The following is a 230,686-nucleotide window of genomic DNA, read 5'->3' on the forward strand; positions in this document are numbered from 1 at the left end:
TAGGCCGTTTAGATCGTCCAGGATATCTTTTCACTCAAACAATATCCTTATCTGACTCCGCAGCGGGTTGGATTTGCTGTATTTATTTGAGCTACAAGAAGGTAACTTTCTTGTAGCTTTTATATTTTTAACATACAGGAGGATATTTGCATGTCATTAATAAATGTTTCAAATTTGACGTTTGCCTATGAGGGCAGCTACGATAACATATTTGAAAACGTAAGTTTTCAAATCGACACTGAATGGAAATTAGGATTTACGGGAAGAAACGGAAGAGGCAAGACAACATTTTTAAACTTATTGCTCGGTAAATATGAATACAGCGGAAGTATTTCGGCTGTCCAATTTAAATATTTCCCTTTATATGTCGAGAACAAGGAAAATAATACCCTTGATGTAATCAACGAAATTGTTCCGGACTATCTTCACTGGAAATTAATGCGTGAACTCTCATTGCTGCAGGTTTCCGAGGGTGTGTTATATCGGGCCCTTTGATTCTTTGTCGAGCGGAGAGCAAACGAAAGTGTTGCTGGCTGCATTATTTCTTAAGGAAAATAGCTTTCTGTTAATTGACGAACCCACTAATCATCTAGACATGAATGCAAGAAGACTTGTCAGTGATTATCTGGGTGCCAAAAGCGGATTTATTCTGGTGTCCCATGACAGATCATTTCTTGATAACTGCGTCGATCACATACTTTCAATCAATAAGACCAACGTAGACATTCAAAAAGGTAATTTCTCCGATTGGTGGGAAAATAAACAGAGACAAGATAACTACGAGCTTGCAGCGAACGATAAGCTAAGAAAGGATATAAAACGCTTGTCGGATTCTTCCAAACGAACGGGCAGCTGGTCGCACGAAGTCGAAAAAACGAAAAACGGTACCAGAAATTCCGGTTCCAAGGTGGATAAAGGGTATATTGGTCACAAGGCTGAAAAAATGATGAAACGCTCCAAAGCCATGGAGCAAAGACAGCAATCTGCGATTGAGGAAAGGTCAAGCTCCTTAAAAATATAGAAAGCTCCGACAGCTTGAAGATTTCACAACTTGCTTATCATAAAAGCCAACTTGCTGAACTTGAAAATGTATCGATTTATTACGGTAAGATGATGGATTGCGGAAATATCAGTTTTACTATTGAGCAAGGGGAGCGAATCCAATTTGATCGTGTGTTTAAAGCTTCTTCGATCAGTCACGTTCAGCAGGTAAAGGAATGCTATAATTATGAAGATCAATAGTTATCGCTGGAAATAGGAGGATTATAAGTGAGTGCTTTATTCGAAATACATAACTTAGCTAAACATAATTGGGATAACGGAGATCAGGCTTCCAAGTATATATTCTCGCAACTTTCGGCTGAAATCACCGAGCCGGAGCGGATTGCTCTTATCGGCGCTTCAGGACAAGGAAAAAGTACACTGCTGAGGATATTGGCTCTGCTGGACACGCCGGACGAAGGCGACCTGCTTCTCGACGGAGCTTCATATAAAAATACGAATGTGCGTCTATGGAGAATGGGGGTATCCTATGTTGCACAGCAAGCGGTTATGCTGCCCGGCAGTGTGGAGGATAACTTGCGTATGGTAAGCAAACTGCATGGTCTGGCCTATGATTCAGTACTTGCGGCACAGCTCTTGAAACAGCTTGGACTGGACTATTTGGATCTTGGTAAACAAGCAGCAGATTGTTCAGGAGGAGAAAAGCAGCGGATATCCCTGATCCGATCATTGCTGCTCCGGCCGCGTATTCTTCTACTGGATGAAATTACGGCTTCTCTTGATATAAATAGTACACAAAAGGTAGAAGAGCTTCTGATGGATTGGCACCTTAAAGAGGAAACCTTGTTGATATGGGTTACTCATGATCTGGAGCAAGCCCGCAGAATCAGCAACAGAACATGGGTGATGGGGAGGGGAGAACTGCAGGATCACAGCAGCGACTCCTTTTTTGCTGAGCCTGTTGCGGTATTGGCGCAAAAATTTATTCAGCCCGTGAAAGGAAGCCTGTAACTATGACATTAACCGCACTCAGTTTCACTCTGCTTTTTGTAATAGGGACTATGCTGGTCTCGATTTGGCAAAAGCTTGGACTGGAGAAGGACATTGCGATTGGTACCATACGTTCAGCGGTTCAGCTTCTGGCGGTTGGATATGTGCTGCAGTTTATTTTTCATACGGGACATATCGTATTTATTCTCATCATTATTTTCACGATGATTTGCGTAGCCTCATGGAACGCGGCCAAAAGAGGGAAGGGACTGCCAGGATTGGTCTGGAGAATTGCGCTAGCCGTTACCGCTTCGGAGATCATGATGATGGGCATTCTCCTCGGTCTGCATATCGTCAAGGCTACGCCGCAGTATATTATTCCGATCAGCGGCATGACCATTGGGAACGCGATGGTGGTATCCGGGCTGTTCATCAATCAGATCAAGCAGGAAATCAGGCGCAGCAAGGGAGAGATCGAGACGCTGCTGTCGCTTGGCGCAACGGCCCAGCAGGCGATGCAGGAGGTCAGGGCAAGGGCTGTGAAATTCAGCATGATTCCTACGATTGATGGCATGAAAACCGTGGGCCTTGTGCAGCTTCCGGGGATGATGACCGGGATGATTATCGCCGGAGCGAATCCAATCATCGCCGTACGGTATCAAATTCTGATTGTTTTTTCCTTCACCGCATCCGCCGCGATTACGAGCATGCTGCTGAGTGTGCTGATTTACCGGCTTTTTTTCACGGCCGATCTCCGGTTAAAGCTGTAATCCAAAAGACAACTCCCCATTTCCAAATCGGAAGTGAGGAGTTGTTTTTAAAATAACGAATGGATCTCCACACGCTTGGGGGAGTCTGCGAATTCAAGCGACCTATAAGCCTAATGTTCAACGAATGCCTATGACATTAATAGGTCGATTGACATAATTTACTACCAGACCACTTAAAAGGAGTTGCTACTTTGAACAAAATTCCTGTTAAAGGATACTTTCTTAACCGAAGGGAATCTTGCAACGAGCATTCCCATGATGTTTACATTACTTCTTGGGACGGTCGCCCCGTTTATCACGTTCACCCTTTTTCGGGTGTGACGTCTTATGATGATGGACATGTACATCAATATGCGGGTGTTACCGAGCCTGCTCCAACAGGTGTCCCTCATGTTCATCGTTATTTTACCATGACGTCGGTAAACCAGGGGCATACTCATGTCATCCAAGGGGTAACAGGTCCGGCAATTGATGTTCCGGGTGGCGGGCATATCCATTACTTCGAAGGAGTTACGACGGTAAATGGTATGAGACCGCATACGCATCATTACAAAGGCGCTACGGGTAAGGAAAGCTGATCCGAATCGCTGAAACACCGCCGCTGTGCGTCAGTTCAATTTACCGCCAAAGAGCTACCGGATCAACCGGCAGCTCTTTGTATATAAAGATGTTAGTTTAACTCAGGAAGGGAACTTCTGGGCAAGCTGAATCCGTTTTGTGATTCCCAGCTTAGAGTAGATCGAGATGAGATGTTTTTTTACGGTGATTTCCGAGATATAGAGGGTTTTCGCTACCTCCGAATTGGAGCATCCGGCGAGGACCAGCCTAACGACTTCCTTTTCCCGTTTGGTTAGCAGCTGTTCACCGTCCACGGCCGATTCCGCAGCTTCTGCCTGGGCCGGTTCGGCTGGCGCCGACTTCTTCTTATGATCATTCCCCTGCCACGTAAGACCCGCGCGGTAAAATAACCTCTCCAGGAAGTCCTGAAGCTTCGCGCCCCTAGTGTCGACTGCGTATGTGGGTGTCGGAGTGACCCCGTCATAATTAAAGTGAGTGGCTCCTTCAACGGTATGGAAGCCAAAGCCTCTATACACTTTCCTGCTGATTTCGCTCTCAAAGGGCGAACTAACGAGAATCCCGCCCCGGAACATATAGGAATAAATCAAATAAATGCCAGCCGTCCGGATCGCCGGGTTGAGCAGATCGGAGTAATAGGTGCATCGCATAAACCATCCCGCAGGCCGCTCGGGCAGCGTTTTCAGTTTGTCCTTTTCTTCCCGGGAAAGGGAGGCCAGATACGGTGAGCATAACGGGTCGCTTTCCAGCCATGTAAGTGTGCCCGAGTGGATCGGGATGACGACGAACAGAGCAGCCGCCCGGCCATTATCATCGCGCAGAAGCTTGATCGAAGACGGATCGAGGGCAAAGACCCCGGTTAAATCTACCGGTTTGACATGCTTGCGAATTTCCTCGGCGCTGTATTCAATGGCATAAGTGGTTCCCGTTTCGGGATCGACTCCAACCCCGCTGATGGGCTCAATATGATTTTCTCTCCAATTCGCAAAAGCTGCGGCGTCCGCAAGGGTAGACGGTGTAACCGTTTCCCAATAATAGGCCCGCTGCTGCTCCTGTCTGGACATGAGCGCCCTTGCCACCTCAATGCCGGTATACCGGAATAATTCACCGACTTCCCAATCCTTTTCCGCATACGGCGCGGCTAACAACGAATTGGCATAATACTGGGCTGCGCGCTGCTTGAGCCGTTTAAACAAGCCGGGAGCCCGGTTTTGCAATCGCAAGCGAATGTACTCGCGCAATAAATCGTGTAGCTGCCAGCCCCGCTCAGACTTGCGGACAAAGGAGAGGGAGATTAGCCGGTTAAAGGCTTGAGAGGACACCTCTTCATCCATGATAAAGGCCAGAAGCTCATGATGAAAAAGTTGAAGCAGCGAAGCGGCATCCAGCAAGGTTCTTAATTCCGGGTCGGGAACCTCCCGCAGCCACAGCTCAATGACATCGTCAAAATAATCGCTTCCATAGGCCGGACTGGAGGGAGAGTAAGCGGCTGCAGCCAGAGAAAGGGACAGCGGATGTCCTTTGGTGCGGTCCGAAAGCTTCTCCACAAGCGCCGGATGATGAATGCCGCATTTCTGCAAATATTCGCTGCAATCTTCCGGGTTTAAATAATGAAGCTCCAGCTGGCAAATGCGCTCCCGCAATGCCGGAGATACGATCCATCTTCCTTTTAGCGGATGCCGGCCGGCAAATAATAACAGCGTTCTATTCGGGAGCCCCGGGAAAAAAATATCCCGCAGCCACGATTCCAGCTCCGGCATTTCCTCAAAGGTGTCGAAGGCAAGGACAAGCCGGCGCTCCGAGGTGATGCCATGAATGAGCTTCATCAGCCCGTCCAGATGAACGGGCGACGAATGTACGGCGGTTAAACCCGGTGAAAGATGCTTGAATATCGCTTCGACAAGCCCTTGTTCCGTATGTATAAAGTCATTGCTGTCGATGAGGACGAAAAGGGCATCCATTTGCTTGGACCATGAACGGCACAGCCGCAGATAAGTGCTCTTGCCAATCCCTCCGGTGCCGTACACATGCAGGATTCGGCAAGCCTGGTCACAGCTCTCTTGCAGAATATGGGTAAAGGTTCCTGTCTCTGTGCTTCGGCCTACAACAAATTGCAGCTCTCTCTCCTCAATGGCGCTAAGTTCGACGGTCAATCACCACTCACCACCCTCTAATCCCTTATATATCCAGTATATCAGAAAAATCCAACTCCTTCGAAAGTATATTATCCAAAAGGATAATATTTCTTATTTAAAAATTATGATATCTTTTCTCTGGCAAAAGAGGAGTATCGTTATTGAAGGAGGATTCTTACCCCATATGGAGATTGTTAAAAATACATGTACCATCAGAGGCATCATCCAACTGACAAACGGAAAACCCGCAAAGCATGTCAAAGTGGCCGCGTATAACAAGAAATTCAGAAGCGAAAGCAAGCTCGGAGAAAGCTGGACGGATGATCAGGGGCATTACGAGATCTTCTACCCATCGCCGCCCGAAGGCGATGTCAATCTCCTGGTCCGGTTGGTTGGAGCTGACGGCCGGGACGGAGCCGAATCCCAGGTTCGTTTTCAGCCAGGGCCGGAAGAAGTCGTAAATTTAACCGTCGATCTTAAGCTGGATGGGCGGGTGTCGGAGTATGAACAGCTCCTTAGCAGCTTGTCGGAACTTCTGCACAATGTGCAGCCGGGCAGCCTGACCGAAGTGGACCTTCTGTATTTGTCAAAAGAAAGCAAAATCGAGCCGGAACCGATCCGGCATTATGTGCGGGCATGGACCGCGTCTAAGGAGCTTGACCTGCCGGAGGCGCTGCTCTACGGCTTGTCCCGAAGAGAGATTCCTTTGGAGTTATCCAGACTCTTATCCATCCCGGGAGAGAAGCTGCGCGCAGCATTGGAATCGGCGGAAGATGAGGGCTTGATCCCGCCATTGTCTAAAGAAGCGATCCCTCCGTTTCTGGAGAGGCTGCCGGAGCTTCTGTTATCCGGCGCGGAAGCGGGCCAATCGCTAAGATCAGGAGTTAAGGAGGGCGGAATCGGTGATTTTCTGAAAGCGGCAGCTTTAGGCAATTCAGCGCAAAACAGACTCCGTGAGCTGGTCCTCGGGCACACAGGAGACCCGGTATCTTTATGGCGCCTGCTCAAGGAAGATCCCGAGTTATCCGGCCATGCTGGCCGAATCCGGCTGATCCTGCAGCTGAAGGAGCTGACGCAGGGGGATTTGCCTTTGGTGAATGCCATATTAAGCAAGCTGGATGGGGCGAATCCAGACCATTCGGACGATCTGCGCGAGCTAGTCTTGTGGAACAAGGGGGACTGGCAAGAGCTGCGGGATCAGGAGGAAATCGAAGCGGTTAATTCGGAGCGTGCCGTCAGGATTAAGCCGGCCATTCCCCATGCGGCCGCCGAAGTCATCCAGGTGTTGGATCAAGTATTCCCCACACAGGCTGTTATACGAAATCTGAAGGCTGACGGCAGCTTTGAGCTGCGGGATGAAGTGCTGGAATTCCTTCAGGACCACCCGGATTTTGATTTGAAGACTTCGTCCGTGGATACGTTCTTGAAGAAGGCGAAGAGTGGAGAGCAGCAGCTGGGCATTACGGAACAGAGCGGACAGAAGTCGGCTAGCCGTTTGACCAACCGCTTGAAAAGCATGCAGCGCATTTATAGGCTGACGCCGTCCTATGCGCCGATGAAGGCTCTCTTGGAGGAGGGAATCCACTCGTCGCTCGGAATTGCCCAGCATAGCCGTGAGTCGTTTATATCCGACTATGCGGATAAGGTTGGCGGAGAGGGTGCCGCCGGAGATATTTACAACAAAGCGGTATCCGTAACGTCCACGGCTTTGGCTGTGTTCGGGCAGATCCAGGAGGCGTCCCGGTCGGTGCAATTTAGCGCCACAACGGCCAATTCGGCGGAAGCCATGGCCGCAGCGGCATCGCTTCCGGATTGGAGCGAGATGTTCGGAGAGCTGGAATGGTGCGATTGCGAGCATTGCCGTACCGTATACAGTCCGGCGGCCTATCTGGTCGATCTGCTTCAAATGCTGTCCAAGACGCCATCTACAACAGGGGGGACCGCTCTTCAAACGCTGCTTGGACGCCGCCCGGATATCGGGCAGCTGGAACTGTCCTGCGAGAATACGAATATTACGCTGCCTTATATTGATTTGGTCAATGAGCTACTGGAGAATGCCGTATCGCCGGAAACGGCCGTTCGGGCGGCCCAGACAACCGGTACCAGCGAAGAGCTCGGCGCCCAGCCGGAGCATGTGAACGCAGGCGCTTATAACCGGCTGTCTCAGAAGGTGTACCCGTTCCGGCTGCCGTTTTCCCTGTGGCATGAAGAAGCGCGCGCCTACTTGGAGCAAATGAATGTGCCCCGCGTGAAGCTGATGGAAGCCTTCCGGCCCTTGAACGCATCCGCGGAAATCCCCGGAACGGAGCTGGCTATTGCGACTGAAACGCTGAAGCTCAATCCTGCGGATTGCAGCATTATCACCGGGCTTCGTCCAGAGGGCAAACCGCTCCATTATATGTTTGGTTTTGCGGAGAGCAATGTCGGGCTTGAAACATGGGTTCAGGCGATGAGCAGAGCACCGCTGTTATTGGAACGGACGGGGTTGTCCTTTGCGGAATTGGAGGAACTGCTTGGCGCTTCCTATATTAATCCCACAGGAGAGCTGAGTCTCGATATGGACCCGTCCACTTGTTCGGTTCAATCGGCAGTCGTGCTGAACCTGTCCGAAAGGGAGCTTGACCGCATTCACCGGTTCGTCCGGCTGCTCCGCAAACTCAAGAATTGGTCGATCAGCCAGCTGGACCATGTGCTGTCCGCGCTTGGCGGACAATTATTGGATGAGAGCTTTATCATCCGGCTGTCTGAAGTGTTCCATTTGGCGGACGAACTCCAGGTTCCCGCGCAGGAGCTGGTCTACTGGTGGGGAAGCATCGAGACGACCCCGGCTTATGGGCAATCCGTCAGCCTGTACGAGCGCTTGTTCCTCAATAAGACGGTGGCTCAGCAGGTCGATCCGGCATTCCTGCTACGTGAGCCGGAACGCGATGAATTGGCCGATACGACCGGTTACCTGGAAGAGCACCAATCGACGCTGCTTGCCGCCTTTCATTTGACCGGTGATGAGCTTCGCTCACTTATAGCCGCCTGTCTGCCGGACGACCGGCTGACGCTCGGCAATCTTTCGCTGCTTTATGCCTATACAGGGCTGGCGAAGGCGATGGAACTCTCCATCGCCGATTACACAGGCTGGATCAAGCTTATTCCGGCGTCGCCTTTTACCGGAGGCGCCTACAGCGTTCAAAACACGGCCAGATTTGTCAATCTGTGCCGCCATGCGTCGGAGGCGGGCTTTGCCGCTGGTGAGCTGCTGTACATCCTCCGTCATGAAGGAAAAGAGGCGGCGCCTTCCGAGCCGGAGATTCTGGAATTGCTGACGGCTCTACGCAGCGAACTGAGCGAAATTGCAGGTGAAGCCGATTCCGCCGCGAGTGTGGAAGGGTTAAGTCAATCGGCGGTAATCAGACGGCTCAGCGAATTTACGCAGCTGAATGCCGGGCTTATCATAAAGCTGACGACGGCTTGCCTTACGGTTCCCTCGGCTCCCGAAATCCCGCTGCTGAAGGCCTTCGTCAACCCGGCATTCATAGGCAGTGCGGGACCGGTAACCAGGGAAGGCTTCCCCCGGTTGTTCCAGTCGGTCCTGAAGCTGGCGAAAGCCGCTTCCTTGGCCGCAAAGCTCGGGCTTCAGGATGAAGAGGTGAATTTCTTCATCACTAAGTCGGGCAGCCCCGGTTGGCCCGATTGGGACGCCATTCCAGCAGAGCCGACGGAACTGCTGTTTATAGACGGCGGTTCGATCGCCAGAATCAAGCTGCTCGTTGACTGGCGGGATCGTTACGCCTCCGGCAGCAGCCGCTGGACGGATTTGTTCAAGCTGGTAGACAGCCGTTCATCGGAACTGGAGGTCCCGGAAGAGCTGTTCGCGGGCTTGGCGGAGCTTACAGGCTGGAAGACAGATGACATCAGGCTATGGGCGGGGCTGCACCTGCTTCACCTTAAATACCCGCAGGATTACCGGGATGAGCGATGGCTCCTGAGACTAGCGGAGGGGCTTTCGCTGATGCAGCGGCTCAATGTTCCAGTTGTCGAAGCGAAGAGATGGACGGTCTCCGGTATAAGCGAGTACGAGATCTGGAGCATCAGACGGGCACTGAAAGCGAAGTACGATGAGCAGCAATGGCTGTCCGTTGCCAAATCGCTGAAAAACCGCCTGCGAGAACAGCAGCGCTCGGCGCTGACCGCCTATCTCAAGCATGATTTTTATTACACCAAACGGACCGAGGATTTATTCGCTTACTTTCTCATCGACGTGGAAATGGGCGCCATGCAGGAAACCTCCCGGATCAAGCAGGCGATCTCATCGGTACAGCTGTTTGTGCAGCGCTGCCTGATGAATCTGGAGCCGGAGGTTCACCTGACGCACGAGGCTGCTGAAGACTGGAAGAAAATCCGGAACTACCGGATTTGGGAAGCCAACCGGAAGATATTCTTGTATCCGGAGAACTGGCTGGAGCCGGAGCTGCGCGACAATAAGTCTCCTTTTTTCACCGAGCTGCAAAAAGAGTTCATGGAAAACGAAGCGAAGCTCGAGCGTGCGGAAGCCTCCTTTATGAATTACATGGAGAAGCTGGACCGGGTGTCACGGCTCGATATCGCCGCCATGTACCATCAATATGAGGATCATGGAAACGGGATATTTACCGATATCCTTCATGTGTTTGGACGGACGCAGAACAGCCCGCATATTTACTATTACCGCCGGTTTGAGAACGGCCTCACATGGACCGCTTGGGAGAAGGTCGACACGGACATTGAAGGGGAACATCTGATTCCCGTTCTGTACAAAAGCCGGCTCTATCTCTTCTGGCCGATCTTCAAGGAAGTGGCCAAAACGCCGGATGTGTTAAATCCATCGGGAGAGAAGCCGCAGAAGTTCCTGCAGGTCGGGCTGGCGTGGAGCGAATACCGCTTCGGAAGCTGGTCCCCCAAGACGGTGACGAATGCCAATCTGGATATGACGCAGCGCTACGATAAGGAAAATATCGCTTTTCACTCCTATATTGACGAGGAGAACAGCTTGTTTATCGAGGCCATCATCCACTATAACGGGTATTCCCTGTATTCGAGGCTGTTCTATTTTAAGCTGAACAACCCGGATGGCCGAGTGAATGTGTATCCGGTATATTCCGGCTTGCTGGGCAAACGTTACCCTCTTCCGGATGCCACGGATGTATACAACAATGCCATCAGCCCCTTCAACGAGGGGGCGGGCCGGGTCGTCATTCCTATCGATAACAATGACGGCGGCTACAACAGGGAGGATATGATCTATCACAGAGACTCTTTCAAAATCGTCTTCCCTCAAAACAACTTGTGGTTTGACGGCAGCCGCCCCTTCTTTTATCAGGATGCGAAGCGCGTGCTATTCGTGACGTCAACGCCGTACAAAACGTCCTTGCTCGAATATAACAGGCTGATGGTTGGCGGGTTCGGACTCTCGCTGACTTCGCCTTACGGGGGCAGCTATCTTTTGTTCCATACGGCATTTCATCCTTACGTAACATCCTTCGTAGAGAAGCTGAACAATGTGGGGATTGACGGACTTCTGAGCCCGCAAACGCAGAGCATGGAGAAGGAATTCTTTGAAGCGGAGTACCAGCCGTTGACCGAGCCGAACGAGTACGGTTTTACCGGGTGCGTCAGCCGTCCGTATCCAAAGGAAAATGTGGATTTTAGTATCTATGGGCCATACTCCGTATATAACTGGGAAATCTTTTTCCATACACCCTTGCTTCTGGCCGACCGGCTCAGCAAAAATCAGCAGTTTGAAGAGGCCCAGCGGTGGTTCCACTATATTTTTGACCCGACGAATTCTTCACCTGAGACCAAAGGATACTGGAAGCTGCTTCCTTTCCGGCAAAATGACGCGGCAACAACCCTGCGGGAGTATATGATGCTGCTCCACTACGAGGGGAGTGACCCCGAGACGCTTAACCGTAAGCTGGAGTTCGAGAAGCTGATTGCCGCATGGAAGAGCAACCCCTTCAACCCGCATCTGATTGCCCGCATTAGGATTTCTTCTTATCAAAAACTGGTCGTCATGAAATATTTGGATAACCTGATCGCTTGGGCTGACCAGCTGTTCCGTCAAGACACGATTGAAGCGATAAATGAGGCAACGCAGCTGTACCTCCTTGCCGGAGAACTGCTCGGAGAACGCCCGCGTTCCGGAAGCGAACGTTCCCGTATAGAAAGCAAATCATATTTGGACCTGCAGCCTGAACTGGATTCGTTCTCCAATGCTCTTGTTCAACTGGAGAATTGGATGCCAAGCGCTTCTTTCACATTTGGCGGGAATAGATTGGACACCGGGCTACTGTCACTTGGAAGTGCCTTGTATTTCAGTATTCCGCCGAACGATAAATTGCTGGGCTATTGGGACAACGTTGCCGACAGGCTCTATAAAATCCGCAACAGCATGAGCATCGACGGAACGGTCAGACAGCTATCCTTGTTCCAGTCGCCTGTGGACCCCGGGCTGTTGACCCGGGCAGCGGCGGCCGGGCTGGACGTCGGTAGCGTGATTGAGGAAGTGAATGCCAAGCTTCCCCAATACCGGTACCAGACCATGGCGCATAAGGCAGAAGAGCTGTGCGGGGAAGTAAAGGCTTTTGGCTCGGCGCTGCTGGCCGCTCTGGAGAAGCGGGACTCGGAGAAGCTGTCTGTTCTCCGGTCCAGCCATGAGGTTTCCCTGCATCAAGCGGTCATCGATATAAAACGGAAGCAGGCGGCGGAGAGCCGGGAGTCGCTCGAAGCGCTGTACCGCCAGCGGGAGATGGTTAGGGAGAGGGAGCTGTATTATAAGGAGCAGCCCTACACCATCCAGCTGGAAGATGACCAATTGCAGAAGCTGGAGGAGGCCAATAAGCGGTCCGAGCAAATCATGCAATATGAAGTCGCTGCACAGATCGCTTCCCAAATTCCGAACGTCACGATCGGAATGTCCGGCGTCGCGAGTCCTGTCCTTACGGCACAGCTCGGAGGAATCAACATTTCAACCGGTCTGCAGGCTTACGCCCGTTATCTGAATCATTTATCCAATCAGGACAACTATAAAGCGGGACGCAGCGGAACCCTTGCCGGGTACGAGCGCCGCAATATGGAATGGAAGCATCAGGCGCTTATGGCCAATATGGAGCTTAAGCAGCTGGAAAAGCAGATCGTTGCCGCGGAAATCCGGTTGTCCATTACGGAAAAGGAGCTTAAGAATCAAGAGCTTCAAGCTCGCAATACAATGGAAGTCCATAAGGCGATGCAGAGCAAATTTACCAATTCGGAGCTGTATGACTGGATGGTTGCCCAGACCTCGGCATTGTTTTTCCAGAGCTACCAGTTTGCTTACGATACGGCGAAACGCGCGGAACGGGCGTTCCAATTCGAGCTCGGCACGGATAAAACCTATATCAAGTTCGGCCACTGGGACAGCATGAAAAAAGGCCTCCTGGCGGGCGAACGGCTGATGGGCGATTTGAAGCGTCTCAGCCTAGCCTACCTGGAGCTGAACAAGCGCGAATATGAGATCACGAAGCATGTATCGGTTTCCCTGCATGATCCGCTCGCTTTGGCCCGGCTTAAAGAGACCGGCGAATGTCTGATTGAGCTGCCGGAACGGCTTCTCGACATGGATTATCCAGGTCACTACATGAGAAGAATCAAGTCGATCGGCGTGTCCATTCCTTGCGTAACCGGTCCTTACACCAGCGTCAACTGTACGTTGACCCTGCTGCAGAGCTCCATCCGCAAGAGCGCCCAGCTGCTGGGCGGGAAATATGAACGGCAATCGGCCGAGGATGGGCGTTTCCTGGATCAATACGGGATCAATCAAGCCATTACAACGAGCGGCGCCCAGAATGACAGCGGCATGTTTGAAACGAATCTCCGGGATGAGCGGTATCTCCCGTTTGAAGGCGCCGGAGCAGTCAGCCGCTGGAAGCTGGCGCTGCCGAAGGCGTGCAACAGCTTTGACACCGATACGATTGCCGATGTAGTCCTTCATCTCAGATACACGGCAAGAGAAGGCGGGGAAGGGCTGAAGTCGGCCGTAATGAATGAGGTGGTCGAGGCTGCCTTGCAGGATAACCGCGTGCTGCTGTTGTCCTGCAGAACCCAGTTCCCTTCGGAGTGGCACCGCTTTGTACACCCCGCGGAAGCGCAGGACGGCCAACGCTTGGAAATCCGGCTTGCCGAGCAGGTTCTGCCTTACAGGCAAAGAGGGAAGACGGTCGAGATCTCGGATGTGGAGCTGTTCTTGAAGTGGAAGGATGCTGCGAGAGTCTACGGAGACGGCAGTCCGCTCCGGCTTGGGCTGTATGCGCCGAACCGGACCGATGTGCAGTCAGCAGAGCTGTTAAGTGACCCGGCGTTCGGCGGCGTCCCGCACTGCCGGGTGGAAGGAACGGCTTCCGGTCTGGGCGAGTGGAGCATCGCCGCGGCCGAAGAGGACATAGCCGGGCTGGCTGAGCCTTATCGGGTCAGGGTTACAGCTGACAGCGTGACCCATGAACGGATCAACAGCCAAATGATCGAAGATTTGTGGCTTGTCATTCACTACAACGCTAAATAACAGCTTGCAGAAGTACTAGACATGCGAGGCGGCCCTATGATGGACCGCTTCGCATGTTTCATAGGAGAGGAGAGATTGCATGTCAGGATTGTCACCCACGCCGGGAAGCGCGCCCGCTTCATCTACCCCGAAGCCATCCGGAGGAGGCCTGCAGGCGCCCGCCATATCCATGCCAAAAGGTGGAGGGGCCATTCGGGGAATCGGAGAGAAGTTCACCGTCAACCCGGCGACTGGAACAGCCTCCTTCAGCATCCCGGTCTACACCAGCCCCGGAAGAGCCGGCTTTGAACCGGACCTTAAGCTCGCCTACAGCTCCGGATCGGGGAACGGCATTTTTGGTCTGGGCTGGCAGCTGAATTTGCCATCCATTACACGAAAAACCGATAAGGGCCTGCCCCAATATAACGATGCGGAAGACTCGGATGTGTTTCTGCTGTCCGGCGCGGAGGATCTTGTTCCGCTAAAGGAACCGCCGGAAGGAGCCGCTGCCACGAACGGTGATTATCGCATCCGGTATTATCGGCCTCGGACGGAGGGACTGTTCACCCGAATCGAACAGTGGACCCGCCTGTCCAGCGGTCAGGTGCATTGGCGGACGATCAGCCGCGACAATATCACGGCGATTTACGGGCAGACACCGGCCAGCCGGATCGCCGAGCCCGGAACAGAACACCGCATTTACTCCTGGCTCATCAGCGAAAGCTATGATTCCAGGGGTAACGCGATTGTTTACGAGTACGTGGAAGAAGACAGCCGAAATGTGGATTTGACGTTAGTAAGCGAGCTGAACCGGGAGCGGGGAGCAGCAAGGTACCTGAAGCGAGTCAAGTATGGAAACCGGACTTCACGGCACATAGAGCCGGATTTGTCCAAGACGGATTGGTTGTTCAAGGTCATCTTCGACTATGACGAAGGCCATTTAGTGGAGCTTGGACCAGCATCTCCCGGGCTTGGGGAACAACGGATGGTTGTAGCCTCTGGGACGCCGGAGCGGGCATGGTCCGCTAGACCGGATGTAACCTCCTCCTACCGGGCGGGATTTGAGATCCGCACGTACCGGAGGTGCCGCCGGATCTTGATGTTTCACCGCTTCGATGAGCTTGGACCCGAGCCTTGCCTGGTCCGTTCCACTACCTTCGATTACAATGACATTTCTGCATCCGCAACTGGTTCGCCTCTATCACCGGAAGAAGAGCTTTCGCATCCTGGAAGCACCCGGTTCGGCTCTATCCTGTGCGCGGTAACCCAATCCGGTTATATTCGCGGGGAGGGAACGGGAGAGAGGGAAACAACAGCCGAAGGTCACACGTATCTGTGCAAATCTCTGCCTCCGATTGAATTGGAGTACAGCCAGGCAGTCATTCAAGACGAATTGCGGGAGCTTCCGGAGAGCAGTCTGGAGAATCTTCCTGCCGGTTTAAGCGGTGCCTATCAGTGGGTGGATTTGGAGGGCGAGGGCGTATCCGGCATTTTAACCGAGCAAGCAAGCGGCTGGTTTTACAAACCAAATGAGGGGGAAGGCCGATTCGGCCCCCTGATGAAAGTCGCCTCCAAGCCCGCTCTTGGAGAGCTTGCCGGCGGACGGCTTCAGCTGCTGGATCTGGATGGCAACGGCCGGCTGGAAGCCGTTGCTTTCTCCGGGCCGACTCCCGGCTACCACGAACGTGCGGAGTCGGGGGAGTGGAGCGGGTTTCAGCCTTTTCTCCAACTGCCTAACATCCGCTGGGACGACCCGAACCTGCACTTCGTCGATCTGGACGGCGACGGGCATGCCGACCTTCTGTTGATGGACGATGACGTATTCACCTGGTCTCCTTCCCTCGCCAAGAAAGGTTTTGGAGCAGCCAAGCCGATTTATTCCGATCCGGATCAAGACAGTGATCCCCGTCTGGTGACCGCGGACGGCACGAAATCTGTCTTTCTTGCAGATATAAGCGGAGACGGTCTCGCCGATCTTGTTCGCATCCGAAACGGCGAAATCTGCTATTGGCCCAATCTGGGCTACGGGCGTTTCGGCGCGAAGATTACGATGGCCGATTCCCCGTGGTTCGATCACCCCGATGCATTTCGTCCAGACCGTCTTCGTCTCGCGGATATCGACGGTTCGGGATTAACCGATATCCTGTACCTGGGCCAGAATGATATCCACGTCTATTACAATCAGTCCGGTAACGGATGGATCGGGCCAAGGGCCATTACCGGACTTCCTTCGGTGCACAGCCAAGCCTTCGTTTCGGTTATCGACCTGCTTGGCAATGGCACCTCCTGCCTGGTCTGGTCGTCCACATTGGAGAGTTCCATGGGCAGACCGATCTCTTATATCGATCTGACCGGCGGGCAGAAGCCGCAGTTGCTCGTCCGGACAGCGAACAATCTCGGAGCGGAGACCCGGATACATTATGCTTCATCCACGAAGTTTTATCTCACTGACCAGCGGGAAGGCAAGCCGTGGGTGACGAAGCTGCCTTTTCCGGTTCATGTCGTCGAAAAAGTCGAGACATTTGACCGAATCAGCGGTAATCGTTTTGCCACAAGGTATGCGTACCGCCACGGTTACTTTGACGGAGAGGAGCGGGAATTCAGGGGCTTCGGGTTGGTGGAGCAATGGGACTCGGAAGCTTACGGCAGCTTGGAAGGGAAGGCGGATTTCTTTCCTGAAGGAACGAACGAGTCGTATGATTCCCATGTTCCTCCCGTCCTGACCCGTTCCTGGTATCATACCGGCGCCTATCTGGACCGTTACCGCCTGAGCGCCTACTTCGCCGAACACGAGTATTACCGCGAACCGGCTACGACGGAGGCCGGGGCGGTACTGCTTCTTCTGGAAGCTTCGGTCTTGCCGGACGGATTATCGCCGGAAGAGGAGCGCGAGGCCTGCCGCGCGCTTAAAGGCATGCTGCTGAGGCAGGAAGTGTATGCTTTGGACGGCACCGATAAGGAAAGCCATCCTTATACCGTGACGGAGCATAATTACACGGTTAAGCTGCTGCAAGCCCGACAGGGGGATCATTCTGCGATATTTGTTTCGCATCCCCGGGAACAAATCAGCTTCCACTATGAGCGAAATCCCCAAGATCCGCGAACGCTTCATTCCATCGTCATGGAAACGGATGACTTCGGCAACGAAACGAAGCTCGCTGTTGTAAGCTATGGCCGCAGGCAGCCGGATCCGGAGCTTGCTACACGGGATCAAATTGAGCAGAGCAAGATAACGGTGGTGCTAACCGAAAACCTGTACACCACTCCCGTAACCGGGGCAAATGATTATCGTGCGCCGCTCCCAAGTGAAACCCGCAGCTACGAGTTGACCGGATTGCAGCTGCGGAGTGTCCAGCTCCGGTTTCAACTTGCTGATCTGGAATCGGCATGGGCTGGCGCCGTCCCGATTGACTATGAGGCGGACAGCGGCTCTTCACCGGACGCATTAACCCGGCGCCTGATCGAGCACGTGAAGACGCTGTATCGCCGTGACGACTTGGCGGGTCCGCTGCCTGCCGGACAGCTGCAAGCCTTGGCGCTGCCTTACGGCAGCTACCGGCTCGCTTTCACCCCCGGATTGCTGGAAGCCGTTTATGGAGGGCGGGCCGAGGAAGCTATGCTTCTGGACGAGGGACGCTATGTCCGGCTGGAGGGAGAGTCCGGCTTCTGGATACCGCCTGAGCAAGTGTTTTACTCACCTCAGCCGTCCGATGCTCCGGCGGCGGAGCTCACCTATGCGGCAGAGCATTTCTTCCTTCCTCAGCGCTTTAGAGATCCCCTCCACCGGGAGGGGCGGAGCGCGGAGACAATCATTCGCTATGACCGCTACGATTTGCTGGTCACGGAAACCTGCGATCCGCTCGGCAGCCTCATGACCGTTGGGCTAAGGCATGCGGACCCGGCCATAGAGCCGGTTCCGTCCGGTGATGATTACCGCGTGCTGAAGCCAGCGTTTGTTATGGACCCGAACCGCAACTGCTCGGCTGTCGTATATGATGCGCTCGGCATGGTCTCAGGTTCTGCCGTTATGGGCAAGCCGGAGGACCAGCCAAGCCAGGGAGATACACTAGAAGGCTTTGAAACGGAGTTAACGCACGCAGAGGCACTTATGCAGTTGAAATCGCCGCTTGCAGCTCCTCATGCTGTGCTCCAAAAAGCAACAAGCCGCATCATCTATGATTGGTTCGCGTATATGCGGACCAAGGATCAGTCCGTTCCCGAGCCACCTGTCGTTTATACCCTGTCGCGGGTGACCCATGATTCCGATTTGGCGGCGGGTGAGCAAACAGGCCTGCATTACAGCTTTCTATATTCGGACGGTTTTGGCCGTGAGATTCAAAAGAAAATTCAGGCGGAGCCCGGTCAGGTCCCGTTAAGAGATCCGGCGTCGGGACACATCCTGACGGCAAGCGGCCAGCCTGTGCTGAGTGCGGAAGCGGTACTTCCCCGCTGGGTGGGCTCCGGGTGGACGGTGTACAACAATAAAGGAAAGCCTGTCCGGCAATTCGAGCCTTTCTTCACGGACACGCACAGCTTCGATCATGATATCCAAATCGGGGTAAGTCCCATAAATTTCTATGATCCGGCAGGCCGTTTCGCCGCCGTACTGCATCCGGACAGGACGTGGAAGAAGGACGTCTACGGTCCGTGGAAGCAGACCTCGTGGGATGGCAGCGACACGCTGCTGCTGGAACCCGCGAATGATTCGGATGCCGGGGATTATTTCAGACGATTGCCGGAGATGGAGTACCTGCCTACCTGGTACGGACAGCGGGCCGAAGGGCTGCTTGGACCCGATGAACAGGAAACGGCTGTCAAAGCAAGCGTGCATGCGAATACGCCTGGGGCGTGTTATTTCGATTCCCTAGGGCGCGCATTTCTTACTGTGGAGCATAACAGGTGCAAACGAAGCGATGCGCCGCCAGATGCGCCGACGGACGAGGAGTTTTTCGAAAGCCGCACCGTATACGATATTGAAGGGAATATCCGGGAAGTGATCGATGCCGCCGGGCGAACCGTTATGCGCAGCGCCTATGACATGCTGGGGACCACAATATCCGAATTGAGCATGGAGGCCGGAGAACGTTGGACCCTGTATGACGCTGGAAAAAGACCGGTCAGCACCTGGAGCAGCGGTGGTGTACAAAGCCGGACCGTTTACGATGTGCTGGGCCGTGCGATCGAAACTTATCATAGTGTAGGCGACAGTCCCCCGGTTATGACAGGCCGCATCGTGTACGGCGAGTCCATGCCGGAACCGGAACTGAACAATCAGCGAGGAAAAAAGGTCCTGTCCTACGACCAAGCCGGGCTGCTTACAAACGACGAGTACGACTTTAAAGGGAATCTGCTCCGCAGCAGGCGGGAGCTTGCCGCCGAATATAAAACGACGCTGAACTGGGCTTCGGATGTTTTGCTGGAGGCGGACAGCTACGAGACTCGCACCCGTTACGACGCACTGAACCGGGCGACCCAGATCACGGCTCCCGATTCCAGCATCATTCGCCCTTCTTATAATGAAGCGAATCTGTTAAACGCGGTTGAAGCCAATTTGCGTGGGGAAGAGCAGGAAGGGGAACGTATCTGGACCTCTTTTGTAGCCAACATTGACTACAATGCAAAAGGGCAGCGCACCCGTATTTCATACGGTAACGGGGTACAGTCCCTGCTCGAATATGATCTGTTCACATTTCGTCTCATCCGGATGCGTACCATTCGGGATAAGCTCATTTTTCCCGAGGACTGTCCGCAGCCGTCCCGGCCGGATTGGCCGGGCTGTGAACTTCAGCATCTGCATTACACCTACGATCCTGTAGGCAATATCATGTCCATACGGGACGGTGCGCAGCAAGCCCTCTTTTTCCTTAACCGGAGGGTGGAGCCTTCATCCCGTTACACGTATGACGCTTTAAACCGATTGGTTGAAGCGGCGGGGAGGGAACATCTGGGGCAGATTGGAGGATCGCCTGCCGGTCCGACCGCTCCCGATGCCATGAGCGAATTCCATACCCGGCTTGCCCATCCTTCCGATGGAAATGCGATGGGGACCTATATTGAGCGTTATGTATACGATGCCGTCGGCAATCTGCTCGCCATGCAGCATCGCGGCAGTAATCCGGCGCACCCGGGATGGACCCGGAGCTTTAACTATCAGGAGCAGAGTCTCCTGGAGGAAGACAAAGTAAGCAACCGGCTGATCAGCACGGCTACCGGTGCATCAGCGGAGCTTTACAAGTACGAAGGCTCGGCCGGAATGCGCGGAAATATGACCTCCATGCCCCATTTGCCCTTCTTGCGATGGAATGAGCTGGATCAGCTTCGGGCAACATCAAGGCAGGCGGTATCGGAAGCAAGCGGTGCCACGCCGGAAATCACGTGGTATACGTACGATGCCGGCGGTCAGCGGGTGCGGAAGGTGACAGAACGGTATGCCGCTCCCGGAGTGCAGCCAACCCGGTGGAAGGAGCGCATTTACCTGGGTCCTTTTGAAATTTACCGTGAATTCGCGGGGGATGGGCGCATGATTGAGTTTGAGCGTGAATCCATGCATATCATGGATGGCAAACAGCGAATGGCCTTGGTCGAAACGCGCACGGAAGGTCAGGAGGATCTGCCCGCCCGGCTTATCCGTTACCAAATCGGGAATCATCTGGGCTCCGCCCATCTGGAGCTGGATCATTCGGGGCAAATCATCTCCTATGAAGAGTTTACGCCATACGGAAGCACATCCTTTCAATCGGTCCGAAGCCAGAACGAGGCGCCCAAGCGGTACCGGTATACTGGAAAAGAGCGGGACGAAGAGAACGGGCTCCAGTATCATGGCTCAAGATATTATGCCACCTGGCTGGGACGCTGGATCAGCTGCGATCCGAAGCTGTTGATCGACGGACCCAATTTGTACCGGTACGTATCGTCCAATCCGGTCAAGCTGATCGATCCAAACGGGACCAACGAGCTGAAGCCCCCGAATGTGAACATCGGGTTTCTGGGCGATCCGATCAATCAGAAGATGGGGGATTTATGGAGCAAGGCCGCCAACGAGGTGTTGGGAAAGGAGTTCCAGGGTAAAGCCCCGAACGAACTGATGAAGTTGTTCCGCGACAAAGTGGAGCATTTGAAGAATACGAAAGGCATGGGCTCCAACCGGCAGCAGGGAACGGCGATCAATTACGCCCGTGAGACCTATTCCAAGGTTCGAACCGTCTTCGGGAAGCTGGCGAAGGAAGCCGGCGTTGCGATGGACGGCGTGCAGGTTCACCATTTTGGAGGCGGCTTGGCAGAGATGCCTCATGATGCGCTGGATGCGAGCGGTTTGATTATGACGACAGGCCAGGCGGGAGTTAAAGGTACCGGTCATTTCCGTTTGCACGAGCTGGAGGCCAAATTTGCGGATATGTATAAGAAATTAATGCAAAACAAAGGCTTGGCCGCCAAAATGGGTTCAGCCATAGAGAAAGGCACAGAAGCTTTGAAGCCCGTGGCGGGGCTTGTCGCTAAGACGGGAAGTGTACTCAAAAAAGGAGCCGAGGCGCTGGAGCCGCTGGCGAAGGTCGCATCCAAAGCTGGCAAAGTGATGCCTGTCATCGGCGCGGCGTTTATTGCCGGCGACGCCTATGCAGCCACAACAGCCAAAACTGGCGGCGAACGATTCCAGAAGAGCGCCGATACCCTGGCTGGACTGGCTGGATTTGCCGGACCTGTCGGCATGGCCTTCTCGGCAGGCTATGGCGCAGGCGGATTGATCAACGACGGACTGCAAGCGGTTGGCGCGGATCTATCCAAGGGACTGTCCGCTATTGACGAGACGGCTTCCAAGCTGTGGACCGATCCGTCCAAATCCGCCCACACGCAGACTATCGGCTGGAAGATGGCGGAGTTATTCGAATAGAGGAGTATCGTCATAAACCAGATAAACCAAAGAAATCCGCGCTCAGCGCGGATTTCTTTTTGAAAGATAAGAATTTACAGTTTCACGGTCGTACATGGCCTAATAGAGGAGGGTGGAAGTTTAATTAACTCATTGACCGTTTCGTTTCCACATAAAGCACCTGGATAAATTTTTTCGTGTTGATCCGCACCTGGGATTGGGAAGGCTCCACCTCATTTTGCAGCTCCAGCATCCGTTTACGGATTTCAGTGAAATCGAAAAATTTCGAAGCATAATTCTCGAATTTCGGATGCGAGTAATCGGTTAAGCCGAGAGAGGCCACATGAGTAAGCGTTTGAAAAATAGCCCGGCGCACCCGCTGCTCCGAGGCCTTGATTTCCTTGTTCAGCTCAGCGGGGGACGCCCGGTGGCCGAGTTTTTTTGCGGCGATGCTTGTAAAAATATCTTTAAGTGAAGGGAATGCAAAGGAAGAATCACCCGTTTCCGAATCAAGCTGATACAGAACCTCCAGCATCTCTAATACGTCTTTGCTTCCCGCTTCCCCGATCATTCCCAGTTCAGACAGCATAAAATGGCCGGATGTCACGATTTTGTTCTCTGCATCCGATGTCCGCTGGTTCTTTGGCGAATTCGCGATCTGCAAGCCTTGAATCGTTCTCTGGATATCGCTCATCGACTTTTGCAGCCGCAGATGATCCATTACTTTACGTATGACCTCCAGAATCTCCAGACGGTTAATCGGTTTGGTGATATAATATTGGACCCCAAGCGAGTAGGCCTCGCCAATCATATCCTTCGATTCAATTTGGGAGAGCATAATGATTTTGCCGCTGAAATCCTGCCCAATTGCCCGAACCGTCTGGATTCCATCCCGAATCGGCATCAATAGATCAATCATCAGAATATCGACTTTCTTCAGTTCAAGCAGATCATGACTTAGATTTGAGCCGTCTTCCAGTTCGCCGACAACTTCACCGATTCCGAAGTCTTCAATGATGTCAGCCAACATGGAACGAACTCCCTCATCGTCATCTACGATAAAAAATCGCATGCTGTCATCCTTTCTGGGTTAACGGATCGATCGGAAGCAGCAGAGTAAATACCGTTTCTCCGCTTTCCGGGTCATCCTGCAATTCAATATTCCCCTGAAGCTCCTCTACGACCTCACGGATATAATACAATCCCATTCCTGTTGAGGGTTTTCCTGAAATATCATACTTTGACGTGTATCCCGGTGTAAAGACCAGCTTCTTCTTTCTGTCTTGGATACCCGGTCCGTTATCGCGGACTTGAATGTGAATCCTGTCGTCCGTACGGTTTATCGAAATGGCAATAGTCCCTTCCTTGGAAATGGCTTCTACCGCATTGGCCGCCAGATTGTTCATTAAAGATAACAGGGTGTACACATGCAGGGGAGGAAACGTATCGTTCACCTTGATGTTAAATTGAATCGTTTTGCCTAAAGCTGCCGCGTATTTGTCATTCGTCCGGACAATGAGCCGCGCGATGTCCAGAGGTTCCATATAGTCAGACGGCCCTTCGTCCGAGATCAGCTTGGAAAGTCCGGCATGGATTCGCTGGTTATCTTTTTTGATCTCATGGACCTGCCCCGAGAGGCTGAGCGCTTTCCGCGCCAATGGGTCCAGCTCGTCCAGGGAATGAACTTGCTGCAATTTACGGTACAATTCATAGCAATCTCTCGTTATATCTTCCGCAAATTGCATCGTTTTTCTAAGCTGGACCGACTCTTCATATAAATTCGACACGAGCAGAAGAATACGTTCCTTTTCTTTGCGCTGCTGCTCTTCGGCGAAGACCGACTGGCGCAATTGAATGAGATTGAAGAAACCGAGCACAAAAAAACTGCGAATGACCGCGATGACCAGCAGCTTGCCTAATACTGCTAAATTGATCTGGTCCATTTCATTAGCATGACGAACGGAGAACTCAACCAGATTGGCAAAGATTTCGGTGAAGATGCTTAGAACCCCGACCCGCACCGGCCGGTAAGGAAGCTGGTTTAACTGAAGGAGCTGGAATAATGCCGCATACGCCAGGTAATAAAAGAACGCCGGAAAATGCTTCAGATACAGCGTTTCGATGGAAACATCCGCCGGAATCAAGGAATCCAAAAAGACACGGAAGGCGACAACGGCAATGCCAACCAGGAATCCGGATAAGGCAGGGGGGATTCTTTGAATCCATAACAGGAAAAAGAAAAATATGGGAATACCTAAGCTCACGCGAAATTCATCTTGAAAAGGAAAGAATTTTAATTCGCCGGCCAGTGGTACCGCAATAAGCATAAGGACGAACGCAGCGATATTGGTTTTCAACACGAAACACTTCCAAATCTGTAAGAATGATATTTGTAGGATGGTTCATATTGTAGCATCAAATGGGCCGCTTTTATGCAGTTTTCTAACATGTCAGTTTAAATCACATGATTATAATTTTTTTGTCCATTTTTGTAGATTTCAGTAGATGCCGGTTTACGATGTAAACACTAATGTGACCTATAATAACATCTTGAAGAATTAAGGAGTGTGATTCGATGAAAAGAATAGGACTGGCCTGGCAAATACTGATCGGACTCGCTTTAGGGATTGCGGCGGGCGCATTGTTTTACGGAAATCCCTCAATTGAAAAATTTCTTCAGCCCATTGGCGATATCTTTATCCGGCTGATCAAAATGATCGTCGTTCCCATTGTTGTATCTTCGCTTATTGTCGGCGTGGCGGGAACCGGGAGCGTCAAGCAGCTCGGTAAATTGGGCGGCAAAACTATTCTCTATTTTGAAATTGTAACGACCGTCGCCATCATCGTCGGACTGCTCGCAGCCAATTTGCTGAAGCCGGGAACGGGAGTGGACATGTCTCATCTGGCCAAAACCGATGTTCATAAATACATGAATTCCGCGGAAGCAGTGAGCAGCCACGGCTTTGCCGATACGTTTGTAAACATCGTTCCAAGCAATATTGTCGATGCCCTCGCAAGAGGGGACATGCTGGCGATCATCTTTTTCTCCGTCATGTTCGGTCTTGGTGTTGCTGCTATCGGAGATAAGGGTAAGCCGGTGCTCCAGTTTTTCCACGGGGTCATGGAGGCCATGTTCCAGCTCACGAATCAAATTATGAAATTTGCACCGTTTGGCGTCTTTGCATTAATCGGAGTTACGGTTTCGAAATTCGGGATTGCTTCCCTTATCCCTTTGGGCAAGCTGGTGTTCGTGGTCTACTTATCCATGGCGTTCTTTGTGATCGTGGTACTCGGCCTCATCGCCAAACTGTGCGGGACCAGCATTTTTGCCATCGTCAAGCTGTTGAAGGATGAGCTGATTCTTGCCTATTCGACCGCAAGCTCCGAGACCGTCATGCCGAAAATCATCGAGAAAATGGAAAAGTTCGGTTGTCCCAAAGCGATTACCTCTTTCGTCGTTCCCACCGGCTATTCATTTAATCTGGACGGATCTACGTTGTATCAGGCGCTTGCGGCGCTGTTCATTGCGCAAATGTACGGAATCGACCTGCCGCTGACCGCTCAAATTACTTTGATGCTCGTATTGATGGTCACCTCCAAAGGAATCGCGGGCGTACCGGGCGTCTCGTTTGTGGTCCTGCTGGCAACGCTTGGGTCTGTGGGGATTCCGCCCGAAGGACTGGCCTTTATTGCCGGAATCGACCGGATTTTGGATATGGCGCGAACCGTCGTGAATGTGCTGGGCAACAGCCTGGCCACCGTGGTTATTTCCAAATGGGAAGGTAAATTTGACGCCGAGCGAGCGAAGAAGTATTTGAAGTCCAGACAATCCGCCCAAGACGCCGCCTAAACTGAAAAAGGTAAAGGAGAAGCGTGATGAGTCCACAAATCGAGGCGTCGAAATGGAGAGGATGGATATAGCTAACGGAATGCTTCGGTTAAAATGGAGGGTGCCCACGTTAAAAATCGGGCTGAGGACACTCAAAACGGCGGTTGGTGTCAGCCTCTCCGTCATGGTGTCCCAGCTATTGCAGCTGCAGTATTTTTCTTCGTCTGGCATCCTTACGCTATTGTGCATTCAGAAATCACGCCGTAAATCCATACAAGCGGCGGTGAGCCGTTTTTTCGCTTGTATTATTGGCATGTTTTTCGCGACAGGAGTCTTTTTCATCTTTGGGTATTTTCCCTATTCGTTTCTGATTCTGATGCTGCTCTTTATCCCGTTATGCGTCCGGCTTCGGATTCAGGAGGGGATTGCCAGCAGCTCGGTCATCGTGATGCACGTCTATATGCATAAGGAAGCGTCGCTTGCGTTTTTTGCCAACGAGTTTCTCGTGATTCTGGTAGGCCTCGGCACATCGCTGATCATCAACGCATATATGCCGAACATCGAGCGGCAGCTGAATCGCTGCAAGGAAGAGGTCGAGCTGCTGTTCCAGGCTCAATTGCAGGAAATCGCCGCTTATTTAAAGGATGGGAACAGGCCTTGTGATGTCAAAGCCATGCAGCGGCTTTCGGATGTGTTCAAGAGGGCCAAGTCTCTGGTGCTGCTCTATAACGAAAACCATATTCTTGGCAAGGACGAATTGTATTCTCCCTATTTTGAGAAGAGAGAACAGCAGTACGAGGCACTGGCCCGGATGATGCCTTACGTATCCCGGATTACCGTTCAGATGGAGCAGCGGGAGAGAATCGGCGAATTCCTGCTCACTCTGAGCAATAGTCTCCTCCAGTCCGGATGGAGTCCGGGTCTACATGAGGATTTATGTAAAATAAGACAGTATCACAAGCTTCTTCCCATGCCGGAGTCCCGTAAGGAATTTGAGGACCGTGCAAGCTTGTTCGTCGTAGCCAATGAGTTGGAGCTTTTCCTAAAAGCCATTTAGTATTATTGTTAGAGGCATGTCTGTGTCCCGGGTTTCCGGCATAGGCATGTCTTTTTATTAATATAAATCACATTGCAACAGAATAGATGTTTCGATTTGAATCGTAGTGTGCGAGATTCCAAACGTTTCTTCGATGCACTTGATAGCCGCCTGCAGGATCTCTTGATTATCAGCTTGCACATCAACTATTAAATGGCAGGTTAGCGAATCTCGCCCTGAAGTTATCGTCCAGATGTGAAGGTCATGCACATCGTTTACCCCTTGGATTGTCAACAGCGTTTGTTTCACTTTACCCGAATCAATGTTAAGCGGCGTGCCTTCCATCAATACATGTACTGCCCACCGGATGACGCCCCAGGCGCTTTTGAGAATAAGCAGAGCAACAATGACACTGATGATGGGATCGGCCACATACCAGGAAAACAGCAGCATCAACAGGCCGGCAATTATGGCACCCACTGAACCAAGCGCATCACTGAGTACATGGAGGTAGGCACTGCGGATGTTTATATTATTTTTCACATCCCCTTTACGCATTAAGAACCAGGCGCTAAGCATATTGGCAATCAATCCAATACAGGCGATCAGCATCATCGATCTGCTCTGTACCACAGGCGGTTCCAAGAAACGCTGGAATGCTTCCCAAATAATAAAGCCCGAAATGACAAACAAACTCAAGCCGTTAAATAGCGCAGCTAAAATCTCTAAACGAAGAAAACCGTATGACTTATTGGAAGAGGCGGGTTTCACTGCAAGCCACATGGCCAACAGGCTCATCGCCAGCGCAGCCGAATCACTTAACATATGGCCAGAATCCGAAACAAGCGCCAAACTGCCGGAAACCAATCCTCCAAAAAACTCTAACAGCATGATACCGGTCGTAATAATAAATGCGATCATTAGTCCTGCTTTATTATTGGGGCCATGATGATGCACGGGACCGTGGGAATGATCATGAGTAGAGTGATTATTTGCGTGGTCATGGTTATGTTCATGATGATGGTGAGCATGCTGATGTTGTCCCATAAAAATCCTCCTTGATATAAACATATGAGCAATTGTTCATATATAATATACGATGGCTTCCCACAAAAAGGCAAGATGACATTTGACTTCATTAAAAAAACGAGCTGTCCCAGCCAGATGTAACTGACTAGGCACAGCCCATTTTTTTATTGAATCACTAACGCCATGCTGCTGAGAAAGTGAGAATGGAAATATAAATATCTTTTAACGCCTAATGCCGCTCGATCTGTGGCAACTCGAAACTCCAGTTCACATCGGTATACTTCTTGTCGGTTACGTTTCGGATGAGCGTTAGCTTCTGTGGCATAGCAGTCATGCCTAAAACATCGAGATAAGACTTAGAGTTTACTCCTTCCTTCGGTTCATCAATGGTTATGGTGTTACCGTTCCTAACATTTCCTACAAAGTAAACTTTATATTCCTTACCGGATTCATCCCGTGCGATCCAGCGATCCTCATTAAAGCTGTTAACAACTTCTCCGCTGACTGTAATATGGCCCGAGAGTCCCGGCTCGTTTGAGCTTTTTTCAATATCCATCGCATGTATTTTGAAGATATCGCCTTGCGCTTCCAAAACTACAGGTTGCTCTCTAAGCTTCTCTGGACGAAAAGTAACAGAATCCTCAGATTGTACCGGGATAGAATAACTATCCAATACAAAGCGAACTTTCATGCTATCGTACGGAAGATATGAGAAGGAATAAGTCCAGTGCTGTGTCCCAGTCTGTGCATCTTCTGTCGCAAAGTGGTTCAGGTAAACATCCGGGGGGAAGCCGGTATAGCTTCCTGGGCCGTTAACTTTGGAGAGAATACGCCCGTTCTCATCTTCAAAATGGTAGTTAAGCATGAGTTGCTTGCCGAGACCCTTGGTCGAGAGGGCAGACGCTTCATCTGTAAGTGAGGTGTCGAATTGCAATTGGGCGCCGATAGGAGTATGAACAAGCTGCCGCATGTTAATTTTTAGCCCTGCTGGGGTGGTATAGGAATCATCCAGAGCATTCGTTGCGGTCAACTTCTTCGACTTGGTCATATCGGCCGTGTAGGAAAAACTCCATTTTCCCGAAACCGGCTCCGTACCAACGTCACCGACATACAGCTTTTGAACGTTTCCCTCGATGATTACGTTATCCCCCGGCGGCCGGGAGAATACGTAAGTTAACCACAACTTTTGAGATTTCTCATTGTTGGATCCATGTTCCAGTGGAAGTTTTGAAAGATAATATCCTATTTCTTCACCGTCTTCATTTAGAATACGCAATTGCTGATTGTCGAACCTACTTTTTGTCCACCCTTTGTCCGGCCGTCCTGATTCATCAGTAATTTGCAGAGACAGCACCAGTCTTGAGGAGTCGGCAATGACGTCTTGCAGCGACAGGGTGTACCCCTTGTCACTTACTTCCACACTAGGCTGCTGTACTATTCCAAGCGCTTGCGCTTCAGCAAGGCTGTTATCGACCCATTGAATAACTTGCAGAGGAGGTCTTTGAGACAACTCAGACACGGGCTTCGGGACTAAGGAAATAGGTCGAGTCGTCCCGAGGGCGGACAGTATTGAAATTATTAGAAGTGACATTGCACTTGCTACTAGAGCGGCGCTACCCCAGAGAATGCTGGGCCGCAAACGATGATTAACGCGCATTCTGTACCAATCCCGCGATCTGCGGGGAGCAGGCAGCATCTCTGTATGCCGGAGATTCTCCATCACTTGCTCCGTAAATTCATCGGGAAGCCTTACGGATGCGTATATTCTGTGCAGTGGAAGTTCATCTTCCACCATGTTATCTAAATTCGTGTAATGCCGATTTTTCATGAGAAGCCTCCTTTGGCTGCAGCCATAATTTTCTCAGCTTTTGTCGGGCTCGATAGAGCCGGTTTTTGATTTGATGCATGGGCATACCCGTAACTGTGGATATTTCCTCGTAGCTCAGATCTTTGGTATAATGCAGCAGCAGTACGATCCTGTACCGGCCCGGTAATCTGGAAAGCAGTTTGTGTAGCTCAATTTCGCTTTCCTTACGCATGTACATCTCTTCCGGAGTAGGTGCCCCATCGATTTGTGCCATCGTCGGGTTACTTGCAACGCTAAAGGTTTTCCGCCGTTTAACGTCCCTGAAGCGGTTGACCGCAATGGTGTACAGCCAAGCGGCAAAGCTTGATTGGCTGTTGTGACCGTTGAGCTTCTGGTAGGCGTTGATAAAAGTCTCTTGGGCTATATCCTGGGCATCCTGATGGCTCGCACCCATTCCCAGCAACAGAATGTATAATCCGGACTTGTATTTATCTACCAGCGCCGCAAATGCTTCACGATCCCCATTCAGCACCCTGCCGATAATGATTTCATCGTTAACCTTATCCGTCATTAAGTGCCTCCAAACTTATTTATTTACTTATAAGACGAAGCGGAGGCTGATCACTTCTAACTTTTCCGCAAAAATTTTAAAAATGGCGCGTGACAGCATGTCTAATAACGGAACCCAATGATCGTCTCGTATTTCATATAAAGTTGAGTTTAACATGTTTTGGAATATCCCTATAAAAAGGAGAGTATTTCCGTGGTCATATCTAAGAAAGAGAACCTCATAACGATTTAGTAACCAAAAAGACTTTTTCACGTATTTAAAATTATGAACATGCGGCGATTTAACAAAACAGTAGTAGAGGTATGAACCTTATGAGTGTGAAATTTACAAATTATGCCGATACAGGATATCGGCTAGCTGAGCAGAAGGCGGCTCAGTATTTTTCTTCCTTATATGGGCAGGTGAAGGAGAAGACGTATGTCACTGTCCTGACCGAAGACATTCGCTGGTGATGCCGGCCATACTTGCTCAGGTGGAGGACCAGGATATCGCGGCATTGAAGAAGTTCGCCTATCATGCTGGTATTGCCTTTCAGATTAAGGATGATTTGCTAGATGTGGAAGGAGATCTGCTTGTACTTGGCAAACCTACCCAGCAGGATTTGGATAATAACAGTTCGACTTTTGTAACCGTCCTTGGTCAAGATGGCGCCCGAAAAGAGATGTGGGAGCACTACTGCTTGGCCGCTGAGGCTTTGAGAGAGGTGCCTCGGAATACCGCGTTTTTGAAGCATTTGCTGGATTATTTGGTGAATCGGGACCGTTAAAATCTTATAAATGATGAAGCTGGACAGGATGCTACTCCAAAGCGGGTAGTTCCTGTCCTTTTTTATCTTTGAGGTCATGTACGTGTGAGACTAGAAGACAATATTTATCTTCAACGGGGATTGACCTGAGAAACATTCTCAAGTAAACTAAAGCGAGATCGGTAATAATAATCATTCTCAATATGAATATTAATGAAATGAGGCTAACCGTTGCATATATTAAGAATAACAACGTTGTTAATTCCGCTTTTAATTGTCCTGGTATTCCTGCCAAAGCAAGTGGCTGCTGCGAGTCAAGGCGTGGAGAATATGAAGCAAGCCATAAATAAAATTGCTCAAGCGATAGATTTAGCCAAACAGGATCTAAGCAAAGCGAAGCCAGTCTACGAGCAATTTCACGATCAATGGATGGACGAAGAGGATAGTGTTAAATCAGACTCCCTGGCCGCCTATAAGGACATCGAGACTCAAATGGGTCAAGTTGAATATGAACTGTTGGTAAATAAGCAAGATGAAGCCATCACGGCGTTGGTGAGCCTGCAGCAAGTGCTCGACAAGTACACAAATGGTCAATATGCAAATGTCGAAAATGTAAAGGAAACGGATATCACGCTTGCCGGATTCGTAAGCCTCCTGGAGCAAACTAAAAATGCTGTTCAACAGCAAGACCAAGTTTCATCGCTTAACGCGATTAGCGAGGTACGGGAGAGTTGGCTCAGTGTGGAGGGGAGCGTGGTCGCCCAGTCTTCAACGGTTTACAGTAATACAGAGCGTGATATGGTTGTCGCAAACGCAATGATTACTGATCATAAGTATGAAGATGCATCAAGCCTTTTGACCGATATGATTACATACCTTACCCCGCTCGCACAAAAATCAACCTATACACTATGGGATGCGGCAATGATTCCAATCCGTGAGGGGCTGGAGGCTCTGCTTGTGGTCGGCGCTCTTCTTGCCTATGTAAAAAAATCGAAAGATCAAAAGGGCAAGTTGTGGATTTGGGTTGGCGTTATCGTTGGGCTTATTGTCAGTGCGGCGCTTGCCGTTATTGTGAAATATGTATTTTCTTCCGGGGCATTTGGAAATAACAACTTCCTGATTGGAGGGTGGACCGGCCTGTTTGCGGCTGTAATGCTGCTTTATATGAGTTACTGGCTGCATAGCAACTCAAATTTAAACCAATGGAATACGTATATCCAGGAAAAAACACAAACGGCGTTAAGCACCGGTAATATCGTATCTCTTGGTATCCTGACCTTTCTGGCGGTGTTCCGCGAGGGAACCGAAACGGTTCTATTCATTATTGGCATGGCAAATCAAATCAGCGCTCAGCAGCTTTTACTCGGGATATTAGTTGGGTTCGGTGTCCTGGGCGTTGTCGCCTTTATCATGCTGTATATCGGTGCAAAGCTTCCAATCCGGCCATTCTTCCTTATTTCAAGCTTAATCGTTCTTTATCTCTGCATAAAGTTCGCCGGTCTTGGCATCAATAGTCTGCAGCTAGCGGGTGCGATCCCCACGACAAATAGTGCGGTGCTTCCCAGCATTAGGCTCCTTGCATTCTTCCCTTCCTGGGAGAGTGCAATCCCTCAAATCCTAATCATTACAGTGGCCATCATTGTCGTGGTAAGGGGCAAAATGAAGAGTCCAACTCGTACATCCAATACTTAATATAATCTGGGGGTCGTAAAAATGAAGAAGCAAGTTGTGCTTTCCGTTGTTGCATTAACTGTATGTGTTACAATTCTCTCCGCCTGCGGCACAAAATCAAACGTAGAGGGAGCCTCCTCGGCACAAGAAAAATCAGCAATAGAGGTGTCGGTGAAAGATGGGACGGCGGAACTGCTTTCGACTGCAAAACAATTGAAAGAGGCTGCTGATAGCGGAGATCAAGCGAAAATAAAAGAAGTAGGACCTGAACTTGAAGAAGTATGGGCCACATTTGAGGATGGGGTAAAACCGAAATACCCGGACCTCTATGACCAAATAGAGAAAAGTCTTAACCCGGCTGTTGCCGCAACAAAAGCAGCGACGATTGATAAAGAGGCGGTGTTGAAAATTGATGAGCAACTTATTCAAACGCTGTTTGAGCTTTCCGCCAAACTGATTCCTGCAGAAGAGATCAAAGCCGGTTCGAACCAAATGCTGACGACTACCGGACAAATTAAAAATGAAATAGCGGCTGGCAATGATGCTAAAGTGAAAGAACTTGTACAAACCTTAGAAGATAACTGGAAAACGTTTGAAGATGGCGTACCGCCGCACAGTACCGAGCTTTATGAAGAGATTGAAGAGAGTCTGAATCCGGAAGTTGCCGGCTCGCAAAAGAGTCCAATCGATAAACAGGTCCTGACTGGGCTTAACGATCAGTTGACAAAAGCTTTGAACGAATTGGTTCAGCACATTGAGAAATAATACTTCAATTAGATTCTGCGTCTATTCACCGCGTTAGCGTGAGGAAGATCGCCAATTACCTGGCCAAGCTGGCTGGGTAGGGTGATCTTCTTCTTTTTGAAATGTTTTTTGATTGAATGTGACCGTTCAGGCTTTGACGGCTGATGTAAAATTTCCGTTTCTAGGCAAAGTCGGCCCTCCTTCGCAACTTTTCGGGTTCAAATGGGTTAAAAAGGGGCAAGAGTAAGTAATAAGGAGGGGACTTATGAACATCTCAAGAAATATCGGAGGGACAGCGCTGTTGGCTGCCATGCTACTGCTTGCAGCTTGCAGCGGGACACCTGAAGCTGTACAGGAGCCGCAGCAGACGCAGGAAACGCAGGAAACGCAGCAGTCACAAACGCCCGAGACCGAGCAGCCCCGGGAGACAGCATCATCAACTCCATCTGAACAGCCGCAGGATCAGGAAGGACTTCCGCCAACGGCTCAGGAAGCAGCAGCAACAGTTATGACTGCACTTAAGGAAAGTGATATGAGCCAGCTCGCGGCATGGGTACATCCGGAAAAGGGAATCCGGTTCTCCCCGTACGCTTACGTTGATACGGAGAATGATATTGTGGTCACCAAAGATGAAGTAGCGGGCCTCATGAATGACTCCACGAAGCGGGTATGGCGTACGTTCGCCGGCTCGGGAGAGTTAATCGACATGTCGTTTGCAGATTATTACAAGCAGTTTGTATACGATGCGGACTTCATCAAAGATGGCGAAATCGCAGTGAATAAGGTAATTGGGAAAGGCACGACACTTAACAACTTAACCGAAGTGTACCCTAGAGACAGCTACGATTTCGTGGAGTACCACATCGCCGGCATTGACCCTGCAGTTGAAGGGATGGACTGGCGCAGTCTGCGTCTTGTCTTTGAGAAAATCGGCGAAGACCATGCGCTTGTGGGCATCATACACGACCAGTGGACGCCATAACAGTAATAAACGGCGGAAACCCGGCAGCGGAGCAGCTGAACCGGCGATACGTGGCACGACGATCACTCACTCAACCTTTTCGTAAAATTCGCCATGTTGAAATTATAAAGTGGATATGGTAATACACACCTATTTAATGAATGGAGCTGAAAAGGATAATGTAATAACTTTCTTGCTTAAGAATGGAAAACAATCAAGCGAAATCTTTTCGCGTGTTTTTATTCTTTGTTTTGCAAGAATGTTACTGGACCTTTTTAGCTCAGACGATATCCCTTATCCTTACCCCTTGGCGGGCCGGATTTCTGTATCTATTTGAGCTGCGAGAAAGTAACTTTCTTGCGGTTTTTTCTATTTTTGGATACAGGGGGATGATTTCATGTCATTAATCAATGTTACGAACCTGACGTTTGCCTATGAGGGCAGCTACGATAACCTGTTCGAGAACGTAAGCTTTCAAATCGACACCGATTGGAAACTGGGCTTTACGGGAAGAAACGGGAGAGGGAAAACCACTTTTATGAACTTGCTGCTCGGTAAATACGAGTATAGCGGAAACATTTCGGCGAATGTCCGTTTTGAATATTTTCCGTTCCAAGTTGAGAACAAGGAGAATCTTACCTTTGATGTCATTGAGGAGATTGTTCCGGACTATCTTCATTGGAAGTTACTGCGTGAGCTTTCATTGCTGAACGTATCGGAGAATGTACTGTACCGGCCCTTTGATTCATTGTCTAACGGAGAACAGACGAAGGTGCTGCTGGCTGCATTATTTTTGAAGGAGCATAGCTTTCTGTTAATTGATGAACCTACAAATCACCTGGACATGGACGCGAGAAGGATTGTCAGTGATATCTGAGCAGCAAAAGCGGATTTATTCTGGTGTCTCACGACCGGTCGTTCCTGGATAACAGCGTGGACCACATTCTTGCCATCAACAAGTCCAACATTGAAATTCATAAGGGCAATTTCTCGGACTGGTGGGAAAATAAACAAAGACAGGATCGCTTCGAGCTGGCAGAGAACGACAAGCTGCGAAAAGATATTAAACGCTTATCGGATTCGGCCAAACGAACGGGCGGCTGGTCCGACGAGGTTGAAAAAACGAAAAACGGCACAAGAAATTCCGGTTCCAAGGTAGATAAAGGGTACATCGGCCACAAGGCTGCCAAAATGATGAAACGCTCCAAAACGATGGAGCACAGACAGCAATCGACGCTGGAGGATAAGTCCAAGCTTCTTAAAAATGTGGAAAGCTCAGACAGCCTGAAGATGTCACAGCTTGTCTATCATAAAAGCCGGCTTGCCGAGCTTGACAAGGTATCGATATACTACGGCGAGAAGCGGGTATGCCAGGATATTAGTTTTACGATTGAGCAGGGTGAACGAATCGCGCTCTCAGGGAAGAACGGCTCCGGAAAATCGAGCATACTCAAGCTGATTTGCGGCGAGGATCTAAGCTATACGGGCGCGTTCAGAAAGGGAAGCCAGCTTAAAATATCTTACGTTTCCCAGGACACCTCCCATTTACAGGGCGATTTATCGGATTACGCCAGAACCCACGGGATTGATGAAAGCCTATTTAAATCGATTTTAAGAAAGCTTGATTTTTCGAGAAATCAGTTTGAAAAGGATATTTCCGCATACAGCGGCGGCCAAAAGAAGAAGGTGCTCATTGCCAAAAGTCTTTGCGAACACGCTCATTTGCATATTTGGGACGAACCGCTGAATTTCATTGATGTAATCTCCCGCATGCAAATTGAAGAGCTGCTGCTCGAACATTCGCCAACGCTCCTTTTTGTGGAGCATGACCGGGAATTTTGCAACAATATTGCCACAAAAGTGATTGAACTGTAACGGCATTCTACGATCATGGATTGCGTATCGCAGCGCCAAGTGATATTTTGTTAAAAACCATACTTGGTAAAGGAGGCGAATGATGTGATCAATAAAGGGGAGTTAGACCGCTATTACACCCTTTCGGGCAAACGCAAGATGCTGTCCCGGCAGTTCGAAGAGGCTCTTCCGAGGTTTCATTCGCATGCGGAGGCGAGAGAATATCTGAAATCGCTGTTTGGCGAAGATTTCGTATACCTGGGATCGCAAGAGGACGAAGACGATGATCAAATCGTATATTGTTACACCATTATCCATGACCGCCACGCTTGGGAAGAGGGCACAAGGAAGATGAAAGAGACCGGATATGCGAGCGGATCGGACTTCATTCATTCGTCCCAGGATATTCAGATCTATGAGAACGGACGGATTTGGCTGGTCTACTAATCATCAGTAGTCGGGTGTCACGACCGAAAATCGCGTTCAGAATTTCCTGGACAGCGACCGCGCTCCTTGGTACAACCATGTTAACATCACTGCCCACGAACAGGGCGGACACTTCATCCCTTGGGAAATTCCGGACAAATGGGTGGAGGACCTGCGCCGAACCTTCCGCGGGCGAAGGTGAGTGTCAGGTTTTCACCACATAATGGTGCGTAACAACATCCTGTCGCAGTCTTTGGACAGGATGTTGTTTTTTGCTGTATCAGCCTGTGAGTAGCGAAGTAACTTTTTAGTATTCTTCAATCAGCAAAAAAGTGGTATCATCCGGTTAATTGACCAAGGAAGTAAATGGAGGAAATGAATGATGAAAATAGGAACGAACCCATGCTGACCACCGTGAACCGGATGTTTGACCGAATCATGCCATGGATTACCCCCTCGAGTCTGATTGCCGGTATGCTGTTAACCGTATGGTTAAAGCCATACGGCTATTTATCCATCTGGCTGTTCGCCTTTATGACACTGGCGGGTAGTTTGGGGACGAGCTCCAGAGATTTCGTCCGGGTGTTCCGGCGGCCGGCGCCGATGTTGTGCGCTCTGATTCTTCTGCATTTTGTCATGCCGCTCATTGCATGGCTGCTCGGGATGGCGCTCTTTGGCGGGGATGTTGAGACGATTACCGGCCTGGTGCTCGGAACCGCCATTCCGACAGGCGTTACGACCTTATTCTGGGTAGCGCACAAAGGGGGAGACGTAACCTTGACGATTGCGGTTATCCTGCTGGATACGCTTCTCGCACCGTTCGTCGTTCCAGGCATGCTGTCTCTCCTGTTCGCTTCGGAGGTGCACATCGATGCGCTCGGGATGTTGTGGAAGCTTCTGCTCATGATCGTGTTTCCGTCGCTGCTTGGCATGTTCATCAATCATGTGACCAAGGGACAGGCTGAACGGATATGGAAGCCCCGGCTTGCGCCATTTTCCAAGATTGCACTCGGAGGAGTCGTTGCGCTGAACGGGGCATTCGTTGCCCCGTTCTTCATTCATTTTGAATGGAAGCTTATCGGGATTCTCGCAACCGTGATTCTTCTGACACTCATCGCCTACTTCTTCGGCTATTCGACAGGGCGATGGGGGTGGAGGAAGGACACCGGAGTCACGATTTCGCTGACTTATACGGTTGGAATGCGGAACATAAGCGCTGGAGCAGTAATTGCGACGACGTTCCTGCCGGCCGCTGCGGCACTGCCCGTTGTTCTGGCCATGCTTGTTCAACAATTGATGGCATCCATAGTAAGCAGCGTGCTAAGCAAATTAACGGATTTCAAGCTGATCGCCACCGATAGCTACCCATTGGAAAAAGTAGAGTAGAAGATTCAAAGACACAAATAAAATATTTTGCGTCGACGGAAGAGATTCAAAGTGTTAAAATATTCTATATTTTTACTCGAACCGGAAAATGGAAATTCGAAGGAGTGCTTGACGGGGAATCCGGCGTGATACAGTATTTAACCTTTTGGTGACCGGTTTATGACCGTTCCCTCATGAATGGCTGCATCACGGCTCCTTGCGTTCCATTTCCAAATGATACTTCCGCTGGCTGTTTCACCAGACAGTCGCAAAAAAGAGGAGGGCATGGTGATGATTGAACTCGCGCCCGAGGATTATTACAAGGCGTTTCCGCTGCTTGACCAAGTGAAAATTAACACAATGTTTGCCGAAGTGGTGTTGAGGAACCATATTCCAGGCCGTGTCTATGTAGATTCCCGGGAGAATCCCCGTGCATTTTATGTGGCTCATCCCTATAGAATGTCACTGCTGTTCGGTGATTCGGGAGATGATTCATTCACCCACGGACTATATGATTACATAACCAATCAATCGGCTGCCAGACATCAGATGGAATGGCTGCAGGCCGATCCGGCCGGAGAATGGAGCAGGGTAATAGATTCTATGCTAGCCTCCCATAACAGCAGCCTTGAGGATCACGGCTTGTCGCCCGATGACTTGGAAAACAAAAAGATTCAAAGAAACACCAGAGTCAACTTCAGCTTTGACCGTGACGCCTACCTGGATGCGAAGCAGAACTTTCCGAGGCACGAAGAGCCGGTAGTCAGTTTGACCAAAGAATTGTTTTTTGCCCAAAGTGGATCGGTAGTTCCCCGTTTCTTCTGGCGGGATGCCGAGCATTTTGCCGATAAGGGCGTAGGTTATTCCTTGCTGCGGGAGGGAGAAGTCGCTTCCACCTCATTTTCGGCCTTTCTGTCGGCCAGTCAGCTTGAGATTGGAATCGAGACGTCAGATGCCCACCGGGGACAAGGATATGCCATCTCCGTATGCTCTGCGCTAATCGACTATTGTCTGGAGCGTAATCTGGAGCCGGTATGGGCCTGCCGACTGGAGAACCAAGGATCTTACAATCTGGCGCAAAAGCTCGGATTTCGGCCGTCGGTCATTTTGCCTTATTATCGTCTGCCTGTATAACGAGCTGACGTGGTGCAATAACTATGACAAAAATCATGAATTTATTTATTGTATTGATTATCAAACCATGTTATAATTTTAAAATTGCCAAAATGATTGAAATGTGGTGCTTTTAAATGAACGTATCCGACAACACAAAATTATATAAATTCCAAAGTCCTAAACCCTACGCGGTTTAGGACTTTTTGTTTCCTTGGAGCAAAAAATATGGTGCAGGGAATTTTTTATGCATATGGACAATCGGGTAAGACATGTCTTGGAGAATAAAAATGGGGGGCTTCTTTATGACTATTCAGAGCCGATCAACAAATATTATAGCAATCTGGATCAGTTTAATTAGTAATTTGCTATTAACGGGTATCAAAATCATTGTGGGCGTTTTATTTAACAGCCAGGTATTAATAGCCGATGGCGTACATAATGCAGGGGATGTAATCGCGACAATAGCTGCACTGGGGTCTGCGCAGGTTGCCAAGAAGCCTAAAGATCTGGATCACCCCTACGGGCACGGCCGTGCAGAGATCATCGGTTCCGCAATGGTAGCGATCATTATGTTATTTGCGGCTTTGTTCATTGCTTACCATTCCATAGAGTCCTTTTTACATCCTGCTGCGGAAGCAAGTTATATTGCGTTAATTGCCGCGGCCATTTCTCTGATCTGGAAGCAATGTCTGTACTTTTACTGTATGCATTTTGGACAAAAAGAAAACAGCAAAAGTCTAATCGCGACCGCCTACGATCATTTAGCCGATGTGTATGCATCGATTGCGGCCGTTGCAGGAATCGGAGCCGCGCTGCTCGGCGAGAAATACAGCATTGGAATACTCAGCTATGGCGACGCGTTGGCCGGTATTTTAGTTGCATACTTTGTGATCAGGCTTGCGTACCACATGGGCAGGGAAGCTGTGGATATCTTAATGGACAAATTGGTAGCACCGGAAAAGCTTGTGCAATACGAGGAGCTTGTTTTTTCGGTGCCGGAGGTTCGGCGTATTGATCGTATCCGGGCAAGAGAGCATGGAGCTTATGTAATCATCGATATACGTGTCGGGATTCCCGGGCATTTAAGTGTACAAGAGGGGCATGATGTATCTCGCAAAATAAAACAAACCATTATGGAGCGGCATGATAATGTGCAGGAAGTATTAATCCACATCAATCCGTGGTATGAGGAAGAAGACGCCGGTTTACTGGCAAAATAGCTTTCATTTTTCTCTCCGGCAGTCTTAATGCAATCTTAATGCTTACGCTCGATGTCGTAATACGATGCTGATTTTGCACATGCTATACTAACACCTGAAGAAGAGAAAATAAGGATTATCGGAAAGCGGGCTTGTAATGGAAGGCATACCGGCAGAAAAAAAACGGGGAAAGCTGAATATTTTCATCGGTTACGCACCAGGCGTCGGCAAAACTTATGCGATGCTCAGCTCCGGCAAAGAGGAACAAAAGGACGGGATCGATGTTGTCGCCGGATTCATTGAATCCCATGACAGACCCGATACGATGGCTCTCCTGGAAGGATTGGAGCTATTGCCCCCCTTGACGATTTCCGGCGCAGGAGCCGCGAATCAAGAATTCGACTTGGATCATGCGCTCCAAAGAGCTCCGGATCTTCTTTTATTGGACGATTTGGGTCATACCAACGCCGCCGGATGCCGCCACAAAAAAAGATATCAGGATGTAGAAGAATTGCTTAGGGCGGGGATTCATGTCTATACGACGATTAATATTCAGCAGATTGAAAGTCTGACGGATATTGTCGCCTCGATTACCGGAATATCCGTTCACGAACGCATTCCTGACAGTGTGTTTGACAGCGCGGACCAGGTAAAATTGGTCGATATCGAACCGGATGATCTAATCGATCGTCTCCATAAGGGGAAAATCTATCGCAGTGATGAAGCGGAACGAGCGCAGACCCAATTATTTACCAGGGAAAAGCTGACCGCCCTTCGTGAAATTGCTCTCCGCAGTACGGCAAGACAGCTAAACCGCATAGCCATCCAGATCAGTGAACAGGCCCAAAGAGAGGAATACGATACGAAAGACCATATTCTGGTCTGTCTCTCCCCGGCTGTTTCCAACAAAAAAGTGATTCGCACCGCGGCGAGAATGGCTGAAGCGTTTCACGGCCGTTTTACCGCATTGTTCGTGGAAACTCCGGAAACGATGGCGCTGACCCCTAAAGACAAAGAAGAGCTTCGGGGTAATCTGAGGCTTGCCGAGCAATTAGGCGCCCAGATTGCGACGGTGTACGGGGAAGATATACCGGGACAAATCGCCGAATATGTCAAGACCAGCGGGGTATCCAAAATCGTGCTGGGACGGTCGGAGAACAAAAAGAGAGGATTAGCAAAATCCAATGTGGTGGATAAGCTGACCGTGCTGGTTCCCAATATTGAAACGTACATCATTCCTTACTCTCAGCCTTCCAGCCCCAGGAAATTTCACCTGAATGCCAAACCGCTCTATCTTTCGGCGTCGGATATAGCAAGGACCACGGCGATTATCGCGGGCTGCACCATTATCGGATTATGTTTTCAATACTTCGGTTTAAAAGAAGCGAACATCGTTACGGTGTATATTCTCGGCGTCCTGCTGAACGCCATGATAACCAAAGGCAGGCTATACAGCGTCTTTTCGTCGGTCTTGAGTGTACTTGTGTTCAATTTCTTTTTTACGGAGCCGTATTTTTCCTTAAGAGTCTATGATTCCGGTTATCCGGTTACCTTTCTGGTCATGCTGGCGGCCTCTTTCCTGACGAGCACCTTAACCATGCGGGTGCGGGACCAAGCGAGGGAATCCGCGCAAAAGGCTTATCGCACAGAAGTGCTGCTCGAGACAAGCCGAAAATTGCAGCAAGCCCAAGACTTCCCGGCAATTATTGATGAAACGGCCCACCAGATGGTGAAGCTTTTGAACCGGACGGTCATTTTTTATTCCGTTCAGCAGAAGGGGTTGTCCGCACCGGTTATTTTCCCAAAGAGAGATTCCGGGAGCATCCCAGCGGTCTATACGGATGAAAATGAACGTGCGGTTGCTGATTGGGTGTATAAGAATAACAAGCGAGCCGGAGCGACAACCGATACATTTTTTGGCGCTCATTGTCTCTACCATGCCGTGCGCGGCGGAGATACGGTTTTTGCTGTGGCGGCCATTGTCATGGATCAGGAAGAACCTCTGGACGTCTTTGAAAAAAGCTTGGTGATTGCGATGCTCGGAGAATGCGGGCTTGCCCTGGAGAAGGAAAGACTTAACAGGCAGCAGCAGGAAATCATCATGCAAATCCGGCAGGAACAGCTCCGCGCCAATTTGCTCCGGGCCATTTCTCATGATCTGCGGACTCCGCTCACCAGCATTTCCGGCAATGCGGGCATACTGATCGGCAATTCTCAAGTGCTTAGCGAGGAACAGAAAAAAGGTTTATATACGGACATCTACGACGATTCCATGTGGCTAATTAATTTGGTGGAAAATTTGCTGTCGATCAGCCGGATTGAGAACGGTTCGATAAATCTGAACCTGCAGGCGGAACTCATCGAGGAGGTCATTTCCGAGGCCCTGCAGCATGTAAACCGCAACAGCGTGAAGCATAAAATCCAAACGAACGTTGAGGACGATTTGCTTATGGCCCGGGTGGATTCCAGGCTGATCGTACAGGTATTGATCAATCTTGTGGATAACGCTATCAAGTACACCCAAGAGGGTTCATGCATTACGCTTTCGGCAAGACGCGACGGGCAAATGGTACTTATAGAAGTGTCCGATGACGGTCCGGGTATTTCGGATGAAGCGAAGATCAGGTTATTCGAGATGTTTTATACTGGAGATAATATTCGCGGAGACGGGCGACGCGGCTTGGGTTTGGGGCTTGCTCTGTGCAAATCAATCGTAAATGCCCATGGCGGCACTATTGGTGTAAGAGATCATTTTCCGAAGGGAACGATATTTTATTTTACCCTTCAGGCTGCGGAGGTGAGTGTGTATGAATAAGCCTTTCATTCTGGTCGTGGAGGATGACAAGCCTATCCGAAAATTGATAACGACCACACTGGAGACACAAGGGTATAGATATCACACGGCGGATACAGGTGAAGTATCTATTATTGAGGCCATTTCCAGACAACCGGATTTGATCATTCTCGATCTGGGGCTCCCGGATATGGATGGAGTAGATATCATAAAAAAAGTTCGGGATTGGTCGAATGTTCCCATCATCGTCGTCAGCGCGCGAAGCGAAGACCGGGACAAAATCGAGGCTCTGGATGCAGGGGCGGACGATTACCTGAGCAAGCCCTTTAGCGTGGATGAACTGCTGGCACGGCTTCGGGTAAGTCTTCGCCGCATCCGCTTTAACAGTGATAAGCTTCTGAAGGATGCTTCCCAGTTCATTAACGGACCATTAAGAATCGATTATGCGGCGGGATGCGTTTGGCTGGATGAAGAAGAAATTCACCTCACGCCAAGCGAGTATAAGCTGCTGTGCTTACTGGCCAAGAATGTAGGCAAAGTGTTGACGCATAATTATATCCTGCATTCGATCTGGGGCAGCCATCCCTACGATGTGCCCGCCCTGCGTGTATTTATGGCGACGCTGCGAAAAAAAACCGAAAAAAAATCCGCACAGCCGAGGCTGATTCAAACGCATATCGGTATCGGTTACCGTATGCTTCAGGTTGGCGATGATTTTAGCGACAGATAAGCAAAATGAATCGAAATAAGTTGAAAATGAACCATAATCGACCATGCTCTTTGGGAGCGTGGTTTTTTTATGCGATTTGAAATCTTAAGACAATCTTTATTCTATCAAGAAACCTCTAATCCTAAACTAACGGCCGGAGTGTTACGCTGATATCGGAACTAGATAGAAAGGATGGATACAGCATGAATGGGCTTTTCAAAGTGGCGGGGGTAATTTTCATGGCGCTGGTAATACTATACATCGCAAAAAAAGTATCGGTATACCGGGGCATGGTTAAGCCAACTGCAAGCGGAGGTTATGAAGATTACGCTGTTTATCACGCAGCCCAAAAGTTTGCTCAAGGAGCGTCTCTTGACGAAATTCGGGACATTCTGCTGAGCAGCTATGAGTTTGATCAGCAGCGGATCGAGGAGACAATGCGTTTGGCGCTTCCTCACCGAAGCGACGGCGACGGAGGCTACCGCGCTTTTATTAAGGCCGTAAACCAGGTGCTGGGAGAAGAGATATACGACTGATATCTTAGTGTTTTGGAGGAGGAAGGGTTACTGTGCTGGATCTTTATATGATTGTCACCCTATTGCTGCTTGTCGTACTCATGATTGGACTTTGCAAATGGGCATCCAAGACCATTGATGAAGGAAGTGACCGGGGATGATCTGGGGACTTGCTGTTATCATAGCTGCGCTGCTTGTATACCTGACCTACGCGCTTATTAACCCGGAAAAGTTTTAGCGAATGACTTCAGGAGGGATTCCCGTGACCATGATTTCTTTAGCTGCAATTGCAGTAACTTTATTGATAGCCTTGCTGCTTGCCCGCCCCGCAGGGCTCTATATAGCACAAGTGTTCAACTACGAGAGAACAGGACTTGACCGCTGGTTCGGCTGGCTGGAGAAGCCAATTTACGCGCTCGGAGGAATACGAAAGGAGGACCAAAGCTGGAAGCAATATGCCATGGCTCTGCTCCTGAGCAATTCGGTCATGATCCTGCTGGTGTACCTTATCTTCCGCTTTCAGGGAATGCTGCCGCTGAACCCAGGCGGGATTGCATCAATGGAACCGACCCTGGCGTTTAACACGGCGATCAGCTTTATGACCAACACGAATCTGCAGCATTACAGCGGCGAAAGCGGATTGTCGTATTTGTCGCAAATGGTTGGCATTATCTTTATGATGTTTACCGCTCCCGCTTCTGCCCTGGCTGGCGCCATCGCTTTCATTCGTGCTCTTTCCGGAAAGCCGCTTGGGAACTTTTTCGTAGATATGATACGGTGCATTACACGCATTCTTCTGCCGGTTTCCTTTGTGCTGGCGGTTGTGTTCGTGGCGATGGGCGTTCCGCAGACGCTGGAACCGGCAGCGGTTGCCCGAACGATGGAAGGCGCGGTCCAGGAAATTGCCCGAGGTCCTGTGGCGTCGTTTCTGTCGATTAAGGAATTCGGAAATAACGGCGGCGGTTTCTTCGGGGTAAACTCGGCCCATCCGTTTGAGAATCCGAGCGGATTCAGCAATTTTCTGCAAATTGTGCTCATGCTGCTGCTTCCGGCTTCGCTGCCCTTTACTTACGGGAAAATGGTGGGTAACAAGAAGCAGGGACGCGTGTTGTTCGTTTCAATGTTGATGATGTTTGTTGTTCTTCTTGGCGTTTCCCTGACAAGCGAGAATACGGGTAACCCAGTGATAAATGCTTTGGGCATCCAGCATGCGCAGGGTTCGATGGAGGGCAAAGAGGTGCGCTTCGGTGCGGCCGAGTCCGCCCTGTACTCGGTGGTCACCACCGCAACTGAAACCGGATCGGTGAACACGATGCATGATTCCCTGACTCCCATAGGCGGTCTGGTCGCCATGGGAAATATGATGCTCAACACGGTCTTTGGCGGAGTGGGAGCCGGATTCATCAATGTACTGATGTACGCGATGATCGCGGTCTTTCTGTCCGGCCTCATGGTCGGCCGAACGCCGGAGTTCCTTGGGAAGAAGATCGAGGGCAAAGAGATGAAGCTGATTGCGGTCACGCTGATTATCAGTCCCCTGCTGATTTTGCTGCCCACGGCGCTGGCTTTGTATGCTCATCCGGATACCATTTCCAATCAAGGATTTCACGGGCTGTCCCAAGCCTTGTATGAATTCACTTCTTCGGCGGCCAACAACGGTTCCGGCTTTGAAGGGCTTGGCGATGCGACACCGTTCTGGAATATTTCCACCGGCATTGTCATGTTTATCGGACGCTACTTCCCGGTCATTACCATGCTGGCTGCAGCCGGCTCGCTTGCCGCCAAGAAGAGCGTACCCGAGACGGCGGGAACGTTCCGGACAGACAATATTTTGTTCGGTGCCGTATTTATCGGCGCCGTACTGATCGTCGGAGCGTTAACGTTCTTCCCGGCCGTTGCGCTGGGACCGATTGCTGAATATTTAACGCTGAAGCCATAGAGCGGACCCGGATGGAGGAGAAAAAATGAGCACCCGTAAAAGCACATTATCAAGAGAAATTGTCAGTCAGGCCGTTAAGCAGGCCTTTATCAAACTGGACCCGCGCATCATGATGCGAAATCCGGTCATGTTCGTGGTGGAAGTCGGATTTCTGATCACCTTGTTTTTGCTCTTTGTTCCGAACGCTTTTGGCGGAACCGTATCAACCGGCTTCAACGCCTCCGTGGCCTTGGTCCTGCTGTTCACCGTGCTGTTCGCCAATTTCGCCGAGGCTCTGGCCGAAGGACGAGGCAAAGCGCAGGCCGATTCGCTTAAGAAGACCAAGAAAGAAATTTCGGCCAATAAAGTGACAGGACAAGGCGTCAAAACTGTCTCGTCCACAGAGCTGCGCAAAGGCGATGTGGTCATTGTAGCCCAGGGAGAGATGATTCCGGGCGACGGTGAAGTCATTGAGGGATTGGCGTCTGTCGATGAATCGGCGATTACCGGGGAATCCGCACCGGTGATTAAAGAGGCGGGCGGCGACTTCAGTTCGGTGACCGGAGGCACCCGGGTCATCAGCGACCAGATTAAGGTCCGCATTACCAGCGATCCCGGAGAATCCTTTCTGGATCGGATGATCTCCCTGGTCGAAGGGGCGAAACGGCAAAAAACGCCGAATGAAATTGCGCTGAATACCGTTTTGGTCAGCCTGACCATTATTTTTCTGCTTGTTGTCATCACACTGCCTTTCTTCGCGGATTACCTGAATATCCGGCTGGAAATTCCCGTGCTGATCGCACTGCTGGTCTGCTTGATTCCCACAACGATCGGCGGCTTGCTCTCTGCAATCGGGATTGCGGGCATGGACCGTGTCACCCAGTTCAACGTTCTGGCGATGTCAGGCAAGGCCGTTGAAGCGTCTGGGGATATCAACACGATTATTCTGGATAAGACGGGAACAATTACGTACGGCAACCGGATGGCCAGCGAATTTGTTCCGGCCGAGAATTACAGTGCTCAGGAAGTGGCGGTGTGGGCGGCGATCAGCTCGGTCAAGGATGAGACTCCGGAGGGACGCTCCGTACTGGAGCTGCTGAACAAACAAGGGCTATCGTTCCCTGAAAAATTGGCGGAAGGCGCTGAGTTTATCGAATTCAAAGCGGAAACCCGAATGAGCGGCGTCGATTTGCAGGATGGGCGGAAGATCCGCAAAGGAGCCGTGGATGCCGTGAAGGGGTGGGTTGCCGATCAGGGCGGCTTCATTCCGAAAGGATTTCAGGAAAGCAGCGATGCCATCGCCTCTGCCGGCGGAACGCCGCTCGCCGTAGCCGTCGATCAAACGATCTACGGTCTCATCTATCTGAAAGATACCGTTAAACCTGGGATGAGAGAACGGTTTGACCAAATGCGGAAAATGGGCATCAAAACGATTATGTGTACAGGCGACAATCCGCTGACGGCCGCTACAATTGCCGCGGAAGCAGGGGTGGATGCCTTTATTGCCGAAAGCAAGCCGGAGGATAAAATCGCCGTCATTCGCCGGGAACAGGCGGAAGGGAAGCTTGTCGCCATGACCGGCGACGGAACGAACGATGCACCCGCACTGGCGCAGGCGGATGTGGGGATTGCCATGAACAGCGGAACGGTTGCCGCCAAGGAGGCGGCCAATATGGTCGATCTGGATTCGGACCCCTCCAAAATTATTGAAGTAGTGTCCATCGGGAAACAGCTGCTCATGACGCGCGGAGCGCTGACTACCTTCAGTATTGCGAATGATATCGCCAAATATTTTGCGATTATTCCCGCGATGTTCATGGTGGCGATTCCGGAAATGAAAGTGCTCAACATCATGGGGCTGCATTCTCCGCTGTCCGCCATCTTGTCAGCGCTCATTTTTAACGCGATCATTATTCCGCTGCTGATTCCGCTGGCGATGAAAGGGGTCGCCTACAAACCGATGAGCTCTTCAAGACTGCTGAGCCGCAACCTGTTTGTTTATGGCCTCGGCGGTGTCATCGTACCTTTTATCGGCATTAAGCTGATTGATTTGCTTGTTCAATTTATGGTGTAGGAAGGGCGGGTTAACGGTGAAGACAATAACGGTTACAATAAGAACAAGTATCTTTCTGATGATTATCTTTTTGGTTTATCAACTGGCGGTGACGGGAATCGCCCAAGTCTTTATGCCTCATAAAGCCAACGGGAGCTTGGTCTATGACGGCAACAATCAATTAATCGGTTCCGAATTGATTGGGCAGACGTTTGTATCTCCCAGATATTTTCACGGCAGGGTCTCCAGCATTGAATACAATGCCGCTGCATCCGGCACGCCGAATTATGCCCCTTCCAATCCGGATCTGCTAGAGCGAATTCAGGCTTCGGTCGCTGAGTGGAAGGCGGCTAATCCGGATGTCCCGGTCAATAAACTGCCGGTCGATCTCATTACGAATTCAGGGTCGGGCCTCGATCCGGATATCTCCCCTGCTTCGGCGCGGGCGCAGATTCCCAGAATCAGCGGCTTGACCGGAATCCCGAAGGAAACGCTGGAGAAATTGGTGACAGAGCATACTGATGGACGGGATCTCGGATTGTTCGGCGAAGAACGTGTCAATGTGCTGAAGCTGAATATGGCTTTATCGGAGCTGTTAGCGAAATAGCCCTGCGTAATAGCCCTGTCCGCGCGGATTGCCGGGCAGGGCCGTTTACGGTTGGGTCGGAAAGAGGGGACCCCCAATGCCGCCTTATAAACGTAAAACACCGGAAGAAATACTTTACTCCATTTACCGTCTACACCGGGGAAGGCTGAAAATAATTATCGGTTCAGTCAGCGGATCAGGCAAGACGTATCATATGCTGCAGGAAGGCAGACAGCTCAAAGAACGGGGCATTGATGTGGTGTGCTGCGCCGTATCCACCATGCAGCGGGCCGAGACGGTCCAGCAGCTCGAGGATCTGGATCGCATACCCAGCATCCACTGGTTGAAGGGCGGCAAAGAGCAGAAAGACCTTCCGTTGGAGGCCCTGCTGAAACGCAATCCCGAGGTTCTGCTTGTGGATGGGCTGGCCCATCGCAATCGTAAAGGGGCGCAGTTTGCCACACGGCTTGAGGATATCCGCTTCCTGATGGAAAATGGCATTAGCGTGATTACGACCGTCAATGTTTATGAACTGGAAGGAGTGGGTGAATCCATCTTCAAGATGACGGGTATTCGGGCCGAAAACACGGTACCCATGGATACATTGGAACTGGCGGATGAAGTTCGCCTGATTGACGTCTCGCCGGAAACCATCCTGAAGCGGATTGAAGAAGGGTTGCTGGGCGACGTGACCCATCCTTCGCTGTCTCGCCGCGGCAATCTTGCCGTGCTTCGCGAAGTTTCCTTGCGTCTGGTGGCGGAAGGGGTGAATGAGTCTTTAGAGAAGCACAGGGAAGAGCATGGACTTGTCGGTCCTTCTGGCGCTGCGGAGCGGATTCTCGTGACAGCACAATATCATTGGAACGGCTCCCTTTATGTGAGAAGAGGCCAGCAGATCGCCAAACGGCTTAACGGTGAACTAATGGTTGTAACCTTCGTTCAGCGGGGTATGCCGATAACCAAGGATCAGCAAACCTTCAAACAATCCATCATCAAGCTGGTGAAAAGAGTGGATGCCCGCTTTGAAGAGCTTCAGGTGGCCCGTCTGCGTCAGCTTCCTTCCGAATTGGTTCGTTATGCCATTCAGAACAATGTGACGCGGATCATCATGGGACACTCCAAGAAAAGCACCTGGCAGGAAAAATGGCAGGGATCCATCGCGAACCGTGTATTGCGCAAAACGAGGAACATCGATGTGTTCCTGATGGCGGATCGGGCCGAGCAGGAAGGGGAGCGGATTTTACCCATTAGACCGAGATCCAAGAGGCAGGAGGAGCCCTTCCATCGATTGACCAGTCAAGAGATTCAGAAGAAAATTGAAACGATCCGTCACGGCACGCTCAAGGTATACATCGGCGCGGCTCCGGGTGTGGGCAAGACCTACAAAATGCTGCAAGAGGGAAATCTTCTGCTGGGTAAAGGCATAGATGTCGTCATCGGTCTTCTGGAAACCCATGGACGCAAGGAAACCTGGGAGCAAATAGGCAAATTAACCGCCATCCCGCGGGCAAAAATCCAATATCAATCGACTACCCTGGAAGAAATGGATACCGAAGCGATTATAGCCCGCCATCCGGAGGTTGTGCTCGTTGACGAGCTTGCACACACCAATGTGCCCGGCAGCCAAAGCCGTAAGCGATATGAAGATGTGATCCGTTTGCTTACGAACGGTATTTCCGTGATTACCACCGTGAATGTGCAGCATCTGGAAAGCCTGAACGATGCGGTAGCTCAATTAACCGGTGTACGGGTCCGGGAGACTGTACCGGATGCGATCCTGAAAATGGCGAATGAAGTGGAGCTTATCGATGTTACTCCGCAAATGCTGCAGGAGCGTATGCGGGAAGGGAAGATTTATGCGGCCGAAAAAGTAAACCAGGCGCTGGAATCCTTTTTTAAAATGGGTAATCTGATTGCATTGAGGGAACTGGCCCTTCGTGAAATTGCGGATGATGTGGATGAGAGGCTGGAAGCCTGGGACCGGGATGCGGCTTTGCGCGGCTCATGGAGCAGACAGGAGGTTATCTTCGTTTGTGTGGATATGGGACCGGGAGCGGAAAGGCTGATTCGCCGCGGCTTTCGCATCGCGCATCGTCTTAAAGCGGAATGGTACGTCCATTATGTGCATTGCGGGGCGGGGCAAACCCCTGAAGAACTGAAACGGCTGGATACGCTTCGTCTATTAACCGAACGGCTTGGAGGAAAAATGGAGGTAACCGAGGCCACAGGCAGCGCGGACATTCACCGGCACCTGTTAAACAGAATTAATGAACTTCGGACTACTCAGCTTATCATTGGTCAGTCTCATAAGCCCTTGTGGCGAACCTTGTTTAAACAAACCCTTATTCACTACCTACTGCGAAATGGACGTCATATGGATATGCTGATTGTGGCCGATTTTGATCCGAACGTTACAGAACCGGCAAGGTGATCTTAGCGACGCTCAAAGTACCCTATTTTGAAGAAAAATACGAAGTGTCAGTCACCATTGAAAACAATATGAACATGACAGTATGTCCCTGATAATAGCCTTTTTGAAACCGCGCCAGTCGCGGCTTTTTTATTTTATAGGATCAAGTTCTTGTCCTTTGTCAAAGACAATAACTTGACTTCATTGCAGAATGTGGATAAGAACATTTTACCATTGCATGGATATGATTTTGAATGCCACATAAATCATTGCTTATATAAGTACATTATTATATAATGATTTCGCGAGGAGGGATAGTTATGACTCAAAGGATAAATAGCATGGAGGATATTTCTCTGACACTTAAACTGCTTGGAGATAAAACACGCTTAACGATCATGAAATTACTTGATAAACAAGAATGCTGTGTTTGTGAATTGGTCGAGATTTTTAAAACCAGCCAACCTGCAATCAGCCAACACCTCCGAAAACTGAAGGATGCAGGTCTTATCAAAGAAAACCGAAAAAGCCAATGGATTTTTTACTCGATTAATACCGATTCTAGGCAATGGCAGCTGGTACAGGAATTAATTAGTCATGTTCCTTCGGTAGATCATTTGTTGGAAGAACTTAAGGTTAAAGGACTCAGAATGACCTGCAACTAACGAATTTTTCATAAACAAACATAATACAGGGAGTGTTTTTCTATGAATGAACCACCGAAGAAACTGTCGTTCCTCGACCGCTTCTTGACCGTCTGGATTTTTGGAGCTATGGCATTAGGGATCGCTCTCGGCTTCTGGGTTCCTGGATTCGCCAACAGTCTTTCGAAAATGCAAGTTGGAACGACATCTATACCGATTGCTGTAGGACTTATCTTGATGATGTATCCGCCGCTAGCTAAGGTGAAGTACGAGAAGTTGGGCCGGGTATTTAAGGATTGGAAGGTACTGCTTTTATCCCTTGTGCAAAACTGGGTGATTGGGCCTGTTCTAATGTTTATTCTGGCCATCCTCTTCTTGAGTGACATGCCTGAATATATGATCGGCCTCATCATGATCGGCCTTGCCAGATGTATTGCTATGGTACTGGTTTGGAGTGATTTGGCAAAAGGAGATCCGGAATACACAGCAGGTCTCGTTGCTTTCAATTCCATTTTTCAGATTGTGTTCTACTCCGTATTTGCTTATGTGTTTATTACGGTGATGCCTGAATGGTTTGGTATTCAAGGTGTAGCAGTAAACATAACAATGGGTGAGATCGCGCAGAGCGTCATGATTTATTTGGGCATTCCTTTTGCCGCCGGTATTTTCACACGCATTATTGCGCTTAAAACTAAAGGAGAAGCCTGGTTTGAGCGGGAGTTCTTGCCCAAAATCGGTCCACTGACTTTAGTTGCGCTGTTGTTTACCATTGTCCTGATGTTCTCCCTTAAAGCAGATGTAATGATTAAACTACCCATGGATGTCGTTCGTATTGCAATCCCGCTGCTGATTTATTTTGTTATTATGTTTTTTGTGTCTTTCATGGCATCCCGCAAAGCAGGCACCTCTTATCCGGTTGCTGCTTCGCTCTCGTTCACAGCCGCCAGCAATAACTTTGAACTTGCGATAGCAGTCGCTGTCGGTGTCTTCGGTTTGAACTCCGGCGCTGCCTTTGCAGCGGTGATCGGTCCGCTAGTAGAAGTTCCCGTGCTGATCGGACTGGTTAATGTGGCTCTATGGCTTCAGAAAAAATATTTTGGCAAGACGTCAACGGTATCTTAAAACTGTGTGTTGTACAAAAATTGATTATAAAAAGGAGTTTATTCACTATGTCTAAAAAAACGATCTATTTTCTTTGCACTGGAAATTCCTGCCGTAGTCAGATGGCTGAAGGCTGGGCAAAGAAATATTTGGGAGACGAATGGAATGTATACAGTGCCGGAATTGAGGCGCACGGGTTGAATCCGAATGCAGTAAAAGCGATGAAGGAAGTTGATATCGATATTTCAAGTCAGACATCCGATATTATTGATCCCGAGCTGCTGAATAACTCGGATTTGGTGATTACGCTTTGCGGCGACGCTGCAGATAAATGTCCGATTACTCCTCCAAAGGTAAAGCGGGAACACTGGGGCTTTGATGACCCCGCCAAAGCTACTGGAAACGATCAGGAGAAATGGTCGGTGTTCCAGCGTGTTCGGGACCAAATCGGGGAACGCATCCAGCGTTTTGCGGTAATGGGTGAATAATATTTTCACGAAACCGGGTAATTGCTTCCCGGCTAACTTATCTGAAGGGGAGTATGGAGATGGAAAAGCTTGAGATCTATGACCCGGCAATGTGTTGCTCGACAGGTGTATGCGGTCCGGTGGTTGACCCGGAATTAATCCGGATGTCGCTTCTAGTAAATAACTTGAGGAAAAAAGGAATTCAGGTTGCCCGCTACAATCTCGCAAGTGAGCCACAGGCATTCGCAGAGAACGAATTTGTTAGCCAGTTACTTCAGGAGCAGGGACCGGAAGCGTTGCCAATTATAATTATAGACGGCCAGGTAAAGAAACAGCACACCTATCCGACGAATGAAGAACTGGAAGCTTGGACAGGCATTCAAGCCGATGAGTTAACGCAGAAAACAAAAATCCGTCTGCAGCTTAAACAAAAGTAGGGGAATGACCATGTACAATCTCTTCGATCCTTTAACAGCCGTCCAGACCCGATATATCTTTTTTACGGGCAAAGGCGGGGTTGGGAAAACCTCGACTGCCTGTGCGACGGCCGTTACTTTGGCGGATGCCGGAAGGAAGGTACTTCTGGTCAGCACCGATCCGGCGTCCAACCTCCAGGATGTATTCGGGATGGAGCTTTCGAACAGTCCTGCGACTGTAAAAGATGCAGCTAATCTGGATGCAGCTAACCTGGACCCTGAAAAAGCTGCTCTGGAGTATAAGGAAAAAGTAGTGGCTCCTTATCGTGGTGTTTTGCCGGATGCAGTTCTAGCCTCCATGGAAGAACAACTTTCAGGTGCTTGCACGGTTGAAATTGCCGCGTTTGATGAATTCACGGCTATACTGACCAATGAATCCCTTAGGGAACATTATGACCATATCCTGTTTGACACAGCGCCTACCGGGCATACGCTTAGGCTCCTTCAGCTTCCAACGTCATGGAACGGCTTTTTGGAAGAGGCTGCCCACGGAGCATCGTGTCTTGGACCTCTGGCCGGATTGGATCAGAAAAAACATCTGTATGAGCAGGCGGTCCAAACGCTGTCCGACCTGTCAAAGACAACCATAATCCTGGTAGCACGACCAGAACGAACTCCGCTGCTTGAGGCGGCCCGAGCGTCATGCGAACTGCAGGAACTAGGTGTAGGCAATCAAGTACTTATCATCAACGGAATATTGGATAAAAGTGAGACGGAAGATCAGCTGGCCTCCGTTTTGTATAACCGTCAGCAGCTTGCTCTGAAGGACATGCCCGAAATGCTTAAGCAGCGGAGGATCTTCCAAGTCCGGCTGGCTCCTTTTAACGTCCTTGGAACCGATAAAATGCGGCAGTTATTTAACTGGTCCGGTCTGCCAGTGAGCGAAAGTACTTTTACCAATGAAAAACCATTGGGCCAGCCTCTTGCAGCTTTAATTCAAGATATCGAGCAGGCCGGTACTCGAATTCTGTTCACGATGGGGAAAGGCGGCGTGGGTAAGACCACCGTTGCTTCTGCTCTTGCCGTCGGGTTGGCAGAACGGGGGCATAAAGTTCATCTCAGCACTACCGATCCGGCAGCTCATCTGGAGATGGTATTTGGCCAGGAAGCGGGATTGGTCACGTTAAGCCGAATTGACCCTAAAGAAGAGGTTGAGCGGTATCGCCAAGAGGTGCTTCGTCAGAACGAAGATATGCTTGATGAAGAGGGGCTAAGGTATCTGGAAGAGGATTTAAAGTCCCCATGTACCGAGGAAATCGCTGTATTCAGGGCTTTTGCCAATCTGGTCGAACGATCCCGGGATGAGATTGTAGTCATTGACACAGCTCCGACTGGCCATACGCTGCTCTTGCTGGACGCCAGCGAGGAATACCATAAGGAAATCATGCGCTCCACTGCAGCTGTCCCCGAATCGGTACGACAATTGCTCCCCAAGCTTAGAAATCCTAAAGAAACCGGTGTGATCATTGTTACTTTGGCCGAAGCTACTCCATTTTACGAAGCTTCCCGTTTGGAGCGAGATTTAGGTCGTGCAGGGATTGCGGTGAAATGGTGGGTGATTAGTCAAAGCTTCGCAGCTGCAGAAACGCATTCTTCTCTTCTGAAAGGCAGAGCTCTGGCGGAACGTGAATGGATCGAGAAGGTTCAAGAAGCTTCAACTGGTCATACCGCGATTATTCCTTGGAAGGCGACAGAGATAAGCGGATACGAACCATTAAAGGACCTAATAACAGGAGATTAATCAATATTAAAAGGGAGAGTCCAATGACAAAACCATATCAGGCATTAGTGCCGGACCGGATCTATTTTGGCGGCGCTCAGGACGTCGAACAAATGGTAACCGATGAAGGAGTAAAGGTGGTCGTCGATCTTCGCGAAGAAGCGGAGAAGTGCGCGAGTACGGCGGAACATGTACAGTGGGTGAAGATTCCTTTGGGAGATCATGCGGAGGAGCCTGAAGCCGATCTTTTCCAGTTGGCCATTCAGGAAGTAGTAAGTGCCTACCGGGAAGGAAAAAAAGTAGCCTTTCACTGCGGCGGAGGGAGAGGACGCACCGGAACGGTGGCCGTCGGAACGCTGCGGGAACTGGGACTAGCCCAAACGCTTGAAGAGGCGGAACTGCAAGCCAAAGCGATCCGTCCAAGCATCAATGTAAAGCCGCTCCAATGGGAGTCCTTAAGAGCGATATACGGTAAATAATAGCATAATGTCAAAAAGAAAGAACTTGGTGGCTGTTAGAATAATAAGTCATCCAAGTTCTTTCGTTTGGATCAGCCGAATAATTTCTCCATGATCATGACATCGATCGGCTTGCCGTCCATGATTCCTTGATCCTCGAATACCCCGACCTCACGGTATCCGAATTTTCGGTACAATCCTTGCCCGCTTAGGTTAAAGGGGAAGGTGAAGAGCACCATTTTGTAAAAATCGTTATGGCGGGCTTCCTCTTCAATAGAAAGGAGGAGGACAGAGCCTATACCTTGCCCCCGATAATCCCGGTGGATATAGATGGACAGATCAGCAACACCCTGATAAGCGCAGCGGTGAGAGTAGGGATTTAAAGAAGCCCAGCCGACAACCTGATGCTCGGCCACGGCCACTAACACCGCATGCCTTCCTTGATGCTCCTCGAACCATTTTTGGATATAATCCTGATTCTTCGTCTCAGTTTCAAGTGTAGCAATACGGTCCTCAATCCCTTGATTATAAATGAGCAGGATGTCATCCAAATCTTCCGTCTTTGCTGTTCGGATCGCAACGTCACTTCGTACCATCATTTTATCCCTCCAACTCGTCATTACGGTTTAACTGCTTCGATGACTGCCGAAACAATATATTGCTCGATATTCGTTCCAGGTACCCAATCTTTGATAAAAGCCTTGGATTCGTCTTTGGGCTGGATAGAGATGTCAGTAAACCCGCTGCTGTGCAGCATTTCCTCAATCTCATGAATCGAGGAGGCGCCGGAAATGCAGCCCGAATACAATTCAGTCAAATCATTTTTGATTTCAACGGGCAGCTCGGCCGCAGTAACAATATCGGAAATCGCCAGGCGTCCACCAGTCTCCAGCACCCGATAAGCCTCTTTAAAGACCTGCTGTTTGTCAGGAGAAAGATTGATCACACAGTTGGAAATAATGACGTTCACAGAGTGGTCTGCTACCGGAAGGTGCTCGATCTCACCAAGCCGGAAGTTCGTATTGGTAAACTTTCCTTTTTCAGCGTTGCTGCGTGCCCGGCTAACCATTTCCGGTGTCATGTCAACGCCAATCACTTTTCCGGTTTCACCCACCTGCCGAGAAGCCAAAAAGCAGTCAAAGCCGCCGCCGCTTCCCAGATCCAGCACAACCTCTCCGGGTTGGAGCTCGGCAATCGCTTGCGGGTTTCCGCAGCCAAGCCCCAGATTAGCCCCTTCCGGAACCTCCGATAATTCATCCGTCGAATAGCCTAATTTTGCCGATATCTCATTAAAATCAGAAGGGGTATCGCAGCAGCTGTCAGATGCACAGCAGGAAGTGGAGGTCCTGGACGGCCTTACCGCAACCTTGCTATATCTTGCGCGAACATTCTGTCTGATTTCATCATGCGAAGCATTGTTCATGCTCATCTCTCCTTAGATTTAGGATTCACTTTTAATCGGCTGGCAGCACCGATCAGATTTGGCCATCGCTTCATTCATGAGCTGGATCGACCGTATGATCGTGTCTTTTTCAAACTCGCTCATATACGAAAAGACTTCATCCAAATAAGCATTCATCTGCTGATCAATGGTGGTTGCTGCATATTTGCCTTGAACGGTAAGGGAGAGCGTATAAACGCGCCGGTCAGTAAGATCGGGAGACTTTGACAACAGTCCCATCTTGATGAGTGATTGCACCTGCCGGCTAAATGTGGTGATATCCGTTCCGAGGGTTTCCGCGATCTGCTGCATGGATGGGTTATTTTGGCGGTCCACCTCATACAGAATGTGGCTCTGAACGGGGGTGATATCACAGCCGCCAATCGTACAGCAATTTTTATTAAGCAGTCCAAAACGTCTGGTCATAATTTGAAAAAGCTCGCGAGCATTTTGCAAGGGAATTCACCTCTGCTTTTGTTATACCCCATATCTTTGTAATTTGCAATTAAAAATGTAGGTTTGGAAATGAAAAGAATATCATAATCTTAAATAAAACTGTGTATATATTGCTTTTAAACGTTAAACATCATCATGTCATTCAAAAATTATACTTGCAAATTACAAATTAAATGCAATACAATACCCTATAACAACCTAACTTGTGGAGGGATGCTTGTGTGTTTTTCCAATAAATTATTTATTGTTTCCGGATCAAACTCAGGTATTGGCAAAGCGTGTGCTGAATTATTGCTTGAGAGTGAGGCAACGGTGATGGGGTTAGATATTAAAACCAATACAATAAGTCATTCCAATTACATACATTATTCCGTTGATGTAAGAGATGAAGAACAAATAATGGCCGTTATTACCGAAATCCACACGAAATATGGAAAGATTGAAGGTCTTGCAAACTGTGCAGGGATTTTTGCAAACTCAAAACCTTTTTATGAATTAAGTTTAGCTGAGTGGAATGGCGTAATCGGAACGAACCTTTCCGGGGTATTTATCCTTTCTAAATATGTTGCTCAAAAAATGATTCCATATAAGGCTGGGAAAATCGTGAATATCAGTTGTATCCGTTCGAAAATATTCAGACCCCATATGGCGGATTACGCTGCAGCTAAGGGAGGGGTTGTCGCTTTGACATCGGCAATGGCGCTAGACTTAGCTCCTTATCATATAACTGTGAATTCTGTTGCTCCTGGTTTTACCTATACAGGAATGACTGCCGAGTCTTTCGATATCCCTGAGATACGGAGATCTTCGGAAGAATTAATTCCGGCTGGAAGAATAGCGGAACCTAAGGATATTGCCAATGTCGTTTTATTTTTATTATCGGATAAGGCCAATTATATTAACGGTGAGACCATATTTGCTGACGGCGGTTTTTCAAGCTTAAAATAAACCAAGAAGAATGATAACAGCGGAGCAGAAGATGTAAAAGGATTTCAGAATTCAAGTGATGAGGAGTGTCGGGCATAGTATGAAATTTCGCGAATCCGGAATGCCATCCGAGACTTTATGGGAGACTTTTTTTGATCCGGCAGAGACTCTGCGATTAATGGGAATGACCAATGACATTCAACTTTGGATTGACGTAGGGTGTGGCTATGGAACATTCTTATTGCCAGGAAGTCTCATCATTTAAGGCTGCGCGGTTGGAATGGATATCGATTCATCGGCTTTGGAAATCTGTAATCAGAAGCTCAGGGGCCAGAATATCCAAAATGTAAAGCTGATGCTAACGGATATCTCAGAAATGGATTACTCGGATACGGATTATTGATTCGTAAACCATAAAGAAAATGAGGAATACATAGACAACAAAGCAAAAAGGCAGGGAACAAACATTCACAGGTATGCTTTTTGTCGCTTTTTTACCCGAGTAAATAAATAGAAGAAGGGGTCTTTACGAGCCCGCTTCTTTTTTGTTGACTAATGAATTAGTGGAAGCTATAGCATCAACTCCCTAGTTAGAACAATGACAGGTACAAGTTCGGGCTGCCCGACTTTCTATGCACGATGAATGGTACAATGTGAATAAAAGTAGAAATTTAAACTACCCGGAGGGATGGGAAGCATGAGCGAATCCAATCAGGAGTATATCGTAATCTCGGGTGCGAGGGAAAATAATCTTAAGAACGTATCCTTGCGCATTCCCAAGCGGAAAATCACTATCTTCACCGGGGTATCCGGATCCGGCAAGTCATCGATCGTCTTCGATACGATCGCCGCAGAATCCACGCGATTGCTGAATGAGAACTTCAGCATGTTCGTGCGAAATTTCCTGCCCCGCGTTCCTCAGCCGGATACGGACGCGATCGAGAACCTGAGCATGGCTGTTATTGTGGATCAGAAGCGGCTAGGCGGCGGTTCTCATTCCACAATGGGCACGATTACCGATATCTCTCCCATTCTCCGTCTTCTCTTCTCCCGAGTAGGTCAGCCCTATGTTGGACAAGCGCACATGTTCTCGTTTAACGATCCGCAAGGCATGTGTCCCGAATGCAACGGGACCGGTCGCAGGCTGGGCGTCGACATGAGCAAGGCGCTGGACAAGTCAAAGTCGTTGAATGAAGGGGCAATCATGCTGCCGGACTATAGGGTGGACGGCTGGGAATGGAACATGATCGTGCAGTCGGGGTTCTTCGACCTAGGCAAGAAGCTGAGCGATTATTCGGATGAGGAGCTGGAGCAGCTGCTGTACGCCAAGGCGAGGAAAGTGGAGATGGATTTCGCTGGGAAGGCAGTGAATATTACGGTGGAGGGCGTCATCGAAAAGTTCACCAACAAGTACATCAAGCAGGATGTGAAGACGAAATCCGAGCGCACACAACGAGCAGTTGCGCCGTTCATCTCCGAGGGTCCCTGCACCAGCTGCCGAGGCGCGAGACTCAGTCAGGCCGCGCTTGGCTGCAGGATCAATGGACGGGGCATTGCGGAGCTGTCTTCCATGGAGGTCGGACAGCTCATCCGCGTCATTCGGGAGATTGACGACCCGATTGCCGCGCCGATTGTCAAGTCGCTGACGGAGCGGCTGCAGCACTTGGTGGATATCGGACTTGACTACTTGACGCTGGACCGTGAGACGGATACTTTGTCCGGCGGCGAGTCGCAGCGCGTCAAGATGGTGAAGCACCTGAGCGGCAGTCTGGTTGATGTCACTTACATCTTCGATGAGCCCAGCATTGGCTTGCACCCCCGTGATGTACACCGGTTAAATGGATTGCTTCAGAAGCTGCGCGACAAGGGCAATACCGTGATTGTCGTCGAGCATGATCCCGACGTGATCAAGTTGGCGGATCATATCGTCGACGTCGGGCCTCACGCCGGCAGCCACGGAGGTACCATCGTGTATGAAGGAAGCTTTCAGGGCCTGCTGGAGGCAGGTACACTGACTGGCAGCCATATGAAGCGGCCGCTCCAGCTGAAGCGCGATTGCAGGCAGCCATCCGGCAAGCTGTCCATCAAGGATGCCCAACTTCACAACCTGCGGAACGTGAGTGTAGATATTCCAACCGGAGTGCTGACAGCAGTTACGGGTGTCGCCGGCTCAGGCAAGAGTACGCTGATTAACGAAGTATTCCTCAGCCAGCATCCGGATGCGATCGTCATCGACCAATCGGCGGTAGGCGTGTCAACACGCTCGAATCCCGCGACCTACACGGGCATTATGGATGATGTGCGCAAGGCGTTTGCTTCCGCGAACAAGGTGAGCCAAGGCTTGTTCAGCTTCAACTCGAAGGGGGCTTGCGAGAACTGCCAAGGGCTGGGTGTGGTGTATACAGACCTTGCATTCCTCGAGAGCGTGAAGCTGCCATGCGAAGTATGCGGAGGTAGAAGGTTCAAGGAAGAGGTGCTCGCGTACAAGCTGAACGGCAAGTCCATTGCAGATGTGCTGGAGATGACGGTGGAGCAGGCATTGGATTTTTTTCAGCTAAAAGAGGTTGTGCGCAAGCTCCAGGCGATGAGTGATGTGGGGCTGAACTATATTACACTTGGCCAGCCGCTCAGCACGCTCTCGGGCGGGGAATGCCAGCGCATCAAGCTTGCAAGCGAGCTGCATAAGAAGGGCAGCATCTACGTGATGGACGAGCCGACGACCGGCCTGCATATGTCAGATATCGGTCACCTTCTGGGGATCATGAACCGCCTCGTGGATGCCGGCAATACCGTGATTGTCATCGAGCACAACCTCAATGTGATCAACCAAGCGGATTGGATCATCGATATGGGACCGGATGGAGGCAGCAATGGCGGTCAGGTGGTGTTCGAGGGTACACCGGCGCAGATCATCCATGCGGAACAGTCGATCACGGGAAGATACTTGATGTAATGTATCAAATCCAAATTTAGTAAGTTAAGGGATTCGTAATTTCTTAAGCATGACAAGGAGAACATAGTCGAGGACAAGAACTTGTTCCCTTTAATCTTCTGCTAATTAACGTCACTTTTATCGAATTTAGCCAACTTTTTTGTATCTCTCGACCTTGCCCAGAAGTACAGGGCTATTCCCGCGATGGTGAACATTCCCCCCAGCAAAAACTGTTGTCGCTCCGATGGATTTTAACAAAAGGTTAAAAAGAAAATGCCAAAAAATCGTTGGTATGATCGCGAGCAAAACGAAATATATCCAATCCGCTGGACGATAATCAGTTTGTGAGAATAAGTTGATCAATGAGTAAACGAGCATGACGCTCCCACCAATAAAAACACGATCACACTATAGAAATTAGCCGGTATTTTATGACTCACTTTTTGTCCTGCAAGCATATAGACTGACATCGAAACGGTCCCCAATAATGACAGCCCATCTCTAATAAAACCTCTCTGGAAACGCCAATGTCCCCCCATGCTATAATCAATGACCCCACAACCGCAGCGATCATGCACACTGATGAGAGGATCGTAACCCGTTCTTTAAAAAGATAATAAGAGCCTATCATGACAAACAAAGGTTGCAAATTCAGGATGACCATAGAACTGGCAACCGAGGTATACAATAAGGATTCCATCCAAAACAATAAGTGTAATCTAAGAAACAATTGGTTACGAATGGTAAAATACTGGGGATGGGAATATGAAGTCTCCGTTAAAACACCACAGCTTTGGTTCACGATGATACCTTTAAAAAACATCAAAATATTACACCCATGAAATATCGGAAATTAAAAAAGTATTGAGTTTCGATGTTAAATTAAGAATGAGTACTCTTAAACAACAACTTTCCAGATAAGAATTTATGTATCAAGAAGGCCAGGTATTTTCGTTACCTGGCCTTTACTTTTTTGCTGTTGTGTATTTTTCTATCTAACTTAATCAACAATTACTATTGATTTGTGGAGTAATCAACAAATTGCGTTCATTTAACCATTGAGAGTATCGTGTTTCTTTTTTATGATTATATACAGTTGTTGATTAATCATCAACGGTTCTTTTTTGTCGAGGTCAAAGGCGAGCATGCTTTTACAAAAAATGTTTGAAAGGGTGTTTTTAAATTGAACAGAAAATCTATGATCAAACGTGGCCTTCACTTACTTACAGTGATGGTACTGGGCGTGCTTGTATCGACGACTACCGTTTCATCCGCGACCACCGGTTCACCCGCAGCAGATAGCTTAACATGGGACAAGACCTTTCCTCAAAACAACAAGGTGACTGTTGAAAAAGTCTCATACACTAACAGACTTGGCATTAACATCGTCGCGGATATGTATCTTCCTAAAAACTTGAAAAGAGCAAAGAAATCTCCCGCAATCATTGTCGGACCCCCGTTCACTGGCGTGAAGGAACAGACGGCCGGCTTGTATGCCCAGGAGATGGCAGCACGGGGCTTTGTAACCCTGGCCTTTGACCCCTCCTACACTGGAGAAAGCGGCGGGCAACCGCGTAATATTGCTTCTCCGGACACGTTCGCCGAAGATTTCAGCGCCGCCGTGGACTTTTTGGGCACACGCCCGTTTGTGGACCGTAACCGTATTGGCGTCATCGGCGTTTGTGCCAGTGGCGGGTTCGCGGTCAGCGCTGCGCAGATTGACCCCCGGCTGAAGGCCATCGCGACAGTTAGTATGTACGACATGGGCCGCGCCACCCGTGAGGGATTGGGGTTAGCGGTTACACCGAACGATGTAATGACCAAGGAAGAACAGATGAAAGCTCTTGAAGAAGCCGCTGAACAGCGCTGGACCGATTTTGAGAGCGGACAGATAAATTACGGCGGCGTAACTTCAGTGGAACTAAAACCCTCAGCAGAAGCAGCAGTCCGAGAGTTCTCTGAATACTACGGTACGCCAAGGGGATATCACCCCCGCTCATTGCCCTACAGCCTTACTAGCAGAGGGGCGCTCGTGAACTTTTACCCGTTCGAGCATATTGAGACGATTTCTCCGCGTCCACTTCTGTTCATCGCTGGCGAGAATGCCCACTCCAGATACTACAGCGAAGACGCCTTCAAGCTGGCGGGCGAACCGAAGGAACTCTATATTGTTCCAGGCGCAGGGCATGTGGATCTGTACGACAAAATGGAGTACATCCCGTTCAACAAGCTCGAGTCCTTCTTCAAAGCAAATCTGAAGTAAAAATAAGGCTTGTGTTGAAGATAGTAGAGAGCTTTGCGTGCCAATGGCACGTTGAGTGAAACGCTGTGTGAATCCCGCATATCTTGTCGGGATTCACACTTTTTGTTTGAATAGAATTCCATACGGCTAAGATTAACCAACATTTTTTATTGTTTTGTTGAATAAACAACATGTTGCGTTCTTTTAACCATTGAAAGCATTTTGATTCTGTTTATTATTGTAACCATAAGTTAAATCATTTTGCTTCTAACATTCTGACTTAATTAGCAAAGGACCAATAATTTATAGATTGCAGGAGGTTATATATGATTATTGCTGATGCACGTGCTGTATACAGTCCAGAAGGTCCGTTCAAACTGACTATTATCGAGCGAAGGGATCTTGAGCCGCATGATGTCCTCATTGAGATTAAATACGCTGGTGTTTGCCACTCCGACATTCACACAGCTCGCGGCGATTGGGGGCCGGTAAACTATCCTCTTGTTCCGGGACACGAGATAGCAGGAATTGTCATTCGGGTTGGTTCGGAAGTCACAAAGTTCACTGTGGGCGACCGGGTAGGAGTAGGTTGTATGGTTGACTCCTGCGGAGAATGTGATAACTGCCATAAGGGAGAGGAGCAGTATTGCCTCAATGGCATGACGGGCACCTATGCGGCTATCGACAGGTATGGGCAATTTACGCAGGGAGGTTATTCTACCCACATTGTCGTAACCGAAGATTTCGTACTCCGAATTCCTGATGGTATTGAGCTTGATGTCGCTGCTCCGCTGCTCTGTGCTGGCATCACGACATACTCGCCGCTGCGTCATTGGGAAGCTGCGCCTGGCAAAAGAATAGCTGTTGTTGGACTTGGCGGGCTTGGACACATGGCTGTAAAGCTAGCTCATGCTATGGGGGCTGAGGTTACTGTATTATCACAAACTTTGAAGAAGAAAGAAGACGGGTTGGGACTTGGCGCAGACCATTATTATGCCACGAGCGATCCGGAGACGTTTAAGCAACTGGCTGGTTCGTTTGACCTCATCGTGAATACCGTGAGCGCGAAGATTGATATTAGTGCCTACCTTTCGCTGCTGGCGACGGATGGTACACTGGTCAACGTCGGTGCACCAGCGGAGCCGTTATCCGTTAACGTATTCTCACTCATCTTGGATCGTCGGTCGTTTGCCGGATCGATGATCGGTGGAATTCGCGAAACGCAGGAAATGCTTGACTTCTGCGCTGAACACCGCATTGCTCCGGAAATCGAGGTTATTTCCGCCAATCAGATCGATGAAGCCTGGGAACGCGTTCTAGCTTCAGATGTCCGGTATCGATTTGTGATCGACATCAGCACGATGGGGAATGAATAACGTGTAATCCTGTCAAAATATTAGGGGCACGCTTACACCGGCGTGCCTCTTTCTTGGTGTAAACTCATACGGCTAGAAATCCGCAATCGGAAGATGGTCATAATACTTCTAGGGAGGTAAACATGCGAAAAATCTTAAGCTTACTGTTTTGCCTTTGGATTATATTGGCGTTGGCAGCCTGTAGTGGGGCACGTAATGAGTTGAATTCCGGGTCTGCTCAATCGGATACTCCCCTCTCGAGTGGTGAACCTATAAAAGCAACGGAGCAGCCGTCCGTAAAACCAACGGAGCAGCCGTCCGTAATACCAACGGAGCAGCCATCCGCGTCACCTACTGAAAACGCAACGGCTGAAACAAGAAATAACGAGACGAAGGAAAACGGCGTGATTTCCATCAATATTACTGTAGGCAGCAGTACATTTACAGCAACATTAAATGACAACGAAACGGCGAAGGCGCTAGTTGCGAAATTTCCTATGACACTCCAGATGAATGAACATAATGGGCTGGAGAAGTATTATGATCTGTCGGAGGATCTTCCTGCCGCATTAACGGAGCGCCCTGCAACTATTCATGCCGGTGACATAATGGGCTGGTCAGGAAACATTCTGGTGCTTTTCTATGAAACCCACTCCAATTCTAACGGCGGTTATGTACCACTGGGAAGAGTGGACAATCCTTCAAACCTAGCATCTGCTCTTGGTTCAGGCAATGTACAAGTTACATGGTCACTTGCCGAATGAGTTTGTTCTGTTCATCGGGTACCTTTGTGTCGGTTTTTCTGAAAAGCACGCTGAACTGTTAGACGAGTAAATCGAGGAGTGATTTCATGAAGAGAAAACAGACATCTCGTTTAATTAGTCTGATGCTGGGAATTGTTTTAATTTTCTGTATGGCTGCCACTGCTTTCGCGGCAGACTATAATGATGTAGCAGACAGCGTATGGTATCATACCGCCATAGACTATGTGGACGAAAATAACTTGATGGGCGGTACCGGGGGAGGAAACTTCGAGCCGGAAACACCTATTACCCGCGCAATGCTTGTTACGGTACTGCACCGCATCGAAGGTTCTCCGATAGTGTCAGGTAACGGTGGTTTTTCCGATGTTCCCGACGGCAGCTACTACACGACAGCCGTAGCTTGGGCTGAAGCAAATCAGATAATTACCGGTGTAAGCGACGGAAGATTTGCACCGTACAGCCTGATTACCCGTGAGCAATTCGCAACGATCTTGTATCGTTACGCCGGGGCGAAGAGCTATGACACCTCCGCTTATGTAACATTAGATGGTTATACCGACGCATCGCAGGTCAGCCCCTATGCGGAAACTGCCATGCACTGGATGGTGGGCACCCAGAACATGCAGGGCAGTGGCGGCAGGCTGTTGCCCATTGGCTCTACCACTCGCGCCCAGGCTGCTGCAATGCTTATGCGCTTTATGGAAAGCATAGCGAAAGGAGAATCTGCAGAACCGACTGTTCCTCCACAGCCCACAGAACCTGAACGCCCAGCTCCAAGTGTTCCTGCACTACCCGAGGGGGAGGAAATGATTACCATGAATATCAAGGTTGGTAATACTTCTTTCACTGCAAAACTGTATGATAATGAAACAACAAGGGCATTGATTGAACAGCTGCCGATGACAGTCAATATGTCAGAACTGAATGGTCGGGAAAAACACTATCATTTCCCTAATGATCTACCTGTTGGATCAACAGAAAAGCCGGCAACAATCCATGCAGGCGATATCATGCTATGGTCCTCCAACACCCTGGTACTTTTCTATACTACATTTTCCAATTCATACGGTGGTTACGTTAAGATCGGATATATAGAGGACATCTCCGGTCTTACATCGGCACTTGGGACTGGGAGCGTTCAGGTGACATTTTCCATTAATGACTAATGAGAAGCTTAGATTTGGTTACACCACACGTTGTATTCATGTGTAAGGGTAGTGTAGCGTAATTAAAAAAGCGTAATTTCTCAATTTAATGCTGAGAAATTACGCTTTTTGTTACTACATATATGCGCCCGATTATTACTAATAATTACCAAGGGATTTGTTTTCCATCTCTAAAGAACTTTCCGGAAGGTCCTTCAGGTCCTATCGTCGCTAACCAAAGGATAGACTCAGCAGCTTGCTTAGGAGTTCTTGGAGCCGATGGTCCACCCATATCTGAACTTACCCATCCCGGATCAACCGCGTTTATTTTTATATCACCCTTGATTTCTGCAGCTACCAATCGTGTCAATCCATTTAGGGCAAGTTTAGACAACTTATAAGCGCCTACGCCTTGATATGACATTTCGCTCATCGCTCCATATTCGGAGGAAACATTAATAATTCTCCCATAGCCTTGTTTTTCCATGAGGGAAATAAAAGAACGAATCACATGGTAAGCGCCGAAGAAATTAGTTGCCATCGTTCCCTCTAGAATTGAAGGTTCCAGATTCAATAACTTTTCATTTTCATCCAAATAAACGCCAGCATTATTAATCAATACGTCTAATCTTCCATACCGCTCATTTACTGTAATCGCAGATTGGCGGATGCTTTCTTGATTATCTACATCCATCACCATAACCGAAACGTCCAGATTTGACTCCTTTAGCTGTTGCACTGCTGCATGCCCCGTCTCTGGATCCCGACTTGTCAAAATGACTCTAAAACCATTCAGAGCCAATTGTTTGACCAGCTCATACCCAATTCCTCGATTCCCGCCGGTAACAAGGGCAACTTGTTTTTCTTTTGACATTTAAATCCTCCATTTATTTCCTAGTAACCTTATCTAGAAAGTTGTTTTGTAGGAGTATTCATGTAATTCCTTAACATAAGAAAGGCCAAACCTAATACCAACGATAATAATCCCACTAATACAACGTATTGTGTACCTAATTCTGAAATAAATAATCCACCTACAGCTGTACCAAATGTTGTTCCTAAGTTAACGGACGATAAAAATAATCCATTAGCGAAATCAGGAGCTTCTGGAGCTGCAGACGTAATCCAATATTGATTAATATTACCTCCTATACCAGCCAATATTCCCCAAACTAAAGTAATGATAGCCATAGGTAAAGTGAATTGTCCGAATAGGAATAATATGATGTAAACAGCTCCCAATGCAAAAGGAAAAGATACTACAGTCTTGATGGCATTTTTAGTAAGTAACTTCCCAGCCACAATGTTTCCAATAATATTTGCTCCTCCGAATATGACTAACATTAAACTGATTGATTGTCCAGAGGCATTCGTAACGGTTTTAAGATACTCAGCAAGAAAACTATACACCCCAAATACTGCTGAATTTAGTAAAATGACAGCAACAATGGAAAGCCAAGCAATTGGTTTTTTTAATACCGATAATTGAGTTCCATACGAAAGTCTTTCTTTAACAGGCATAGAAGGGAAAAATACTAATGTAGCAATAAATACTATAGCGTTCACTATGGCGAAAAATGACATTGATAATTGAAACGAAACCGTACTAGCAAGAAAACTTGCAATTGGTACACCGAGCACCATACCCGCAGATACTCCAATAAAAACTTTTGAAACAGCTTTTGGAGCTTCTTCCTTGCGAACTGAGTTAGCAGCCATTGTAAATGCTGCTGAAAAATAGATGGGATGAAAAATGGCTGGAATCACACGCGCAACTATTGCAATGGCATAGTTAGATGTAAATATAGAGCCAATATTACCCAGAACAAAAATACCTAGTACGAGTAACATTGCCTTCTTGCGATTCATCCCCGAAAATAATAACGGCATAGTTGGACCAGTAATTGAAACAGTAAGTGCGAAGAGACTCACCAGCCACCCGGCCTTAGATATACTGATATGAAAGTGATCAGCAATGTAGGGTAATATGCCTATAACCCCCATTTCAGTATTTATGATGCCGAAAGCTCCTATGGTCAATATTAATATAAGTAAATTATTTCGCTTAGACAAAAAAAGCCACTCCTATCTTCAATTATTTATTAGCACTTGAATTAGTATTGAAAATAACATAAATTGAGCAGGGATTATCCTGAAACTGTCATTAATAAATAATTGCCCCTCAACAAGCTACGGGGCAATTATTCATTAGGAGATTTGACCTGCAGGACGAATAATTATTTTTTTAATCGCAACATCCATTAGACAACCTGTTTTGTTGGACGAATTATAATTTCGCTTACTGCAACAGTTTCAGGTGTGCTAATCGCATAAGCTACTGCATCTGCGATATCGCTTGATTTCAAAGAAAGACCTTCTGCACCCTTACTCATAAGATCCTTTACCCATTCTCGATTTTCAGGATCATTAATTGTTGTATAAAGTTCAGTACTTACCGCACCTGGTGAAATTATAGTTGAACGAATATTACTTTCTCTTTCTTCCTGGCGTAATCCCTCCATAATTGCTCTAACTGCAAACTTAGTCCCACAGTATACAGCAGACCCTGGATAAACAACATGTCCAGCTACGGAATCAGTTGAAATAATATGACCGGACTGTTGCTGCTTCATAATAGGTAATACAGCAGCAATTCCATTAAGCACACCCATAATGTTAATATCTAACATTTGACGCCATTCATCATAGCGAGTTTCTGAAAGTGGAGCAGTTGGCATGACTCCAGCGTTATTGTAGAGTACATCTACACGTCCATATTTTTCAATTGCCAAATCTATAACTGCTTGAACTTCCTCTTTATTCGATACGTCGGCAACCGCGTATGAGATTTCAGTGTTGTGTAATGATTCAACAAGAGCTTTTAGACGATCTTCACGACGAGCCGCAATGACTAATTTTGCTCCCTCTAGTGCATGTTTCTTGGTAGTAGCTTCACCAATCCCACTTGACGCACCCATAATAACAACAACTTTATCTTGAATATTTGACATGCTAAACTTCAACCTTTCTTTTTTTGTTTTGAAAACATTTCCTTGTATAATGCCCAACATTGACTTCACTTATGAAAAATCAATATTGATTGATTAATCGACATCTGTTAATAATTATAAAAAAAAACAGGATGCCTTCAATGGTTAAATGAACGCATTTTGTTGTTTATTCAACAAAAGAATAATAAATATCGATTATCTTTCAGCAACTGAAATGGAGTTAATACCTTATCCACCTCGTGTAATGGCAGAAAAGGTGGGAATTTGTTAGAGGGGATTGTATAGGGTAAGAAAATCCTTGTGGGGCAACCGATGAACAAAAAAATATGGGGTTTCGGCTGACAGCCGAAGAGCTGGAGTGGGTCGAGCGACAGGATGAACCCCGTATCCCATACCCCCCCTGAACCGCCGAATCGGCTCCATTGATGAATTGCAGGGTGGGGTGTCGGGTTGGGAAAACGAACGCAATAGGGCTCCGAATTTAATGTAGCCGCAGCAGAATAGAGCGGATCACGTCCATCATAGTCAGGTGGGGCTATTTGAACAGGGCTACATCGGTCGGAAACTTTATTATTTCTAAATGGAGTTACTTGATTTATACTAATCTTTCCAATAACTCTCCAACTTTTTCTGCCATATCGCGAGGCGGATAAGGCATTCCATTCTTTAACCACCATTCAACTACCCCTACGTATGCATTAGCAACAAATTCAACAACTATATCTTCATTTTGACCAGCATTTTTTCCTTGTGTGATGTCCACATCTTTCCTGAATTCTTCGATATTAAACTGAAGGAAGCGACTACGAAAATAAGAAGCTCCTTCACTCGCTAACATCGTCGAAAAGAATAAAAAATTATTCTCAAAGTATTCCATACAGTGTACAGTCGATTCTAAAAAATCCATTTCAGCTGCCGATTCGCAAAAATCACTCATATTGTATATATGTTCTTCCATGATCTTATCTAATAGGTCGAATTTATCCAGGTAATGAAGATAAATGGTTCCTCGGTTCACATTTGCCCTGTCCGAAATATCTTGAATGGTAATGTTATCAAAACTTTTTTCAGTCATCAGTTCAATAAGAGCCTTCTTAATGGCTTCTTGGCTTTTGGCTACTCTTCGATCAACTTTCATTGTTGGGTCACCAGACTTTCTATAGATAATTAATACTTTATATAGATCTGTTGAGTAATCAACAAATCGTGTTCTTATAACGATTGAAAGCAGCATGTTTCAATTTTATTAGTATAAACGAATGTTGTTTAATCAATCAATGGTGGTTTTTGTAGAGTAATGCGTAAGGCTCGTTCTGGACTTATCATTTCCACCTCTTCACTAGCGGATCTCGTCGGATTTGAATACAATACTGAAAAATAAAATAATAGACCGGGAGTGGCATTAAGCTAAAGGGCAGGTTAAATGAATTATAATTTTTAGAAAAGAGAAAAACTGAAATGTGATAACATCAGATTATCCTATATAAAAGGAGAAAAAGTATGAACCAAGACGAGTTTTTTATGAAAGAAGCAATCAGGCTATCTAAACTTGCGGTTGAGCACGGTAACGAACCTTTTGGAGCGATATTGGTTAAAAGCGGGGAAATTGTATATTCTAATGAAAACCAGATTTATTCGGCAACCGATCCAACGTTTCATGCAGAAGCAGGGTTGCTGCGGAGATTTTGTGCATAAACGCATATTACCGATTTGCGTAAGTACACCTTATATTCAAGCTGCGAGCCTTGTTTTATGTGTTGCGGCGCAATGGTTTGGACAAAGGTTGGGCGATTGGTTTATGGTGCCAGCGATATAGACCTGTGTAATCTACTGGATGAACAGGGAAGTCATTGCAGTCAAATTGTATTTGAAAATTCTCCCCATAAACCGGATATTTCAGCGGGCATATTACGAGAGGAAAGTTTGAGTGTATTGGCCAGCTATTTTCCCCATAACACAAAAGGCTAAAAATCATACTTGGTCGGTCATGGTTAAATTGTAATACTGCTAGCATTCATTGAACAAACGGGACATAGAAGCAAACAGGATTTATTTTCTATTCGAAATATATTAAAAATTTGAACCTGCCGCAGAAAACGGCAGGTTCTGTTATTTTTCAGGAAAATGCAGGATTATACTCACTAGTCTAGGAGTAGCCTGCTATTAACAGGTTAAACCCGCTGTTGAGATAACTCTAAAAATTGATAATTAACAATTTTAAATAAAATGTTGAATAAACAACGAATCACATTGATTTAACCATTGTATACATCTAGTTTGTAATTATAAACTTATGTTGATTAACGAATAAATGATGGTTTTCTTTGTTTTCGAATTAAGTAAGAAAGGGGGATTATTGTTCCATATATTTAAGTAGCCAGGTAGAGACGATAATACCAATTCGGAGGAATTTAATATGATTAAAAAACAATTGGCACTTACTGCTTTACTCGCCCTCACCCTCACTGCTTGCAGCAACAATAATAATATGAATATGAATAATATGTCTCAGCAAGGGGAGGAGCCCTCGGAGACAGGGTCTAATAATATGTCTCAGCAAGAGGAGAGTACCCCGGGTGCTGAGTCTGGAGAATACGCTGAAATTGGATCTGGGGCTAACCTTGTGAAATTCCCTGACCTTAAAGATGCGATCGTGTTTACGACCTATGATAGAGGAGATATTCATGAAAACATCTATGTAAATAACAGAGAAGCTATTGAAGCCGTGCAGAACGGAGAGGAGCTTCCGAGCGGCACGGTTATCACTCTCGAAGGCTATAAAGATGGAGAGCTTGAACAATATTTAGTGATGGAAAAACGCAAAGGATGGGGTTCCCAGTATTCGCCCGATGAACGTACTGGGGAATGGGAATTCCAGCATTTCACTCCTGACAGAGAAGTGGCTGATGATAATATAGGCCGCTGCTTTTCCTGCCACGCTAATCAGGAAAGAGACCAATATTCGTTTTCACTAGATGACATGAAAGAGTTTGATCTAGGATCGGTTCCACAATCCAACAATAGCAGTACAGGAAACCAAGTCGCAGCCATCCCTACAGAGGACTGGGAGATAACTGAAATACCTGCTCATGCGAATCTATCTAAGGATGTAGTCCTTGCAGGAAGTAGGTCAATAGGGGAAGAGGAAAAAGCGGGATTACTTCAAGATGTACTTTTAACCATGTACTTAAATCAATATAAAAATTAATTGAATCGCTTAATAGAAAGAGGAGAATGTTTTGAGTCGAATGGTGTTAATCAAGCTAATCATTGACCTGGTCATGACAATTCTCATGTTAGTAGAAATGGCTTACTATATTACCGGAAATAGAGTGCATGAAAACGTTGGTGTTACTTTATTGGGTTTATTTATCGCTCATATTTTTTTAAATCGCCGGTGGTTTAGTTCTCTACTTCAGGGAAAACATAACTTTCGGCGGATTCTACAAATCGGACTTAATATACTTTTTCTTGCAGCAATGGCTGTAATGATGGTATCCGGAATACTAATTTCCAGTGATCTATTTCCTTTTATTCCGGTTAAGAATGATATGATCTTCCGGCAAATGCATGTTCAGATGGCCTATTGGGGATTTATCATCATGGCGGTACACATAGGATTTTCTTGGGGAATGATTCTCAATTCAGTACGGAGAATGACGGGAATCACCGGTATTAGCCGTATTCGCACCATGGGATTACGTATTCTTGCGGTGTTGATTGTATTTTACGGGGTGTATGCTTCCTTTGAAAGAGAAATAGGTTCTAAACTAACCATTTATAATCCATTTGGTAGCTGGTCGAATGATGATTCTGCCATAAAATTTGTAATCGACTACCTGTCCATCATGGGAATCTATATTTCCGGGACGCACTATGCTTTGAAATTTGTTCAACAACAGGGACAAAGACAAATATAGGGAGTTTTTAGTATTGGAACGTGTAAATTGCGAATGCGGTCATGTTAATCCATACGGAACCATTCTTTGTGAGTCTTGCGGGAAACAAGTTGGTAAAGAACTATCGGAAAAGTCGGTTGATCTGCGTTATGAAGGAAGTGCAAGACGTTCACAAACCTATAAAAAAACACCACTTGACAGGATTTGGAACTTTTTCTCATCCGTTAAAGTAGGAGTGGGCATTATTGCTCTTATTTTAATCGCTTCTATGATTGGAACCATTTTTCCTCAGCAAATGTATATCCCGCAAAATGTTGTGCCGGAAGATTTCTATCGGGATAGGTACGGTTTTTTAGGCCAAATCTATTATCAGTTGGGTTTTAACAGGCTGTATGAATCCTGGTGGTATTTTCTGCTGCTGGCGGCTTTGGGAATATCGCTTGTGATTGCGAGTTTAGACCGGGTTGTTCCGCTATATTTTGCTTTGAAAAATCAAGGAGTAACGCGGCATGAAAGCTTTATGCGCAGACAACGTCTTTTCAGTGAAACCAAAGTGACTGAGAAATCAGATAAACAGTTAGACTTTGTAATATCCAAACTAAGGAATAAACGGTACCGTATTCGGGAAGAGAATGGGAATTTTCTGGCTGAGAAAAATCGATTTTCAAGATGGGGACCGTATGTTAATCACGCTGGCCTGATTATCTTCCTAATTGGAGGAATGCTTCGATTTATACCGGGAATGTATATAGACGAAACGCTTTGGATTCGTGATGGTGAAACCAGTGTTATTCTGGGAACCAGTGGAAAGTACTATTTAAGCAGTGACAAGTTTATTCTGGAAACCTATCCAAAAGGTCAAGAGAATGTCGTTAAAAATTATCAAACGAATGTGACCTTGTATGAACGTAAAGGAGAAATCCTTTATGGAGACACACCAAGGCTCGTAAAGGTGAAAGATGAGCAAATCAAAGTGAACCATCCTTTAAGACATGATGCCTTTGCTCTTTACCAGGTTTCCTACCAATTAAATGAACTTAATAAGATGACCTTTAGTTTAGTTGATAAGAAGACTGAAAAGAGCTTCGGTCGGATTACGATCGATTTGTTAAATCCAGAAAAAAGCTATGATCTGGGCAATGAATATAAGGTTGAGATTTTGGAATATTTTCCGGATTTCTATTTCGATGGGCAAGGTCAGCCGGCAACAAAATCACAAATTCCTGATAATCCAGCTTTTGTCTTTAACATGATATCTCCCGAAAACCCGGTTGGAGAAAAAAGTTTTGTTGCTATTCGAAACACCATTGAACCGGGCGGAGATAATCAATTACAAATGAAATTTGAAAACGTTGAAATGAAAAATGTATCCGCCCTTGCCGTTCGTAAAGACAATACGTTATGGATTCTTGGAGTGGGAGGAGCCATTTTCATGATTGGGGTTATCCAAGGGATGTACTGGAACCATCGGAGAATATGGATCAGGAGAAGTGGTGACGCCATATTCATTGCGGGCCATGCCAATAAAAATTGGTACGGTATCCAAAATGAAATAAACCCTATTTTAAAAGAAACCGGTCTTCAAGAATTAACGGATCAAACAGACAGAAAAAGCGAAAACAAGGTAGAAGGGGGAGAATAATGATCGCTTTTAGCAGTAACCTGCTTTATGCAGCATTCTTTCTATATTTAATTTCAACCTTTCTGTTTGGCGGAGCTATTCGTGATCGAAGAAAACAATACGAAAAACCAAGTAAATGGGCTGCAGCCGCAATAAGCGTGACTATTCTGGGCTTTGTTACACATCTGGGTTATTTTATCACTAGATGGATGGCTTCCGGACACGCGCCAGTTAGCAATATGTTCGAGTTCGTAACAGCTTTTTCTATGATGTTTGTGCTGGGATTTATCATCCTTTATTTTTTATACAAAGTGTCCATCCTGGGGTTATTCACTTTACCGATTACCTTATTAATGATTTCCTATGGGAGCCTGTTCCCTACAAATGTTTCTCCATTAATCCCGGCATTACAATCGGATTGGCTAGCTATTCATGTAACCACAACGGCACTGGGTTCCGCTGTTTTAGCCAGCAGCTTTATTGCAGGTATCATTTATTTACTTCGTTCCGTTGACCAAACGAAACGATCCATGAAAACCTTCTGGCTTGAGGTGATCATGTACTCCATGGTGGCAACACTTGCTTTTATAGTCATTACTTTGGTTTTTAGAGGATTACAATATGAAGCAGTTTATAGGTGGGTCGATCATAATGGCCAAGAGACGGAAACCACTTACAGTCTTCCTTCACTTATAGGACCTAATCAAGGTGAGCTGCTTACTGAAGGCAGGATGGAGGCTTTAGCCTATGTACCGGCTGTTATTGACGCAGCAAAACTAAATACAGTCATTTGGTCTGCAGTTACGGGTTTACTTTTGTACTTCATACTAAGACTGATGTTCAGGAAAAGAATTTCTGCAGCTCTTCAGCCGTTAACGAAGAATATTAAGCTTGATTTGGTTGATGAAATAGGATACAGGTCGGTAGCCATTGGATTTCCGATATTTACTTTGGGTGCGCTCATTTTTGCGATGATTTGGGCTCAAATCGCTTGGACGCGTTTTTGGGGGTGGGATCCCAAGGAAGTATGGGCTCTGATTACATGGTTATTTTATGCTGGATATTTGCATTTGCGGCTCTCCAGGGGGTGGCAGGGTGAAAGATCAGCATGGCTTGGAGTCATCGGTTTTGGAATCATTATTTTCAACCTGGTTTTTGTGAATCTGATTATCGCCGGACTGCACTCTTACGCCTAAAGGAGGTTCAGATGAGGAACAGAAAGACCAGATTTATTCTTCGCGCGAGTCTGCTGCTTATTATGATTTCAGCTATAACTTACACACTGTATCAACATTTTTTTACTGAAAAAATTCGGGTTCAGGCAGGAGATCAAGCGCCTAATTTTGTCCTTGAAGATATGCAAGGAAATAAAGTTCAACTTTCAGACTTCAAGGGAAGAGGGGTTTTTTTGAATTTCTGGGGGACATGGTGCAAACCATGCGAGCAGGAAATGCCTTATATGGAGAGCCAGTATAAACGCTATAAAAACCTTGGTGTAGAAATATTGGCTGTTAATATTGCGGAAAGCGACATTGCCATTGAATCTTTCGTGGAAAGACATGGACTTACATTCCCGGTTCTGAAAGATAAGGATCAAGCAGTCACTGAAGCTTATGATATTATCCCAATTCCGACTTCATTCTTGATTGATAAGAACGGAACTATTCAAAAGGTTATAACCGGCCCTATGACTGAAAAAGATATAGCAAATTACATGGAATTAATAAAACCGTGATCATACCAAGTATTAATTAGTGGGACAGTTAAATTTGTTCTTAGCATTTGGTGCCGGAATGTTATCATTCATATCCCCTTGTTCATTGCCTCTGTATCCAGCCTTTGTATCGTATATCACTGGAATGTCAGTCCATAGCCTGAAGACAGAACGAGGGATTTTAAGAATTAATGCTTATATCAATACGATCCTGTTTTTGCTGGGGTTTTCCATTATTTTCTTGGCTTTAGGCTTGTCAACGTCTTTCATTGGAAACTTTTTTGCTGAGTATCATGATGTTTTAAGGCAAATAGGCGCTATTTTGATGGTGTTCTTTGGTTTGGTCCTTACAGGTATGCTTAAATTTGACTTTTTACTTTCAAGCAAGAAAATCCACTTTCAAAAGAAGCCTGCGGGATATGCTGGGTCTATACTTATCGGCATCGGTTTTGCGGCCGGATGGACCCCGTGTACAGGTCCCATACTTGCAGGTGTTATTGCTTTAGGTGTCTCGGACCCAGGAAGAGGTCTGCTGTATATGATGTCCTAAGGGTTGAGGTGACCATGTTGAAAAAAGCCCAGAGCATTATAATGATCATTCTGTTGCTTGTTGGATGTTCTTTTAAGGAACAACAAAATACAATAGGTAACACTCAAGCCACTGAAAGTACCCAAAATGCAGAAAGTAATTTAAATGTAGAAATAATTGCGGAAAATCTTGAGGTTCCTTGGGTCGATAGAAAAAGAAGGGGATACTTTTTATTTGTCAGAAAGACCAGGAGTCATTATTAGAATCGAAAATGGAAAAGTGGACAGGCAGAAGGTAGAGCTTAAGAACCGGCTATCGACAGCTTCGGAGGCAGGTTTACTAGGATTTGTACTCGCTCCTGATTTTCAGGAATCGAATCTGGCTTATGCATATTATTCGTATGAAGATAACTCCGAACGAATTAACCGTATTGTAACACTCCGTTTGGATGATGGCGTTTGGAGCGAAAACAATGTGCTTCTTGATCGTATTCCAAGCGGTCCTGCGCATCATGGGGGAAGACTTAAAATTGGACCTGACGGAAAACTTTATGCAACAGCCGGAGATGCTTATGAGTCTGAGGTTGCACAAGATCTCGATTCATTGGGAGAGAAAATTTTAAGAATCAATCTGGATGGATCGGTTCCGAGTGACAATCCTTATCCCAATTCCTATGTCTATAGTTATGGACACCGAAATCCTCAAGGATTAGCCTGGTCGACTGATGGAAAGCTGTATGCCAGTGAGCACGGAAACAGTCAGAATGATGAGATAAATCATATAGAACCCGGTCAGAATTATGGCTGGCCGATCATTGAAGGAAACGAAGAAAAGAGTAGGATGGTCTCACCGCTATACACTTCTGGAGATGCAACTACGTGGGCGCCATCTGGTATGGACTATGATAATAACAAATTGTATATTGCTGCCTTGAGAGGGACTGCCGTTTTAGAATTTGACCTTAACACAGGTGAACACCGCAGTGTTATTACCGGGCTTGGAAGAATTCGAGATGTAAGAATTGAAGATAACTTTCTTTATTTCATCAGTAATAATAGTGACGGCCGTGGAGACCCACAGGAGAATGATGATAAGCTGTACAGAATTTCACTTACAGATTTTGATTAAACCCTATTGAAACTTATCTGGGCAGAGATTTAATGTTTGTACTGAAAATAGAAGAGGAGCTATTAGTGATTTCTTAAACAACAAAATGAAAAAGGTGAGAACATGAGCGATCCGTATGAAAGAGAAAGCATGCAGAATAAAATTGTGAAATTAGAGGATTTAATCTTATCTCAACTCCAAGAAATCATATCTTTGAGGCTCGAAAATAAATCTCTTCGTGAGCAATTAGAACACAGGAGTATTACGAGCAAAGAGGAACGCTTACTTCGAAATGGCGAAAGCAATTCTCCAAGAATATGAACAAGACAAATACAAATAAAAATTGATTGAAGCCTAGCAAGGAGTAGTTTACCAGTGCAACTGCTTCTTTTTTTTATCAATACTACGATAGGTTCTTCTCTAGTATATTCCCCACTTGTTCTTCCATGATATGTGGTGGATAGGGCATTTCATACTTAAACCACCATTCCACAAGTCCCACATATGCTGGTGCAAAAAATTGGACAAGAACATCCTCGCTTAATCCGCTCTTTTTCCCTTCGGTCATCTCCCATCCATTGCGTATATCCTCGATAACAAACTCAAGGAATCTTTTGCGAAAAAATGGAGCTCCTTTACTAGCCGGCATCACCGAAAAGAAGGAATATTTTTCTTCAAAGTACTCGAACCAACTGAAATTGCCTTCTGAAGAAGTCGATTCAGATTCGCAAATTTCTCGGAGTTCATTAATGTGCTCTTCAATGAGCTTATCCAATAAATCAAATTTATCTGTGTAATGAAGATAGATCGTTTTTCGGCTAACATTTGCTCGATCCGAGATTTCCTGGATTGTGATGGAATCAAAATCTTTTTCCGTCACCAATTCAACAACAGCTTTTTTGATTGCTTCTTGAGTTTTCAGTATTCGTCGATCCACTTTAGCCATATGAGAACCACCAATACTCCAAGCGGCTTTGTTGTAGAATTAAGTGCAATGTAGAGGGTCCTGAAATATAAAGTGGGTAGATTTGTGTCATATGAAGCTTACCAAGCCTGAGCTGGTTGATTTATTGATTCGATTGGAATAGTACATTGCGCATCAGAATCAGCACTGGTTGAAAAACGAATTTGAGAAGTTTAAGTGATCAAGAGTTTGAAAAGCGCCACCTCGAGAAGTGGCAAACCGATCTTGTTTTTTTAGAATTATCTGAATATAATTAAAGTAAAATTTTGGTGTGTGTAACTGGCGTAAACGTGGTGAACCACGAGGGAGCACACAGAATAACAGCCGTTCGCCTGGGTAAAGTATTTGGACTTAAGTTCGAATACTTTTTTATTTTGCGAAATTCTGAAAGGGGATAAGTTTAGATGGAAATTGCTCTACGGTATGGAATGAACCCGCATCAAAAAAAGGCAAAAATATACTCTACAGGAACAGTGCCCATAAAGATATTGAATGGTGATGCAAGTTACATAAACTTTTTAGATGCACTAAATGCTTTTCAGCTTGTTCGGGAACTTAGACGATGTATCGGTCAACCCTCAGCAGCCTCGTTTAAGCATGTAAGTCCAGCTGGTGCAGCTATTTATTCCCCGTTAAGTGAGTCACTTGTCAAATCTTATTTCGTAGAAGGTCTGGAACTATCTCCTTTGGCTACTGCGTACGCAAGAGCCAGAGGGGCGGACCGAATGTCTTCGTTTGGTGACTGTGCAGCTTTTAGCGATCGGGTCGATGTGACCGTAGCGAATTTACTCAAAAAAGAGGTCTCCGATATCATTGTTGCACCAGGATATGATGAAGATGCTTTGACACTTCTAAAAAAGAAAAAGAACGGAAAATACCTCATCATAGAGATCGATCCGGACTACATACCTGATCCGATCGAAACAAGATCTGTGTTCGGTATCACGATGGAGCAAGATCGAAATGATGTAGAGATTTCAGAGGAACTCTTTAAGAACATTGTAACAACACAACAAATAATTCCCGATAACGCCAAGAGGGATCTTCTCGTTGCTCTGATTACCCTCAAATACACTCAGTCCAATTCCGTTTGTTTTGCGTTGGATGGCCAGACAATTGGAGTTGGCGCAGGGCAGCAATCACGAATTCATTGTACACGACTTGCGGCGGGAAAAGCGGACAATTGGTGGCTAAGGCAGCATCCGATTGTACACCAAATGGATTTCCGTGCCGGAATCTCCCGTTCGGAGGTAAATAATGCGATTGACGGCTGGATTAATGAGGACTTTACACTTGCCGAAGAAAAACAGTGGACACAATATTTTAACGTGGTACCTGATCGGCTTACGAAAACTGAGAAGCAAAATTGGCTAAGAGGCTTAAAAGATGTTTCCTATGTTTCCGACGCTTTTCTGCCTTTCCGTGATAATATTGATCGAGCTGCTCAAAGTGGTGTCAGGTACTTGGTTCAAACCGGAAATTCACTGCGTGATGATCAGGTCATAGAGGCAGCAAACGAAAACGGAATGGTGATGGCCAATTCGGGTATCCGATTGTTTCATCATTAAATTTACATACTTCAGTGTTAAGTTTGTTGCACTACATTATATGCCTCATTTAAATCTTTTTCATAGTTAGCTTTTTTGTGCTCAATAAGAGCCAGTTGTGCCTCAATCTCGTGTTTTTTGGCTAAAAGTAGTTCTTCTTGGTCTAAGACAATGGAGTATTTCTCTTTCAGTTCCATTTTATCTTCCCTTGAGAGGCCGAGATAATGGTGGATCATATCAATTCCCATTCCTGTGCTTCTCATACATTGAATCATTCTCAATCTCATGATTTGATCATCAGAGAACAGGCGGATGTTATTCTTATCTCGCGCTACACCTTGCAGCAAACCGATATCTTCATAATAACGGATTGTTGGTTTGGGTAGGTTAGTTATTTTGGATACTTCCTTAATTGAGTATTGGGGTTCGGTTCCATAAATAAATTCTTCCATATTATTTCTCTCCTATATCCCTTTGTTCAAGTTACTTGAATATACAAAAATTACGATAACATATGAGTGGAAGAAGAACAAGTCATGCTTATTAGAGTTTAATAGATAGTTTCCACGAAAATTTTTTTAAAAATAATATTTGACTTCAAGTTACTTGAACTGAGTATAGTGATTCACGAAGCAAGTAATCATAAATATCTCATAGGAGGTAAATGGATGAACAGGAATGCAGTAATGAAACTTATTGACAAGGTATACATCAATGGAGAATTTGTCAAACCCGACGGAACGGAGCGAATGGATATTATCAATCCGTCAACAGAAGAATTAATTGGACAGGTGCTGTTGGGAAATGAAACAGATACCAGAAAGGCGATCGCAGCCGCGAAAGAAGCATTTAAAACTTTCTCACGAACATCAATTAAAGAACGGGGGCTAATGCTGCAACGGATACACGACGCAATTCTGTCAAGGGCTGCTGATTTAAACCAAGCGTGCATGGAGGAATATGGTGCTACAGCTAAGGCAGCAGAATTTAGAACTCAGATTTCGGCTGATAGCTTCCTTTTAGCAAAAGAAGCAATGGAGGCTTTTGAATTTACCAGACATATTGGGAAAGCAAAGGTTGTTTTTGAACCGTTGGGCGTCGCAGCTGCGATTACGCCTTGGAATGCAAACAATTCCCAGATTGCTATAAAAGTGGCTACAGCCATATCAGCAGGCTGCACGATCGTTGTAAAGGCTAGTGAATTTTCCTCCATTCAGACTCAAATATTGGCTGAGTGCTTCCATGACGCCGGATTGCCTGCCGGTGTAGTTAATATTGTGTATGGATTGGGAACTTCAGTTGGTGCTGAATTATCCCGTAATCCGGATATTGCAATGATTTCTTTTACAGGCTCTGCGAATACTGCAAAGGTTATACAGCATAGTGCTATTGATACAATGAAAAGAGTCGTTCTGGAATTGGGGGGCAAATCAGCAAATATCATTCTGGATGATGCAGACTATACAAAAGCAATCCCTCGTGCCGTTACGAGTGCTTTTGGAAATCACGGGCAGATGTGCATTGCCGGCAGCAGATTATTGGTACCAGAGCATCGACTTGATGAAGTAAAAGAACTCATCAAAGTGGCGGTTGAGAATACCAAGGTGGGTTATCCATGGGAAAATGACACATTTATCGGCCCACTGATGAATGAAAATCAATACAAAAGAGTTCAACGATATATCAAAATAGGTATGGAGGAAGGTGCGGATTTAGTAATTGGCGGAGAAGGACACCCTGAAGGATTAGAGAAAGGTTATTTTGTAAAACCGACCGTTTTTGCAAATGTAAACAGAGATATGACGATTGCCAGAGAAGAAATATTTGGACCCGTACTATCTATTTTAACGTATCGAACGGAGGAAGAAGCGGTAGAAATTGCAAATGACACAGAGTATGGATTAGGTGCATATATCAGTTCTTCTAATATAGAAAAAGCGAACCGCATTGCTTCTCAGCTTGTTGCCGGAACAGTTCTCATTAATGATGGTATTTTCGAAATGAGAGCTCCCTATGGTGGCTTTAAACAATCTGGAATCGGGCGTGAGGGTGGTATATATGGCCTCGAAGAATATCTTGAGCCTAAAACCATAATGAGTTCTAATTAAGCAATGTATGATGTGAAAACACTCTGAAGATATCCTGGCTGCCGAAAATCATAAAAGGGTAGCATCATTTAGAGAGGCTTTATGATTTTACTTACGGTTCCTTATTCTACTAATACGAGGAGTGACATCCATGAATGACGCTAAGATGAATGATGCCAAGTACGCCCTGGTCACGGGGGGCAACAAGGGGGTGGGGCTGGCCACGGTGCGCCAGCTGGCCGAGCGAGGCATGACCGTCCTGCTCGGCAGCCGAGACGCCCAGCTCGGCGCCGACGCGGCCCAGGAACTCGCCGAGGCTGGCCTCACGGTGAAACCCCTCCAGATCGACATCACGGACGATACCTCAGTCACGACCGCAGCCGAATACGTCCGCAGCACTTTCGGGCGCTTGGACGTGCTCGTGAACAATGCGGGCGTTATCGTGCGCAAGCAGGCGACCGAGGTGACCGCCGAGGGCATGCATACGGAGTTCGAGACCAACGTCTTCGGTACGGTCCGCGTTATCCACGCGATGCTTCCGCTGCTGCGTGAATCCAAGTCGCCAAGGATCGTCAACGTCTCCAGCGACTCAGCCATGTTCGCCAGGGCCACCGAGACGGGGTCCATGTTCGCCCGCTCCCACGAATCGTTCTCCTACTCGGCGTCGAAAGTAGCATTGAACATGTTGACCGTCAAGTACGCCAACGCCTTCCTCGACGACCCTGCACTGGCGCATGTGAAGATCAATGCCGTGACGCCCGGATACGTCGCAACCGACCTGAACGGTTTCCGTGGTGTACTCACCACGGAGGAGGGAGCACGCGCCTCAGTGCACTGGGCCACCGTTGGCGACGAAGCCCCGACGGGCGGTTTCTTCGACGAAAACGGCCCAGTGCCCTGGTGATGTGCTAAACTTCACGGTCCGAAGGTCCCCTGCTGGCTGGTCGGGCGGTGTGCGGATTACTGCCGCGCGGGACGCCAGACGCCCGACCAGCCGCACCTCCAGTGGGGAGCGGTATGCGTGGGCGGTACCTCCAGACCAGCAGCCGGCCAGCGTCCGGCAGGATCCTGAGACAGCATCACGGGCTACCGGTGTACCGTTAAAAAAACAGAGGCGCAGCACCTCGCAAGAAGTGCTGCGCCTCTGTTTTGGCTTCATGATGCTGTTTCAGGCGACCCCACGATTCAAGAATACCAGGGGTTATCGCGCCGCTCGCTCGCGTGTTACTCCAGCTGAATCACCAGTTCTTTGGTCATCCGGCTGTCCATATGGAAGCCAATGATTTTGCGGCTATACAGGTCCATGACGCTCGCCAAATAGAGCCAACCTTCGTCGGTGGCGATATAAGCCTGATGTCCGAAACCCAGGTCTGGTTGGGCGCCGCTGGCTTGAATTTTCGGTCTAGCACGTTGTCAAATACGGGCAGATTGTGCTTAGAATTTGTCGTTGCCTTGTGTTTTCGGAGGACTTTGGTGATGTTGGGGCTGCCGTATAAACGGCGGGAATCCAGAAGAATTCGGCGAATTCGCCGCTCCAGTTGCTTGCGGCGCTGCTCACGCTGGCTCGGCTTCCGCCGGGTCCATTTATAGTAGCGGCTTCGTGATACTTGAAAAGTACTGCACATCTTCGAGATCCGGCACTTGAAGCGGTGATCGTGGATAAACGTATAGATCAGCGCCGGTCTTTGGCGAAGAAGTGCATCGCCTTTTTTAAGATTTCATTCTCCTCTTCCAGATCCCGGTTTGGATGGTTTTATTCTATCTCATTCTCGGTTCGTGGTGTCTACTTTTTAGTCTAACAGCAGGGAAAATGATTTCTCAAAGAGTTAGTTGCAATGAAAATATTGGGTATGTTAAGATTACGCTAACACTGACGATAGGAGTTGAAGAGGATAATGTAATATTTCTTGCTTAAGTTTAAAGAATAAAACAAGTTCTGTTTGCTCTGTTTTGTTCTTTATTGGCAAGAAAGTTACCTTATTCTTTTCACTCAAAAAATATATCCTGATCTGACTCTACGCAGGGTTGGATTTGCTTTATTTTTTTGAGCTACAAGAAAGGTCAACTTTCTTGCAGCTCTTTTTTATTTGAGAAGAAAGGAGTTTTCTGGAATGTCATTGATCAAGGTAACCAACCTGACGTTTGCCTATGACGGCAGTTACGACAACATTTTTGAGCATGTAAGTTTACAAATCGATACCAACTGGAAATTGGGCTTTACGGGGAGGAACGGCCGGGGCAAGACTACGTTTCTCAATCTGCTACTCGGCAGGTATGAATACAGCGGAACGATTTCCTCTAACGTCAGTTTCGAGTATTTCCCGTTCCACGTCGAACACAAGGAGAACTATACATTCGATGTAGTCGCCGACATCTATCCGGACTATGAGCACTGGCAACTCATGCGTGAGTTTTCGCTGCTGAAGTTGTCAGAAGATGTGTTGTACCGACCGTTCGACTCGTTGTCCAACGGAGAACAAACGAAGGTGATGCTGGCGGTCCTGTTTTTGAAGGAAAACAGCTTTTTGCTAATCGACGAGCCGACAAATCATCTGGATCTGCATGCTCGGAAGCTGGTAAGTGATTATTTGAACGACAAGAACGGGTTTATTTTGGTGTCACACGATCGGGCCTTTCTCGACAATTGTGTGGACCACATTATTTCGATCAATAAGACCAATATCGAAATCCAGAAAGGAAATTTTTCAGACTGGTGGGAGAATAAACAACGACAGGACAATTTCGAACTGGCCGAGAACGATAAAATGAGGAAGGACATTAAACGGCTGTCCGAAGCGGCCAAGCGAACGAGCAACTGGTCGCACGAAGTAGAAAAAACGAAAAACGGCACCCGTAACTCCGGCTCCAAGGTCGACAAAGGGTACATCGGTCACAAGGCCGCCAAAATGATGAAGCGGTCCAAGTCGATTGAGCAAAGACAGCAATCCACGATCGAGGAAAAATCCCAGCTTCTGAAAAACGTCGATAGCTCGGAAAGCTTGAAAATATCGCAGATGACTTATCATAAACACCAATTGGTCGAGCTTGACCGCGTTTCGATTCATTATGGCGATAAGAACGTTTGCCGCGACATCAGCTTTACTGTCGAGCAAGGGGACCGCATCGTGCTCTCCGGTCCGAACGGCTCAGGCAAATCCAGTTTGCTCAAACTGATTTGCGGCGAGGAGATACCTTATTCCGGCGTGTTTCGAAAAGGCAGCCAGATGAAAATTTCCTACGTTTCACAAGACACCTCGCAGTTGCGGGGCAATTTGACGGAATTCGCCAGATCCAGCGGGATTGACGAAAGCTTGTTCAAAGCGATTTTGAGAAAACTCGATTTTTCGCGCTTGCAATTCGAAAAGGACATCGCTTCTTTTAGCGGCGGTCAGAAGAAGAAGGTTCTGATCGCGAAAAGCCTCTGCGAACGCGCTCATTTGCATGTTTGGGACGAACCGCTCAATTATGTCGACGTCATTTCCAGGATGCAAATCGAAGAGCTGCTGCTGGAGCATTCGCCGACTATCCTTTTTGTGGAGCACGACAGCGAGTTTTGCAAACATATCGCAACAAAAATTGTGGAACTGAAAGTTTAACTCACTCTAGGAGGATGAAAGCGATGATTATTGAGGTTGTAGATGATTATGTGAACCGGTTCTTACCGATTGTCCCGGTTCACAAAAAAATTAATCTGTTGCCGGAGGTTTACCAATCTATCGACAGATGCACGTAGCGATTACGTCCGCAAGCGCAACGTGTTTTTTCCTGCGTAGTTGGTTAATGACGCATTAAAGCATCGGATGACGGTTGCTTTATTGTATATTCTCCGGCGGTAAGGAGAACACATGAAATCAACCTCGAAATATGAAACAATTGGGCAGATCTTGTCCGACTTCACGCAGCCCGCGTACCGGTATGGGCAAATTATGGACGCTATTTTCAAACAAAAAATTGCTGAATACGAACGGATCACCATACTTCCTAAATTTTTACGAGAAGAGTTGGCCCGGACGCTTGGTCCGCACGTCTCCAGCGTTACTCCGGTAAAGGAACTCACATCGCAGCAGGTCAGCAAGGTGCTGTTTGCCAACGGAGATGGCGAACGCGTAGAGGCCGTACGACTTACCTATGAACGGGGGTGGAAATCGTATTGTATTTCCACTCAGTGCGGCTGCGGGTTCGGGTGCCGCTTTTGCGCCACTGGTACTATCGGCCTGAAACGAAATCTGACCGCTGACGAAATTACCGACCAATTGCTTCACTTTCACTTGAACGGCCACGCCTTGGACAGCTTGTCCTTCATGGGAATGGGGGAGGCGCTCGCCAATCCGCACCTTTTCGATGCGCTGGCAATTTTGACCAACCCTCATCTCTTCGGATTAGGACAGCGAAGAATTACGATTTCCACCATCGGCCTGTTGCCGGGAATCGATAGGCTGACGCGGGAGTTTCCGCAGATCAATCTAACCTTCTCGCTGCATTCGCCGTTCGACGATCAACGGAGCGAACTGATGCCGATCAATAAGCGGTTTCCGCTCCACGACGTGCTGAATGCACTGGATCGCCATATTCGGCATACGGGAAGAAAGGTGTATATCGCGTATATTCTTCTTCGAGGGTTCAACGACCGGGCCGAGCATGCAAAAGCGGTTGCCGCTCTGTTGAGGGGAAGGGGATCTTGGGAACATCTCTACCACGTGAATCTTATTCCCTACAATTCGACAGAAGCGACGCCTCAAAGCTACTTGCCATCTGACCCCGAAAGGATCAAAACGTTCGTTCGGACGTTGAAGATAAATGGTGTGAACGCTACGGTCCGAACCCAATTCGGATCGGACATTAATGCGGCATGCGGTCAGTTATACCGAACCGAATAGTCGACGTTTGAAATTTATCATACAATGCCTGCCGCAATACATTTGCGACAGTTAAGAGTAGCGGTTGCCCTGAAGAGGGCAGCCGCTTTATTACTAGTTGAATTAATTATGCACATGGAGCAATACATTTCTGTCGAAGGACAACAACATATAATCGATAAGGTTCCGCGTAAAAACGCGGCTTTTTTATTTTAAGCGCGCCTAAGATGGCGATAGACCTTGTGATTCAACAAGGAGCTAATGGTACAGTCTGGGGCGATATAGAATAAGACCGCCCCAGCCGAGGAGCGGTCTAATCCGAAATAAGGCGTTATAAAATTACGAGGATTGCTGACCTTAGATTTATTCACACGTTTTTTTATCGGGCAAGCCGATGGCGCCTCAAGCAGAGCCAGGGGCGGTCAGATTCGTAAGGAAGAACTCCGCGAGCTTCGAAACCGCAGGCGCCACGTACTCGTCCTTGTCGTAAAGGGCGACGTGGGTGGCACCGTCAATCCAAAACAGTTCCTTGGGCTCTTGCGCGTTCGCAAACGCTTCGGTTGTCATCCATGACGTGACGGCTTGAGTTCCAACGATCATGAGCAGCGAGCGAGGCGCGATCAGGTCGATGAACCGGAACGCGTCGAAATATGCGATGCGGTCTATACTGTTCCAGGTAAAGCTCTTAGCCGAGCACGGGTGCTGCGCGCGGTCGGTGCAGTAATATTCCCAACCCTCGAAGGCGTGCTGGCCGAAGGCGCGGGCCTGATCCTCGGTCTCCGGGAAAATCGGGAATGTGCCGACGCCTTCGCCGCGGGCTTCGGAAGTGCGGGCCGCCGCTGCGGCGTCGAGCATGCCCTGGAAGATAGCGGGGTCCTGCTTGCCATCGCTGCCGTTACGGAATTGACGGCTGATGTCGACGGCGCTGACGGTAGCGACGGCCTTGATGCGGTGGTCTGTCACAGTGGCGGGGATCACATAGCCGCCAGAGGCACAGATGCCCAGTGCGCCGATGCGGTCCGGGTCGACCTCGTTGTGAACACTGAGGAACGAGACGGCAGCCTTGAAGTCCTCGACGCGGTGGGCTGGGTCCTCCAATCCGCGCGGCTCGCCTCCACTTTCGCCCTGATAGGCGGCGTCGAAGGCAAGAGTGACGAAACCCCGCTCGGCCAGGCGCTTTGCGTAGAGGCCCGCAGCCTGCTCCTTGACGCCGGTGCCGGGATGGCCGACGACGATCGCAGGGCGCGGCCCGCTGATCATTCCGTCGGGTGTGTAGAGGTGGCCGGCGATCTTCACGCCAGCACTGTCGAAGGTGACGTCCGTCTTAGTATAGTAATTCATGCATTATCCCTCCAAAATTTTATTTTGTTTTCGAACTTACATTTACGATATTTACATAATGAGTTCGATATGTCAAGTAAGAAATTATACAAACTTGACATTTGTTGATCTGTTCGTTAACCTGAATATATGGATAAAAAAGAATCGGCAAGACTGGCGTACGTTCTTGAGACAGCTCTGAATATTTTTGTTCGGTACGGCTATAAAAAAACATCCATTGAGGATATCTCGAAAGCCGCGGGGATCACACGTCAGGGGATTTATCTTCATTTTAAAAATAAAGATGAGATCTTTAGCGCTTCCATTCAAAAAGCGTTGGACGACGGTTTGCAATTCGCCGATCAGATACTTGAGGATGACCACTTAACGCTGGAAGAAAAACTGTTTCAAGCATTAGACGAGTGGTATGGCCGACACGTAGGATTCCTTCATCCTGAAGCGTCTGATCTTGTGGCCCAATGTGAACGCGTTCTCGGCGGCGCTGTTGAAAACAGCAGTTCATCATTTCAAAAGAAACTCGAACAAGTCATTTTAGCGTCATCTGGGAAAAATACAAAAGACGTTAAGAAGCGCGCTGCGACCATTGCCGACATGCTATGTACATGCGCATTGACTTGGAAGCATCGTTTATCATCGCGGCAAGAATTCCAAGAGAAGTTGTGTGATGCCATCCACTTGTGTTGTCAAGATCTTCGAGACTAGTTTGTGAAAGCCGGCTCGAAGATCATACGCGGGGCAAGGCGGAGGAGTGATACTTCCCAGAAAATTCAACAGTTACGTTAACGAAATAGTCAGACTCCACAATTGAGCCTAATTGATGTATAATAGTGCTAACAATTCGCACCTGGAAGCACCGGGAGAAACGCGGTAACCGCCGCTTTCTTCGAGGTGCTTTTTTTGTATGCTAAAGAGGATTTGAATGACAAGAACATAATCGAATAGAGTATCAGTAACTTACTTTTAGAAGATACCGCCCCAGCAGCCGAGGGCGGTATTTTGATGCGGCAAAATATTTGTTCATCAAAGCTGGGGTGAACCAAAGCCAAAAAACGTACCGAGAGCTTATCGAGGAGTTAAATGAGAAATGACATTTTCCAGAAGTCTATCTGAAGCCGAGTGACCATGTTCTGAAGATTTGGATAGAAAGACTCGCAATACATACTAAATAGAAGCGATAACCCAATGCCCGATCTGTTCAACTGGTTTACTAAACCTTCCGTGGCTATAGCCGTAGTTCTTGCGGCGGTTTCATTTAGCCGTAAATTAAGCAGAAAGCTTCGTTATGAATCGAATTGAAAAGAGGAAGGAGACGTACAAGCAGTTATTTTAGTGAGAGAGTGCTAGCTAAGTATGCTACCGATTCGGATTTTCAGGATATTCTGTGCCGCTTCATTTTTGGAGAAGTTTTTGACCAAGTTAGTCTGGATATCAATCAGCGCAAGCTCATCACCTTGATCGTGATTGTGACCAGTCAAACCTTGCCCCAACTCAAGGCACATGCTCGCACCGCGCTAAGTTCGGGGCTAACACCGGTAGAAATGCAAGTACCATAAGAACCGCACCTGACACGATTTTTTTAAGGGACCAAGGCCTAACGCTGATTTGAAGAAGCTCTAATTAAGTATACGGGGAATCATTTTATCAGGAGAGTTTCGCAACGGCTGACACCGGAGACCGACTTAAAGTAGTTTAGTCCTTCTGTGCGGTCAGCTGCGGCGTCAGCACCAAGATAATATCAACGGCATAAGGGTGATATAGCAATAGAAGCCCCCAGCCACCGTAAAAAACTTTACTGTTTAATCAGCAGATTTTACTTCTGATATGTCAATCATCTTATATTCGGATTTTTGTTTCTGAAAGTTAATTTTTATGTTCTTAATTTCATTTCTTCGGTGAAGAACTCCTTCAATAGAAACATTTCCCTTTACTCCACAGACTTTCTCAGGATTGAAAATCCAATCCGTACCATATTTTTCGTATATTGCATTATTGATCTCATTGTGCAAAAGCCTCGTTGAAAATTCCTGTAAACCAGGAGGGGTAACATTATCTTCTGCTTTTGGATTACTAAATCCCGTGATTAAGATTAAAGTGAAGCAGAACATGATTAAAACCAACAACTTTCTTATTTTCATCACTCATTCTCGGGTGGATCCTCATCCATACCGACGGCTGAATCAAATACACTGTCCTGAGGAACTCTCGTCAGATCCAACTTTTGCTTCACCTGGTAATTGATATTCCCATACCAGGCCTCAAAGGAGTCATCCAACTGCTCCTCTCGATTACGATCCTCGTTCACATCCGAATCAACTTCGATTTTTTTACCTTTTACCCCGTAGTCGTCTTTGGGATGGATCATTCTTTACTTCAGCTCCTTCGTATACGGATTGAATTAAAATCCCCTGCAAAAACCAATTTTATGCAATCCCGAGTAGATATTAATCTGTTCAGTCCTTTATTGAGCATTGGAAAACTTACGAGAGATATTCCTATATTTTGTAGGTGATATCCCTTTTTTAGCTTTAAACTGCTTGATAAAGTATGTGTCATACTCGAATCCCGTAGCGCGCGCTATTTCATTCAGCTTCATGCCTGTATGCGTAAGAAGATCACATGCAACTTTCAAACGATATTCAAGCATGTAACCTATTGCCGTATTTCCGCATCTCTCCTTAAATAATTTATTGAGAGTTACACGGTTCAAATGGACATAATTCGTCAAATCCTCCAAAGAAATCTTCCTTGAGTAGTTCGTTTGTATATATTCTATTGCTAAATCCACAGGAGAACGTTCACTGGTCAGGCATAAATCCTCAAGTAATCCTAAAATTTGTATAAGGTACTTTTTAATTCTGCATACCCAGTTTGAATCGCTTTGCGCCTGAACTTCCATACCAAGTATAAAAAACCATTCAAATAAAATCGGATATGCTTTTTCGGTTACATGTGGAACGCTTAAAAAGAGAGGATCACGTTGAAACAGCGAAAGACCTGTTTGTATTCTCGGACCCGTTGGAAAATAACCTTGAGCTTCGGAAAGTGTTGTGGTGTTGAGAAATTGGGAATCATAACAAAAGGATTGCGCCGCTAAGCTAACCTTCTCGTTGACTTGGATAACATCATATTCAGTCAAGCAAAGGACACCCGGTGCGACAATAGTTATGGGAAACTCGTTGAATATCCCTTTCAAGGTTCCTGAAGTAATTAAGATAATTGTAAAACGTTGAGGATAAGGAAGGTTACTAAAGTCCTCCACTGCGAAAAATTCAATGTTCACTGAACGTTTTTTGTAACGGTCGGTCTGCGGCATAATGATCACCTATCAAATAGTATAGTTAGATGCTTCGTTTTTAGCATAGTACCACAGAAGTTCAAGGGATATCATTAAGATGTGCATAAAAAAGGAGGAGGAATATAATGTCCGTTGAACGTTTTCATATCCACATTGCAGATGAAGTCCTTGATGATTTAAAGAGAAGATTACACCACATCCGCTGGCCGGATCAATTGGACAACTCAGGCTGGGATCGAGGTACTGATTTAACTTATTTAAAATCCCTTGTTTCGTATTGGCGGGAACAGTATGATTGGCGGGAACATGAAGCTCAGTTAAACCGTTTTTCCCAGTTTCGCTGCAACATCAATGGAATTGATGTGCACTTTGTTCATGAGTACGGCAAGGGTCCCAATCCCATACCCATTATTCTAACCCACGGATGGCCAGATAGTTACCTTAGATATCAGAAGATTATTCCTCTTCTAACAGATCCAGCTAGTTATGGAGGTGATCCGAAGGATTCTTTCGATGTCATTGTCCCTTCATTACCTGGTTTTGGGTTCTCTAGCTCTCCTGACCATCCTGGTGTCAACAATTATCAGGTTTCCGAGATGTGGGCTAAATTAATGACAAAAGAATTAGGATACGATAAGTTTGCTGCAGCAGGTGGGGATATAGGTTCCGGAGTTACAAGATATCTGGCATCGAATCATCCTGAACTTTTATTCGGGATTCACCTAACAGATATTGGTATCATAAGAGATCTCCTTACGTCCCACGAGCAGGTAAAACTTTCAGAGGAAGAGCTTCAATACAAGAAAAGAGCATTAGAATGGATTTCTCTAGAGGGAGGATACATGTCGATACAATCGACACGTCCACAGACTCTTGCGTATGGACTTTCTGATTCACCAGCAGGCTTAGCCGGTTGGATTATTGAAAAATTCCGAGCTTGGAGTGATTGTGGAGGTGACCTCCGTCAAAGATTTAGCGAAGATGAACTCATTACGCATATCATGGTTTATTGGCTTACTAACACAATCGGGTCGTCAACACGGATGTATTACGAAAATTCAAATTCTCTGCCGCCATTAGGCTATATAAAAGTACCAACTGGGGTTGCATTATTCCCAGCAGATATAGTATTACCACCAAAAGACTGGGCAGTACGCAATTTAAATATAACTCGCTGGACGAACATGGCTCGTGGTGGACATTTTACGGCCATGGAAGAGCCAGAGCTTTTAGTCCAAGAAATTCGTGCCTTCTACAAGCCTTATAGAGTGGAATAGGGAGTGTTTCTGATGGAGCAGATTTCTTAGAGGACGACTTCTCTTCGTAATTAGTTATATCGATATGATTACAGGTATACTGGCAAAGTTAGGGGGTGCTTTACTGATGGAGAATCTCTTAAGATTGTCTGTGACTTATCCTGCATTCGGTGGAAGGCCATTTGCGCGGCTTAATCGGGCAATTAACGGTGGAATCCATACTAAAGACACCCGACGAAATCAACAGCAAGATGCGGGAGACCTGAAGCCAACCGGGCCGTCGGGAAATCGAAGTTGAACTGAGACAGAGGGAGCTGGAGGCGACGGTGATCAAGCCTGCCCAAGCGGAGAACCAGGCTACGATTATGAGAGCGGAAGCAGCCAAGCAGCGGCAAATTCTTGAGGCGGAAGCAGAGGCAGCCACGACGACCAAACGCGGGCTAGCAACGGCGGAAGCAGAGCTGGCGAAGGGGAAAGCCAACGCGGAAACGCGGAAATTGTTCAACTGGCTGGAGCGGCGGAAGCGGGGGCACTGGAGAAAAAAGCCGAAGCGTACAAACAGTTCACGCAAGCCGCACTTACAGTGGAATTCTTGAAAGTTCTGCCAGAGCTGGCTGAAAAAATCGCTTCTCCGCTGACCAAGGTAGATAAGATTACAGTGATTTCCCAAGATGGAGCTTCATCCGGCGTGAACAAAATTACCGGCGATATCGCCAAAATCATGGCCCAGATTCCTGAATTGACCCATATAGTTTCGTAAACCAGCCCCGTACAGCGGCAAAAGCTTTCCGCGCTGTGCGGGGCTGGTTTAGCTTGTTTGGAAAACAGCAGATAGCTATAGAACGTGAAATTGAGCATGTTACACTTTTCATATCGGAATTTCTTGTGATTCAAGGCTGTTTCGGCAATCCAATATGATGAGAATATTGTGAGGTCCGGCTAAAGTCATGGATGCGAGCGACATCAGATGCAGGAAGAATGAAGCGGACACTAGCTTTCTGCTGGACTCCAAAATTACCTGGAATTTCTTTAACGAGTTTTAATGTGGTTTTTTGCGGGATCAGGGATGTACCAGTGTACATATGTACAAAATACGGGTTTTGTGAAGATGTATTAAAGAAACCGTGTAACACCACGGGTTTATCGATCCATGTTGTTTACAGCATTACGCATCTCTTCATCTGTTAAGTGTGTATATATCATTGTTGTTTGTATGGATGAATGCCCTAATTGATTTTTTAATCTAGGTACATCGTTATTCTCCAAGTGATACCGTGTTGCGAAGGAATGCCTTAGAGAATGTACTGTTAAAGAAGGTTTCCCAAAAGCTGTTGCGTATTTCTCAATTAACTTTTCGATGGATCGCCCAGTCAAACGCCGGCTTTTTCCTTTACGTATAACACGCACTAAAGCTTTATTAATATCTAAGTCCTCCAGATTAATTCCTGCAGCCTCTGAAAGTCTAAGTCCGGAGCCCAAAATAAGCGAAACAATGTTAGTATCTCGCTCACGATTAAACTGATGGAAATTATAAATTCGTTTATTTTCCTTATTCATTTCTCCAAAATCATGCGCTACGAATTGTCTTAACGATTCAAAATCGTCTTCTCTAAGAATTTTCCCTTCAATACGGTTTGCAATGGTTTCCTGACTTTCTTTAATCGCATTCAAGTCCATTTTGGCCATCACATTCCGCTGTATATATGGTTTCAAATCACTTGTTTCAGCCTTATTCTGCAAATAATCGAATAAAGATTTCAGTGAAGATAATTTTCGATTAATTGTAAGTTTGGTATTGCCTAATTGATATTCCAAAAAAGACAAGAAATTTTCCACTTCACGTATAGTCAGTTTTTCTAATGTAGATAAATCAATTTCTTTACGACTGGCCGTTGTAAAGTTATCTGCAACCAATCAAAAAAAATTATATAATCGTGGCAGTAATTGAGCAATGTTGTAGGAGAGAGTTTTCTTTTTCTACTGTCGATAAATTCTGTAACGAACCATGGCAAATCAGACAGTTTTTCATCAATTCGATTCATGTAATTTCTCAAAAGCTGACGATTTTCCGTCTCCAAAACCGCGTCAAATCAACAACTTCAGTCTATCCTGAAATAACTTTATTTCATCATCTGATGGCGCCGCGTTAGCGGCATGGTCGTCTAATACTTAATTTTCTGAGTCTAACACTTTATTTTTCAATCTAATACTTTATTTTCTTTTCACATCTATTTCTATTTTCACTCCCTCCATCCCGATGTTCACAACACCGGAGAGGTGCAATTATAGCACATATTCAGGCTGGCGGCTGAGCTGGTACTGCTTTGGCGTGATGCCGAACTGTTTTTTAAACAAGGCGATGAAGTGGGAAATGTTATCGTAATTCAGGTGCATTGCCGTCTCCGTAACCGTACGCTCCTGAAGCAGTTGTCTGGCGAGTCTCATTTTCTCGCGGGTGATGTATTCGAGCGGCGTGAGACCCGTTATGCTTTTGAAAAGATGTGTAAAATGAGTGTGCGACATATTATAGCTGCCTGCCAGTTCTTTCACAGATGAAAGCGTTATCAAATGCTTATGAATATCGCGGATGGCGCGGAACACGGGATGTTTGCTTCCGTTATGCAGACTCAGCCGGAAGGCCCGAATGCGCAGCAGATGATAAGCCAGTTCCTGCGCCGCAAGGTCGACAAGAAAGATTCTGCTCTCTCCGGGATAGGCCATGTACGTTTTCATCCGGCTGATTGCCTTTACCACAGGGTCCATCTCATCGCTCTTCAGTCCACATCGCACGACATCTCCGACCGTCGCTTTCTCCGCAAGCCCGAATTCTTCGCCCACCACCGGCTCCAGGCGCTCGATCAGTTCGTCGCCCAGCTCGAACACGAGCGCTTTTGTCTGGCGTTCAATGGACATTTCGACCGATGAGTGCGGCGGAAGCAGAATCATTTCATCAGATCCATATTGAAAACTCTCCGTTTTATTAATCCGCACTTCCTTCTCCCCATCCAAAATCGTGCACAGCTTGGAGCATTCATACGAAGCATACTGCTCGTAATAATGCTCCGGGAGATCATAATATAAAATCCGAATCAAATCGGTTTGAAATCCGTAGTGCAGTTCATCGTACCGGCTAAAGCTCTTCAAAAGCTTTTCCATGCGTTCCTCCAGAAGTTTCGTGTATTTTACCGCAGTTTCGGTTAGTTTTTTTGTGGTCAAAGCCTTATTTTAGTAATAGAGCAAGGATAACACAATATTTTCCAACCAACAAATAGCGAGGTGCGAAATGACAGGTAAAGCGAAATTTATGATGCCGGGAATGAGTCTGATGGGATCTGGAGCGCTCTCGGACGCAGGTGAAGAAATCAGTAAGCTCCGCTACAAAAAAGCGCTTGTCGTTACCGACAAGCCGCTCGTGGACATCGGACTTGCCGCCAAAGTCACGGAAGTGCTGAACCAAAATGGAATCCGCACCGCCCTATACAGCGGAACGCAGCCGAATCCCACAGTGACGAATGTGCGCGAGGGTCTGAAGCTCTACAAGGATTCCGATTGTGACTGCGTCGTCTCGCTCGGAGGCGGTTCGCCACATGACTGCGCCAAGGGGATCGCCCTTCTGGCCGGGAACGGGGGAGAAATCGGAGATTATGAGGGCGTGGATATTTCCGCAGAGCCCGCCGCTCCGCTCATCGCCATCAATACGACAGCAGGAACGGCCAGCGAGATGACCATGTTCTGTATCATCACCGACGAGGAGCGCCATATCAAGATGGCTATTGTCGACAAGCATACAACGCCGCTGATCGCGGTCAACGATCCCGACCTGATGATGGCGATGCCGAAATCCCTGACCGCCGCAACCGGCATGGATGCGCTGACGCATGCTATCGAAGCATATGTCTCGATCAATGCGACGCCGATTACGGATGCTTGCGCACTAAAAGCGATAAATATTATCCGGGATTTTCTAGTTCGTGCCGTTGACGACGGATCGGACAAGGAAGCGCGCGAGCAGATGGCGTATGCCGAATTCCTTGCCGGTATGGCGTTCAACAACGCGGGCCTTGGCTATGTCCACGCAATGGCGCATCAGCTCGGAGGCTTCTACAATTTGCCGCACGGGGTCTGTAACGCCATTCTTCTGCCGCATGTGGAGCGGTATAATTCGGTCAAAGCCTCTGCGCGGCTGAAGGACGTGGCTCAGGCGCTCGGCCGGAATACCGACGGCGTCACTGCGGAAGAAGGCGCGGCGCTTGCGCTTGAAGCCATTGAGGTAATGGCGGAGCGGGTCGGCATCCCGTCCGGACTCTCGGCGCTGGGTGTGAAGCGGGAAGACTTCCCCGTGCTGGCGGCGAATGCGCTTAAGGATGCATGCGGCGTGACCAATCCGGTCCAAGGCTCGCACGACGAGATCATGGAAATTTTCGAGTACGCCATGTAACGATGTAAGCAGTACTTAAAACCGCTCGTCCTCCTCTCTACCATATAGATGGACGAACCCATCCTCTGCAAATGGGGGGATGGGTTTTTAATCCAAAAGTATGCAATTGAAGATTAATGTTTCGTTCATGTTTTATATGTTTGTTATTTTTGTAACTTGAAGAATTTATCAATAGCCTTATTAATAAACTGTTTTTGGTTTCTTATTTTTAGTTGCGAACAATAATCCTGCAAAATTTCAACTGCGGCTGTTCCGTTTAGTTTTTGATAGCGATGTGTGAATTCTTTTATCATCTCTCGATCCGGATATTCGACCTCATAAGATTTAGGACGGGGTTTTAAGGCGTAGCCCTAAAGATTTGGGGTATTACTGAGGTGCGTCCGCTCAACTAAATGTGCAATTAACGAATCCAGCCCCTCCCGGCCGCTGCTGCGGCTGAAAGGGGCTGGAGCGTTATTTGTCTTCGGTGTATGCGGCTGCGGTTAACCTTTTGTGCTCGAGAGTACGGGCCGGCCCTCCACGTAGACGGCGAAATCCGCGGCATACTTCTCCAGTTGTTCATCGCTCACTTCGCGAATTCCGCTCACTACAAAGGGCGGGCGGTAGATCATTCCGGCCAGGTTGGCGGTTTGCTGGAACGGCCGCAGCAGCTCGCTGTAAGAGTAATTATGAAATCCTCCGGCTTGGTACATGCTCTGGGCGCCTCCCGAAGAGGTGGCAATGAGGAGCTCCTTGCCATTTAGCTTATCGCCGTCTTTAGAATTAATCATAATATCTTAAAGGATCTGAACGCTTTTTGGGGAACCGCTCATTTCTTTGAGCAGCAGTTCCAGCATTTGCTCGAAACAAACCGTAAGCCTATCATTTAAAGCACTATATACCGCCACACCTTCACGATCAGCGGTTATAAAGGCCGGATCAAATGGTATACTGCCAAGTAAGCTCACCCGTTCTTCCGCAGTAAAGGACACATCTGTGCTGCTTAGTCCTTCCATCCATTTGTTTTGAATCAGATAAAATTGCTCGATTCCAATATCCTTCGCCAGGTGAATTACAGATTTTGCCGTCTCCAGACTTCGGCTTCCCGGTTCGATGACGAGGATCAACGCATCCACATTTTTGGCGGTCGAACGCCCAAGATGCTCCAGCCCTGCTTCAAAATCAATAATCACCGCGTCGTTTTCTTCGGTCACCAAGTAGTTTAGCAAGGTTTTCAGCAGAGTACTCTGCGGACAGGCGCAGCCGGAACCGCCCTTTGACGCTCCGCCCATTTGCAAAAGCCTAATGCCGTCTTTACTCACAACATAATTCTCCGGAATATCGTCAACCTTTGGGTTTAGGGAAAACCAGCTGCCGCTGACGCCCGGCTCGCCTCCGGTCTTTTTCTTGATCAAATCCCGGTCATCGGCTATGGTGCGGACTTCTGACAATTGTTCCCTGCTGAACCCTAATGCCATTCCGAGATTGGCATCCTGATCCGCATCAATGGCGAGCACCCGGTGCCCTTTTTTCATAAATAAATGAGAGAACATCGCAGCAACCGTTGTTTTTCCCACGCCGCCTTTGCCCGAAATTGCGATTTTTAATGCCTGGCTCATTTTTTCTTTCCCTCCCTTATCTTTATCTTTCAGATCCCTAGCGCTTCGCGTTTCATATCAATCCGCTCAAGTAAAATAGCGGCCGCTTTCACAGGGTCACTTTCAACGATCAGCTTCCCCCCAAACAGTCCATCCATCGTAATGCCTTTATCCTCGCGGCTTCCGGTGAGTGTCCGAGTGACCAGATTCGAACCTGACACCTGCGGGTCCACGCCGACATGAACATCCACACCATGAGCAATAAAATAGGTTCCGATCGTAAGCGCCTTTGGACTATGCGTTTCCGGACAACTGCCGACTGCAGGAAGGCTGGAGACAGGAACATTCAATTCGTCCGCAATTGCCGACAGCAAATCCAACGGTCTGGAATTATCCACACAGCTGCCCATGTGAAGAGCCGGCGGCAGTGTAGACAAGCCTGCATGCTGTCCAAGCTGCTGCAACAAAGACTTCAAACTATCGCCGCACGCCTCAAGCCCGCCTTCATTCATGAGCCCGTATTTGGCCAACGAATGCGCTGCGCAGCCTGTGGTCACAATCAATACATTATTTTTGAGCAGTTCCCTTGCAACGGTAACGTTTCCTATATCTTGCGGCTCCCTTGGGTTTGTGCATCCAATTAGTGCGGCAACCCCGCGGATAGTTCCGTCTTTGATCGCGTCAATCAGCGGCTGTAAAGGATTTTTCTCGTTGATTTTCCCGGTTACTTCACAGAGCTGTTCGACGGAAAATCCGGCATAGGCTTCCACCGAACCGGTGGGAATGACTACTTTTATCGGGTCACGTTTTGCAAAATTGCGGATCGATCTCTCCACGATTTCCCTGGCCGCCTCATCCGCGTATTCCGGTTCAAAATTAACGTGCGTCGCACCCGGAATTTTGACATGCGGCATGGTTGTGATGATTTCCGTATGAAAACATTCCGCCACCTGCTGGATTCCCGGCATAATACACTGGATATCGACAACCATCGCTTCAAGCGCACCTGTCACAATCACCAGCTCTTGGGAAGAAAAACTGGAAGCGGCATGCACTCCCTGACGCATTAAAAGCTCATTTCCCGTGCAGCAGACACCGACAATATTGATCCCTTCCGCACCGACGGTTAGGGCTTTATGCTCAAGTATTCGTGCCCATTCCACGATTTTCTCCGACAGCAGCGGAATATGACCATGAACCGCGATATTGATTTGCTTCTCATTAAGCACCGCAAGGGAATAATTGAATTTGACCGCTTTCGGCGTCCCGAACAGAATGTCCTGCAGATCGGAAGACAAGTGCAATCCGCTGTAGCCGTCAACCAGCCCCATCGTAACGGAGCCCAGCAGCAGGTTGAGCGGATCGGCATCGCCACCCATGGCGTTTCTTGTGACCGCTTTTGCGATTTCTAGGTGGGCATTTACCGGTGTGATGCCAAGCTTATCCCAGATTTCGCGCGACTTTTTGTGACCCCGATACTCAATCCAGTTCATCGTCCCTTCATGCTTTTGAAAATCCTCAAGTGCTGTAAGCGCCACAGCTTTTGCAACTTCGTTTATGGATTTCCCTTCAATCTCCAGGTTTAAACCTTCAGCCACCTGCATCAATTTGCCGACATCCCGGATCACATACGGAGCTTTCCCTTCCGCCGTCTTCAGCAAAGCCATTGCGACTTCTCTGCCGTGTTCGGCATGGCCCGACGCTCCCTGAATCATCGTGTTCAGGAGACTTCTCGCCACTAGTGTATCTGCATTCGAACCGCAAACTCCGCGCCTTGGCCCATTTCCGTTCGGCACAATTCGGCAAGGACCTTCAAGGCAGGAACGGCAGCAGACGCCGGCCGACCCGAACGGACACCTCGCCGCCATCTGATCGGCACGATCAAAGGCCGTTTCTATCCCCCTGCTTCTCGCAACCGATAGCATTTGCTGAATCTGAGTATCCTTCGAGACCTCTTCCGGTTCTCTTATTTTGGCCACTAGATTTTCACGCCCTTTCTCTTGGAGGCAGCATACTCCACCAAATCAGATCTAAATATTCAGAAAGAGACAAAGGAAGCCTCGCAGTATTGACGGCTTCCTTGTTCTGATCATGGTTATCGTGATCGTAAAGGTGCTCTTACTTCACATTCCGTCAACGGCCTGTCTGCCTCTCATCCCTCTCCAAATAAACATCGAGACGATCCAGATCAAAATCAGAAATCCGGCCAGAGCGTAGCCAACGTGATCGATACCGAGCCTGTTGATCCACTGGAGATGCTGCGGCCATTTCGCTTCAATTAGATGAACGAGCTGAACGGCGCCGATAAAAAACGCGGATACAACCGAGACACCGGTAACGATCAGGTTATAGGCTGTCTTTTTCTTGTCCGAAATGAATGCCCAGCGGTAGGCCCTTGTCATAATCGCGCCGTCGACCGTGTCCATCAGGCTCATTCCGGCAGCAAACAGCAGCGGTAGGGACAAAATGCCAATAATCGAGACCGAGTCGTTCGCAGTACTGGCCGATATAGCAAGCAAACTCACTTCCGTCGCCGTATCAAAGCCAAGCCCGAACAGAAATCCGAGCGGATACATATGCCAGCTTTTGTTGATCATTCGAAGGGCAGGAGCTAACAAACGGGTAAACATTCCCTTGGGTCCATGCACATGACTTAATCCGGAACTCCCGCCTGTTTGGTTCGCCGCCCCCCGGGCTCCGCGCCATAGCTTCATAAGTGTGAACACATTAATCAGTCCGACGAAGAGCAGGAAGAATCCGGATACCAGCGTTCCGATCAGCCCGCCGATTTCACGTACTTTTGGATTATCGAGCACAAATGTGTTCATCGAGAGCGCGATCCCCAGCACCATGAGAAAGACGACCGTCGAGTGCCCAAGGGAAAAATACATGCCTACGCCTAAAGGGTTTCTCTTCCGTTCGATCAGCTTCCGGATCGTATTGTCAATGGCCGAAATATGATCGGCATCAAAAGCGTGGCGCAGACCGAGCGTGTAAGCCAAAAGGCCAAGCCCCCACAGCTCCGGCTGACGGGCCGCTGCCGTGAGAAATCCGGCTCCCCCCAACACATGCAGCGCCAATACAACAAGAAAGTAGACGTAGCCGTTACTGGCGGAAATTCTCCTCATTCATTTCACCTTCTCCTGGTAGAAGCGCCTCACGCTTCATTTTTACAGATATTCCTGCAGTCTCGGACCGTCATAGTATTGCGTATCCCGCTGCTTAACAAATCCGGGGCAGTTGGTCGCCTACCAGCACATCGATGATGCGGTTGCCTCCGGCCAGCGTACGCATATACACCTTTCCCGGATGATCCGCGACAACTTCGCCGATCACGGCAGCGTCCCGCCCGAAGGGGTGACTGCGCAGCAGTTCCATCACTCGGTCCGCCTGAGCCCCGTCGACCACCAGAATGGCTTTGCCCTCGTTAGCTATGTACAGCGGGTCCATCCCCAGCATGCCGCATAGACCGCTCACTTCCCCTTTTACGGGAAGCGTACTCTCCTCCAGCCGGATGCCGAAGCCCTGCCCCTCGGTAAATTCATTCAGCGTAGTGGCTACGCCGCCGCGGGTCGGGTCCCGCATAAGTCTTACGGCACCGCTCATTGAAGCCGTTACCAGCTCCAGCATTCCGTTCAGCGGCGCACAATCGCTTGCCAATTCGGTTTCCACCCGCAGCTGTTCCCGCTCAATCAGAATCGCTGTTCCGTGATCCCCGATCGTACCGGTGACAATCACACGATCCCCCGGCCGGATCAAAGCTGTGGACAGCTGGAGACCTTCCGGAATAAAACCCACTCCGGAGGTGTTAAGGAATAGCTTGTCCGCACAGCCCCTAGGAACAACCTTGGTGTCGCCTGTTACAATCGATACACCGGCTTCCTGTGCGGTCGACGCCATGGATTCCGCAATCTCCTCCAGTTCCCCAAGAGGAAACCCTTCTTCGATAATCCAACCGCAGCTAATATACCTGGGAATTGCCCCACAGACGGCCAGATCGTTAACGGTCCCGCAGATGGCCAGCTTCCCGATATTCCCTCCCTTGAAAAAAAGCGGATGAATGACATAGGAATCCGTGGTGAATGCCATTTGTCCCGGGAGAGTTTCCAGCACTGCCGAATCACCGCCCTCTAGGAGCCAATCATTCCGAAAGTGTTTCTGAAATATCCCTTGGATCAGTTGATGGGTCAGCTTCCCCCCGCTGCCGTGGGCTAGAGTAATGATTTCGCTCATTGGTCTTCCTCCCGCTATTGGTATCGGTAATATGCCGCGCAAGTACCCTCGCTCGACACCATACAGGAACCGATCGGGGTTTCGGGCGTACATGCTTTTCCAAACAACTTGCAATCGGATGGGAGACATTTTCCTTTTAATATATCGCCGCAGCGGCAGCCGCCCGCTTCCTCGTCCCGCTCCTCCACTGAGCCGTTAATCAGGCCCCACGCATCAAAGGATCTGTATTTCTCGCGAAGCCGAAGGCCTGAGCCCGGGATCTGCCCCAGTCCCCGCCATACGGCATCCGAAGGCTCGAATACTTCATCCATTTTCCCCCGGGCAATCGGATTGCCTCCCGGCTGAACAACCATGGAATACAAATTGGCGACTGTGGCCTTGTTGTCCCGGATTTGCTCCAGAACGTATAGGATCGAGCCCAGAATATCCGCCGGGTCGAACCCGGTTATGGCTCCGGGAATCCCATACGCCTTGGCCAGTTCCTCGTAAAAGCTGGAACCGATTACCGCGCTGACATGGCCGGGATACAGGAAGCCGTCAACGGCGACTTCAGGGTCCGAAGATAGCAGGTGCATCGCTGCCGGAATCGTCTTATTGGCTGACAAGATCATGAAATTATCAAGCCCCTGCTGCGCGGCCTCCAGAACCGTAATGGCCGTTACCGGAACCGTCGTCTCAAACCCGACAGACAGAAAGATAACCGTCTTATCCGGATGCTGACGGGCGATATCCAGACTGTCCAGCGGGGAATATACCATACGGATATCCCTGCCCATCGCCTTCTCGGTCAGTAAGCTGACGCCCTTATACGGAATCCGCATCATGTCGCCGAAAGTGGCCAGGATGGTATCCTCTCTCCTGCAGAGCTCTAAAGCCGATTTCAGGTAAAAGCTCGGGGTTACGCAGACCGGACAGCCCGGCCCAGAAACGAGCCTGACGTTCGGCGGCAGCAATTCCCGAATCCCGTAACGGGAGATCGCCATCGTATGGGTACCGCATACTTCCATAATCGAAACGAGCCTGCCGTCATAGCGCTGGATTGCCTTCACCAGGCTTTCCGTCAACGTTTGATTCCCAGATGTCCCCAATTGACTAATCATGGATACTCCCCCGCCAGCTGCTGAAGCAGCTCCATCGTTTCCAACGCTTCTTGTTTATCGATGATCGCAATCGCGCAGCCCGCATGAACGAGCAGGTAATCTCCCACGTTCACCCGGTCGACCAGGGCAATGGACACTTCCCTCCGGATACCGGTAATATCGATCACCGCCTTATCACCACATACGCTTTCTACTTCTCCGGGTATGGCTAAACACATGATTCCCGCATCCCTTCCCATGTTAGATATTTGCCCAGCGCAATCGCCGCCTGGCCTAGTGAAAGCCCCCCATCATTGGCAGGCACCTTGCTGTGGAGCCATACGCGAAACCCGCTGCGTTCCAATTCGTCGACCGTAAAGGCAAGCAGCAAGCGGTTTTGAAACACACCGCCGCTGAGCGCCACCTCATTCAGACCCCGCTCGGACCGAATTCGCCGGCAGACATCCCCTACAATTGCAGCCAATGTCCGGTGAAACGCTCCGGAAATTCCGGAAATACTCATTCCGCTCCGCATCTCGCGAACCAGTTCCCGGATTAGAGGCGCAGTGCCGATCTCAAGTATGCCTTTCAAATCCTTCACTTCGTACGGATAAATCCGTGACACCTCTTGATCTGCCGCCCTTTCCAAACGAATGGCCGCCTGGCCTTCGTACTCGGCATAATGGCAGACACCGGTCAGAGACGCCACAGCATCAAACAACCTGCCGACGCTGCTGGTTAGCGGCGTGTTGATGCGCTGGAGGATTTGGCGTTTGACGATGTCCCTTTTGTACGGCTCAATGTTATTCAGCCAATCGGCCGGCAGCTCCGTCGCATCGTCATTCATGACATAGCTCAATGCCATCCGCCAAGGCTCCTTGACGGCCGCATCCCCGCCGGGGAGCGGAACATACCCGAAGCGGGCCATACGCTCAAATCCGCCGTAATCCCCGGCGAAAAATTCACCGCCCCAGATATGCCCGTCTTCCCCTAGTCCCGTCCCGTCGAAGGCGACCCCGATCACCGGACCGGAAATGCCGTTCTCCGCCATACAGGAAGCGATATGGGCGTGATGATGCTGAACGGGGATCTTGACAATGTTCTTTTGTACGGACGCATATTGGGAGGACCGGTATCCAGGGTGCATATCGTAGGCCAAAACCCCGGCCTCGGCTGAGAAAATACGCCCAAAATGCTCCGCTCCGTCCATCAGGGAATCCAGCGTTTCCAGGTTATCCAGATCGCCGATATGATGGCTGACAAAAGCTTTGCGATCCTTGACCAAACAAAACGTATTCTTTAATTCTCCCCCCAAAGCCAAAATGGGAGGGTTGCGGGACTTATGCGGCTGCCTTTCCGCCGATTGAACGACAGCAGTCAAGTCGACGGGATAAGGGACGTACCCCCGTGATCTGCGAATGATGTACTCCCGTTCACGAAACACACTGGTTACCGTATCATCCGTCCGAATATGGATAGGCAGGTCCCCAACCAGGTAATAGTCGGCGATTCCTTGAAGAGTCGGTACCGCCTCCTCATCGCGGTACACAATAGGCTCACCGGAACGGTTGCCGCTCGTCATGACCATAAGCTCCAAACCGTCCAGAAACAAAAGATGCTGCAACGGAGTATACGGCAGCATCACTCCCAGCATGCCGTTGTCGGGAGAAAGGAAATCGGCCGGAAGAAGCTTGCGCGCCTCTGACTTCAAGGGAAGCAGGACGATCGGCCGCTGGGGGCTTGTGAGAAGCTCCCGCTCCTTCTCCGTCACGTTACATATGCGGAGAACCGTCTCCAGCGTATCCGCCATAACGGCGAACGGCTTGCCGTCCCTGCGCTTGCGCACCCGCAGCTCCCGCACCGTAGCCTCCCGCGTCGCGTCGCAAGCCAGGTGATAGCCGCCGAGGCCCTTAACCGCCAGAATGGCGCCCGACTTCAAACATTCGGCAGCATACGCGACCGGATCAGCACTATCCACCCTTTTGCCGGAAGCATCCAGCAGATATACCGACGGACCGCAGACTGGACAAGACACTGGCTGGGCATGAAACCGCCGGTTAGCCGGGTCATGATATTCCTTCGCACAATCCTCGCACAACTCGAAATCCCGGATGGTCGTATACTTCCGGTCGTATGGAACTTGAACCGTAATGGTAAACCGTGGCCCGCAGTTGGTACAGTTGATGTACGGATATCGGAACCTCCGGTTACCGGGGTCCTTCAGCTCCGCAAGACAATCCTCACAAACGCAAATATCTGGCGAGAGGTGCACCTCGTGAGAGGCGGCGCCAACGCTCTCTTTTATGCGGAATTCCGTGTATCCGTTAGGAGATTGCAGTTCCCAGGTCAGTTCCTCGATATGAGAGAGAGGCGGGGCGGATGCCCGCAATGAAACCAAAAAAGCATCGATGTCCGTCCTGCGGCCCTCCGCCTCCAGTCTGATGCCGCTTGAGTCATTCGTGACCCACCCTTTAAGATCATGCTGATGCGCAAGCCGGTATACAAAAGGGCGGAACCCCACTCCCTGCACAATACCCTTCACCTGGACATCTACCCGGATGACCTCACTCAACATAGCTTTTCGCCCTCATTCCATTCCTGTGTTAGTGACGCTACCTCCCTGCGTTTCTCCATCCGTATGACGACTCTCAGGCTGATTTCATAAATAAGAATCAAAGGTACGGCCAGCAGGATTACCGAGGCGATGTCAGCCGAGAGCAAACCTTCCCCAATCAATACGGAGAACACAATGGTGAACCTCGCTTTTTTCATCCAGGAGGAGCGCAGGAGCCCCAGCTTCCCGAGCGCGATCAGCGGAAAAGGAAGCATGAAGACAAGACCGAAAACGACGCACAGCATCGCAATGAAGCTGAGGTATTCCTCGCCCGCCAAGGCCGCCTTCATATAAGAGTTTCCGTATGTGAGAAGTGCGCGCAAAACGGAAGGAACGACCACCGCATAACAGAGAACTACGCCCAAAATGAAACTGGGAACCATATAAACCACAGCCGTAAGCAGCACTTTTCGTTCCTTGGCGGTTAGGCCGGGACCGATAAAAGCAAACAGCTGATAACCGATGAGTGGCGACAGCGCGATGAGGGATGCAATAAGAGACAGCTTGACCCTTAGGACAAAAGCTCCGGTTAACGAAAAAAACGCCAGATCCAGCCCCACGTTCCCAACGGATCTTTTTAGAATCTCTACAATCAGGAACGCTTTCGTATAAATGACGGCAGTCAGAACGATGACGGAAGCCACTGTCACAATTAATCTTCTGCGCAGCTCCGCCAAATGTTCCAACACCGGTTGATCCGTGTCATGCCGCAAAGAGTTTCGATTAATCATGGGTAGTCACACGCTTCATCCTTGACATGCCCTTTCGCTCCAGAAGGTAAATCGTCCAAATGCTGATTTCGTACAATGCCGCCACCGGTATCGATTCCGCCAGAAGCGAGAACGCATCAGGAGTTGGAGACAAAATCGCCAATATGATCACGATTCCCAGCACGGCGAATTTCCGTTTTCTCATTAGCATCTTGGAATGAATCAGACCAATTCTCGACAGCGCAACCATCACGATCGGCAGTTCAAACACCAGTGCCACCGAGATCAAAAAGAATGCCATAAACGACACATAAGCACTCCCGGAAATCATCGGCCTCAGAACCCCTTCTCCGCTCTGGATCAGGAAGTCGACGGTGTTCGGCAAAATAAACTCGTAGGCAAATGCGATCCCCCCCGCAAAAAGAACGACAGCTAACGGAATGGTCAAAAAATAAATTTTGAGACGAATGCCGCGATCCAGCAAGGAGGCGAACATGGACACGAGCAGGCAGGCCAGAACGGGAAACGACGCCAGAACTCCTCCGAACATCGCCACCCGCAGTTTCGTCATCACTCCATCCACGGGAGTCATAAAGAACAGCGGCTGATCCTGAAGCGGCCGGCACAAAAGCTTCAAAAGCGGGTCCGACACCGCATATACAGCCGTCGCTGCGACGATGACAACCAACACTCCGGCGAGGATGCGGGCGCGGAATTTGCCCAGCCAGCGAACGGCGCTAACGATATTTTCGCTCTCCCACATCAATATTCACCGATGAGACGATTACGACTTGACTTCATGGGTTTCTTGAGGAACGACGGCAGCCTGAACCGGAACAGCGGCAGCTTGAACCGGAACAGGCTCGTTAGCAGCAGTGGAAGCGGCAGTCTCGCCGGTTAACTCCTTGCCCGCTTTCCGAAATTCGGAGAAGGCTTTACCGATAGCTCCGCCCACGGAGGGAAGCTTGCCTGGACCGAACACAATTAACGCGATGACCAAAATAACAATAAGTTCGCCAAAACCAATATGAGGCATAAGTTAACTCTCCTTTTTTATACTGGATTCGAGATCGAGATCGTTTCCTTCAACCAGGCGCAAAGCTCATCAATCCCCTGGCCGGTTATGCAGGAAGTTTCAAGAACCTTCGCCTTAGGATTGATTTCTCTGATATCTTTGTGAAATTCATCCTTGTCAAAGTTCGTATAGGGCACCAAATCGACTTTATTCAAAATGATAATGCCGGACTTTTCAAACATGCGCGGATATTTCTGCGGCTTGTCGTTTCCTTCCGTCGTACTTAAAACGGTGATGATCAGATCCTCCCCCAGCTCGAACGATGCGGGACAAATCAGGTTGCCGACATTCTCGATGATCAGCAGGTTCGTTTCGTCCAAGTTCAAATGGCTTAAGGCGTTCCGGATCATCTGCCCATCCAGGTGACACCCGCCCTCGGTGTTGATTTGCACGACCGGCACCCCGTGGGCCTCGATTCTTTCGGCATCCTTTGTCGTATAGAGGTCACCCTCGATCACCGCAATGTTCACTTCATCCTTCAGCCTCGCGATCACTTTCTCCAGAATGGAAGTTTTGCCTGATCCCGGGGAGCTCATCAAATTGATGACATAAAGCCCCTTCTCATTCATCAGCTTCTTGTTCTGCTGCGTTAGCTCGTCATTCACCTTCAGTATGTTGGTAACCACTTTAATGCTGCTCATTTAATCACCCTCCATCGTATCGATATACAGCTCATAACCTGTAAGGACCTGATTGTCCAGCCCGCCGCACGAAGGGCACACGGGATGGTAAAAACGGATGGGAAACGAAATGCCGCAGCTTCCGCATGAGGCAGTTGCTTCCACCTGTTCGATGATAAAATCCGACCCTTCCGCAATCGTACCATGCGATGCGTTTTGAAAAACGAATTGCATGGCTTCCGGAAGGGCCCCCGACAGTTCTCCCACCTTGGCCGTGATGCGCCTAATTTTTGTTAAGTGGTGCTCTTCAGCTTTCGTGAGGATCAATTCCAAGGCGCTTTCTACAATAGCCGCTTCATGCAAAGTTCGTCTCCTCCTGCCTTGCGAAGCCCAATTCTTGCTTGAGAAGCCCGATTATGTCGGGAATCTTACTCCTCATGAGATCCGACAATTCCAATTCAAAGCAGATCTCCTGCGGTTCAATGCCGAATATGATCACGTCCGGAGCGGCACCGAGCATCCGGGCCATTTTGACCACATCAAAAATCTGAACATCGTGAATGGATAAATTTTCTTTCTTGTAGCTCGCAAGATCCTCTGGCCTGATTCGGTAAATCGTTCCGGGCTCGAAGCCTGCTTTCAACGCATCGACAACAATAATTTTCCGGCACTCCAGAAAATAGCTCAGCATAGCCAGGGTGGAAGTCCCCCCATCCACCAGTTCAACAGTGGACGGGAGGTCTTCTTTCTCCAATTCGCGGATGGTATGGACGCCGATGCCGTCATCCTTCAAGAGTATGTTGCCGATTCCAATGACCGCCGTGTCCTTCATCGTTATTTGCCAAGAGGCTGCACGACAAATTTGGACATTTCCACGCCGTCAGGGGACATGACATGCACGGAACAACCGGTGCAGGGGTCAAAGGAATGCACAATGCGGAGCAGCTCCACAGGCTGCGCAGGGTTTTCCACATGGGTACCAATCAGCGCTTTTTCGACAGGACCCGGGTTGCCGGAATCGTCCATCGGGGAAGCGTTCCAGCAGGTTGGGGTGATAATTTGGTATTTTGAAATTTTGGAGCTGGATACCGATACCCAATGCCCGATCGCGCCCCGAGGAGCTTCCGTTAAACCGGAGGCACTGCCCGATACCGGATCGCCGATATTCGTAAAGCCGCTGGCCCCGGGTGTCACTTGATCCAGCCACGTCTGCATATTGCTTACGAGTTTGGACATTTCCACGTAGCGCGCCATATGCCGGTCCATAACGGATACGCCCCTGCGATAGTCGCCGCTTACCCATGCTCTGGCCAGCGGTCCCGCTTCAAAAGCCGTATTGTTGTACCGTGGAGATTTCAACCAGGTGTAAGCTCCGCTCTTTCCGTAGCTCGCCGTTGTGGTGCCGCTTGCCGGGGCTTGTCCGCTCGGAGAGGAGTAATAGGAATATTTATTGTATTCCTTAATGTTCGCTTCGTTGAATGCGCCGACGGTTCCGCCTGTGACAGTGCCGGCCGGGAATAACAAGCCTCCTGAAGTGTTCGTGTCAAATGCGCCGAAGGTGATCAGGTTGCCGTACCCTGTGCCCACGTTGTAGTAATCGTTGTAAGCCGAAGCCAGCATGTTGACGTCCGATTGATAAGTATTGGAAATGAAGGACTGTATATCGTTCAAATAGTTTCGGAAATTGGTGATTTCCGTTGCCGAAGGCAAGGCCGTTACACCGCCCGGAATAATATTCGCGGCATGGGGAAGCTTACCGCTGAAGATGGCCGCCATTTCATTGGCCTTTCTGCGGATTTGCAGCGCCGAAATATAGTGATCCGTCAGCGTTTGGGTATCGGCGGCGCTGAACCTTAGATCCTGCGTATAGCCTCCCGTCCATGGGCTCATCTGCGGACCTTGAATATAGTCCAGTAACGATAAATGGTAAAAATGCGTGATCCCGCTGTCCAGGAAATTCGCCCCTTGAATCAGATTCCGGAGCATCAGCCCCTGGAGATTAGGTTTAAAGCCCTTTATCTTCTCAACCGCCTTTGCGGAAGCAACGGCCTGGGGAACCGGGCATACCCCGCAAATTCGCTGAGTCAGGAATGAAGCATCCCTTGGTGGCCGATTCAGCAGCATATTTTCGAAATCCCGGAACAGCATTCCGGCAACAGTGGCGGAAGCAACCGTATTATCGGCGCCCAGCGTGACTTCAACCTTCAAATGTCCTTCCAAACGAGTTACTGGATCCAGTTTAATTGTACTCATTATCATTCACCCTTTCTTAGTCGTCGCTTGAGACGGAAATGACAGGATTTTGCGGGAATGCGGGAGATGTACAACCGATGCACGGATAATTCGATTGGATGCACCAGCCTTGTCGGTTATTCCACTTTAGCGACGGACATGGCGATTGGTTATCAGGGCCTTTGCAGCCGATTTCCTCATAGCAGCCGTATTTTCCGGGCTGGGAAACTTCTTCTGTTTCTCTTCTTGGACAAACACTGTGTACGGTTCTGCTGAAATATTTTGTCGGGCGGCTGTAACTGTCAAGAGAAGGTGTACCAGTCAAAATCAAATCAAGCAGTGTCTGTACCATTACCGTCGCATTCACGGGACACCCCGCTAAATTGACGACCGGTTTCGCGGTTTTACCGCTCAGCAGCGACTTAACGGTTACGCACCCTGTGCTGTTGGGGGCTGCGGCCGCCACACCGCCAAAGGAAGCGCAGGTGCCTGCCGCCACGACATATTTCGCTTTCGGTCCATATTTGAGCACAGCATCATATACGGTAAGCGGAACCCCGTTCTGCTCGCCGATAATACAGTTGTTTTTAGAAGCTCCCCCGGGAATGGCACCCTCGATTACGAGAATGAATTGTCCGTTATACTGGTTCGCCGCATTCTCAAGCGCCTGCATCGCACTTTCACCTGAAGCCACCATAAGCGTGCTGTCATACTTCATACTGATTTTGTTCTGAAGCACATCTTCGATGGTGGTAGGGTTCGTTACGTTCAGTGTGGATATGCTGCAGCCTGAACAGCCCGACCCGAGCAACCAAATGACCGGAGGGTCCGTGTCCGCCGCCATCACCGTGTTCAGCTTGTCCATATCCATCTCCAACTTCAGCGCTGCCACGGCCGCCACCGACCACTTGAGAAAATCTCTCCTGTTGATTCTCATCAAATACTCTCCTTTTTTGTAGATTGGGAGCCTCCTACCTATAGAACCACTTTAAAGGGGTCCATACGATTATTCGCCCTTTCTTAGCCACCGCTTGAAACGGAAATGATCGGATTTAGAGGAAATGCAGGTGCTGTACAGCCGATGCACGGATGATCCGATTGGATGCACCAGCCTTGTTTGTTGTTCCACTTGAGCGACGGGCATGGCGATTGGTTTCCGGGGCCTTTGCAGCCAACTTGTCTATAGCAGCCGTAAATTCCGGGCTGGGAGACCTGGGTTTGTCCTTTTCTCGGACACACACTATGTATGGTCGTGCCGAAAAATTTGCTCGGGCGGCTGTTGCCATCGAGAGAAGGAACACCAGTCAAGATTAAATCAAGCAGCGTCTGCACCATTACCGTCGCATTTACAGGACATCCTGCCAAATTGACAATCGGGTTCGCGGTTTGGCCGCTCAGCAGGGACTTCACGGATACGCATCCTGTGCTGTTAGGGGCTGCGGCCGCCACACCGCCAAATGAGGCGCAGGTGCCTGCCGCTACGACATATTTCGCTTTCGGTCCATATTTGAGTACAGCATCATACATCGTGAGCGGTACCCCGTTCTGCTCGCCGATAATACAGTAGTTCTTGGAGGCTCCCCCGGGAATGGCACCCTCGATCACGAGAATGAATTGTCCGTTATACTGGTTCGCCGCATTTTCGAGCGCCTGCATCGCACTTTCTCCTGAAGCCGCCATGAGTGTGCTGTCATACTTCATACTGATTTTGTTCTGAAGCACATCTTCGATGGTGGTCGGATTCGTCACATTCAGCGTAGATATGCTGCAGCCCGAACAACCCGATCCCAGCAGCCAGATGACCGGCGGGTCTGTGTCCGCTGCCATAACCGTGTTCAGCTTGTCCATATCCATTTCCAACTTCAGCGCTGCCACGGCCGCCACCGACCACTTGAGAAAATCTCTCCTGTTGATTCTCATCAAATCTCTCCTTTCGTCGATTGGGAGTTTCACATGCATGGAACAGAATTCTTTCAATGCAAAAACCACCCAGATTATAAAGTGAAAGGGAATGAAAGATCAATGAACAAATTGAGAACATTTGTATAAATTACCTAAAATTTGACGTTTTTCTTCAGGAATCGAGGGGATGTGCAGGAGGGTGTTGGTGAGAAGGGCTGAAGGATGTCGAGATTGAAATCGCATACGAATAGAATTTTAAACTGTTCATTTATGCAAAATAGGTACTATGTCTACTATGAATTCGGGCACTATGAACCACTTCCATAATCCTATATCCGGCTTCATTCTATGGTGATCTCCAATGATCTTCGTTATAATTAAACCAGGAATATAATTTATATATTGAATCTTTTGATCAGGTGAATGTTAAATTTTACTATCATTGGAGCTGGTTATGGATGGAGCAGGCGCTTGAATATATTCGCCGGCAGAAGGATGCCATCATTGAGTGGTGGTTGAACGAAGTCGACAAGGAGTATCCAAAATTCTATAATTTGGATAAATTAAGGGGGCATGGCAAGCTCTATTTTGATCTGGTCACAGCCGTACATATTCCTGTCCAGGAGCACCCCCTTTTTCAGCATTTACCGGAATGGTGCCAAATTCTGTTTCTTAAAAAAGTGCCGATCGTGCATGTCATGCACAGCTCCCATTTATTCCGTCAATCTGTGTTTAAAGCGCTTTCGGATGCGCCGCTGGATGAAGGAAAGCTGATGAAGGTGTTGGCCCTTCTGAGCGAGCGCATTGATACGTATGAGCGGCAAGTTTCCCAGTATTATACAGATCATGTCCACTCACAGCTGGAAGAGCAAGAACAAAGGCTGGATGAGCTGCATGACGACAAATTAAATCTGATCGGCAAAATGGCGGCCAGTATGGCCCATGAAATCCGCAATCCCCTCACCTCCATTAGAGGTTTCATCAAGCTGATCCGGGGCCGTCTGCCCGAAGAGTCGCTGGCTCTCGTAGAAAATTACATCCACATCATTGAGACCGAGTTCGATCTCATTCAAATGCAGATAACCGGCTTTCTAACCTTTTCCAAAAAAACCTGTCGTGGATCGCTTTGTCTGGATAAACCTCCGGGAACAGATTCATTCCGTGCTGGTGCTCATTAATCCGCTGCTTATCAACAACAACATCGAACTGACAGTCGATTTGCCGGAAGAATTGGCCGTCTGCGTTCAGAAGACACCGATCCAACAGGTTCTCTCCAACCTGCTTAATAACAGTATCGATGCGCTCGGCAATGTCAGCCGTGAGAAGCGGATTTGGATTTCCAGCGATGAAGACGAACAATGGATCTACTTAAAGATAGCCAACAATGGCCCGAAAATTCCGGATGACATTCAGCGGAAGCTGTTTCAGCCTTTTGTGACGGGCAGAGAGCATGGAACGGGTCTTGGACTGACAATCTGCAAGAAGATTATGGAAAACCACAAAGGAAACATGTTCTTCCGCTCCACCGATAACGAAACCGTATTCATTCTGGGGTTCAAAAAGCCTTGAAAAAGGCATGAGTATTTTTGATTTCTCAAAGTGTGCGTCAGACTCGGTCAAAATCTCTAAGTATCGATATTCTACCGCTGCAAAATCATTTTCAGCCCGTTTTTGTTCGTCAGCAAATCCTCGAGGGTATATTCGTCAAGCACTTGCAAATAAGCATCTAATGCTTTACCAAGGACTCCTTTCAGCCCACATACCGGGGTAATCGGACAATGGTTCCCCTCGGGGTTGAAACATTCGACGAGGTGGAAATCGTCCTCCATCCTCCGAATGACTTCACCGATATTGATTTCTTCGGGTGCATGCGCCAGCCGGATTCCGCCTCCCCTTCCCCTAACTGTTTCGATAAACCCCGCTTTGCCGAGTTCATGGGCAACTTTCACTAAATGATTTTTGGATATATTATATGCATCCGATATTTCCTGAATGGTTGACCGTTCCTTTCGCACCTTCGTCCCCAAATAAAGAAGAATCCGTAAAGAAAAATCGGTGTACATGGTAAGCCTCATTTTCATCCTCCCATCGGGCATTATAGTATATGATCATTGTTACACACCCGCCTTGATATTTTGTCCATTTTGTTAAAGTTGTATTTTAAATATATCTTTAAATTTAGGATAAGCTTATAGTAGATCTATAGAAATGAAAAAAGGAGTGACTTATCATATTATCCCAAGGAACAAGAGATATCGTCAAATCGACAGCACCTGTCTTGGCGGAGCACGGCACAAAAATCACATCGGTGTTTTACCGGAATATGTTTGCCGCTCATCCTGAACTTCTAAACATTTTCAACCATGCAAACCAGGCTCAGGGACGCCAACAGGCAGCCCTCGCGAATACGGTATATGCGGCGGCAGTCCACATTGATAACCTGGAGAACATTCTGCCTGCCGTTGTCCAAATCGCACATAAGCACGTAAGCCTCGGTATCAAGGCGGAGCATTATCCGATCGTCGGCGAGCATTTGCTGGAAGCGATCAAGGAAGTATTAGGCGATGCGGCAACGGATGACATTCTGGGCGCGTGGGCGGAAGCATACGGTGTCATTGCTGATGCCTTTATAAGCGTAGAAGCGAACATGTACAAAGAATCGCGGGAACAAGAAAACGGCTGGAACTTCTTTAAATCGTTCACAGTTTCGCGGAAAGTAAAAGAAAGCGACACTATCACATCATTCTACCTAAAACCGGCAGACGGCACTAACGTTCCGGAGTATAAACCGGGTCAGTTCATCTCCATTCGCGTGTCGATACCGGGTGAGAAATACACGATGATTCGTCAATACAGCCTTTCACAGGCGCCAAAGCCGGACGAGTTCCGAATCTCCGTAAAACGCGAGGCAGACAAAGATCCGAATGGCGTCGTCTCCATCTTTCTTCACGAGCGGGTCAATGAAGGGGATATCGTCGAAGTCAGCGCTCCTGCCGGTGAATTCGTGCTTGATGCAGCGAAAACAACGCCTGTGGCTTTTATTTCAGGCGGTGTCGGCATCACGCCTATGATGAGTATGTTAGAAACAGTAGCAACCGCAACGCCTGACCGGCCGACTGTCTTTCTGCACGCTGCGCGTAATGAAGCGCTTGCTGCTTTTAGAAGCGATGTTGAAAAACATGCAGCGAGCATGAGCAATGTGAAGAACAAAACGTTCTATTCGGATGAGCCGAACAGCTTCATCTCGCGTAAAGTTCTGGAAGAGTTCGTCGATACCACCGGAGAAGTGTATGTGTGCGGACCGGTTCCGTTCATGGAATCCATCATTCGCGAATTGCGGGCGATGGGCATGAAGGAAGACCAGATTCATCACGAGTTCTTTGGTCCGGCTATGCAAATAGAAAACGGATAACCCTTACAACAAGATATTCGTCATTTATCCGTCATCGCCATATAGACATTAAACGGCGGCCTCTCCCCTTTATAGTTTCGGGGAAAGGCCGCCGTTTTAGGTTGTATTACAACTTATAACGGATCTCATACTCACAGTTTGCCTTAATATTTCAAAAATTGTCCGACAGACTTCATTGAACAAATCCGCTTAATTCAAGCTCTCGTTCAGCCATTGCTTTCTTAGTTTTGTCGGCAGGTACTTCCGTACAAAAACGATCGCCAGAAGTCCGATTCTTTTCCCTGGGACACGGACACGATATTCTCTTCTTTCAACAACCCGATGGCCTTGCGGATCGTTTCGGGTGAAACTTGATATTTTCCAGCCAGAATGGAACGTCCCGAAATTTTGCTGTTGACGGGAAATTCACCGCTGACGATTCGTCCGGCAATATCTAATGCGATGGACTTGTAACCGGTTTTCTTCATGCAAGCGTTACTCGCTCCTTCGTTTGATTTTTAAGCATATGACCAATTTGAAATATCGTTATCTGTACATCATCGACCAGGAGCCGATGTCGCGGAAGCCAATCCGTTTGTATATGGAGGCTGCGTCCGGATTATCGTAAAAGAGGCACAGCGCTTTCCCTTCACTCACCAGCTCGGCGCATAGCTTACTGATTACGGATGTGGCCAATCCCTGTCCCCGGTATGCCGGATGCGTCGCTACGCTGATTACCATGGCGGACATCGAATTCTCTGCCGTACTCGAAGCCGACGCAGCTACTTGACCAGTCCGTTCGACGAAATAAGTGCGCCCCGTTCCGGTCTCCAGTGTCCGTCTTAGGCTCCGGCGCGAGCTTTCCGGATTAACGTCGAACTCCTCTATCCCGTCCATGAGCGAACATATGGATTCCACATCTTGAATCGTTGCCCGCTTCACACAGGTCTCCGTGTCAAACCGAGCGCTTGCCTCTGGGTTCAGCTCTTTCAGTTCCGCAAAATAAAGACTTTTCTCTTTACGGAAGTTAATCACCCCGCTGAACAGGTTCACAAGAGAGGACGAGCCTGATAACATCTCCATCTTACCGTCCTGCAGCATAATTTCGGCAAACCCCTGCACATTGAACGGCCCGTCCGCATACGGGATATAGCTGTGTTCATAGCGGAGCAGAACCGCCATGGGCTGCGCATCCGCCGGGCCAAATTCCCCCCATACTTCCTGAAAATCCTGTTCAAAACCGAAGTTCTCCACATCCGCAATCAGGAATAAATTAAGCGCCGGCTCTTTTCCCAAAAAAGCCAGTAATCCCTCGCGGTCCTCTTCCGTCAGCTTACGAATCATACGGCTCCCCCTAGTGAAAATAAAAATTACTGCGATTTTACGATCCGCGCCCGGAACAGGATATAGTCGGCCTTTTGCGGAACGGTAAATTTGAATGATACCTGTCCGGCTTTCGGAACCTGAGCGCTTGTTCCGTTAATCTTGCGTACGACAGCGTTCCCCTTTTCATCAACGAACGTCAGTTCCAGCTCCGTACTGTCCTTGGAAATGACAAAACCGGATGTGTTCTGCACATTCAGGGTAACAAGGTATTCCTTACCTTTCTTTTCCTGTGACAGCGTCTCCGGATAGAAAGGATAAGGATGGAACGTGGTTTCCGAGGGAAATGAATCTGCGGAAGGAGCAGGGACAATCCGTCGGAGCAGCACATCCTCCTTCGCTTTAATCGCCAGTGTGGATTTACCAGTATTTCCTGAAATTATCTCCGAGCGATACACCTTTAGGGCGTTCAAAATTGGAGCCGCCGGCACAAAAAGCACGCCGTTCCGCAGTTCCGGGGCAGCCCCTAACGACCATGCCAGATCGCCTTCAAACACTGCGGCCAGTTGACCCGCTTTAATGCCCTGCACCTTCTCGCCGAGCAGAGAGACGGATACGCTTCGGGCTTTTGGATTGTAACTCATATCAGCTCCAATGACTTCGCAAAATGCCCGAATCGGCACCATCCATTTTCCGGATTTCACATAAGGCGCAAGTTCCCCGGGAAAGAGCACATAGTAATTGCCGATCGAAATCGGCATTTCCTTAGCGACGGGCTTCGGAGCGGCAAACAATGCTGACGGCGCAATTGCGACAACCGTCAAGAAAACAAGCAGCAAGATTCCGATCTTTCTTTGAGTCCGAACCATAGGTAATTTTCTCCTTCTCTCCAAATATATCTATATTTTGGAGCAAAGTCGGTTCCGATGCAAACAAAAAAACGCCAAGCGGACAATGGCCGGCAGAGACAAGCTGCTTTCCTACCGATATCCGTGGGCGTTCTTTGCCTTCCCTTTACCTTCTGTTTTCTTAAAGATCCGCCCGGCATATGACGGACGTTCCTTAATCGCATTCAATACCTCATCGACAATGCGGCTGGAAGATTCTGTCCGGGAAATGGCCTTCATTTGCCGCTCTATCTCCTCCCGGAAAGGTTGGATTCCAAGTCTCCGGAGCCGGTCCAGTAATTCCCTTTCATTGCAGGCGGTGTAAATGGCTTTTTGCATGGAGAGAGATTCTGCATTACCGGCTTCCTGACCAGGGAGCGGACGGTACACAATAACGGGCAATAACATCGCGAACGCCTCGGTAAGCGTCACCCCTCCCGCTTTGGTCAGCAGGCAAAAGGAAATACTCATCAGTTCATGTACATCGTCTGTATATCCCAGGATGTGAACGCGGCTGTTATCCCTGTAAGTGTCCTCCAGAGACTCGCGAAGCCGGTCGTTATTCCCGCAGAGCACGATAAAATCAAAGTCGGTATGGACAAGCACGCTTTTTAAAATATTCCTGATTCTTGCCATGACCCCGTACGCTCCCCCAGCAAGGAGAATATAGCGCTGGTTATCCTTTAACCTATGCTTCCGCAGAACCTCGGCCCGATCCGGAGACCGCATGAATGCCTCGCGAATCGGAATCCCGCTGACCGTAATCGCCTGTTCATCAACACCTGACGACAGCATCGCCTCTTTTATACTTTCCAAGGGGATAAAATACTTCGTCGTGTGGGGATGAATCCATCTGCCGTGCAGAACATAATCTGTCAAAACGGTAAAGACCGGAAGCTGGATCGCCGACTCTCTGCCAAGCTGTGAAGCGGCCAGATACGGAAAAGTGTGAATGATCACGTCGGGCCGGATTTCTTCCAATACCTCTTTCGCTTTTCGCTTTCCCATCGAATGCAGAAGCCTGCCGAAGGGATAGTCCGGCTTCATCCCGCTGGTTGCGTTGTATATCAAACCGTAAAGATTCGGGGCATAGACGAAGCTTTTCAAATAAAAGGCCCGGGAAACCCCGTTCAGCCAAGGATGGACTTCGGCAAAGAGGTCCACAGTGTGCACCCGGTCAACGCCTCTTGATTTGAACGACTGTTCAATGGCCTGGGCCACCTTGGCATGGCCGTCTCCAAACGCGGAAGATACGATAAGCACAACGGGGTCTGGGTTCATGGGAGGGCTCCTTTTTATATAAGCATTAGTATTATTAATTACCCATTCGCGAAAATTATGCAAAAATAAACAAAGCCCTGATGAACCATCAGGGCTTGTTTCGATATTTACATGTCACCGGATGTAGCTGTCCAGCGCTTTGGTGAGATCCTCAAGAACCTTACTCTCATTGCCGTGATGAACCGCTTTGACGACACAGTTCTCCAGATGATCCTTTAGCAGCATCTTGGCGGCCTTGTCCAGCGCCTTTTGCACGGCTGCGATTTGCAGCAGCACTTCGGAGCAATCCCGGTCTTCGGCGGTCATTTCCTTGACTGCACGTATATGGCCTTCAATCCGGGCTAATCTGTTGACGATCTGCTTGCGGTACTTATGATCAAAATTGTGTTCGTGATCACCGGATTCCCGAACCATGTGCGCACCCCTCCGATTGGTCCTATTTCGGCTACTTCATATGATGGCCATGCCGTTATTATATCAAGAGTTGATTCTGAGGGGCAATTCCCTTCTTCTCGGGTCAAGAGAGATCAGCGAAGCAGTCTTAGCCCGCTCAAGATCACGGCCAGTGTGCTTCCTTCGTGGCCGACCACGCCGGAGGGCAGATTGATGCAGCCCCAGAAGTTGGATACGACCAATATGGCAATCACGGCGAGCGCAAAAGATATATTTTGCCGGATGACCCTGCGCGCGCGTCGTCCAAGCGATATGGCAAAAGGAATTTTGGAAATGTCGTCGGTCATCAGCACAACATTCGCCGTCTCCAGCGCTACATCGGTTCCTCCAGAGCCCATAGCGATTCCTACGGCGGAAGCCGCCAGCGCGGGCGCATCGTTAACGCCGTCGCCGACCATGGCGACCTTGCCGTGCTGCTCGGTTAACTGCCGGATCAGCGCAAGCTTGTGATCGGGCATCAGTTCCGCGTGAACCTCGTCCACGCCGGCGGCCCGTCCGATGGCCTCCGCCGTGAGCTTTGCGTCCCCGGTGAGCATAACGACCTTTTGGTTCATGCTCTTCAGCTTCAGGACGGCTTCCCGTACGCCGGGACGCAGAATATCCTGTACCGCCAGCATACCGGTCAGTGTGCCACCCGACTCAACGAAGATCACCGTCTTTCCGTCCGCCTCAAGCTTGCCCGCCGTTTGCAGCATAGCATCGTCCATATTCAGGCTCGCGAGCAGCTCCTTTTTGCCGATGCGGCAATTCCTGCCGTTAACGGTTCCGCTGACTCCCATTCCCGGTACGGCCTGCATATCCGACGCCGATTCGAATGGAATCCCGGCATCCTTGGCATAATCGACAACGGCCTTGGCGATCGGATGCTCCGACAAATACTCCAGGGAAGCGGCGAGCGTAAGCAGCTCTTGTTCGCTGTGGCCTTCGGAAGGAATGCAGTCCGTAAGCTTCGGTTTGCCCCCGGTCAGCGTTCCCGTTTTGTCAAAAGCGACCACTTTCACTTCCCCTATTTGCTCCAGATGGACCCCGCCCTTAAACAATACGCCTTTGCGGGCGGCATTGGAAATGCCGGACAGAATCGCAGGCATGATCGAGGATACAAGAGCACATGGCGAAGCGACTACAAGAAAGATCATCGCCCGGTAAACCGTGTTTTCCCAAGACCAGCCAAAGAGAAACGGAGGCGCGACCATCAGCAGCAGGGCCGCTGCAACCACGCTTTTGGCATAGATGCCCTCAAAACGCTCCACGAACAACTGGCTTGCGGCAGCTCATTCTTGGCCTCCTGCACAAGATGGATGATTCGTGCCAGCAGCGTGTCCTCCGCGCCCGCATCGGTATGAATCCGCAGTGCGCCCTGGCCATTGATCGTACCCGCGAAGACGGTATCGCCAGCAGCGAGATCGACGGGAATGGATTCACCCGTAATGGAGGATTGGTCTACCGCCGATTGTCCTTCCAGAATGTGGCCGTCGCACGGAATGCGCTCACCCGGTCTGACGAGCACGACATCGCCTTTTTGCAGCTGGGCCGCCCGGATCTTGACCTCGCCGCCGTCCTTGAGGAGAACCGCCTCTTCCGGCCGGTACTTCAGAATGGAGGCGATATCCTGGTTCGTCTTCTCCATCGTATAATCCTCCAGCGCGCCGCTCAGACAAAAAATAAAGATCAACACCGCGCCGTCCAGCCAGTATCCGATGCCCGCAGCGCCTAATGCCGCGACAACCATCAGGAGGTCTACATCAAGGTCCTTTTCTTTGATCAGGGTTTCCAGCCCTTCCCATGCTTTCCGGTATCCGCCGACAACATAGGCCAGAATGAAAAAGATGACTTCCACCGTTCCCTGCCCGTTTCTGCCCATCATCCAGGCAATCCCGATAAACAGCAGACAGGCTGCTGCGATGAACAAGCCTCCATGCTGCTCCCAGATTGCCTTAAACGGCCTCTTCTCCTCTTGTTCACTTCCCAGTATGACTTCTCCCATTTCTCTGTTCCCTCCCAAAGTTTTAAACCAAATGTTGAGAATTGTTCTCACCATAATATCCCCCCGGGGGGGTTATTGTAAATAAATGATGTCAGATTTTTTGTGACAAAAATCGTATAATTTGCCGGATATACTGTGAAGCGCTTTAAATATACTTGGCGATTAACGGCCAGCAGCCGGTCTGGGAAGTTTATTCCCTAACCGGCTGCTTTCGTGTATGGAACGCTCCTATACAGACACTTGAGAATGAAACTACAGCTCAGCGGCGACCCCGAAATGATCCGAGACGACCGCTCCCCGAATGCCGTTCATGACGACATGGCAGGATTTAGCCTGAAGCGGCCGATTGGAGAAAATATAATCAATGCGCAGTTTGCCCTCGTTCTCATCCCAGCCCTTGATGGCTTTGGTGACCGTGGCTCCGTCGTCTTTAAATGATGCTGACGCATAGAGGTCGTTCCAGCCTTTTTGGGCGACGTAATCATAGCCTTCGTGACGAATTTCCGCTACATTGTTGAAATCGCCCATGATAAACACCGGCAATGCCTTTAGCGTGTCCAACTTGGCCTGCGCGGCATCCCATTGTCCCCTGAATGGCTCCACTTCATCATTCCACCAGCCGAAATGACCGCTCACAAACCAGGTTTCCTCCCCGCCGGCCTCTGCTTTGACTCCGACAATCTTCCGCGTGCGGTAGTTTTCGTAATCCCGTATGACCGACACGTACTCGCTGAATGCGTCGATAACGGGGGTGAGCGTCAAGATCGCCAAACCTTCGTCGTACTTTTCAAATCCCGTATGTACCGGTATCCATGTCCAATAATAGGGAATACCCAGCTTTTGCAGAAGGACGAAGGCGTAATTATCCTGTCTGACCACCGTGTCCGGTTCGGCCCGAAAGAAACGTTCCAAATCGCAGGCGGACAGCGCCTCCTCCTCCTTGGACTGGTTGACCTCCTGCAGAGCGATGACATCAAACTGCTGTTCCCTGATAAAATCGGCCAAGTGTTCTATCTTCTGAAGCTGGTCGGTTTCCATCCATGCATGGGTGTTCAAAGTCAATATTTTCAAGACCAATCCCCTTGCTTTCTTTATTGTAAAATGTTGTATTGGCACTAAAGCTCTTTTTATGCCTTGGCTACTTTTGCAGGCTCATAATGAACATGAACATCATAAACATCAGAATTACACTTTAATTCATCTTCAACCCGTGTTGCGATTTCATGAGCTTCTTGAAACTCCAGTTTTGCCCCAACAAGCAATACAACGTCTACGACCGCATTGCTTCCGTAATTTCTTGCTCTTATTTCTTTAACTCCCTCTACTCCTCTTACGTTCAATACGGTTTCTTTGAATGATTGAATCATATTCTCATCAAAACCATCAGTCAAATAGTGGGATGCTTCACGGAAAATTTCCCAAGCCGTTCTACAAATAATGAATCCAACTGCAACAGCTGTAAGCGGATCTAGCCAAGGCAAATTAAATTGGGAACCGATGATCCCAACTACCGCTCCAATACTCACATATGCATCAGAAATATTATCTTTTGCTGCGGCCATAACGGCTTGACTGTTTATTTTGAGTGCCAGTTTTTTGTTGTATCGATATACACAGTACATTACAATGGCGCAGAAAATCCCTGCCCATGCAGAAATGAGATCAGGAGATTGTTCCTTTCCGTGAAACATAGAAACAACAGCTTCGTAAAGCACTTGCAACCCTACAGCCATCATGATAAAAGAAGCCATTAAAGAAGCTACGGTTTCCGATTTCCAGTGTCCATACGGATGATCTTCGTCTGCTGGTTTCCGCGCCAATCTTAAACCAATTAACACGGCAATGGATGCAACAATATCCGTCGCATTATTCAGACCGTCCGCCTTCAAAGCTTCGGAGTTAGCTGCATAACCAATGATTAATTATAAAGCAGATAAACAGATGTAAGCTATAATACAAACTATTGCGCCATGCTCGCCTAATTTCAAGTTATCGTACCTTTGCTGATCCATTCTAAGATAAAGCCCCTTCCAATCCGCTTTCATACCTGCTTATACTATCAGTTAGGATATAAGTGGGTCTAGAGAAACGTTTTTTCGTCAAGGTTAATAAATAACGGCAGACAAACAAAGTTGCCTGTGCGAAAAATGTTTGCGCTATGCAAATCTGACGATTTCCCACCCGCACAAAAAAAGACGAGCCGATTTCAGCGCGCCTTTTTTCCGATGAACCAAAGAATTAATGCAGAATTTCCTTCTTGTCTACTCTTGCCCCCGATAAGGATCGATCGAACATATCAAGAATAAAGAGGAACCGTTCGGCTTCGCGGAATACATGATCCGCGAGCAGCGGATGAATAATGCTTTTGATCCGGCAATCATTGATTAAATCGCGCGCCGTTTTCTTGAAATCGCGCAATGATTGCACCGAGACCTTGTTCTCATCAACGAATTGACTGAGCAGCGGTACGGTTTGAGATTGAGGGCGCATGCTGCTTAAATCTGTCGCTTGGAACACCAGCATATCAAAATCATTGCTGAATTCTCGCGCTTGTTCAACCAATTTCCGTTCAGACGGATCAAGCAAATGACCAATAAATTTGGCATGATCGGCCATGATTTTTAAGAAAAATACATTTTCATCGATAATTGCATCTGGCAAAGGTTCGAGATTTCCGGTATTGAGTTCTACCAAGCGGTTTCTGAAATAATTGGCTTCCCGGCTCACATGGTCTACCAGCAGCGGGAAGTTGGTTTGTCCGGGGAGTTTACATTGCAAGATCAGGCCAAGCACCTTACGCTTAAACGCCCAAATCTGAGTCGCTGCAATACATACTTCCGTATTAAATTTCTGGATCGTATTTGGATCGGCATTGACCTGAAATTCGTGGGATCTTCTCTCAATATCCTCAAAAATCGCATAAAACCGGTTTGCTTCCTCTTTTAGCTGAGTATCCTCGCATCTAAAGCCTAATCCGAGAAACAGGGAGTGCTCCTTCATTATTCTGGACCAAAATCGTATTTCGTCTAGCGACCTGGCAACGAATTCATTCAATTCGATCTCCCCTTTGCCGAAAAAATCACTTGTTTTAGGGATATGGAATTGTCTTGTCCATTATGACACCCGGTTTTGTCTGAGGGGGAAAACTATACATAAAAAGAAACCCGGAGTTTAAAAGACCGGGTCTCTGATTTAAATGGGGCTATAGTTGGGAATTATTCATAGCGCGGGAGCCAATCCCCATGTGCGGCAATCAGATCATTGCACATGCTGACAATGTCGTCCATGGACAGCTCCGCGGCCGTATGAGGATCGAGCATCGCCGCATGATAGATATGCTCTTTCTTGCGCGTTATCGCCGCTTCGATGGTCAGAAGCTGGGTATTAATGTTCGTGAGGTTCAGCGCTGCAAGCTGAGGCGGCAAGTCTCCGATAAAGGTCGGCTGGACTCCGCTGCGGTCGACGAGACAAGGCACTTCAACGCACGCTTCCCTCGGCAGGTTCGTGATAAGGCCGGTGTTCATGACGTTGCCGCCGATTTTGTACGGAACGTTCGTTTCGATTGCTTCCATGATATATGATGCGTACTCATGCGAGCGAGCATGCTCCAGATTGCGGTTGTTCACCAGCTCTTCGCGCATATGCTCCCAGCGCCCGATCTGTTCTACGCACCGGCGCGGATATTCGTCCAGCGGAATTTGAAAACGGTCGATCAGTTCGGGATAGTTCCGCTTGATGAAGTAAGGATGATACTCCGCCGTATGTTCCGAAGATTCGGTATTGTAATACCCGAACTTCTGCATAATCTCATAGCGGACCATGTCGTTATGGGGTTCCCGTTGCTTCTCGGCGGCCCGTCTCTTAATTTCCGGATACAGGTCCTTGCCGTCCTTCGTAACCTCCAGCAGCCATGCCATATGGTTGATCCCGGCGATTTTCGCCTGAACGCCTTCCTGCTCAAGGCCCAAATGCTCGAACAGATGCGGCACGCATACCTGCACGCTGTGGCATAGGCCGACCGTCTTGACGCCGCCGTACGTATTCATCACATTCGTAAGCACGGCCATCGGGTTCGTATAATTTAAAAAGAGCGCGTCCGGACACACTTCACGGATATCTGCGGCAAAATCGAGCATAACCGGAATCGTGCGCAGGTTGCGGAAAATGCCGCCGATGCCGACGGTGTCGGCAATCGTCTGACGCAGGCCGTATTTCTTCGGAATTTCAAAATCGGTGATGGTGCAGGGATCGTAACCGCCCACCTGAATGGCGTTGATCACGTATTTGGCTCCGCGCAGCGCCTCTTTGCGGTCGGAGTAGGCTTTGATTTCACAGGTGCTGCCGCCGCTTTGTTTTAAGTTGAGCAGCATATTCTCGGAATCCGACAGACGCCGGGAATCAATATCGTACAGCGCCAGCTCGAACCCTTGAAGCGCGGGCGTCGCCATGCAGTCTCCTAGTACATTTTTGGCGAAAACCGTGCTTCCTGCTCCGATGAATGTAATTTTGGACATTGATCATATTCCTCCTTGTATCGGGTGACGAATACATCCGTACAGCGCATTATCTTTAGGAAAAACCTTGATAAATCAAGGGAAATGCGTGTATGTCGATGATTGCGTTCCCTTTCTTCCCTTCCTACTATAGAGCAGAGTACCCGAAATTTATATGGAGGAATAAAAGGAACATATGGAGGTTTGTCGTATAATTAATTTAAGGTGTTGAGAAAAATATAGGGTTTTCTAAAGCTGGAGGGTCCCATGAATTTCGATCATTATCAATTTGAAATCGGCATTAACCTGCAGCCGGAGGCGGGAGAACTCACGGTTCTGTTCAGCGGAGAGGGCAGTCCCAAGCCGGGCCACAAAGTCGGCCCTTCCGTTCACGATTACTATTTGATTCATACCGTTCTGTCCGGTCAGGGCGTGTTCGTAAGCGAGGGTCATGCTTATTTATGTCAGGCGGGGGACACCTTTATGATTTCGCCGGGTAAATTATTCAGCTACGAATCCGACCGGCGAACGCCATGGCATTATGTTTGGGTGGCGGTTCAGGGAGAGCATGCCTTGCGGCTGCTGAAGGAAGCGGGACTCAGACCGGAGAAACCGGTGCTTCAGGGCGCCGACCCGGCGGCTCTGCATTCCTTGTACCAAAAGATTCGGCTGTCTTTCAAGCAATCGCCCTATCCCGGACTGGAAAGCCTGGAAGCTTCGGGCTGGCTGAGATTGCTCTTTCACAGATTGGGGCTTGCAAGCCGAAATTTGGAGAATGCGTCCGCCCGGCAACCGGAGATGATCGACCGTCAGGTTGAGCAGGCTATACGCTGGATAACCCTGCAGTATCATCAGCAGCTTGGAATCGGCCAGATCGCTTCCGCACTGGGCTACCACCGGGCCCATTTCTCCAAAGCCTTCAAGGAACGGACCGGCCTATCCCCCAAGCAATACCTGATGAAGATCAGGATGGACAAAGCAAAGGAACTGCTGGCAAGCAGAGCGTTGACGATTGATGAAGTCTCATCGTCCGTCGGCTTTAACGACGCGCTCTACTTCTCCAAGCAGTTCCGCAGCTGGTTCGGACAATCTCCGAGTGAATACCGCAGCGGGCTTAAGCCCCTTTAGGCTTAGCGGGGATAGGAACACGCTCCGTTAGTTCGGTCTCGTTTAGCACCCGGGCATGCGGACCTTTGTACTGATGATACCTGAGTATCTGATGCTGAGTAGGACCGGTTGCAGGAGTCCCGCAAGAATATCAATGCTTTCGGCTGGAGAGTCGGTGCGCCGACCAAACGGCAAACGCGGCAAAGACCAGTCCGCCGCCGGTCAGACAGACGCCTGTCCAGCCCCAGGTATGCCAGGCGAAGCTGCCAAGCGTCGAGCCGATGGAGCCGCCGGCGAAGGTACTGACCATGAATACCGTGTTGATGCGGCTCCTTGCGGCGGGGTCAAGGGCATAAATTCTTGCCTGATTGCTGACCTGGGTCCCCTGTATGCCGAGATCAAGAATGACGACGCCGGAAATCAGAAAAGCGATGGAAAATCCGGTCAAGCCGAACAGCACGAACGACAACAGCGTCAGCAGAACAAGAACGCCGATCATTCTTTGGGGCGCAACTCTGTCAGCCAGCCGTCCGACGACCGGCGCTCCGGCCGCTCCGGTGACGCCGACGAGTCCGAACAGGCCGGCAATTGAACTGGTGTAATGATACGGCGGACCTTCCAGGAAGAAGGTCAGTGATGTCCAGAACACGCTGAAGCTGCCGAACATGCAGGCGCCGATCAGGGAAGCCTCGCGCAGGGTGGCGTACTTCCGAACCAGTTGAAGCATGGAGCGGAGCAATTCACCGTAATGGGCCGAGACCATCGGCTTCGAGGCCGGAAGCAGACGATACATGATCAGCGCTAGAATCAGCATAAAGGCGGCCGCAATCCAGTACATGGATCTCCAGCCCAACAGATCGCCGACAATGCCCGACACGGTGCGGGCAAGCAGGACGCCGAACAGCAGGCCGCTCATAACCGTCCCGATGACCTTCCCCCTCTCCTCTGGTTTTGCTAGCTGAGCCGCCAGCGGAACGATGATCTGCGGAACGACAGTCGTGAATCCTATCGCAAAGCTGGCGAAATACATCCACCCGAGACTGCGGGATTCGGCAAAGCCGACTAAAGAAAGGGCAACGCAGACCAGCAGCAGCGAAATGAGGCTGCGTTTTTCACGGATATCTCCAAGCGGCACGAACAGCAGCATGCCCAGGGCATAGCCGACTTGAGTGAACATGGAGACATAGCCGACTTCGCCCGGAGACGCGCTGAAGGCGCGTCCGATGTCGGCGAGCAAGGGCTGATTGTAATAAAGGTTTGCCACGCCCAAACCGGAAGTAATCGCGAGAATGAGAATAATTCCTCTCGATAATCCCCTCCCTTGTCTGCCGGAATCGATTTCGGCAATGGATGAAGTCATAGCGGTTTACCCTCCGTTTCCTGCTGCAGATAATATAGCGGCTTTAGTTTAGTATTTATTATAGCAGCCGCTGTCAAATCTTAGATTCCACCGGATGTGAAATGAACAGCAAAGGTGACTCGGGCGACGAAGGAAAGATAAACAAAAAATCCCCGGATAACCGGGGATAGGAGATGCTTGCGGATCGAAGCCAAAATCAAAGTCATTGAATCCCATCACGGGAAGACAGGAGCGCCGCCTCTATTTACACTTGCAATCGCCGATCGCCCGTAGTCTGGGACCCGGGATGGCGATCTTGCAGCAAAGCGGCTACCGCCGTTTGCGCTTCCTCCACATTATTTACGTTTAATGTGATTTTTTCGGATTCGCCGTATTGTTGGGAGGTATAATCGTATTTCGGATCGTAATAATGCTCCAGCAGGAGCAGGACCGCATTCTCGAAATTCCCTGTAGTCAGGCTCCGGTCGATCTCTGCAGCAATGGGCACATGAATGCGGGATTTGATTCTGCCGAATGCAGCTAAAATCTCTTCCTGATGCTCGTGAGGCCGATAGTCCAGCATAATCTGAGCTACCCTGGCTTCAAGCGGCATTTCAATCCGAATTTGGGTACCGGTCTCTTTCTGCCTGCCCATAAACGGCGGCATTACGACCTTCCCGATCCGCATGCTTTCCGCCTCAAACAGCACATAAGGCGATTGTTCAAGCGTGACCAGCTTTTCCAGCAGCAGGCTGTCAAAGGTCTTCTGGTTGTTCGCGTGGAGTCCGACCTGTCCGAAAATCGAACCCCGGTGTCCCGCCATGCCTTCCAAATCGATAACGGGATAGCCGTTCTGTTGAAGACGGTGCAGCAGCGCCGTTTTGCCCGTCCCGGTGTTGCCGTGGATGATATAGGAATGCGGCTTGAAATCATAGGATTCCAGCGTCTCGACCACCCATTTACGGTAGGCCTTGTATCCCCCGGTTAAACGGTACACGTGAATGTCCATAAGGGAGAGCAGAGTCGCCGTCGTCCGGCTTCGCATGCCCCCTCTCCAGCAGAATACGGCTTTATTCCCTGGAATCTCCCCGAACTGCCGGATAAACGCCGGGAGCTTGGCGGAGACCAGCTCCAGCCCGCGGTCTTTGGCCGCCTGGATGCTCGTCTGCTTGTACAGCGTGCCGACTTCCGCCCTCTCCGCATCGTCGAAGAGAGGAATATTCAGGCTGCCGGGAAGCGTGGCATCTCTGTATTCGGATGGAGAGCGGACGTCAATGATAGTCATCTCTTTACGTTCTTTAAGGGCCCGAAGCTCTTCGAGCGAAATATCCTGAAACAATACTCTCTCTCCTTCTTATGCCTTAAACAACCGTAATTAGGCCCGGTTGCTCGGCGGTAACTTCTCCTATGACAGCGGCCTCTACGCCGGCGGCTACAAGATCTCCCAGGAGTGCTTCGCTCTCATGAGCGGCCACGGAAATTAGGAGTCCCCCCGAGGTGACGGCATCGCATAACAGATAACGGTCAATCTGATCCAGGGTTTCGGGATAGATGACCGAGCCTTCCAGATGAGCGAAGTTGTTGCGCGTTCCCCCGGGAACGAAGCCTTCCTCCGCCAGCTCGCGGGCTCTCGGCAGCACCGGTACGTCGTCTCTCCGAATGATAAGCCCGTTGCCGCTGCCCTTCGCCATTTCCGAGGCGTGTCCAAGCAGTCCGAAGCCCGTAACGTCCGTGCAGGCGTGAACTTCGTACGAGCCCATCACTTCCGCGGCCGTTTTGTTGAGTGTGGACATGACCGCAGTCAAACGTGCGGTTTCTTCAGGAGTCAGCTGGCTTTTCTTAATCGAAGTGGTCAGAATGCCGACCCCGATCGGCTTGGTGAGGATCAACTTGTCTCCCGGCTGTGCGCCGGCGTTGGTCCGCACTTTATCCGGATGGACAAGACCGGTTACGGCAAGTCCGAATTTGGGCTCTTTGTCATCGATGGAATGACCGCCGACGAGCGTGGCGCCCGCTTCGTTCACCTTGTCCGCGGCGCCGCGCAGAATATCGGCCAAAATGCTTTTATCCAGCGTGGAGATGGGAAAAGCGACAATGTTAAGGACAGTCAGCGGCTTTCCGCCCATGGCATAAATATCGCTCAGCGCATTGGCAGCGGCGATTTGGCCGAAGGAATACGGATCGTCTACAATCGGTGTAAAGAAGTCAACCGTTTGAACCAGCGCCAGCTCATCGGTCAGCTTGTACACACCGGCATCGTCGCTAGTATCGAGTCCGACCAGCAGATCGGGGTTCGGTACCGATTTCGGCAAATTCCGGATCACCTGCATGAGATCGGCGGGACCGATTTTGCAGCCGCATCCTCCTTTAGAGGATAAAGAGGTTAACTTTATAGATTCGGCTTGAGACATGGAAGATTCAACTCCTTAATTGTGAAATGAGGAACACAGTATCTAATATATTACATCATTCATGTATATTTTCGCAAAATAAGGCTTTTCCAGATTCAAGGTTATGCTATAATTGTAACATTTCGAGTTTAAACAGATGGAGGTCGTTCAGTATCATGTCACCTGCAACAAACGGTTCATTGCTTCCCCAAAAACACAGAGATATCAAGGCCATAGCGCTAGCGGTTATTTTTTTGGTTATCGCCATAGCCGGACTCTCCTATGTCAAGTGGTGGCCTTACTACCACAAAGCGTTTAAAGCTGCCGCCGAGCATTCCATCGGTTCTTCCATTTTGACCGGCAAGGAAGCGGCAGCTCCCGCGCCTTCGCTGCAAGCCGCGCTGGATTATGCGGCCGCTTATTTCAAATCGGTATGGAAAGCCGCGGTGCTTGGCATTTTGCTGGGCTCGCTCGTACAGGTGCTTATCCCGTCCAAGTGGCTTCTGCGCGTTCTCGGCAAGGCCAATTTCAAGAGTACGGCTCTTGCCGGACTTGCTTCTATCCCCGGCATGATGTGCTCATGTTGCGCCGCGCCGATTACGGTCGGACTGCGCAAGAAAAAAGTATCCGTGGGCGCCGCGCTCGCCTTCTGGATCGGCAATCCCGTCCTTAATCCGGCAACCCTGATATTCATGACTTTTGTACTGTCATGGAAATTTACAGTGATGCGGATCGTATTCGGACTTGCTCTGACGTTCGGCATCAGCTACATCGCCAATAAATTCGCCGGGAATACGACGGTTCCCGAGGCAATCGCCGAGCCGGTGAAGGCAGCTTCCCCAAATGATGGTCCGCTGCTGCTTCGCTGGACGGCCGCAGTGGGAAAAATGCTTCTTGCCGTCGTTCCGGCCTATGTCATTACCGTCCTTCTGCTTGGCGCGGCGCGGGCCTGGATGTTCCCGTCTCTTGGAGCCGGTGTCGCCAGCGGTATCCTCGCCGTCATTATTTTTGCCATCGCAGGAACGTTGTTTGTCATACCAACCGCGGCTGAAATTCCGATTATCGGAACCTTTCTTTCGTTTGGGTTCGGAACAGGCGTTGCCGGAGCGCTGCTCGTGACGCTGCCGACCATCAGCCTGCCGTCCCTGCTAATGGTATACCGTTCTTTTCCGCGACGGGTCGTATGGTTCGTCTTCTTCTCGGTTATAACTATCGGTATTCTCGGAGGCATCGTGGGCGCGCTGGTGCTCTAAGCGATCTGATAGTCCGGTTGAGTGCGATCTTAAGCAAAACTCCCTTTCAGCTGTTATCAGCGGATCGGGAGTTTTTAGCTTTTTCAGAAACACTTTGATGTAAAGACTACGAATTATACAAAAAATTACGAATCGGTCCATCGGACCGGACGAAGCGGAATTCCTCCCCCTAATTTTTGCAAAATGAGGCTTCTGTCAGGCTCAAGCGGGAAAAACTCCCTATAAAACTGGCGTTTCAGCCCGAAATGACGAGGAAACGGCCAATTAGCTGGAGCTTTTCCAGTTTATTGACTGAAATATCCTCATTACAGTGAATTAAAGGGAGGTTTTCCCGTTCATGCATGCACATGACTCTTGAGTTCAACTATAACCTTCGTTCAAGTTCTGACCGAGTGCTAGTCCATCCGCCAACGCTCCACCATCTCATGGAAGCCCGGGACGTCCAATCCGTCCACCGCAAACGCTTTGCGCAGCAGGTCTTGGGGAATCCACTCGTCGTATTTCCCTAAGTAGGGAGCTTCGCCCGGAGCCAGCAATTCCAGCGGGTCTACTCCTGCGGAGCCTGATTCCAGGATGGAAGCCTCCAGCCAATCGGCGTCCGCCTTTCCGGCGACGACCATGTAATAAGGCTCCATCGGCACAACCGAGCGCAAGGCCAGCGGACGCGTCAGCTTGTGCTTCAACAGCCGCTCCAGCGTGCGGAACGTGCGGCTGCCCGCCCAGGGCAGAATGAACAGCGAATCGCCGCCGGCCGGAAGCACGGAGCGCAGAAGCAATCCGCTCTCCCGTGCCAGCCGCCGAGCCCGCTCAAGCCGGGCTGCCGCTCTAGGCGCGAGATACGGGTAAAGAGCCGTATCTCCGAGTATGTCCCGGATTTTGGTCATGATCCGGGTATGCACATCGCCGCCTGCGCCAAGCCACAACGTATCGACTTTGCCGCGCGACGATTTCACATACACCGCCTTGTGGCGGTTGTCCACCTCTTCCACCTTCCACAGCTTGCCTGCCAGCGTGAAGCAGTAGCCCGGGGGCGGCACGGTCGTAATCGACCCGATTTCCTCCGTGCCGTTGTATACGACATGCTCCTCGTCGTCCTTGAAGACGGCCAGAAAGCGAAAGTTATTGACAATCTTCTCTCCGGCAAGACCGATCAGGAGGCTGCCTTCATCCATTTGCTCTATCTGGCCCATTCCCATCTGGTAAGCCATGAATGCTTCATAATCATCTTCGCTGAAATCCCGAAAAGAAGGGAGCGAGAGAACGGCTTCCCGCAGTTCTTCGGGCTCGGCCTCACCCATGCTCTTGAGTATGCTCATCGTCTGGTGATAAAGCAGACCCATCGGCAGCTTACGAACGGTCAGAGGCTCGACCCATTTCTCCCGAACATAAAGCTCAATAACGGCGATTGCCCGGAGCAGGGTCCAGGGCATGCGCGCCGGCAGCTGCGCTTCCTCGTCCTCTTCCTCCGGCGTGACGAACATCATCTCCGCCGCGGCGTCGCCCCGGCGTCCCGAGCGGCCAAGCCGCTGCACGAAGCTGGAGCAGCTGTACGGCGCCCCGAGCTGCATGACCCGCTCCAGCTCGCCCAGGTCGATGCCCAGCTCCAGCGTGAGCGTCGCTGCGGCAACCGCCGCACCGGGGCCTTCGCGGAGCGCGGCCTCCGCCTCCTCCCGCAGCATCGCGGAAATGCTGCCGTGATGGACGTGGAACACGTCCGGCTCCTGGCGCCTCGCCGCAATGCGCCTCATTTCAAGGATCGCCGTTTCCGCGTCGGTGCGGCTGTTGGTGAAGACCAGTGCTTTTTTAAGCCGGGTATGGTCGTAGATGTAGTCGTAATAGGCTTTGCGGGCAAGCTCCAACTGTTCGGATTGCTTCTCGTCCCGGGCATCGGGAAAAGAAAAATGCTCGACGCTCAAGCGAAGCTTCCGCCCGCCCTGGGGCGCGGATACCCGTACCTGCTCCCGCGTCCCCGCAGCAAGCCAGCGGGTTGCGGTATCATAGTCGCTGAGCGTAGCGGACAGCCCGATACGGCGCGGAGAACAGCCCGCCATTCGGGATATCCTTGCGAGCAGGCTGAGCACCTGGATGCCCCGGTCGGCGCCCATAAAGGCATGCACTTCGTCAATGATGACAAAGCGCAGATCGCCGAACAGCGCCGGAATGGCGTTCGGACGGTTCATCAGCAGGCCTTCCAGCGACTCGGGGGTAATCTGGAGCACTCCAGACGGATTCTTCATCAACTTCGTCTTCTCGGCCTGCGGCACATCGCCGTGCCAATGCCAAACAGGAATGCCGCCTTCGACCAGCAGGTCGTTCAACCTGGCGAATTGGTCGTTGATCAGTGCTTTGAGCGGGGCAATGTACAGAATTCCGACAGAGGAAGAGGGATTCTCATACAGATCGGTCAGCGCGGGAAAAAAAGCCGCCTCCGTCTTGCCCGACGCCGTTCCCGACGCGATCAATAGATGGTCCGGCGACTCCAGCAGCACCCGGCAGGCGTCCACCTGCGCTTCGCGCAGCGTTTCCCAGCGGTTTCTGTAAATAAACTCCTTGATAAATGGCGCAAGTCGGTAAAACGGGTTATCGCTCATAGCTCAAACTCCGCCAATAGATCGTCCATCGTATCCTTGCCGCTTTCGGAATTGCCGGCTCCTGCCCGTTCTCCGACCAGGCTTTCGAACGACGTATCCGGGTTGCCGTGCAGCGTATGAAGCAGGTCCATGAAATCCCGCACCAGTTCGCGGGGCGTCAGAAGCTCGTCTGCGCCCAGCCTTGAAGAGGCTTCCTCCATAAAATGAACAAGCTGGTCGTCGGTCAACGCGGACGGATAGCCGTAATGCAGCGAATGAATATCCCGAAGTCTTTGCAGCAGTACGAGAATTTCCTCGGAAGACAGCATGTCGAGCGGAATAATCGGCCCCGAGAAATTATTCGGAGCGGCGAAGCCGTACCGTCCGGCCACAAGTCTGGACCGCAGCGCCTCGTAGCTGAACAGTCCCCGCCGGTGATCCTCGACAAACTGCGGTGTTCCGCCAAGAAAAATCCCGAGATGCTCAGCCTTGCCCTGCATCGTATCGTTGAACATGGTCAGCAGCTTTTCATAGTTGCTCTGTCTGGAGACGCTGTTTGTAATTTTATACAAATTGACGCCTTCATCTATAAAGAGCAGCAGCCCCTTGTAACCGATGGCCGCGGAAAATTCCGCCCACAGCTTCATATAATCGTACCAGTTGTCGTCATCGATAATGACACCGACACCCAGCGCCTTCCGGGATTCCGTGCGTGTCGCGAATTCGCCCCGCAGCCAGCGCAGCGCCTCCTGCTTCAAATCCTCGTCGCCAATCTTGTGGCCGTTCCAATAAGCCGCCAACACTTTGGCGAAGTCAAAGCCATGCACCAGATTGCGCATATCGGAGGCGACGGCAAAAATCTCCTTCTCGACCTCTCCTGCAAAAGAAGGATGTCCGGGGTCCATCCCCCGTTCATTCATAATCTTCTGCTGCAGCGAGGATATCCATTTCTGGAGGATGACTTCCAGCGCTCCACCGTCCGGGCGGGTGCGAGTGGACAAGTGGCTCATGAGCTCCTTATAGGTGGCCAGGCCCTGTCCTTTGGTGCCGACCAGTCTTCGCTCGGGCGACAGATCGGCGTCGGCGACCACGAAGCCGCGGTCCATCGCGTAATTGCGGATCATCTGGAGCAAAAAGCTTTTGCCGCTGCCGTATTTGCCGGTAATCAGCTTAAAGGCCGCGCCACCTTCGGCAATGTTGTCAAGATCACGCAGGATCGATTCGATCTCCGCGCGGCGTCCGACGGCGATATGCTCCAGTCCGATGCGCGGGACAACGCCCGCCGTCAGCGAGTTGACGAGCGCCGTCGTCATTCGTTTCGGTATTTTTAGTTCGTTCATGCCTTATGTCACCTCTTCAAGTATTGCAGCAAAGTCACATGCTCGGGTGAGAGCTCTTCGCCGTCGATCAGCAGGTCGCCGAGCACATCCATTGCGACATCGTTGATTTCGTCAATCAGCAGATCAGGCAGCGCCGCTTGGGCAGCAGCAAGTCTGCGCAGCTCGGCTGGACCATCCGTCCCGGAAAGGGCCAACACAGCCTGACACTGCAAGGGACTGAGCGCGCCGGCCATTGCTTCCCATTCGTTCTCGGGCATTAAAGATGACGTCTGCGGCTTATCTGCTGCTGTCTGCGCTTCGTTAATGGCCTCGCTGCCCTGCGCATCAAGCACAACTGCGTTAGATTCGTCCACAGACGGCATTTCCGTCACAGGCCAATCACCAACGGTCTTCTCCTCTGCCGGTTCATCCACCGTCAGCAGATGGCGGACAACTTCAGAATCGCCGCGCAGCCGCTCCAGCTTGTCCTTGTCTATCACAATATCCGGCCCTTTCTCTTCCCTCTCCGCCTTGCGGAATTCCCGTTCAAGGAATTTGCTGACAAGCTCCTCAATGTCTTTATCTATACTAATTCCTTTCAGGCGCCCCCGGTAGTCCATCAACGCTCGCAGCTTATTTTCCGTAAGCCGGAACAGCCGGGTGATCAGGCTCCGCAGCGGAGGAGATTTACTAATACGGACGACAGGGACAAGGACGGAATAGCCGTACTGTGAAATATCATAGACGGCGCTGCGGAACAAGTAGCGTTCCCTCATCGCCGGCGGTCCGGGGGGAAACATTTCAAGCAGCGAAGCACCGTGCTTGCGCGTCACATAAGTGTTCACCAGACCAACTACCTGCGGAACAAAGCGTTCCAGCACTTCATTTCCGGGACCCGCATAAAACTTTGACTTGGTTATATCGTAGTCCGACATCAGCGACAGCGCGGTCAATGTCAGCTGCTCCGGCGCGGACGTAAGGCAGCGTTTCAGCTCCAGCTCCGCCAAATCTCCGCCCAGACCTTTAGCCCGGACGACAATTTCCCGCAGCGGAATATTCAGCTTATGGATAAAGGAGAAATCCGCAATCCACCCGCCGAGATAGTGATCGAGGCGTTTGAAGGTGCCGCGGTAAGCTTCCCATAAGCCGGATAGCTGTGCACAGCCGTTCTGCGGCGTATCCCAGCCGACACCATTGATCAGCTCATAGATATGCAGAAAAATATAAGACAAATCGGTTTCGGGATAACGGCCGTGCCGGACTTCATTCCGCCAATAGAAATACCATTTTGTCTGCGAACCGGTCATGTGCCCGTAGGTCGGCCAATAGCTCTTGAATTTGACGAATTCAGCTGAGTTCTCAGTATAATCGGCCAGCTCCCTTGCATGCTCTACGAACTGGCTTTCCGTCGTGGCCGGTCGGGAGGAGGAAGCAGTTTCTTTATCCTTTACAATCTCGTCTCTTCGGGGAACAGCCGCGCTTGGAAGTCCGCCGCGCTTCTCTTCCCTGCGACCGGAGAGCTCCAAATCCCACAGCTTCAGCTGTTCAGGTCTTTCGGGCATACTCCGGCTTTCCTTCAACCTCCGATTCTTATCCGCCTCGGCCGCTCGTTTCGCCTCCACCTCCCGAACCGCTTCGCGCGGAGGCACCGCCATATTTTTTTCATCGCCCTCCCAGATCAACTCCGAGAAATGCGGCTTGTCGTCATAGCTCATCGATCTATCCCGCTCCATTACCGGCAGCCCAAGAACCGCCCATTTAGTTCCTCCCATTATATCATGAATCCTATGATTTGCTTCCTATTATGGGAACGTTTATTCGGATTATAATAAAAGTGGCGGGGACGGAACAACTGAAGATCTTGATTTTTCCTAAATAGGGGAGTGTATAAGGTGGGAAAAACAAAAATCCACAGAAACATTGCGAAGTTGAAAAGCATCGATCTGTTTTATTTTGATACACAAACCGAAGGGCCGGCTATTCTTTGTCTTCACGGAAGATGGGGCCGGGCGGAAACCTGGGTTGATTTTATAGAGTGCTATGGACAACAATACAGAATTATCGCACCGGATCAAAGAGGACACGGATTGAGCGGGAAACCCGCATCGAAATATACGGCCGAGGAAATGGCAGGGGACATGATTGAACTGTTGGATTTTTTAAAAATAGATTCCGTCCTTGCAGTCGGCCATTCGATGGGCGGACGGGTCGCCGGATATTTAACAGCGTTATATCCCACATATGTAAAAGCATTGGCAATCCTTGACCGATCCGCGTCAGGACCCGCCAATCCCAACATGCTGCCGACAGATCCAATCCCAACCGTTGACCCTTTGACCAAAGATTGGCCATTACCATTTTTCAGCTTAAGTGAAGCAATGGATTTTATTCGACAGGCTACGGATTCGAAGCTGAGCTATCAATATTTCATGAATAGTCTGGTCGAAACGGTTGAGGGGTATCAGATGTTGTTCAGTTCCCAGGCTATGGCTGCCGGCATTGCGCATGATGTGGATTGGTTTCATCTGCTTCCGAGCATACAGTGTCCGGTATTGTTAATCAGAGCAAAAGGCAACGATGCCGTTTCAGACGAAGATTTTGTTAAAATGCAGTCTCTCCTCCCCGATTGTCTTGCCCAAGAAGTGTCGCATCCCGACCACAATGTTCATCTAGCAAACAAAGAAGAATTTTATAGGTATTTTGATGAGTTTTTGAAAAAAATATAAAGTTGGCAGTGGGGATGGACCGCGAATTGTTTACAGCAAGTCCGTCCCCTTTGTTTCTTTACCGAGAAACAGTACGGCTGCGGCGCCTATGATCACCGTAACGAAGAACAGCAGAAAAATGGATTGAATGCCTACGGACCGCTGAACAAGCACGCCGACGAGCAGCGGAGCGATTATGCCGCCGATCCGGCCGAACGAAGCGGCCAGTCCGACTCCCGTCGAGCGGACAGCCGTAGGATACAGTTCCGGAGTGTAGGCGTACATTCCGCCCCAGGCGCCCAGATTGAAGAACGACAGGCAGATGCCTGCGGCGATCAGCATTCCCTCGGAAGAGGCGAAGCCGAACCAGGCCGCACTGACAGCGGTAAAGAAGAGGTATACGACAAGCACGAATTTGCGGCCAAATTTCTCGATGAAATAGGCGGCGGTAAAATAACCGGGAAGCTGGGCCAGCGTCATAATCAGCGTGTATTCAAAGCTCCGCACAAGGCTGAAGCCTTTCAGCACCATCACCGACGGCAGCCACAGGAAGATTCCGTAATAGGAGAAGACAACCGTGAACCACAAAATCCAGAGCATAACGGTGGACTTGCGGTTATCAGCCGACCATACCGAGGCGAAGCGTTCCACAAATGGAACGGGCGCCTTTCGGATTCCTGCAAACCGTGGAGAATCGTCGATGGCCCGCCGAAGGTAAAGGGCATAAAGCACCGGAACCGCCCCGATCACGAGGGCAACACGCCAACCGTAATCCGGAATGACAAAATATGCGATCAGTGCGGAGGCGATCCACCCCACAGCCCAGAAGCTTTCGAGCAGAACGACCGCCCGGCCTCTATCTCTAGGCTCAACGCTCTCGGACACGAGTGTGGATGCGACGGGAAGTTCGCCGCCAAGCCCGAAGCCCGCTATGAAACGCAGCACGCACAAAATGGCAAATCCCGCCGCGAGCGCCGACAAGCCGGTGGCTGCCGAGAAGATGATCAGCGTCCATAACAAAATATTTTTCCGGCCATATTTGTCGGCCAGGATGCCCGCGGCAGCGGCTCCCGCAGCCATGCCGAGCGAATTAATGCTCGTCAACAGACCGATCTGTCCCGGTCTAAGACTCCATTCCTTGGCCAGCGCCGCAACGACAAAGGAAATCATGCCGACGTCCATCGCGTCGAACATCCAGCTTAACCCCGCGCTGAAGAGCAGCTTGCGCTGCTTCGGGCTCTTTAGCAATCCATCTGCTTTTGCTTCCACGCTTGAATCCTCCTAATTTCCGACTTAGTAATTGTAATATAATCTTTCCCTGATTGGATTGAAACCTTTCATCTTCCGGATCGCCTCAGAAGTCCAGGAACAGAGAGGCGTTGAAATACTGTCTGGCCAGCGCCTGAAAATAACAGGCCTGAACCGAAATCGCGGCAATTAACAGCGAGTTCCGCACGGTTTCCCTCTGAGGCCGATTGAGGTGGGATAGCCGCTGCACCGCCTCTTCGGCGGCCAGGGCCCATCTTCCGCTGCTCCAAAGCTTGTCCCGCGGATTTTCCGGGTTCCGTTCTTCTTCCGGACTGTCAGCTTCCCGGTTCTCTTCGAATAATAAGGCATATGCGCCATACAGTTGTACAGGCTCTAGCAGATCGTCATCATCCTGTTCCGGTTTCAGAAACAGCATGCGAAACAGCTCGCGAATGCTCCTAAAGTCGAGCGAAGATTTCAGATCCTCGATCATAAACAGCATAGCCGCTTGGTTGATCGAATACTTTTTCCCTTCTCTCGGCGCGCCAAGATATTCTTTGAAATCTCGTTTCACCCAGTTCTGCATAGCGGTAATGGAAATTGTGGAATACTCTATTAGCGCTCCAAGTGCGGCAATTTCCTGGAGGGACAATCCTTTGGCCTTCCCCCCATGGATGATTTTTTGCAGTATAGCTGGAATATCCGTGGACAAAAATGCGTTTAGCGATGTACCCTCCTTCATTTCTTGGCGGTGAAGCTTGGTCCACGCCTCCTGTAAAATATGCAGCGGAGTATGATCGGACTCGCCGGTCAGTGAGAGCAGAAGAGAGGACATCTCCATGCGGGTTAATGTAAATGATTCCATAGCCGTTCAGCTCCTCCTTTGTCTTTGACCTGTTGAAAAATCCGCAAAAATTTGAAATACAATTAAAAAGTTCGTAAAATGAGTTCAAATGAACTTATAATAGGAGTATAACCTATTTTATTAAGGAAAGGGATGGTACCGATTATATGGGTATAGGACTTAGTTTGACGTTGGTGGCCGTTTTGATTGTTTTGACCGCTTTTTTTGTGGCTACGGAATTTGCAGTTGTGCGACTACGGGGAAGCCGGATCAGCCAAATGGTGCTTGAAGGACGCAAGAACGCGATTGCTGTTCAACAGGTTTCCGCCAATCTGGACGGATATCTGTCCGCCTGCCAGCTTGGCATCACCATTACCGCCCTGGGCATTGGCGCCCTTGCGGAACCGGCTTTTGATCGCCTGCTCTACCCTCTCTTGCACTTGGCCGGCGTCGGGGCGGAATTTAGCCATGTCCTGTCATTCTTACTGGCTTTCTTTATTGCGACGTTCCTGCATGTCGTTATCGGCGAACTCGCACCGAAGACCGCAGCCATCAACAAAGCCGAAGAAATCAGTCTGCTGACCGCCAAACCGATTATTTTGTTCTATCGTATCCTGTTTCCTTTAATATGGCTGCTTAACGGCTCTGCCAATCTGCTGGTCCGTCTGTTCGGGATGAAGCCGGCAAGCGAGCATGAAGAAGCGCACTCGGAGGAAGAGATTCGTCTTATTTTGTCCGAGAGTTATGAAAGCGGCAAGATCAACAAAGCCGAATACGGCTATGTCAACCGGATTTTCGCTTTTGACGAAATGCTGGCCCGTGAGATCATGGTTCCGCGTACGGATATGATCTGCCTGTTTACCAATTATTCTCTTCAAGAGAACCTGAATATTATCCGCAAAGAACAGTATACCCGCTTTCCGGTGGCGGAAGGCAACAAGGACAACATTATCGGCATGGTCAATACAAAGCAGATGTATCTCGAATATGACAGCAATCCCGGTTTCAATTTTAAAGATCTCATCCATCCGCTCCTGACGGTTTCCGAGGTTACGCCTGTAAAGACGCTGCTGACCCGCATGCAGAAGGAACGGGTGCATATCGCTCTCCTGCTTGACGAATACGGCGGAACTTCCGGGCTTATTACGATCGAAGATATTCTGGAAGAAATCGTCGGCGAAATACGCGATGAATTCGACGCAGATGAACTCAAAAGCGTAGAGAAGCTCGGAGAAGACCATTATCTGGTGGACGGCAAGGTGTCGCTGCCCGAGCTGCGCACGCTAACCGGCTTGGACCTTGAAGATGACGAAGTGACCACAATCGGCGGCTGGGTATACAGCCATCTGGAAGAGCCTGCTGTCGGCAAAGAAATCGCGCATGGGCAGGATACGCTAACTGTCCGCGAAATGAACCGCCACCGCGTCCGCAAAGTTGAAATCGAGCTTGGAACGAGGTCCGACGGGGACGTCGCAGCGGAATCATTCACGTAAAAAGCCGGTTTTAAGTCCTGTCAGTCAATGATTAAAGCAGCCCGTTCTCGCCGAGACCGGGCTGCTTTATGTATGAGAAGATCATAGCAATTTTATCAGGCGCATCTGAGAAGCGAATTTCACAAATTAGGCGGAGCATCTGTCTTCAATCCATCTGCTCTCGGACTGTCTCCGGATTGTCCATCTTATGTATTCTCTTCCGCCGAAGCCTCGATAATTTTGCTCATATAATATTCGTCTACCCATTTGCCGTCGACTCTGAGCGATTTGACTTTGGTTCCTTCAACGGAGAAGCCGCTTTTGGTGTACAAGGCAATTGCCCGATCGTTATGCTTCATCACCGTAAGCTCCAGACGGACGATTCCGTTCTCTTTGGCCCAGGGTTCCAGTTCGCTCAGCAGCGCGCCGCCCACTCCCATACCCTGATAGCGTTTAAGAACCCCAATTACGATATAGGCGCTGTGACGGTTGCGGTTTGCCCCGCCTCCTCTGGCTGAAACATAGCCCGTGAGCTGTCCGCCCGCTTCCGCACCGATCAGAATGGATTTCCCTGACGCGGCAAAATTTTGTATGAATTCCCTCACCTGCTGCACATTGGAATGCCGCTCGCCCGGCTCCAGCATCATAAAAGCTGTTTCTTCGTCCAGTGCGTGCTGCAGGCGGAGGAGTTCCTCGGCATCGCCTGGAACCAGTTCCCTTAAAGTCACACCCACTTTGTTCACTTCCCAATCGTCTGTTTCATTTTCTATTTTCATTATTGCAAACCTCGATATCCGGATGATCCGGCAGCAGCAGCCGGTACAACTCCTCTATCGGGCGGGCATCCTCCGGTACGGCTTCTCTGATCATAAAACAGTCTTCTTTCACACTTAGGCCTCCTAAGAGCGGCAGACCATCAACACATTTCCGTCCGGGTCTTTGAAGTTAAACCAATGGTCATGCTCGATATCGGTCAATATTTCGGCTCCGCTCTGCCTCACAAAATCATAAGCGGCGTCGATATCATGGCTATTCAGGTGAAACAACGGTGTATTCAGAACGCATTCGCTGGTGTAAATTCTGCTGTCCAGCACTATGGCCGGCCCTGTCATCGGAATCACGAACAGATGTCCGAACAGAATTTCACCGTCAGACGGCAAGCCAAGCAGATCGCAATACCAATCTTTCGATCTTTCAATATCGCTAACCGGAATAAAAACGCCACCAATCTGAGTCAGGATGGGACTGTTCACCGTCAAAAACCCTCCTTTGGAAGATGCGAAATTGGATATTCCAATAGAACCATTCGATATTACAAGTGCATTTCCTGCCGTTTGCTTAGGGAAAAGCATAAAATTGTGATATAATTTGTCACAATGCCGGAACGAACACACTGATGTCAGGAGAATGGACCCATGGCCAATTTATCCTATGGCGGGCTGCGTCTGACTCCGCCCAAAATTTTATCCCTCGGCTTTATTCTTCTTATTGCCGCAGGCACCGTGCTTCTCTCTCTTCCCGTTTCATCCGCGCAGGGCGATATCTCCTGGATCGATGCGCTGTTTATGGCCACCTCCGCCACTTGCGTGACCGGGCTGGCCGTTATCGATGTCGGGACCGGACTTACGACCTTCGGCCAGATTGTGCTGCTCGTGCTGTTCCAGTTCGGCGGCCTCGGCTTTGTAACGATGGCAACGCTGATTACGCTCGTACTGAGCAGGCGGATATCTCTCAAAGAGAGACTGCTGCTTCAGGAGTCGATGAATCAGAATTCCATGCAGGGAATTGTTCGCCTTATTCGCCGGGTTCTGATTTATTCGCTGGTGATCCAGCTTTCCGGGGCGGCGGCGCTGGCGCTCCGGTTCCTCAAGGACATGCCGGCAGGGAAAGCGGCATACTACGGCATATTCCACAGCATTTCCATTTTTAACAATGCCGGCTTCGATCTGTTTGGCGATGTGCACGGGCCGTTCAGCGGTCTGACACGGTATGTTGAAGATCCTGTGGTGAACATCACGGCCATGCTGCTTATTTTTCTAGGCGGGATCGGCTTTATCGTATTGTCCGACGTGGTCGATTTCCGCAAGCGAAGACGGCTTACCCTGCATTCCAAGGTGGTTCTGTCCACTTCCCTTATACTGATCGCTGCCGGAGCTGCACTATTTTTCTGGCTGGAGCTATATCATACGCTGAAGCCGCTTCATCCCGGCGGAAAGGCGTTGGCTTCTTTTTTACAGGCCCTGACTCCGCGATCTGGCGGCATTACGACACTTGATATCTACAAGCTCCGGGAATCGACTCAGTTTCTAATTATTCTGCTGATGTTCATCGGCGCCGCCCCGGGCTCCACCGGCGGGGGGATCAAGGTGACGACATTCGCCCTGCTCATCGCCGCCGTATACTCGCGCATTCGCGGCAGAGAGGATGTGGTGCTGTTTCGCCATCGTTTGTCCAAAGAGAGCGTCTACCGGGCTATAACTATGACACTGCTCTCCCTGCTGCTTGTTATAACCGCCACGATGTTGTTGTCGATTACCGAGCAAGCCGACTTTCTTACGGTGATGTTTGAGGCTGTGTCCGCTTTCGGCACCTCGGGGCTTACGATGGGACTGACCACAGAGCTGAGCGCTGCCGGAAAAATTCTCGTCATCCTGCTCATGTTCATAGGACGGACCGGACCCCTGACGCTGGCTTACGCCCTTAGACCGACCAAAGGCAAGGAGCTGTACCGCCATCCCGAAGGCCATATGATGATCGGTTAGACATACGGACGGCGGAGATCCGCCGTTCTTTCTTTTTATCCGCCTCCACGAGTATATGCGCGGACCGGCTAACTGTTACGCATCATTGTATTATTCTTTGGTGTCTACTGAATCTTCCGCATCCAGAGCCGCGTCCAGCAGCCGGTCGAACAGTTCGTCGTCTTCCTCCAGCATGGCGTCCAGTTCCAGGAATTGCTCTTCGCTACCGGGCTCGCCCGCAAAGCTCAGGCTGTAATCCCATTCCTTGCCCTTTTTGCTGAAGAACGTAATTTCGTATCGGGCCGCATGGCCCTCCAGGGTAAATACGGTTCTTCCCACATAATTTCCTTCCTCATTGCGGCGCATGGCCGCTTCCGTAACGCTTACGCTCATGAAGCTTCCTTCCTTTCATATCGTCAGATGTCCAATCGCTCTTGGAGCGAAGTGGAAATCCATTTCAGTATATCATTATTGCCCGCTCAAATCCCGCTCCTCCGACCTAATTGACTTTTTTCATCCGGCGGTTAATAATTTAGTACAATACTCAAAAGCTTAATTTGGCAACCTAAGAAACGGCTTCGCCCCGCTTCCAAGACGCCCCGTTTCTTGTGGAAACTTCACAGCCAAGACTAAGTGCGAAGCTTATCGGATTTCTTATATTTGAACAAATGGAGGAAATTTCTATGACCGATTTTGAAGCAAAACTTTCCAAATACGCCGACCTGGCCGTAAAAATAGGCGTTAATGTGCAGCCGGGTCAGGCGCTGGTCGTGAATGCGCCCATCATCGCGGCGGAATTCGTCCGTATGATCGCGGCCAAGGCGTATGAAGCCGGCGCCAGCCAGGTAAAAGTCAACTGGAGCGACGAACGCATCACGCGCCTGCTGTTCGAGCATGCCGCCCCGGAAGTCTTCACCAAAGCTCCGACCTGGTATGCCGGTGAGATTACCGAGTTTGCCGAGAACGGCGCGGCCGTGCTGTCGGTCATCGCCGAAGACCCGGATGCGCTGAAAGGAATCGACCAGGCGCGGATCGCCGACTATCATAAGACCCGTGGAGCCGCCCTGTCCAAATACCGCGAGTTCATCATGTCCGACAAAATCAGCTGGAGCATCGTCGCCATTCCTTCGCAGGCTTGGGCCGACAAAGTATTCCCTGATGTTCCTGCCGAGGAGCGGATAGACAGACTGTGGGAAGCGATTTTCCATACCGTACGTCTGGACCGTGAAGATCCGGTAGCCGCCTGGCAAGAGCATCTGGATACACTGGAGGCGAAAGCGGCCGTGCTGAACGCCAAGAAATATAAGAAGCTGCGTTATGCCGCTCCAGGAACGGATCTTACCATCGAGCTTCCGGAAGGCCACTTGTGGGCGCAGGGCGACAGCATCAACGCACAAGGGCATACTTTTGTGGCCAATATGCCGACTGAAGAGGTGTTCACGGCTCCGCTGAAAACGGGCGTTAACGGGACTGTCCGCAGCACGAAACCGCTCAGTCATGGCGGTAACATCATCGACGGCTTCTCAATTACCTTTGAGAATGGAAGAATTGTCGGGGTTTCGGCCGAGCAGGGACAGGAAACGCTGGAGCATTTGATCAGCCTGGACGAAGGCGCCAAGTATTTGGGCGAAGTAGCCCTCGTCCCCCATTATTCCCCGATTTCGGATTCCAACATTTTGTACTATAACACGCTGTTTGATGAAAATGCCTCGAACCATCTCGCGATCGGAACCGCGTACGCATTCTGTCTGGAAGGCGGCAAAAGCATGACGAAGGAAGAGCTTGAAGAGCGCGGTCTCAACACAAGCGTTACGCATGTCGATTTCATGATCGGCTCGGCAGAGATGAATATATACGGCGTTACAAACGATGGAACGGAAGAACCGGTGTTTTTGAACGGAAACTGGGCTTTTTAATTCAAGGAGGGTCGGGATTTGGATTTCAATCAAAAGCTGGAGAATTATGCGCTGCTTGCCGTAAAGGTCGGCGTCAATATACAGCCTGGGCAGACGCTGGTCGTCAATGCGGATATCGCATCGGCCGAACTGGTTCGCCTGGTCGTCCGCAAAGCTTACGAAGCGGGAGCCAAGTTGGTCAAGGTAAATTATTCGGACGAAGTCGTAACGCGGACGCGCTACGACCTGGCCCCGGAGGAATCGTTCTCGGAGCCTCCAAAGCGGTTCGGGGATGAGATGGAGGAATATGCGCGGAATAACGCATGCTTCCTGACAATTATCTCGACCGATCCGGATCTGCTGAAGGGCGTCGATCCGAAGCGGATCACCATGAATCAACGAGTCTCGGCCGAGGCGATGGCAGGCTACCGCCAGCTGCTGATGGGCAACCACGCGAGCTGGAGCGGCGTTGCTTACCCTTCGGCCTCCTGGGCGGCCAAAGTATTCCCGGATGCGCCGGAGGAGGAGCGGATCAATCTGCTGTGGGACGCAATTTTCCGGGCCGTCCGCGCGGATGTGGAAGACCCGCTTGAAGCTTGGCAGCTGCATCTTGACGAACTGAAGCGCCGCTGCGACAAGCTGAATGAGCGCAAGTACCGCAAGCTGCATTACAAAGCGCCGGGCACCGACCTGACCGTCGAACTGCCGGAGGGCCACATCTGGTGCCAGGCCGGAGCAGTGAACGGCAAGGGCGTTCCTTTTCTGGCCAATATTCCTACCGAGGAAGTGTTTACGGTTCCCCACCGCGACGGGACGACCGGCAAAGTCAGCAGCAGCAAGCCGCTCAGCTACGCGGGAAGCGTCATTGACCGCTTTACCCTGACCTTTACGGACGGCAAGGTAACGGACTATACCGCTGAGGTAGGGCAGGACAAGCTGGCCGTTCTGTTCTCAATGGATGAAGGAGCTGCTTCACTCGGCGAAGTAGCGCTTGTCCCCCACCGTTCCCCAATTTCGGAAAGCGGCATTCTCTACTACACCACATTGTTTGACGAGAATGCTTCCTGTCATTTGGCGCTGGGAGCTTCATATGCTTTCACCCTCGAAGGCGGCACATCGCTTACGGAGGAAGAGCTGACCGAGCGCGGAATGAACCAGAGTCTTATTCACGTCGATTTCATGATGGGCTCCCCGGAGATGGACATTGACGGCATTACGGATGACGGCACGGCTGAACCTATTTTCCGCAATGGCGGATGGGTGTAAGAACAGGATTCAACCAGCTAAAGATTTTGAAAAAGCCCGGTATCTCCCTTTAATGGAGGAACCGGGCTTTTTGCGCGCCTGCACGATCAGAAAATAAGGGTTCTTCATCAGCTGGTCATGCCATCAATATGGGCTTCGATCTTGGACCAATTTGGCATAAGCTGAAAGAATTTGCCCCTTCCTCTCTGCTACCTTCTGTTCATTAACTGTGCTAAACAGCCTAATTTCAAAATTTGTTCAATTTATAGACACAATACTGTTGATTTTAATTCACAAAAATGTCACAATAGAGATGTGGAAGTTAACATCCAAGGAGGCGATAAAGATGATGAAAGATCCGTATTCGAATGAGGCCGAACGGATTGAAGAGGAAGACCATGATGGGGAGCCGTTGTACGACAATCGCATCGATGCTGCCAACGCCGTCAAATACACCGCTTACGTCATGCTCTTCATGGGTTTCCTGTATTTTCTGGTTGCTTTTATTCTCCCGATGTTCGACTGACGGATTCTCCTTTACCAATCCAATAGAAAGCGCTTACGGCTAATCCCGTTCCTTCATTTCGAGGCACGGAAACAGCCGTTTTTGTTTGGAGGTCATAGAAACTATGCCCATAATTTGTGGATCCATGTCATTGCGGCCTTCGACCACACCGGTTCCATCCGGGCCTTCAGCCAAAGAGCGGCTTCCTCCCTAGTTCCTGCGAACGGTTCGATTCCGGTCTCGCGCATCCAGTGGGCGGCCGTTTCAAACGATGTGCTGTTCCAGCCGTTTTTTGCTCCATCTGCGTTAAGCCGTGGACGAACCCCGGAAATGACGATATCGACGCTTCCCTGCAGCTCGTTCAAGGCGTTGTCAAAAGCGGTCTTCTTCTCTTTGGCTTTCATTTCAGCTTCTGCCCGAAGCTGACGCGTCTCAATTCCCTCATTTCTCTCTACGATCTCCAGGATACTGAACGCTTCCCTACTGGCTAAGCCGCTGTTGTAGCGGTCCTTAAACGTACGGGCATTTCCCGATACGGCAGCAAAATAAGGGAACCATTCCCTTGCGACCAGCACGGCCTTTTTCTTCAGAAACTTGCCGTAAGCCGCTTGGCCTTCTCCAGGGAACCTTACCCGCCACTGCCATGGATCAAGTTCTGTATCCGTATGCCAATCCTCTTCTTTCGTGAGTGACTTAAGCGAAGGATGCTCCGGAATTAGCGGTGCGAGCGGCAATATCCCGATATGTGCGACAAGTTCAGCGGCATCTTCAAAAGTAAAAGACGCCGCCGGTGTTGCTTCCTGTACCATGCTAACTCTCTCCTCCTAATTCGGCTTACCTTATTCCCTGAACTAGTCAACGCCCGCCAGAAAAGCGCTATGCGTAGCAGACAGGCTGTCGCTCACGTCACCTGTAAGTCCGGACTGTCCGTTAATGTGATTATACAACGAAGGGGAACGCATGCCCAGCTTGGCGACAAGTGCCGCCAGCGTCACTCCTTCCATTCCATACTCGTCGGCAATTTGCGCGGCTGCCGTTACAATTTTGCCTCGGCCTAGTCCTGCTCTAGGCGACTTGACGAATCTTCCGTTACTTTTATGAAGTGAGACCTTGCGGTTTCAGACCGGCTTCTGCTTTCGCAATGGCGCTGCGCAGGCGTTCGCCGGGCTGTTTCAGCAAATTCCCGTGCCCTACCGCAAGAAGCGATGGGTTCAGCTGTTGTATTTTAACAGCACTCTCCAGAGCGGCTTCCTTGTTCCAGGTGGCCATTGCCGGAAATGGAAACAGTGGGACGACTGTGCCCGATACCGCTGTACCGCGGAAGGTCTGAATCGCATCGCCCGCGATAACCGCTCCGCTCCTCCGGTCGAGAAAGGACATTGATCCTGGCGTATGTCCCGGTGTGAAGATGGCAGTCAGTGAACCGATCTCGTCGCCATCGCGGAGCAAACGATCGGGAACGCTGGTTATGCTCTTGGGAACTCCACCACGGACAGGCGTCGCCGGCTCCCCGGAACGCAGCGAACTGTCGCCGCGCAGCAGCGCCGAGTCTCTCTCCGATATATACAGCTCCGCTTGCGGAAGCTCTTTCTTCAATGCATCGAGCGCGCCGACATGATCATCATGCGCATGGGTCAGCACGATCCGGGCCAGCGGCTTTCCGAGCGATTCGGCAGTGCGGAGAATGCCGTTCAGACTGAAAGGCATCCCTGCATCAATCAGGGTCAGGTCTTTCTCTTCCTCCACAATATAACAGTTTACCGGAAACAGACGCGGCATCCAAGTGAGCTGAAGCAGCCAGCTTTCACGCGTTATTCTCATGGTCTTCCCTCCAAACTAATGTTATTAGTTATAATATAAACTAATCATATTAGTTTTGCAATCGTTATTTATCACCTTAACGTAAAATGTTCGTTGTATGCAAAAAACCGGAATCCCCTCTTCTTGTCAAGAAGCGGATTGATCCCGGTGAGTGACCTGAACATTCAGGAGAATGAATTTGTAATTTTGAAACTCAGCCGAAACGGCCCATGATGTATTCCTGGGTCATCGAATTCTCCGGATTTGTAAATACCTTCTCTGTCAACCCGTATTCAATCAGTTGGCCGAGATAAAAATAAGCCGTATAATCGGAGATCCGCGCCGCCTGCTGCATATTGTGGGTAACGATAACGATGCGCAGCTCCTCTTTCAGTTCCTTGATGAGTTCCTCAATCTTGCCGGTGGAAACCGGGTCAAGAGCCGAAGCGGGTTCGTCCAGCAGAAGGATCTGCGGATTTACCGACAGCGCCCGGGCGATACAGAGACGCTGCTGCTGGCCGCCGGAGAGCGCCAGGGCAGAATCCTTCAAACGGTCCTTAACCTCGTCCCACAAGGCGGCGCGGCGCAGACTGCTCTCCACAATCTCATCCAGCGCTTTCTTTCCCTTCACCCCGTGGTATCTCGGTCCGAAAGCGATATTGTCATAAATCGATTTATAAAAGGGATTGGGTTTCTGCCATACCATGCCGATTTTCTGGCGCAGCTTGATGACATCCGTGCCCGAGGCATTGATGTCCACACCGTCGATCCAAATGCTTCCTTTGGTCGTCGACCCGGATATTTCATCGTTCATACGGTTCAGCGACCGCAGAAAGGTCGATTTGCCGCAGCCTGAAGGTCCGATCAGCGCCGTAACCGTCTTCTCGGGGAAAGGCAGGCTAATGCCTTTCACAGCTTCATAAGTGCCGTAGAATATACTCAAATTTTCGGTCCGGAAATTTTTCTCCACCATTGCTTCCTGTAAAACATGCGGTGCCGTAAGTGTCGCTTCCATGTTCTTCTCCTCCACTCTAATTCATTCTTCGCGATGCGGTTAGCTTCCGGTAGATCAATCTGCCTACGTAGCGGGCGGCCAGATTAAAGATCAGAACCGTAATGACCAGGACGGCTGACGCTCCGGCGGCAATCTGTACCGCATCGGGCGCAAGCCCTTCGCTGTTGATCTTCCAAATATGCACAGCCAGCGTTTCGGCCGGGCGGAACGGATTCAGCGGCGAAGACGGACTAAGCGGATTCCAGTTGCTAAAGTTCAGCCGCGGGCTGCTCATCCCCGCCGTGAACATCAGGGCGGCGGCTTCGCCGAATACCCGGCCGGCGGACAGAATCGTTCCCGTGATGATCGCGGGCAGCGCCACCGGGAACAGAACGGTGGTGACGATTTTCCATTTGGAGAGCCCGAGCGCGAAACCCGCTTCCTTCTGCTGCGCGGGAACGCTGCGGAACGCCTGCTCGGTGATCCGCACCATCAGCGGAAGATTGAATACGGTCAGTGCCAGCGCTCCTGAAACCAGGGAGAATCCGAGGCCGAAAATGTTGACGATGAGCAGCAGGCCGAACAAGCCAACGACGATCGATGGGAAGGATGACAGGACCTCAACAATAAGTCGGATAAATCCGGTAATTCTTCCCGGACGCGCATACTCCGCCATATAGATGCCGGCTCCGAGTCCAAGCGGAACGGTAATCAGCAGCGTCAGGACAAGCAGGAACAACGAGTTGAACAGCTGCGGACCGACGCCGCCGCCCGCACGAATTTTTTGCGGAGCCGAGGTCAGAAAGTCCCAGCTGATGTGGCTCATGCCCCGAAATAAAATATATCCGAGCAGACCGGCCAGTACGGCGACGATGAGCAGAGCCAGTGTTACAATGATCCCGGTGGCGATCTTGTCAACAGTTCTTGCTTTCATTAGATTGCCCTCCTTTTTTCCAGCAGGCGGACAATGAATACAAATAAGAAGGTCATCAGCATGAGAACAAGCGCCATACTCCAAAGCGAATTATTTTGCGGCGATCCCATCGTTGTATTACCCATTCCGAGCGTGATGACGCTGGTGAGCGTCGATGCCGATTCAAACAGCGATTTCGGAATGAACGGCGCGTTCCCGATAACCATTTGGACCGCGAGCGCTTCGCCGAAAGCGCGGGCCATGCCCAGTACGACACCGGTCAGAATGGCAGGCAGCGTAGTCGGGATAATAACCCGGGCGATGGTCTGCCAGCGGGTGGCGCCAAGAGCAAAGGAGGATTCCTTCAAATTCTGCGGAAGTGCGGACAGCGCATCGACCGTTACGCTGGTGATCGTCGGCAGAATCATGACCGACAGCACAATCGAGCCGGCGGCAACGCCGATTCCTTGTCCAGGGAATACGTTCCGCAAGAACGGCACAATCACGCTGAGTCCGACAAAGCCGTATACGACGGAAGGAATACCCGACAGAAGCTCGATGACGGGCTGAAGCAGCTTTTTGCCCCATCCCGGAACGATTTCGGTCATGAACAGCGCGGCGCAAATGCTTAACGGACTGGCAATCAGCGCAGCCAGAAGCGTCGTAACAAAGGAGCCCGCAATGAAAGGCAGGGCTCCAAAAGAAGGATTGCTTCCTTCCGGAGACCACTTCGTTCCAAAAAAGAAGTCCGAAACGCTGACCTTGTCGACGACAAACGTCGAAATGCCCTTAGACATTACAAAATACACCATCGAAATAATGGCGACGATCAATAGAAGCACGCAAAAGGACATATAAGAGCGTCCGATAAAGTCTTCGATATGATGTTTTTCAATTCGCGATTTGTGATTCTGCGCGATTTTGTTGTTTAGCACTATCGTGTAGGTCCCTTCTCTATAAAGTGAAAAGAGAGGCAGAAGAAATCCGCCTCTGAATCATATAAAGCTTGTACGTGTGTAAGCCGGTTTATTTGTTCGTTACAGTGCCGGCAACATCGCGGGAAACTTGCATCTTCGAGGCCGGAATGTACCCAAGCTCGGTTACATCGCCGTTTTGAACCTCGTCAGTCAGGAAGTAGTCCAGGAACGCTTTTACCGTTTCGTTCGGTTCGCCGTTCGTGTACATATGCTCATATGCCCAAACCGGATATTTACCGCTGATTACGTTGTCCACGGATGGGTCAACACTATCATATTTCAAAGTTTGAACCGTTTGATCAAGGTAAGACAGAGCCAGGTATCCGATTGCTCCCGGAGTTTCGCCGATGATCTTCTTAACGGTACCCGAGGAATCTTCCTGGATGGAGCCTTGAAGATCTTCCGTCTTGGTTCCCAGCGCGAATTTCTCGAAAGTGGCGCGTGTGCCGGAGCTTGCCGGACGGTTGATGATCTGGATCTTTTGATCCGCGCCGCCTACGTCTTTCCAATTTGTGATTTTGCCGGTGAAAATATCAACCAGCTGCTGTTTCGTTAAACCGTCAACACCCACAGCCGGATGGGTAACAGCCGCAATCGCGACTACCGCAACCTGATGATCGACTAGCGCCTTCGCTTTTTCGGCATCCGCGTCTTTCAGTTTCTCTTCCGCGAACACATCGGAGTTACCGATATCTACTTGTTTTTCCGCAACCTGTGTGAGGCCAGTGCCGCTGCCGCCGCCTTGAACCTGAATATCCAAGCCTGCGTGCTGCTCCATGAATTTCTCGGCAACCTGTTCAACCAGTGGTTGAAGGGCCGTGGAGCCGGAAGCAAGAATCGAACCGCTGAGTTCTGCGCCGCTGTTTGTTTGTGTAGGCGCGTTGCTGGCCTCTGCGTTACCGCCGTTAGCCGTATTATTTCCCCCATTATTTCCGCATGCCGAAAGTGCCAGTACACTTGTTAACGCAAGTGCCATAACCCAGGATTTTCTAGAGCGCATTATTGTTAGTCTCCTCCTACATTTGGTGTCGTTAATTAGGCTCGTTCGCCCTGACATGATTTATTGTAAAATCCCTACGTTAGTTAAACCCCCGACTTGTGTAAAATGAAAGATAAAAAAAGAAATAGAATATGTATATCTGTATAGAATTATTCTATAATATACGAAGATGAACAACTATGAACTTCAGTCAAAGCGGAGGATTTCCCATGAACATTTTAAAATTACAAATCGTCGTTCTCATTGAAAAATATAAAAAAGTCACCGACGTAGCCTCCGAACTCGGCCTCAAACAACCGACCGTTTCGTTTCATATGAAATCGCTGGAGAGTGAACTTGGAACCCCGCTGTTTCTGAGCCGCAGCGGCCGCGTGCTGCTGACCGAGGCCGGTCATGCGCTGCACCAATATGCGGTTCGTATTGTCGCGCTCGCGTCCGAGGCCGAAAGAAGCGTAAAGCAGACTGTTTCCCGCTCCAAGGTCAAACTGGACATCGGCGCATCGGCGATCCCGGCCGCTTATCTGCTGCCGGCTGTTCTGGCCAAATTGATGCAGCAGTATCCGGAAATGGAAATCACCGTTTCGGAAGCTGATGAACGCGCTTTGCGTGAACGGCTGCGGAGCCGCGAGCTTGGACTTGCCGTTCTGTACGGCGGCGGGCAGGCGTACGAATCTTTACATTTGAAAAAGATAATCGATGACGAAGCTGTACTTATCTTCCCTCCCGAGCACCCTTTTGTATACATGAATGACATCGCGCCGGACCAAATTGCCCGGGAGCCATGGATACAGCATGCCCCGGGAAGCCGTCTGCGGGAATTCGCCGACAGCTGGGCTGAATTGAACAGCTTGCATTTATGGAATAAGGTCGAGCTGCATAGTGCCGAGGCGGTCAAAAGACTGGTCGTTCAAGGCAATGCGGTCGCCGTTTTTTCCAAAATCGGTATTGCGGCGGAGCTGGAATCGGGGAGCTTGGGTTACCGCCATCTTCCGGGGATTATGCCGGAACGGGGGGGCTTCTATCTGGCCTGGCGAAAGGACCACGCCATGACTGCGATACAGCAGGCTTTTGCGGACAGCTTGGGGTCCTCATTTCATCCTATTTCTTAGTATTCGGGAGGTTCATTATGGAGTGTTATCAATTCAGTAAAGATAACGGTCAAAAGATTACAAAATTCAATTCCGACTTTACAATGTCGCGTATTCTTCAAACGGATAAGCCGGCTCATATCGGGTGTATGCACTTAGAGGAAAATGGTGTCGTTGGTTACCACCAAGCCATAGTGCCTCAGCTTCTTATCATTATGAATGGTGAAGGTTATGTGAGAGGTGAAGATGAAGAATATGTTAAGGTGCAAACTGGTGACGCCGTTTTTTGGGGGAAAGATGAATGGCATGAAACAAAGACCGTTATGGGATTAACTGCTTTTGTTATTGAAAGCGAAGAATTGAAGCCGTCATTATTTATGAGTAAAAAAGAAATGACAAGACCGTCAATAAAAAAGGTGCCGGGCCAAGTGCAGCCTGACACCTTTTTGCTTAGATACCTTCTACACCGGGCTTCTCCGCGATGAGCACAAACGTCTTCGGGATGCCCTTGTCGAACACTTCCGAGGACAGATTCGGCTCTTCGATCAGCTTCCGAATACGCAATCCGCTGTCTGCAGCCGCGGTCACGATCTCGCCGAGGGTCCATTTGCGCCAGTATACAACGCCCATATGGTTCCCGCTTTCTCCATCTTCCGGTGAATACTTGGCATAGGACACCCGCTTCTCCTCAAGTGAAGTATCGAAGTAATCTCCGCTTACCTTATGCTTGCGGATTTTCGCTGTGGAGCCTTTGGATGAGATGAGCTTGGTCGACACTGGATGAAAATCCCGCAAAATAAACTGTCCACCGGGAGTCAACAGCGAATATGCCGTATCCATGAAAGGCTTCAGGTCGGTAAAATAATGAACGATCCCCTGCTCCGCAAAAACAATGTCGTATGCTCCCCGACGAATGTCCTGCGGCAGATTCAAGACATCGGAGACGACATAATCCAGCCGGACTCCCGCCTCTTCCGCCAGCTCGCTCGCATAACGCGCATTGCCTTCCGAGAAGTCGGCGACCGATACCTCCGCGCCAAGCAGGGCAAGTGCTACGCCCTTTACCCCGTTAGATCCCATCAGGTTCATGATTTTCTTGCCGCTTACTTCTCCAAAATGGGCAAGAAGCGGCTGAAGCTTGACGGCGGGATTATTCCGCAGCTTTGCAGCGGCTTCTTTAGGCGTTCCAAACCGGCTTGTCCAAGCGCTGTACGTGTCCTCATTCCACAGCTCTTCGCTGACGGAGGAGGTTACCGCCGAATCGGGTTTATTTTCGTCCATAGGACTGTCGTGCATGATTTAAAGCTCCTTTGCATCATTCGTTGTATGTTCAAATCGGATTGGAACTTTCCCGGCTCAAGAAGCGCTTTCCGGTAGTGTCTGGAGTTCCTGCGGATGGATAAACTTCCGCTCTTCTACTCTGGCTGCTTTCCGGCTGCCCATGTATAAATAACAACCGAGACCGCCGAGCACCAGCAGACCGCCTCCCCATTGCAGTCCGGTCAGTTGCTCGCCAAGCAGCGCATAGGCAAGGATGCTCGCTCCGACCGGTTCTCCGAGAATATTCATGGAAACAGTAGTCGCAGACGTATATTGGAGAAGCCAATTAAACAGTATATGCCCAAATACGGTCGGTACGATAGCCAGTAGTGCGAAGATGCCCCATTCTTTTGGTGGATAGTCAAAGAAAGCGATACCCATACCGAAATTATACAAAGCAAACACGACTCCGGCGATGATGAAGACAACCAGGCTGTACAGGTAGGAAGGCATCCGGGCTACCAGTTTTTTGCCGATCATGAGGTGGACGGCTACCGCTGCGGTTCCGAAAATGGATAGCAGATCACCCTTTAGATTGTCCGATGACAATCCGATATCTCCCCAACCTATGAAGACGACTCCCACAATCGCCACTCCAAGACCGGCTACCGCAGAAACCGTGCTGCGCTCCCTATACAGAATAAAAGACCCAATCATAATAAAAACGGGTTCAAGCGCCATGATCATCGTAGAGCTGGCGACGGAAGTGAATTCGAGCGAACCCATCCACAGCAAAAAATGCAGCGCCAGCATGAATCCGGAGGCTGTCAGCAGCATCCAATCTTTTAGACGCAGGGCCGACAGCGCTCCGCTGTATGGGCGAACGAACGGCGCCATCAGAAGCGAGGTGAACAGCAGGCGGTACATGGCCTGAACGGAAGCCGGAGCCGAGGACCATTTAATAAAAATGGCGGAGAACGAGATGGCGATTATCCCGATCAGCATGAGCACTGCCACGGGAATCGGCGATTTTTTGGTATTCATGAAGCGGTCTTCCTTTCCGTAAGCGTCGATGTAATAAAAAGCTGCTTTTGTTAATGTAACGCAGACGGCGGAAAAAATCAGCCTTTTTATAAAAAAATATAACCTAATGAAAGCCTGATCTATCCAAAGGATGAAAAATAAACTATAAGGAGTTCTCCTTTAACAAGGGGGAATACATCATCAATGCCATGTTATCGGTAATGGGCTCATCAAACGCGACACTGCCGTCCCGTGCAAACAGTCTCCGCCGAATGCTATTGCGGCGAACGTAACCGCCCCAGGGCTCCAAAGAGATGGAATGATCGCATTCATATACCTCGTACTTATAAAGCGGAGATTCCGTGCTGCGCCATTCTCCGTGCAGATGCGTATCGGTAAGCCACAGTCTCAGCTGATAGTCCGCATCGGTATCGTTTCTGAGCTGCAGATCTAGGTAATTATAAGAGCAGGTGGCCCCACTGCCAAACGGCTGAGTTCGCTGTTCATCCGGGAAGACATCGTAGCTGTGTCTATGTCGTTCCGTCACCGTAAGCGGCGAATGAAGCGACATCCAATAGATCAGGTTCGAGAGCTGGCACAGCCCTCCGCCTACGCCGGATTTAAATCCCCCGTAGTAAAGCACCATGCCTTCCATGTAACCTTTTTGTCGAGTCGGCTTCCCGATTCTCCGCCAGTAGGAGAACGTTTCACCCTGATGAAGAATCAAACCGTCAAGTCTCTGAACAGCCAGTCTAAGATTTGTAATTTTATTATACTGCAACTGCATATCCACTTTTCGCAGTTTCCGCAGCAATGGGGTCGCGTGCTCGAACACCTTGCAGGGCAAGGCTTCCCGGCTGAAAGCAGTCGCCATTTTTTCCTTCCCTACCACCCACTCGATATATCTTCTCCATATAAAATACTGTTTACCCGCAAAAAGACGTAAACGCGAACGTTTCTTGGGCTGCATAGCCGTACGTTTTTTATCCATTCAAAATGTAATCTCGCTTGACGGCTTCAGCGTAACGAATCGTCCTCCGAGCACTCCGTTATGATGGCGAACAATTTCTTCGCCGGTAAGCCGTCCGTTGTCAAATGTGCTATGGGCATCTTCCGCCAGAACGGACGAGTAGCCGAGGCTGAACGCCCGGCGGCATGTCGAATCGACGCAGAACTCGCTTTGCATACCTGCGAAGACCAGATTGGTGATTCCTGCGCGCTCCAACTCTTCTCTAAGTCCGGTAAGATGAAAGGCATCCCAAGTCGGCTTCTCAATGATCTTTTCTCCAGGCAGCGGCGCGACTCGGGAGCTGATTTGCCAAGTAGGCAATCCCTTGGTGTATTCTTCGTCCTCGGTATGCTGAATAAAAATTACCGGCGTATTGCTCTGGCGTGCCCTGCCAAGCAGCGATACGATTCGCTCCATCACGCCTTCTTCATCATGCAGCTTCATCCCCGGATACGAAAACATCGCCTCCTGTACGTCAATCAGAATTAAAGCAGTGCGCGGTTCAACCATCTCAAATTCCTCCCTCAGCATGATCATAACCCAAAGTATACCAGAAATAGTGATGTCCAGTCTTTACCATGTGATACACTGAATAAATCATATTTAGACAAGGAGTGAGGATGTTGAGGAAGATACTGGTACTCGGCGGAACGCGCTTTTTTGGAAAAAGGCTGGTGGAACGACTGCTGGAGGATTCCGAAAATGACGTTGCAATTCTCACGCGGGGAAATATGCCCGACTCGTTTGGAGACCGGCTTCGCCGTTTCCATACGGACCGAACCAATCCGGATGAGCTCGCCGCCGCGATCGGAGATCAAATTTGGGATGTTGATTGGCTGCCGGAATTAATACTTAACCTCAACCACTCATATTCGAGTATCCATTAGCCGGTCCTGGAACCGTTCCATTTGAAAAAGCCCGCGGCAATAGCTGCTTCCATTAGGAGGAGCGCGACTGTTCGCGGGCCGGGGGTTCCGGTTGCCGAATATCCGGCTGTGGCACTGACTGGTAATGTTACATCAGCTTTTTAATATTATCCTCGCTCTCCGCGTTTTCAGATCGCCAATCACTCTTTATCCTGAGATGATGGCACATCAGTTGAAGGAGCTCCTTGAGGTTCACAGGCTTTTTGATAAAATCCGTCGCACCGGCTGCGAGGCACTTCTCTCTGTCTTCCTTCATTGTCTTCGCGGATACCGCTATAATCGGAAGCTCGGTAAGCAACAGCTCTTCACGAAGAATGGACAACGTGTCGTAGCCGTCCAAGACCGGCATCATAATATCGAGAAGAACAATCCCGATTTCGGGATTTTCTCTGACGATCTGGAGGCACTCAAATCCGTTCTGCGCCGTCAGCACCTTCATATCATACTTCTGCAGCGTTTGGGTCAGCGCGAAAATATTACGGGAGTCGTCATCGACGACGAGCACGGTTTTGCCGGTCAAACAACCATAATCCGTTGAATAAAAGCTATCATCGGAGCGCATTTCCCCGATACTGCCATTGGCAAAAGTCCCGCTTTCAACCGTCGCCGCCGCCTCGGAATCAAATATTTGGCCCTGCGGCTCCCATGGTTCATTCCTGCAAGGAAGATACAGTGTGAAGATGCTTCCCTCATTCGGCTTGCTCTTGAGCGTAAGATATCCTCCGAGCAGCTTCGCCAGCTGCTGAGAGATGGACAATCCGAGTCCCGTTCCGCCAAACTTGCGCGCAGTCGAACCATCCGCCTGTTGAAAAGCTTCGAATATAAGATTTCGTTTATCAGGAGAAATTCCGATGCCACTATCGATTACGGAGAAAGCCAGCATAGGTCCAGCGGGATGGTATCCGGGAGCCGAGAAGCTGTCGAGCTTGGAGACTTCCAGCGTTACGCCGCCCTTGTTAGTAAATTTAAAGGCATTGGACAACAAATTTCGCAGGATTTGATGCAGCCGAAGCTCATCCGTGTAGAAGATATCGGGCACTCTATCCTTCAGGACGACGCTGAACTCAAGTTTTTTGGATTCCGCCGTCTTGCCGAAGTAGCCGTCAAACAGGGAAGGGAATTCCGTAAGATTGACCGCGCTCGTTTCGATTTGCATTTTACCTGCCTCGACCTTGGATAAGTCCAGAATATCGTTGATAATCGCCAGCAAATCGCTTCCCGAGGAATGAATGACCGATGCGTAAGTTTGCTGCTCCTCCGTCAAATTGCCCCCTTGGTTTTCGGACAAAATCTGAGACAGCAGCAGCATGCTGTTAAGCGGAGTCCGCAGCTCATGCGACATATTTGCCAGGAACTCGGATTTGTAGCGGGAACTTCTTTCAAGCTCCTCGTTCATTTTCTCCAGCTCCGATGCCGTATTTTCCGCAAACTCCTTTTGCGTTTCCAGCTTGCTGTTTACATTAATCAGTTCGTGGGTCTGAACTTGGAGTTCTTCCGATTGAGTCTGCAGCTCCTCGTTCATGGTCTGGGATTCCGAATAGAGCTGTTCGATCTGCATGCGGGTCATGACTGAATTCACCGAGACGGCGAACAGATCGAGCATCTGCTTCAGCAGAGTGAAATGTTCCGGAGTCCATCTCATGAGCGAAGCAACCTCCACCACCGCAACCGTTCTATTCTCAAATACAGCCGGCGCGATCACCGCCTGCCTCGGCGGGGTTCTTCCAAGACCCGAGCTGATGTTAATATAGTCGCCGGGAAGTTCTTCAAGCTTCAAGAGATTCTGATCCAGTGCGCATTGACCGACCAGGCCTTCCCCCAGCATGACTTTTTCTCTACCGAGGTGCGTATCCTCTTCCCCACCCGCGTAGGAGCTAACACGCACCAGAGAATCGCCATAATTGCCTTGAGCAATATACACCGAACCATATTGTATTTCCAGCATTGTGGACAGCTTGCTCAGGAAAGTATCGCTTAAATCGGCAGGGGCCGTTTTTTCCTGAAGTTTGAGCGACATACGGGCTACCTGATCGCTGAGCCGCTGCTCTCTTTCCACATTCTCCAGAAGACGGTTTGTCGCAATGGCGAGATCGTAGATCTCGTCTTTGGTGTTCACTTCGATTCGTCTTGCCTTGCTGTCTCCATCGGCGATATGGTTGATGGCGTCAATCACGTTCTTCAGCGTCTTGACGATACCGCCGGAAATCATAATGGAAGCGGCTATGGCGACCAGCGCAACCAGGCTCCACAAAATATACATGGTGACAATCAGCTGACGGTTGCGATCCTTAAGATTGGTTACCCTTTTTTCCGTAGTCTCTCTATCAATATCGCGAAAATGCTGCAACTCTTTGCGGATTTGATCGACAATTGATTTGCCGGTATCCGCTTGGAAGTAGGCTGTTACCTCAGCATCGCGGCCAGCCTGTTTGAGTCCGACGACATGTTGTCCCGCTTTGACGATCCATGATTCGATATTGACTTTGATACTTTTCAGATTCTCGACCTGGGATGCATTGCCCGCAATCATTTCGTTCAGGTCTGCATAATTGATCCGCCATTTCTCCAGACCGTCGTAGTAAGGCGCAAGATAGGATTCATTACCAGTGAGCGCATAGCCGCGCTGGCCCGTCTCCATATTCAATACATTCTTCTCAATTTGAAAAGTAAGGTCATGCACCTGCATATCATGTCCGCTCAGCATAACTGTTTCCTGTTCAAGCTCGGATATCCGGCCCTGAACGATGATCAGAAAGAGGCCGAGCACGAACAGGATCATAATGTAGCCGAGTGCAATTTTTCCACGGACTTTCAAATTCCATACATTTTTATCCACAAAAAATACAACCTCCGTCCCGGCATCCGGCGGATTCGCCGTTTATTTTTGCATACCCATTTCCCGGAGGCTAAATAATCTCAGTTCGCTGAACTCGTTCCTTGAGCTGACGGACGCCTGACTCAAGCCTCAATATCGTCTCCTCGATCTCTTTCGGATCGATTCCGCGGATAACGGTGGGCGGCGCCTGCGTACTTTCCGCTTTCATTTCACGCAGGGCAATCTGCTGCTCCTGCCATTTGTCCATCAAGTCGGCGATGGTTGCATAAAACCGCTCGTAATCCTTGATGACGCTGTCCAAAAAAGTATCTACTTCCTCCGGATCGTATCCGCGTAATTTCATGCCGAATTCTTTCTCATGAATGGTAAGCGCGTCCAGCGCGATCCCAAGCTGACTGAACAATTTTCTCTGTTTGTCCAGCCTCCGCTTCATATGTTCATCCATCTTCCATACCTCCAAATGTGGACTGCTCTCTTCCGGCTTTCTCATTATATCAGGGTGAAGAGAAGCTGAAAACACCAACGCCCCGGGGGGAAGGGTGATTGCATCCTCGCTTATTAGGGTAAGGAAGAATTACACCCAGGGTTTTATTACGTTAAGAAAGGGAGTTTCTATATGAGTCATTTATCGGATACCCAGCTTGCCCATCTGAAAAAGCTTCTGCTGGATCGCAGACGGGAGCTGCAAGAGCATTTCGCTCAAAATAACGAAGAAAACAGCCTGCTCGGCGATTCGCTGCGTATATCAACCGGCGAACTGTCGTCAGTGGACAATCATCCTGCCGACGTGGGAACCGAAACCTTCGAACGGAGCCGCGACCTGGCGATTAACGATTCGCTGGAAGACGAATTAGAGGAAATCGATCAGGCCCTTCAACGGATGGAGGACGGCACCTACGGCCTATGCGTCGTCAGCGGCGAAGAAATTCCTTACGAACGGCTGGAGGCGATTCCCTTCACCGCGTACAGCGTGGAACATACTCCGCGAAAAGAGATTTCCGGCGACCGTCCGGTTGAGGAGCAGGCCATGACCCGGCCGCCTTCCGGAGCGGGAGAAGGACGGCAAAAGCACACCGGCCGGTTCGACGATGCGCAGGCCTGGGATAGCGTCGAGGATTATGGAACCTCTAATAGCCCGGCGATGGCAGCCAAACGTGATGTTTCGGATTATGACGATATGTAGGATGCCTTCCTCTCCCCCCGGCTGCGGACACATGATATCCGCAGCCGGGGGTTTTTGGCGTCCATTCTTGCCGTCTCGCATTCGGGTGCAGAACATCCCGGTTCTCCTAATAGTTGTCGGCAACCGCTTTGTTTAATATGCCCAAACAACGGTCTAGATCCGTCTTCACCTGCTTCTTATAGAGCTTGGCCTTCTCGGCTCCGTCCGATGTGAAATGGTAAAGAACGATTTCCTGAAAATCCACCCTGGGATCATTTCCCTTTAATTGCTTCGTGCGGTACAGAATCCCTTGCTGAACCAATTCGTGGAGAGCGCGGTAAATTTCGCTCTGCGGAGGGTTGTATCCGTGACTTTTAAAATCCCTGCGCAAATCTTCAAGCATTTGATAGCCATAGCCGTGATGCTGCTCCACCATGGTAATGAGATACAGCTTGATAAACGCCCTTTGAGCAATCATAAAAGCCATGAAAGACCTCCCTTATCAAAATGCGGGATACGTTACCTCTATATAATCACTGTTTCTCAAATTTCACAATATGATTTTGCGGATTTGCCTCTCCTTTTTCCGGAGTTATTGATGCGGGAGAGATTTAGGTTGAGTTTACGGAAATGGTGTGGGGGGATTTTTTGTGTTTACTATTTTGAATTTTTCATATGATGAAATATATTCTATAGGAGGCGGTAATAATTGGTTTGTTTGTCGGAACATGTAATGTTAATTTGTTCCATTTAGCTGTTGGGAACGATTAGTTTGTTGAATTGCCTGCCGCATGACGTACAGACGCAAAAAACCGCATTTCCCAATATTTGTTGATGGGAAATGCGGTTTGTTCGTTTGTTTGTTTTTAGGGCTGTTTTCAGCGTGGTTATTTTAGAACTTGTCCCGGTTATAGAGATCCGGGTCGGCATCGGCGTTCATCGACCCTCTGTTGCCCATCGTGTTGCCTACTCTTGTGTCGTCCGGAATAATGTCCGGATTGGTTGGACCTCTGTCCTGAAGCATCGTATTATCGTTCATTGCCGAACCAGTTACCGACGATTCATAGCGCGAGGCGTTCAGCGAGCGATTGCCGCGGAAGATATCATGAATTTCGGTATCCCGTCCGTTATCATCCACCAGAACCAGGATTTTGCCTTGGTCGACGTATCCTTCATACTCTTTCGCTTCGTCTTCGGGGATGCCCAATCCGACTAGTCCGCCGACCAACCCGCCTGCCCCCGCTCCCACTGCGGCGCCGGTTAACGCCGCCGCAATCGGGCCTGCCGCAATAATCGGGCCGACACCCGGAATGGCCAACGCGCCGATTCCGGCCAGCAGGCCGGCTATCCCTCCGACTACTCCGCCGGTTGCGGCTCCTGTAGCAACTCCTTCCGGAGCCATTGTATCCGTTTCATCGGTAATCGTATTCAGATCGTCGCGATCCCTCGTTACCACCGAAATATCTTCACTGCGGAAGCCTCTGCCCTGCAATTCCTGAATCGTTCTGGTTGCCTCTCGTTCCGTATCGAAAATGCCTACTATTTTCTTTGTCACTTGAAGCCCTCCTTAGTCATGTTGCTACGTTAGTTATTACCCTTCATGTGATTTTCCAAACGCAGCGCACAAAGTGAAGGAGCCTGAATGCAGTGCCAAAATTGAAGATTTCCCGAAATATGGAATGCTCTCTTGCAGCTATTTTACCGGCCGCGTACGGCTTGTCGGGATGGCCTGAAGCGGATCTTCCGGCCAATAATGTTTGGGATACCGGCCCTTCAAGTCTTTTTTCACTTCGAAATATCCGCTCTTCCAAAAGCTGGCGAGATCGGCAGTCACCTGAACCGGGCGACGCGCAGGCGACAGCAGGTGAAGCAGAACGGGCATCCTGCCCTTTCCAATTAATGGAGTCTCCTTCAGTCCGAACATTTCCTGAAGCTTTACCGCCAGCACCGGAGCCGCCGGGTCGCTATAATCCACCGCGATCCGGGAGCCGCTGGGCACCGCAATATTCGTGGGAGCCTCCCGGTCCAGCTCACGTTTCCGCTCCCAGTCCAGCAGACCCTCCAGCGCATCGCGCAGCGAAAGACGCTGCAAATCGCGCAGACTGCGGCAGCCAACCAGATAAGGCAGCAGCCATTCTTCCATGCTGCCAGCGAGTCCCGCATCGGACACATCCGGCCAGCTCCGGTCAAGCCGGTGCATGAACGCCATCCGTTCCCTGAGCTGAATTGTACCCTTGTCCCATGGAAGCGGTCCTAGAGCTTCTCCGGCAATAACCTGCATCAGAACCCTTGCGGCTTCCTCTGGCGAAGGCCGTTCATGCCCGGTCTCCTTAAGCGAAAGCTCGCCGAGCATCACGCGGCAGCGGGATTTCACGCTCTTGCTGTCCTCGTCCCAGTATACTTCGGAATGCTCGGATATCTTATCCTCGTGGTACGCCAGCAAATCCCTCTCTTCCACAGGAGCCGCAAGCATAATCCGGCTCTGCGTCCCCTTGTCGTCAACGGAAACGGCGACAATATACGGCTCACGCGCCAGATGCTGGCTCTCCCCCATTGCCGCACCCCGTCCGCCGGAGAGCACAAAAGCTCCTCCTCCCCGGCGCTGCCCGATCCGGTCGGGATAGGCGAACGACAGCAGCAGACCGCACAGGAAAGGGTCCGCCGCCACGGCATCGGCCGAGTCGTTATCGGCCGAAAGCGCGGCTTCGGGCGCAGCCGCCCGCAGCTGCGCCAGCAGTCCGCGGCTCGCGCGCGCAGCGGCGCGAAGAGCCGCGGGATCGCCTCCGCCCGCTTCGCGTCCGGCGGAGGCCTCGTACCGCAGCAGCGCCTCCACGCGAAGCGTGAGGTCGCAGCTGCCCGTGGCGGGACCGCGCATCGGGTCCCGCTCCTGCAGCAGCGCCGCCAGCCGGCAGGCGAGCGGCGCCGCGCCAAGCCCGGCCGCGCGCAGCAGCATGTGCGCGGCGCGCGGGTGCGTGCCGAGCGCGGCCAGGCGCCGGCCGTGCGGGGTTATAGCGCCGGCGGCGTCTAGCGCGCCAAGCTGGCGCAGCAGCGCCGTCGCCTGCGCGTAAGGCGCGGGCGGCGGGGCGTCCAGCCAGGCAAGCTGCGCGGGGTCGCGCACGCCCCACAGCGCCAGCTCCAGCGCGAGGCCGGAGAGATCGGCCTCCAGAATCTCCGGCGCGTCCGATTCGGGCAGGCGGTCGTGCTCTTCCGGGCTCCAGAGCCGGTAGCAGACGCCCGGAGCGGTCCGTCCCGCCCGTCCGCGCCGCTGATCCGCCGACGCCTTGGAGATCGGCAGCGTCTCCAGACGCGGCATGCCGGTTCTCGGCGAGAACCGCTGCGTACGGCGCAGCCCGGAATCGATCACGGTCCGCACCCCTTCGATCGTCAAGCTTGTCTCGGCAATCGACGTCGCCAGCACGACTTTCCGCCGGCCCTCCACAGCCGGTGCAACGGCGCTGTCCTGCTCGGCCTGCGGCAGTTGGCCGTAGAGCGGGCGAACTTCCACGTTCCCGGGGAGCGCACCGGACAGCAGCTCGGATTCGACCCTGCGAATTTCCCTTTCGCCCGGAAGAAACAGCAGGATATCACCGGGCTGTTCGGCCAGAGCCCGGCGGACCGCGTTCCCCGCAGCCTTTTCCAGCGGGATTGACTTTGCAGGCGGCGCATAAATCGTGTCTACGGGATAGACCCTGCCCGGACACCGGACAACCGGAGCTGCGCCAAGCAGTTCGGATACCTTCTCTCCGTCCAGCGTTGCCGACATGACGAGCAGCTTCAAATCCTCGCGCAGAACGGCCTGCGTCTCCAGCGAGAGCGCAAGGCCCAAATCCGCATTAAGGCTTCGTTCGTGGAACTCGTCGAAGATCACTAGCCCGGTATCGCCAAGTGACGGGTCGTCCTGAAGCATCCGGGTCAGCACGCCTTCGGTAACGACGATGATACGCGTGTTTGGCCCCGTTTTGCTGTCCATGCGCATCCGGTAGCCCACAGTCTGGCCTGCCTTTTCTCCTAGACGGGACGCCATAAAGACCGCCGCCGCCCTGGCGGCAAGCCGTCTCGGTTCCAGCATAAGCATGGTTTTGCCTTTCATCCACGGCTCTTCCAGCAGCGCAAGCGGCACTGCGGTGGTCTTGCCCGCTCCGGGCTCCGCAATAAGGACGGCAGAGGGAGATGCGGCAAGTATATTTTTAAGTTCAGGCATAACCTGCATTATCGGCAGTGTGCTCATGTAATCGCTCCGTCATCAGTAAATATAGTTAATATTCATTTCAATGCATCATTCGACTAATCATAGTAAACAGACAGCGGGACTGGCAATTGCTTGATTCGTGAATTACAATAAAATATTGAATAGAGTAGACACGGTCTATCAATATGATCATTTTCGTTATTGTAATCATGGGCGAAACGGCGGAAAAATTCAAGACGGGAGACGGGCCTCGGATTCCAGGTCGCCTTTTGATGCAGTCCGCTTCGCAAGTCATACATTATTTGTCTCGTTAGGAGGGTTCTCCTTTGCTTCCGCTCTCAAATATTGAACCGGCCGGCAACGTCATTCGCGGCCGATACGCACCGTCGCCATCCGGCTGCATTCATATCGGCAATGCCCTGGCCGCACTGATGGCCTGGCTGCAAGTCCGCAGCAGGAACGGAATCTTCGTGCTCCGTATGGAGGACATTGACACGGCTCGCTGCCGGCCCGAATTTGCCCAACAAATCACCTACGATCTACGCTGGCTCGGTCTCGATTGGGACGAAGGGCCCGACGTGGGTGGACCCTTCGGACCTTATGTCCAAAGCGAGCGGCTGAAGCTGTATGAAACGGCACTGAACCGGCTGAAGGCCGAAGGAAGGCTATACCCCTGCTACTGCAGCCGCCATGATATTCTGGCGGCCGCTGCCGCTCCCCACGGTCTGGCCTCGGAAGGTCCGGTTTACCCCGGAACATGCCGCAGCTTGTCTCCCGAAGAGGTGCAGCGGCGATCCTTGAACAAGTCGCCTTCCCTCCGCTTCGCCGTTCCGTCCGGAGAAATCTTCTTCACCGACGGCGTCGCCGGCCCCCGCCGGACCGATGCAGCCGCCGGAGGCGACTTCATCGTGCGCCGCGCCGACGGCATCTTCTCGTACCAGCTTGCCGTCGTCGTGGACGACGCCCTCATGGGCATTACGGATGTGCTTCGCGGAGCCGATCTGCTTGATTCCACGCCCCGCCAGCTGATGCTCTACGAAGCGCTGGGCTGGAAGCCTCCGCACTTTGCCCATGTCCCGCTCCTATTGGACCGGGATGGACGACGGCTGGCCAAGCGTCACGGCGGGATTACGCTCGCCGAGCTGCGGGATGCGGGTGTGACGCCGCAGACAGTCAACGGTTGGCTGGCATGGGCGGCCGGACTGCTGCCGGAACCTCTCCAGGTCTCGCCGCTAGATCTGCTGCCTTCCTTCAAGCTGGACCGGATTTCCCGCAAAGACATCGTAGTCACTCCCGAAATGCTGGGCAGCCTCCACCCTTCCTTCCAGCAATAAACTGTCTCCGTTTCTCTCCATGAAATGCCGGAGACATCAAAAGAATGCCCGGCCGCTCTATCAAACAAGCGGCCGGGCATTCTTAAGCTTCTGCGCGGCATCTGGGGCTGCTTCCATTCATCCCGCCGGCAGTTCTATTTTAAATTCGCCATTTCCTACTCTTTATCCAGTCTCATCCGGATTTGTTCCCCGTACTGCGCAAAAGCGGCGCTTCCATCGAGTCCCCGCTGCCGGAGAAGCTCTTCCAGCCTCAGCTTTTTCTCCGTCAGCCTTCGTCCGAGCTCGCGTTTCTCTCCCCCGCCGCTGTGGCAGGCGGCAAGCAGATTTTCCAGAGTCGCGCATTCCGCCCGCAGCTGCAGCTCCTCCGGTAGAAGTCCGGCATTCTTCATGATCTTGAACGACATTCGGAGTTCGTCGGGCACCCCCGACATATCCTCCAGTTCCAGCGGCTTGCCATGGCCCGGCAAATTCCGGAATTCTCCTTTGCGCATCGCCTCTTCAATCCGCTGCTCGGCCAGCCAGGACATAATGGCCATTTCAACCGCCTCCTTGATCAATATTGAACGCATTGAGCGCCTGGGTTTATTTTATCACAGTTATCCGCAGCGGATCAGCCGATTATAAAATCAATGAGGGCATGGCATAGCGCCGACCCGGCAATATTATTCGTTCGTGTATAAATGTATGTAAAGTAGAGATGCAAGCCCAATATAATGATCAAATGCATGTACGTTTGAGCAATATACCCGGCATAATTCAGATTCAGGACCGCCATTTGAAATGGAACATGAGTAATGGCAAAAAGCACGCCGGTCGTGAGGATAGCCACGAACTTGCTCGGGATGAGTCCCATAATCCTCGTCTGGATGTAACCCCGGAAGATCAGTTCCTCCGGCAGCGCGATCAGCGCCAAATAATACAAGAACCCCAGCACGGCCCCTCCATCCAGCGGGAGAGATTTGCCGTGAAACATCCAGTTTGCAATGGGTATCCAGCGGAAAGGAAGGACGGCAATGAGACCGATGATAATGGACAGTACGATTTTGGAACGCTTTATCCCTATGGACCCCCAAGTTTCCCCCCGCAGCTTCAAGATAATGAATAGAGGAACAAGCTGTAGAACCACAGCCGGCACAGTAAACGCCAATCTCATCCAATCCTTATCGGGAAAGGCGGTTGTTAATTGATCCATCCACTGGGATTTATAGAACAGACCGAGCAGATAATAAATCACATTCACATACACAAAATACAGCAGGGCGGTGATCCCTTCTCTGACAGCCGGCCTTGTATTCGTGCTGCAGGTTAAATGGAAAGAAGTCATAAAATTTAATACCCTCAACCTTGTCACCTCTCAGGAAAAAAATAACATACTTCCAACAGTTTATCATTTTTTCCCATTTCCCGCCGCAAAAAAAATCCGCATACTCCGGAACGGGTCCGGAGAACACGGATCATAGTAGCAATATGCTGCAATTTGTTTTCCTTTAAGTCAGAAGTGATTCAGCGCCATCAATTACGATATGCGCTCCGGTAATATGGGACGATTCATCCGATGCGAGAAAGCATACGAGGTTAGCCACATCCTCCGGCTTGCCCGGCCCGTCGGCCAGCGGTTGCTGTCCTTCCGGAAATTCGATCGGAATCACAATCGATTCCAGCTCTTCGTTCGGTTCAGTGCTTTCGTCGATGTTCGTGGAAATAGCCCCGGGAGAAACGACGTTCACCCGGATTTTGAATTTGGCCAGCTCCAGAGCGGCCATTTTGGCAAAGGCCACCTGCCCCGCCTTAGTCGTGCTGTACGGCGAGAAGCCGAAACTCGCAAACCGCCGGTTGCCATTGATGGAACTGGTAATAATAATGCTCCCTTTTCCTTTGCTCTTCATATGGGGGATAGTGTATTTCAAAGAGAGAAACGTTCCGGTAAGGTTGACCGACAGCGTGCGCTGCCAGTCTTCGATGCTCAGCTCTTCGATCGGACCAATGGAACCGTTGATTCCCGCATTGGCAAATACGATATCCAGACCGCCGAAATGCTCCACCGTTTTCCGAACCGCCGCTTCCATCCGCTCGGGGCTTGAGGTATCCACATCGACGGCGAGCGCACAGCCTTCGCGTATCCGGTTCAGCTTCCGCTCCACAACGGAGGTACGGTCGTTCACCAGATCAAACAGGGCGATATTGGCGCCTTCACGGGCCATCTGAATGGCAGTCGCTCTGCCGATGCCCGAGCCCGCTCCGGTAATTATCGCTGTTTTTCCTGCAAAACGCTGCTTGGGTTCAGTATTAGGACTCATATGTAGGCTCTCCTTCCGTTTTCATGTAAATAGTGACTCTGTCTCAAGATTACCCAAAGGAGCCTCCCTTTTAATCATTTCAGGTAAAAAAGGTTCCTTCCAAACTCAAGGTTCAGAGAAGGGTGTCCTACTATTTTCTCCGAAAAAGACAAATCAAAACAGCCGCCTCCGGTTATTAACCGAAAGCGGCCGTGACAGCTGAGACGCCGTGGCTTATGTGACGTTTTAACCCCTATTAATTGTCCAGTAACCGCACATCCACCGTGACTTCCAGATTGCCTGAGGCTCCTCGGTAAACGCCTTTGACCGGCACAATATCTTTGTAATCGCGCCCATGTCCCAGCTTTACATAACGCCAGTTCACTTCCACGTTGTTGGTTGGATCGAAGCCGAGCCAGCCGCTCCCCGGGATATGCGTCTCGACCCATGCATGGGAAGCCTGTTCAAAATCGGCATTGCCGCCCTGAAGATCGCCCACAAAGTGATATCCGCTCACATATCTCGACGGAAGTCCGACGCTGCGGCAGACCGCGATCATAAGATGAGCATAGTCCTGGCAGACGCCGCGTTTGAGCTTTAGCGCTTTTTTAACGGTCGTATTGACGCTCGTCGCTTCGGGATCGTAGGTGAACTGCTCATAGATGGTGGAGGACAGCCTCTTGGTCCATTCGTATAAATCCTCCGCTTCGTCAAAAGGGTGCTGGGAGGCGAATTCCATCAGCTCCGGCGTTACCTCCGTATAGCGGGTCGGCAGAATATACTCGATATAACGGTTCTGGAATTCCTCTTCCTTTATCCGTGTGATCTGATCTTCCAGTGCCAGCTTCGGCAGATCACGGCGTTGGGCCCTGTCTTCCGTTACGACCGTTGCGCGGGTATGAATGACCATCTCCGTATGCGGTTTGTTCACTGAATAGGCGTGCACCCGGTTTCCGAAGAAATCTTCATAAGTAAGCAGATTCGCCGGCGGAAATATGTCCACTTCATGATGGTAGCAGGATTGCCGGTAATTGGTTCGCGGAGTGAGCCGGATCTCATTGACACTGTCCGTCACGGGCTCCGGATAAGTATACCGGGTCGTATGGTTGATTTGAATTTTCATATTTTAATCCCTTCTTGCCGAAAAAAAGCAACCTCCATCGTTCTCCCCAGCTTCTGGCAGGATGACTTCAGCGACTCCAGCACCTGGTCCACCAGCTGCCCGGCGATATCTTCCTTTTCCATATAATCAAGCTCCGCCCTGATCTTGCCCGCCTGGCGGATTACCCGTTCATAACCTTCGCCCCGGTCGGGAAAATCAATTTCGATATTCGCCAGATGCTCTTCCAATTGATTAGCCGCAAAGCGGACGGAGCGCGGAAAAGCGTTGTTGGTAATCAAAAATTCCAATATGCATTCAGGAGACACCGCATCCGCGAAAAATTTGCGGAACGCCTGGTACCCGCTGACCGATCTCAAAACAGCCTGAAGCTGGGTATAAACCGCGGACTGTTCCTTGTCCTGGCAGGAAGAGGTTACGGATTGAAGAATGCGCACGGTATTCTCCGCGCGTTCCAGAAAGCGTCCGCTTTCGATAAACCGCCACTCATTGGCCCGCAGCATAACCGACTGCTCGGCTCCGAGGAACATGGCCGCCCGTTCTTTAATCTGCTGGTAGAACTGATGAGGGCTCTTCATAATGTCGGCAACCGAGCGGTCGCCGAGCCAGAGGTTAAAGCTGTTGGCGATATCCCACAGCTCGCTCGGAAGCTGCTGGCGCAGGGTGCGGAGATTGTTGCGCGCATGATGTACGCACGAATACAGAGAATTCGCATTGCCGAGATCCAGCGTGATAAAGGACAAGACATCCTGCTCCGAAAAGCTTTCAAACTGCTGCACATATTCATCTCTGGCGCCGATCGCATCAATCAGCCTGGACCATTTATGCCCTTCCTCCCGAAAATCCTCTTCCTGCTGAATATGATAATGAACATCGATCAATCTTGCATGATTCTCCGCTCTTTCCATATAACGGCCAATCCAAAATAAAGCTTCCGCGTTGCGGTTCAACATCTACCGTCACTCCCTCGTCCTTATATTAATGCGTTCTTTTTGTTAGGACATGACCCAGGTATCCTTGACTCCGCCACCTTGAGAGGAATTCACCACAAGCGAGCCTTCCTTCATCGCCACGCGCGTAAGACCTCCCGGAATGACATGAGGCTTGCGGTCCGCCCCCATCAGTACAAAAGCTCTCAAATCGATATGCCGGGGGCTCATCGTGCCTTCAGACAAAATCGGCGCTCTCGAAAGAGACATGATCGGTTGGGCGATATAGCGGTCCGGTTCAGCAAGAATTTTAAGCCGGAATTCCTCCCGCTCATTCCTGCTTGCCTCGCTTCCGATCAGCATTCCGTATCCACCGGAAAGTGAGGTTTCCTTGACAACCATTTCTTCCAGATTATCAAGCACATGCTGCCGTTCATCCGGTTTGGAAAGGAGATAGGTGGGAACATTATTGAGGATCGGTTCCTCTTTCAGATAATAACGGATCATCTCCGGCACATATACGTACATGGCCTTATCATCAGCGACTCCGGTTCCCGGAGCGTTGGCAATAGCCACATTGCCGGCGCGGTATGCATTCATAAGGCCCGCAACACCAAGCAGCGAGTTGGGATCGAAGGCAAGCGGATCGATATAGTCGTCGTCGAGCCGGCGGTACAGCACGTCCACGCGCTTAAGTCCGTTCATTTCTCTCAAATACAGTTTATGATCCTGAATGACCAAATCTCGTCCTTCCACAAGATGAATTCCCATTTGCTGGGCCAGGAAGGCGTGCTCATAGTAAGCGGAATTGTATACGCCTGGGGTCAGTAGAGCAATAACGGGATCAGACGTGCGAGAAGGCGAAAGGCTGCGAAGTACAGACAAGAAGCGGTTGATGCTGTGTTCCACATCCCGGATGGAGCTCGAGAAAGACAGCTCGGGGAACAGCTGGTTCATCAAAGATCTTCCTTTAAATAGGTAGGAAAAACCGGAAGGCGTGCGGAGGTTGTCCTCCAGTACATAATAATTCCCGTCGTTGTGCCTGATTAGGTCGATTCCCGACGTGGTTATATAGGCTCCGCCAGGGACGCGCAGCCCTGTCATTTCCGGGCGGAAATAACAGTTGGAGATGACCATTTTGCGGGGCACGATGCCGTCTTTGACGATATATTGTTCGTGGTAGATATCATGAATGAACAGGTTCAGCGCCGTCACGCGCTGGATAATCCCTGCTTCAAGCTTCTCCCACTCATCCTTAGGGATAATCCTCGGAATCATATCAAAGGGGATGGTCCGTTCCATGGGATGGTCCTGAGCCGGGTTGTACAGAGTAAAGGTAATGCCCTCCTCCATCATCCGCCGCTGCATTAAATGTTGTTTGGTCTGCAGCTCTTCGGGGCTCATTCCGGCAAACATGCGGTTTACATGCTTATAATGAGGGCGGACGCTGCGTTCACCATCGAACATTTCATCGTAAAAATGATGCAGCGGATACGGAGACAGACCGGGCAGTGGATCAAGTTTAGACATGAGCCCGACTCCTTTCGAAATAATGTAATGTTTTTTAACAAACCATACTTATAATTAATCCAATATCAATAAAATAATTCAATCACATTTTCATAATACGTAAACCCTCTGGATCATGTCAATATATATAACAACGGATTTGATAGACTGTCATTTTATCATGCTCTGTATGCGTTTCCTTTATCTGGGATGGAGCGCGTTTGATAGTATTACAGACTAAATGGATGCGGGAGAGATATGCGTCTTTTCTATTGTGAATTTTTCATATGTTGTAACATTGGAATATGTGGATGGAATATTGTGGTTTTAGTTTGTTCTCTTTTAATTTATGATAGATATCAAACTGAAAGGATGTGAGTCCATGGACCGGCTTCGTTATCCGATTGGACCATTTGAGTCTGTAGAGAACCCGACTTCAAAACAGCATAAGCTTTGGATTGATGAAATCCTGGAAATCCCGAACCTACTCAGGCAGACTGTGAAAAATCTTACATTGGAGCAGTTGCATAATCCATATCGCCCCGGCGGATGGTCGGTTCAACAAGTCGTTCACCATATGGCCGATAACGATATGAACGCCTATATTCGTTTTAAGAGGGCGTTGACTGAAGATCACCCAATCTCCGGTTCTTATCGGGAAGATTTGTGGGCGGAGCTAAGCGACTATGCGGCACCGATTGAAATGTCCTTGATTCTTCTGGAATCCCTTCACAACCGCTTTGCCGTTCTGCTCCATTCCTTGCGCCCGTCCGACTTTCAGCGAACATTTACGAGCCCCACTCACGGACCAATGAGCCTGGAAACGGCCACTCACCGATATGCCTGGCACGGCAGGCATCATATCGCACAAATTGTTTCACTTAAAGAACGCATGGGCTGGACATAGAAATTATGTATCGGAGTGCAGGGAGATTGTAAAATAGTATAAAGAAAAGCGCCGGCATCTGACGGCGCTGCTGTATGTCGATATTTTTATTAAAAGTCAATCTTCCGGGTTCCCGTCTTCCTTCTCTTCGATAATCGCTCCGGAGAACAGAGCGTGAACGAATTGTTCGGAATCGAACGGCTGCAGATCCTCCATTTTTTCACCAAGCCCGACCAGCTTCACCGGAAGATTCAGCTCCTGGCGGATGGCGACGACAATGCCGCCTTTGGCCGTTCCGTCCAGCTTGGTAAGGACAAGGCCTGTCACTCCGCTCTTCTCGCCGAACAGCTTGGCCTGCGCAAGCGCATTCTGCCCTGTCGTCGCGTCGAGCACCATCAGCACCTCATGCGGCGCGCCCGGAATCTCGCGCTGGATGACACGGAATATTTTGGCCAGCTCTTCCATCAGATTGCTCTTGTTCTGCAGCCTGCCCGCCGTATCGCAGATCAGCACTTCGACGCCGCGCTGCTTGGCGGCCTGAACCGCATCATACATCACCGCTGCGGGGTCGGAACCCGCGCTCTGCTTGATCACATCCACGCCTGCCCGCTGTCCCCATACCTCAAGCTGCTCGATGGCTCCCGCACGGAACGTATCGCCCGCAGCCAGCAGCACTTTTTTGCCCTCCTGCTTGTAGCGGTGTGCCAGCTTGCCGATTGTTGTCGTCTTGCCGACGCCGTTGACGCCAACGAACAGAATGACTGTAATGCCGTCAGGGTTCTCATTCAGCCGAACGTCATCGTCGCCGCGCAGCAGCTCCATTAGCTTGCGGGAGAGTATCGGCTGCAGCTCGGCTGCGTTCTCGATGCGCTGCTTCTTCACCTCGGTGCGCAGTTCATCCACCAGCGTCATAACCGTATTAACACCGACGTCGGCGCCGATCAGAATTTCTTCCAGCTCTTCGTAGAACTCCTCATCGATTTTTTTGCGGCGAATCATCAGGTCGGATACTTTCTCCACGAACCCTCTGCGGCTCTTCTCCAGACCTTCCCGGAACTGCTTCGTCACACTTTCCGTTTTGCCGGAAATGCTTTCTTTCAATTTCTTAAAAAAACTCAATCTTCTTCCTCCGTTCATTTTATGAAATGGCTATACGCCAAATTATGCAATCTCCGCTTCTTCATCTTCCAGACGCACAGAGACAAGCTTGGAGACGCCGCCTTCTTCCATCGTTACCCCGTAGAGCACATCCGCCTCTTCCATCGTTCCTTTACGGTGGGTCACAACGATAAACTGGGTCTGCTCCGAGAATTCACGCAGATATTGGGCAAACCGGACCACATTCGCCTCGTCCAGCGCAGCCTCCACCTCGTCCAGCACACAGAACGGTACCGGCTTCACCTGCAGGATCGCGAACAGCAGCGCCATTGCGGTAAGCGCGCGTTCGCCGCCCGACAGCAGCTGCAGATTTTGCAGCTTCTTGCCCGGAGGCTGGGCGACGATGTCGATACCCGTATCCAGCAGATTGTCCGGGTCCAGCAGCATCAGATCTGCCCGGCCACCGCCGAACAGCTTGGTGAACACCGTGCCGAACTCCCTGCGGATGGCATCGAATGTCTGCTTGAACCGCTTGGACATTTCTTCTTCCATCTCGCGGATGACCTGATACAGCGTGGTCTTGGCTTCAACGAGGTCGTCCTTTTGCTCGCTAAGGAACGTATAGCGTTCATGCACCCGCTGATACTCGTCCACGGCGCCCAGATTCACCTCGCCAAGCGCGGAAATGCTCCGTCTTAGTTTCTGTACTTCGGCCTGTGCGGCAGGGACATCCTCCGGAACGGGGTAGCGCTGCTTGGCCAGCTCATAGCTCAGCTCGTAATCATCGCTCAGCTTCCGTAAAATGTTATCAAGCTCAACGTCCAGCCGGCCTACGGAAACCTCCGTCGCGCGCAGCCGGTCATCCACCGCTTTCAGCGCCTGCCGCTGTTCCTTCGTTTCGCCTTCCTCCAGCTCCAGCTTTCGGGTCAGCGATGTCCGTTCCGCCCGGGTATAATCCAGATTCTCAGCCGCTTCTTCCTTTTTGAGACGGTATGTGTTCAAATCTTCCTGCTGTTTGACGGCTTCGGCGGCATTGGTATTCAAATCCTGCTCAATCGTCGCGAGTAAACTGCGGTTCTGCCGCAATTCCTTATCCTGTGAACCGGCGTCGGCCTTCAGTCTCCGCAGCTGTTCCTCCAGCGAAAAAATCTCCTGATCCAGCTTGCCTTCCGCTACCTTCATCCCGGTCAGCTTGCCTTGAAGCTCTTCCCTCTCGGTCTCGCTCGCCTTACGCAGCGATTCCGCATTCCGGATCGCTTCATGGGCGGCTTTTTCCTCCGCTTCCAGCGAAGCCAGTTCGGCCGCGGCCTGCTCCCTGGTCTTTTCCAGCTGCTTCGCTTCATCAGCGAATCCGCTTCGCTCCGCTCCTGCGCTTTCCACCTGCTCCTGCACATGGCGCAGCTCCTGCTCCAGCTGTCTCAGATCGCCGGCGAGCCGCTGCTCCTCCAGACGCTTCTCGTCCCCTCCGTGGCGAAGCTTCTCCAGCTTGTCATTGGAGTCCTCCTGCTCCTTCCGCAGCCGGGCGATGCTGGCTTTCAGCTTGTCGATCTGGCGCTCGGTTTCGCCGATCTCCTCTTTCAGCTGATCCAGTTGGCGTTTGCGTCCAAGGAGACTGGAATTCTTCTTGTGCTGGCTGCCTCCGGTCATCGAACCGCCGGCATTGACGACATCGCCCTCCAGGGTAACGACGCGGTAGCGGTACTGGCATCTGGCGGCGATTTTGTTCGCCTGCTCCAAGCTTTCCGCAATGACGACATTCCCAAGCAGACTGCCGACTATGCTGGCATACTTTCCGTCAAAGCCGACCAGCTCGGAGCCGATTCCCACAAATCCGTCCGCACCCTCAATCATCCCGCGGTCGCTGCCGGAAATCTGGCGCGGCCGGATGACATCGAGCGGAAGGAATGTGGCGCGGCCAAGCTGCCGCTGCTTCAGAAAAGAAATGGCCTGTCGAGACACGGCTTCGTTGTCCATAACGATATGCTGCAGCGAAGCGCCCAGCGCGGTTTCGACAGCCGTCTCCAGCTTCTCGGGAACGGAGATCAGCTCGGCCACAGCGCCGTGAACGCCGCTGAGCTGCCCCTTGCGTGCGCCCTTGAGCACTTCTTTGACGCCGAGCATGAAGCCGTCGAAGTCATCCTGCATTTCCTTCATCGTCTCATGGCGGGAGACCTGCGCTTCCCGCTTCTGTTCCCATTTGCGAAGTCCCGAGTGGGCCTCGTCAAGCAGCTTTTGCCGGGCAACCGAGTATTCGCTCTCGGTGATGTAATCTTTGCGCAGCTTTCCAAGTTCTTTGCCAAGCGCCTCGATTCCGTTCTTCAGCTTGCCCTGCTCCCGCAGAAGCTCCTCATGCCGTGAAGTCCACTTGCCGCTCTCTTCCTCGCTGCGGTTCATCCGCCGCTCCAGATTTTCCTTCTGCTGGTCGGCGTAGCGGATTTCGTTGCGCGCCTGCGCCATTTTGTTCATGAGCTCCAGTAGCGCGCTCTTCAAGCTTTCCTCTTTGCTCTGACTGAGCCCGTCCGTAACGCCCGACAGCCTGGCTTCTTCGTCCTTCAGCTGCTTTCGCAGCTCCGCGAGGCGTAGCCGGGTCTGTTCCAGATTGTTTTCGAGACCGCTCAGCTCGCGTATCCGGTCTTCCGAGCGCTCGCCGACGGAACCGATGGCCTGAAGCAGCTGCTCCCGGTTATTTTCCAGATGCCGTCTGCGCTCCTTCAGCAGTTCGCCGTAACCTTCACTCTTCTCAAAAGCTTCACTGTACCGCAGCAGCTGCTCCTGAAGCTTCTCGATCTTTTCCTCCAACTGGCGGAGTGCGGCTCTTCCGCTCTCCAGCTTAGCGTCATGGGCCGTTACGACCGTCGACAATTGAAGCTGCTCGTCCCGCAAAATCTCCAGCTTGGCATTGCCGTCCTTCCATGCCTCATGAATCCCCTCGATCTGATGCACATAGACGGATATTTCCAGCTGTTTCAGCTGCTCTTTCAGTTCCTTGTAACGGATCGCTTTCTCGGACTGCTCCTTCAGCGGGCCAATCTGATCCTCCAGCTCGCTGATCAAGTCGTGGATGCGCAGCAGATTCTGCTCCGTCTCATCCAGCTTGCGTCCCGCATCCTTTTTGCGCAATTTATATTTAACGATCCCCGACGCCTCTTCGAAAATCCCCCGCCGGTCTTCGGACCGGGTGCTGAGAATTTCCTCAATCCGGCCTTGTCCAATAATGGAATATGCCTCGCGGCCGATGCCGGTGTCCATGAACAGCTCCGTAATATCCTTCAGCCTGCACGACTGCTTATTGATCATATACTCGCTGTCTCCGCTGCGATGGACCCGCCGGGTCACCGTCACTTCGCTGAAGTCCAGCGGCAGCGCATGGTCCTCGTTGTCCAGCGTCAGCGACACTTCGCCATAATTGACAGCCTTGCGGGCATCGCTTCCGGCAAAAATAATATCTTCCATCTTGCCGCCGCGCAGCGATTTGGCGCTTTGTTCGCCAAGCACCCAGCGGATGCCGTCCGAAATGTTGCTCTTGCCGCTTCCGTTGGGTCCAACGACAGCCGTAATGCCGCGCACGAACTCCATCTCCGTTTTGTCGGCAAACGATTTAAAGCCAGCTAATTCAATCCGTTTCAAAAACATACGTCGCCAGTCACCTCCGCCCCATTATACCATAGCGTTCCATACCCACAAATAGAACGTTGCAATGAAGGAACAGGATGAAGAAATAGAGCTGGATTGTGAAATATAAAATTGACAATTATTGCAATAAGTGATGTAGTAAAGTTGGTCCAATTACTATTTTCTTCTATTAAAGTTATTTTTCTATATTTAAAATCTTCATTAATAAGGGTGATGAAAATGAAGCGGGGACCTGAACAGCAAGGACACATTATTCGTTACCGGCAAGGCCGAATCACCAGAGAACCGGATCTCATTGTGACGGAGCATCCGGTCACACTCAAGATTAACGGCGAAGAATTCGTGACTCTGGTATGCACCCCCGAATACATTGAAGACATGGCAATCGGTTATTTGGCCTCTGAAGGCATCATTCGGGGAATTCAAGATATTAAAGAAATGTGGATGCAGGAAGAAGAAGGGTACGTACACATCTCCACTGAACGCTGGAATGAGCTTCACCGCCAGCTGTATGCCAAGCGTTATGTCACTTCCTGCTGCGGTGCAGGCCGCCACGGGTTTGTATATGTCAACGATGCAAGAACTGCCAAAATCATGGACGGCATTCATGTCTCTTTATCCTTTAAGGATTGTTTTCGCCTGATGGAGGAAGTGCAGACCGGTGCGGAGCTGTTTCACCGAACGGGCGGGGTCCACTCCGCCGCGATTTGCGATACCGATGGAGTGCTGCTCGCCCGCAGCGACATCGGCCGCCATAATGCGCTAGACAAGATTTACGGCCACTGCCTAAGACACGAGATGAACCTGGACGACAAAATCATCGTGTTCAGCGGCCGTATTTCATCGGAAATTCTGCTGAAGGTCGCCAAAATCGGTTGTGAAATCATTTTATCCAAATCCGCTCCGACGGCGCTGGCCCTTGAGCTGGCTGAACAGCTCGGGATCACGACAGTCGGTTTCATCCGTCAGGATTCATGCAACGTGTATACACGCCCGGACCGTATCAGCGATTGTTCGCTCCTGATCAATAATTGAACAAACCTGCGATTTCAAGCAAAAAGCTCACAGTTCTTCTTTTTTACTTTTGTTACATTATTTACATGTGATTGCAAGAAAGATGCACCTGTTCAGCTTGGGGAGGGATGTTCAACGGATTATTTACTGGATCGTTTATATGCGCAAGAATCCTTGGATTCCGACGAAATTGTCTACTTGCTTGATAGATTGGACGAGGAATCCCGAAGGCGGCTGCATACTCTTGCCCATCAGAAGCGGGTGGCCTATTACGGAACAGTGGTGTATCTGCGGGGGCTCATTGAATTCTCCAACATCTGCAAGCAAAACTGCATGTACTGCGGGATACGCTCCGCCAATAAGACAGTCAGCCGCTATCGGCTTCAGCCCGATGAAATCTTGGAGTGCTGCCGGGAGGGTTACGATTTGGGCTATCGCACCTTCGTTCTGCAGAGCGGAGAGGACGATTGGTACACAACGGACAAGCTGGCTCGCCTGATTGCTGACATCAAGCGCCGCTATCCGGATATCGCGGTGACGCTCTCGATAGGCGAACGTGACGATGAGACGTACACCCGATTATTTGAAGCGGGTGCGGACCGTTATTTGCTGCGTCATGAGACAGCTTCCCGCAGACTGTACCAGGCGCTTCACCCGACCATGACTTTTGAGAATCGGCGGGACCGCTTGCTTGCCCTTAAAACGATCGGCTATCAGGTCGGAGCCGGGTTTATGGTCGGATTGCCCGGACAGACGCACGAAGACTTGGCCGAGGATTTACTGTACCTCAAGGAGCTTAATCCGGACATGATTGGCATCGGCCCTTTTTTGCCGCATCAAGCTACACCTTTAAAGGACGAGCCGGCCGGAACCTTAGAAGCCTCACTTGATATGATCGCACTTGCGCGACTGTTTGTGCCGAACGCCTTAATTCCAGCTACCACAGCGATGGGAACCGTCCATCCGTATGGGCGGGAACTCGCATTAAAAGCGGGTGCAAATGTAGTCATGCCTAATCTGTCCCCGCTGTCCGTTCGTCCGAAATATACTTTATACAACAATAAAATTTGTACAGGAGATGAATCTGCGCAGTGCAGATTCTGTCTGGAGCAGCGGATTGAGGGCGCCGGCTTTCATGTCGATATGGGCCGAGGAGACAGTCTGAACTGGTTGTCGAGCCCTCCGGCGCGGCAGGGTGATCTTTGAGAATTAAAGGTCATTTGTGACCTGTCGTTTGTCTTGTAATTTCACAGGAAGGCAATCGGGCGAAGTTCAGCCTTCTATTTTGCCATTAATGAACCCAGAAAGAAGTGGATGTTCGTGAACCGAGTGAATGAGCGCCGTACGGCGGATTTTATTCAGGACGAGGAAATCAAGGAATCGCTGCAATACGGGGAGGAGGCAGTATACGACAGCCAGATCGTTAACACAATCCTGGACAAAGCAAGAAAGTGCAAAGGCCTGACTTCCCGGGAAGCGGCGGTGCTGCTGCATGTTAATGAGGACGAAACACTAGAACAGCTGTACCAGGTATCCAGGGAGATCAAGGAACGGATATACGGCAACCGGATCGTCCTGTTCGCCCCCCTCTATGTCAGCAACTACTGTGTCAATAACTGTGTCTACTGCGGATACAAGCATTCCAATTCCGAGTTTGTACGCAGCCGTCTCACTCAAGATGAAATTGCCCAAGAGGTCCAGGTACTACAGTCACTTGGCCATAAACGGCTTGTCCTTGAAGCGGGTGAAGACCCTCACCATTGTTCCATTGACTACATCCTGGAATGTATCCGGACCATATACGACACCAAGCTCGACAATGGCAGTATCCGGCGGATTAACATCAATATTGCCGCCACGACGGAGGAAGAATACCGCAAACTGGCGGATGCCGGGATCGGAACCTATATTTTATTCCAAGAGACTTATCACAGACCCAGTTATCACAATTACCACCCACAGGGACCCAAAAGCGATTATGACTGGCACACGACCGCCATGGACCGGGCAATGAAAGCCGGCATCGATGATGTTGGCATCGGCGTCCTGTACGGACTCTATGATTATAAATACGAGACCATAGCAATGCTGAAACACGCCGAACATCTGGAGCAGACATTTGGCTGCGGGCCGCATACGATCTCTGTCCCCCGCCTGCGCGAGGCGGAGAACGTGAATCTGGACAATTACCCCCATCTTGTGGGTGACCGCGATTTCGCGAAGATTGTCGCCGTATTGAGAATGGCCGTACCTTATACAGGAATGATCCTGTCCACACGTGAAGATCCGGAATTCCGCGACCAAATCATTAAACTGGGAATCTCACAGATCAGCGCAGGCTCAGCCACCGGCGTTGGCGCGTATAGCGTCAATAAAGGCAAAGACGACAAGCCGCAGTTCACAGTCGGCGATCACCGCTCTCCTATGGAAATTATCAAAAACCTGTGCCGGGACGGCTATGTTCCCAGCTACTGCACCGCATGTTACCGGGAAGGGCGAACGGGGGACCGCTTTATGCAGCTGGCCAAATCGGGGCAAATTCACAATGTATGCCAGCCGAATTCCTTAATGACCTTCCAGGAATACCTGCTGGATTACGCCGACGACGAGATGCGTGCCATTGGCGAGCAGACTATTCGCGATAATCTGGAGCGTATCCCCAAGGAATCGGTCAAAAAAGCAACGATAAAGCAGCTGCGGCGCATCCGGGCAGGTGAACGGGACCTGCGGTTCTGACAAACAGGCATCATAAAAAGCACCCGGAACCTGTAACAAGGAACCGGGTGCTTCCATTTAACTGACCCTTCTTTAAATCCCCTCATCCGCCCAGGCCAGCATCGCGGACGGGAACATTTCAATCGCCCTTGGGAATACCCCATGGACATAGGCAATAAACACGCCATAATTGACAATCGGGACCCCCGCAACCCTGGCTTCCTCCATTCGCTGCAGCATTGCTCTGCGATTCAGGATGCAGGCTCCGCAATGGATGATAAGGGAATACTGTTCCAACCCTTCCGGAAAATCACTGCCGGCGGCATGCTCGATTTGAAGCTGCCTGCCCGTCTTTTCCCGCAGCCAGCGGGGAATCTTGACGGTGGCAATATCATCGGATTGCCGATGATGCGTACAAGCTTCCGCAATCAGCACCCGGTCGCCGTCACGCAGGCGGCTGATCGCCCTCACCCCGCTTACAAGCCGGGGAAGATCGCCTTTATAGCGGGCGAACAAAATGGAGAAGGAGGTTAACGGAACATCCTTCGGGGTATCGGCTTGGGCTTTCAGGAACGCCTGCGAATCTGTGATCACCAATCTAGGCTTGCGCCCCAGTGCGGCCAGTGTATGCCCGAGTTCCTGTTCCTTGGTCACCACAGCTACCGCATCGCATTCCATAATGTCGCGAATGGTCTGCTGCTGCGGCAGAATCAGCCTCCCTTTGGGCGCGGCCTTGTCGATCGGGACAACTAGCACAGCCAGGTCACCGGGACTTAACAGATCGCCGACGATCCGGAACTTGTCTTCTCCCCTGGGCAATGCGGCTGCAATTGCCGTCTTTAATTCGCCGATTCCAAATCCCGTGGCTGCGCTTAAACAAATCGGCTTGCAGCCAAGTACGGCTTCCACTCGTGCCGCCGCCGAGTCGGCCTCTCCTTCATCTCCTTGCGCGGTAAGCAAATCGATTTTGTTTAAAAACACAATCGACGGAATCTCTCTGGCGGCAATCGTCCGCAGCAGCTCCAGCTCAAATTCGCAGGCTCCATGGACGGCATCTACCGCAACCAGCGCCAGATCCGTTTTGTTTAGAATCCGCATAGTTTTGTGTATACGCAGCTGCCCCAAATCGCCAACGTCATCCAGTCCGGCTGTATCAATAAGTACCACCGGGCCTACCGGCAGCAGCTCCATCGGCTGATAGACAGGGTCGGTGGTCGTACCGCTCACCGGGGAAACAATTGAGGTCTCCTGCCCGCCAAGCGCGTTAATCACACTCGATTTACCGGCATTGCGCCGCCCGAAGACGGCAAGGTGCAGTCGCTCTCCGCGTGGTGTATCGTTCAAGCTCTCGTTCAAGCTCATTATGTGCTCTCCTTCGCTTTCCTCTGCCTCTTCAGACCCCTCTGCCGCTTCCGGGAATACCCGGCTTGGTCACTTCCAGCGGATGAAGGATCGCTTTAATTTGCTCCTCAGCCATCAGGCCGCGTTCCTGAAGAAGCTCTCCAAGCGGCCGTCCCGTAGCCTTCATAGCCGCAGCCAGCTCAGCTGCGGTGTCATATCCAAGATAGGATACCGTCGCCGCAGCCATCACCCCTGAACGGTCCAGATGCTCATGACAACGTTCGGCGTCCAGTGTCAACCCCTGAACACACCGGTCCTTGAACAGCGGCACGGCATGGCTTAGCAGCTCCAAGGATTCAAGCAGCGCCTCGGCAATTAATGGCGTAAACGCATTAAGCTCCAGTTGTCCGCTTGCCGCCGCCAGCGTCACCGCCGTATCGTTGGCGATCACCCGCATCGCGACGGACCCGGCCATCTCGGCGATGACCGGATTGACCTTACCGGGCATAATGGACGAGCCGACCTGCACAGCGGGCAGCTTATATTCGCCAATGCCACCGGAAGGGCCCGAATTCAGCAGCCGGAAGTCGCCCGATATCTTCAGCAGATTCACTGCGGCTGCTTTCAGCAAGCCCGAAGTTTCCACGAACACATCCATATTCTGAGTGGCATCCATTGGAAAATCGCTGCGGCATAACCCGAGACCGGTTATTTCCCGCAGCTCCTCAGCAATAGCATAAGTATACTTAAGCGGCGCATTCATCCCTGTGCCGACAGCCGTACCGCCGATATTGATCTCCCTCAGCCGCTCCTCCGCTTTATACAGCCGCCACCGGTCACGGGCTACCGCCTTGGCGTAGGCGCCAAAGCTCTGACCGGCCATGATCGGCAGCGCATCCATAAGCTGAGTCCGGCCCAGCCTTAACACATCGGCATATTGCCGCTCCTTCTCCTGAAACGCTTCCTGAAGGGAAGACAGCTCTTCACTCAGTAATCGCAGCAGAGGAATGACAGCGATCCGCAACGCGGTAGGATAGACGTCGTTCGTGGATTGATAGAGGTTTACGTGGTCAATCGGATGGATTAACCGATAGTCTCCCTTCGTTCCTCCAAGCCGCTCGATTGCCCGGTTTGCGATAATCTCGTTCACATTCATGTTGGTACTGGTTCCCGCTCCACCCTGATAGGCATCCACGATAAAATGATCATCCAGCATGCCTCCCAGAATATCGTCGCAGGACAACCGAATTGCCTCAGCGGCATACTCTGGAATATCTCCTAGCCGTCCGTTTACTTTAGCTGCGGCTTTCTTAACCAACACCATGGCCTGCATGAGCTGCCGATGGGCCGGGCGGCCACTGACCGTAAAATTATCCCGCGCGCGTACGGTATGAATGCCATAATAGGCATCCCACGGCACTGGAGCGCTGCCAAGCGAGTCCTGTTCCATACGGAATGTTAATTCATCATTCATTCCGGTTTCACCCGCCAATCTGAGACATCTGACGCAGCATTGTATGCTGTGAAGGTTTATGGCTCGGCTGAACGATCATTTCATGCCGCTGCGGTTTGGCTTCGAGCGATCGCCGAATTTCTTGTCTCAGCATCTCATCATTGCCGATAAACGGCTTGATATCCCGCTCGTCGTTCCAATAAAGGCAGGGCTTGACATGCCCGTTTGCCGTTATGCGCAGCCGGTTGCAGTCCATGCAGAAATGATCACTAACAGGATTAATCAGGCCGAATTCTCCGGCAGCGCCTGATATCCGGTAATACCTGGCCGGCCCCGAATCGGCAGCCGTTCCGCAAAAGGATGAATTGGACAGACTATCGGCAGGCACAACACGCTGTGCGTCCCAACCTCTCTCCGCACATTGCGCCATTATACCTTCCAGCGGCATAAATCCCGCTTTCCACCCCTCTGCTTGATTTCCGATAGGCATATATTCGATAAAACGGATTTGCAGTGGATAATCCAGCGTTAGCCGCAAAAAAGACTCGATTTCATCTTCATTGACTCCCTGCATGAGCACTACATTGAGCTTCAGCATTTTGAATCCGGCCTCAAAACAGGCTTCAACCGCCCTCATTACCCGGGACAAATTGCCGCCGCGCGTTATATTTGCGTACCGCTCAGGGAGCAGGGAATCCAGACTGACATTCACGTCGGTCAATCCTGCCTGGCGAAGCGCCTGAGCCTTGGACGCCAGCAGCATTCCGTTGGTGGTCAGTCCAATGCGACGTATGCCCGATATGGCGCTCAGTCTGGATACAAGTTCTTCAAGATGTGGTCTGAGGAGCGGCTCTCCGCCGGTAATCCTCACCTTAGTGACACCCATCTCTGCGAGTACATTTACGATAGCAACCATCTCGTTAAAGGTGAGCAGGTCTATCTTGGTAGTATAGTCGGTTGAATTCCCCGGCCTGCAATATTGACAGCCAAGATTGCAGCGGTCCGTAACGGAGATTCGTACGTAATTATGTACACGGCCAAAGGAGTCCACCAAAGGATCGGACAAAGGATTCACCTTGCTTTCTACATTTTTATGACTGATGCCTGGATGGAATATAAACGGGCTCAATAGCCGGACAAGCTGCCAAACTGCTGCAGCAGCTGCGCACTGGCCGTTCTTTTCCGCGCAATCGACTCGTCGATTTGGCCGGGTACAATGAACCGGAGCGCATCCGTCGGGCATACACGTACACATTCCGGTCCATTTCCGCTTTCATCACACAGATCGCATTTGTTCGCTACGATTCTTTCCTTCCGGCTCCATGCGCCCTCAGCATTTGTCCGCAGGCCGGATTGCCGCTGTTTCTGACCATCTTGATATGCGGTAACCATCGAAATCGCCCCATACGGACATGCCAGCATGCAGGTTTTACAGCCAATACACGTATCCTGGTTAATAAAAATACTGTTGTTCTTGTTCGTAATCGAGCCATTCGGGCACACATTGGCACAAGGCGCATCCTCGCAATGCCTGCACTGGACGGGAGCGGTAACTTCATCCGTTTCGATTACGGTGAGACGAGGGTAAAATGCAATCTCGCTTTCTTCCTGCTCAAACAGATCGTTTCCCGAATGGGCAACGACACAGGCTGCTTCACAAGTATGACATCCTATACATTTATCTGGATCGGCAAGTACGAAACTGTTCATGACAACTCCTCCTTGGCACTTCTGGAAATGAACTGGGTATGCAGCAAATGATGTGAGGCATGGCCTAAAGGCTCGCCCAGGAAATCTTTGTACAATTTAATAATGGCCGGGTTCTCATGCGACTTGCGTACCTTCTGATTGGAATCATGACGGTAGATCGCGCTCTTTCGGGCCTGATAAGCTCTCTTTCGCTGTGTTTCCAGCAGTAGCTTAGGTTGGCCGCCGCCGCTGACGCACCCTTCAGGACATGCCATGACTTCTATAAAATGATAGGGGCTGGTGCCATCGGCTACTTGTTCCAAAATGGATGAGACATATTTGAGCCCTGCGACCATGGCGACTCTCAGCTCCAAATCTCCAATTTGTACCGCTGCCGTGCGAATCCCTTCATCCCCTCTGATAAAATCAAGCTGAAGATTCGGGATGGACTCGTGGGTTACCAGTTCATATCCTGTTCGGATCGCCGCTTCCATAACTCCGCCAGTGGCCCCAAAGATCGTTCCTGCTCCGGAATATTTGCCGAGCGGCGAATCAAACGGTTCGTCAGGTAGATTAATGAAGTCTATGCCCATGTCTTTAATTAACTGGGCCAGCTCCCTTGTTGTAATGACCAGATCCACTTCACGATGCCCGTCTACATTCATCTCTTCCCTGCCAGCCTCAAATTTTTTGCAAGTACAGGGCATGACCGCCACACTTAGGATATTTGCAGGATCAACTCCATCCAATTCAGCGCTGTAGGTCTTGACCAAGGCCCCTATCATTTGCATCGGCGATTTGCAGCTTGACAGATGCTCCAACAGCTTCGGCGCGGCCGTCTCCGCATGTTTGACCCATGCCGGGCAGCAGGAGGTGAACATAGGCAGCCGCTCGCCGGACATAACTCTGCTTATTAATTCACTGCCTTCCTCCATGATCGTGACGTCGGCACCGAAATTCGTGTCGTACACCCGGTCAAAATTCAGCCGTCTTAACGCCGCAGCCATCTTCCCCGGTGTTAATGTACCAAAAGGCAAGCCGAATTCCTCTGCCAGCGATACGCGGATAACCGGAGCGCATTGCACGACTTTGTACCGCTTCGGGTCGGCCAGCGCTTCCTTCAGCTCCAGCGCATGCCCAGTCGAATAGGCGGCGAATAAAGGTTCACGCACGCTGGAAAGCTGTCCTCTTTGCCGCAGCTTCTCCGCACGGGAAGTCAGGGATGGTTCGCTTTCCGCCGCGTAAGCGGTACAGGCCTGAACACATTGCCCGCAAACGACGCAGCGGTGTTCATCAATTCTTTGGGGTGTGCCCGCTTCCCCGATAATGGCATCTACCGGGCATACCGCCGCGCACCGTCTGCACCCGGTACATAACTGTTCGTCAATATGAATAATAGGATCGATGTTTGGCATCACAGATGAACCTTTCTTTTCTGGAATTAAGTTTGTCATAATCTAAGGCTTCTCAAGCTGCCCAGGCCTGCAGCCGTTCGTGGTCGGGATTCTCCGAGGCTCGGACTTACTAGCGTCAACGCCTGTTCCGGACAGACCGAGACACAAGCGGGAAACGGCTCGCCTCCGTTTTCTGTCAGACTGCCGTAATGATTCACGGCGCCTGCTGATACCATCTCTCCGGAAGCCGAATTCCCGCCAGACTCGATATTTCGGCATAAATCACATTTATAGGCGATAACTCTTGCTTTGCGTTCCAAACGGCCGTTTTGCTGTTCCTTTAAGTACGGCTGCTTCATCTCCTGGCCATTGCCGTACGACTTATAAAGACTGACCGCGCCAAACGGGCAAGCCACGGCACAAGCTTTGCAGCCTATGCAGCGATCCTCATCGATGAGAATCGCACCATCCTCCTGCCGGATCGCTTGTACCGGACAAACGCCGGCGCAAGGCGCATTCTCACAGTGCCGGCACTGAAGCGGCATTGTGAAGCTGTCCGTCTGGATAACATACAGCCTTGGAAGAACCGGTATGGTGACCGTACCTACCGAGGCAGCCACACCGTTATCCTGGTTATGCACCGTGAAGCAGGCCAGTTCGCACGCTTTGCAGCCTATGCATTTGCCGGCTTCGGCAATGACGAACGAATTGGGTCGTTCCTTCTTCATGCCTGACCAGCCCCTACATGCATTTGTTTTCTTAGCGACTCATATTGCTGCCGAACCTGCTGCTCGGCACGAAGCTGATCCGGAATCTTTTCCAGGCGAATCGCGCAATATTTATACTCCGGTGTCTTGGAGACAGGGTCCAAAGCGTCACCAGTCAGCTCGTTGCAGGCGCCAATCCAGAAATGATAGGTCATATAGGTGGCGCCTGTTTTGACCCGGTCGCTGATTTGCGCTCTGGCTACTATCTTCCCGCGCCGAGAGATAATGCTTACCAGATGCCCGTCTTCAATGCCAAGGCTCGAAGCATCCCCGGGACTGATCTGAATATTGCCGGGCTCATCCGACAATTGGCTAAGGGCACGGCAGTTCCCGGTCATGGTTCGGACAGAATAATGTCCGACTTCACGGACAGTCGACAAGGTTAACGGATATTCCTGATCCGGCTGCTCCAGCGGAGCCCTCCATTCACAGGCGAACAGCCGCCCTTTGCCGTTGAGTGTTGAAAAGCGGTTACCCTCATATAAATACGGTGTGCCCGGATGATCTTCGGACGGACAAGGCCACTGAACGCCGCCCTGCTCCTCCATCTTCTTATAGCTTGCTCCCGAAAACTTCGGACAGAGGGCTCTCATCTCGTCCCATATCTCCTCCGTATTCCGGTAGGACATCGGATAGCCCATCGCTGTGGCCACCTCGCTGATAATCTGCCAATCCGGCTTCACTTCCCCCGGAGGATCAATGGCTTTTCTAATCCGCTGAAATCCGCGGTCGGCTGACGAATACACACCTTCATGTTCGCCCCAGGAGGTAGCAGGAAGGACGACATCCGCATGCAGTGCCGTCTTGTTCATAAAGATATCCTGCACAATGACAAACTCCATCTTTTCCAGCGTTTCTCTAACTTCGGCCGCATTCGGATCACTCTGTACCGGGTCTTCACCAAAAATGTAATAGGCCTTCACCTTGTCTTCCTTCAATACCAGATGGGGAATTTCCGTTAAGTGGTACCCCGTTTTTTCCGGCAGTGTTACGCCCCAAGCCTTCTCGAACTTTTTGCGTATTTTGGGATCGGTAACGGATTGATAACCCGGATACACATTAGGCAGTGCCCCCATATCGCAGGAGCCCTGTACGTTGTTCTGGCCGCGGACCGGTCCAATGCCGACGCCGGATCTGCCAAAATGGCCGGTCAGCAGTGCCAGCGAGGCGAGCCCTTTGACAACGTCCACCGCTTGGGCGAATTGGCAGACCCCCATGCCATACAGAATCATCGCTTTATTCGATTTGGCGTACTGCCGCATCACCTTGCGGATGTCATTTGCTTTTACACCGGTAATGCTCTCGGCATATTCAGGCGTATACTTTTTAACACTGGCCTTATATTCCTCAAACCCTTCCACGTAATTAGCTGTATACTCCTTATCGAATAAATCCTCTTCGATGAGCACATGTCCGAATGCATTTACAAGCGCCATGTTCGTTCCGCCTTTGAGCGGGAGCCAGGTATCGGCGATCCTCGCCGATTCGGTCTTCCGTGGATCAGAAACGATAATGGTGGCGCCTTTCTGCTTCGCTCTGACGATTCTTCTGGCTACAATCGGATGCGTGACGGCAGCATTATAACCAAAAATGAAGAGCAGGTCCGTATCCTCGATCTCCGGAATCGAATTTGACATGGCCCCATCGCCCAGCGAATAAGTTAGCCCCGCCACGGACGGGCCATGGCACACTCTGGCACAGTGATCGATATTATTGGTGCCGATAACGGCCCGCATAAATTTCTGCATCACATAGTTGGCTTCGTTGCCCGGCCCTCTGGCCGAACCTGTGCCCATGATCGCATCCGGACCATATTTTTCCTTAATGGCCGTAAGCTTCTCTGCTGTAAATTGGATAGCCTCCTCCCAAGAGACCTCACGCAAAACCCCTTCTTTACGAATCATGGGCTTACGAAGACGAGCGGTCAGAATCTGCGGATCATTCAGAAAATCCCAGCCATAATGGCCTTTCAGGCACAAGTTCCCTTCATTCGTTCTTCCATCCGCAGGCTCAGCCCCCACGACCTTCCCATCCTCTACAAGCAAGTGCATCTGACAACCGCTTCCGCAATACGGGCATACCGTCAGTACTTTGTTCCCCATTGGATAACCACCTTTTTATGTGATTTTTTGCACAAAGAACACAACAAAAAAAAAGCCAATACAAAGTATAGTCATGAAAATACACCGTGTACTGGCTTATTAAAAAGCGAAGAAGCTTACGCCCTTTCTCTTCAATCAAACCGATTTATTAAGTTGAATAATAATGGCCCGGCCGCTTGGACAAAGATCAGCAATCTTCCAAGTATATGTAAACTGGCTGCCAAGCGTGTCTATCATTTCGGCCATAAATTCTCTTTCTAAATAAGGCTTTAATACTTTCCAATATTCCGCAACGAGATCGACAGCGCCTTCTTTCATTAAAATTTCCGATAGACTCGAGAGAATCCCTCTAATCTCAATGGTGACTAACAGGTCATTCTCCAGTTTAACCTTTACATTCTCGGGGCCTTTCCCACGGTAATGCTTAACCATCTTGACTACGAGTCTTCTAATCTTTTCCTGATATTCGAATTCAGTCTCACACATGCAGACACCCCACAATGACCATCTTTTTATGGGATTTTAATTAATTAATTACATGTTAAACTCTTCCAAAATTCTTGTCAATCCATAAAATGTACCATATCCATAGGTTTCCAACTGTTATTCTAAAATTCCTGGGCATTTCCGTTAAAATTCGAAAAAGAGCAGCAAAGGTCTGAGTTCCGTTTGTACGCCGGATTCAGACCTTTGCTGCTCTGCTGCGTTTACCCATATTATACTTCGTTAGCTTATTTTCTGAGGCCCGTCCTCTTTCAGCTGCTTCAGCGCAGCGGCTGCAGCCTGCTGCTCTGCTTCCTTCTTCGAGCGCCCGCTTCCCCGGCCCAATGTTCGGCTGGCCATGCTCACTTCGGAAACGAATTCGCGTTCGTGAGCCGGTCCCCGTTCCTCGGTAATCCGATATTCCAAGGTGCCCATTCCGTGATGCTGAATCAATTCCTGCAGCTCTGTCTTGAAGTCGTTTACCCCTAACAGCAGCTTGCCGTCCGTCTCCACCAAAGGGAGTACATATTCATCCAGAAACCGGCGCACCGTTTCCAAACCCTGATCCAAAAAAAGCGCTCCAACGAAGGACTCGAACACATCGGCCAGCAGCGCCGGCCGGGTTCGTCCTCCCGTCAGCTCTTCGCCTTTGCCAAGCAGCACGTAGCGGCCAAAGCCGAGGTTCTCGGCGAACTTGACCAGCGAGGGCTCGCATACGATAGCAGCCCGCAGCTTAGTCAATTCACCTTCCGGCCGATCCGGAAGCAGATTGTACAAATATTCGGAAACCGTCAGCTCCAGGACGGCGTCGCCCAAAAATTCAAGGCGCTCATTGTCCTGGTGCTGGTTGAAGCGGTGTTCATTGACATAGGACGCATGGGTAAAAGCCTGCTTCAGCAGCTGAGAATCGTGGAATTGAATATGAAGTTGACTTTGCAATTGCTTCAGGTCCCCATTCATCGCACGGTCTCCTTACTGATTGTATTTTTTCAAAATAACGGTTGCGTTATGTCCACCAAATCCGAACGAGTTGGACATCGCGATGTTCAGATCCGCTTCGCGCGGCGTATTCGGAACATAGTCCAGATCGCAATCGGGGTCTTGATTATCCAAATTGATCGTAGGAGCGATTATTCCCTTTTGCAGGGAAAGTCCGCAAATGATCGCCTCAACGCCGCCGGCCGCTCCAAGCAGATGGCCCGTCATGGACTTCGTGGAGCTGATCGCCACCTTGTACGCATGGTCGCCCAGCGCCTTCTTGATGGCTGCCGTCTCGGACTTGTCCCCTACGGGTGTCGAGGTGCCGTGCGCGTTGATATAATCGATTTCCTCCGGCTGAATGCCTGCGTCGCGGATCGCCATCTTCATGCAACGGGCCGCACCGTCCGGATCGGGCTCGGTCATATGGTGGGCGTCGCCGCTCAGACCGTAACCGATTACCTCGGCATAGATTCGGGCGCCCCGCTGAAGCGCATGCTCCAGGGATTCCAGCACCAGAATGCCGGCGCCTTCGCCCATGACAAATCCGTCTCTGTCCGTGTCGAATGGACGGCTCGCCTTTTCCGGTTCATCATTTCGCGTGGACATCGCTCTCATCGCACAGAAACCGGCCATACCTGTCGGACGGATCGTCGCTTCCGCGCCGCCGCAGATCATGGCGTCCGCGTCGCCGCGCTGAATCATGCGGAGCGAATCGCCGATAGCGTGGCTTCCCGTCGCGCAGGCGGTTACCTGCGTCGTATTTGGTCCCTTCGCCCCGAGGCTGATGGACAACTGCCCCGAACCCATGTTGGCGATCATCATCGGAATAAAGAACGGGCTGACACGCTTCGGGCCTTTTTCAAGCAGCAGGTTATGCTGGTCTTCCCAAGTGCCAAGTCCGCCAATACCCGAGCCGACGGATACGCCTAATCTCTCGGCTTCAATGTTTTCGCCAATCACAAGACCGCTGTCATTCAGCGCCTCCTGTCCCGCTGCGAGGGCGAATTGGACGAAACGGTCCATCTTGCGGGCTTCCTTGCGGCCGAACAGTTCCTCAGGATCAAAATCTTTAATCGAAGCTGCAATCTGCGTTGTATATTCGCTGACATCGAAGGCTTCGATTGTAGAGACGCCGGACTTCCCGTTCATCAGGCTGTCCCAAAATGTCTCCAAATCTTTCCCCAGCGCTGTCATCACGCCCATACCGGTAACAACCACTCTATGACTCAAACGCATTCACCCCATCTGTTTACTGTTAGCTTTGAATTCTCTCTTATTTACCGCTATATAAATTGCAAACGCCGCGAAAAAGGCGGCGGTTTGTTATTTTCCTTGGAAATACGCTTATCAAAGCGTATCTTTCGCAAAGCGTTAGTCGCTGTAAAAATGAGGAGAAGTCCCGCCTTAAGCAGGTACGGGACTCTTTAAGCAAAGGACTCTAGGTATGAGATTGTATGTAGTTTACAACTTCACCCACGGTCGTAATTTTCTCTGCGTCTTCATCAGAGATTTCCATATCGAATTCATCTTCCAATTCCATAACCAATTCTACAACGTCTAGAGAATCAGCTCCCAAATCATCTTTGAAAGACGCTTCCAGTGTGACTTCGGCTTCGTCGGCTCCTAAGCGGTCGACGACAATGCGCTTTACACGCTCCAATACATCGGACATCCGGTTCACCTCCTCTTTTGGTATTATACGAGATATGAGTTCAAAATACCATAGAGCGAAAAAAACGCTTTACGGAGACCATTCCCGTACTTTAAACCCCGGTACGGGGCTTCTTATAGCTTTACATATACATGCCGCCATCCACATGGAGAGTCTGGCCCGTCATATATGCCGCTCCCTCCGATGACAGGAAGAGGGCGGCCGACGCGATTTCTTCCGGCAGGCCGAGACGGGCAAGCGGAATGCCCTTGGCCAGGTCGGAGCGCACTTCCTCGGACAGCTGGCGGGTCATATCGGTGTCGATAAAGCCAGGGGCAATACAATTGACCGTTATGCCGCGGGAAGCAAGCTCGCGCGCAGCCGATTTGGTCAATCCGATAATGCCGGCCTTCGCCGCCGAATAGTTCGCCTGCCCGGGATTGCCCGTCACGCCGACCACGGAGGAAATGTTGATGATCCGACCATAGCGCTGCTTCATCATCGGACGGGTTACCGCCTTCAGACAGTTGAACACGCCTTTGAGATTCGTCTCAATGACCTGGTCGAACTCTTCCTCTTTCATCCGCATAATCAGGTTGTCCCTTGTAATGCCGGCGTTATTGACGAGTATATCAATACGCCCCCAAGCGTTAAGGGTCTCTTTAACAAGACCTTCCGCCTGTTCGGCACTGCCGACATTCCCCCGGAGCGCGATTCCTTCGGAACCTAGCTCCGCGATGCGTTCCACGGTCTCCCGCGCCGCATCTTCGCTGCCGGAATAGTTCACGGCGACCTTGACGCCGTACTCCGCCAGCGCCAGCGCGATGCTGCGGCCGATGCCGCGCGAAGCGCCGGTAACGAGGGCCGTCTGGCCCCGCAATGCTGAGAACATCCTTATAGTCCCCTTTCATATTCCGTAAAACTTATCTGCGCGGTTCGAATCACTGGTTCAGGCAAGAGCTTCAATGCTTGCCAGACTGTTGATATTGATCACTTTGGCGTTCTTGTCGATTTTGCGGATAAGACCGGTAAGCACGCTGCCGGAGCCGATCTCGACGAACGTATCCACGCCTTCCGCAATCAGCTGTTCCACGGAGTCCTGCCACAGCACCGGCGAATACACCTGCCGGACCAGCAGCTCTCGGATCTCCTCCGGATCGCTAACGGGAAGAGCGGTAACGTTGACGACAACCGGAACGGACGGAGCACTGAATTCCGTCTTGGCAAGCTCACCCGCCAGGCGCTCCGCCGCCTCCTTCATCAAGGAGGAATGGAAAGGACCGCTCACTTCCAGCGGGATCGCCCGCTTTCCGCCCGCTTCCTTCACCCGCTGAACGACCGCGTTCACGCCCGCCTGCGAGCCGGATACGACAATCTGTCCCGGGCAGTTGATGTTCGCCAGCTCAACCGGGCCTTCCTGTTCGGATACGCTTCGGCACAGCTCGGCCAGCGCCTCGCGCTCGGCTCCGAGTACGGCAGCCATCGCGCCCTGCCCGCCCGGTACGGCCTCTTCCATAAACCGGCCGCGCAGACGCACCAGCTTGACGGCGTCCTCATAGGTCAGGACACCTGCCGCCACCAATGCGCTGTATTCTCCCAGGCTGTGGCCCGCCACGTAATCCGGCGTAAGGCCTTTGCCCTTCAGCGCTTCCAGATAGGCTACGCTTGCGGTAAGCAGCGCGGGCTGTGTGTTGGCTGTCTGCTTAAGGTCGCTTTCAGGCCCCTCGAAGACGAGTGTGCTGAGCGGAAATCCTAGAACCTCATCGCCTGTTTCAAATATCGCACGGGCGTCTGGCACAGCTTCATATACATCCTTCGCCATGCCGACTGCCTGCGCGCCCTGTCCGGGAAATACGAATGCGATTTTACCCATTATGCTATTACTCCCTTTCGCTTACCAAGTCAATATGGAAGCGCCCCAAGTCAAGCCGCCGCCGAAGCCGACCATCAGAACGGTGTCGCCTTCTTTTATCCGACCCTCTTCCGCCGCTTCCACCAGGGCGAGCGGTATGGATGCAGCCGAGGTGTTCGCATATTTGTCTACATTAATAACGCACTTCTCCGGCGGAAGATCAAGACGCTGCATCGCTGACTGAATAATACGTATATTCGCCTGATGCGGGACGAACAGATCGATGTCTTCCTTCGTAAGACCCGCTTTGCCCAGCACCTTCTCCGTTGCCGTACCCATAACCCGGACCGCGAACTTGAACACTTCCCGGCCGTTCATGTAGATAAAATGCTTCTTGCCTTCCACCGTTTCCATCGAAGCGGGAAGCCGCGAGCCGCCGCCTTCCAGTTTCAAAAGCGGACCGCCTGCGCCCTCCGCGCCGAGATCAAAGGACTTGAAACCCCGTCCTTCCGGCACTTCGCCGACTATGACCGCACCTGCGCCGTCTCCAAACAAAACGCAAGTATTGCGGTCCGTATAATCCGTTATACGGGACAGCGAGTCCGCACCGATAATCAGGGCATTGTTGTACATGCCGTTCTGAATGAAGCCGACCGCCGTCGCCAGACTGTATACGAAACCGGAGCAGGCCGCAGACAGGTCGAATGCCGCCGCACCCTTCGCGCCGAGCTTATCCTGCAGAATGCAAGCTGTAGAAGGGAATGTCGTGTCGGGCGTAATCGTTGCCACAATGATTAGATCCAGATCCTCGGGCTTCATGCCCGCCGAAGCCAGCGCTCGGAGCGCGGCCTCGTAAGCCAGGTCGGAGGTCGCTTGATCCGGAGCCGCTATATGGCGCTCCCGGATGCCCGTGCGGCTCACAATCCATTCATCGTTCGTTTCCACTATTTTTTCCAAATCGCTGTTGGTCAATATCTTCTCAGGCACATACTTTCCGGTGCCGATAATACCGACTGGCCGTAAGCTCTTCATATTGTCACTCACTTCCCGCTAATTTCCTTGGATATACTTGGCACAAGACCCGACGAGAGCGCCTGCCGCGCCTGCCGGACCGCATTCTTAATGGCATTGCCGTCAGATGACCCATGTCCCTTCACGACGAGACCGCTTAAACCGAGCAGCGGCGCGCCGCCGTGCTCCTTATAATCCATCTTGCCCTTAAGCCCTCTCAGTTCAGGCATAAGCATCGCCGCCCCAAGCTTGGTCTTAAGGGAACGGCTGAACTGTTCTTTAAGCAGGGCAAAGATCGCACCCGCTGTCCCTTCCAGCGACTTCAGCAAGATATTGCCGGCAAAGCCGTCGCAGACGAGCACATCGCAGCTTCCCGTCAGAACGTCACGCGCTTCCACGTTGCCGACAAAGTTGATGCCCGCAAGCTGCTCCAGCAGCGGGTACGCTTCCTTTGTCAGCTTGTTGCCCTTGCCGGGCTCCGCGCCGACGTTCAGCAGCCCTACGCGCGGCTTCGAAATACCGTGCATCTTGCTGCGGTAAATGCTTCCCATCAGCGCGTACTGCGCCAGATGCTGCGGCTCGGCGTCCATATTCGCGCCAAGGTCCAAAGCTAGCACGCCGACATCGTCGAGGGTCGGAATCATAGGCGCAAGCGCCGGGCGCTCGATGCCCTTCATTCTTCCGACGACAAGCAGCCCCGTCGTCATGAGAGCGCCTGTATTGCCTGCGGATATCATAGCCTCGGCTTCGCCTTCCTTAACCATTCTTCCCGCAACAACCATGGATGAATCCTTTTTTCGCCGTACGGCTTTGACGGGCTCCTCATCAGGCCCGATTACTTCGCTTGCATGGCGAATCGTCACATTAGACGGCCTGTCTTTAAGCAGCGGCGCGAGCCTTGCTTCATCGCCTACCAGCACGATCTGCGTATCTTTCCATTCCGCTGCCGCGGACAAGGCACCCTCTACATTGCACTCGGGCGCATGATCCCCGCCCATGGCGTCAATGGCGATCTGCACTTCGGCTTCCCCCTTCGCTGTATTCTTCCGCCGCGGACCGGTACACGACGAAATGGCCCTGAAAGACCATCTCTTCGCCGACATAGGTGAATACGTCGACCTCGGCCTTGCCCCTGCGGCCCGCCAGCGAGCGGACATAAGCCTTGGAAATGCATTTCTCTCCCAGCCGGACCATGCGTACAAAACGGATATCGGCCGAGGCCGTAAGCGCGATTTCATCGTTGATTACGGCAACCGCAAGCGAATTGGCCTGCGCGAACACATAATGGCCCCGGGCGATACCGTTTCTTGAGAAGACATGCTCTTCACGAATCTCAAAAATCGAGATCCCGCTCTTGTCCAGCTGCAAATCGACGATATCCCCGACCACTTCATCCGGAGGAAGGGAGCGCACTTGATCGTAGGAGTGCTCCGCCATCTGTTTCATACGCTCGCGCAGCTCCGGAATCCCGAGTTCCATACGGTCCAGGCGGATGGTCTGTATGCTAACCTTCAACTGCCGTGTAAGCTCGCGGTCCGTGACAAAAGGGTTGTCCGCAATAATCTGCAACAGCAGCTGCTGGCGTTCTTTTTTCGACACGCGCTCGATGGCGGTTCACCTCCCGTCCGTGCTTGTACAAGCAATGACCGGCCTCTGAACGGCCGCAATTTATATGGAAGCAATTATAAATTCATAATTTAGAACCTGGTACTAATATGTAGTATAAAGCATGATGCCGGAAAAATAAAGCATTGACTTCAAAACCGTGATCCGGCGAAAAATCTCCCGAAACAAGCTGTCTGATAAACTGCCTACGTTATGCCCGCAAAAAAAATAGCACCTCACCGATAGATGAAGTACTACTTTGTTCAGAAAGATCACTATTGTTTGATGATCTCTCTAGCTTTGTACGTTCCGCACACTTTGCATACGTGGTGAGCAAGCTTCAATTCTCCGCATTGTTCACATTTCACCATGCCCGGCACAACCAGCTTAAAGTGCGTGCGACGCTTGTCACGGCGTGTTTTGGACGTTCTACGTTGAGGTACTGCCATGTGTTCCACCTCCTTATTCAAGTGAACCCGTAAAGACGGGTTGTTCATTTCATCGTCTCATTTGAAAAAATCTTTCAATCCGGCGAGACGCGGATCGATTACGGTGTTGTCGCAACTGCAGGCGCCTTCGTTCAAATTCTTCCCGCATGTGGGACAGAGTCCCTTGCAGTCTGAGGTGCAGAGCACGGAAAGCGGCAAATGGAGAAGAAAGCTTTCCTCGACATAAGGCACCAGATCCACGGCTTCATCGGTCACGTAGTTCAGATCCTCGTCTTCCTCTTCTTCCGGCTCGGCCGGTTCCTTACTCCACTTGAACGTCTCGGCAAAAGGAATATCCATATGGCTCTTGACAGGATTCAAGCAACGCGCACATAGCATGTCCGCATCTCCGCTCAGCTTACCCTCCACGGTTACGAGATCCGCAGCCGCGGGCAGCGCATCGAGATCGGCTAATAACGGCGATACAGTCAAAATATCCTTGCGTCCTTTGACGGCTTCGCTGACATCCACATTCTCGTGGAAGTGCAAAGGTCCGTCGGCATTTGCGATTTTGCGAAAGTGAAACTTCATAGATATCACTCCAAACAAACAAAATTTATTATACCTACCATTCATGACCTTTGTCAACCATTTTCCCTTTATATTGTTGCGGAAAGAGGGAAGATTTATGTTATAACTATTAGTAACCGATTCGGGACGTTTTGACGGAGCTTTTGTACACTTTCGCCAAGGCGAACCCATAAACAGAACAGGAGTGAACCCTGTGTGTCGACAGTAGGAATTATTGCCGAATACAACCCTTTACATAACGGGCATGTCCATCACTTCAGAGAAGCCAAAAGACTGTCCGGCGCATCCCGCTCCATCGTCGTGATGAGCGGCCCATTCACCCAGCGCGGCGAGCCCGCGGCCGTAAGCAAGCGGACTCGCACCGAAATGGCCCTGCGCATGGGCGCCGACCTGGTGATCGAGCTTCCGGTCGCTTACGCCGTCCAGCCTGCGGAGTGGTTCGCCTTTGGCGCGGTTGCGCTGCTTGAAGCGACTGGCGTCGTAAGCAGCCTGTGCTTCGGCTCCGAGTCCGGCAGCCTGTCGCAGCTGCTGCCGCTGGCCCGCTTTCTCGCCGAGGAAAGCGCCCCGCTTCAGGGCGAAATCCGCCGGCGTCTTGCGCTCGGCGAGAGCTTTCCCGCCGCTTACAGCGCGGCGGCGGCGCTTGTATGGCGGGACCGCCTTGATGAAGGCGGCCCGGTTGGGGTTGCCGCAGGCGCCGAAGGACCTTCCGGCCGGACTGCCGGTCCGGCAGACATGTCCGGAGCGGGCGCCGGCTCTGCTTCCCCAATGAACGGGAGCGGCCTGGAGGATCTGCTGCGCGGACCGAACAACAGCCTCGGCCTTCATTACCTGATCGCCCTGCGGCGGCTGGGCAGCGGGATCGTTCCGCTGACCGTTCCCCGCCTCGGAGCGGGCTTTCACGAACCGCTCCGCTCCGGAGCCTCGATCGCCAGTGCGACGGCGCTGCGCGGACTGCTGCGGGAAGGCGGATCTCTTGAAGGCTACATGCCGGAATACAGCCTGAGCGTCCTTCGGCGCGAGCAGGAGGAAGGCCGGGGGCCGCTCGATTGGGAGAGCTTCCGGTCCCCGCTGCTTCACCTTCTCTCCACCCGCTCAGCCGCCGAGCTTGGCGGACTGCTGGATGTGGGTGAAGGATTGGAGAACCGTCTCCTGCGGATTGTACCGGAGCTTGAGCGGTTCACGGTTGACGGTCTGCTCTCCGCCTTGAAGAGCAAACGCTATACCCGCACCCGGCTTCAGCGGATGCTGCTGCATATTTTGCTGAATCACGGCAAGGAAGAATTCTCGCCTGGTGCCCTCTCGCAAGGTCCGGGATATATCCGGGTGCTCGGTTTCCGGGAGAGCGGCCGAACTCTGCTAAAAAAAATGAAGCAAAGCGCCTCTCTCCCCGTCATTTTGCGGCCGGCGCTATGCTCCCATCCCCAGCTTACGCGGGATCTTCAGGCTTCAGCGGCCTACGCCGCAGCCTTTGCCTCACCGCTCCGCAGCGATCTGTACAGCGACTATTTGAAGCCGCCGGTCATGGTTTGACCGGCAGCTTCTCCATGTACTGAATAGCCTGGCTTAGTGTCGATACGGGCACCAGCTTCATCTTGGTGCCGATTTTGTCCGCTTTCGCCTTGGCTTCTTCGTAGTTCTTAACCGGAACGAAAAAGATTTCGGCGCCCTTCCGGTCGGCGGCTACGATTTTGAACTTCACTCCTCCAATCGGACCCACTTCCCCATTCGGATCGATCGTGCCGGTGCCGGCAACTCTGTACCCCTTGGTCAGATCGCCCTTCGTAAGCCGGTTGTATATTTCCATAGTGAACATCAAGCCCGCCGACGGACCGCCGACATCCGTATCCGTAAAGCGGACTTCTCTCCCCGCCTCCGAGGCTTTTACCTTCTGAACAGCTCCAATAACGACGCCAAGACCCGGACGGACCGCCGCCTTGCCGCTGTCCTTGATCTCCACGAGCGTTACGTTTTCCGTAAGCTTCTTTCCGCCGCGATCCAGCGATACCGCCACCTGATCCCCGATTTTCCTGGAAGACAGCAGCTTGCTCAGCGCTTCCGGATCGGCCACCTGCCGCCCGTCAACGCTGACAATTTTGTCTCCGGGCTGAAGCTGCTTGTGACCGGTCTCCCCGGGAACGGAGAACACGAACAAATAATCGGTTGCGTCATGGTATGGAATGCCGGCCGCTTTGTACGCGGCCTCCACGGCATTAGACTGCGAGCTGCTCATATAGTACACCTGCGTCGCCGCGTATTCTTCCTCCGACTGATTACCGAGCCTTTCGGCTTTGCGTTCGACCTCAGCGTTCGGATTCAGCGCCGAAAAGAGCAGCAGCGCCACGTTGGCATAGCTGGCGGAAACGGTGGTCATCATGAAGGTTCCCGCCTCCTCTTTATCCTCATTCTCCACCTTGATCATGGGGGAAACTTCGGAGGCGCCTCCCGGCTGGTACACGACATAAGGCGTCCCCATGAACACAATGATGTAGACCAACACGATCAGTGTAAACAGATAAACCCCGGCGCGAAATCCCGTTCTGTTCCTGGACTGCCTCAATGGAATTCCCTTCTTTCCAATAGACTCCGCCTTCATTTCCGGTTATGTATTTTGTGGAGACCGATTTGTGATCCTGCACCCGCTTTAGCATGACGGTTGCCCGGCCTGCATAAATTGTTAGAAAACTCGTCTGCTCCCAAGCTATGAAGAGGTGGAATGAAACATGAACGCAAATATAACGCGGATAGCCAAACAATCGGCGCCTTTTCTGTCCGGGGGTCTGGCTATGATTCTCGCAGCTGCCATCATTTCCTCGCCCGAAAGTTCGTTTAATGCATCACTTCAAGGCTTAAAGCTGTGGTGGACGCTCGTTTTTCCGGCGCTGCTGCCATTTCTAATGCTATCGGAAATGCTGACCGCCTCCGGTTTCGTTCATGCCATCGGGGTTCTTCTGGAACCGCTCATGAAGCTCGTCTTCCGGCTGCCGGGTTCCGCGGGCTGGACGCTGGCGCTGGGAATGACGTCCGGCTTCCCCGGCGGTGCCCAAGGCGCAGTCCAGCTGCATCGGCAGGGCGAAATCTCCGGCAGAGATGCAGGCCGTCTGGCTTCGCTTGCCCATTTCGCCAGCCCGGTCACGCTGCTGATCGTCGTCGGCGCCGCCATGCTTCATAGCCCCGCGGCCGGTTACGGCCTGCTTGCCGTGCACTGGGTTGCGGGGCTCGCCGCAGGCTCGACTATATCCTTGGGAACTTCCCCCCATGAGAATACCGCTCCGGCTAAAGCTTCCGCCATTCGGCGGGCTTCCCTAATCCGGCGCGCGGTATCCGGCGCCGCGGATGCGCGCGCAAGGGACGGCCGCAGCTTCGGCAGACTGCTGGGCGAATCGGTAAGCGCCTCGGTGCAGAGCTTGATGCTGGTTGGGGGATATATGATTATCTTCGCCGTCGTTATCAGCATTGTAACAAGGCAATGGCCCATGCTGCCAGCCGCCCTGCCCGCCGGTCTGCTGGAAATTCATCTTGGGGCGCAGGCGCTGACGTCAGGGCCCGGGCCGACAGTCCCTGGATTGTCTTTAGGACCGCTCGGGCTTGCGGTGCTGTCGGGAGTACTTGGCTGGAGCGGCATCTGCGCACAGCTCCAAGCGCTGACGGTGCTGAGGCCCTCAGGTACCCGCTTTCTCCCGTTTGCCGCAGGGCGGCTTCTGCACGGCGGTTATGCTTTCCTTCTGACGCTGCTGCTCTACAAACCGCTTATTGCGATTCAAGAGGCGGCGCTGCCCGCTTTAGCAGGCGGGAACCTTTCTCCTATGTCCGGATCATCCGGAGAAGGAGCGGCCTGGAGCTTTTTCCCCAATTTAGCCGCACTGTTGGTGTTGATGCTGCTCTCCTTGCTGATTCTGTCTGCTGCTGTCCAGCTTACTTCAGCGCTCCACCGCCGCTTTCGCTGAACTTCAGCCGGATTGCCCGTTCGACTTCAGGAGTGACGAAATCGGTCAAATCACCATCGAAATGGCCGATTTCTTTGACCACGCTGGAGCTAAGATAGGAGTACTTCGGATTCGTCATCATAAAAATCGTCTCCGCATCCGAATTCAGCTTACTGTTAATGGTAGCGATCTGCAGTTCATATTCGAAATCGGTAACGGTGCGGATGCCCCGGACGATGACATGCGCATTTTTTTGCCGGACATAATTGGCAAGCAAATCCCGAAAGCTGTCAATTTCCACATTGGGAAGATGCGATGTTACCTGGCGAAGCAGATCGGCGCGTTCCTCTACGGAAAACAGCGGATTTTTGCTTAAATTATTCAATACGGCCACGACCAGCCGGTCAAATTGCTTCGCGGCCCGCTCAATAATATCGATATGGCCCAGCGTTACCGGATCGAAACTGCCGGGGTAAATCGCGACTCTTTCCTCTCTAATTTGCAGACTCACTCTTGTACCCCCTCATCCTTATCGATGTCGGTCACTTCGCCGGATAGATAACGGTAAATGGATACCGCCGTTTCTCCATACACTGCATGACGCAATTGTTCAAAGCCCGGGATTTGTTCGGGATATTCATAGCCGGACTCGTGCTCAAGCACAATGACCGCGCCCTGGCGCAGCAGCCCTTTGTCTGCCATTAAGGCCATTAGCTCGTCCCCGAATTTATGACGGTAAGGCGGGTCCAGAAAGACGAGATCGAATATCCTCCCCCGCTTCTCCAGCGCGCCCAAGGCCTTGTTCGCATCGTTCCGGTATACCTCGGCCTTTTCTGCGAGCCTTGCAGTCTTTAGATTCTCACGTACCGTATCGATGCTTTTCGGCTCCATGTCGATAAATACGGCGCTGTCCATCCCCCTGCTCAGGGCTTCGATTCCGAGTCCGCCGGTCCCGGCGAACAGGTCCAGCACGTCGCCTCCATCGAAATAAGGGCCGATCATGCTGAAAATCGCCTCCTTGACCTTATCGGTCGTAGGGCGGGTTCCGGTTCCCGGAACGCTTTTTAAAGGTCTTCCCTTGGCTGTGCCCGACACCACTCTCACTGCTTGCTTCACCTGCTCTGTATATCTATTTATTACGCCAAAACGGCATAATTTCACGCCTATCGTACCACATTCCCGCCGTTAAATAAAAAAAATTGTCGCATCCCGTCCCGTGAGCCGGCGGACAAAATTTTGCATGATATGTATAAAATCAGCTGTCAAGGGTCATCCTGTAATTATCGACATCACAAAATGTCGTAGACAACCGCGGAGCAAGCTTACGCTTCCCCATAAGCTCTTCGTCCGGTTTCTCCTCTCCCATGAAAGGGCCTCGTCGCGAGACGGGGCCCGATTTTTGTGTGTAAAACCTTATTTATCAAGCTCGAAATATTCGGTCAACAATTCCTTGAACCCAACTCTCCGTATAATGGCTCAATATTTTTGGCATACTTAACTTGTCAAAAATGAACTCAAAAAGGAGCTTGAAAATGACAGGGATACTAGGCGGCAACCCCAAAGAAGAACCGATGCATTATGGAGAGATCTTTAACGTTTGGTCGGCTTCAATGGCTGCAAAAGGAACGGTCTCTTGTTATCGGGCATATTTAAATCATGCCGGTGACCACGACCTGAAAAAAGTATTAGGCTCGTTAATTGATCAAGCTGAACTGGAAATCAGTGAATGCGATAAGCTTCTCGAGGACAATGGCATCGCTTCAGCGCCAATATTGCCTCACAGACCCGAAGCCAAGCTTGAGGATATTCCTGTAGGTGCGCGATTTACAGATCCGGAGATTGCAGCTAAAATCGCTGCCGAGAATGCAGTCGGACTGGTTGCTTGCAGCCAAGCGATGGGCCAATCGATTCGTGAAGATATTGGCACTTTATTCGCCAAGTATCATGCTACAAAAGCAAGCTTAGGTTTGAGAATCCTGCATTTAAACAAGAAAAAAGGCTGGCTAATTCCTCCTCCGCTTCAAGTAAAAAGACCCGAACCAATTAAAGCATAAGATCAAGAGGGTGTCTCCTAAGCCGAATAGGCGAGACGCCCTCTTTCTTTTAGTATGAGCTTTATATGGTCGCTGCCGGAATAATGAGGTTATTACACCTTAATTGTATAAACAAGTAACCTTAGGAGAAAATAAGGTTGATTTTTTACTAGCAATCGAGGAGGTTTGACTTTGTATTTCTACAAAGAAGGTATAATCAACAATATTGTGGTGGATAAACCGGACCCTGCCGCAGCCAAGGTACTGCAGGAAATTTTAGGTGGACATTATGGGGAAATGCGGACAATGATGCAGTATTTCTTCCAAACCAGCAATTTCCGCGGCAAGGAAACGCAGTTCCGCGATCTCCTCAGAGGCGTGTTTCTTGAGGAAATCGCCCACGTGGAACTGGTTCAGCATACGATCAATCAGTTGTTGAACGGATCGGGTGAGAACACTGCCGGAAACGCCGGAATCGATGGGGCTCCCCTGAACGAAGCCGTCAAACACGCAAATCCCCATCATTATATTGTAGGCGCTCAGGCATCGCTGCCTGTTGACGCAGCAGGCAATCCCTGGCTGGGTAATTACGTGTATAGCCATGGCAACTTAATTAGCGATTTACTGAACAACGTCATTCTGGAGTCCACAGGCGTGCTTCAAAAAACACGCATTTACGAGATGAGCTCCAACAAAACCTTCCGGGAGACCCTGGCATTCCTTATTGTCCGCGATAACGCGCACCAAAATGCTTTTGCCAAGTCCCTGGAGACACTTGGGGTAAATTGGGGCAACATCTTCCCTATTCCTAACTATGACATCAATAAATATCCGGAATGCCGGAAGTTTGTGGAGATGGGTTATCATAACGCACAGTTCAACTTCAGCCTCGACCCTACAAGAATAGGAGAAATATTCCAAGGGGCCTCTCCAAGCCGAAACAACGGAAAACTGCAGGTCGTCGCGCCTCCAGCTGGTTTCCCTGTACCCGTAATGCCGGAAATGCCAAATGAACATAGCCCAGGATTAGGTGATCTGAAAGCTTAAAACCCAAGCACGGAAAACTCACCTTTTGCCATCCTCCCGAATAGGCAACGCATACCGTAAGGAGGAGAATTAAATTGTATACTTATGAAACACAGCGGCAGCAGCATCTAGCCTGGCACGAAACACTGGAAATGCACGAACTGACGGCCTATCAGAGCAACCAAACTTTTTACTTCATGTTGGAGGGGGTTTTATCCGTCCTACGATCTTCCCAAACTGCTGGCAAACGATGTCGCTACTGCAAAGAAGGCACTTCCATTGTAGAAGATATAGGTTAAAAATGCCCCCATCAAGGGGGTCTTTTTGAAAATATAAGAAAGTATAAGCTGCACGCTTAACTTTTTCCTTATATTTCTACGAGAAACGAGTGCCGCCTTTTGAGGACGGCATAGCCGTTTCTTCTTGTCAAGCAATTACCCGGAAATCATGCGGTACATATTAGAGAGGGAAGCTCCATCATTTATATGGCGTCAGTACTGCAAGAATCCCCCTTGGAGATTCCGGCCTTGACCGTCCTGAGGGACCGACCCTTTTTTCCGGGGATAGATGCATTCAGCCCGTCCCTTTTCAAGCTGTTGTTCAAGGTATGTTCGGGACTGAAAAAAAGGGACCCATCCTTGCAACCCATTATGGTCGTCGGACAGATCCCACCCCGAAGGAGCCCCGTGCTCAAGCCTCTATTTTGTTGCGATTTTGGCGAACCAATTCGGAGAATTGTCATAAGATTTAGACTAGAGCCGGTTATCAACTAAGAAATTTCGACGGAAACTGTTGAACGATTCCGCTTGTCATCACGTCAGCCATTCCAAGCGCTTGCAGTTCAATTTGGTCACCAGATGCGATGTTCTCCGCATAGTTCCCGGCAATACGGGTGGCAACCTCATTGCTGAGGAGTCTCAAATGCTCATGAAGCATACGCTGCCACTCTGCTTTGGACCAATAGGGATTGAGCTCAGAAAAGCAGCGATAGAATCCGCATTGGCATACCACCGTTTCTGTGCGTCCGCCGCAGCTTGGGAATTCCCCGACTTCAGCGCCTTGACAAGTTCGGCCGCGATCGTGAGATGCCCCCGGAGTAACTTGGCAAATTCGGCCGCAATGGCCGGACCATACAAAGGGGCGAGAACAGCCGCAAAATCGTCAGGATTACGGAGAAGCCTTTCGGTTGTTTCTTTTTCATCTGGGAGGCCGTCAACGATACTATCGACCGTCAACCGGGTCCAGTAAACATGCTGCTCCCATAATGTCCTGAGCTTCCTGTTCAACTCTACTTTTGATGGTGTCCACTCCCAGTGATGGCCCTGTCGGAAAGCATAATTGCTATATAGATCGGAAAATAAGCATACATTTGGGTGACTCCTTCTTTTTTTCCTACAGTATATAGGCGGAGTGCTTATTTTGTGCCAGCATTTCCGTGATGCCCCTTATTGTTGTTTGCGCGCAATCGCGAAGAAAATAAGCAGCGCCAATATTGATCCGATAATCGCGGGCACGATGTAAAATCCGCCAACGACTGGTCCGCGGGCGCCTAGCAATTCCGTCCCTAACCAAGATCCCACAAAGCCAGCCGCAATATTTCCGACGATGCCTCCAGGCACATCTCTGCCAATCAGGTTACCGCTTAGCCAACCAATTAACCCGCCGACAATCAATACCCATAACAGATGCATTCAGTTATCCCCTTTTCAAGTTGTTGGTTCAAGGTATGTTAGGGACTGAAAAAAGGGACCCCTCCTTTCAACCCATTACGGTCGTCGGACGAATCCCACCCGGAGCTGCGCCCCGTGCTCAAAGCCTTTATTGTATTGCGATTGTATTGCGGTTTCAGATTTGCTGCGATTTCAGACTTTTCAGTTCCTGTCTCTTGGCTGCCAGCGCAGTAAAGGCCTCGAAGGTTTGGCGCGCCAATTCGGGGAGTTGTTCCAGGTTCAGCGGCAGGCCCTCCGCCAAGTCGTGAAGCTGGTTCTGCAAGTTGATGGCTGCACTGTTCAATTGCTTAATTTCTTCCTTCAGCTGAACGATTTGCTCCATATATTACTCCTCCTGTTTGAGCCGTCTTGTCTGATACAGCCCATGATAATAATTGCATTTTTAATAACTATACCGTATTTATAACTATTATTATGTAATAAATGTTACAGTAATCTGACTAGCATAGAGATCAAAGAAATATTCCCGTTGAATAAAGCTTAGACTTGGCTTATGATTGATGACAAATTAGGGGGTGCCGAGCATGTGCGGTCGATACACGATAACCGTTGCTTTGGAAGAACTTATGCTGAAATATTACACACAGGACGTCACAATCAAACATTACGCTCCAAAATATAATGCCGCACCGATGCAGAATATTCCCGCCGTTATCGGCACCGGGGCCGGAAACCGAATCGGAGAACTGCGCTGGGGGCTTGTTCCTTTCTGGGCTAAGGACGACAGGTCCGGGAGCAAAATGATCAATATCCGCGCCGAGACGCTGCGGGACAAGCCTTCGTTTAGACAACTGCTGTCCTCGCGGCGCTGCATCATTCCGGCAGACGGATTTTATGAATGGCGCAGTCAAGGCGGAAGCAAGCAGCCAATGCGTATAATGATGTGTGACGGAGGGATTTTTTCGCTGGCCGGAATTTATGATATATGGGTGAATGCGGATGGAAAAAAGCTCGGCACCTGCGCCATCATCACTACGGAGCCAAATGCTTTAACGGCGGAAATTCACAACCGGATGCCGGTAATTCTTCGTCCGGAAGATGAGGATAACTGGCTGGGGCGAAGCAATCATGATATGGACAGTCTGGCCAACCTGCTGAAGCCGTACGATGCCTCAAAAATGCGGGCCTATCCCGTCTCCGCGAAGGTCGGCAATGTCCGCAATGATTCAAAAGAATTATTAGAGGAAGCTTAGCACTCATTGGAGCTAAAGTATTCCTCTACCACTTGGAAAGTCTGCTGCAAATCTTTGCTTCCGTCTATTTTTAATACACCCAGATTAAGATCCCGGGCTTCTTGTTCAACAAAATCAGCAAATCCGGCATCCCTGGACATCCAATTGTCAAAAGCCGCAGCCGGGTCATCCGTGCTGTTCAGTATTTCCTGTATCCAATCCCGCTGGCTGTAATAATGACGCTGAAACGGTTCGGTAGGGATCAGCCAAATGGCCTTATGCCGGGATTTCAGGCAAGGCGCTACCAAAGATGGCAGCAGTTGATTACCCTCGACAACTATGGGAAGACTACTCCGTTCCTCAAGGTCCCGCTTCATTATAGCTCATCCTCGAAATCTTATGCATTGCCGGCTGATTCCTGGCGGATATGTTACTCAAGTGACTGTTCAGATGCTCATCGCAGGAATACAGCTCCCAATCGTGCTTGTCTGCGAACCGCTTGGCTATTGTGCTTTTTCCGGCACATGCCGATCCGCCAATCCAGTATATGGCTTGTTCCAAAATGACAACCTCCTCTTCTCATAAAAATATAGCATTTTACAGGCTGGCTGTAAGCGCACGGAATCCCTTTTCCTCCGCTCCATTTAACCTCGAACGCCGATTCTGCTAAACTTGAGTTATCACAAAATCAGCGCAAGGGAGGATAACAATATGACAAAGCCCTTTTACACCAGATGGTGGTTCTGGGTCCTTATCGGCATCATTGCCTTGGTGATAATCATTGCGGTTACAACAGGAACGCAGCAAGCTCAGAAAATCCAACCTTCGGCTTCTCCGTCGGCGGCTGCGGGTTCGCAGGAACCCACGCCGGAAACGACCGCTACACCTTCTGCAACGGCCGCTCCCGGCGTTTCCGCTTCAAGCCCGGCGACGCCGGTCGCATCGCCATCGGCTGCAACGCCTGCAACGGATGCTCCGCCAGCAAGCGCGGGGCCTTCGGCAGCGCCGAGCCAAGCCTCCTCAGCGGACCAGGTGCCTTTACCGAAACAGGAAGTGCTGGCTTATTCGCGGCAGCTTAAGGGTTCTCCTTTTATTAAAGACGTCGGGATCGGAACGGATAATATAGAAATCAATTACTATGGCAGCTTCGCGGAGTACAAAAAAGCCAACCCGGGAACCAAGTTAACAACAGCGGATTATACGAGTTATTTTGGCTCCGGCGACGCCATTAACAAAATACTTATGGAAGAACCGACCCAGCTGTTCCGCCATTTTCCGGGCACGGCCTCCATTGACATCACCCTTCCGTACAGCGGCAAAACCTATTCGGTTTCCCTGACCAAAGGTTCTGTAGAGAAATTTTTTAATACCGACCTTGATGGCATCAAGACCGACGAGCAGTGGGAAAAGCAAATCAGCGGTCCTTACTTCAACAAAGAATATCGCGATCAATTCGCGAAACGGTTCGTTAAGGTAAATTAGCTTCATATAAAATTAGATGACGCGTGTTCTGACTTCCGGCACAATTCGGTTGGGAATGGAGATTATACGGTGTACGACAATGGTTGAAACGGTCAACCAGGCGATCGGAGACTGAAATTTTATGGATTGGACTGCGAATACGCAAAAAATGGACCCCGCCTTTCGGCGGGGCCTATCTTTTATTATAAGGGGGTTATGTCTAATTTACCCCAGACAGCTTAAATGAATCTGAATCGTGCCTAAAAATTGATTTGTTCATTTGGCGCCGATTCCAGGTTCATCAGCAGTTCTTTCACTTTGACGACTTCCCCGATGATGATCATCGCCGGGTTGCCGATCTCGAGCGCGGAAGCCAGCTGTTCAATATTGTCCAGTGTCCCGACGACTGTCCGCTGCCGGCTTGTCGTTCCGTTCTCAATCAGCGCCACTGGCGTCGATCCCGCTTTACCATGGCGCAGCAGTTCCTCCCGGATTTGCCCGAGGCGGCCGACGCCCATGTATACGGCTATCGTATCCACGCCGCGCGCAAGATGCTCCCAGTCCAGCGGAGCTTCCGGATCGCCGCACCGGCTGCCGGTGATGACGGCGAAGGAAGCGGCGACACCGCGGTGCGTCAGCGGGATGCCCGCGGCCGCGGCTGCGCCGATGGCGGAAGTGACACCCGGGACAACTTCCCAGGCGATGCCGGCCGCAGCTGCGGCCAATACCTCTTCTCCGCCCCTGCCGAACACGAACGGATCGCCTCCCTTGAGCCTGACAACCCTAGAGCCTTGACGGGCATGGTGAATCATCGCGTGTTCAATCTGCTCCTGGGTCATGGTGTGCTGCCCCGGTGCTTTGCCGCAGTAGATCAGACGCGCATCGGGCTTCGCATAATCCAGCAGCTCCTTCGACACAAGCCTGTCGTACAGTACGACATCCGCTTCCCGGATGCGGCGCACCGCCTTCACTGTGATCAATTCCGGATCTCCCGGCCCCGCCCCGACGATGGATATGCTGCCGGTTTTCATATGCTTTTCTCCAATGCCGCTTTCTCGTGCAGTACCGGTTCACCCGACCGGCTGGCCTTTCCCGTCAATGGCGATGAGTACAAGCCGGGAATAGAGCTTTTATGGGACAGGTAGAGCAGCAGGCCGGTGCAGAGTATGCCGCCGATAAAGTTTCCGAGAAGAACCGGAATACCGTTCCAAATCCACCAGTCGGCAAAGGAGACGTCGGCTCCAAGCATCATTCCGGCGGGAATAACGAACATATTGACCACGGTATGCTCAAATCCCTGCGCGAAGAAGGTCAGAATAGGCAGCCACATCGCCGCGATCTTGCCTCCGGTCGATCTGGAAGTCATCGCCATAACCGCGCCGAGCGTTACCATCCAGTTGCAAAGGATAGCCTTGATCAGAACAAGCCCCATTCCGTCCAAACCCATTTGCTTGTAGGCGTTCGTCTTGCTTTCACTGGCCGAAATAATCGTTTGAATCATCGGATTGCTCATATCCGTCCCCATCTTGGTAATGGTGAGGCCGTAAAGAGCCGCATATACCGCACAGCCGATGAGATGGCCGACAATGACCCAGAAGAAATTCCGGAGCATCCGGGCGGCGGACGTCTTCTTCTCCATCACGGCCAGCGGAACCAGAGCGAAGCTGCCGGTCACGAGCTCAAGTCCGAGAAGTATAATCATAACGAACCCGACCGGAAAAATAAGCGCGCCCGCAACCGGAATTTTCGTCTGGGCCGCCGCCGTGTAAGCCAGGGTGGTGGCGCAGGCCAGAATGGCTCCGCCCAAAACGCCGCGTATCAAAAGCTGGGAAACGGTTAGCTCCGCTTTTGTCTTCCCCGTTTCAATCATTGACTGCAGAACTTCACCGGGTTTTACATAATCCATGAGTACTTCCCCCTACGCTTAACAGACTTCTTATGATGTCCCGAAACCGGTAATGGCTAGACGTTAGACAGTTAGATAAATAGCTCCTGTGGCCGGGTCAACTTCAACCTCGAAGGTGGGAACGCATCCCGTGTCCGGCTCCTGCACCTTCCCGGTATGAAGATCGATGCGCCAGTCATGCAGCGGACAATGGACCTTGTCGCCGCAGACCATTCCTTCCGACAGCGTGCCGCCTTTATGAGGGCACTTGTTCTCCACGGCCAGCACCTCCCCGTCAGACAGACGGAACAAGGCGATTTCCATGTCATTCACTCTAAGGGTCCGCGATCCCTTGCGATCGATTTCCGACACATTGCCAATATGCATTTTGGTCATCGTCATATCCGTTAGCCCTCCTGGTAAACCGTCTCGGTCTGAGAGATCGGCTCGAAATTTTTGCGAAGATCTCTGTTTGTCACGATCTGCTTCCACGGATCGGTGGTCACGCTGAGAGCCGTCTGGATTCTTTCCTGCAGCTCCAGCCGCGCTTCTCTGTCCTCGAGCGCCTTCTTGATGCTGTCCAGTCCCACACGCTCCACCCAATTGGAGGTTCTTTCGTTCCAACCGGCATTTTCGCGGTAATATTGAAGGAATGCGCTTGCCCATTCGACAACCTCATCCTCCGTCTTTACGACGCACAGCAGATCCGTCGCACGGACATGTACGCCGCCGTTGCCGCCGACATGAAGCTCCCAGCCTCCGTCGATCGCGACAACGCCGAAATCCTTAATCGTTGCTTCTGCACAGTTACGCGGACAGCCGGAGACGGCAAGCTTCACCTTGGCCGGCGTGTTCAGCCGCTCGAACTCCCTCTCCAGACGAATGCCCATCCCGATGGAGTCCTGGGTGCCGAACCGGCAGAAGGTCGATCCGACACAGGTCTTAACCGTACGCAGCGTTTTGCCGTATGCATGTCCGGACGGCATGTCGAGCTCTTCCCAAATTTTCGGCAGGTCCTCTTTTTTGACACCAAGAAGGTCGAGTCTTTGGCCCCCCGTAAACTTCACCATCGGAACGTCAAATTTCTCTGCGACTTCGGCAATCTTTTTCAGCTCGCCCGGGGAAGTTACGCCGCCGTATATCCGGGGAACGACGGAATATGTGCCGTCCTTCTGAATATTGGCGTGATAGCGTTCATTTGTGAAGCGGGATTCCTTCTCGTCCACATATTCTTCCGGCCACAGCATGCCGAGATAGTAGTTCAGGGAAGGGCGGCATTTCGAGCAGCCTTCCTCATTGCTCCATTCCAGCACATTCATGACTTCCTTGACTGTTTTGAGCTCCATCCGTTTGATCTCGGCAACGATTTCGTCTCGTCCAAGCGATGTACAGCCGCAAATGCCTTCCTTGACCTTGACCGCCGCATCGCCCGCATACAGCTCAAGCAGCCCTTCCACCAGCGGCTTGCAGCCTCCGCAGGATGCCGATGCTTTCGTGCACGCCTTGATCTGTCCGACGCTGGCGCAACCGCCGGTAGTAATGGCTTCCTCGATGGCTCCCTTGGATACGCCGTTGCAGCCACAGATAATTTCATCATCGGCCATGGCTTCCAGCCTAGCGGTTGGAGAAGATTTAACCGCGTCATCAGGCAAGCCGAGCAGCAGAGATCTTTCTTTGCCCTGGATGGATTCGCCGCTCTTCATTAAAGAGAACAACTGCGCGCCATCCGCCGTGTCGCCGAACAGCACCGCGCCGATCAGCTTGTCTTCACGGATAACAAGCTTTTTATACACTCCGCCGATCTCGTCCTGATAGCGGAGCGCCCGCGAACCGTCGGGTTCTTCGTACTGTCCGGCGGAAAAGACGTCCACGCCCGACACTTTCAGCTTGGTTGAGGTTACCGATCCTTCGTAGCCCTGCGACTCAATGCCTGCCAGCCGTTTGGCAAGGACGGCACCCTGTTCATACAACGGTGCGACGAGGCCATATGCGATACCCCGGTGCTCCGCGCATTCCCCGATGGCATATACGCCCGGAATATTCGTTTCCATATAATCGTTCACCACAATGCCGCGGTTAACGGTTATGCCGCTCTTTTTCGCAAGCGTCGTATTGGGCCGGATTCCGACCGCCATCACGATCAAATCGGCTTCAGCCGTACTGCCGTCCGCGAAGAGCAGGCTTTTGACGCGTTTTTTGCCAAGAATGGCTTCCGACTGCTTGCGCAGCAGGAAATTCATACCCTGAGCCTCCAGCTCTCTTTGCAGCATGAGCGCCGCTTCCCTGTCGAGCTGTCTTTCCATTATATAATCGGAGATATGGATGACAGAGACCTCCATTCCAAGATGCAGCAGTCCGCGGGCCGCTTCCAGGCCGAGCAGTCCTCCGCCGATTACAACGGCTTTTTTATGTGTTTTCGCGGTTTCCATCATGATCTGGCAGTCCTTGATATCACGGAAAGCAATAACGCCTTCCTTGTCCGCACCCGGAAGTGGGAGCATAAACGGATCGGAACCGGTAGCAAGAATCAGTTCGTCGTAAGGCGCCTCGATCCCAAGATCCGAACGGACGATTCGGTTCACCGTATCGATGTTCTCGATTTTGTGTCCGACATGCAAAGTGATATTATGGCTTTGATACCACTCATAATCGTTAATAACGATTTCGGATAAATCCGTTCCCCCGGCCAATACCGAGGACAGCATGATCCGGTTGTAGTTCGGATGCGGCTCGGCGCCGAAAATCGTAATCTCATAAGTATCGGGAGCCAGTTTCAGCAGATGCTCGATTGCGCGTACACCCGCCATGCCATTGCCGACAAGTACCAGTTTTTTACGGGATGAATTCATATTTATCTCTCTCCTCTCCATGGGAACACAAAAAGCCCGCTTCAAGCCGGCACGAGAGAAATTATCCCTCAAACCGAACATGTAAGCAGGCGCCATTGCCGCTTTTTCTCAGATACGCCATTGTATCCGCGAAAGATTAAATTGGTTAAACTGAATATACAACACCAATTTTTAAACGTCAACAAATTTAACATATAAAATTTTTATTTTTAAAAATATCGACATCCAACCGTATTGTGTGTTATATAAAATAACATCGATATATAAAAGTACAATGATTAAGCGAATAATAAGCGAGAATTCCAGTATCCTCCTAGTTTAAAAAAAGGGGCGTCCAACTATGCATTCCCTGTTGGTTGTATATAGCGGTCTGACCGGGAAACTCCCGGACAAGATCGAAGCCAGGTCCAAGCCGGAAGTCATTCTCAGGTCCTGCGGCTATATTGTTGAAGTGGCCGCTTCTCGTGAGGAAGCCGTCTCGCTGATTGCGGACGCCGATGCCTCTATCTTATATCTGCCGATTACGGAATTTAAATGCTGGGCGGATCTGTTGATGTCGCGCAAGACCGCACCTGTCATGTGGTGGTGTACGGACGAGACCGCTACTCTCTCCGTCTCCGCGTGCGAGGACAATATTATGACTGACGGTATCCTGTCTCCGTCCATGCTGCCGCAGGAAATCCATTGGAGCCTTCATTTCGGCGCCAAGCAGTGTTTCGAACGGAAGCAATGGATGAAGGAAAAGGAACAGCTGCTCTCCCGTCTTGAAGAAAGAAAATGGATCGAGATGGCGAAGGGCATTCTGGCCAAGGCCAAAAACATTCCCGAATCCGAAGCTTATGATCTTCTGCGCAAACAGGCGATGAACGAGCGCAAACGGATGGTGGATGTCGCAACTTCAATCGTCAAGGTATACCAGATGCTTCAGGATCAAACTTAAGGGGGCACCGCACATGATTAACATACTTAAAGAAGTTGCCAGAGGCAAAAGGGGCGCCCGGGATTTGAACTTCGAAGAAGCTGCCGCTGCCGCAGAAGCGATTCTTAGTCTGTCCGCCACACCGGCACAGATCGGCGCGTTCCTTATCGCCGAACGGATTAAGCTTGAAAGCATAGAAGAACTGGAGGCATTCGTGTCCGTTTCCCGGAATTATACGCAGCGCGAGCCTGTCCAGGAGGGTATTGACTGCTCAGGACCTTATGACGGGCGAATCCGCTCCTTTGCGGCGACCTTTCCGACCGCATTCCTGCTCGCCGCGGCAGGACTGCCGGTAACACTGCACGGTTCCGCGCCGCTCCCCCCGAAATGGGGGATAACGCTGCAGGATATCATCTTGGAGGCGGACATTCCTTCCTCCGCTCTCTCCCGTGAAAGTTCCATTCATGCCGCCCGCCGCAGCGGTGTATTGTATGCAAGCTCCGAAGAATGGTGCCCTCCGCTCGGAAAAATCCGGGGAATCCGCGAGGAAATCGGGATGCGGACCATTTTAAATACGACGGAGAAGCTGATGGATTACGCCTGCTCCCCTTTCATCGTACTTGGAATCTATCATAATACGGTCTTTGACCGTCTATCGAGACTTCTGATTAAACTCGGTTACCGTAAAGCCATGATCATACAGGGAACCGAAGGCTCGGAGGACCTCCATATCGACCGTCCTACCCGGGTATACACGGTAGAAAACGGCGATTCGGGTCTTGATATTATCGATCCTGAAGCGCTCGGACTGGATACTCCCGTTCCGGATCTTGTCTGGGATGCCCGCCTCCAGCTGACGACGGCGGAAGCCGTTCTGCGGGGCGGCGGCCATCTCGCCTTTTACAACCAGGTCCTGCTGAACGGAGCGGTCAGACTGCATTTGGCCGGCCGCGTCGGTTCCATCGAGGAGGGCGTGTACACTTGCAAGGATCTTCTGGATGGCGGGAAAGCTTGGGACATCTACAGCGCCTGGAAAAACGCGCTGCGCAGCGAGCCTCCCGTCACGCATCATGTCTGAGTTGCAGACGACCGGATTCCATACTTTATACGGACGCAGCAAAGCGCCTTTCCCGAATGGTGGAAGGCGCTTTTTTCTATACCTATATGTCAGTTCATAGTATGTCAGTTCATAGCGGTTCTTATACTCCTAGCATTTATACCGCAGTTTCAAAAGTAATCCGGTTCTTGCCGCTCCGCTTGGAAATATACAGCGCGTCATCCGCCAATCGCAAAATTTCGCTAGTATCCTGGGTTTCGGGACTCCAGACCGCAGCTCCCACGCTGCAGCCGACATGCACGATTTCCCCGTCGATCAGGAAAGGCTGATTGATCTTGTCAATGATGCGTTTGGCAACGACCTCGGCTTCCTGCATCGGCTTCGCCGCAGATGTATGCAGGATAATCACGAACTCGTCCCCTCCTACCCGGGTGACCATCTCATTGTCCCTGGTTGATTCCAGCAGACGGAAGGAAACCTCTTGCAGCAGCTTGTCTCCCGATGCATGTCCTAGCGTGTCGTTCACCTTCTTGAAACCGTCCAGATCCAGGTACAAGAAGCTGAGAGTCGAGCGGCTCTGCTTCGCTTTGCTGACCGCATGGGCCAAATAATCGTCGAGAGCCATTCGGTTAGGCAATCCGGTCAGCGCATCATGCCGGGCCATATCGGATATATAGAACTCTGTCTCGGTTTGGCTTAAATTATTGACAAGATTGCGCAGAGAAGCGGAGAGGATGGATAAATCTGTGATCCTGTTAAATTTCGGAATCTCCGCCTCTTTTCCTGTACTCAGCAGATCTGCGCTCTCCGCAATAAGCTGAAGCGGGCGGACAATCCACCCGGCGAGGAACCAGCCTGCAATGCCGAACAGAACGGCAACGGCAAGTCCGGAGATCGCAATATAATTTTGCAGCCTATGGACGGAATCAAAAGCGATATCCGTCGGCTGACGAATGATTACGGACCAACCAAGGCCGGGGTAGTCCATATAGCCGTCTCCGTGAGCGTAACCTGTCAAATAGGACTGGCTGCCCTCTGACTTATTAATGAGCCAGGAGCTTTTGCCCTGCCTAGCCTGTGCAAGCGCCGGGTCTTTCATCGACTTGCCTACCTGGCTTGCGGGTCCGAGCACAATCATATTATCGTCTTTGCTGACAATGAAGATCTCGACACCCTTCATATTTTCCTTGAGCGGCGTCAAATTGGAAGACTCCACCTGACGGGACCACTCCCAGCTGAGTTGCGCCGCCAGCACGCCGATCGATCTGCCGCTTGCGTCCTTCACGGGAACGCTGATATCAACGAATTGCAGCGGCTCTCCGCTTGGATTGGGCAGCAGCTTGGCGAGCAGTTTGACATCATGGACATCACCTATGTAGGGAGCTTCGATCCCGTTTATAAAAACAGGCCGCTCCTTAATGTTGCTTCCGGCCAGAATATTATCTGTTGAGGACAGAACATTGCCTTTCGTATCCATATAACCCACCCAGGTAAACACCGGAAGATTTTCTTTCAGTTGGTTAAGAAGTCCCGCAATTTCCTCCTTGTCAACCGGCTCCTGGAACGCTTTAAGCTTGCTAAGCACCTCCACTTCCTCTGAACGCGCCCACATGAAGTGATCCAAACTGTATGACATCTGGTAAGCAACCTCCGCCAGCGATCTGCCGATGGTAACCCCTGCGGTCTTAGATGATTCATTGCCGATTAAATAACTGAGCAGCGCGGTCAGCAAAATGATCACAACTGCAAACGCGCCTGCGAACATGGTCCGCAAATTTATTGACACTCCGTCGCTCCTCCCTCCCCATTGCCCAGTTCGAGAAATGAACCGTGCGAAATGGTAATGGCGTATAAACTCATGATTAGTTTTAATATATATATCGGTAGACGGACACCTTTTGTGTAGTAACGTACACCCTATGAATAGAACGCTTTCTTAAGAAAGCTGATATGTTTTAATCTTCAAAATTAATGAAGTTCTCCCTCTTGTCTTCCACTGTCCATTCCTTTAATTTTTTTATAAATTATCGTCCAGCCAGATTGTCCAAAACGTCTCATTTCGATATAATAGTGTATAAATGAGCGGAGGTAAATTATGGACGCTGCCAGCAGAAAAGAACCATTCCGTTATGTGATGAATCAACCGATTGATTGCTGGCTGGAAGTGCCGACCGGAAGCACCGGTCACGGTACCGGCAAGCGGACCGCGGGAGTGCTGATCGACCTAAGCCGTTCGGGCTGCAAGGTCCGCAGTTCATTGAACCTCCGGTTCACGTCCGGGGATACCAGAATTATTATTCATTTTCAATTGAATGAGACTATGCTTCAGTTCACAGGAAGCGTACGCTGGGGTTGGATGTACGGCCTCGGCGAGTACCAGTACGGAATCAGACTCGTTTTGACTGATGAAGAGGAAGAAACTCTGATTCGCGAGCTCGATATATGGACAATGTCTTCAGGTGGTGAAGGCGTTTAGAAGAAGACGGGGATGCCCGTCTTTTTTCAACATATAAGGCATTTAGAAGTTTCACGTTTATTAATGGCCTTATTTTTCTACGAGAAACGTACTTGCGTCCTTCAAGGACGCCGTCAGACGTTTCTTCTTGTGTGTATCGGAATGTGTATAGCCCCTAGTAAAGTCCCACGCCTCCTCACTCCATGTCCACTTCATGCACATTAAATACGGGTTCGGCGTAGCCTTCTCTCTTTGTGGCCTCTTCTTTTTTCGATATAATAGCTTTAAAATACTTGCAATATTAGGAGGAAGTTGAATTGATGGATTCCGTTGTTTCCACCCGCTGGCTGCTGGCCCGGATGTATGAGCCCGAGCTTGTGATCGTGGACTGCCGCTTTCTGCTGTCCGATCCCGAAGCGGGACGCAGCGCCTACCTGAAAGATCATATTCCGGGAGCCGTTTATTTGCATTTGGAAGAGCAGCTGTCCGCTCCTGTCGGCACGCATGGCGGCCGCCATCCTTTGCCCGATTCGGGTGAGCTTGCGGCTGTACTTGGCCAAGCGGGCATCAGCCGAGGCAGCGTCGTTGTTGCCTACGATGACCAGGGAGGCGCGTTCGCTTCCAGACTGTGGTGGCTGCTGCGCTATTTGGGTCACGATAAAGTGTATGCAATGGATGAAGGCTACTCGAAATGGAAATCGGAGAATTTCCCCGTAAGTGACAGCCAGCCTATCCGCATTCCAACATCATATGAACCGGAAGTCCATCCCGAAATGGTAGCCGGTATGGAGGAAGTTCGGAAGTATTCGCTGAAAGGCGGATCGGCCTCTCCCCTGCTGATCGACTCGCGCGAGCCGCGCCGTTATGCCGGTCTCGAAGAGCCGATCGACGCCAAAGCCGGTCATATTCCAGGCGCAGTGAACCGGTTCTGGAAGGAAGTCCTTGATGAGCAGGGCCGCTGGAAAGACGCCAACGCGCTGAAGCGGCATTTTGCTGATGTTGATCCGGGCCGTGAAGTTATTGTCTACTGCGGCTCCGGCGTAACCGCCTGCCCGAACGTGCTGGCACTGCATAGAGCCGGATTTGACAAAGTGCGGCTGTATGCGGGGAGCTGGAGCGACTGGATTAGTTGGGAAGAGAATCCGATTGCTACGGGAGAAGAATGAAAGAGCAAGGACTTAATACAGGGTATAGATAATGAGATGCACCGTCTCAAGCATAATCGCTTGGGCGGTGTGTTTTTTATGTTCGGAATCAACAGGGAGTCAACGGTTAACAGGGAGATGTTTAAGGGTCTGGTATGGCGAGTGGCTTGCACGTATGACTTTACAGTGATGGTGTGGGTGAGTCATCAAGTAAGTAGTCAACAAAAAATCAACAAAACAATCGATAGTTTAATTGATCTATACAATAGGTTTATTGACATGGTAAGCTGGAAAATCAGAAGGGCATGTATACGCTTGGTCGTGGTACAACTTAGAGCTGCATCAGATAAACTTTTCATAATATAAAATTGGGGTGTTTGAACATGATTGAAAGTTTATTCATTTTAGGTCTAAGAGGATTTTCTAAGCAACAACGTATAGATTTTGCAATACCAAATGGGAATAATGGTAGTGGACTGACTTTGCTAGTTGGTGCTAATAATTCTGGTAAGTCCACCATTATAGAGGCGATTAGGGCAATTTCTCCACAGCCCGCCTTGCCAAGCTTTACCCAAGGAAGGAGAAATGTTAAATCTGGTGATGCAGTTTCAATATGTATTACCGACCATCAAGGAAAATCTACAGAACTTAGAAGTGTTAATGCTGGAAGTAGCGAAAGTCATATGAATGTTGATGAAGCAGAAAGAAATAATATATTTGTCCTTCCCTCTAGAAGAGCTTTTAATCCGTTTTTTCATAAACATGAGATGGATAGATATTCTTATATGGTGAACTTTATTGGTTTTCCTCCACAAAGAACCAATAGCCAAGATAACTTTGGCTCAAGATTATTTGGTGCTGAAAAAAACAAAAAAAAGTTTAATGAAGTATTAGGGCGTGTTTTGAACCCTGTTCCAAATTGGGCTATAGATCAACATGATACAGGTAATTATTTTTTGAAGATAATGAAAGATAGTGCTAGTCATAGTAGTGAAGGCCTCGGCGAGGGAATAGTGAGTCTGTTTTTTATAGTTGATGCTTTGTATGAATCAAAACCTAACGATGTTATAGTTATTGATGAACCAGAGCTATCCCTACATCCTTCAGTTCAAAAACGTTTATCAAAACTTCTTAATGAATATGCTAAAGATAGGCAGATTGTTATTTCAACACATTCTCCATATTTTATAGAACTTGAAAATCTTAAATGGGGAGCTACTGTTGCTAGGGTGCATCAAACAGATGATGGTTGTATCATCTCGCAAATAAGTAAGAAATCTAATGATTTTATAACAAGAGTATTAAGAAATTCATTTAATCCTCACGTGTTTGGCATCAATGCTAAAGAAATATTTTTTCTGGAAGAGTCAGTTGTCCTAGTGGAGGGACAAGACGATGTAATTTTTTATAACAAAATATTGAATGAAATTGATGTTAAATTGGAAGCCTCATTTCTGGGATGGGGTATAGGAGGAGCGGATAATATTCGTTATTTTGCAAACCTGCTCTCAGAACTAGGGTTTAAGAAAGTTGTGGGTATTTTAGACTTGGATCGACAACATATGATTGAGAGTTTAAACGAAGAGTTTCCTCAATATAAATTTTATAATATTAAAGCAAATGATGTGAGAACAAAAGACGAACGAAAGGCAACAGAAAAAGTCATAGGCCTGCTTGATGACAAAAATAAAGTACTGAGACACGAACACTTAGAGTCTACGAAGGAACTATTTTCAAAAGTCAAAGAATATTTCAACTGAACACTTATGGGTTGAGATTGGCAAATCTATAACTGGAGTGACTGAATTAACTTTGACGAGAATCCTGTGGCTACGAGGGAAGGATAAGAACCGGAAGTGTTTTTGAGAAGCTCCTGTATGGACTAAACTGGGTATTAGTAAGCTGCCCATTTCAGTCCTTTTTTGGTTTTTTCTTTGACCGTAGAAGTCTCAACAATCGCTTTCCAGGCCGCCAAGTCTAACGCTCAGGACACAAATTTAGCATTACCGGCGGTGCAACAAGATTCGACTGGCTTGTCGCATCACTCGGATAGTTCGGAGAGTTTGATTCGATACCCTAGCCCTCTCTCTGTACTTCGTGATATAATGCTGGAGTTCCGGGAGCATTATAGTCAAATTCGAGCGACTCTGTCGCGTAATTGCTCTTCCCGGTTTTAATCGATTCTTATGCTACTTTTGAGTTCAGCGTAAAGATAGCAGACGGGGAGCAATACGAAAGCTACTCTCCGCATAACTAAAAGTTAGTCTGGATATGGATTACTAAACAGATAATCGTTATTTTCTTCCCACTGTTATTGACCGATTTACCGAATTTAAAATGCTGTTAAACGCTTTTCGTAGTTACCCTTGTATCCGCGTAGAATGCAGGTGGGAAGTAAGCGTTAATTTGTAGGGTACGTTTTGCAATCGAATATACCCATAATCTTTGCGGATCAGGTCTATCTCCAAACGGAGCTGAAGCAGTTGGTGGAAGACGCTATTGTTGCCGACTTCAGCCTTAGCTCCAGCAATCCCCCCCTTACTCTTCCCGCAGGATCTCCAGAATTAGCGAAGTATGGGCTGATAGCTGAATTAAATCTTCTGACAAGAGCTTCACTTGGTCATGCAGCACATGTGCTTCGTCGGTACCCTCCAGATAGCGGGTGACAAAATGAAGGAACACATCGACTTTTCTGAGCAACATCAGCACCGGAATGGCCTTGATTTCGGCTTCGGTGAGACGGACCCTGCGGCTGAAGCCCCGGCAAAAATCCCGGACTGCTGTCATTTCCTCCGCATGCCCCACCAGCCCAGACAGAATAACCGCAGGCTCCATCGCCCGCACATCGAAGGGCCATGCGGCAGATCGTCAAAATGATTGTTGATCACGGCGGCTGCAAGTGAACGGTGAACACGGTGAGGGCCGCTTTTGGAAGCGGCTTTTTTCACTGTTTAGATACTCTGAAACCTGCGGTAAACCTTACATATCCGCGTAATTTCCACATGATTTTTGAGTGAATTTATGCTTTTCAAAAAAAAATTATTAAAAATGGGCGAAATTCTTGCATATGCAAAATGCCGAACGGCTATTTCCGGCGAATTACGATTCGACGAGTACTTCCACATCCTCGAAACTATTATTAGCCTCAACTCCGCTTCCCCCAAGGGTTTTAACTCTCTCCTTCCATTTTGTATCCTGTGAATGATAACGCTATCTTTTGGCAAAATCCACTCACCTGACCACAACTTTTTACTTTCATTTTCCTTCCAAAAGAAACCGCTGCCAAACTCCGTTTTTACGTGTTTTACGGCCTTCCCGGTTTGACCCTGGCTTTTGAGGTATGTTACGCTTTTTTCAGTGAAAAGCACAGAGCTTTCATTTATTTTCATGAATATTTCAGACTCAAGCATGTAAATTTATCTGACTGAAGGGAGAGCGAACATTCATGATTAAAGCATTAGTATTTGATTTTGACGGCACGATTATTGACACAGAATCTGCATGGTATGCAGCTTTTCGGGAAGCTTACGAGCAGCACGGCGTAGAGCTTACCGTCAAGCAGTACTCCCAATGTATCGGAACCAGCTTATGTAATTTTAACCCTTATGAGTATTTGATGACTGATTTAAACCTTCCCATTGACCGGGAGGAATTCCGAAAAGCCGTCCAGCTCCGTCATTCCGAGCTTATGGAAGCCGAAGAGATGCGGCTGGGCATCAAGCACTATCTGGATTCAGCCAAAGCCGCTGGCCTCAAGATCGGACTTGCGACAAGTTCTTCCACGGCATGGGTTGAAAAATACTTGAATCAATTGGGGCTTCGTGAATATTTCGATTGTATTCGTACATCAGATCATGTGAAAAACGTAAAGCCCGACCCTGAATTGTACTTGCAGGCGTTGGAATGTCTGGGTGTTAAGCCGGATGAAGCTATCGCAATCGAGGACTCGCCGAACGGTTCTAAAGCCGCATTGGCAGCCGGTATGCACTGCGTCGTCAGCCCGAATAAAATCACAAGTCTTTTGGCCTTCGACCCTTCACTTCATAAATTAGAGTGCTTTACCGACCTCGATTTTGAACATCTGACTACCCGTCAATTTGAAGCCACTCAAATAAGCTGAACCAAACAGGCTGTCTAATCGCCTGAGTCCGTCCCCAAATACCTTGCCGGCAGAGAACCACAGGAAAATGGTTAGTCGACAGATAAATTAAGGAGGAATGCTCTTTTGAAAGCCGTACATTTCGGAGCTGGTAATATCGGGAGAGGCTTTATTGGACCGATTTTATCTGATTCCGACTATGAGATATGTTTTGTCGCCCGTAATGAGAAAAAGATTTCCCAGCTTCAGGAACGTGGACAATATCCCGTAACTCTCGCCAACGAAACTCGCGACACCGAGCTAGTTAAAAATGTCACTGCCGTTAACATCAGTGATATGGATGAAGTAGCGGAGTCCATTGCCGAAGCTGATCTTGTCACTACTGCC

Annotated in this window: 201 protein-coding genes, 10 pseudogenes and 1 riboswitch (1 of these 212 cut by a window edge); of the genes and pseudogenes, 91 read left to right on the plus strand and 120 right to left on the minus strand. The window is 50.3% G+C overall.

What is annotated here, in order from left to right:
* Nucleotides 1-150: 150 nt before the first annotated feature.
* The 4 genes and pseudogenes from EH198_RS03570 to EH198_RS03585 all read left to right on the plus strand — a co-directional run.
* Nucleotides 151-1,161: pseudogene (locus EH198_RS03570) on the plus strand (ATP-binding cassette domain-containing protein); the annotation flags it as partial.
* Between the two features lie 108 nt (nucleotides 1,162-1,269).
* A complete protein-coding gene (locus EH198_RS03575) occupies nucleotides 1,270-2,013 on the plus strand; it encodes an ABC transporter ATP-binding protein (RefSeq protein ID WP_124694155.1) in 744 nt (247 codons plus the stop codon).
* Nucleotides 2,014-2,015: 2 nt separating this feature from the next.
* The gene (locus EH198_RS03580) at nucleotides 2,016-2,762 is read left to right on the plus strand and encodes an ABC transporter permease (protein WP_124694156.1); all 747 of its coding nucleotides are present in this window, start codon (nucleotides 2,016-2,018) and stop codon (nucleotides 2,760-2,762) included.
* A gap of 191 nt (nucleotides 2,763-2,953) precedes the next feature.
* Complete coding sequence (locus EH198_RS03585) at nucleotides 2,954-3,340, plus strand: YmaF family protein (RefSeq protein WP_124694157.1); 387 nt, start codon at nucleotides 2,954-2,956, stop codon at nucleotides 3,338-3,340.
* 102 nt (nucleotides 3,341-3,442) lie between these two features.
* On the opposite strand, the gene EH198_RS03590 is transcribed toward EH198_RS03585, so the two are convergent.
* Nucleotides 3,443-5,491 carry a LuxR family transcriptional regulator gene (locus EH198_RS03590; RefSeq protein WP_124694158.1) on the minus strand — a complete coding sequence of 683 codons (2,049 nt, stop codon included), beginning with the start codon at nucleotides 5,489-5,491 and terminating at the stop codon, nucleotides 3,443-3,445.
* A 166-nt stretch (nucleotides 5,492-5,657) separates the two neighbouring features.
* Between EH198_RS03590 and EH198_RS03595 the strand changes: the two genes are divergently transcribed.
* Nucleotides 5,658-14,039: a Tc toxin subunit A-related protein gene (locus EH198_RS03595; protein ID WP_185702734.1), complete on the plus strand. Its 8,382-nt coding sequence runs from the start codon at nucleotides 5,658-5,660 to the stop codon at nucleotides 14,037-14,039.
* Nucleotides 14,040-14,118: 79 nt separating this feature from the next.
* The gene (locus tag EH198_RS03600; RefSeq protein ID WP_124694160.1) at nucleotides 14,119-21,906 is read left to right on the plus strand and encodes a SpvB/TcaC N-terminal domain-containing protein; all 7,788 of its coding nucleotides are present in this window, start codon (nucleotides 14,119-14,121) and stop codon (nucleotides 21,904-21,906) included.
* Between the two features lie 124 nt (nucleotides 21,907-22,030).
* Here EH198_RS03600 and EH198_RS03605 read toward each other — a convergent pair whose 3' ends face one another.
* Together EH198_RS03605 and EH198_RS03610 are read right to left on the minus strand one after the other, a co-directional pair.
* Complete coding sequence (locus tag EH198_RS03605; RefSeq protein WP_124694161.1) at nucleotides 22,031-22,957, minus strand: response regulator; 927 nt, start codon at nucleotides 22,955-22,957, stop codon at nucleotides 22,031-22,033.
* Nucleotides 22,958-22,961: 4 nt separating this feature from the next.
* Nucleotides 22,962-24,149, minus strand: coding sequence for a sensor histidine kinase (locus tag EH198_RS03610; protein ID WP_342772020.1), 1,188 nt, complete (start codon nucleotides 24,147-24,149; stop codon nucleotides 22,962-22,964).
* A 311-nt stretch (nucleotides 24,150-24,460) separates the two neighbouring features.
* On the opposite strand from EH198_RS03610, the gene EH198_RS03615 reads away from it, so the two are divergent.
* Together EH198_RS03615 and EH198_RS03620 are read left to right on the plus strand one after the other, a co-directional pair.
* Complete coding sequence (locus EH198_RS03615; protein WP_124694162.1) at nucleotides 24,461-25,735, plus strand: cation:dicarboxylate symporter family transporter; 1,275 nt, start codon at nucleotides 24,461-24,463, stop codon at nucleotides 25,733-25,735.
* A 100-nt stretch (nucleotides 25,736-25,835) separates the two neighbouring features.
* Nucleotides 25,836-26,771 (plus strand): aromatic acid exporter family protein, encoded by a 936-nt coding sequence (locus EH198_RS03620; RefSeq protein ID WP_185702735.1) that lies wholly within the window; start codon nucleotides 25,836-25,838, stop codon nucleotides 26,769-26,771.
* A gap of 57 nt (nucleotides 26,772-26,828) precedes the next feature.
* Here the strand turns inward: EH198_RS03620 and EH198_RS03625 are convergent, their stop codons facing one another.
* The 3 genes from EH198_RS03625 to EH198_RS03635 all read right to left on the minus strand — a co-directional run bounded on the left by EH198_RS03625 (nucleotide 26,829) and on the right by EH198_RS03635 (nucleotide 30,157).
* On the minus strand, nucleotides 26,829-27,797 hold the full coding sequence (locus tag EH198_RS03625; RefSeq protein WP_124694164.1) for a cation diffusion facilitator family transporter: 969 nt from the start codon (nucleotides 27,795-27,797) through the stop codon (nucleotides 26,829-26,831).
* A 211-nt stretch (nucleotides 27,798-28,008) separates the two neighbouring features.
* Entirely contained in the window at nucleotides 28,009-29,607 is a 1,599-nt protein-coding gene (locus EH198_RS03630) for a DUF4179 domain-containing protein (protein WP_124694165.1), read from the minus strand.
* Nucleotides 29,576-30,157 carry an RNA polymerase sigma factor gene (locus EH198_RS03635; RefSeq protein WP_124694166.1) on the minus strand — a complete coding sequence of 194 codons (582 nt, stop codon included), beginning with the start codon at nucleotides 30,155-30,157 and terminating at the stop codon, nucleotides 29,576-29,578. The genes EH198_RS03630 and EH198_RS03635 overlap by 32 nt, the downstream gene beginning before the upstream one ends.
* Nucleotides 30,158-30,474: 317 nt before the next feature.
* On the opposite strand from EH198_RS03635, the gene EH198_RS25275 reads away from it, so the two are divergent.
* From EH198_RS25275 to EH198_RS03755, 24 genes and pseudogenes are all read left to right on the plus strand, one after another.
* Nucleotides 30,475-30,609, plus strand: a complete 135-nt coding sequence (locus tag EH198_RS25275) for a hypothetical protein (RefSeq protein ID WP_281277986.1) — start codon at nucleotides 30,475-30,477, stop codon at nucleotides 30,607-30,609.
* Nucleotides 30,603-30,923: pseudogene (locus EH198_RS03640) on the plus strand (polyprenyl synthetase family protein); the annotation flags it as partial. The gene EH198_RS25275 and the pseudogene EH198_RS03640, both read left to right, overlap by 7 nt.
* Before the next feature lie 234 nt (nucleotides 30,924-31,157).
* Nucleotides 31,158-32,597: an FTR1 family iron permease gene (locus EH198_RS03645; RefSeq protein ID WP_246014077.1), complete on the plus strand. Its 1,440-nt coding sequence runs from the start codon at nucleotides 31,158-31,160 to the stop codon at nucleotides 32,595-32,597.
* A 21-nt stretch (nucleotides 32,598-32,618) separates the two neighbouring features.
* Nucleotides 32,619-33,341: a hypothetical protein gene (locus EH198_RS03650; RefSeq protein ID WP_124694167.1), complete on the plus strand. Its 723-nt coding sequence runs from the start codon at nucleotides 32,619-32,621 to the stop codon at nucleotides 33,339-33,341.
* A gap of 244 nt (nucleotides 33,342-33,585) precedes the next feature.
* A complete protein-coding gene (locus EH198_RS03655) occupies nucleotides 33,586-34,302 on the plus strand; it encodes a hypothetical protein (RefSeq protein WP_124694168.1) in 717 nt (238 codons plus the stop codon).
* Nucleotides 34,303-34,678: 376 nt separating this feature from the next.
* Nucleotides 34,679-36,156: pseudogene (locus EH198_RS03660) on the plus strand (Lsa family ABC-F type ribosomal protection protein).
* An 84-nt stretch (nucleotides 36,157-36,240) separates the two neighbouring features.
* Entirely contained in the window at nucleotides 36,241-36,582 is a 342-nt protein-coding gene (locus EH198_RS03665) for a hypothetical protein (RefSeq protein WP_124694169.1), read from the plus strand.
* A 354-nt stretch (nucleotides 36,583-36,936) separates the two neighbouring features.
* Nucleotides 36,937-37,947, plus strand: coding sequence for a bile acid:sodium symporter family protein (locus EH198_RS03675; protein ID WP_185702736.1), 1,011 nt, complete (start codon nucleotides 36,937-36,939; stop codon nucleotides 37,945-37,947).
* Nucleotides 37,948-38,217: 270 nt separating this feature from the next.
* Entirely contained in the window at nucleotides 38,218-39,060 is an 843-nt protein-coding gene (locus EH198_RS03680; RefSeq protein ID WP_185702737.1) for a GNAT family N-acetyltransferase, read from the plus strand.
* A gap of 284 nt (nucleotides 39,061-39,344) precedes the next feature.
* Nucleotides 39,345-40,262 (plus strand): cation diffusion facilitator family transporter, encoded by a 918-nt coding sequence (locus EH198_RS03685; RefSeq protein ID WP_124694172.1) that lies wholly within the window; start codon nucleotides 39,345-39,347, stop codon nucleotides 40,260-40,262.
* A gap of 136 nt (nucleotides 40,263-40,398) precedes the next feature.
* The gene (locus EH198_RS03690; protein ID WP_124694173.1) at nucleotides 40,399-43,056 is read left to right on the plus strand and encodes a sensor histidine kinase; all 2,658 of its coding nucleotides are present in this window, start codon (nucleotides 40,399-40,401) and stop codon (nucleotides 43,054-43,056) included.
* A complete protein-coding gene (locus EH198_RS03695; protein ID WP_124694174.1) occupies nucleotides 43,049-43,765 on the plus strand; it encodes a response regulator in 717 nt (238 codons plus the stop codon). The genes EH198_RS03690 and EH198_RS03695 overlap by 8 nt, the downstream gene beginning before the upstream one ends.
* Before the next feature lie 218 nt (nucleotides 43,766-43,983).
* Nucleotides 43,984-44,280 carry a hypothetical protein gene (locus EH198_RS03700; RefSeq protein WP_246014078.1) on the plus strand — a complete coding sequence of 99 codons (297 nt, stop codon included), beginning with the start codon at nucleotides 43,984-43,986 and terminating at the stop codon, nucleotides 44,278-44,280.
* Between the two features lie 136 nt (nucleotides 44,281-44,416).
* Entirely contained in the window at nucleotides 44,417-44,497 is an 81-nt protein-coding gene (gene kdpF / locus EH198_RS25450; RefSeq protein ID WP_084266517.1) for a K(+)-transporting ATPase subunit F, read from the plus strand.
* 30 nt (nucleotides 44,498-44,527) lie between these two features.
* The gene (kdpA, locus tag EH198_RS03710) at nucleotides 44,528-46,198 is read left to right on the plus strand and encodes a potassium-transporting ATPase subunit KdpA (RefSeq protein ID WP_185702763.1); all 1,671 of its coding nucleotides are present in this window, start codon (nucleotides 44,528-44,530) and stop codon (nucleotides 46,196-46,198) included.
* 25 nt (nucleotides 46,199-46,223) lie between these two features.
* On the plus strand, nucleotides 46,224-48,251 hold the full coding sequence (kdpB, locus tag EH198_RS03715; RefSeq protein WP_124694176.1) for a potassium-transporting ATPase subunit KdpB: 2,028 nt from the start codon (nucleotides 46,224-46,226) through the stop codon (nucleotides 48,249-48,251).
* Nucleotides 48,252-48,267: 16 nt separating this feature from the next.
* Nucleotides 48,268-48,837: a potassium-transporting ATPase subunit KdpC gene (gene kdpC, locus EH198_RS03720; RefSeq protein ID WP_124694177.1), complete on the plus strand. Its 570-nt coding sequence runs from the start codon at nucleotides 48,268-48,270 to the stop codon at nucleotides 48,835-48,837.
* Between the two features lie 76 nt (nucleotides 48,838-48,913).
* Nucleotides 48,914-51,247, plus strand: a complete 2,334-nt coding sequence (locus tag EH198_RS03725; protein ID WP_124694178.1) for a histidine kinase — start codon at nucleotides 48,914-48,916, stop codon at nucleotides 51,245-51,247.
* 299 nt (nucleotides 51,248-51,546) lie between these two features.
* Nucleotides 51,547-51,891, plus strand: a complete 345-nt coding sequence (locus tag EH198_RS03730) for an ArsR/SmtB family transcription factor (protein ID WP_124694179.1) — start codon at nucleotides 51,547-51,549, stop codon at nucleotides 51,889-51,891.
* A gap of 42 nt (nucleotides 51,892-51,933) precedes the next feature.
* A complete protein-coding gene (gene arsB / locus EH198_RS03735) occupies nucleotides 51,934-52,992 on the plus strand; it encodes an ACR3 family arsenite efflux transporter (protein ID WP_124694180.1) in 1,059 nt (352 codons plus the stop codon).
* Nucleotides 52,993-53,039: 47 nt separating this feature from the next.
* Nucleotides 53,040-53,459 (plus strand): arsenate reductase (thioredoxin), encoded by a 420-nt coding sequence (gene arsC / locus EH198_RS03740; protein ID WP_124694181.1) that lies wholly within the window; start codon nucleotides 53,040-53,042, stop codon nucleotides 53,457-53,459.
* Nucleotides 53,460-53,518: 59 nt separating this feature from the next.
* Nucleotides 53,519-53,875 (plus strand): arsenite efflux transporter metallochaperone ArsD, encoded by a 357-nt coding sequence (gene arsD / locus EH198_RS03745; protein ID WP_124694182.1) that lies wholly within the window; start codon nucleotides 53,519-53,521, stop codon nucleotides 53,873-53,875.
* Nucleotides 53,876-53,885: 10 nt separating this feature from the next.
* Nucleotides 53,886-55,655, plus strand: a complete 1,770-nt coding sequence (arsA, locus tag EH198_RS03750) for an arsenical pump-driving ATPase (protein ID WP_124694183.1) — start codon at nucleotides 53,886-53,888, stop codon at nucleotides 55,653-55,655.
* A gap of 23 nt (nucleotides 55,656-55,678) precedes the next feature.
* Entirely contained in the window at nucleotides 55,679-56,113 is a 435-nt protein-coding gene (locus tag EH198_RS03755; RefSeq protein ID WP_124694184.1) for a protein-tyrosine phosphatase family protein, read from the plus strand.
* Between the two features lie 71 nt (nucleotides 56,114-56,184).
* Here the strand turns inward: EH198_RS03755 and EH198_RS03760 are convergent, their stop codons facing one another.
* Genes EH198_RS03760 through EH198_RS03770 form a run of 3 tightly spaced genes read right to left on the minus strand, consistent with a single transcriptional unit; the run spans nucleotide 56,185 to nucleotide 57,989 of the window.
* A complete protein-coding gene (locus tag EH198_RS03760) occupies nucleotides 56,185-56,691 on the minus strand; it encodes an arsinothricin resistance N-acetyltransferase ArsN1 family A (protein ID WP_246014079.1) in 507 nt (168 codons plus the stop codon).
* Nucleotides 56,692-56,711: 20 nt separating this feature from the next.
* Nucleotides 56,712-57,515, minus strand: a complete 804-nt coding sequence (locus EH198_RS03765; RefSeq protein WP_124694185.1) for an arsenite methyltransferase — start codon at nucleotides 57,513-57,515, stop codon at nucleotides 56,712-56,714.
* Between the two features lie 18 nt (nucleotides 57,516-57,533).
* Entirely contained in the window at nucleotides 57,534-57,989 is a 456-nt protein-coding gene (locus EH198_RS03770) for a MarR family winged helix-turn-helix transcriptional regulator (protein ID WP_124694186.1), read from the minus strand.
* 219 nt (nucleotides 57,990-58,208) lie between these two features.
* On the opposite strand from EH198_RS03770, the gene EH198_RS03775 reads away from it, so the two are divergent.
* Together EH198_RS03775 and EH198_RS03780 are read left to right on the plus strand one after the other, a co-directional pair.
* The gene (locus EH198_RS03775) at nucleotides 58,209-58,937 is read left to right on the plus strand and encodes an SDR family NAD(P)-dependent oxidoreductase (RefSeq protein WP_185702738.1); all 729 of its coding nucleotides are present in this window, start codon (nucleotides 58,209-58,211) and stop codon (nucleotides 58,935-58,937) included.
* A gap of 676 nt (nucleotides 58,938-59,613) precedes the next feature.
* The gene (locus tag EH198_RS03780) at nucleotides 59,614-61,869 is read left to right on the plus strand and encodes an ATP-binding cassette domain-containing protein (RefSeq protein ID WP_124694188.1); all 2,256 of its coding nucleotides are present in this window, start codon (nucleotides 59,614-59,616) and stop codon (nucleotides 61,867-61,869) included.
* A 415-nt stretch (nucleotides 61,870-62,284) separates the two neighbouring features.
* On the opposite strand, the gene EH198_RS25415 is transcribed toward EH198_RS03780, so the two are convergent.
* Nucleotides 62,285-62,671, minus strand: a complete 387-nt coding sequence (locus tag EH198_RS25415) for an EamA family transporter (RefSeq protein ID WP_342772021.1) — start codon at nucleotides 62,669-62,671, stop codon at nucleotides 62,285-62,287.
* A 516-nt stretch (nucleotides 62,672-63,187) separates the two neighbouring features.
* Between EH198_RS25415 and EH198_RS03790 the strand changes: the two genes are divergently transcribed.
* The 4 genes from EH198_RS03790 to EH198_RS03805 all read left to right on the plus strand — a co-directional run bounded on the left by EH198_RS03790 (nucleotide 63,188) and on the right by EH198_RS03805 (nucleotide 67,375).
* Entirely contained in the window at nucleotides 63,188-64,111 is a 924-nt protein-coding gene (locus tag EH198_RS03790; RefSeq protein WP_342772023.1) for an alpha/beta hydrolase, read from the plus strand.
* 305 nt (nucleotides 64,112-64,416) lie between these two features.
* On the plus strand, nucleotides 64,417-65,466 hold the full coding sequence (locus EH198_RS03795) for an NAD(P)-dependent alcohol dehydrogenase (protein ID WP_124694189.1): 1,050 nt from the start codon (nucleotides 64,417-64,419) through the stop codon (nucleotides 65,464-65,466).
* Between the two features lie 122 nt (nucleotides 65,467-65,588).
* Nucleotides 65,589-66,209: a cyclophilin-like fold protein gene (locus EH198_RS03800; RefSeq protein ID WP_124694190.1), complete on the plus strand. Its 621-nt coding sequence runs from the start codon at nucleotides 65,589-65,591 to the stop codon at nucleotides 66,207-66,209.
* A gap of 86 nt (nucleotides 66,210-66,295) precedes the next feature.
* Nucleotides 66,296-67,375: a cyclophilin-like fold protein gene (locus tag EH198_RS03805; RefSeq protein WP_124694191.1), complete on the plus strand. Its 1,080-nt coding sequence runs from the start codon at nucleotides 66,296-66,298 to the stop codon at nucleotides 67,373-67,375.
* A gap of 145 nt (nucleotides 67,376-67,520) precedes the next feature.
* Here EH198_RS03805 and EH198_RS03810 read toward each other — a convergent pair whose 3' ends face one another.
* The 4 genes from EH198_RS03810 to EH198_RS03825 all read right to left on the minus strand — a co-directional run bounded on the left by EH198_RS03810 (nucleotide 67,521) and on the right by EH198_RS03825 (nucleotide 71,503).
* Nucleotides 67,521-68,228: an SDR family oxidoreductase gene (locus tag EH198_RS03810; RefSeq protein ID WP_124694192.1), complete on the minus strand. Its 708-nt coding sequence runs from the start codon at nucleotides 68,226-68,228 to the stop codon at nucleotides 67,521-67,523.
* 29 nt (nucleotides 68,229-68,257) lie between these two features.
* Complete coding sequence (locus EH198_RS03815; protein ID WP_124694193.1) at nucleotides 68,258-69,427, minus strand: MFS transporter; 1,170 nt, start codon at nucleotides 69,425-69,427, stop codon at nucleotides 68,258-68,260.
* Between the two features lie 188 nt (nucleotides 69,428-69,615).
* Nucleotides 69,616-70,365, minus strand: a complete 750-nt coding sequence (locus tag EH198_RS03820) for an SDR family oxidoreductase (protein ID WP_124694194.1) — start codon at nucleotides 70,363-70,365, stop codon at nucleotides 69,616-69,618.
* A gap of 595 nt (nucleotides 70,366-70,960) precedes the next feature.
* On the minus strand, nucleotides 70,961-71,503 hold the full coding sequence (locus EH198_RS03825; protein WP_124694195.1) for a TetR/AcrR family transcriptional regulator: 543 nt from the start codon (nucleotides 71,501-71,503) through the stop codon (nucleotides 70,961-70,963).
* Nucleotides 71,504-71,865: 362 nt separating this feature from the next.
* Between EH198_RS03825 and EH198_RS25280 the strand changes: the two are divergent.
* The 9 genes and pseudogenes from EH198_RS25280 (at nucleotide 71,866) to EH198_RS24325 (ending at nucleotide 79,556) form a co-directional block, all read left to right on the plus strand.
* Nucleotides 71,866-72,333 (plus strand): annotated as a pseudogene (locus EH198_RS25280) (nucleoside deaminase).
* A 448-nt stretch (nucleotides 72,334-72,781) separates the two neighbouring features.
* Entirely contained in the window at nucleotides 72,782-73,573 is a 792-nt protein-coding gene (locus tag EH198_RS03835) for a cytochrome P460 family protein (protein ID WP_124694196.1), read from the plus strand.
* Nucleotides 73,574-73,613: 40 nt separating this feature from the next.
* The gene (locus EH198_RS03840; RefSeq protein ID WP_246014106.1) at nucleotides 73,614-74,285 is read left to right on the plus strand and encodes a DUF4405 domain-containing protein; all 672 of its coding nucleotides are present in this window, start codon (nucleotides 73,614-73,616) and stop codon (nucleotides 74,283-74,285) included.
* A gap of 13 nt (nucleotides 74,286-74,298) precedes the next feature.
* Complete coding sequence (gene resB, locus EH198_RS03845; protein ID WP_124694198.1) at nucleotides 74,299-75,906, plus strand: cytochrome c biogenesis protein ResB; 1,608 nt, start codon at nucleotides 74,299-74,301, stop codon at nucleotides 75,904-75,906.
* Nucleotides 75,906-77,081 carry a c-type cytochrome biogenesis protein CcsB gene (gene ccsB, locus EH198_RS03850; protein ID WP_124694199.1) on the plus strand — a complete coding sequence of 392 codons (1,176 nt, stop codon included), beginning with the start codon at nucleotides 75,906-75,908 and terminating at the stop codon, nucleotides 77,079-77,081. The genes resB and ccsB overlap by 1 nt, the downstream gene beginning before the upstream one ends.
* A gap of 11 nt (nucleotides 77,082-77,092) precedes the next feature.
* Nucleotides 77,093-77,620, plus strand: coding sequence for a thiol-disulfide oxidoreductase ResA (resA, locus tag EH198_RS03855; RefSeq protein ID WP_124694200.1), 528 nt, complete (start codon nucleotides 77,093-77,095; stop codon nucleotides 77,618-77,620).
* Between the two features lie 19 nt (nucleotides 77,621-77,639).
* Nucleotides 77,640-78,143, plus strand: a pseudogene (locus EH198_RS03860) (cytochrome c biogenesis CcdA family protein); the annotation flags it as partial.
* 20 nt (nucleotides 78,144-78,163) lie between these two features.
* Nucleotides 78,164-79,256 (plus strand): annotated as a pseudogene (locus EH198_RS03865) (PQQ-dependent sugar dehydrogenase).
* A gap of 102 nt (nucleotides 79,257-79,358) precedes the next feature.
* A complete protein-coding gene (locus EH198_RS24325; protein ID WP_148091480.1) occupies nucleotides 79,359-79,556 on the plus strand; it encodes a hypothetical protein in 198 nt (65 codons plus the stop codon).
* Nucleotides 79,557-79,638: 82 nt separating this feature from the next.
* On the opposite strand, the gene EH198_RS03870 is transcribed toward EH198_RS24325, so the two are convergent.
* The gene (locus tag EH198_RS03870; RefSeq protein WP_124694202.1) at nucleotides 79,639-80,181 is read right to left on the minus strand and encodes a TetR/AcrR family transcriptional regulator; all 543 of its coding nucleotides are present in this window, start codon (nucleotides 80,179-80,181) and stop codon (nucleotides 79,639-79,641) included.
* A 283-nt stretch (nucleotides 80,182-80,464) separates the two neighbouring features.
* Nucleotides 80,465-80,544: riboswitch (ZMP/ZTP riboswitch) on the plus strand.
* A 59-nt stretch (nucleotides 80,545-80,603) separates the two neighbouring features.
* On the opposite strand from EH198_RS03870, the gene EH198_RS03875 reads away from it, so the two are divergent.
* A complete protein-coding gene (locus EH198_RS03875) occupies nucleotides 80,604-81,767 on the plus strand; it encodes a phosphoribosylaminoimidazolecarboxamide formyltransferase (RefSeq protein ID WP_124694203.1) in 1,164 nt (387 codons plus the stop codon).
* A gap of 17 nt (nucleotides 81,768-81,784) precedes the next feature.
* On the opposite strand, the gene EH198_RS03880 is transcribed toward EH198_RS03875, so the two are convergent.
* A complete protein-coding gene (locus EH198_RS03880; protein WP_124694204.1) occupies nucleotides 81,785-82,198 on the minus strand; it encodes a MerR family transcriptional regulator in 414 nt (137 codons plus the stop codon).
* 216 nt (nucleotides 82,199-82,414) lie between these two features.
* Between EH198_RS03880 and EH198_RS03885 the strand changes: the two genes are divergently transcribed.
* A complete protein-coding gene (locus tag EH198_RS03885; RefSeq protein WP_246014081.1) occupies nucleotides 82,415-83,854 on the plus strand; it encodes an aldehyde dehydrogenase family protein in 1,440 nt (479 codons plus the stop codon).
* Between the two features lie 130 nt (nucleotides 83,855-83,984).
* Complete coding sequence (locus EH198_RS03890; RefSeq protein WP_221621473.1) at nucleotides 83,985-84,737, plus strand: SDR family oxidoreductase; 753 nt, start codon at nucleotides 83,985-83,987, stop codon at nucleotides 84,735-84,737.
* A 332-nt stretch (nucleotides 84,738-85,069) separates the two neighbouring features.
* Here EH198_RS03890 and EH198_RS24990 read toward each other — a convergent pair.
* Nucleotides 85,070-85,248, minus strand: a pseudogene (locus tag EH198_RS24990) (DDE-type integrase/transposase/recombinase); the annotation flags it as partial.
* Between the two features lie 696 nt (nucleotides 85,249-85,944).
* Here EH198_RS24990 and EH198_RS03895 point away from each other — a divergent pair.
* Both EH198_RS03895 and EH198_RS03900 read left to right on the plus strand, forming a co-directional pair.
* Nucleotides 85,945-87,429, plus strand: a complete 1,485-nt coding sequence (locus EH198_RS03895) for an Lsa family ABC-F type ribosomal protection protein (protein WP_124694205.1) — start codon at nucleotides 85,945-85,947, stop codon at nucleotides 87,427-87,429.
* Nucleotides 87,430-87,678: 249 nt separating this feature from the next.
* Nucleotides 87,679-88,710: a Cfr family 23S rRNA (adenine(2503)-C(8))-methyltransferase gene (locus EH198_RS03900; protein ID WP_124694206.1), complete on the plus strand. Its 1,032-nt coding sequence runs from the start codon at nucleotides 87,679-87,681 to the stop codon at nucleotides 88,708-88,710.
* A gap of 381 nt (nucleotides 88,711-89,091) precedes the next feature.
* On the opposite strand, the gene EH198_RS03905 is transcribed toward EH198_RS03900, so the two are convergent.
* The gene (locus EH198_RS03905) at nucleotides 89,092-90,030 is read right to left on the minus strand and encodes an alpha/beta hydrolase (protein WP_124694207.1); all 939 of its coding nucleotides are present in this window, start codon (nucleotides 90,028-90,030) and stop codon (nucleotides 89,092-89,094) included.
* Between the two features lie 129 nt (nucleotides 90,031-90,159).
* On the opposite strand from EH198_RS03905, the gene EH198_RS03910 reads away from it, so the two are divergent.
* Entirely contained in the window at nucleotides 90,160-90,732 is a 573-nt protein-coding gene (locus tag EH198_RS03910) for a TetR/AcrR family transcriptional regulator (RefSeq protein WP_124694208.1), read from the plus strand.
* 635 nt (nucleotides 90,733-91,367) lie between these two features.
* Nucleotides 91,368-91,583, plus strand: coding sequence for a carboxymuconolactone decarboxylase family protein (locus EH198_RS03915; protein WP_246014082.1), 216 nt, complete (start codon nucleotides 91,368-91,370; stop codon nucleotides 91,581-91,583).
* Nucleotides 91,584-91,826: 243 nt separating this feature from the next.
* Here the strand turns inward: EH198_RS03915 and EH198_RS03920 are convergent, their stop codons facing one another.
* The 3 genes from EH198_RS03920 to EH198_RS03930 form a co-directional block, all read right to left on the minus strand.
* A complete protein-coding gene (locus tag EH198_RS03920; protein ID WP_124694209.1) occupies nucleotides 91,827-92,165 on the minus strand; it encodes a hypothetical protein in 339 nt (112 codons plus the stop codon).
* A complete protein-coding gene (locus tag EH198_RS03925; protein ID WP_124694210.1) occupies nucleotides 92,165-92,392 on the minus strand; it encodes a hypothetical protein in 228 nt (75 codons plus the stop codon). Before EH198_RS03925 ends, EH198_RS03920 begins: the two co-directional genes overlap by 1 nt.
* Before the next feature lie 96 nt (nucleotides 92,393-92,488).
* On the minus strand, nucleotides 92,489-93,343 hold the full coding sequence (locus EH198_RS03930) for a helix-turn-helix domain-containing protein (RefSeq protein WP_124694211.1): 855 nt from the start codon (nucleotides 93,341-93,343) through the stop codon (nucleotides 92,489-92,491).
* A 107-nt stretch (nucleotides 93,344-93,450) separates the two neighbouring features.
* On the opposite strand from EH198_RS03930, the gene EH198_RS03935 reads away from it, so the two are divergent.
* The 3 genes from EH198_RS03935 (at nucleotide 93,451) to EH198_RS03945 (ending at nucleotide 95,341) form a co-directional block, all read left to right on the plus strand.
* Nucleotides 93,451-94,602, plus strand: coding sequence for an epoxide hydrolase family protein (locus tag EH198_RS03935; protein WP_124694212.1), 1,152 nt, complete (start codon nucleotides 93,451-93,453; stop codon nucleotides 94,600-94,602).
* A gap of 305 nt (nucleotides 94,603-94,907) precedes the next feature.
* A complete protein-coding gene (locus EH198_RS03940; protein ID WP_124694213.1) occupies nucleotides 94,908-95,177 on the plus strand; it encodes a hypothetical protein in 270 nt (89 codons plus the stop codon).
* A complete protein-coding gene (locus EH198_RS03945) occupies nucleotides 95,087-95,341 on the plus strand; it encodes a flotillin domain-containing protein (RefSeq protein WP_246014107.1) in 255 nt (84 codons plus the stop codon). The genes EH198_RS03940 and EH198_RS03945 overlap by 91 nt, the downstream gene beginning before the upstream one ends.
* A 380-nt stretch (nucleotides 95,342-95,721) precedes the next feature.
* Here EH198_RS03945 and EH198_RS03950 read toward each other — a convergent pair.
* Together EH198_RS03950 and EH198_RS03955 are read right to left on the minus strand one after the other, a co-directional pair.
* Nucleotides 95,722-96,623: pseudogene (locus tag EH198_RS03950) on the minus strand (tyrosine-type recombinase/integrase).
* A 241-nt stretch (nucleotides 96,624-96,864) separates the two neighbouring features.
* Nucleotides 96,865-97,737: a helix-turn-helix domain-containing protein gene (locus EH198_RS03955; protein WP_124694215.1), complete on the minus strand. Its 873-nt coding sequence runs from the start codon at nucleotides 97,735-97,737 to the stop codon at nucleotides 96,865-96,867.
* Between the two features lie 127 nt (nucleotides 97,738-97,864).
* Between EH198_RS03955 and yiaY the strand changes: the two genes are divergently transcribed.
* Nucleotides 97,865-99,019 (plus strand): L-threonine dehydrogenase, encoded by a 1,155-nt coding sequence (yiaY, locus tag EH198_RS03960; RefSeq protein WP_124694216.1) that lies wholly within the window; start codon nucleotides 97,865-97,867, stop codon nucleotides 99,017-99,019.
* A gap of 482 nt (nucleotides 99,020-99,501) precedes the next feature.
* On the opposite strand, the gene EH198_RS03965 is transcribed toward yiaY, so the two are convergent.
* The 17 genes from EH198_RS03965 to EH198_RS04045 all read right to left on the minus strand — a co-directional run bounded on the left by EH198_RS03965 (nucleotide 99,502) and on the right by EH198_RS04045 (nucleotide 115,079).
* Nucleotides 99,502-99,789, minus strand: coding sequence for an NAD(P)H-dependent oxidoreductase (locus EH198_RS03965; protein ID WP_124694217.1), 288 nt, complete (start codon nucleotides 99,787-99,789; stop codon nucleotides 99,502-99,504).
* Nucleotides 99,790-99,795: 6 nt separating this feature from the next.
* Complete coding sequence (locus EH198_RS03970) at nucleotides 99,796-100,617, minus strand: ATP-binding protein (protein WP_124694218.1); 822 nt, start codon at nucleotides 100,615-100,617, stop codon at nucleotides 99,796-99,798.
* Nucleotides 100,618-100,646: 29 nt separating this feature from the next.
* Nucleotides 100,647-102,575, minus strand: a complete 1,929-nt coding sequence (gene cooS, locus EH198_RS03975) for an anaerobic carbon-monoxide dehydrogenase catalytic subunit (protein WP_221621474.1) — start codon at nucleotides 102,573-102,575, stop codon at nucleotides 100,647-100,649.
* 144 nt (nucleotides 102,576-102,719) lie between these two features.
* Entirely contained in the window at nucleotides 102,720-103,724 is a 1,005-nt protein-coding gene (locus tag EH198_RS03980; RefSeq protein ID WP_124694219.1) for a HoxN/HupN/NixA family nickel/cobalt transporter, read from the minus strand.
* A 94-nt stretch (nucleotides 103,725-103,818) separates the two neighbouring features.
* Nucleotides 103,819-104,829 carry a hydrogenase expression/formation protein HypE gene (gene hypE / locus EH198_RS03985; protein ID WP_124694220.1) on the minus strand — a complete coding sequence of 337 codons (1,011 nt, stop codon included), beginning with the start codon at nucleotides 104,827-104,829 and terminating at the stop codon, nucleotides 103,819-103,821.
* A gap of 14 nt (nucleotides 104,830-104,843) precedes the next feature.
* Nucleotides 104,844-105,929 carry a hydrogenase formation protein HypD gene (hypD, locus tag EH198_RS03990; protein WP_124694221.1) on the minus strand — a complete coding sequence of 362 codons (1,086 nt, stop codon included), beginning with the start codon at nucleotides 105,927-105,929 and terminating at the stop codon, nucleotides 104,844-104,846.
* Nucleotides 105,926-106,147: a HypC/HybG/HupF family hydrogenase formation chaperone gene (locus EH198_RS03995; protein ID WP_124694222.1), complete on the minus strand. Its 222-nt coding sequence runs from the start codon at nucleotides 106,145-106,147 to the stop codon at nucleotides 105,926-105,928. The genes hypD and EH198_RS03995 overlap by 4 nt, the downstream gene beginning before the upstream one ends.
* On the minus strand, nucleotides 106,138-108,480 hold the full coding sequence (gene hypF, locus EH198_RS04000; protein ID WP_221621475.1) for a carbamoyltransferase HypF: 2,343 nt from the start codon (nucleotides 108,478-108,480) through the stop codon (nucleotides 106,138-106,140). The genes EH198_RS03995 and hypF overlap by 10 nt, the downstream gene beginning before the upstream one ends.
* Complete coding sequence (tatC, locus tag EH198_RS04005; RefSeq protein WP_124694224.1) at nucleotides 108,477-109,253, minus strand: twin-arginine translocase subunit TatC; 777 nt, start codon at nucleotides 109,251-109,253, stop codon at nucleotides 108,477-108,479. The genes hypF and tatC (EH198_RS04005) overlap by 4 nt, the downstream gene beginning before the upstream one ends.
* Nucleotides 109,246-109,995: a twin-arginine translocase subunit TatC gene (gene tatC, locus EH198_RS04010; protein ID WP_124694225.1), complete on the minus strand. Its 750-nt coding sequence runs from the start codon at nucleotides 109,993-109,995 to the stop codon at nucleotides 109,246-109,248. Before tatC (EH198_RS04010) ends, tatC (EH198_RS04005) begins: the two co-directional genes overlap by 8 nt.
* A gap of 21 nt (nucleotides 109,996-110,016) precedes the next feature.
* Entirely contained in the window at nucleotides 110,017-110,268 is a 252-nt protein-coding gene (locus EH198_RS04015) for a Sec-independent protein translocase subunit TatA/TatB (RefSeq protein ID WP_124694226.1), read from the minus strand.
* Between the two features lie 17 nt (nucleotides 110,269-110,285).
* Complete coding sequence (hypB, locus tag EH198_RS04020; RefSeq protein WP_124694227.1) at nucleotides 110,286-110,948, minus strand: hydrogenase nickel incorporation protein HypB; 663 nt, start codon at nucleotides 110,946-110,948, stop codon at nucleotides 110,286-110,288.
* Entirely contained in the window at nucleotides 110,949-111,290 is a 342-nt protein-coding gene (locus EH198_RS04025; protein WP_124694228.1) for a hydrogenase maturation nickel metallochaperone HypA/HybF, read from the minus strand. It lies immediately after the preceding gene.
* Nucleotides 111,283-111,759, minus strand: coding sequence for a HyaD/HybD family hydrogenase maturation endopeptidase (locus EH198_RS04030; RefSeq protein WP_124694229.1), 477 nt, complete (start codon nucleotides 111,757-111,759; stop codon nucleotides 111,283-111,285). The genes EH198_RS04025 and EH198_RS04030 overlap by 8 nt, the downstream gene beginning before the upstream one ends.
* Nucleotides 111,760-111,761: 2 nt before the next feature.
* Nucleotides 111,762-113,180, minus strand: coding sequence for a nickel-dependent hydrogenase large subunit (locus EH198_RS04035; RefSeq protein WP_124694230.1), 1,419 nt, complete (start codon nucleotides 113,178-113,180; stop codon nucleotides 111,762-111,764).
* A 16-nt stretch (nucleotides 113,181-113,196) separates the two neighbouring features.
* Nucleotides 113,197-114,096 carry a hydrogenase small subunit gene (locus EH198_RS04040; RefSeq protein WP_124694231.1) on the minus strand — a complete coding sequence of 300 codons (900 nt, stop codon included), beginning with the start codon at nucleotides 114,094-114,096 and terminating at the stop codon, nucleotides 113,197-113,199.
* An 83-nt stretch (nucleotides 114,097-114,179) separates the two neighbouring features.
* Nucleotides 114,180-115,079 (minus strand): hydrogenase small subunit, encoded by a 900-nt coding sequence (locus tag EH198_RS04045; protein WP_124694232.1) that lies wholly within the window; start codon nucleotides 115,077-115,079, stop codon nucleotides 114,180-114,182.
* 440 nt (nucleotides 115,080-115,519) lie between these two features.
* Between EH198_RS04045 and EH198_RS04050 the strand changes: the two genes are divergently transcribed.
* Nucleotides 115,520-116,239 carry a histidine kinase dimerization/phospho-acceptor domain-containing protein gene (locus EH198_RS04050; protein ID WP_124694233.1) on the plus strand — a complete coding sequence of 240 codons (720 nt, stop codon included), beginning with the start codon at nucleotides 115,520-115,522 and terminating at the stop codon, nucleotides 116,237-116,239.
* Nucleotides 116,223-116,630: a sensor histidine kinase gene (locus tag EH198_RS04055; RefSeq protein WP_185702740.1), complete on the plus strand. Its 408-nt coding sequence runs from the start codon at nucleotides 116,223-116,225 to the stop codon at nucleotides 116,628-116,630. Before EH198_RS04050 ends, EH198_RS04055 begins: the two co-directional genes overlap by 17 nt.
* A 71-nt stretch (nucleotides 116,631-116,701) precedes the next feature.
* On the opposite strand, the gene EH198_RS04060 is transcribed toward EH198_RS04055, so the two are convergent.
* The gene (locus EH198_RS04060) at nucleotides 116,702-117,136 is read right to left on the minus strand and encodes an RrF2 family transcriptional regulator (RefSeq protein ID WP_124694235.1); all 435 of its coding nucleotides are present in this window, start codon (nucleotides 117,134-117,136) and stop codon (nucleotides 116,702-116,704) included.
* 155 nt (nucleotides 117,137-117,291) lie between these two features.
* Between EH198_RS04060 and hmpA the strand changes: the two genes are divergently transcribed.
* Nucleotides 117,292-118,473 carry an NO-inducible flavohemoprotein gene (gene hmpA, locus EH198_RS04065; protein ID WP_124694236.1) on the plus strand — a complete coding sequence of 394 codons (1,182 nt, stop codon included), beginning with the start codon at nucleotides 117,292-117,294 and terminating at the stop codon, nucleotides 118,471-118,473.
* A gap of 221 nt (nucleotides 118,474-118,694) precedes the next feature.
* Here the strand turns inward: hmpA and EH198_RS04070 are convergent, their stop codons facing one another.
* The 11 genes and pseudogenes from EH198_RS04070 to melA all read right to left on the minus strand — a co-directional run bounded on the left by EH198_RS04070 (nucleotide 118,695) and on the right by melA (nucleotide 128,894).
* Entirely contained in the window at nucleotides 118,695-118,940 is a 246-nt protein-coding gene (locus EH198_RS04070; RefSeq protein WP_246014083.1) for a GntR family transcriptional regulator, read from the minus strand.
* Nucleotides 118,941-118,998: 58 nt separating this feature from the next.
* Nucleotides 118,999-119,796, minus strand: coding sequence for a GNAT family N-acetyltransferase (locus tag EH198_RS04075; protein ID WP_124694237.1), 798 nt, complete (start codon nucleotides 119,794-119,796; stop codon nucleotides 118,999-119,001).
* Nucleotides 119,797-119,822: 26 nt separating this feature from the next.
* Nucleotides 119,823-120,644 carry a stalk domain-containing protein gene (locus EH198_RS04080; RefSeq protein ID WP_124694238.1) on the minus strand — a complete coding sequence of 274 codons (822 nt, stop codon included), beginning with the start codon at nucleotides 120,642-120,644 and terminating at the stop codon, nucleotides 119,823-119,825.
* Nucleotides 120,645-120,755: 111 nt separating this feature from the next.
* Nucleotides 120,756-121,943, minus strand: coding sequence for an MGDG synthase family glycosyltransferase (locus EH198_RS04085; protein WP_124694239.1), 1,188 nt, complete (start codon nucleotides 121,941-121,943; stop codon nucleotides 120,756-120,758).
* A 114-nt stretch (nucleotides 121,944-122,057) separates the two neighbouring features.
* On the minus strand, nucleotides 122,058-122,357 hold the full coding sequence (locus EH198_RS04090; protein ID WP_124694240.1) for a metal-sensing transcriptional repressor: 300 nt from the start codon (nucleotides 122,355-122,357) through the stop codon (nucleotides 122,058-122,060).
* A 113-nt stretch (nucleotides 122,358-122,470) separates the two neighbouring features.
* Nucleotides 122,471-123,646, minus strand: a complete 1,176-nt coding sequence (locus EH198_RS04095) for a heavy metal translocating P-type ATPase (protein WP_281277987.1) — start codon at nucleotides 123,644-123,646, stop codon at nucleotides 122,471-122,473.
* Nucleotides 123,589-124,380 (minus strand): HAD-IC family P-type ATPase, encoded by a 792-nt coding sequence (locus tag EH198_RS25285; protein WP_281277988.1) that lies wholly within the window; start codon nucleotides 124,378-124,380, stop codon nucleotides 123,589-123,591. Before EH198_RS25285 ends, EH198_RS04095 begins: the two co-directional genes overlap by 58 nt.
* 252 nt (nucleotides 124,381-124,632) lie before the next feature.
* Complete coding sequence (locus EH198_RS04100; RefSeq protein ID WP_124694241.1) at nucleotides 124,633-125,451, minus strand: endonuclease/exonuclease/phosphatase family protein; 819 nt, start codon at nucleotides 125,449-125,451, stop codon at nucleotides 124,633-124,635.
* Nucleotides 125,452-125,507: 56 nt separating this feature from the next.
* Nucleotides 125,508-126,392, minus strand: a pseudogene (locus EH198_RS04105) (cation diffusion facilitator family transporter).
* A 226-nt stretch (nucleotides 126,393-126,618) separates the two neighbouring features.
* Nucleotides 126,619-127,434 (minus strand): DUF2935 domain-containing protein, encoded by an 816-nt coding sequence (locus EH198_RS04110; protein WP_124694242.1) that lies wholly within the window; start codon nucleotides 127,432-127,434, stop codon nucleotides 126,619-126,621.
* 161 nt (nucleotides 127,435-127,595) lie between these two features.
* Nucleotides 127,596-128,894, minus strand: coding sequence for an alpha-glucosidase/alpha-galactosidase (melA, locus tag EH198_RS04115; RefSeq protein WP_124694243.1), 1,299 nt, complete (start codon nucleotides 128,892-128,894; stop codon nucleotides 127,596-127,598).
* A 246-nt stretch (nucleotides 128,895-129,140) separates the two neighbouring features.
* On the opposite strand from melA, the gene EH198_RS04120 reads away from it, so the two are divergent.
* A complete protein-coding gene (locus EH198_RS04120; protein WP_124694244.1) occupies nucleotides 129,141-130,001 on the plus strand; it encodes a helix-turn-helix transcriptional regulator in 861 nt (286 codons plus the stop codon).
* 130 nt (nucleotides 130,002-130,131) lie between these two features.
* On the opposite strand, the gene EH198_RS04125 is transcribed toward EH198_RS04120, so the two are convergent.
* The 3 genes from EH198_RS04125 to selD form a co-directional block, all read right to left on the minus strand.
* Nucleotides 130,132-131,340, minus strand: coding sequence for an MFS transporter (locus tag EH198_RS04125; RefSeq protein WP_124694245.1), 1,209 nt, complete (start codon nucleotides 131,338-131,340; stop codon nucleotides 130,132-130,134).
* A gap of 244 nt (nucleotides 131,341-131,584) precedes the next feature.
* A complete protein-coding gene (gene mnmH / locus EH198_RS04130) occupies nucleotides 131,585-132,658 on the minus strand; it encodes a tRNA 2-selenouridine(34) synthase MnmH (RefSeq protein ID WP_124694246.1) in 1,074 nt (357 codons plus the stop codon).
* 22 nt (nucleotides 132,659-132,680) lie between these two features.
* Nucleotides 132,681-133,730 carry a selenide, water dikinase SelD gene (gene selD, locus EH198_RS04135; protein WP_124694247.1) on the minus strand — a complete coding sequence of 350 codons (1,050 nt, stop codon included), beginning with the start codon at nucleotides 133,728-133,730 and terminating at the stop codon, nucleotides 132,681-132,683.
* Between the two features lie 155 nt (nucleotides 133,731-133,885).
* On the opposite strand from selD, the gene EH198_RS04140 reads away from it, so the two are divergent.
* Nucleotides 133,886-134,962 carry a permease gene (locus tag EH198_RS04140; protein WP_124694248.1) on the plus strand — a complete coding sequence of 359 codons (1,077 nt, stop codon included), beginning with the start codon at nucleotides 133,886-133,888 and terminating at the stop codon, nucleotides 134,960-134,962.
* 395 nt (nucleotides 134,963-135,357) lie between these two features.
* On the opposite strand, the gene EH198_RS04145 is transcribed toward EH198_RS04140, so the two are convergent.
* The 3 genes from EH198_RS04145 to EH198_RS04155 are packed head-to-tail and all read right to left on the minus strand — an operon-like array spanning nucleotide 135,358 to nucleotide 140,623.
* Nucleotides 135,358-137,553, minus strand: a complete 2,196-nt coding sequence (locus EH198_RS04145) for a DEAD/DEAH box helicase (protein WP_124694249.1) — start codon at nucleotides 137,551-137,553, stop codon at nucleotides 135,358-135,360.
* Nucleotides 137,550-138,872 (minus strand): ATP-binding protein, encoded by a 1,323-nt coding sequence (locus EH198_RS04150; protein ID WP_124694250.1) that lies wholly within the window; start codon nucleotides 138,870-138,872, stop codon nucleotides 137,550-137,552. Before EH198_RS04150 ends, EH198_RS04145 begins: the two co-directional genes overlap by 4 nt.
* An 8-nt stretch (nucleotides 138,873-138,880) precedes the next feature.
* A complete protein-coding gene (locus EH198_RS04155) occupies nucleotides 138,881-140,623 on the minus strand; it encodes a TerB N-terminal domain-containing protein (protein WP_124694251.1) in 1,743 nt (580 codons plus the stop codon).
* A 120-nt stretch (nucleotides 140,624-140,743) separates the two neighbouring features.
* On the opposite strand from EH198_RS04155, the gene EH198_RS04160 reads away from it, so the two are divergent.
* A complete protein-coding gene (locus tag EH198_RS04160) occupies nucleotides 140,744-141,577 on the plus strand; it encodes an alpha/beta fold hydrolase (protein ID WP_124694252.1) in 834 nt (277 codons plus the stop codon).
* 30 nt (nucleotides 141,578-141,607) lie between these two features.
* Here the strand turns inward: EH198_RS04160 and EH198_RS04165 are convergent, their stop codons facing one another.
* On the minus strand, nucleotides 141,608-142,750 hold the full coding sequence (locus tag EH198_RS04165; RefSeq protein WP_124694525.1) for an MFS transporter: 1,143 nt from the start codon (nucleotides 142,748-142,750) through the stop codon (nucleotides 141,608-141,610).
* 160 nt (nucleotides 142,751-142,910) lie between these two features.
* Complete coding sequence (locus tag EH198_RS04170; protein ID WP_124694253.1) at nucleotides 142,911-143,669, minus strand: DUF1836 domain-containing protein; 759 nt, start codon at nucleotides 143,667-143,669, stop codon at nucleotides 142,911-142,913.
* Between the two features lie 146 nt (nucleotides 143,670-143,815).
* On the opposite strand from EH198_RS04170, the gene EH198_RS04175 reads away from it, so the two are divergent.
* Nucleotides 143,816-145,141: a hemolysin family protein gene (locus EH198_RS04175; RefSeq protein ID WP_124694254.1), complete on the plus strand. Its 1,326-nt coding sequence runs from the start codon at nucleotides 143,816-143,818 to the stop codon at nucleotides 145,139-145,141.
* Nucleotides 145,142-145,326: 185 nt separating this feature from the next.
* Here the strand turns inward: EH198_RS04175 and EH198_RS04180 are convergent, their stop codons facing one another.
* The 3 genes from EH198_RS04180 to EH198_RS04190 are packed head-to-tail and all read right to left on the minus strand — an operon-like array spanning nucleotide 145,327 to nucleotide 146,373.
* Nucleotides 145,327-145,896 carry a GNAT family N-acetyltransferase gene (locus EH198_RS04180; protein WP_246014084.1) on the minus strand — a complete coding sequence of 190 codons (570 nt, stop codon included), beginning with the start codon at nucleotides 145,894-145,896 and terminating at the stop codon, nucleotides 145,327-145,329.
* The gene (locus tag EH198_RS25290) at nucleotides 145,880-146,008 is read right to left on the minus strand and encodes a hypothetical protein (protein ID WP_281277989.1); all 129 of its coding nucleotides are present in this window, start codon (nucleotides 146,006-146,008) and stop codon (nucleotides 145,880-145,882) included. Before EH198_RS25290 ends, EH198_RS04180 begins: the two co-directional genes overlap by 17 nt.
* Nucleotides 146,009-146,019: 11 nt before the next feature.
* Complete coding sequence (locus EH198_RS04190) at nucleotides 146,020-146,373, minus strand: VOC family protein (RefSeq protein WP_124694255.1); 354 nt, start codon at nucleotides 146,371-146,373, stop codon at nucleotides 146,020-146,022.
* Between the two features lie 162 nt (nucleotides 146,374-146,535).
* On the opposite strand from EH198_RS04190, the gene EH198_RS04195 reads away from it, so the two are divergent.
* Entirely contained in the window at nucleotides 146,536-147,882 is a 1,347-nt protein-coding gene (locus tag EH198_RS04195) for a TrkH family potassium uptake protein (RefSeq protein WP_124694256.1), read from the plus strand.
* A 90-nt stretch (nucleotides 147,883-147,972) separates the two neighbouring features.
* On the opposite strand, the gene EH198_RS04200 is transcribed toward EH198_RS04195, so the two are convergent.
* A complete protein-coding gene (locus tag EH198_RS04200) occupies nucleotides 147,973-148,254 on the minus strand; it encodes a hypothetical protein (protein WP_124694257.1) in 282 nt (93 codons plus the stop codon).
* A 290-nt stretch (nucleotides 148,255-148,544) separates the two neighbouring features.
* On the opposite strand from EH198_RS04200, the gene EH198_RS04205 reads away from it, so the two are divergent.
* From EH198_RS04205 to EH198_RS04215, 3 genes are all read left to right on the plus strand, one after another.
* Complete coding sequence (locus EH198_RS04205) at nucleotides 148,545-149,777, plus strand: aminopeptidase (RefSeq protein ID WP_124694258.1); 1,233 nt, start codon at nucleotides 148,545-148,547, stop codon at nucleotides 149,775-149,777.
* An 18-nt stretch (nucleotides 149,778-149,795) separates the two neighbouring features.
* A complete protein-coding gene (locus tag EH198_RS04210) occupies nucleotides 149,796-151,022 on the plus strand; it encodes an aminopeptidase (protein WP_124694259.1) in 1,227 nt (408 codons plus the stop codon).
* A gap of 325 nt (nucleotides 151,023-151,347) precedes the next feature.
* Nucleotides 151,348-151,527, plus strand: coding sequence for a hypothetical protein (locus EH198_RS04215; RefSeq protein ID WP_124694260.1), 180 nt, complete (start codon nucleotides 151,348-151,350; stop codon nucleotides 151,525-151,527).
* Nucleotides 151,528-151,628: 101 nt separating this feature from the next.
* Here EH198_RS04215 and EH198_RS04220 read toward each other — a convergent pair whose 3' ends face one another.
* The 7 genes from EH198_RS04220 to EH198_RS04250 form a co-directional block, all read right to left on the minus strand.
* The gene (locus EH198_RS04220) at nucleotides 151,629-152,315 is read right to left on the minus strand and encodes an AlkZ-related protein (protein WP_124694261.1); all 687 of its coding nucleotides are present in this window, start codon (nucleotides 152,313-152,315) and stop codon (nucleotides 151,629-151,631) included.
* 42 nt (nucleotides 152,316-152,357) lie between these two features.
* Entirely contained in the window at nucleotides 152,358-152,549 is a 192-nt protein-coding gene (locus tag EH198_RS04225) for a TetR family transcriptional regulator (protein ID WP_124694262.1), read from the minus strand.
* Nucleotides 152,550-152,601: 52 nt separating this feature from the next.
* On the minus strand, nucleotides 152,602-153,327 hold the full coding sequence (locus EH198_RS04230) for an MBL fold metallo-hydrolase (RefSeq protein WP_124694263.1): 726 nt from the start codon (nucleotides 153,325-153,327) through the stop codon (nucleotides 152,602-152,604).
* Nucleotides 153,328-153,520: 193 nt separating this feature from the next.
* A complete protein-coding gene (gene pstB / locus EH198_RS04235; protein WP_124694264.1) occupies nucleotides 153,521-154,321 on the minus strand; it encodes a phosphate ABC transporter ATP-binding protein PstB in 801 nt (266 codons plus the stop codon).
* A gap of 16 nt (nucleotides 154,322-154,337) precedes the next feature.
* Nucleotides 154,338-155,234 (minus strand): phosphate ABC transporter permease PstA, encoded by an 897-nt coding sequence (gene pstA, locus EH198_RS04240; RefSeq protein WP_124694265.1) that lies wholly within the window; start codon nucleotides 155,232-155,234, stop codon nucleotides 154,338-154,340.
* Nucleotides 155,234-156,148, minus strand: coding sequence for a phosphate ABC transporter permease subunit PstC (gene pstC, locus EH198_RS04245; protein ID WP_246014086.1), 915 nt, complete (start codon nucleotides 156,146-156,148; stop codon nucleotides 155,234-155,236). The genes pstA and pstC overlap by 1 nt, the downstream gene beginning before the upstream one ends.
* Before the next feature lie 91 nt (nucleotides 156,149-156,239).
* Nucleotides 156,240-157,190 (minus strand): phosphate ABC transporter substrate-binding protein PstS family protein, encoded by a 951-nt coding sequence (locus EH198_RS04250; RefSeq protein ID WP_124694266.1) that lies wholly within the window; start codon nucleotides 157,188-157,190, stop codon nucleotides 156,240-156,242.
* A 209-nt stretch (nucleotides 157,191-157,399) separates the two neighbouring features.
* Here EH198_RS04250 and EH198_RS04255 point away from each other — a divergent pair, with 209 nt between their 5' ends.
* Both EH198_RS04255 and EH198_RS04260 read left to right on the plus strand, forming a co-directional pair.
* Nucleotides 157,400-158,299, plus strand: a complete 900-nt coding sequence (locus EH198_RS04255; protein WP_185702741.1) for a LysR family transcriptional regulator — start codon at nucleotides 157,400-157,402, stop codon at nucleotides 158,297-158,299.
* Nucleotides 158,300-158,316: 17 nt separating this feature from the next.
* A pseudogene (locus EH198_RS04260) lies at nucleotides 158,317-158,664 on the plus strand (cupin); the annotation flags it as partial.
* A gap of 64 nt (nucleotides 158,665-158,728) precedes the next feature.
* Here EH198_RS04260 and EH198_RS04265 read toward each other — a convergent pair.
* The 4 genes from EH198_RS04265 to EH198_RS04280 all read right to left on the minus strand — a co-directional run bounded on the left by EH198_RS04265 (nucleotide 158,729) and on the right by EH198_RS04280 (nucleotide 162,080).
* A complete protein-coding gene (locus EH198_RS04265) occupies nucleotides 158,729-159,574 on the minus strand; it encodes a class I SAM-dependent methyltransferase (protein ID WP_246014087.1) in 846 nt (281 codons plus the stop codon).
* Nucleotides 159,575-159,634: 60 nt separating this feature from the next.
* The gene (locus EH198_RS04270) at nucleotides 159,635-160,582 is read right to left on the minus strand and encodes a DMT family transporter (protein ID WP_124694268.1); all 948 of its coding nucleotides are present in this window, start codon (nucleotides 160,580-160,582) and stop codon (nucleotides 159,635-159,637) included.
* A gap of 142 nt (nucleotides 160,583-160,724) precedes the next feature.
* A complete protein-coding gene (locus tag EH198_RS04275; RefSeq protein WP_246014088.1) occupies nucleotides 160,725-161,552 on the minus strand; it encodes a VanW family protein in 828 nt (275 codons plus the stop codon).
* Nucleotides 161,553-162,080, minus strand: coding sequence for a cysteine hydrolase family protein (locus EH198_RS04280; protein WP_124694269.1), 528 nt, complete (start codon nucleotides 162,078-162,080; stop codon nucleotides 161,553-161,555). It lies immediately after the preceding gene.
* Between the two features lie 113 nt (nucleotides 162,081-162,193).
* On the opposite strand from EH198_RS04280, the gene EH198_RS04285 reads away from it, so the two are divergent.
* On the plus strand, nucleotides 162,194-162,457 hold the full coding sequence (locus EH198_RS04285; RefSeq protein ID WP_124694270.1) for an NAD-dependent epimerase/dehydratase family protein: 264 nt from the start codon (nucleotides 162,194-162,196) through the stop codon (nucleotides 162,455-162,457).
* Nucleotides 162,458-162,584: 127 nt separating this feature from the next.
* Here the strand turns inward: EH198_RS04285 and EH198_RS04290 are convergent, their stop codons facing one another.
* Both EH198_RS04290 and EH198_RS04295 read right to left on the minus strand, forming a co-directional pair.
* The gene (locus EH198_RS04290) at nucleotides 162,585-165,332 is read right to left on the minus strand and encodes a CHASE3 domain-containing protein (protein WP_124694271.1); all 2,748 of its coding nucleotides are present in this window, start codon (nucleotides 165,330-165,332) and stop codon (nucleotides 162,585-162,587) included.
* Nucleotides 165,333-165,402: 70 nt separating this feature from the next.
* The gene (locus EH198_RS04295; RefSeq protein WP_124694272.1) at nucleotides 165,403-165,777 is read right to left on the minus strand and encodes a DivIVA domain-containing protein; all 375 of its coding nucleotides are present in this window, start codon (nucleotides 165,775-165,777) and stop codon (nucleotides 165,403-165,405) included.
* Between the two features lie 171 nt (nucleotides 165,778-165,948).
* Between EH198_RS04295 and EH198_RS04300 the strand changes: the two genes are divergently transcribed.
* The gene (locus EH198_RS04300) at nucleotides 165,949-166,515 is read left to right on the plus strand and encodes a TraR/DksA C4-type zinc finger protein (RefSeq protein WP_124694273.1); all 567 of its coding nucleotides are present in this window, start codon (nucleotides 165,949-165,951) and stop codon (nucleotides 166,513-166,515) included.
* Nucleotides 166,516-166,621: 106 nt separating this feature from the next.
* Here the strand turns inward: EH198_RS04300 and EH198_RS04305 are convergent, their stop codons facing one another.
* From EH198_RS04305 to hrpB, 3 genes are all read right to left on the minus strand, one after another.
* Nucleotides 166,622-166,981, minus strand: coding sequence for a replication termination protein (locus EH198_RS04305; RefSeq protein ID WP_124694274.1), 360 nt, complete (start codon nucleotides 166,979-166,981; stop codon nucleotides 166,622-166,624).
* Between the two features lie 405 nt (nucleotides 166,982-167,386).
* Entirely contained in the window at nucleotides 167,387-168,049 is a 663-nt protein-coding gene (locus EH198_RS04310) for a general stress protein (protein WP_124694275.1), read from the minus strand.
* A gap of 138 nt (nucleotides 168,050-168,187) precedes the next feature.
* Entirely contained in the window at nucleotides 168,188-170,722 is a 2,535-nt protein-coding gene (gene hrpB / locus EH198_RS04315; RefSeq protein ID WP_124694276.1) for an ATP-dependent helicase HrpB, read from the minus strand.
* Nucleotides 170,723-171,009: 287 nt separating this feature from the next.
* Between hrpB and gluQRS the strand changes: the two genes are divergently transcribed.
* Complete coding sequence (gluQRS, locus tag EH198_RS04320; protein ID WP_246014089.1) at nucleotides 171,010-172,017, plus strand: tRNA glutamyl-Q(34) synthetase GluQRS; 1,008 nt, start codon at nucleotides 171,010-171,012, stop codon at nucleotides 172,015-172,017.
* A gap of 155 nt (nucleotides 172,018-172,172) precedes the next feature.
* Here gluQRS and EH198_RS04325 read toward each other — a convergent pair whose 3' ends face one another.
* The 6 genes from EH198_RS04325 to EH198_RS04350 form a co-directional block, all read right to left on the minus strand.
* The gene (locus tag EH198_RS04325) at nucleotides 172,173-172,553 is read right to left on the minus strand and encodes a DnaJ family domain-containing protein (RefSeq protein WP_124694277.1); all 381 of its coding nucleotides are present in this window, start codon (nucleotides 172,551-172,553) and stop codon (nucleotides 172,173-172,175) included.
* A 74-nt stretch (nucleotides 172,554-172,627) separates the two neighbouring features.
* On the minus strand, nucleotides 172,628-173,341 hold the full coding sequence (locus EH198_RS04330; RefSeq protein WP_148091482.1) for a CPBP family intramembrane glutamic endopeptidase: 714 nt from the start codon (nucleotides 173,339-173,341) through the stop codon (nucleotides 172,628-172,630).
* 163 nt (nucleotides 173,342-173,504) lie between these two features.
* Nucleotides 173,505-174,314 (minus strand): SDR family oxidoreductase, encoded by an 810-nt coding sequence (locus tag EH198_RS04335; RefSeq protein WP_124694279.1) that lies wholly within the window; start codon nucleotides 174,312-174,314, stop codon nucleotides 173,505-173,507.
* Between the two features lie 235 nt (nucleotides 174,315-174,549).
* A complete protein-coding gene (locus EH198_RS04340) occupies nucleotides 174,550-175,416 on the minus strand; it encodes a transglutaminase family protein (protein ID WP_124694280.1) in 867 nt (288 codons plus the stop codon).
* Nucleotides 175,413-176,366 carry an alpha-E domain-containing protein gene (locus tag EH198_RS04345; RefSeq protein WP_124694281.1) on the minus strand — a complete coding sequence of 318 codons (954 nt, stop codon included), beginning with the start codon at nucleotides 176,364-176,366 and terminating at the stop codon, nucleotides 175,413-175,415. Before EH198_RS04345 ends, EH198_RS04340 begins: the two co-directional genes overlap by 4 nt.
* Before the next feature lie 42 nt (nucleotides 176,367-176,408).
* Nucleotides 176,409-177,872, minus strand: a complete 1,464-nt coding sequence (locus tag EH198_RS04350; protein WP_124694282.1) for a circularly permuted type 2 ATP-grasp protein — start codon at nucleotides 177,870-177,872, stop codon at nucleotides 176,409-176,411.
* A 361-nt stretch (nucleotides 177,873-178,233) separates the two neighbouring features.
* Here EH198_RS04350 and EH198_RS04355 point away from each other — a divergent pair, with 361 nt between their 5' ends.
* On the plus strand, nucleotides 178,234-178,758 hold the full coding sequence (locus tag EH198_RS04355; RefSeq protein ID WP_124694283.1) for a YfiT family bacillithiol transferase: 525 nt from the start codon (nucleotides 178,234-178,236) through the stop codon (nucleotides 178,756-178,758).
* 96 nt (nucleotides 178,759-178,854) lie between these two features.
* Here the strand turns inward: EH198_RS04355 and ftsY are convergent, their stop codons facing one another.
* Together ftsY and smc are read right to left on the minus strand one after the other, a co-directional pair.
* Entirely contained in the window at nucleotides 178,855-179,856 is a 1,002-nt protein-coding gene (gene ftsY / locus EH198_RS04360; RefSeq protein WP_124694284.1) for a signal recognition particle-docking protein FtsY, read from the minus strand.
* A gap of 42 nt (nucleotides 179,857-179,898) precedes the next feature.
* Nucleotides 179,899-183,468, minus strand: coding sequence for a chromosome segregation protein SMC (gene smc / locus EH198_RS04365; RefSeq protein WP_124694285.1), 3,570 nt, complete (start codon nucleotides 183,466-183,468; stop codon nucleotides 179,899-179,901).
* A gap of 219 nt (nucleotides 183,469-183,687) precedes the next feature.
* Between smc and fdhD the strand changes: the two genes are divergently transcribed.
* The 3 genes from fdhD to hydG all read left to right on the plus strand — a co-directional run bounded on the left by fdhD (nucleotide 183,688) and on the right by hydG (nucleotide 187,218).
* Nucleotides 183,688-184,503, plus strand: coding sequence for a formate dehydrogenase accessory sulfurtransferase FdhD (fdhD, locus tag EH198_RS04370; RefSeq protein ID WP_124694286.1), 816 nt, complete (start codon nucleotides 183,688-183,690; stop codon nucleotides 184,501-184,503).
* Between the two features lie 126 nt (nucleotides 184,504-184,629).
* Nucleotides 184,630-185,688: a [FeFe] hydrogenase H-cluster radical SAM maturase HydE gene (gene hydE, locus EH198_RS04375; RefSeq protein WP_124694287.1), complete on the plus strand. Its 1,059-nt coding sequence runs from the start codon at nucleotides 184,630-184,632 to the stop codon at nucleotides 185,686-185,688.
* 108 nt (nucleotides 185,689-185,796) lie between these two features.
* Complete coding sequence (hydG, locus tag EH198_RS04380) at nucleotides 185,797-187,218, plus strand: [FeFe] hydrogenase H-cluster radical SAM maturase HydG (RefSeq protein ID WP_246014090.1); 1,422 nt, start codon at nucleotides 185,797-185,799, stop codon at nucleotides 187,216-187,218.
* A gap of 72 nt (nucleotides 187,219-187,290) precedes the next feature.
* Here the strand turns inward: hydG and hydF are convergent, their stop codons facing one another.
* The 18 genes from hydF to EH198_RS04470 all read right to left on the minus strand — a co-directional run bounded on the left by hydF (nucleotide 187,291) and on the right by EH198_RS04470 (nucleotide 204,545).
* Nucleotides 187,291-188,559: a [FeFe] hydrogenase H-cluster maturation GTPase HydF gene (gene hydF / locus EH198_RS04385; protein ID WP_124694289.1), complete on the minus strand. Its 1,269-nt coding sequence runs from the start codon at nucleotides 188,557-188,559 to the stop codon at nucleotides 187,291-187,293.
* A gap of 31 nt (nucleotides 188,560-188,590) precedes the next feature.
* Nucleotides 188,591-190,012 carry an aspartate ammonia-lyase gene (locus EH198_RS04390; protein WP_124694290.1) on the minus strand — a complete coding sequence of 474 codons (1,422 nt, stop codon included), beginning with the start codon at nucleotides 190,010-190,012 and terminating at the stop codon, nucleotides 188,591-188,593.
* A gap of 7 nt (nucleotides 190,013-190,019) precedes the next feature.
* Nucleotides 190,020-191,057, minus strand: coding sequence for a GTP 3',8-cyclase MoaA (gene moaA / locus EH198_RS04395; protein ID WP_124694291.1), 1,038 nt, complete (start codon nucleotides 191,055-191,057; stop codon nucleotides 190,020-190,022).
* A gap of 59 nt (nucleotides 191,058-191,116) precedes the next feature.
* Nucleotides 191,117-191,701, minus strand: coding sequence for a 4Fe-4S dicluster domain-containing protein (locus EH198_RS04400; RefSeq protein ID WP_124694292.1), 585 nt, complete (start codon nucleotides 191,699-191,701; stop codon nucleotides 191,117-191,119).
* The gene (locus EH198_RS04405) at nucleotides 191,698-193,095 is read right to left on the minus strand and encodes a [FeFe] hydrogenase, group A (protein WP_124694293.1); all 1,398 of its coding nucleotides are present in this window, start codon (nucleotides 193,093-193,095) and stop codon (nucleotides 191,698-191,700) included. The genes EH198_RS04400 and EH198_RS04405 overlap by 4 nt, the downstream gene beginning before the upstream one ends.
* Before the next feature lie 35 nt (nucleotides 193,096-193,130).
* On the minus strand, nucleotides 193,131-193,802 hold the full coding sequence (locus tag EH198_RS25295; RefSeq protein ID WP_124694294.1) for a 4Fe-4S dicluster domain-containing protein: 672 nt from the start codon (nucleotides 193,800-193,802) through the stop codon (nucleotides 193,131-193,133).
* Nucleotides 193,799-195,943, minus strand: coding sequence for a formate dehydrogenase subunit alpha (fdhF, locus tag EH198_RS04415; RefSeq protein ID WP_124694295.1), 2,145 nt, complete (start codon nucleotides 195,941-195,943; stop codon nucleotides 193,799-193,801). The genes EH198_RS25295 and fdhF overlap by 4 nt, the downstream gene beginning before the upstream one ends.
* A gap of 135 nt (nucleotides 195,944-196,078) precedes the next feature.
* Nucleotides 196,079-196,429, minus strand: a complete 351-nt coding sequence (locus EH198_RS04420) for a Na-translocating system protein MpsC family protein (RefSeq protein WP_124694296.1) — start codon at nucleotides 196,427-196,429, stop codon at nucleotides 196,079-196,081.
* A 240-nt stretch (nucleotides 196,430-196,669) separates the two neighbouring features.
* A complete protein-coding gene (rnc, locus tag EH198_RS04425; protein ID WP_124694297.1) occupies nucleotides 196,670-197,386 on the minus strand; it encodes a ribonuclease III in 717 nt (238 codons plus the stop codon).
* Nucleotides 197,387-197,398: 12 nt separating this feature from the next.
* Nucleotides 197,399-198,637, minus strand: coding sequence for a beta-ketoacyl-ACP synthase II (fabF, locus tag EH198_RS04430; RefSeq protein WP_124694298.1), 1,239 nt, complete (start codon nucleotides 198,635-198,637; stop codon nucleotides 197,399-197,401).
* 208 nt (nucleotides 198,638-198,845) lie between these two features.
* Nucleotides 198,846-199,079 (minus strand): acyl carrier protein, encoded by a 234-nt coding sequence (gene acpP, locus EH198_RS04435; protein WP_025334828.1) that lies wholly within the window; start codon nucleotides 199,077-199,079, stop codon nucleotides 198,846-198,848.
* Between the two features lie 121 nt (nucleotides 199,080-199,200).
* Complete coding sequence (fabG, locus tag EH198_RS04440; protein ID WP_124694299.1) at nucleotides 199,201-199,950, minus strand: 3-oxoacyl-[acyl-carrier-protein] reductase; 750 nt, start codon at nucleotides 199,948-199,950, stop codon at nucleotides 199,201-199,203.
* Between the two features lie 57 nt (nucleotides 199,951-200,007).
* Nucleotides 200,008-200,931, minus strand: coding sequence for an ACP S-malonyltransferase (gene fabD / locus EH198_RS04445; RefSeq protein ID WP_124694300.1), 924 nt, complete (start codon nucleotides 200,929-200,931; stop codon nucleotides 200,008-200,010).
* A gap of 21 nt (nucleotides 200,932-200,952) precedes the next feature.
* On the minus strand, nucleotides 200,953-201,942 hold the full coding sequence (locus EH198_RS04450; protein ID WP_124694301.1) for a beta-ketoacyl-ACP synthase III: 990 nt from the start codon (nucleotides 201,940-201,942) through the stop codon (nucleotides 200,953-200,955).
* A gap of 8 nt (nucleotides 201,943-201,950) precedes the next feature.
* The gene (gene plsX, locus EH198_RS04455; protein WP_124694302.1) at nucleotides 201,951-202,940 is read right to left on the minus strand and encodes a phosphate acyltransferase PlsX; all 990 of its coding nucleotides are present in this window, start codon (nucleotides 202,938-202,940) and stop codon (nucleotides 201,951-201,953) included.
* Nucleotides 202,924-203,520, minus strand: coding sequence for a transcription factor FapR (fapR, locus tag EH198_RS04460; protein ID WP_124694303.1), 597 nt, complete (start codon nucleotides 203,518-203,520; stop codon nucleotides 202,924-202,926). Before fapR ends, plsX begins: the two co-directional genes overlap by 17 nt.
* A gap of 281 nt (nucleotides 203,521-203,801) precedes the next feature.
* The gene (gene rpmF / locus EH198_RS04465; RefSeq protein ID WP_019911234.1) at nucleotides 203,802-203,975 is read right to left on the minus strand and encodes a 50S ribosomal protein L32; all 174 of its coding nucleotides are present in this window, start codon (nucleotides 203,973-203,975) and stop codon (nucleotides 203,802-203,804) included.
* A gap of 57 nt (nucleotides 203,976-204,032) precedes the next feature.
* Nucleotides 204,033-204,545, minus strand: a complete 513-nt coding sequence (locus EH198_RS04470; protein ID WP_124694304.1) for a YceD family protein — start codon at nucleotides 204,543-204,545, stop codon at nucleotides 204,033-204,035.
* A gap of 195 nt (nucleotides 204,546-204,740) precedes the next feature.
* Between EH198_RS04470 and EH198_RS04475 the strand changes: the two genes are divergently transcribed.
* Nucleotides 204,741-206,075: a tRNA(Met) cytidine acetate ligase gene (locus EH198_RS04475; RefSeq protein ID WP_124694305.1), complete on the plus strand. Its 1,335-nt coding sequence runs from the start codon at nucleotides 204,741-204,743 to the stop codon at nucleotides 206,073-206,075.
* Here the strand turns inward: EH198_RS04475 and EH198_RS04480 are convergent.
* A complete protein-coding gene (locus EH198_RS04480) occupies nucleotides 206,065-207,102 on the minus strand; it encodes a SepM family pheromone-processing serine protease (protein WP_246014092.1) in 1,038 nt (345 codons plus the stop codon). The two genes, EH198_RS04475 and EH198_RS04480, sit on opposite strands and share 11 nt — an antisense overlap.
* 163 nt (nucleotides 207,103-207,265) lie before the next feature.
* Between EH198_RS04480 and EH198_RS04485 the strand changes: the two genes are divergently transcribed.
* Nucleotides 207,266-208,489 (plus strand): nucleoside recognition domain-containing protein, encoded by a 1,224-nt coding sequence (locus EH198_RS04485; protein WP_124694307.1) that lies wholly within the window; start codon nucleotides 207,266-207,268, stop codon nucleotides 208,487-208,489.
* On the opposite strand, the gene coaD is transcribed toward EH198_RS04485, so the two are convergent.
* Both coaD and rsmD read right to left on the minus strand, forming a co-directional pair.
* A complete protein-coding gene (gene coaD, locus EH198_RS04490; protein ID WP_124694308.1) occupies nucleotides 208,458-208,979 on the minus strand; it encodes a pantetheine-phosphate adenylyltransferase in 522 nt (173 codons plus the stop codon). The two genes, EH198_RS04485 and coaD, sit on opposite strands and share 32 nt — an antisense overlap.
* A complete protein-coding gene (gene rsmD / locus EH198_RS04495; RefSeq protein ID WP_124694309.1) occupies nucleotides 208,976-209,572 on the minus strand; it encodes a 16S rRNA (guanine(966)-N(2))-methyltransferase RsmD in 597 nt (198 codons plus the stop codon). Before rsmD ends, coaD begins: the two co-directional genes overlap by 4 nt.
* A gap of 428 nt (nucleotides 209,573-210,000) precedes the next feature.
* Here rsmD and EH198_RS04500 point away from each other — a divergent pair, with 428 nt between their 5' ends.
* Both EH198_RS04500 and EH198_RS04505 read left to right on the plus strand, forming a co-directional pair.
* Nucleotides 210,001-210,522, plus strand: a complete 522-nt coding sequence (locus EH198_RS04500) for a DUF3231 family protein (RefSeq protein ID WP_124694310.1) — start codon at nucleotides 210,001-210,003, stop codon at nucleotides 210,520-210,522.
* 171 nt (nucleotides 210,523-210,693) lie between these two features.
* Entirely contained in the window at nucleotides 210,694-211,548 is an 855-nt protein-coding gene (locus EH198_RS04505) for a manganese catalase family protein (protein ID WP_124694311.1), read from the plus strand.
* An 896-nt stretch (nucleotides 211,549-212,444) separates the two neighbouring features.
* Here EH198_RS04505 and EH198_RS25005 read toward each other — a convergent pair.
* The 3 genes from EH198_RS25005 to EH198_RS04520 form a co-directional block, all read right to left on the minus strand.
* Nucleotides 212,445-212,813 carry a hypothetical protein gene (locus EH198_RS25005; RefSeq protein WP_246014093.1) on the minus strand — a complete coding sequence of 123 codons (369 nt, stop codon included), beginning with the start codon at nucleotides 212,811-212,813 and terminating at the stop codon, nucleotides 212,445-212,447.
* A gap of 159 nt (nucleotides 212,814-212,972) precedes the next feature.
* The gene (locus EH198_RS04515) at nucleotides 212,973-213,218 is read right to left on the minus strand and encodes a GlsB/YeaQ/YmgE family stress response membrane protein (RefSeq protein WP_124694312.1); all 246 of its coding nucleotides are present in this window, start codon (nucleotides 213,216-213,218) and stop codon (nucleotides 212,973-212,975) included.
* Nucleotides 213,219-213,372: 154 nt separating this feature from the next.
* Nucleotides 213,373-213,579, minus strand: a complete 207-nt coding sequence (locus tag EH198_RS04520) for a CCE_0567 family metalloprotein (protein ID WP_124694313.1) — start codon at nucleotides 213,577-213,579, stop codon at nucleotides 213,373-213,375.
* 202 nt (nucleotides 213,580-213,781) lie between these two features.
* On the opposite strand from EH198_RS04520, the gene EH198_RS04525 reads away from it, so the two are divergent.
* Entirely contained in the window at nucleotides 213,782-214,450 is a 669-nt protein-coding gene (locus EH198_RS04525) for an SOS response-associated peptidase (RefSeq protein WP_124694314.1), read from the plus strand.
* Here EH198_RS04525 and EH198_RS04530 read toward each other — a convergent pair.
* Nucleotides 214,447-214,806 (minus strand): hypothetical protein, encoded by a 360-nt coding sequence (locus EH198_RS04530; RefSeq protein WP_124694315.1) that lies wholly within the window; start codon nucleotides 214,804-214,806, stop codon nucleotides 214,447-214,449. The genes EH198_RS04525 and EH198_RS04530 overlap by 4 nt on opposite strands.
* A complete protein-coding gene (locus tag EH198_RS04535) occupies nucleotides 214,790-214,990 on the minus strand; it encodes a nucleoside/nucleotide kinase family protein (RefSeq protein ID WP_124694316.1) in 201 nt (66 codons plus the stop codon). The genes EH198_RS04530 and EH198_RS04535 overlap by 17 nt, the downstream gene beginning before the upstream one ends.
* A 150-nt stretch (nucleotides 214,991-215,140) precedes the next feature.
* Between EH198_RS04535 and EH198_RS04540 the strand changes: the two genes are divergently transcribed.
* The gene (locus tag EH198_RS04540) at nucleotides 215,141-215,911 is read left to right on the plus strand and encodes a hypothetical protein (RefSeq protein WP_124694317.1); all 771 of its coding nucleotides are present in this window, start codon (nucleotides 215,141-215,143) and stop codon (nucleotides 215,909-215,911) included.
* Between the two features lie 239 nt (nucleotides 215,912-216,150).
* Here EH198_RS04540 and cobA read toward each other — a convergent pair whose 3' ends face one another.
* From cobA to nirB, 4 genes are all read right to left on the minus strand, one after another.
* Nucleotides 216,151-216,921: a uroporphyrinogen-III C-methyltransferase gene (gene cobA / locus EH198_RS04545; protein WP_124694318.1), complete on the minus strand. Its 771-nt coding sequence runs from the start codon at nucleotides 216,919-216,921 to the stop codon at nucleotides 216,151-216,153.
* Nucleotides 216,918-217,796 carry a formate/nitrite transporter family protein gene (locus tag EH198_RS04550; protein ID WP_124694319.1) on the minus strand — a complete coding sequence of 293 codons (879 nt, stop codon included), beginning with the start codon at nucleotides 217,794-217,796 and terminating at the stop codon, nucleotides 216,918-216,920. Before EH198_RS04550 ends, cobA begins: the two co-directional genes overlap by 4 nt.
* Before the next feature lie 63 nt (nucleotides 217,797-217,859).
* Nucleotides 217,860-218,171, minus strand: coding sequence for a nitrite reductase small subunit NirD (gene nirD, locus EH198_RS04555; RefSeq protein ID WP_124694531.1), 312 nt, complete (start codon nucleotides 218,169-218,171; stop codon nucleotides 217,860-217,862).
* Nucleotides 218,172-218,182: 11 nt separating this feature from the next.
* Complete coding sequence (gene nirB, locus EH198_RS04560; protein ID WP_124694320.1) at nucleotides 218,183-220,624, minus strand: nitrite reductase large subunit NirB; 2,442 nt, start codon at nucleotides 220,622-220,624, stop codon at nucleotides 218,183-218,185.
* A gap of 340 nt (nucleotides 220,625-220,964) precedes the next feature.
* Between nirB and EH198_RS04565 the strand changes: the two genes are divergently transcribed.
* Complete coding sequence (locus EH198_RS04565) at nucleotides 220,965-221,564, plus strand: ANTAR domain-containing response regulator (RefSeq protein WP_124694321.1); 600 nt, start codon at nucleotides 220,965-220,967, stop codon at nucleotides 221,562-221,564.
* Between the two features lie 13 nt (nucleotides 221,565-221,577).
* Entirely contained in the window at nucleotides 221,578-222,621 is a 1,044-nt protein-coding gene (locus tag EH198_RS04570) for an anthranilate phosphoribosyltransferase (protein WP_124694322.1), read from the plus strand.
* 136 nt (nucleotides 222,622-222,757) lie between these two features.
* Here the strand turns inward: EH198_RS04570 and EH198_RS04575 are convergent, their stop codons facing one another.
* The gene (locus tag EH198_RS04575) at nucleotides 222,758-224,386 is read right to left on the minus strand and encodes a sensor domain-containing diguanylate cyclase (RefSeq protein WP_124694323.1); all 1,629 of its coding nucleotides are present in this window, start codon (nucleotides 224,384-224,386) and stop codon (nucleotides 222,758-222,760) included.
* Between the two features lie 309 nt (nucleotides 224,387-224,695).
* Between EH198_RS04575 and EH198_RS04580 the strand changes: the two genes are divergently transcribed.
* From EH198_RS04580 to EH198_RS04590, 3 genes are all read left to right on the plus strand, one after another.
* Nucleotides 224,696-225,076 carry a PilZ domain-containing protein gene (locus EH198_RS04580; RefSeq protein ID WP_124694324.1) on the plus strand — a complete coding sequence of 127 codons (381 nt, stop codon included), beginning with the start codon at nucleotides 224,696-224,698 and terminating at the stop codon, nucleotides 225,074-225,076.
* Nucleotides 225,077-225,375: 299 nt separating this feature from the next.
* Entirely contained in the window at nucleotides 225,376-226,221 is an 846-nt protein-coding gene (locus tag EH198_RS04585; RefSeq protein ID WP_124694325.1) for a sulfurtransferase, read from the plus strand.
* Nucleotides 226,222-226,583: 362 nt separating this feature from the next.
* A complete protein-coding gene (locus EH198_RS04590; RefSeq protein WP_124694326.1) occupies nucleotides 226,584-227,960 on the plus strand; it encodes an ATP-dependent nuclease in 1,377 nt (458 codons plus the stop codon).
* A 778-nt stretch (nucleotides 227,961-228,738) separates the two neighbouring features.
* Here the strand turns inward: EH198_RS04590 and EH198_RS04595 are convergent.
* Nucleotides 228,739-229,035: a hypothetical protein gene (locus tag EH198_RS04595; protein WP_185702742.1), complete on the minus strand. Its 297-nt coding sequence runs from the start codon at nucleotides 229,033-229,035 to the stop codon at nucleotides 228,739-228,741.
* A 610-nt stretch (nucleotides 229,036-229,645) separates the two neighbouring features.
* On the opposite strand from EH198_RS04595, the gene EH198_RS04600 reads away from it, so the two are divergent.
* Together EH198_RS04600 and EH198_RS04605 are read left to right on the plus strand one after the other, a co-directional pair.
* Nucleotides 229,646-230,320, plus strand: coding sequence for an HAD family hydrolase (locus EH198_RS04600; RefSeq protein WP_124694327.1), 675 nt, complete (start codon nucleotides 229,646-229,648; stop codon nucleotides 230,318-230,320).
* 105 nt (nucleotides 230,321-230,425) lie between these two features.
* Nucleotides 230,426-230,686 carry the 5' end (the start) of a mannitol-1-phosphate 5-dehydrogenase gene (locus EH198_RS04605; protein ID WP_124694328.1) on the plus strand. The gene runs 933 nt beyond the window's last position, so the window shows 261 of its 1,194 coding nt (coding positions 1-261); its start codon is at nucleotides 230,426-230,428; the stop codon falls past the right edge of the window.

The sequence above is a fragment of the Paenibacillus rhizophilus genome (assembly GCF_003854965.1).
GTDB classification, from domain to species: domain Bacteria; phylum Bacillota; class Bacilli; order Paenibacillales; family Paenibacillaceae; genus Paenibacillus_AQ; species Paenibacillus_AQ rhizophilus.

Coding starts and splice junctions, on each gene's coding strand:
- EH198_RS03580 (WP_124694156.1), top strand. CDS start 2,016: ATGACATTAACCGCACTCAGTTTCACTCTGCTTTTTGTAATAGGGACT.
- EH198_RS03595 (WP_185702734.1), top strand. CDS start 5,658: ATGGAGATTGTTAAAAATACATGTACCATCAGAGGCATCATCCAACTG.
- EH198_RS03600 (WP_124694160.1), top strand. CDS start 14,119: ATGTCAGGATTGTCACCCACGCCGGGAAGCGCGCCCGCTTCATCTACC.
- EH198_RS03605 (WP_124694161.1), bottom strand. CDS start 22,957: ATGCGATTTTTTATCGTAGATGACGATGAGGGAGTTCGTTCCATGTTG.
- EH198_RS03615 (WP_124694162.1), top strand. CDS start 24,461: ATGAAAAGAATAGGACTGGCCTGGCAAATACTGATCGGACTCGCTTTA.
- EH198_RS03625 (WP_124694164.1), bottom strand. CDS start 27,797: ATGGGACAACATCAGCATGCTCACCATCATCATGAACATAACCATGAC.
- EH198_RS03630 (WP_124694165.1), bottom strand. CDS start 29,607: ATGAAAAATCGGCATTACACGAATTTAGATAACATGGTGGAAGATGAA.
- EH198_RS03635 (WP_124694166.1), bottom strand. CDS start 30,157: ATGACGGATAAGGTTAACGATGAAATCATTATCGGCAGGGTGCTGAAT.
- EH198_RS03650 (WP_124694167.1), top strand. CDS start 32,619: ATGAAGAAGCAAGTTGTGCTTTCCGTTGTTGCATTAACTGTATGTGTT.
- EH198_RS03655 (WP_124694168.1), top strand. CDS start 33,586: ATGAACATCTCAAGAAATATCGGAGGGACAGCGCTGTTGGCTGCCATG.
- EH198_RS03675 (WP_185702736.1), top strand. CDS start 36,937: ATGAATGATGAAAATAGGAACGAACCCATGCTGACCACCGTGAACCGG.
- EH198_RS03680 (WP_185702737.1), top strand. CDS start 38,218: ATGATTGAACTCGCGCCCGAGGATTATTACAAGGCGTTTCCGCTGCTT.
- EH198_RS03685 (WP_124694172.1), top strand. CDS start 39,345: ATGACTATTCAGAGCCGATCAACAAATATTATAGCAATCTGGATCAGT.
- EH198_RS03690 (WP_124694173.1), top strand. CDS start 40,399: ATGGAAGGCATACCGGCAGAAAAAAAACGGGGAAAGCTGAATATTTTC.
- EH198_RS03695 (WP_124694174.1), top strand. CDS start 43,049: ATGAATAAGCCTTTCATTCTGGTCGTGGAGGATGACAAGCCTATCCGA.
- EH198_RS03700 (WP_246014078.1), top strand. CDS start 43,984: ATGGCGCTGGTAATACTATACATCGCAAAAAAAGTATCGGTATACCGG.
- kdpF (WP_084266517.1), top strand. CDS start 44,417: ATGATCTGGGGACTTGCTGTTATCATAGCTGCGCTGCTTGTATACCTG.
- kdpA (WP_185702763.1), top strand. CDS start 44,528: ATGATTTCTTTAGCTGCAATTGCAGTAACTTTATTGATAGCCTTGCTG.
- kdpB (WP_124694176.1), top strand. CDS start 46,224: ATGAGCACCCGTAAAAGCACATTATCAAGAGAAATTGTCAGTCAGGCC.
- EH198_RS03725 (WP_124694178.1), top strand. CDS start 48,914: ATGCCGCCTTATAAACGTAAAACACCGGAAGAAATACTTTACTCCATT.
- EH198_RS03730 (WP_124694179.1), top strand. CDS start 51,547: ATGACTCAAAGGATAAATAGCATGGAGGATATTTCTCTGACACTTAAA.
- arsB (WP_124694180.1), top strand. CDS start 51,934: ATGAATGAACCACCGAAGAAACTGTCGTTCCTCGACCGCTTCTTGACC.
- arsC (WP_124694181.1), top strand. CDS start 53,040: ATGTCTAAAAAAACGATCTATTTTCTTTGCACTGGAAATTCCTGCCGT.
- arsD (WP_124694182.1), top strand. CDS start 53,519: ATGGAAAAGCTTGAGATCTATGACCCGGCAATGTGTTGCTCGACAGGT.
- arsA (WP_124694183.1), top strand. CDS start 53,886: ATGTACAATCTCTTCGATCCTTTAACAGCCGTCCAGACCCGATATATC.
- EH198_RS03755 (WP_124694184.1), top strand. CDS start 55,679: ATGACAAAACCATATCAGGCATTAGTGCCGGACCGGATCTATTTTGGC.
- EH198_RS03760 (WP_246014079.1), bottom strand. CDS start 56,691: ATGATGGTACGAAGTGACGTTGCGATCCGAACAGCAAAGACGGAAGAT.
- EH198_RS03765 (WP_124694185.1), bottom strand. CDS start 57,515: ATGAACAATGCTTCGCATGATGAAATCAGACAGAATGTTCGCGCAAGA.
- EH198_RS03780 (WP_124694188.1), top strand. CDS start 59,614: ATGAGCGAATCCAATCAGGAGTATATCGTAATCTCGGGTGCGAGGGAA.
- EH198_RS25415 (WP_342772021.1), bottom strand. CDS start 62,671: ATGTTTTTTAAAGGTATCATCGTGAACCAAAGCTGTGGTGTTTTAACG.
- EH198_RS03795 (WP_124694189.1), top strand. CDS start 64,417: ATGATTATTGCTGATGCACGTGCTGTATACAGTCCAGAAGGTCCGTTC.
- EH198_RS03800 (WP_124694190.1), top strand. CDS start 65,589: ATGCGAAAAATCTTAAGCTTACTGTTTTGCCTTTGGATTATATTGGCG.
- EH198_RS03805 (WP_124694191.1), top strand. CDS start 66,296: ATGAAGAGAAAACAGACATCTCGTTTAATTAGTCTGATGCTGGGAATT.
- EH198_RS03810 (WP_124694192.1), bottom strand. CDS start 68,228: ATGTCAAAAGAAAAACAAGTTGCCCTTGTTACCGGCGGGAATCGAGGA.
- EH198_RS03820 (WP_124694194.1), bottom strand. CDS start 70,365: ATGTCAAATATTCAAGATAAAGTTGTTGTTATTATGGGTGCGTCAAGT.
- EH198_RS03825 (WP_124694195.1), bottom strand. CDS start 71,503: ATGAAAGTTGATCGAAGAGTAGCCAAAAGCCAAGAAGCCATTAAGAAG.
- EH198_RS03835 (WP_124694196.1), top strand. CDS start 72,782: ATGATTAAAAAACAATTGGCACTTACTGCTTTACTCGCCCTCACCCTC.
- EH198_RS03840 (WP_246014106.1), top strand. CDS start 73,614: ATGGTGTTAATCAAGCTAATCATTGACCTGGTCATGACAATTCTCATG.
- ccsB (WP_124694199.1), top strand. CDS start 75,906: ATGATCGCTTTTAGCAGTAACCTGCTTTATGCAGCATTCTTTCTATAT.
- resA (WP_124694200.1), top strand. CDS start 77,093: ATGAGGAACAGAAAGACCAGATTTATTCTTCGCGCGAGTCTGCTGCTT.
- EH198_RS24325 (WP_148091480.1), top strand. CDS start 79,359: ATGAGCGATCCGTATGAAAGAGAAAGCATGCAGAATAAAATTGTGAAA.
- EH198_RS03870 (WP_124694202.1), bottom strand. CDS start 80,181: ATGGCTAAAGTGGATCGACGAATACTGAAAACTCAAGAAGCAATCAAA.
- EH198_RS03875 (WP_124694203.1), top strand. CDS start 80,604: ATGGAAATTGCTCTACGGTATGGAATGAACCCGCATCAAAAAAAGGCA.
- EH198_RS03880 (WP_124694204.1), bottom strand. CDS start 82,198: ATGGAAGAATTTATTTATGGAACCGAACCCCAATACTCAATTAAGGAA.
- EH198_RS03885 (WP_246014081.1), top strand. CDS start 82,415: ATGAACAGGAATGCAGTAATGAAACTTATTGACAAGGTATACATCAAT.
- EH198_RS03890 (WP_221621473.1), top strand. CDS start 83,985: ATGAATGACGCTAAGATGAATGATGCCAAGTACGCCCTGGTCACGGGG.
- EH198_RS03895 (WP_124694205.1), top strand. CDS start 85,945: ATGTCATTGATCAAGGTAACCAACCTGACGTTTGCCTATGACGGCAGT.
- EH198_RS03900 (WP_124694206.1), top strand. CDS start 87,679: ATGAAATCAACCTCGAAATATGAAACAATTGGGCAGATCTTGTCCGAC.
- EH198_RS03905 (WP_124694207.1), bottom strand. CDS start 90,030: ATGAATTACTATACTAAGACGGACGTCACCTTCGACAGTGCTGGCGTG.
- EH198_RS03910 (WP_124694208.1), top strand. CDS start 90,160: ATGGATAAAAAAGAATCGGCAAGACTGGCGTACGTTCTTGAGACAGCT.
- EH198_RS03920 (WP_124694209.1), bottom strand. CDS start 92,165: ATGAAAATAAGAAAGTTGTTGGTTTTAATCATGTTCTGCTTCACTTTA.
- EH198_RS03925 (WP_124694210.1), bottom strand. CDS start 92,392: ATGATCCATCCCAAAGACGACTACGGGGTAAAAGGTAAAAAAATCGAA.
- EH198_RS03930 (WP_124694211.1), bottom strand. CDS start 93,343: ATGCCGCAGACCGACCGTTACAAAAAACGTTCAGTGAACATTGAATTT.
- EH198_RS03935 (WP_124694212.1), top strand. CDS start 93,451: ATGTCCGTTGAACGTTTTCATATCCACATTGCAGATGAAGTCCTTGAT.
- EH198_RS03955 (WP_124694215.1), bottom strand. CDS start 97,737: ATGGAAAAGCTTTTGAAGAGCTTTAGCCGGTACGATGAACTGCACTAC.
- yiaY (WP_124694216.1), top strand. CDS start 97,865: ATGACAGGTAAAGCGAAATTTATGATGCCGGGAATGAGTCTGATGGGA.
- EH198_RS03965 (WP_124694217.1), bottom strand. CDS start 99,789: ATGATTAATTCTAAAGACGGCGATAAGCTAAATGGCAAGGAGCTCCTC.
- EH198_RS03970 (WP_124694218.1), bottom strand. CDS start 100,617: ATGAGCCAGGCATTAAAAATCGCAATTTCGGGCAAAGGCGGCGTGGGA.
- EH198_RS03980 (WP_124694219.1), bottom strand. CDS start 103,724: ATGAGGAGAATTTCCGCCAGTAACGGCTACGTCTACTTTCTTGTTGTA.
- hypE (WP_124694220.1), bottom strand. CDS start 104,829: ATGAGCGAAATCATTACTCTAGCCCACGGCAGCGGGGGGAAGCTGACC.
- hypD (WP_124694221.1), bottom strand. CDS start 105,929: ATGATTAGTCAATTGGGGACATCTGGGAATCAAACGTTGACGGAAAGC.
- EH198_RS03995 (WP_124694222.1), bottom strand. CDS start 106,147: ATGTGTTTAGCCATACCCGGAGAAGTAGAAAGCGTATGTGGTGATAAG.
- tatC (WP_124694224.1), bottom strand. CDS start 109,253: ATGATTAATCGAAACTCTTTGCGGCATGACACGGATCAACCGGTGTTG.
- tatC (WP_124694225.1), bottom strand. CDS start 109,995: ATGTGGGAGAGCGAAAATATCGTTAGCGCCGTTCGCTGGCTGGGCAAA.
- EH198_RS04015 (WP_124694226.1), bottom strand. CDS start 110,268: ATGCCTCATATTGGTTTTGGCGAACTTATTGTTATTTTGGTCATCGCG.
- hypB (WP_124694227.1), bottom strand. CDS start 110,948: ATGAGCAGCATTAAAGTGGTTACCAACATACTGAAGGTGAATGACGAG.
- EH198_RS04030 (WP_124694229.1), bottom strand. CDS start 111,759: ATGAAGGACACGGCGGTCATTGGAATCGGCAACATACTCTTGAAGGAT.
- EH198_RS04035 (WP_124694230.1), bottom strand. CDS start 113,180: ATGAGTACAATTAAACTGGATCCAGTAACTCGTTTGGAAGGACATTTG.
- EH198_RS04040 (WP_124694231.1), bottom strand. CDS start 114,096: ATGAGAATCAACAGGAGAGATTTTCTCAAGTGGTCGGTGGCGGCCGTG.
- EH198_RS04045 (WP_124694232.1), bottom strand. CDS start 115,079: ATGAGAATCAACAGGAGAGATTTTCTCAAGTGGTCGGTGGCGGCCGTG.
- EH198_RS04050 (WP_124694233.1), top strand. CDS start 115,520: ATGGAGCAGGCGCTTGAATATATTCGCCGGCAGAAGGATGCCATCATT.
- EH198_RS04060 (WP_124694235.1), bottom strand. CDS start 117,136: ATGAGGCTTACCATGTACACCGATTTTTCTTTACGGATTCTTCTTTAT.
- EH198_RS04070 (WP_246014083.1), bottom strand. CDS start 118,940: ATGAAGAAAACCGGTTACAAGTCCATCGCATTAGATATTGCCGGACGA.
- EH198_RS04075 (WP_124694237.1), bottom strand. CDS start 119,796: ATGATTCGTAAGCTGACGGAAGAGGACCGCGAGGGATTACTGGCTTTT.
- EH198_RS04080 (WP_124694238.1), bottom strand. CDS start 120,644: ATGGTTCGGACTCAAAGAAAGATCGGAATCTTGCTGCTTGTTTTCTTG.
- EH198_RS04085 (WP_124694239.1), bottom strand. CDS start 121,943: ATGAACCCAGACCCCGTTGTGCTTATCGTATCTTCCGCGTTTGGAGAC.
- EH198_RS04090 (WP_124694240.1), bottom strand. CDS start 122,357: ATGGTTCGGGAATCCGGTGATCACGAACACAATTTTGATCATAAGTAC.
- EH198_RS25285 (WP_281277988.1), bottom strand. CDS start 124,380: ATGGGAGAAGTCATACTGGGAAGTGAACAAGAGGAGAAGAGGCCGTTT.
- melA (WP_124694243.1), bottom strand. CDS start 128,894: ATGTCCAAAATTACATTCATCGGAGCAGGAAGCACGGTTTTCGCCAAA.
- EH198_RS04120 (WP_124694244.1), top strand. CDS start 129,141: ATGAATTTCGATCATTATCAATTTGAAATCGGCATTAACCTGCAGCCG.
- EH198_RS04125 (WP_124694245.1), bottom strand. CDS start 131,340: ATGACTTCATCCATTGCCGAAATCGATTCCGGCAGACAAGGGAGGGGA.
- selD (WP_124694247.1), bottom strand. CDS start 133,730: ATGTCTCAAGCCGAATCTATAAAGTTAACCTCTTTATCCTCTAAAGGA.
- EH198_RS04140 (WP_124694248.1), top strand. CDS start 133,886: ATGTCACCTGCAACAAACGGTTCATTGCTTCCCCAAAAACACAGAGAT.
- EH198_RS04145 (WP_124694249.1), bottom strand. CDS start 137,553: ATGAGCGATAACCCGTTTTACCGACTTGCGCCATTTATCAAGGAGTTT.
- EH198_RS04150 (WP_124694250.1), bottom strand. CDS start 138,872: ATGAACGAACTAAAAATACCGAAACGAATGACGACGGCGCTCGTCAAC.
- EH198_RS04155 (WP_124694251.1), bottom strand. CDS start 140,623: ATGGGAGGAACTAAATGGGCGGTTCTTGGGCTGCCGGTAATGGAGCGG.
- EH198_RS04165 (WP_124694525.1), bottom strand. CDS start 142,750: ATGTTCGACGCGATGGACGTCGGCATGATTTCCTTTGTCGTTGCGGCG.
- EH198_RS04170 (WP_124694253.1), bottom strand. CDS start 143,669: ATGGAATCATTTACATTAACCCGCATGGAGATGTCCTCTCTTCTGCTC.
- EH198_RS04175 (WP_124694254.1), top strand. CDS start 143,816: ATGGGTATAGGACTTAGTTTGACGTTGGTGGCCGTTTTGATTGTTTTG.
- EH198_RS04180 (WP_246014084.1), bottom strand. CDS start 145,896: ATGAAAATAGAAAATGAAACAGACGATTGGGAAGTGAACAAAGTGGGT.
- EH198_RS04195 (WP_124694256.1), top strand. CDS start 146,536: ATGGCCAATTTATCCTATGGCGGGCTGCGTCTGACTCCGCCCAAAATT.
- EH198_RS04200 (WP_124694257.1), bottom strand. CDS start 148,254: ATGAGCGTAAGCGTTACGGAAGCGGCCATGCGCCGCAATGAGGAAGGA.
- EH198_RS04205 (WP_124694258.1), top strand. CDS start 148,545: ATGACCGATTTTGAAGCAAAACTTTCCAAATACGCCGACCTGGCCGTA.
- EH198_RS04215 (WP_124694260.1), top strand. CDS start 151,348: ATGATGAAAGATCCGTATTCGAATGAGGCCGAACGGATTGAAGAGGAA.
- EH198_RS04220 (WP_124694261.1), bottom strand. CDS start 152,315: ATGGTACAGGAAGCAACACCGGCGGCGTCTTTTACTTTTGAAGATGCC.
- EH198_RS04230 (WP_124694263.1), bottom strand. CDS start 153,327: ATGAGAATAACGCGTGAAAGCTGGCTGCTTCAGCTCACTTGGATGCCG.
- pstB (WP_124694264.1), bottom strand. CDS start 154,321: ATGGAAGCGACACTTACGGCACCGCATGTTTTACAGGAAGCAATGGTG.
- pstA (WP_124694265.1), bottom strand. CDS start 155,234: ATGAAAGCAAGAACTGTTGACAAGATCGCCACCGGGATCATTGTAACA.
- EH198_RS04250 (WP_124694266.1), bottom strand. CDS start 157,190: ATGCGCTCTAGAAAATCCTGGGTTATGGCACTTGCGTTAACAAGTGTA.
- EH198_RS04255 (WP_185702741.1), top strand. CDS start 157,400: ATGAACATTTTAAAATTACAAATCGTCGTTCTCATTGAAAAATATAAA.
- EH198_RS04265 (WP_246014087.1), bottom strand. CDS start 159,574: ATGCACGACAGTCCTATGGACGAAAATAAACCCGATTCGGCGGTAACC.
- EH198_RS04270 (WP_124694268.1), bottom strand. CDS start 160,582: ATGAATACCAAAAAATCGCCGATTCCCGTGGCAGTGCTCATGCTGATC.
- EH198_RS04275 (WP_246014088.1), bottom strand. CDS start 161,552: ATGGATAAAAAACGTACGGCTATGCAGCCCAAGAAACGTTCGCGTTTA.
- EH198_RS04280 (WP_124694269.1), bottom strand. CDS start 162,080: ATGGTTGAACCGCGCACTGCTTTAATTCTGATTGACGTACAGGAGGCG.
- EH198_RS04295 (WP_124694272.1), bottom strand. CDS start 165,777: ATGGATGAACATATGAAGCGGAGGCTGGACAAACAGAGAAAATTGTTC.
- EH198_RS04300 (WP_124694273.1), top strand. CDS start 165,949: ATGAGTCATTTATCGGATACCCAGCTTGCCCATCTGAAAAAGCTTCTG.
- EH198_RS04305 (WP_124694274.1), bottom strand. CDS start 166,981: ATGGCTTTTATGATTGCTCAAAGGGCGTTTATCAAGCTGTATCTCATT.
- hrpB (WP_124694276.1), bottom strand. CDS start 170,722: ATGAGCACACTGCCGATAATGCAGGTTATGCCTGAACTTAAAAATATA.
- EH198_RS04325 (WP_124694277.1), bottom strand. CDS start 172,553: ATGGCCATTATGTCCTGGCTGGCCGAGCAGCGGATTGAAGAGGCGATG.
- EH198_RS04330 (WP_148091482.1), bottom strand. CDS start 173,341: ATGACTTCTTTCCATTTAACCTGCAGCACGAATACAAGGCCGGCTGTC.
- EH198_RS04335 (WP_124694279.1), bottom strand. CDS start 174,314: ATGAGTCCTAATACTGAACCCAAGCAGCGTTTTGCAGGAAAAACAGCG.
- EH198_RS04340 (WP_124694280.1), bottom strand. CDS start 175,416: ATGAAAATTCAAATCAACCATACGACCCGGTATACTTATCCGGAGCCC.
- EH198_RS04345 (WP_124694281.1), bottom strand. CDS start 176,366: ATGTTGAACCGCAACGCGGAAGCTTTATTTTGGATTGGCCGTTATATG.
- EH198_RS04350 (WP_124694282.1), bottom strand. CDS start 177,872: ATGTCTAAACTTGATCCACTGCCCGGTCTGTCTCCGTATCCGCTGCAT.
- EH198_RS04355 (WP_124694283.1), top strand. CDS start 178,234: ATGGACCGGCTTCGTTATCCGATTGGACCATTTGAGTCTGTAGAGAAC.
- smc (WP_124694285.1), bottom strand. CDS start 183,468: ATGTTTTTGAAACGGATTGAATTAGCTGGCTTTAAATCGTTTGCCGAC.
- fdhD (WP_124694286.1), top strand. CDS start 183,688: ATGAAGCGGGGACCTGAACAGCAAGGACACATTATTCGTTACCGGCAA.
- hydG (WP_246014090.1), top strand. CDS start 185,797: ATGTTCGTGAACCGAGTGAATGAGCGCCGTACGGCGGATTTTATTCAG.
- hydF (WP_124694289.1), bottom strand. CDS start 188,559: ATGAGCTTGAACGAGAGCTTGAACGATACACCACGCGGAGAGCGACTG.
- EH198_RS04390 (WP_124694290.1), bottom strand. CDS start 190,012: ATGAATGATGAATTAACATTCCGTATGGAACAGGACTCGCTTGGCAGC.
- EH198_RS04400 (WP_124694292.1), bottom strand. CDS start 191,701: ATGAACAGTTTCGTACTTGCCGATCCAGATAAATGTATAGGATGTCAT.
- EH198_RS04405 (WP_124694293.1), bottom strand. CDS start 193,095: ATGCCAAACATCGATCCTATTATTCATATTGACGAACAGTTATGTACC.
- EH198_RS25295 (WP_124694294.1), bottom strand. CDS start 193,802: ATGAAGAAGGAACGACCCAATTCGTTCGTCATTGCCGAAGCCGGCAAA.
- fdhF (WP_124694295.1), bottom strand. CDS start 195,943: ATGGGGAACAAAGTACTGACGGTATGCCCGTATTGCGGAAGCGGTTGT.
- EH198_RS04420 (WP_124694296.1), bottom strand. CDS start 196,429: ATGTGTGAGACTGAATTCGAATATCAGGAAAAGATTAGAAGACTCGTA.
- rnc (WP_124694297.1), bottom strand. CDS start 197,386: ATGAATGGGGACCTGAAGCAATTGCAAAGTCAACTTCATATTCAATTC.
- acpP (WP_025334828.1), bottom strand. CDS start 199,079: ATGTCCGATGTATTGGAGCGTGTAAAGCGCATTGTCGTCGACCGCTTA.
- fabG (WP_124694299.1), bottom strand. CDS start 199,950: ATGTTCTCAGCATTGCGGGGCCAGACGGCCCTCGTTACCGGCGCTTCG.
- fabD (WP_124694300.1), bottom strand. CDS start 200,931: ATGGGTAAAATCGCATTCGTATTTCCCGGACAGGGCGCGCAGGCAGTC.
- EH198_RS04450 (WP_124694301.1), bottom strand. CDS start 201,942: ATGAAGAGCTTACGGCCAGTCGGTATTATCGGCACCGGAAAGTATGTG.
- rpmF (WP_019911234.1), bottom strand. CDS start 203,975: ATGGCAGTACCTCAACGTAGAACGTCCAAAACACGCCGTGACAAGCGT.
- EH198_RS04470 (WP_124694304.1), bottom strand. CDS start 204,545: ATGAAGTTTCACTTTCGCAAAATCGCAAATGCCGACGGACCTTTGCAC.
- EH198_RS04485 (WP_124694307.1), top strand. CDS start 207,266: ATGAACGCAAATATAACGCGGATAGCCAAACAATCGGCGCCTTTTCTG.
- EH198_RS04500 (WP_124694310.1), top strand. CDS start 210,001: ATGACAGGGATACTAGGCGGCAACCCCAAAGAAGAACCGATGCATTAT.
- EH198_RS04515 (WP_124694312.1), bottom strand. CDS start 213,218: ATGCATCTGTTATGGGTATTGATTGTCGGCGGGTTAATTGGTTGGCTA.
- EH198_RS04520 (WP_124694313.1), bottom strand. CDS start 213,579: ATGGAGCAAATCGTTCAGCTGAAGGAAGAAATTAAGCAATTGAACAGT.
- EH198_RS04525 (WP_124694314.1), top strand. CDS start 213,782: ATGTGCGGTCGATACACGATAACCGTTGCTTTGGAAGAACTTATGCTG.
- EH198_RS04530 (WP_124694315.1), bottom strand. CDS start 214,806: ATGAAGCGGGACCTTGAGGAACGGAGTAGTCTTCCCATAGTTGTCGAG.
- EH198_RS04540 (WP_124694317.1), top strand. CDS start 215,141: ATGACAAAGCCCTTTTACACCAGATGGTGGTTCTGGGTCCTTATCGGC.
- cobA (WP_124694318.1), bottom strand. CDS start 216,921: ATGAAAACCGGCAGCATATCCATCGTCGGGGCGGGGCCGGGAGATCCG.
- EH198_RS04550 (WP_124694319.1), bottom strand. CDS start 217,796: ATGGATTATGTAAAACCCGGTGAAGTTCTGCAGTCAATGATTGAAACG.
- nirD (WP_124694531.1), bottom strand. CDS start 218,171: ATGACCAAAATGCATATTGGCAATGTGTCGGAAATCGATCGCAAGGGA.
- nirB (WP_124694320.1), bottom strand. CDS start 220,624: ATGAATTCATCCCGTAAAAAACTGGTACTTGTCGGCAATGGCATGGCG.
- EH198_RS04565 (WP_124694321.1), top strand. CDS start 220,965: ATGCATTCCCTGTTGGTTGTATATAGCGGTCTGACCGGGAAACTCCCG.
- EH198_RS04570 (WP_124694322.1), top strand. CDS start 221,578: ATGATTAACATACTTAAAGAAGTTGCCAGAGGCAAAAGGGGCGCCCGG.
- EH198_RS04580 (WP_124694324.1), top strand. CDS start 224,696: ATGGACGCTGCCAGCAGAAAAGAACCATTCCGTTATGTGATGAATCAA.
- EH198_RS04585 (WP_124694325.1), top strand. CDS start 225,376: ATGGATTCCGTTGTTTCCACCCGCTGGCTGCTGGCCCGGATGTATGAG.
- EH198_RS04590 (WP_124694326.1), top strand. CDS start 226,584: ATGATTGAAAGTTTATTCATTTTAGGTCTAAGAGGATTTTCTAAGCAA.
- EH198_RS04595 (WP_185702742.1), bottom strand. CDS start 229,035: ATGGAGCCTGCGGTTATTCTGTCTGGGCTGGTGGGGCATGCGGAGGAA.
- EH198_RS04600 (WP_124694327.1), top strand. CDS start 229,646: ATGATTAAAGCATTAGTATTTGATTTTGACGGCACGATTATTGACACA.